Annotated in this window: 202 protein-coding genes and 1 riboswitch; of the genes, 115 read left to right on the top strand and 87 right to left on the bottom strand. The window is 42.5% G+C overall.

The window, feature by feature from the left end; all coding sequences use genetic code 11:
* Nucleotides 1–76 precede the first annotated feature (76 nt).
* The gene (locus AC1XUD_RS11615; protein ID WP_483361165.1) at nt 77–1,366 is read right to left on the bottom strand and encodes an aminopeptidase P family protein; all 1,290 of its coding nucleotides are present in this window, start codon (nt 1,364–1,366) and stop codon (nt 77–79) included.
* 306 nt (nt 1,367–1,672) lie between these two features.
* Between AC1XUD_RS11615 and AC1XUD_RS11610 the strand changes: the two genes are divergently transcribed.
* The 4 genes from AC1XUD_RS11610 (at nt 1,673) to AC1XUD_RS11595 (ending at nt 6,237) form a co-directional block, all read left to right on the top strand.
* The gene (locus AC1XUD_RS11610; RefSeq protein WP_483361164.1) at nt 1,673–3,199 is read left to right on the top strand and encodes a S8 family serine peptidase; all 1,527 of its coding nucleotides are present in this window, start codon (nt 1,673–1,675) and stop codon (nt 3,197–3,199) included.
* Nucleotides 3,200–3,411: 212 nt separating this feature from the next.
* Nucleotides 3,412–4,701 (top strand): Gfo/Idh/MocA family protein, encoded by a 1,290-nt coding sequence (locus AC1XUD_RS11605; protein ID WP_483361163.1) that lies wholly within the window; start codon nt 3,412–3,414, stop codon nt 4,699–4,701.
* A 7-nt stretch (nt 4,702–4,708) separates the two neighbouring features.
* Entirely contained in the window at nt 4,709–5,629 is a 921-nt protein-coding gene (locus tag AC1XUD_RS11600; protein WP_483361162.1) for a sugar phosphate isomerase/epimerase family protein, read from the top strand.
* A gap of 158 nt (nt 5,630–5,787) precedes the next feature.
* Nucleotides 5,788–6,237, top strand: a complete 450-nt coding sequence (locus AC1XUD_RS11595; protein WP_483361161.1) for a hypothetical protein — start codon at nt 5,788–5,790, stop codon at nt 6,235–6,237.
* 50 nt (nt 6,238–6,287) lie between these two features.
* On the opposite strand, the gene AC1XUD_RS11590 is transcribed toward AC1XUD_RS11595, so the two are convergent.
* Together AC1XUD_RS11590 and AC1XUD_RS11585 are read right to left on the bottom strand one after the other, a co-directional pair.
* Nucleotides 6,288–6,776 carry a hypothetical protein gene (locus tag AC1XUD_RS11590; RefSeq protein WP_483361160.1) on the bottom strand — a complete coding sequence of 163 codons (489 nt, stop codon included), beginning with the start codon at nt 6,774–6,776 and terminating at the stop codon, nt 6,288–6,290.
* Nucleotides 6,777–6,793: 17 nt separating this feature from the next.
* Nucleotides 6,794–7,798: a sterol desaturase family protein gene (locus AC1XUD_RS11585; protein ID WP_483361159.1), complete on the bottom strand. Its 1,005-nt coding sequence runs from the start codon at nt 7,796–7,798 to the stop codon at nt 6,794–6,796.
* Nucleotides 7,799–8,107: 309 nt separating this feature from the next.
* On the opposite strand from AC1XUD_RS11585, the gene AC1XUD_RS11580 reads away from it, so the two are divergent.
* The 3 genes from AC1XUD_RS11580 (at nt 8,108) to AC1XUD_RS11570 (ending at nt 12,376) form a co-directional block, all read left to right on the top strand.
* Nucleotides 8,108–9,343, top strand: coding sequence for a nucleoside recognition domain-containing protein (locus AC1XUD_RS11580; protein ID WP_483361158.1), 1,236 nt, complete (start codon nt 8,108–8,110; stop codon nt 9,341–9,343).
* Nucleotides 9,344–9,454: 111 nt separating this feature from the next.
* Nucleotides 9,455–10,948 carry a TolC family protein gene (locus AC1XUD_RS11575; RefSeq protein ID WP_483361157.1) on the top strand — a complete coding sequence of 498 codons (1,494 nt, stop codon included), beginning with the start codon at nt 9,455–9,457 and terminating at the stop codon, nt 10,946–10,948.
* Nucleotides 10,949–10,981: 33 nt separating this feature from the next.
* Nucleotides 10,982–12,376 (top strand): efflux RND transporter periplasmic adaptor subunit, encoded by a 1,395-nt coding sequence (locus AC1XUD_RS11570; protein WP_483361156.1) that lies wholly within the window; start codon nt 10,982–10,984, stop codon nt 12,374–12,376.
* Between the two features lie 176 nt (nt 12,377–12,552).
* Here the strand turns inward: AC1XUD_RS11570 and AC1XUD_RS11565 are convergent, their stop codons facing one another.
* Nucleotides 12,553–12,891: a DUF2853 family protein gene (locus tag AC1XUD_RS11565; protein ID WP_483361155.1), complete on the bottom strand. Its 339-nt coding sequence runs from the start codon at nt 12,889–12,891 to the stop codon at nt 12,553–12,555.
* A 192-nt stretch (nt 12,892–13,083) separates the two neighbouring features.
* Between AC1XUD_RS11565 and AC1XUD_RS11560 the strand changes: the two genes are divergently transcribed.
* Together AC1XUD_RS11560 and AC1XUD_RS11555 are read left to right on the top strand one after the other, a co-directional pair.
* On the top strand, nt 13,084–14,091 hold the full coding sequence (locus AC1XUD_RS11560; protein WP_483361154.1) for an NAD(P)H-dependent glycerol-3-phosphate dehydrogenase: 1,008 nt from the start codon (nt 13,084–13,086) through the stop codon (nt 14,089–14,091).
* 60 nt (nt 14,092–14,151) lie between these two features.
* The gene (locus tag AC1XUD_RS11555) at nt 14,152–15,249 is read left to right on the top strand and encodes a sialidase family protein (protein WP_483361153.1); all 1,098 of its coding nucleotides are present in this window, start codon (nt 14,152–14,154) and stop codon (nt 15,247–15,249) included.
* Nucleotides 15,250–15,410: 161 nt separating this feature from the next.
* On the opposite strand, the gene rhaM is transcribed toward AC1XUD_RS11555, so the two are convergent.
* Nucleotides 15,411–15,725, bottom strand: coding sequence for an L-rhamnose mutarotase (gene rhaM, locus AC1XUD_RS11550; protein ID WP_483361152.1), 315 nt, complete (start codon nt 15,723–15,725; stop codon nt 15,411–15,413).
* A 260-nt stretch (nt 15,726–15,985) separates the two neighbouring features.
* Between rhaM and AC1XUD_RS11545 the strand changes: the two genes are divergently transcribed.
* From AC1XUD_RS11545 to AC1XUD_RS11535, 3 genes are all read left to right on the top strand, one after another.
* Nucleotides 15,986–17,578, top strand: coding sequence for a serine hydrolase domain-containing protein (locus AC1XUD_RS11545; protein WP_483361151.1), 1,593 nt, complete (start codon nt 15,986–15,988; stop codon nt 17,576–17,578).
* Between the two features lie 100 nt (nt 17,579–17,678).
* On the top strand, nt 17,679–18,236 hold the full coding sequence (locus tag AC1XUD_RS11540) for a DUF2911 domain-containing protein (RefSeq protein ID WP_483361150.1): 558 nt from the start codon (nt 17,679–17,681) through the stop codon (nt 18,234–18,236).
* Nucleotides 18,237–18,351: 115 nt separating this feature from the next.
* A complete protein-coding gene (locus tag AC1XUD_RS11535) occupies nt 18,352–19,605 on the top strand; it encodes a PQQ-dependent sugar dehydrogenase (protein WP_483361149.1) in 1,254 nt (417 codons plus the stop codon).
* Between the two features lie 61 nt (nt 19,606–19,666).
* Here the strand turns inward: AC1XUD_RS11535 and fabF are convergent, their stop codons facing one another.
* Both fabF and AC1XUD_RS11525 read right to left on the bottom strand, forming a co-directional pair.
* The gene (gene fabF / locus AC1XUD_RS11530) at nt 19,667–20,914 is read right to left on the bottom strand and encodes a beta-ketoacyl-ACP synthase II (protein ID WP_483361148.1); all 1,248 of its coding nucleotides are present in this window, start codon (nt 20,912–20,914) and stop codon (nt 19,667–19,669) included.
* 144 nt (nt 20,915–21,058) lie between these two features.
* Entirely contained in the window at nt 21,059–21,862 is an 804-nt protein-coding gene (locus AC1XUD_RS11525; protein ID WP_483361147.1) for an HAD family hydrolase, read from the bottom strand.
* Nucleotides 21,863–21,922: 60 nt separating this feature from the next.
* Here AC1XUD_RS11525 and AC1XUD_RS11520 point away from each other — a divergent pair, with 60 nt between their 5' ends.
* Nucleotides 21,923–22,906 carry an EamA family transporter gene (locus AC1XUD_RS11520; protein ID WP_483361146.1) on the top strand — a complete coding sequence of 328 codons (984 nt, stop codon included), beginning with the start codon at nt 21,923–21,925 and terminating at the stop codon, nt 22,904–22,906.
* 77 nt (nt 22,907–22,983) lie between these two features.
* Here AC1XUD_RS11520 and AC1XUD_RS11515 read toward each other — a convergent pair whose 3' ends face one another.
* From AC1XUD_RS11515 to hisB, 3 genes are all read right to left on the bottom strand, one after another.
* Nucleotides 22,984–24,567: a SulP family inorganic anion transporter gene (locus AC1XUD_RS11515; RefSeq protein ID WP_483361145.1), complete on the bottom strand. Its 1,584-nt coding sequence runs from the start codon at nt 24,565–24,567 to the stop codon at nt 22,984–22,986.
* A gap of 37 nt (nt 24,568–24,604) precedes the next feature.
* Nucleotides 24,605–25,255, bottom strand: a complete 651-nt coding sequence (gene can, locus AC1XUD_RS11510; RefSeq protein WP_483361144.1) for a carbonate dehydratase — start codon at nt 25,253–25,255, stop codon at nt 24,605–24,607.
* Nucleotides 25,256–25,966: 711 nt separating this feature from the next.
* Nucleotides 25,967–27,091 (bottom strand): bifunctional histidinol-phosphatase/imidazoleglycerol-phosphate dehydratase HisB, encoded by a 1,125-nt coding sequence (gene hisB / locus AC1XUD_RS11505; protein WP_483361143.1) that lies wholly within the window; start codon nt 27,089–27,091, stop codon nt 25,967–25,969.
* Nucleotides 27,092–27,267: 176 nt separating this feature from the next.
* Here hisB and AC1XUD_RS11500 point away from each other — a divergent pair, with 176 nt between their 5' ends.
* The 3 genes from AC1XUD_RS11500 to AC1XUD_RS11490 all read left to right on the top strand — a co-directional run bounded on the left by AC1XUD_RS11500 (nt 27,268) and on the right by AC1XUD_RS11490 (nt 29,188).
* Complete coding sequence (locus AC1XUD_RS11500) at nt 27,268–27,861, top strand: riboflavin synthase (protein WP_483361142.1); 594 nt, start codon at nt 27,268–27,270, stop codon at nt 27,859–27,861.
* A 66-nt stretch (nt 27,862–27,927) separates the two neighbouring features.
* Nucleotides 27,928–28,728, top strand: coding sequence for a PASTA domain-containing protein (locus tag AC1XUD_RS11495; protein ID WP_483361141.1), 801 nt, complete (start codon nt 27,928–27,930; stop codon nt 28,726–28,728).
* Between the two features lie 151 nt (nt 28,729–28,879).
* Nucleotides 28,880–29,188 (top strand): rhodanese-like domain-containing protein, encoded by a 309-nt coding sequence (locus AC1XUD_RS11490; protein WP_483361140.1) that lies wholly within the window; start codon nt 28,880–28,882, stop codon nt 29,186–29,188.
* Nucleotides 29,189–29,231: 43 nt separating this feature from the next.
* Here the strand turns inward: AC1XUD_RS11490 and folB are convergent, their stop codons facing one another.
* The 3 genes from folB to AC1XUD_RS11475 all read right to left on the bottom strand — a co-directional run bounded on the left by folB (nt 29,232) and on the right by AC1XUD_RS11475 (nt 31,650).
* Nucleotides 29,232–29,582, bottom strand: a complete 351-nt coding sequence (gene folB, locus AC1XUD_RS11485; protein ID WP_483361139.1) for a dihydroneopterin aldolase — start codon at nt 29,580–29,582, stop codon at nt 29,232–29,234.
* A gap of 58 nt (nt 29,583–29,640) precedes the next feature.
* Entirely contained in the window at nt 29,641–30,645 is a 1,005-nt protein-coding gene (locus tag AC1XUD_RS11480; protein ID WP_483361138.1) for a DivIVA domain-containing protein, read from the bottom strand.
* A 102-nt stretch (nt 30,646–30,747) separates the two neighbouring features.
* Nucleotides 30,748–31,650 (bottom strand): WD40 repeat domain-containing protein, encoded by a 903-nt coding sequence (locus AC1XUD_RS11475; protein ID WP_483361137.1) that lies wholly within the window; start codon nt 31,648–31,650, stop codon nt 30,748–30,750.
* A 38-nt stretch (nt 31,651–31,688) separates the two neighbouring features.
* On the opposite strand from AC1XUD_RS11475, the gene AC1XUD_RS11470 reads away from it, so the two are divergent.
* On the top strand, nt 31,689–32,318 hold the full coding sequence (locus AC1XUD_RS11470) for a 4'-phosphopantetheinyl transferase family protein (protein WP_483361136.1): 630 nt from the start codon (nt 31,689–31,691) through the stop codon (nt 32,316–32,318).
* Nucleotides 32,319–32,320: 2 nt separating this feature from the next.
* Here AC1XUD_RS11470 and AC1XUD_RS11465 read toward each other — a convergent pair whose 3' ends face one another.
* On the bottom strand, nt 32,321–33,166 hold the full coding sequence (locus tag AC1XUD_RS11465; RefSeq protein WP_483361135.1) for a transglutaminase-like domain-containing protein: 846 nt from the start codon (nt 33,164–33,166) through the stop codon (nt 32,321–32,323).
* A 214-nt stretch (nt 33,167–33,380) separates the two neighbouring features.
* Here AC1XUD_RS11465 and galE point away from each other — a divergent pair, with 214 nt between their 5' ends.
* Genes galE through AC1XUD_RS11420 form a run of 9 tightly spaced genes read left to right on the top strand, consistent with a single transcriptional unit; the run spans nt 33,381 to nt 42,162 of the window.
* Nucleotides 33,381–34,400 carry a UDP-glucose 4-epimerase GalE gene (galE, locus tag AC1XUD_RS11460; protein WP_483361134.1) on the top strand — a complete coding sequence of 340 codons (1,020 nt, stop codon included), beginning with the start codon at nt 33,381–33,383 and terminating at the stop codon, nt 34,398–34,400.
* A complete protein-coding gene (gene rfbB / locus AC1XUD_RS11455) occupies nt 34,397–35,449 on the top strand; it encodes a dTDP-glucose 4,6-dehydratase (protein WP_483361133.1) in 1,053 nt (350 codons plus the stop codon). Before galE ends, rfbB begins: the two co-directional genes overlap by 4 nt.
* A gap of 2 nt (nt 35,450–35,451) precedes the next feature.
* Nucleotides 35,452–36,318, top strand: a complete 867-nt coding sequence (rfbA, locus tag AC1XUD_RS11450) for a glucose-1-phosphate thymidylyltransferase RfbA (protein ID WP_483361132.1) — start codon at nt 35,452–35,454, stop codon at nt 36,316–36,318.
* Nucleotides 36,319–36,359: 41 nt separating this feature from the next.
* Complete coding sequence (locus AC1XUD_RS11445; protein WP_483361131.1) at nt 36,360–37,001, top strand: O-methyltransferase; 642 nt, start codon at nt 36,360–36,362, stop codon at nt 36,999–37,001.
* Between the two features lie 31 nt (nt 37,002–37,032).
* Nucleotides 37,033–39,378 (top strand): lytic transglycosylase domain-containing protein, encoded by a 2,346-nt coding sequence (locus AC1XUD_RS11440; protein ID WP_483361130.1) that lies wholly within the window; start codon nt 37,033–37,035, stop codon nt 39,376–39,378.
* A gap of 5 nt (nt 39,379–39,383) precedes the next feature.
* The gene (locus tag AC1XUD_RS11435; RefSeq protein ID WP_483361129.1) at nt 39,384–39,968 is read left to right on the top strand and encodes a DUF3109 family protein; all 585 of its coding nucleotides are present in this window, start codon (nt 39,384–39,386) and stop codon (nt 39,966–39,968) included.
* Nucleotides 39,937–40,284, top strand: coding sequence for an MGMT family protein (locus tag AC1XUD_RS11430; protein ID WP_483361128.1), 348 nt, complete (start codon nt 39,937–39,939; stop codon nt 40,282–40,284). Before AC1XUD_RS11435 ends, AC1XUD_RS11430 begins: the two co-directional genes overlap by 32 nt.
* Nucleotides 40,285–40,331: 47 nt before the next feature.
* A complete protein-coding gene (locus tag AC1XUD_RS11425; protein ID WP_483361127.1) occupies nt 40,332–41,384 on the top strand; it encodes a PCMD domain-containing protein in 1,053 nt (350 codons plus the stop codon).
* 10 nt (nt 41,385–41,394) lie between these two features.
* Nucleotides 41,395–42,162: a porin family protein gene (locus AC1XUD_RS11420; RefSeq protein ID WP_483361126.1), complete on the top strand. Its 768-nt coding sequence runs from the start codon at nt 41,395–41,397 to the stop codon at nt 42,160–42,162.
* Between the two features lie 18 nt (nt 42,163–42,180).
* Here AC1XUD_RS11420 and AC1XUD_RS11415 read toward each other — a convergent pair whose 3' ends face one another.
* The 5 genes from AC1XUD_RS11415 to AC1XUD_RS11395 all read right to left on the bottom strand — a co-directional run bounded on the left by AC1XUD_RS11415 (nt 42,181) and on the right by AC1XUD_RS11395 (nt 47,140).
* Complete coding sequence (locus tag AC1XUD_RS11415) at nt 42,181–42,558, bottom strand: hypothetical protein (RefSeq protein ID WP_483361125.1); 378 nt, start codon at nt 42,556–42,558, stop codon at nt 42,181–42,183.
* A gap of 213 nt (nt 42,559–42,771) precedes the next feature.
* Nucleotides 42,772–43,350, bottom strand: coding sequence for a hypothetical protein (locus AC1XUD_RS11410; protein ID WP_483361124.1), 579 nt, complete (start codon nt 43,348–43,350; stop codon nt 42,772–42,774).
* Between the two features lie 366 nt (nt 43,351–43,716).
* Nucleotides 43,717–44,679: a hypothetical protein gene (locus AC1XUD_RS11405; protein ID WP_483361123.1), complete on the bottom strand. Its 963-nt coding sequence runs from the start codon at nt 44,677–44,679 to the stop codon at nt 43,717–43,719.
* Nucleotides 44,680–44,726: 47 nt separating this feature from the next.
* Nucleotides 44,727–45,431: a class I SAM-dependent methyltransferase gene (locus AC1XUD_RS11400; protein WP_483361122.1), complete on the bottom strand. Its 705-nt coding sequence runs from the start codon at nt 45,429–45,431 to the stop codon at nt 44,727–44,729.
* A 251-nt stretch (nt 45,432–45,682) separates the two neighbouring features.
* Nucleotides 45,683–47,140, bottom strand: a complete 1,458-nt coding sequence (locus tag AC1XUD_RS11395) for a sodium:solute symporter (RefSeq protein ID WP_483361121.1) — start codon at nt 47,138–47,140, stop codon at nt 45,683–45,685.
* Between the two features lie 107 nt (nt 47,141–47,247).
* Here AC1XUD_RS11395 and AC1XUD_RS11390 point away from each other — a divergent pair, with 107 nt between their 5' ends.
* The 3 genes from AC1XUD_RS11390 to AC1XUD_RS11380 are packed head-to-tail and all read left to right on the top strand — an operon-like array spanning nt 47,248 to nt 48,900.
* A complete protein-coding gene (locus AC1XUD_RS11390; protein ID WP_483361120.1) occupies nt 47,248–47,523 on the top strand; it encodes an ATP-dependent Clp protease adaptor ClpS in 276 nt (91 codons plus the stop codon).
* 26 nt (nt 47,524–47,549) lie between these two features.
* Entirely contained in the window at nt 47,550–48,161 is a 612-nt protein-coding gene (gene recR, locus AC1XUD_RS11385; RefSeq protein WP_483361119.1) for a recombination mediator RecR, read from the top strand.
* A 28-nt stretch (nt 48,162–48,189) separates the two neighbouring features.
* On the top strand, nt 48,190–48,900 hold the full coding sequence (locus tag AC1XUD_RS11380) for a superoxide dismutase (protein ID WP_483361118.1): 711 nt from the start codon (nt 48,190–48,192) through the stop codon (nt 48,898–48,900).
* 60 nt (nt 48,901–48,960) lie between these two features.
* Here the strand turns inward: AC1XUD_RS11380 and AC1XUD_RS11375 are convergent, their stop codons facing one another.
* A complete protein-coding gene (locus tag AC1XUD_RS11375; RefSeq protein ID WP_483361117.1) occupies nt 48,961–50,307 on the bottom strand; it encodes a tetratricopeptide repeat protein in 1,347 nt (448 codons plus the stop codon).
* 170 nt (nt 50,308–50,477) lie between these two features.
* Between AC1XUD_RS11375 and AC1XUD_RS11370 the strand changes: the two genes are divergently transcribed.
* On the top strand, nt 50,478–51,020 hold the full coding sequence (locus AC1XUD_RS11370; RefSeq protein WP_483361116.1) for a TlpA family protein disulfide reductase: 543 nt from the start codon (nt 50,478–50,480) through the stop codon (nt 51,018–51,020).
* 82 nt (nt 51,021–51,102) lie between these two features.
* Here AC1XUD_RS11370 and azu read toward each other — a convergent pair whose 3' ends face one another.
* Together azu and AC1XUD_RS11360 are read right to left on the bottom strand one after the other, a co-directional pair.
* Nucleotides 51,103–51,600, bottom strand: coding sequence for an azurin (gene azu, locus AC1XUD_RS11365; RefSeq protein ID WP_483361115.1), 498 nt, complete (start codon nt 51,598–51,600; stop codon nt 51,103–51,105).
* A gap of 102 nt (nt 51,601–51,702) precedes the next feature.
* Nucleotides 51,703–52,305: a hypothetical protein gene (locus tag AC1XUD_RS11360; protein ID WP_483361114.1), complete on the bottom strand. Its 603-nt coding sequence runs from the start codon at nt 52,303–52,305 to the stop codon at nt 51,703–51,705.
* Between the two features lie 108 nt (nt 52,306–52,413).
* Between AC1XUD_RS11360 and sucD the strand changes: the two genes are divergently transcribed.
* From sucD to porN, 8 genes are all read left to right on the top strand, one after another.
* Nucleotides 52,414–53,292 carry a succinate--CoA ligase subunit alpha gene (sucD, locus tag AC1XUD_RS11355; protein WP_483361113.1) on the top strand — a complete coding sequence of 293 codons (879 nt, stop codon included), beginning with the start codon at nt 52,414–52,416 and terminating at the stop codon, nt 53,290–53,292.
* Between the two features lie 60 nt (nt 53,293–53,352).
* The gene (locus AC1XUD_RS11350; protein WP_483361112.1) at nt 53,353–54,534 is read left to right on the top strand and encodes a DUF4271 domain-containing protein; all 1,182 of its coding nucleotides are present in this window, start codon (nt 53,353–53,355) and stop codon (nt 54,532–54,534) included.
* Nucleotides 54,535–54,580: 46 nt separating this feature from the next.
* On the top strand, nt 54,581–55,363 hold the full coding sequence (locus AC1XUD_RS11345; protein WP_483361111.1) for a uroporphyrinogen-III synthase: 783 nt from the start codon (nt 54,581–54,583) through the stop codon (nt 55,361–55,363).
* Nucleotides 55,364–55,492: 129 nt separating this feature from the next.
* The gene (locus AC1XUD_RS11340) at nt 55,493–56,467 is read left to right on the top strand and encodes a PorP/SprF family type IX secretion system membrane protein (RefSeq protein ID WP_483361110.1); all 975 of its coding nucleotides are present in this window, start codon (nt 55,493–55,495) and stop codon (nt 56,465–56,467) included.
* Nucleotides 56,468–56,815: 348 nt separating this feature from the next.
* Nucleotides 56,816–57,889 (top strand): T9SS ring complex lipoprotein PorK/GldK, encoded by a 1,074-nt coding sequence (porK, locus tag AC1XUD_RS11335; protein WP_483361261.1) that lies wholly within the window; start codon nt 56,816–56,818, stop codon nt 57,887–57,889.
* A gap of 118 nt (nt 57,890–58,007) precedes the next feature.
* Nucleotides 58,008–58,820, top strand: a complete 813-nt coding sequence (porL, locus tag AC1XUD_RS11330; RefSeq protein ID WP_483361109.1) for a type IX secretion system motor protein PorL/GldL — start codon at nt 58,008–58,010, stop codon at nt 58,818–58,820.
* 105 nt (nt 58,821–58,925) lie between these two features.
* Nucleotides 58,926–60,515 (top strand): type IX secretion system motor protein PorM/GldM, encoded by a 1,590-nt coding sequence (gene porM / locus AC1XUD_RS11325; protein WP_483361108.1) that lies wholly within the window; start codon nt 58,926–58,928, stop codon nt 60,513–60,515.
* 36 nt (nt 60,516–60,551) lie between these two features.
* A complete protein-coding gene (gene porN / locus AC1XUD_RS11320) occupies nt 60,552–61,622 on the top strand; it encodes a type IX secretion system ring subunit PorN/GldN (RefSeq protein ID WP_483361107.1) in 1,071 nt (356 codons plus the stop codon).
* A gap of 202 nt (nt 61,623–61,824) precedes the next feature.
* On the opposite strand, the gene AC1XUD_RS11315 is transcribed toward porN, so the two are convergent.
* On the bottom strand, nt 61,825–62,442 hold the full coding sequence (locus AC1XUD_RS11315) for a collagen-like triple helix repeat-containing protein (protein WP_483361106.1): 618 nt from the start codon (nt 62,440–62,442) through the stop codon (nt 61,825–61,827).
* A 104-nt stretch (nt 62,443–62,546) separates the two neighbouring features.
* Nucleotides 62,547–63,209: a DUF4230 domain-containing protein gene (locus AC1XUD_RS11310; RefSeq protein ID WP_483361105.1), complete on the bottom strand. Its 663-nt coding sequence runs from the start codon at nt 63,207–63,209 to the stop codon at nt 62,547–62,549.
* Nucleotides 63,210–63,254: 45 nt separating this feature from the next.
* On the opposite strand from AC1XUD_RS11310, the gene miaA reads away from it, so the two are divergent.
* Nucleotides 63,255–64,187 carry a tRNA (adenosine(37)-N6)-dimethylallyltransferase MiaA gene (gene miaA / locus AC1XUD_RS11305; RefSeq protein ID WP_483361104.1) on the top strand — a complete coding sequence of 311 codons (933 nt, stop codon included), beginning with the start codon at nt 63,255–63,257 and terminating at the stop codon, nt 64,185–64,187.
* A gap of 109 nt (nt 64,188–64,296) precedes the next feature.
* Here miaA and AC1XUD_RS11300 read toward each other — a convergent pair whose 3' ends face one another.
* From AC1XUD_RS11300 to AC1XUD_RS11285, 4 genes are all read right to left on the bottom strand, one after another.
* Entirely contained in the window at nt 64,297–65,667 is a 1,371-nt protein-coding gene (locus AC1XUD_RS11300) for a RagB/SusD family nutrient uptake outer membrane protein (RefSeq protein ID WP_483361103.1), read from the bottom strand.
* An 11-nt stretch (nt 65,668–65,678) separates the two neighbouring features.
* Complete coding sequence (locus tag AC1XUD_RS11295) at nt 65,679–68,675, bottom strand: SusC/RagA family TonB-linked outer membrane protein (RefSeq protein WP_483361102.1); 2,997 nt, start codon at nt 68,673–68,675, stop codon at nt 65,679–65,681.
* A 186-nt stretch (nt 68,676–68,861) separates the two neighbouring features.
* The gene (locus AC1XUD_RS11290) at nt 68,862–69,632 is read right to left on the bottom strand and encodes a glycosyltransferase (RefSeq protein ID WP_483361101.1); all 771 of its coding nucleotides are present in this window, start codon (nt 69,630–69,632) and stop codon (nt 68,862–68,864) included.
* Nucleotides 69,633–69,636: 4 nt separating this feature from the next.
* The gene (locus AC1XUD_RS11285; protein WP_483361100.1) at nt 69,637–70,881 is read right to left on the bottom strand and encodes a glycosyltransferase family 4 protein; all 1,245 of its coding nucleotides are present in this window, start codon (nt 70,879–70,881) and stop codon (nt 69,637–69,639) included.
* 205 nt (nt 70,882–71,086) lie between these two features.
* On the opposite strand from AC1XUD_RS11285, the gene AC1XUD_RS11280 reads away from it, so the two are divergent.
* Entirely contained in the window at nt 71,087–72,001 is a 915-nt protein-coding gene (locus tag AC1XUD_RS11280; RefSeq protein ID WP_483361099.1) for a class I SAM-dependent methyltransferase, read from the top strand.
* Between the two features lie 17 nt (nt 72,002–72,018).
* On the opposite strand, the gene AC1XUD_RS11275 is transcribed toward AC1XUD_RS11280, so the two are convergent.
* Complete coding sequence (locus tag AC1XUD_RS11275; RefSeq protein ID WP_483361098.1) at nt 72,019–72,831, bottom strand: FkbM family methyltransferase; 813 nt, start codon at nt 72,829–72,831, stop codon at nt 72,019–72,021.
* A 173-nt stretch (nt 72,832–73,004) separates the two neighbouring features.
* On the opposite strand from AC1XUD_RS11275, the gene tviB reads away from it, so the two are divergent.
* The 5 genes from tviB to AC1XUD_RS11250 all read left to right on the top strand — a co-directional run bounded on the left by tviB (nt 73,005) and on the right by AC1XUD_RS11250 (nt 79,029).
* Complete coding sequence (gene tviB / locus AC1XUD_RS11270; protein ID WP_483361097.1) at nt 73,005–74,270, top strand: Vi polysaccharide biosynthesis UDP-N-acetylglucosamine C-6 dehydrogenase TviB; 1,266 nt, start codon at nt 73,005–73,007, stop codon at nt 74,268–74,270.
* Nucleotides 74,271–74,337: 67 nt separating this feature from the next.
* Nucleotides 74,338–75,555 (top strand): glycosyltransferase family 4 protein, encoded by a 1,218-nt coding sequence (locus tag AC1XUD_RS11265; RefSeq protein ID WP_483361096.1) that lies wholly within the window; start codon nt 74,338–74,340, stop codon nt 75,553–75,555.
* 92 nt (nt 75,556–75,647) lie between these two features.
* Nucleotides 75,648–76,748 carry a non-hydrolyzing UDP-N-acetylglucosamine 2-epimerase gene (wecB, locus tag AC1XUD_RS11260; protein ID WP_483361095.1) on the top strand — a complete coding sequence of 367 codons (1,101 nt, stop codon included), beginning with the start codon at nt 75,648–75,650 and terminating at the stop codon, nt 76,746–76,748.
* A gap of 121 nt (nt 76,749–76,869) precedes the next feature.
* Nucleotides 76,870–78,378, top strand: a complete 1,509-nt coding sequence (locus AC1XUD_RS11255; RefSeq protein ID WP_483361094.1) for a lipopolysaccharide biosynthesis protein — start codon at nt 76,870–76,872, stop codon at nt 78,376–78,378.
* Nucleotides 78,379–78,384: 6 nt separating this feature from the next.
* Nucleotides 78,385–79,029, top strand: a complete 645-nt coding sequence (locus AC1XUD_RS11250; RefSeq protein WP_483361093.1) for an FkbM family methyltransferase — start codon at nt 78,385–78,387, stop codon at nt 79,027–79,029.
* 95 nt (nt 79,030–79,124) lie between these two features.
* Here the strand turns inward: AC1XUD_RS11250 and AC1XUD_RS11245 are convergent, their stop codons facing one another.
* On the bottom strand, nt 79,125–79,919 hold the full coding sequence (locus AC1XUD_RS11245; RefSeq protein ID WP_483361092.1) for a GNAT family N-acetyltransferase: 795 nt from the start codon (nt 79,917–79,919) through the stop codon (nt 79,125–79,127).
* 480 nt (nt 79,920–80,399) lie between these two features.
* Here AC1XUD_RS11245 and AC1XUD_RS11240 point away from each other — a divergent pair, with 480 nt between their 5' ends.
* The 4 genes from AC1XUD_RS11240 (at nt 80,400) to AC1XUD_RS11225 (ending at nt 82,829) form a co-directional block, all read left to right on the top strand.
* Nucleotides 80,400–81,020 (top strand): response regulator transcription factor, encoded by a 621-nt coding sequence (locus tag AC1XUD_RS11240; protein WP_483361091.1) that lies wholly within the window; start codon nt 80,400–80,402, stop codon nt 81,018–81,020.
* A 128-nt stretch (nt 81,021–81,148) separates the two neighbouring features.
* Nucleotides 81,149–81,673: an RNA methyltransferase gene (locus AC1XUD_RS11235; RefSeq protein ID WP_483361090.1), complete on the top strand. Its 525-nt coding sequence runs from the start codon at nt 81,149–81,151 to the stop codon at nt 81,671–81,673.
* A gap of 150 nt (nt 81,674–81,823) precedes the next feature.
* Nucleotides 81,824–82,273 carry a histone H1/H5 family protein, HCT subfamily gene (locus AC1XUD_RS11230; protein WP_483361089.1) on the top strand — a complete coding sequence of 150 codons (450 nt, stop codon included), beginning with the start codon at nt 81,824–81,826 and terminating at the stop codon, nt 82,271–82,273.
* 124 nt (nt 82,274–82,397) lie between these two features.
* On the top strand, nt 82,398–82,829 hold the full coding sequence (locus AC1XUD_RS11225) for a flagellar hook assembly protein FlgD (RefSeq protein ID WP_483361088.1): 432 nt from the start codon (nt 82,398–82,400) through the stop codon (nt 82,827–82,829).
* Here AC1XUD_RS11225 and pgeF read toward each other — a convergent pair.
* Nucleotides 82,819–83,604 (bottom strand): peptidoglycan editing factor PgeF, encoded by a 786-nt coding sequence (pgeF, locus tag AC1XUD_RS11220; protein ID WP_483361087.1) that lies wholly within the window; start codon nt 83,602–83,604, stop codon nt 82,819–82,821. The genes AC1XUD_RS11225 and pgeF overlap by 11 nt on opposite strands.
* A gap of 225 nt (nt 83,605–83,829) precedes the next feature.
* Here pgeF and AC1XUD_RS11215 point away from each other — a divergent pair, with 225 nt between their 5' ends.
* Complete coding sequence (locus AC1XUD_RS11215) at nt 83,830–84,816, top strand: glycosyltransferase family 2 protein (protein WP_483361086.1); 987 nt, start codon at nt 83,830–83,832, stop codon at nt 84,814–84,816.
* Nucleotides 84,817–84,925: 109 nt separating this feature from the next.
* On the opposite strand, the gene AC1XUD_RS11210 is transcribed toward AC1XUD_RS11215, so the two are convergent.
* Complete coding sequence (locus AC1XUD_RS11210; RefSeq protein WP_483361085.1) at nt 84,926–85,441, bottom strand: DinB family protein; 516 nt, start codon at nt 85,439–85,441, stop codon at nt 84,926–84,928.
* A gap of 175 nt (nt 85,442–85,616) precedes the next feature.
* Here AC1XUD_RS11210 and AC1XUD_RS11205 point away from each other — a divergent pair, with 175 nt between their 5' ends.
* Nucleotides 85,617–86,861 carry a metallophosphoesterase family protein gene (locus AC1XUD_RS11205; RefSeq protein WP_483361084.1) on the top strand — a complete coding sequence of 415 codons (1,245 nt, stop codon included), beginning with the start codon at nt 85,617–85,619 and terminating at the stop codon, nt 86,859–86,861.
* Between the two features lie 59 nt (nt 86,862–86,920).
* Here the strand turns inward: AC1XUD_RS11205 and AC1XUD_RS11200 are convergent, their stop codons facing one another.
* A complete protein-coding gene (locus AC1XUD_RS11200) occupies nt 86,921–87,106 on the bottom strand; it encodes a hypothetical protein (protein WP_483361083.1) in 186 nt (61 codons plus the stop codon).
* A 365-nt stretch (nt 87,107–87,471) separates the two neighbouring features.
* On the opposite strand from AC1XUD_RS11200, the gene AC1XUD_RS11195 reads away from it, so the two are divergent.
* Entirely contained in the window at nt 87,472–87,873 is a 402-nt protein-coding gene (locus AC1XUD_RS11195; protein ID WP_483361082.1) for a hypothetical protein, read from the top strand.
* Between the two features lie 123 nt (nt 87,874–87,996).
* Complete coding sequence (locus AC1XUD_RS11190; RefSeq protein WP_483361081.1) at nt 87,997–89,478, top strand: gluconokinase; 1,482 nt, start codon at nt 87,997–87,999, stop codon at nt 89,476–89,478.
* Between the two features lie 21 nt (nt 89,479–89,499).
* On the opposite strand, the gene AC1XUD_RS11185 is transcribed toward AC1XUD_RS11190, so the two are convergent.
* The 5 genes from AC1XUD_RS11185 to AC1XUD_RS11165 form a co-directional block, all read right to left on the bottom strand.
* Entirely contained in the window at nt 89,500–91,878 is a 2,379-nt protein-coding gene (locus AC1XUD_RS11185) for a TonB-dependent siderophore receptor (RefSeq protein ID WP_483361080.1), read from the bottom strand.
* Nucleotides 91,879–92,075: 197 nt separating this feature from the next.
* Nucleotides 92,076–92,555, bottom strand: coding sequence for a c-type cytochrome (locus tag AC1XUD_RS11180; protein ID WP_483361079.1), 480 nt, complete (start codon nt 92,553–92,555; stop codon nt 92,076–92,078).
* Nucleotides 92,556–92,644: 89 nt separating this feature from the next.
* On the bottom strand, nt 92,645–93,817 hold the full coding sequence (locus AC1XUD_RS11175; RefSeq protein WP_483361078.1) for a PQQ-dependent sugar dehydrogenase: 1,173 nt from the start codon (nt 93,815–93,817) through the stop codon (nt 92,645–92,647).
* A 46-nt stretch (nt 93,818–93,863) separates the two neighbouring features.
* Nucleotides 93,864–94,859, bottom strand: a complete 996-nt coding sequence (locus tag AC1XUD_RS11170) for an aldo/keto reductase (RefSeq protein ID WP_483361077.1) — start codon at nt 94,857–94,859, stop codon at nt 93,864–93,866.
* Nucleotides 94,860–94,914: 55 nt separating this feature from the next.
* Nucleotides 94,915–97,197, bottom strand: coding sequence for a GH92 family glycosyl hydrolase (locus AC1XUD_RS11165; RefSeq protein ID WP_483361076.1), 2,283 nt, complete (start codon nt 97,195–97,197; stop codon nt 94,915–94,917).
* Nucleotides 97,198–97,412: 215 nt separating this feature from the next.
* Here AC1XUD_RS11165 and hslU point away from each other — a divergent pair, with 215 nt between their 5' ends.
* The gene (gene hslU / locus AC1XUD_RS11160; protein ID WP_483361075.1) at nt 97,413–98,810 is read left to right on the top strand and encodes an ATP-dependent protease ATPase subunit HslU; all 1,398 of its coding nucleotides are present in this window, start codon (nt 97,413–97,415) and stop codon (nt 98,808–98,810) included.
* 96 nt (nt 98,811–98,906) lie between these two features.
* Here hslU and AC1XUD_RS11155 read toward each other — a convergent pair whose 3' ends face one another.
* From AC1XUD_RS11155 to fmt, 3 genes are read right to left on the bottom strand one after another with little or no spacing between them, the layout of a single operon-like run.
* The gene (locus AC1XUD_RS11155) at nt 98,907–100,004 is read right to left on the bottom strand and encodes an alpha/beta hydrolase (protein WP_483361074.1); all 1,098 of its coding nucleotides are present in this window, start codon (nt 100,002–100,004) and stop codon (nt 98,907–98,909) included.
* Nucleotides 100,005–100,040: 36 nt separating this feature from the next.
* Nucleotides 100,041–100,541, bottom strand: a complete 501-nt coding sequence (locus tag AC1XUD_RS11150; protein ID WP_483361073.1) for a dihydrofolate reductase — start codon at nt 100,539–100,541, stop codon at nt 100,041–100,043.
* Between the two features lie 39 nt (nt 100,542–100,580).
* On the bottom strand, nt 100,581–101,501 hold the full coding sequence (fmt, locus tag AC1XUD_RS11145) for a methionyl-tRNA formyltransferase (protein ID WP_483361072.1): 921 nt from the start codon (nt 101,499–101,501) through the stop codon (nt 100,581–100,583).
* 235 nt (nt 101,502–101,736) lie between these two features.
* On the opposite strand from fmt, the gene greA reads away from it, so the two are divergent.
* The 5 genes from greA (at nt 101,737) to AC1XUD_RS11120 (ending at nt 106,682) form a co-directional block, all read left to right on the top strand.
* A complete protein-coding gene (gene greA, locus AC1XUD_RS11140) occupies nt 101,737–102,213 on the top strand; it encodes a transcription elongation factor GreA (protein WP_483361071.1) in 477 nt (158 codons plus the stop codon).
* 134 nt (nt 102,214–102,347) lie between these two features.
* The gene (locus tag AC1XUD_RS11135; RefSeq protein ID WP_483361070.1) at nt 102,348–102,683 is read left to right on the top strand and encodes a hypothetical protein; all 336 of its coding nucleotides are present in this window, start codon (nt 102,348–102,350) and stop codon (nt 102,681–102,683) included.
* 113 nt (nt 102,684–102,796) lie between these two features.
* A complete protein-coding gene (locus tag AC1XUD_RS11130; RefSeq protein WP_483361069.1) occupies nt 102,797–103,867 on the top strand; it encodes a M42 family metallopeptidase in 1,071 nt (356 codons plus the stop codon).
* Nucleotides 103,868–104,165: 298 nt separating this feature from the next.
* Nucleotides 104,166–105,215: a PA0069 family radical SAM protein gene (locus AC1XUD_RS11125; protein ID WP_483361068.1), complete on the top strand. Its 1,050-nt coding sequence runs from the start codon at nt 104,166–104,168 to the stop codon at nt 105,213–105,215.
* A gap of 225 nt (nt 105,216–105,440) precedes the next feature.
* Nucleotides 105,441–106,682, top strand: coding sequence for an exo-beta-N-acetylmuramidase NamZ family protein (locus AC1XUD_RS11120; protein WP_483361067.1), 1,242 nt, complete (start codon nt 105,441–105,443; stop codon nt 106,680–106,682).
* A 489-nt stretch (nt 106,683–107,171) separates the two neighbouring features.
* Here the strand turns inward: AC1XUD_RS11120 and AC1XUD_RS11115 are convergent, their stop codons facing one another.
* The 3 genes from AC1XUD_RS11115 to AC1XUD_RS11105 all read right to left on the bottom strand — a co-directional run bounded on the left by AC1XUD_RS11115 (nt 107,172) and on the right by AC1XUD_RS11105 (nt 110,277).
* Nucleotides 107,172–107,903, bottom strand: coding sequence for a LytR/AlgR family response regulator transcription factor (locus AC1XUD_RS11115; protein ID WP_483361066.1), 732 nt, complete (start codon nt 107,901–107,903; stop codon nt 107,172–107,174).
* A gap of 215 nt (nt 107,904–108,118) precedes the next feature.
* Nucleotides 108,119–109,426, bottom strand: a complete 1,308-nt coding sequence (gene eat, locus AC1XUD_RS11110; protein WP_483361065.1) for an ethanolamine permease — start codon at nt 109,424–109,426, stop codon at nt 108,119–108,121.
* Between the two features lie 65 nt (nt 109,427–109,491).
* Nucleotides 109,492–110,277 (bottom strand): phosphatidylinositol-specific phospholipase C/glycerophosphodiester phosphodiesterase family protein, encoded by a 786-nt coding sequence (locus AC1XUD_RS11105; protein ID WP_483361064.1) that lies wholly within the window; start codon nt 110,275–110,277, stop codon nt 109,492–109,494.
* Nucleotides 110,278–110,525: 248 nt separating this feature from the next.
* Here AC1XUD_RS11105 and AC1XUD_RS11100 point away from each other — a divergent pair, with 248 nt between their 5' ends.
* Nucleotides 110,526–112,214 (top strand): amino acid permease, encoded by a 1,689-nt coding sequence (locus AC1XUD_RS11100; RefSeq protein WP_483361063.1) that lies wholly within the window; start codon nt 110,526–110,528, stop codon nt 112,212–112,214.
* Nucleotides 112,215–112,342: 128 nt separating this feature from the next.
* Here the strand turns inward: AC1XUD_RS11100 and AC1XUD_RS11095 are convergent, their stop codons facing one another.
* The 3 genes from AC1XUD_RS11095 to hxpB form a co-directional block, all read right to left on the bottom strand.
* Nucleotides 112,343–112,801 (bottom strand): hypothetical protein, encoded by a 459-nt coding sequence (locus AC1XUD_RS11095; RefSeq protein WP_483361062.1) that lies wholly within the window; start codon nt 112,799–112,801, stop codon nt 112,343–112,345.
* 111 nt (nt 112,802–112,912) lie between these two features.
* Nucleotides 112,913–114,253 carry a sensor histidine kinase gene (locus AC1XUD_RS11090; protein WP_483361061.1) on the bottom strand — a complete coding sequence of 447 codons (1,341 nt, stop codon included), beginning with the start codon at nt 114,251–114,253 and terminating at the stop codon, nt 112,913–112,915.
* 36 nt (nt 114,254–114,289) lie between these two features.
* Nucleotides 114,290–115,162: a hexitol phosphatase HxpB gene (hxpB, locus tag AC1XUD_RS11085; RefSeq protein ID WP_483361060.1), complete on the bottom strand. Its 873-nt coding sequence runs from the start codon at nt 115,160–115,162 to the stop codon at nt 114,290–114,292.
* Between the two features lie 21 nt (nt 115,163–115,183).
* Here hxpB and AC1XUD_RS11080 point away from each other — a divergent pair, with 21 nt between their 5' ends.
* The 7 genes from AC1XUD_RS11080 (at nt 115,184) to AC1XUD_RS11050 (ending at nt 119,926) form a co-directional block, all read left to right on the top strand.
* On the top strand, nt 115,184–115,411 hold the full coding sequence (locus tag AC1XUD_RS11080; RefSeq protein WP_483361059.1) for a hypothetical protein: 228 nt from the start codon (nt 115,184–115,186) through the stop codon (nt 115,409–115,411).
* The gene (locus AC1XUD_RS11075) at nt 115,402–115,722 is read left to right on the top strand and encodes a PIN domain-containing protein (RefSeq protein ID WP_483361058.1); all 321 of its coding nucleotides are present in this window, start codon (nt 115,402–115,404) and stop codon (nt 115,720–115,722) included. Before AC1XUD_RS11080 ends, AC1XUD_RS11075 begins: the two co-directional genes overlap by 10 nt.
* A gap of 84 nt (nt 115,723–115,806) precedes the next feature.
* A riboswitch (TPP riboswitch) is annotated at nt 115,807–115,901 on the top strand.
* A 103-nt stretch (nt 115,902–116,004) separates the two neighbouring features.
* Nucleotides 116,005–116,796: a hydroxyethylthiazole kinase gene (thiM, locus tag AC1XUD_RS11070; RefSeq protein ID WP_483361057.1), complete on the top strand. Its 792-nt coding sequence runs from the start codon at nt 116,005–116,007 to the stop codon at nt 116,794–116,796.
* Nucleotides 116,797–116,800: 4 nt separating this feature from the next.
* A complete protein-coding gene (gene thiE / locus AC1XUD_RS11065) occupies nt 116,801–117,448 on the top strand; it encodes a thiamine phosphate synthase (RefSeq protein ID WP_483361056.1) in 648 nt (215 codons plus the stop codon).
* Nucleotides 117,445–118,251 (top strand): bifunctional hydroxymethylpyrimidine kinase/phosphomethylpyrimidine kinase, encoded by an 807-nt coding sequence (gene thiD / locus AC1XUD_RS11060; RefSeq protein ID WP_483361055.1) that lies wholly within the window; start codon nt 117,445–117,447, stop codon nt 118,249–118,251. The genes thiE and thiD overlap by 4 nt, the downstream gene beginning before the upstream one ends.
* Nucleotides 118,252–118,255: 4 nt before the next feature.
* Entirely contained in the window at nt 118,256–118,906 is a 651-nt protein-coding gene (locus tag AC1XUD_RS11055; RefSeq protein ID WP_483361054.1) for a TenA family protein, read from the top strand.
* Between the two features lie 105 nt (nt 118,907–119,011).
* A complete protein-coding gene (locus tag AC1XUD_RS11050; RefSeq protein WP_483361053.1) occupies nt 119,012–119,926 on the top strand; it encodes an LEA type 2 family protein in 915 nt (304 codons plus the stop codon).
* 38 nt (nt 119,927–119,964) lie between these two features.
* Here the strand turns inward: AC1XUD_RS11050 and AC1XUD_RS11045 are convergent, their stop codons facing one another.
* Nucleotides 119,965–121,341, bottom strand: a complete 1,377-nt coding sequence (locus AC1XUD_RS11045) for a sigma-54-dependent transcriptional regulator (RefSeq protein WP_483361052.1) — start codon at nt 121,339–121,341, stop codon at nt 119,965–119,967.
* A 406-nt stretch (nt 121,342–121,747) separates the two neighbouring features.
* On the opposite strand from AC1XUD_RS11045, the gene AC1XUD_RS11040 reads away from it, so the two are divergent.
* Nucleotides 121,748–122,992 (top strand): efflux RND transporter periplasmic adaptor subunit, encoded by a 1,245-nt coding sequence (locus AC1XUD_RS11040; RefSeq protein ID WP_483361260.1) that lies wholly within the window; start codon nt 121,748–121,750, stop codon nt 122,990–122,992.
* Nucleotides 122,993–123,072: 80 nt separating this feature from the next.
* On the opposite strand, the gene AC1XUD_RS11035 is transcribed toward AC1XUD_RS11040, so the two are convergent.
* Entirely contained in the window at nt 123,073–123,441 is a 369-nt protein-coding gene (locus AC1XUD_RS11035) for a four helix bundle protein (protein ID WP_483361051.1), read from the bottom strand.
* 274 nt (nt 123,442–123,715) lie between these two features.
* Here AC1XUD_RS11035 and AC1XUD_RS11030 point away from each other — a divergent pair, with 274 nt between their 5' ends.
* From AC1XUD_RS11030 to AC1XUD_RS11000, 7 genes are all read left to right on the top strand, one after another.
* A complete protein-coding gene (locus AC1XUD_RS11030) occupies nt 123,716–124,393 on the top strand; it encodes an ABC transporter ATP-binding protein (protein WP_483361050.1) in 678 nt (225 codons plus the stop codon).
* Between the two features lie 162 nt (nt 124,394–124,555).
* Complete coding sequence (locus AC1XUD_RS11025) at nt 124,556–125,119, top strand: hypothetical protein (RefSeq protein WP_483361049.1); 564 nt, start codon at nt 124,556–124,558, stop codon at nt 125,117–125,119.
* 118 nt (nt 125,120–125,237) lie between these two features.
* Nucleotides 125,238–127,622 carry an ABC transporter permease gene (locus AC1XUD_RS11020; RefSeq protein ID WP_483361048.1) on the top strand — a complete coding sequence of 795 codons (2,385 nt, stop codon included), beginning with the start codon at nt 125,238–125,240 and terminating at the stop codon, nt 127,620–127,622.
* Between the two features lie 93 nt (nt 127,623–127,715).
* Nucleotides 127,716–130,172, top strand: a complete 2,457-nt coding sequence (locus AC1XUD_RS11015) for an ABC transporter permease (RefSeq protein ID WP_483361047.1) — start codon at nt 127,716–127,718, stop codon at nt 130,170–130,172.
* 105 nt (nt 130,173–130,277) lie between these two features.
* Nucleotides 130,278–132,686, top strand: a complete 2,409-nt coding sequence (locus AC1XUD_RS11010) for an ABC transporter permease (protein ID WP_483361046.1) — start codon at nt 130,278–130,280, stop codon at nt 132,684–132,686.
* A gap of 162 nt (nt 132,687–132,848) precedes the next feature.
* Nucleotides 132,849–133,211 (top strand): hypothetical protein, encoded by a 363-nt coding sequence (locus tag AC1XUD_RS11005; RefSeq protein ID WP_483361045.1) that lies wholly within the window; start codon nt 132,849–132,851, stop codon nt 133,209–133,211.
* Between the two features lie 166 nt (nt 133,212–133,377).
* A complete protein-coding gene (locus tag AC1XUD_RS11000) occupies nt 133,378–135,792 on the top strand; it encodes an ABC transporter permease (protein ID WP_483361044.1) in 2,415 nt (804 codons plus the stop codon).
* Between the two features lie 41 nt (nt 135,793–135,833).
* Here AC1XUD_RS11000 and AC1XUD_RS10995 read toward each other — a convergent pair whose 3' ends face one another.
* The gene (locus tag AC1XUD_RS10995; RefSeq protein ID WP_483361043.1) at nt 135,834–136,337 is read right to left on the bottom strand and encodes a hypothetical protein; all 504 of its coding nucleotides are present in this window, start codon (nt 136,335–136,337) and stop codon (nt 135,834–135,836) included.
* Nucleotides 136,338–136,359: 22 nt separating this feature from the next.
* Nucleotides 136,360–136,911 carry an RNA polymerase sigma factor gene (locus AC1XUD_RS10990; RefSeq protein WP_483361042.1) on the bottom strand — a complete coding sequence of 184 codons (552 nt, stop codon included), beginning with the start codon at nt 136,909–136,911 and terminating at the stop codon, nt 136,360–136,362.
* 221 nt (nt 136,912–137,132) lie between these two features.
* Here AC1XUD_RS10990 and AC1XUD_RS10985 point away from each other — a divergent pair, with 221 nt between their 5' ends.
* From AC1XUD_RS10985 to AC1XUD_RS10945, 9 genes are all read left to right on the top strand, one after another.
* Nucleotides 137,133–137,498 carry a DUF6249 domain-containing protein gene (locus tag AC1XUD_RS10985; protein ID WP_483361041.1) on the top strand — a complete coding sequence of 122 codons (366 nt, stop codon included), beginning with the start codon at nt 137,133–137,135 and terminating at the stop codon, nt 137,496–137,498.
* A gap of 483 nt (nt 137,499–137,981) precedes the next feature.
* The gene (locus AC1XUD_RS10980) at nt 137,982–140,423 is read left to right on the top strand and encodes an outer membrane beta-barrel family protein (protein WP_483361040.1); all 2,442 of its coding nucleotides are present in this window, start codon (nt 137,982–137,984) and stop codon (nt 140,421–140,423) included.
* A 193-nt stretch (nt 140,424–140,616) separates the two neighbouring features.
* Nucleotides 140,617–141,108: a VOC family protein gene (locus tag AC1XUD_RS10975; protein ID WP_483361039.1), complete on the top strand. Its 492-nt coding sequence runs from the start codon at nt 140,617–140,619 to the stop codon at nt 141,106–141,108.
* A 254-nt stretch (nt 141,109–141,362) separates the two neighbouring features.
* Nucleotides 141,363–142,913: a M20/M25/M40 family metallo-hydrolase gene (locus AC1XUD_RS10970; protein WP_483361038.1), complete on the top strand. Its 1,551-nt coding sequence runs from the start codon at nt 141,363–141,365 to the stop codon at nt 142,911–142,913.
* Between the two features lie 177 nt (nt 142,914–143,090).
* Complete coding sequence (locus tag AC1XUD_RS10965) at nt 143,091–144,557, top strand: leucyl aminopeptidase family protein (protein WP_483361037.1); 1,467 nt, start codon at nt 143,091–143,093, stop codon at nt 144,555–144,557.
* 141 nt (nt 144,558–144,698) lie between these two features.
* Nucleotides 144,699–145,913 (top strand): ATP-grasp domain-containing protein, encoded by a 1,215-nt coding sequence (locus AC1XUD_RS10960; RefSeq protein ID WP_483361036.1) that lies wholly within the window; start codon nt 144,699–144,701, stop codon nt 145,911–145,913.
* 344 nt (nt 145,914–146,257) lie between these two features.
* A complete protein-coding gene (locus AC1XUD_RS10955; protein WP_483361035.1) occupies nt 146,258–146,812 on the top strand; it encodes a hypothetical protein in 555 nt (184 codons plus the stop codon).
* A gap of 99 nt (nt 146,813–146,911) precedes the next feature.
* On the top strand, nt 146,912–148,249 hold the full coding sequence (locus AC1XUD_RS10950; RefSeq protein ID WP_483361034.1) for a S41 family peptidase: 1,338 nt from the start codon (nt 146,912–146,914) through the stop codon (nt 148,247–148,249).
* 129 nt (nt 148,250–148,378) lie between these two features.
* Complete coding sequence (locus AC1XUD_RS10945; RefSeq protein WP_483361033.1) at nt 148,379–149,968, top strand: serine hydrolase domain-containing protein; 1,590 nt, start codon at nt 148,379–148,381, stop codon at nt 149,966–149,968.
* A gap of 66 nt (nt 149,969–150,034) precedes the next feature.
* Here the strand turns inward: AC1XUD_RS10945 and AC1XUD_RS10940 are convergent, their stop codons facing one another.
* A complete protein-coding gene (locus AC1XUD_RS10940; protein WP_483361032.1) occupies nt 150,035–150,937 on the bottom strand; it encodes a hypothetical protein in 903 nt (300 codons plus the stop codon).
* A gap of 287 nt (nt 150,938–151,224) precedes the next feature.
* Here AC1XUD_RS10940 and AC1XUD_RS10935 point away from each other — a divergent pair, with 287 nt between their 5' ends.
* The gene (locus AC1XUD_RS10935) at nt 151,225–151,467 is read left to right on the top strand and encodes a hypothetical protein (protein WP_483361031.1); all 243 of its coding nucleotides are present in this window, start codon (nt 151,225–151,227) and stop codon (nt 151,465–151,467) included.
* Between the two features lie 3 nt (nt 151,468–151,470).
* Here the strand turns inward: AC1XUD_RS10935 and AC1XUD_RS10930 are convergent, their stop codons facing one another.
* The 8 genes from AC1XUD_RS10930 to AC1XUD_RS10895 all read right to left on the bottom strand — a co-directional run bounded on the left by AC1XUD_RS10930 (nt 151,471) and on the right by AC1XUD_RS10895 (nt 161,644).
* Nucleotides 151,471–151,905 carry a nuclear transport factor 2 family protein gene (locus AC1XUD_RS10930; RefSeq protein WP_483361030.1) on the bottom strand — a complete coding sequence of 145 codons (435 nt, stop codon included), beginning with the start codon at nt 151,903–151,905 and terminating at the stop codon, nt 151,471–151,473.
* 70 nt (nt 151,906–151,975) lie between these two features.
* Nucleotides 151,976–153,256, bottom strand: a complete 1,281-nt coding sequence (locus tag AC1XUD_RS10925) for an MFS transporter (protein ID WP_483361029.1) — start codon at nt 153,254–153,256, stop codon at nt 151,976–151,978.
* A gap of 48 nt (nt 153,257–153,304) precedes the next feature.
* Nucleotides 153,305–154,831, bottom strand: coding sequence for a tagaturonate reductase (locus AC1XUD_RS10920; RefSeq protein WP_483361028.1), 1,527 nt, complete (start codon nt 154,829–154,831; stop codon nt 153,305–153,307).
* 17 nt (nt 154,832–154,848) lie between these two features.
* Complete coding sequence (locus AC1XUD_RS10915) at nt 154,849–156,771, bottom strand: glycoside hydrolase family 88 protein (protein ID WP_483361027.1); 1,923 nt, start codon at nt 156,769–156,771, stop codon at nt 154,849–154,851.
* Nucleotides 156,772–156,795: 24 nt separating this feature from the next.
* Nucleotides 156,796–157,137, bottom strand: coding sequence for a cupin domain-containing protein (locus AC1XUD_RS10910; protein ID WP_483361026.1), 342 nt, complete (start codon nt 157,135–157,137; stop codon nt 156,796–156,798).
* Nucleotides 157,138–157,250: 113 nt separating this feature from the next.
* Nucleotides 157,251–159,584 carry a glycosyl hydrolase family 28 protein gene (locus AC1XUD_RS10905; protein ID WP_483361025.1) on the bottom strand — a complete coding sequence of 778 codons (2,334 nt, stop codon included), beginning with the start codon at nt 159,582–159,584 and terminating at the stop codon, nt 157,251–157,253.
* Nucleotides 159,585–159,953: 369 nt separating this feature from the next.
* Complete coding sequence (gene kduI / locus AC1XUD_RS10900) at nt 159,954–160,784, bottom strand: 5-dehydro-4-deoxy-D-glucuronate isomerase (RefSeq protein ID WP_483361024.1); 831 nt, start codon at nt 160,782–160,784, stop codon at nt 159,954–159,956.
* A 92-nt stretch (nt 160,785–160,876) separates the two neighbouring features.
* Nucleotides 160,877–161,644: an SDR family NAD(P)-dependent oxidoreductase gene (locus AC1XUD_RS10895; protein WP_483361023.1), complete on the bottom strand. Its 768-nt coding sequence runs from the start codon at nt 161,642–161,644 to the stop codon at nt 160,877–160,879.
* 393 nt (nt 161,645–162,037) lie between these two features.
* Here AC1XUD_RS10895 and AC1XUD_RS10890 point away from each other — a divergent pair, with 393 nt between their 5' ends.
* The 3 genes from AC1XUD_RS10890 (at nt 162,038) to AC1XUD_RS10880 (ending at nt 164,835) form a co-directional block, all read left to right on the top strand.
* The gene (locus AC1XUD_RS10890) at nt 162,038–163,081 is read left to right on the top strand and encodes a LacI family DNA-binding transcriptional regulator (protein ID WP_483361022.1); all 1,044 of its coding nucleotides are present in this window, start codon (nt 162,038–162,040) and stop codon (nt 163,079–163,081) included.
* A 24-nt stretch (nt 163,082–163,105) separates the two neighbouring features.
* Nucleotides 163,106–163,600: an NUDIX hydrolase gene (locus AC1XUD_RS10885; RefSeq protein ID WP_483361021.1), complete on the top strand. Its 495-nt coding sequence runs from the start codon at nt 163,106–163,108 to the stop codon at nt 163,598–163,600.
* 71 nt (nt 163,601–163,671) lie between these two features.
* Entirely contained in the window at nt 163,672–164,835 is a 1,164-nt protein-coding gene (locus AC1XUD_RS10880; RefSeq protein ID WP_483361020.1) for a methionine aminotransferase, read from the top strand.
* 3 nt (nt 164,836–164,838) lie between these two features.
* Here AC1XUD_RS10880 and AC1XUD_RS10875 read toward each other — a convergent pair whose 3' ends face one another.
* Nucleotides 164,839–166,074, bottom strand: a complete 1,236-nt coding sequence (locus tag AC1XUD_RS10875) for an ABC transporter permease (protein ID WP_483361259.1) — start codon at nt 166,072–166,074, stop codon at nt 164,839–164,841.
* A gap of 193 nt (nt 166,075–166,267) precedes the next feature.
* On the opposite strand from AC1XUD_RS10875, the gene nadE reads away from it, so the two are divergent.
* Nucleotides 166,268–168,313, top strand: a complete 2,046-nt coding sequence (gene nadE, locus AC1XUD_RS10870) for an NAD(+) synthase (RefSeq protein ID WP_483361019.1) — start codon at nt 166,268–166,270, stop codon at nt 168,311–168,313.
* Nucleotides 168,314–168,490: 177 nt separating this feature from the next.
* Nucleotides 168,491–169,588: a glycoside hydrolase family protein gene (locus tag AC1XUD_RS10865; protein WP_483361018.1), complete on the top strand. Its 1,098-nt coding sequence runs from the start codon at nt 168,491–168,493 to the stop codon at nt 169,586–169,588.
* A 16-nt stretch (nt 169,589–169,604) separates the two neighbouring features.
* On the opposite strand, the gene AC1XUD_RS10860 is transcribed toward AC1XUD_RS10865, so the two are convergent.
* The 6 genes from AC1XUD_RS10860 to AC1XUD_RS10835 form a co-directional block, all read right to left on the bottom strand.
* Complete coding sequence (locus AC1XUD_RS10860; RefSeq protein ID WP_483361017.1) at nt 169,605–170,306, bottom strand: M15 family metallopeptidase; 702 nt, start codon at nt 170,304–170,306, stop codon at nt 169,605–169,607.
* A 180-nt stretch (nt 170,307–170,486) separates the two neighbouring features.
* The gene (locus AC1XUD_RS10855) at nt 170,487–170,990 is read right to left on the bottom strand and encodes an SRPBCC family protein (protein WP_483361016.1); all 504 of its coding nucleotides are present in this window, start codon (nt 170,988–170,990) and stop codon (nt 170,487–170,489) included.
* A gap of 77 nt (nt 170,991–171,067) precedes the next feature.
* A complete protein-coding gene (locus AC1XUD_RS10850; protein ID WP_483361015.1) occupies nt 171,068–171,571 on the bottom strand; it encodes an SRPBCC family protein in 504 nt (167 codons plus the stop codon).
* On the bottom strand, nt 171,568–171,888 hold the full coding sequence (locus AC1XUD_RS10845) for an ArsR/SmtB family transcription factor (protein WP_483361014.1): 321 nt from the start codon (nt 171,886–171,888) through the stop codon (nt 171,568–171,570). The genes AC1XUD_RS10850 and AC1XUD_RS10845 overlap by 4 nt, the downstream gene beginning before the upstream one ends.
* Before the next feature lie 206 nt (nt 171,889–172,094).
* Complete coding sequence (locus AC1XUD_RS10840; protein WP_483361013.1) at nt 172,095–172,859, bottom strand: methyltransferase domain-containing protein; 765 nt, start codon at nt 172,857–172,859, stop codon at nt 172,095–172,097.
* 109 nt (nt 172,860–172,968) lie between these two features.
* Nucleotides 172,969–174,213: an MFS transporter gene (locus tag AC1XUD_RS10835; protein WP_483361012.1), complete on the bottom strand. Its 1,245-nt coding sequence runs from the start codon at nt 174,211–174,213 to the stop codon at nt 172,969–172,971.
* Between the two features lie 373 nt (nt 174,214–174,586).
* Here AC1XUD_RS10835 and AC1XUD_RS10830 point away from each other — a divergent pair, with 373 nt between their 5' ends.
* The 6 genes from AC1XUD_RS10830 (at nt 174,587) to AC1XUD_RS10805 (ending at nt 180,440) form a co-directional block, all read left to right on the top strand.
* On the top strand, nt 174,587–175,249 hold the full coding sequence (locus tag AC1XUD_RS10830; protein ID WP_483361011.1) for an ABC transporter ATP-binding protein: 663 nt from the start codon (nt 174,587–174,589) through the stop codon (nt 175,247–175,249).
* Between the two features lie 40 nt (nt 175,250–175,289).
* The gene (locus tag AC1XUD_RS10825; protein ID WP_483361010.1) at nt 175,290–176,600 is read left to right on the top strand and encodes a TolC family protein; all 1,311 of its coding nucleotides are present in this window, start codon (nt 175,290–175,292) and stop codon (nt 176,598–176,600) included.
* A gap of 186 nt (nt 176,601–176,786) precedes the next feature.
* Nucleotides 176,787–177,434 (top strand): hypothetical protein, encoded by a 648-nt coding sequence (locus tag AC1XUD_RS10820; RefSeq protein WP_483361009.1) that lies wholly within the window; start codon nt 176,787–176,789, stop codon nt 177,432–177,434.
* A 42-nt stretch (nt 177,435–177,476) separates the two neighbouring features.
* A complete protein-coding gene (locus AC1XUD_RS10815; protein WP_483361008.1) occupies nt 177,477–178,181 on the top strand; it encodes a hypothetical protein in 705 nt (234 codons plus the stop codon).
* A gap of 84 nt (nt 178,182–178,265) precedes the next feature.
* Complete coding sequence (locus tag AC1XUD_RS10810) at nt 178,266–178,958, top strand: GDSL-type esterase/lipase family protein (protein ID WP_483361007.1); 693 nt, start codon at nt 178,266–178,268, stop codon at nt 178,956–178,958.
* Nucleotides 178,959–179,096: 138 nt separating this feature from the next.
* Nucleotides 179,097–180,440: an FGGY-family carbohydrate kinase gene (locus AC1XUD_RS10805; RefSeq protein ID WP_483361006.1), complete on the top strand. Its 1,344-nt coding sequence runs from the start codon at nt 179,097–179,099 to the stop codon at nt 180,438–180,440.
* Nucleotides 180,441–180,606: 166 nt separating this feature from the next.
* Here the strand turns inward: AC1XUD_RS10805 and recG are convergent, their stop codons facing one another.
* Nucleotides 180,607–182,697: an ATP-dependent DNA helicase RecG gene (recG, locus tag AC1XUD_RS10800; RefSeq protein WP_483361005.1), complete on the bottom strand. Its 2,091-nt coding sequence runs from the start codon at nt 182,695–182,697 to the stop codon at nt 180,607–180,609.
* A gap of 135 nt (nt 182,698–182,832) precedes the next feature.
* Here recG and AC1XUD_RS10795 point away from each other — a divergent pair, with 135 nt between their 5' ends.
* On the top strand, nt 182,833–183,333 hold the full coding sequence (locus tag AC1XUD_RS10795; protein WP_483361004.1) for a DUF2911 domain-containing protein: 501 nt from the start codon (nt 182,833–182,835) through the stop codon (nt 183,331–183,333).
* 143 nt (nt 183,334–183,476) lie between these two features.
* Here the strand turns inward: AC1XUD_RS10795 and AC1XUD_RS10790 are convergent, their stop codons facing one another.
* From AC1XUD_RS10790 to AC1XUD_RS10765, 6 genes are all read right to left on the bottom strand, one after another.
* A complete protein-coding gene (locus tag AC1XUD_RS10790) occupies nt 183,477–183,773 on the bottom strand; it encodes a winged helix-turn-helix domain-containing protein (protein ID WP_483361003.1) in 297 nt (98 codons plus the stop codon).
* A 30-nt stretch (nt 183,774–183,803) separates the two neighbouring features.
* Nucleotides 183,804–184,934 (bottom strand): hypothetical protein, encoded by a 1,131-nt coding sequence (locus AC1XUD_RS10785; RefSeq protein WP_483361002.1) that lies wholly within the window; start codon nt 184,932–184,934, stop codon nt 183,804–183,806.
* Between the two features lie 35 nt (nt 184,935–184,969).
* Nucleotides 184,970–185,359, bottom strand: a complete 390-nt coding sequence (locus tag AC1XUD_RS10780; RefSeq protein ID WP_483361001.1) for a diacylglycerol kinase family protein — start codon at nt 185,357–185,359, stop codon at nt 184,970–184,972.
* Entirely contained in the window at nt 185,334–186,020 is a 687-nt protein-coding gene (locus AC1XUD_RS10775; RefSeq protein WP_483361000.1) for a DUF1361 domain-containing protein, read from the bottom strand. Before AC1XUD_RS10775 ends, AC1XUD_RS10780 begins: the two co-directional genes overlap by 26 nt.
* A gap of 317 nt (nt 186,021–186,337) precedes the next feature.
* Nucleotides 186,338–187,234 carry an SMP-30/gluconolactonase/LRE family protein gene (locus AC1XUD_RS10770; RefSeq protein WP_483360999.1) on the bottom strand — a complete coding sequence of 299 codons (897 nt, stop codon included), beginning with the start codon at nt 187,232–187,234 and terminating at the stop codon, nt 186,338–186,340.
* Nucleotides 187,235–187,261: 27 nt separating this feature from the next.
* On the bottom strand, nt 187,262–187,936 hold the full coding sequence (locus tag AC1XUD_RS10765; RefSeq protein ID WP_483360998.1) for a thioredoxin family protein: 675 nt from the start codon (nt 187,934–187,936) through the stop codon (nt 187,262–187,264).
* Nucleotides 187,937–188,598: 662 nt separating this feature from the next.
* On the opposite strand from AC1XUD_RS10765, the gene AC1XUD_RS10760 reads away from it, so the two are divergent.
* The 4 genes from AC1XUD_RS10760 to AC1XUD_RS10745 all read left to right on the top strand — a co-directional run bounded on the left by AC1XUD_RS10760 (nt 188,599) and on the right by AC1XUD_RS10745 (nt 190,152).
* On the top strand, nt 188,599–188,751 hold the full coding sequence (locus AC1XUD_RS10760) for a hypothetical protein (protein WP_483360997.1): 153 nt from the start codon (nt 188,599–188,601) through the stop codon (nt 188,749–188,751).
* Nucleotides 188,752–188,876: 125 nt separating this feature from the next.
* Nucleotides 188,877–189,188 (top strand): 50S ribosomal protein L21, encoded by a 312-nt coding sequence (rplU, locus tag AC1XUD_RS10755; protein ID WP_483360996.1) that lies wholly within the window; start codon nt 188,877–188,879, stop codon nt 189,186–189,188.
* Nucleotides 189,189–189,226: 38 nt separating this feature from the next.
* Entirely contained in the window at nt 189,227–189,505 is a 279-nt protein-coding gene (rpmA, locus tag AC1XUD_RS10750; protein ID WP_483360995.1) for a 50S ribosomal protein L27, read from the top strand.
* 212 nt (nt 189,506–189,717) lie between these two features.
* Nucleotides 189,718–190,152 carry a hypothetical protein gene (locus tag AC1XUD_RS10745; RefSeq protein ID WP_483360994.1) on the top strand — a complete coding sequence of 145 codons (435 nt, stop codon included), beginning with the start codon at nt 189,718–189,720 and terminating at the stop codon, nt 190,150–190,152.
* A 70-nt stretch (nt 190,153–190,222) separates the two neighbouring features.
* On the opposite strand, the gene AC1XUD_RS10740 is transcribed toward AC1XUD_RS10745, so the two are convergent.
* On the bottom strand, nt 190,223–190,528 hold the full coding sequence (locus tag AC1XUD_RS10740; RefSeq protein WP_483360993.1) for a RagB/SusD family nutrient uptake outer membrane protein: 306 nt from the start codon (nt 190,526–190,528) through the stop codon (nt 190,223–190,225).
* Between the two features lie 529 nt (nt 190,529–191,057).
* On the opposite strand from AC1XUD_RS10740, the gene AC1XUD_RS10735 reads away from it, so the two are divergent.
* The 3 genes from AC1XUD_RS10735 to AC1XUD_RS10725 all read left to right on the top strand — a co-directional run bounded on the left by AC1XUD_RS10735 (nt 191,058) and on the right by AC1XUD_RS10725 (nt 196,620).
* The gene (locus AC1XUD_RS10735; RefSeq protein ID WP_483360992.1) at nt 191,058–191,972 is read left to right on the top strand and encodes an ABC transporter ATP-binding protein; all 915 of its coding nucleotides are present in this window, start codon (nt 191,058–191,060) and stop codon (nt 191,970–191,972) included.
* Between the two features lie 150 nt (nt 191,973–192,122).
* Nucleotides 192,123–193,442: an ABC transporter permease gene (locus tag AC1XUD_RS10730; protein ID WP_483360991.1), complete on the top strand. Its 1,320-nt coding sequence runs from the start codon at nt 192,123–192,125 to the stop codon at nt 193,440–193,442.
* Nucleotides 193,443–193,647: 205 nt separating this feature from the next.
* Complete coding sequence (locus AC1XUD_RS10725) at nt 193,648–196,620, top strand: glycosyltransferase family 117 protein (protein WP_483360990.1); 2,973 nt, start codon at nt 193,648–193,650, stop codon at nt 196,618–196,620.
* Between the two features lie 227 nt (nt 196,621–196,847).
* On the opposite strand, the gene AC1XUD_RS10720 is transcribed toward AC1XUD_RS10725, so the two are convergent.
* From AC1XUD_RS10720 to AC1XUD_RS10710, 3 genes are all read right to left on the bottom strand, one after another.
* Nucleotides 196,848–198,029, bottom strand: a complete 1,182-nt coding sequence (locus AC1XUD_RS10720) for an endonuclease/exonuclease/phosphatase family protein (protein WP_483360989.1) — start codon at nt 198,027–198,029, stop codon at nt 196,848–196,850.
* A 132-nt stretch (nt 198,030–198,161) separates the two neighbouring features.
* Nucleotides 198,162–199,328 (bottom strand): molecular chaperone DnaJ, encoded by a 1,167-nt coding sequence (gene dnaJ / locus AC1XUD_RS10715; protein ID WP_483360988.1) that lies wholly within the window; start codon nt 199,326–199,328, stop codon nt 198,162–198,164.
* A gap of 236 nt (nt 199,329–199,564) precedes the next feature.
* Nucleotides 199,565–200,140 (bottom strand): nucleotide exchange factor GrpE, encoded by a 576-nt coding sequence (locus AC1XUD_RS10710; RefSeq protein WP_483360987.1) that lies wholly within the window; start codon nt 200,138–200,140, stop codon nt 199,565–199,567.
* 112 nt (nt 200,141–200,252) lie between these two features.
* Here AC1XUD_RS10710 and queG point away from each other — a divergent pair, with 112 nt between their 5' ends.
* From queG to ppk1, 11 genes are all read left to right on the top strand, one after another.
* Complete coding sequence (queG, locus tag AC1XUD_RS10705; protein WP_483360986.1) at nt 200,253–201,221, top strand: tRNA epoxyqueuosine(34) reductase QueG; 969 nt, start codon at nt 200,253–200,255, stop codon at nt 201,219–201,221.
* Between the two features lie 49 nt (nt 201,222–201,270).
* A complete protein-coding gene (locus AC1XUD_RS10700) occupies nt 201,271–201,684 on the top strand; it encodes a DUF1761 domain-containing protein (protein ID WP_483360985.1) in 414 nt (137 codons plus the stop codon).
* Nucleotides 201,685–201,911: 227 nt separating this feature from the next.
* Entirely contained in the window at nt 201,912–203,594 is a 1,683-nt protein-coding gene (locus AC1XUD_RS10695; protein WP_483360984.1) for an arylsulfatase, read from the top strand.
* 141 nt (nt 203,595–203,735) lie between these two features.
* A complete protein-coding gene (locus AC1XUD_RS10690; protein WP_483360983.1) occupies nt 203,736–207,041 on the top strand; it encodes a VCBS repeat-containing protein in 3,306 nt (1,101 codons plus the stop codon).
* Nucleotides 207,041–208,357 carry a vanadium-dependent haloperoxidase gene (locus tag AC1XUD_RS10685; protein WP_483360982.1) on the top strand — a complete coding sequence of 439 codons (1,317 nt, stop codon included), beginning with the start codon at nt 207,041–207,043 and terminating at the stop codon, nt 208,355–208,357. The genes AC1XUD_RS10690 and AC1XUD_RS10685 overlap by 1 nt, the downstream gene beginning before the upstream one ends.
* Before the next feature lie 127 nt (nt 208,358–208,484).
* Nucleotides 208,485–209,414, top strand: coding sequence for a hypothetical protein (locus AC1XUD_RS10680; protein ID WP_483360981.1), 930 nt, complete (start codon nt 208,485–208,487; stop codon nt 209,412–209,414).
* 267 nt (nt 209,415–209,681) lie between these two features.
* The gene (locus AC1XUD_RS10675) at nt 209,682–210,560 is read left to right on the top strand and encodes a ThuA domain-containing protein (RefSeq protein WP_483360980.1); all 879 of its coding nucleotides are present in this window, start codon (nt 209,682–209,684) and stop codon (nt 210,558–210,560) included.
* Nucleotides 210,561–210,619: 59 nt separating this feature from the next.
* Nucleotides 210,620–213,793, top strand: a complete 3,174-nt coding sequence (locus tag AC1XUD_RS10670; RefSeq protein ID WP_483360979.1) for a PVC-type heme-binding CxxCH protein — start codon at nt 210,620–210,622, stop codon at nt 213,791–213,793.
* Nucleotides 213,794–213,961: 168 nt separating this feature from the next.
* Nucleotides 213,962–215,611, top strand: a complete 1,650-nt coding sequence (locus AC1XUD_RS10665; RefSeq protein ID WP_483360978.1) for a hypothetical protein — start codon at nt 213,962–213,964, stop codon at nt 215,609–215,611.
* Between the two features lie 286 nt (nt 215,612–215,897).
* The gene (gene gyrB, locus AC1XUD_RS10660; RefSeq protein ID WP_483360977.1) at nt 215,898–217,853 is read left to right on the top strand and encodes a DNA topoisomerase (ATP-hydrolyzing) subunit B; all 1,956 of its coding nucleotides are present in this window, start codon (nt 215,898–215,900) and stop codon (nt 217,851–217,853) included.
* A gap of 172 nt (nt 217,854–218,025) precedes the next feature.
* Nucleotides 218,026–220,332, top strand: coding sequence for a polyphosphate kinase 1 (gene ppk1, locus AC1XUD_RS10655; protein WP_483360976.1), 2,307 nt, complete (start codon nt 218,026–218,028; stop codon nt 220,330–220,332).
* A gap of 69 nt (nt 220,333–220,401) precedes the next feature.
* On the opposite strand, the gene AC1XUD_RS10650 is transcribed toward ppk1, so the two are convergent.
* The 9 genes from AC1XUD_RS10650 to AC1XUD_RS10610 form a co-directional block, all read right to left on the bottom strand.
* The gene (locus AC1XUD_RS10650) at nt 220,402–222,870 is read right to left on the bottom strand and encodes a bifunctional UDP-N-acetylmuramoyl-tripeptide:D-alanyl-D-alanine ligase/alanine racemase (RefSeq protein ID WP_483360975.1); all 2,469 of its coding nucleotides are present in this window, start codon (nt 222,868–222,870) and stop codon (nt 220,402–220,404) included.
* Between the two features lie 162 nt (nt 222,871–223,032).
* Nucleotides 223,033–223,725 carry a hypothetical protein gene (locus AC1XUD_RS10645; RefSeq protein WP_483360974.1) on the bottom strand — a complete coding sequence of 231 codons (693 nt, stop codon included), beginning with the start codon at nt 223,723–223,725 and terminating at the stop codon, nt 223,033–223,035.
* 9 nt (nt 223,726–223,734) lie between these two features.
* A complete protein-coding gene (locus AC1XUD_RS10640) occupies nt 223,735–224,112 on the bottom strand; it encodes a GntR family transcriptional regulator (RefSeq protein WP_483360973.1) in 378 nt (125 codons plus the stop codon).
* Nucleotides 224,113–224,122: 10 nt separating this feature from the next.
* Nucleotides 224,123–224,908, bottom strand: a complete 786-nt coding sequence (locus AC1XUD_RS10635; RefSeq protein ID WP_483360972.1) for a hypothetical protein — start codon at nt 224,906–224,908, stop codon at nt 224,123–224,125.
* A gap of 96 nt (nt 224,909–225,004) precedes the next feature.
* Nucleotides 225,005–225,847, bottom strand: a complete 843-nt coding sequence (locus tag AC1XUD_RS10630; RefSeq protein ID WP_483360971.1) for an ABC transporter ATP-binding protein — start codon at nt 225,845–225,847, stop codon at nt 225,005–225,007.
* 221 nt (nt 225,848–226,068) lie between these two features.
* On the bottom strand, nt 226,069–226,965 hold the full coding sequence (locus tag AC1XUD_RS10625; protein WP_483360970.1) for a hypothetical protein: 897 nt from the start codon (nt 226,963–226,965) through the stop codon (nt 226,069–226,071).
* A 427-nt stretch (nt 226,966–227,392) separates the two neighbouring features.
* Nucleotides 227,393–227,992: a nucleotidyltransferase family protein gene (locus AC1XUD_RS10620; protein ID WP_483360969.1), complete on the bottom strand. Its 600-nt coding sequence runs from the start codon at nt 227,990–227,992 to the stop codon at nt 227,393–227,395.
* Nucleotides 227,993–227,994: 2 nt separating this feature from the next.
* Nucleotides 227,995–229,200 carry an XdhC family protein gene (locus tag AC1XUD_RS10615; protein ID WP_483360968.1) on the bottom strand — a complete coding sequence of 402 codons (1,206 nt, stop codon included), beginning with the start codon at nt 229,198–229,200 and terminating at the stop codon, nt 227,995–227,997.
* 143 nt (nt 229,201–229,343) lie between these two features.
* A complete protein-coding gene (locus AC1XUD_RS10610) occupies nt 229,344–230,522 on the bottom strand; it encodes a cysteine desulfurase family protein (protein ID WP_483360967.1) in 1,179 nt (392 codons plus the stop codon).
* Between the last annotated feature and the right edge of the window lie 164 nt (nt 230,523–230,686).

Genomic DNA, 230,686 nt, shown 5'->3' with positions numbered 1-230,686 from the left:
TTCTTTTATCTACTCAGCTATAACTCTGCGTAACTCGGTGCAAAACCCCGTAAACTCCGTGGTTAAACGTTTTCTACTACGAATTCATGATAGTCTCAATCTCGTCTGCTTCCAACGGGATATCAGCCATCAGATCAATATTGCCATTTTCAGTGATCAGGATATTATTTTCAAGCCTGATTCCCAATCCTTCTTCTTTGATATAAATACCTGGTTCACAAGTAAATACATTTCCAGGCTCGAAGCGTCTGTGTTTATTGCCCACGTCATGCACGTCGAGGCCGAGGAAATGTGACGTTCCGTGAGGGAAGTATTTTTTATAGGCAGGCCATTCCGGATCCTGCTTGGCAATATCATCTTTGGTGATCAGTCCTAGTCCGATGAGCTCGTTTTCCATAATCGAACCCACTTCTTTATGATAATCGTCCCAGATATTGCCAGATATCAACATATCTTTGGAGGCTTTGAAAACTCTCAAAACCGCTTCATAAACATCACGCTGCCTTTTGGTAAAACGACCATTTACAGGAATACTGCGCGAAAGGTCTGAATTGTAATTCGCATATTCCGCAGCCACGTCAAGCAATATCACGTCGCCATCCAGACACGGACGATCATTTTGGATGTAATGAAGAACACACGCATTGGCTCCCGAAGCGATAATCGGCTGATATGCGAAACCTTTTGACCGATTTCTGATGAACTCATGAATCAGCTCCGCTTCAATTTCAAATTCGTGAACACCCGGTTTTACAAATTTCAATATGCGTTCAAATCCTGCTTTGGTGATATTACAAGCCTGCTGCATCAATTGTATTTCAATCGGATTTTTCACCGCCCGAAGCTGGTGCATCAAAGGCGATAGCCTTGCCAGGTGGTGCAGAGGGTATGCCAATTTGAAATGGCTAATGAAACGATCCTCCCTCGTTTGCGTCAGCGAATCGTTTCTGGTATGCTCATTAGTATTCAGATATACCTTGTCCGCCTCAAAAACGATATTCCTGAAAACGGTGTCATATTGGTGCGTCCAAAAGATGGTCTCTATCCCGGTTACAGCACGCGCCTGTTCCTTTGAAAGCTTTTCGCCCTCCCACACAGCAATCGTTTCATTGGTTTCCCTTAGAAAAAGTACTTCGCGAAACCGTTCATCGGGATGTTCGGGGCAGAGTACCAGAATACTTTCCTCCTGATCGACACCGGTGAGATAAAACAGATCAGAGTTTTGTTTAAAACTCATGGTGCCATCCCCGTTTGTAGGAAGTATATCGTTGGCGTTCAGAACCACCATTGACTTTGGACTCAGAAGCTTAACAAGTCGTCGGCGGTTGTCGATAAAAAGAGAATTATCTATGGATGAGTAACGCATTATCCGTATTTTTTGTAACTGAAATTTAATTTGCAAAATTACGTTTATATTGCAATTAAGAAGTTTAATAACATTAAAGAATATAATCACAGCTAACTGGAACGAGCTTTTTCAGATAAATTTTGGCGATGTTACAATCGAATAACCATTTTCTGACAATTCTTGGCTTCCCATTCATTGTATTGAAAATCTGAAGAATATTCGATCTCCCGGCGGCTCTTTAGGGGAAATGCTGATTTGGAAGTCTTCGTATTATCACGCAGTTTGTGTTTGTCTTTGACGAAAAACCTAACTATATCATAAAGAATGAAAAGATGCCTCTTGCTCCTTCTCTTGCTGTGTCCATTGTTGTCGTCAGCAAATCCAAAATATTGGATATACCTTAAAAATAAGGATTTAAAAGCGACTCCCGCTGTATCGAAACAAACGCTGGACAACCGTCTGCGACTTGGGCTTCCAATATTTGAAGAGACGGATCTTCCGGTAAACAGCCAATACGAATCAAAGCTAAAAGAGGCATCAGTTAAGATTGTCAACCGTTCAAAATGGTTGAACGCGGTTTCGGCGAATCTGTCGCACGAGCAGGTGGAAAACTTGAGCAAAATGGATTTCGTTTCGAAAATCGTGATGATTGACCCAGGTTTTTATGTAGCTCAAACACAGCCAATTGAAAAAGCTCAAATGGCGCCGGTAATGTCGCAGGTCCAGGCAGATGTATTTCAGAAAAATAATATTACGGCGGATAATGTCACAATTGGAGTCATCGACGCCGGGTTTTATGGAGCCGATTCTTCTTTTTCATTAAGTCAGATATTCAATAACAAACGGATACTAGGAATAAGGGATTATGTAAGAAGAGGGCGGCCGGGAGAATTGCTATTCAGTACCGCTGAATCGTTTTCCGATATGCACGGAACGGAGGTTCTCGCCGCCATTTCAGGTATTGATTTCAAAGATCAAATGCAATATGGGGTTGCGACAAACGCCAAATTTTACCTAGCCCGCACGGATTATTCCATGAAAGAATATCGCGGGGAGGAGGATAACTGGATCGCGGCGATGGAATGGATGGACAGCCTAGGTGTTCGATTGATCAATACTTCATTGGGTTACGCAAAAGGGTTTTCAGACCCAAGTGAAAATTATAGTCCAAGCCAAATGGATGGAAAAACTAGCGCGATCACAAGGGCAGCGCAAATTGCTTCAGACAGAAAGGGAATTACAATTATAGTATCAGCGGGGAATGAAGGTGATGACAAAAGCTGGGGTATAGTTTCCGCACCCGCAGATGCGCAAGGAGTTTTGTCTATCGGGGCGACGAACAGCAAACTCTGGAATAGAATAGGGTATAGCAGCGTCGGGCCAGAATTCTTATCCTATGTGAAGCCGAATGTCTCCTGCTTCTCTCTATATGGAACTTCGCTATCAGCACCGGTTATCACTGGTTTTGCTGCCTGTCTGCTACAGGCTAATCCAAATCTGACTAACAAGGAACTGATATCTTTAATCGAAAAATCAGCGCATTTGTATCCATATGGTAACAATTTTGTTGGCTACGGTGTGCCTCAGGCTTCGCGCGCGATGGCTTTAATCAAAGCACCATATCTTCCCAACAATTCTCAATTGATTGTGGCAAAGGGCCGGAATGTGGATATAGACGTGTCAACAGACGAGCCGCTTGTTGCCATATACCGGAAGAAAAATAGTAAGGATGTGATGAGTCAGCAGGTAGCAAAAGTGCAGAACGGGAAGGTGAATTTAAAACGTCAAAATGGCGAGAAATTCACGACAATTGACCTCAAAAACACCGTTATTGAGGTGGAATGGAACTAAGTTTGATATCCGCTTTTCGCAGAATAAACGTCTGTCAAATGTCAATTTTGCAAGTTATTCTATTTGCGGTAACGAGCACACGTTAAATTTTTTTAAAGGTTTCAGATACACTTTTCAACATAATTCTTTAATTTTAGAGCTTCGCGAGCCCGATAGGCATAGATATGCGTATCGGGCTTCTTATTTATCCTAAAACCTAATCCTGAGTTACAATGAATACTTCTCGCAGAGATGTTTTGAAGATGGCAGGAATGGCAGTAGCAGGTAGCGCGCTTCCGACTATCGCAATTCTTAACCCAAACCGCGCATTTGCCGGTGTTAACAGTGATACACTTAAGATCGGCTTGATCGGTTGTGGAGGTCGTGGATCGGGCGCCGCCAATCAGGCACTCAAAGCTGACCCCAATGTGGTTTTGCATGCAATGGGAGATATCTTTAAAGATAAAATGGATTCCTCTCTGGAAAACCTTACCAAAATTCACGGAGCGAAAGTGAAAGTGGATGAAGGTCATAAGTTCCTTGGTTTTGACGCATTCCAAAAAGTTTTGGACTCGGGTGTGGATGTTGTGTTGTTAGCAACGCCTCCTCATTTCCGTCCGGAACACCTTACTGCGGCTATCAAGGCAGGAAAACACGTATTTTGTGAAAAGCCTGTGGCGGTAGATGCGCCGGGTGTAAGAAAGGTGTTGGACGCTGCCAAATTGGCGAAGCAGAAAAATCTTTCTTTAATGTCTGGCTTTTGCTGGAGATATCACGAACCAAAACGTGCCACTTTTGGAAGAGTCTTAGACGGAGCAGTAGGTGATATTCAAGCAATTTACAATACGTATGACACAGGTACGCTTTGGTCTTTCCCACGCCAACCAGGATGGACTGACGCTGAGTATGTACTTCGCAACTGGACTTATTATACCTGGTTGGCAGGTGATCATATCGTCGAGCAGGCTGTTCACAGTATTGATATGATGTCATGGGCGATGGGCGGAAAATTACCACTTTCGGTAGTTGGAACCGGTGGTCGTCAGGTAAGAACTGAATCATTGTACGGAAATATTTTTGACCACTTCGCGGTTACTTACGAATACGAAAACGGTGTTAAAGGTTTCCACCACTCTCGTCAGCAGGCGAACTGTGAAAACAGTTACCTGGTTGAAACGATAGGAACCAAAGGCCGTGCCATGGCAAACTGCGCACGTAACGTGCATGAGATATATGGACAAAATCCGTGGAAATACGATGGCGTTCAGAATGATATGTACCAAACTGAACACAATGAGCTGTTTGCGTCTATCCGTAGCGGCAAATTGATCAATGACGGTGAATTTATGGCGCACAGCACATTGCTTGCGATTATGGGTAGAATGGCCGCATATACCGGAAAAAGAATTACCTGGGAACAGGCGTTAAATTCAACTGAGAAACTGGGTCCTGATGCATATAGCTTCCAGATGACACCACCGATCGTTGAAGTTGCGAAACCAGGTATCACAGCTTTCTCCTGATCTGTATATGGATAGAAGAGATTTTCTTTTGAAAAGCACGTTAGCAGCTTCGGCTGCTACCTTTTCAGGTTCTGTTGTCGCTGAGGCATCTAATCTGATCAACCACAATACCGCTCCGGCAGCGCAACCTATGGTGAAGAAAAGCCTGAAGTGGGGGATGGTGAAAGAAGATTTGTCCGTCATGGATAAATTTAAATTGTTAAAAGATCTGGGTTATGACGGCGTTGAGCTGGATTCTCCTAATGATCTCGATATGAAGGAGGTATTGGCTGCTCGTGACAAAACAGGTCTGCTACTCCCAGGTACTGTCAATTCTTTTCACTGGAAATATCCATTGTCGGATCCAGATCCTGCGAAAAGAGCGGAGTGCACCAAATCGATAGAAAAGGCATTACGCGATACTAAAAAATATGGCGGTACCACATTATTGGTAGTACCGGGTGTAGTAAAAGCTGATGTAACTTACGCAGAAGCATATGAGCGTTCTCAGGCTGAGATTCGCAAAGTTCTTCACGTTGCAGAAGAAACCGGTGTTAAAATCGCTTTCGAAAATGTTTGGAATCAGTTTCTGCTGAGCCCGCTCGAAGCAGCGCGTTATGTGGATGACTTCAAACACCCGATGGTGGGCTGGTATTTCGATGTAGGCAATGTATTGCGTTACAGCTGGCCAGCATCCTGGATCGAAGGCCTGAACAAGCGTATCCTTAAGCTTGATTTGAAAGAGTTCAGTTTTAAAAAGCAGAACGACGAAGGACTTTGGAAGGGTTTCGACGTTGAATTTTTTGACGGAGACTGCAACTGGCCGGAAGTTAATAAAGCATTGAAAAAAATAGGTTATTCCGGTTGGGCGTCTGCCGAAGTATCGGGAGGAGATCGCAAACGTTTACTCACGATTCGTGAGAAAATGGATGAGATTTTCAAGGCTTAGAAATTATTGATAAAGTCGAAGAGGCAGGTATTATAAGTTTTCTTATAATACCTGCCTTTTTGTATTGTTGAGGTTGACATCAGTTAAAATTTGAGAGAATTAGTTCTCAGCCATCTGTCCGAAAGTATATCAATCGTCATTCTCCTAGCTTTAGAAAAATGAAAAAATTTGAGCTGATTACGATAAGAAACGTCTTTGTTTATTTTCCGATTATCGCGCTTTTTCTAATCTATCAGGCTTGTAATTATAATTACGGATCCGTAAAGTGTAGCACATGTTCACAGGAGTGCGAAGCATTGACACTTCAAAAACTGGACGACGTAATTCGCAGAGACTACTTTAATTGGTATGATAGCTATAAGGTCCTCGCTAGCGGGCCATGTATCAGTTATGAACTTATCAAAGAGGGCGTTTTATTGGTTGAGACTGATCCGGGAAGCGGTATTTCACATAGTTTTATGGCAACAAAGCAGCAGATTCATGCCTTGGCTAAAATGCAAACTCCTTTAGACAGTATACAGAATTATCTGCCCGTTGCTGGCAGTACAAGAATGGGATTTGCTCCAGTAACGAAGCCTCGATATCGTCTGAATACTGCAGTGAACTAAACCTAGGGATACTAGAATGGAGACATCGCAGCAAATGCCTCCATCACCCATTACTTTGTAGAACCTTTCTTCTTCTGATACAAGCCCCGCCGATATTGTTGCAAAGTTCGGATCTTCAATTCACCGTTTACAACTTCGACTAGTTTGTATTCGTTGAATGCCTTTTTCTTATCCTGAAAACCTACTATACACGACAGGTCATTATCTCCTTTCTGGAGCTCAATTACTGGTTGAATTCCAAAGTTTGGAATGTTAAGTGTATCACTAACCCGCAATTCGATATACTGAATTTTAAGAATATATTGAAAGGTATTCTTTGTTTCAAAAGCTTCAACCGCAAATTTCCAGTTGTTCAGTTTGTCCTTGTCCTGGAATTTTTCTTCATATGAAGCAACCGCTTTTTTGTTCACAACATCCCTTATTTCTGGAATAGTGTCGTTTACCACGGTTGGAAGTTGTTCCTGCTCATTAGCAGTTTTTTCTTTTTTGGCACAGGAGAATATAGCGAGGCCGGCTACTACTAAAAATATTCTGAACATACGTGTGTGAAATTGTGCTAAACCAGAGTTCCTTGCTTATCGTGATCCTGAAAATACTCTTTTTTGACTATTGTAGCCGTTTTGTGGTCACCCGTATGGTTCCAGCCCGGCGGCATAAAGATATAAAGTATTTTGTTTTTCAAACCCGGAGCGTGATATACGTCTTTGATTAAACAGTAAAATTCTCCAAAATAAGCATCCAGAAAATCGCCTTTTTTCATAGGGCGCGTGATACCGTATTCAATTTCTACGTCCTTTTTTTCATCCTGCAAAGTCCCAAAAGCCCGATCCCAGATATTAAGGAGATTGCAAAAATTGGTATCCATATATAACGGATTCTTTGCGTGATGAACCCGATGGTGTGATGGCGTCAGGATATACTTGTTCAGGAAGCCCAGCCTGCCGTCTTTCAAGATATTTTCTCCGACGTGAATAAACGCACCCCAGGTTCCGTCGATAAACATGATCAGAAAAAGTAACGGGGGATTCACGCCCAACAGAATACATATGGTGGTACGGATTATATCTGCATATGGAGCTTCCAGAAAAAAGTGTGCGTAGGTTACCGAAAGGTTCATATACTCCGGGGCGTGGTGGGTTGAGTGCAAACACCAGAAAAGCCGCACTTTATGGCCATAATAGTGATATACAAAGTGCGAAAGCTCCCAGACAATATAGCCGTAAATTAGCCAGTACCATGTAAAGGTAGTTTTGAAGATTGCATAAGGTTCAAATAAACCTATGCAGAGCGCCACCATGGCAATGGAAATAAATCTGGATATGAACCTGTTGAGAACGTAAGTAAAAAGGGATATTTTGTAATTGGAGAACGTATATCGCCTATAGAAAACACTCCTGATGATTTCAAAAAAGAGCAAAACCGGAATAAATGGGCCTAATCCCTTTTTTATTCCCTCAAGGGTTAAAAGTTGGCCATAGTCGCCGGATTTGATGATTTCCAGCAGCCCGTGGTAGCCAAAGAAGCCTGTAAACTCTTTGACAATTGTGTTGATAAAATCCATGGTGGTCCTTGCAAAAAATTAATAAGTATGTTCATACAAAGTCATTCGTCACGAATAAATACCGTAAATAGTAATCTTAAATAACAAGAAGTTCTATTGATTTCATATATGAAACGAATTATCAGGGAGTTATAGGCATGTGTCCAACGAAAATCTTTTAAAGGCGGATTTAGCCTTGAATCTCAATTATATTCACTCTGAGGCACAAATTTCTGTTGATTGTAGCGCGAAAACACGATATTGCGATTTGAATAACAATGGATATTTGAAGTTCCAATCCCGAGCCTTTCTTTACTCAAAAGTCTGTTTATGGTATTAAACTACATTTTCGTAGCTTTTTTTGTGATCGCGTTTGCGATCGCTGGTTTAAAATTTCTTCTGACCGGCGATGTGCTGACTTTTAAAGCAATTGTTGAAGGAATGCTCGATATGTCGGAGACGGCGGTGATGGACATAGCTTTACCGCTTACTGGCGTCATGACTTTTTTCTTAGGGATATTGAATGTGGGTGAAAAGGCGGGTATAATCAACGTACTCGCTCGTTTCATTGGTCCATTTTTCAATAAGCTTTTTCCAGAGGTTCCGGCGGATCACCCAGCTAATGGTCAGATGATTATGAATTTTTCGGCCAATATGCTGGGCCTTGACAATGCTGCTACCCCATTCGGTCTTAAGGCTATGCAAAGTCTGCAGGAGCTCAATCCCAGCAAAGATACTGCCTCCAATGCTCAGATTATGTTCTTGGTACTGCACACTTCCGGCCTGCAGATTATTCCACTAACGATCATCGCTCAACGTGCTATTTTAGGAGCCGCCAGCCCATCAGATGTTTTTATTCCGTGCGTGGTAGGAACCTATGTGACGACCGTTACCAGTATGATTATAACCGCACTTTGGCAGAGAACCAATCTATGGAATCGAACCATATTACTCGGACTGGGTTCAGTGACTGCGTTTATGGCACTTGCGTTATGGTATTTGTCAGGATTACCGCAGGCGCAGATTGAGAAAATATCCATTTTTACAGGCAACTCGATTTTGCTCCTTGTCGTTTCGGGTTTTCTTTTGGCAGGGCTTGTTAAAAAAGTCAATGTTTTCGATGCCTTTATAGAGGGTGCAAAGGGAGGACTGCAAACAACTTTTACGGTAATTCCATATTTGGTAGGGCTGTTGGTCGCTATTAGTGCATTCCGTACCTGCGGAGCTATGGGATATGTAATTGATGGTTTAAAATGGCTTTTTTCACTGACAACCCTGAATACTGATTTCACAGATGCGCTTCCAGTTGCTCTGATGAAACCATTGAGTGGCAGCGGGGCACGCGCGTTGATGATTGACGCGATGAAAGAATTCGGGCCAGATTCGTTTGTGGGGAGGTTAGTTTGTATTTTTCAGGGATCTGCAGATACTACTTTATATATAGTCGCACTTTATTTTGGTTCTGTTGGAATAAAAAATACGAGATATGCCATCGTTGCCGGACTCATCGCCGATATGATCGGGGTGGTGGCGGGGATCTGGTTAGGCTATTTATTTTTTCATTGAACGGAACATATTCTCTAAACGCCTTTTAAACAGCATATGCAACCGTCCGTCCAAAATGGGTGGGCGTATAGGACTTCATCAGCTATTATTGAATATTCAACTCAGAGAATTATGCTTAAAATGTTACCCAAGTCATTCATCCTTGCCATAGCAATGACATCATTGGCGTCCCTGCAGCAAGTGTCTGCGCAAAAGGATGTTAATCAAGAGGCCGATACATACTCACTTGAGGACTGTATCAGGGTTGCGCTGGAAACCAACCCACAGGTGAAGATATCAGAGTTACAGGTTAACACCAGCGATAATTATTTTCAGCAGTCGAAATGGCAACGCTGGCCGAGTCTTAGCTTTAGCGCAGGTCAGGGATTCAGTTCAGGTCGTAATATTGACCCCTACACCAACTTATATGTTCAGCAGAACGTAAGTTCCAGCAATTTTCAGATTGGTTCATCCATGGTTTTGTTCAACGGGTTTCAACTTCAGAACACTGTTAAACGAAACGGATACAATCTTCAGGCTTCCCAAAAGGACCTTGCTGCGGCAAGAAATGACCTGATGTTGAACGTTGCCTTATCATATCTTCAAATTGTTTCGAACAGGGAGCTTATTCAGGTCGCTCAAAGGCAGGTAGATGCTTCGGCACTTCAGGTAGGTCGTACAGCGCAATTGGTTGAAGCAGGAACATTGGCGGAAAGCAATTTGCTGGATCTGAGAGCACAGCTGGCCAATGATGAACTTTCCCTTGTTAATGCGCAAAACAACCTGAGTATTGCAGAGTTGAATCTCAAACAACTCATGAATATGCCGGGAACCAACAATATCAATATCGTGGCGATTGACGTGAAAGACCCGACGTTACAAGCATATGATGCGACAATACAGGAAGTTTATGAAATAGCCTTGGCTTCCTTGCCTCAAATGCAGGCCGCTAATTTCAGAATTGAGTCTGCAAAACGTTCTATTGAAATAGCAAGAGGCGCGGCTATGCCTTCCCTTTCTTTAAACGCTGGGCTATATACCGCCTATTCGAGCGTTGCACCAAAACAACGTTTTGTAGCAGACGGTAGCGGAAGCACTGTTGTAGAGCAAGAGTCGACAACAAGTTTTGTCAGATATAATGATTTGATTGCACCAGTCATCAATAAGGTGACTGTTCCAAACGGATCTATTCAGGAGTTTGGTTATCTCAATCAGTTGGACGGAAACAGGAATGCTTCTATTAACCTTAATCTACGTATTCCAATTTTTACAAACTTCCAGGTAAAATATAATGTGGCGAACGCCAAAATTCAGCAGAAGACTGTTGAATATCAGGCGCAGCAGGTGGCTTTGACGATCCGGAAGAATGTGGAACAGGCCTATATTGATATGACCAACGCCGCGAAACGATATTCGGCCACCGCCAATCAGGTTCGTGCTTTGCAGGAAACCTTCAGAGTATCGCAAGTTAAATTTGACGTAGGAGCTATCAACTCGGTTGACTACAACATCGCCAAAGCGAATCTGGACAGAGCCAATGCGAATCTCGTTCAAACAAAATACGATTACGTTTTCAGAACAAAGGTTCTTGATTTTTACATGAACCGCCCTCTGTCCGACTTTTGATTTATAAACTATAATAGAAACCAGCAATACGAAATGGCCCGGAAATCGTCAAAAAGAATATGGTGGATAGCAGGAGTGGTAGTTGTTTTGCTCATCGGAGGTTTGTTTGGAGCCAAACAGGCCGGGCTGATCGGGAAACCAAAAACAACGGAAGTGGAATATGCCACGGTTAAGAAAACGGATATCATCGAACGTGTAAGCGCCTCGGGGAAAGTGCAACCTGAAGTAGAGGTAAAACTCAGCCCTGACGTGTCCGGCGAGATCACGAGTCTGCTCGTGGCAGAAGGCGATTCCGTAGTGAAAGGACAACTTTTGCTGAAAATCCGTCCGGATAATTACGAGTCGTTGATGGCCAGAGCTCAGGCTGCTGTTAATTCCAGCAAGGCCAATTACGAGCAAACCAAAGCGATTGTTGCACAAACGGAAGCTAGGCTGGTTCAGGCAAAAGCTAATTTTGACAGAAACAAAAAACTATATAGCGATAAAGTGATATCAGCATCGGATTTCGAAACTTTCCAATCCAATTATGATGTCGCCAAACAGGATCTTGCTTCTGCGCAGGCGAACGTTTCTGCTGCACAGTACAATATTAAAAGTGCAGAAGCGGGTTTACGCGATGCTGCCGAAAACCTTAGAAAGACGAGCATTTTCGCTCCGGTTAGTGGTATCATTTCGTTGTTGAATGTGGAAGCCGGAGAGCGCGTGGTGGGTACTTCTCAAATGGCTGGTACTGAAATGATGCGTATCGCCAACCTTGCTAATATGGAGGTGCGCGTAAATGTCAATGAGAACGATATCGTCAGAGTTTCTTTGGGCGATACTGCGGAAATAGATGTGGATGCATATAGTTCTTCTGGTCGGAAATTTAAGGGTATTGTAAAAGAGATAGCAAATACTGCGGCCGGTCTGGCTTCTTCCACCTCCGCGGCGAGCACTTCTGCTGACGCCGTAACGGAATTTGAAGTGAAAGTGAAAATCCTGAATGATTCCTTTGCAGACTTAATGGCAAAGCGTTCCAAGAAATCATATCCTTTCAAACCTGGTATGACGGCGTCGGTCGAAATCATTACAGAAAGAAAGAACGGTGTTGTTTCTGTTCCGATCGCGGCGGTAACCACAAGGAATAATAAACCTGCGCCCGATGCTAATCAAGAAAATAACGATCAACCAACAGAAGATAAAAGCAAACCCAAAAAGGAAGAGCCGATAAAAGAAGTTGTGTTTGTCGATGTGGCCGGAAAAGCCGTGATGAAAGAAGTAACCACCGGCATTAGCGATTTTGAAAATATCGAGGTCAAGTCCGGCTTGAAAGTAGGCGATGTGATTATTTCAGGGCCATATATTGTAGTTTCTAAAACCCTGAATACTGGTGACTTAGTGGAAAAAAAGAAGGTAGAGGAGAAAAAAGAGGATAAAAAATCAAATTAAAAACCTAAAGACAGCGTTGTTCTTAAGTAATAAGTTCGATTTAGTTTAGGTTAAAAGAGAAATCCTTGCGGCTTTGCTGCAAGGATTTTTTATTTTCAGGTATAAATTAATATGTTAAATGTCCTTCAAATGAAATCATTCGGCGCTGTCGTGCTAGTTTGATTTTTATTAAACGATCAGGCATAAATGGACTCCTTACCGAATTTTTTAACCAGCAGGTAATAAAACAAAGCCCTGAATTTGTTTCTGCTGGAGCTGCCGAAAGTACCGCAAACCTCAGTCAAAGCAGCATCGAGTTCGGGTCCATCAGGCAATCCCAGTTTTCCGGTCAGAAAGCTTTTCTTAATCCGATCAAGTTCAGATTGGTCGCTGCATGCAACCTTCGCAGAATCAGCGTTATGGACCGAAGGGCCAAGTCCTCTCGTGACTTTTAGCAAAAGATCGGTATCGACTGAAACATTGATCTTTTTAGCTTCCTCCTGGTAAGTGGCAATTAATTCATCCAACTTGCTCATATTGTATGTGTTAAAGTGTAAATAATTCAACGAATTTTACAAAAATTACCGGTAAAATCAATTTGGACCGGATTTTCATCAACTTTTTTTGTCGTAAAGCATGTTCATTCTCTTTATAAAAGACTAGTTTGGCACTCTTATAAAAAGGACTAAATATGGCTCAGGTCATCCATACCAAGAGTTTTCATAAAAATGAGTTTAATCAACAGTAAAAAGATAGCAGTTATTGGAGGCGGAAGTTGGGCAACGGCGATCGTGAAGATTTTGTGTGAACATCACCACGTTCAGATCCGTTGGTGGCTTCGCAGCAAACGTGATATTGAGCATATCCGCAAATATCATCACAACCCCAGTTACCTGAGTGACGTTCTGCTTTCTCCCAAAAAAATAAAGGTATTCGAACAAATTTCAGATGCACTGAAGGGGGCGGAATATGTAATTTTGGCTGTTCCCGCTGCCTTTTTGGAGGAATCTTTGAAAGTGGTCACTAAAAAGCAACTGGCGGGCAAGAAAGTGGTTTCGGCGATTAAAGGTATGGTTCCTAGCGAAAATAAGCTCGTGACTGACTGGATATCAGATAAATATGATATTGATATCAACGATACTTCAGTAATAGCGGGTCCATGCCACGCAGAAGAAGTTGCGTTGGAAAAGCAATCATATCTCACCATTGCCTCAACTGATAAGAAGACTGCCAAAGATTTTGCGGATATCATCAGTTGCCGATTCGTTTCAGCACATTATCTGGATGACTTGTACGGCGTTGAATATGCTGCAGTAATGAAGAATATTGTTGCGCTGGCTTGCGGAATTACCCACGGGCTGGGATATGGCGACAATTTTCAGGCTGTTTTGGTATCCAATGCAATGTTAGAGATCGGCAGGTTTGTTACTGCGGTCGATACCCGTGAAAGAGAGATCAGCGCATCCGCTTATCTGGGCGATTTGCTCGTAACTGCGTATTCACAGTTCAGCCGGAATCGCCTTTTTGGAAATATGATTGGTCGTGGATATAGCGTTGTAGCAGCCCAGATGGAGATGAAAATGATTGCGGAAGGATATTATGCGACAAAGAGTATTATGGAAATCAATAAGGGGCTGAATGTAAATTTGCCGATTACCACATCGGTTTATCAGATACTATATGAAGATCAGTCGCCGGCTTTGGTGATGGACAAATTGAAAATGCATTTGCGATAATGGCCTTATTGCCGTTTTAAATCGTACTCCAATTTTAACAGGATCGAAATCATTTTCCATATGGTGAGTCAAAGTGTTCGTTTTGCATCGGTTGCATTAATTGCAGCCACTATTTTATCCAGTTCTTGTAGTAAAACAAGTGAAACCACTGAGATGTCGGATACCACAAACATATCCGGTCGGACGTTCGTCTTTGGCGATGACCGTCCGTTTGCCCAGTGCCACGCATCGACGTTGGTGAGATTGGACGACGGTCAATTTTTGGTGGCATGGTTTGGCGGGACAGAAGAAAAAAATCCTGATGTAGGCATATGGCTTTCAAAAGGAGCGCCAGGTCATTGGAGTAAACCGATAGAGGTTGCCAAAATTCGCGAAGATGCGCATTGGAATCCGGTACTTCAAAAGGCCGGAAATAAAGTATATCTGTATTTTAAAGTCGGGAAGGAAATCGCGCAATGGGAAACCTGGGTGAAATCATCAGAGGATGGCGGACAAACCTGGTCGGATGCATATGAGTTGGTGAAGGGAGACAAAGGAGGTCGTGGACCAGTAAAAGATAAATTATTGGAACTATCGGACGGAACTTGGCTGGCCGGGGCGTCTAATGAAGTAAAAAACTGGGAAGTGTTTGTGGACAGAAGCGAGGACAAAGGGAAAACATGGACTGCATCCAATTATTTTGCGATTGATACCAATCAGATTAAAGGGAAGGGTGCCATCCAGCCGACTCTGTGGGAGTCAGCTCCGGGCAAAATTCATATGCTGATACGCACTACGGGTGGCGTTATTGGCCGAAGCGATTCGGAGGACAACGGCAAAACATGGAACAAAATCTATTCAACAGGAATACCAAACCCCAACAGCGGAATAGATCTGGCCAAACTTGCGGATGGAACACTGGCGTTGGTTTATAATCCTGACAATAAAAACTGGGGTTCAAGATCACCTTTGTCATTGTCTCTTTCGCACGATAACGGCAAAACCTGGACAGATAAGATCAATCTTGACAAGGGAAGCGAAGATGACGAGTTTTCATATCCGGCCATCATTTCATGGGGAGATTCAGTTGCGGTAACCTACACATGGAACCGTCAGAAAATTGCTTTTTGGAAAGGTGATCAGGGTAATATCAGGAAACTGGCGGAGAAGCAGAAATGATTTTGCTGGGCCGGTTTTTGGCATGCCGGGTTTGGTCGGGGGTTGTCAGGAAGTGGTCATTTGCGAGGTAAGTGAAGCTTTGTCCCGAAAGTTTGGGCCTGTTTTTAGACTCGCTCAATAGTATGAATATAATGTCGGCGAATTTATCGCCGGCATTATTTTTATTCCATATAGAAAACTTCCTGCAGTGGTGTACTGACGGGTGAGTTGTCGGGGTTGGTTTCCATCACGTCGGCCATGAATTTCCACCATTTCTGAACAATCTCCGTCGATCCCAAATCTTGCGAAGAGCCTGAACCATCCAGTTTCTGAACAGCAAAGAGAATATTGGTTTCTTCATCCAGAAATATCGAATAATCGCTCACGCCATTGTTCTTGAGTAGCAGTTTAAGCTCAGGCCATATCTCATCATGCCGTTTCTTATACTCGGCAACTTGACCTGGATTAAGTTTCATTTTAAAAGCAACACGTTTCATGAGCTGGTAGGTATTAGTGGTTAGCTTTTAGTTTTTCTAAGTTATTTAATTAAAAGTAGAGGTTAGGGGAGTTTTTCGGTGCGTTACACTGTGCATTTTTTTCTGCGTAACTCAGCGCATCACTCTTGTAACTCCGCGTTTGAAGCCAAAAAACTAATACCCAATACCTAAAAGCTAAAAGTTCCTTTTCCTACCCTTCGAGTATAACTGAGGTGATATATGGTTTTAAAACCAAGATATTCACGCTTTGCTCAAATCCTATGGAAATCAATAGAAGGGAATTTATTCAGCAAGCAGGCTTCGCGGCTTTGCAATTGGGATTAATCACTTTTGTCTCGCAAAATGCTCTGTCATATCCAGTTAAAACCGGACAACTGGCCAGGAGTTTTCCCGAGGCTGAAGGCGTTGCTTCCGCTGGTATTCTGGATTTTGTCAAGGCTGTAGAAAAGGCAAAATTGAATGTTCACAGCCTGATGGTTTTACGCCACGGTAAAGTGCTGGCAGAAGGCTGGTGGGCACCATATGCCCCCGATCTTAAACATACCCTTTATTCTCTGAGCAAAAGCTTCACATCATCGGCTATTGGTCTGGCGGTGGGAGAGGGCAAGATCAAAGTGACTGACAAGGTGATATCGTTTTTCCCTGAATCTGTTCCTGCTACGATCAGCGAAAATTTGGGCAAGATGCGTATTCAGGATCTTTTGACCATGTCTACCGGACACGACAAAGATTCTACTCCCTCGTTGCGAGGTACTGGTAAACCCAACTGGATCAAATCATTTTTGGAGTTGCCTGTTGAACATGAACCCGGGACGTTCTTTGTATATAACAGCGGTGCGACCTACATGCTTTCGGCTATTATTCAGAAAGTTACAGGTGTTACTTTGATTGAATATCTCACCCCGCGATTATTCAGCCCGCTCAATATTACCGGTATGGACTGGGAAGTTGATCCGAATGGAATCAATACCGGTGGCTGGGGATTAAGGGTAAAAACTGAGGACATTGCCAAATTTGGTCAGCTATATCTCCAAAAAGGTGTGTGGAACGGCAAGAGAATTCTGTCGGAAGCATGGGTAAATGACGCTACGTCGAAGCATATTATGTCAAAAGGCGGCTCCCAGCCTGCCGAGGAAAATGACTGGCAACAGGGATATGGATATCAGTTTTGGAGATGCCGCCACAACGCATATCGTGGCGACGGAGCATACGGACAATATTGTATAGTCATCCCGGAGCAGGATATGGTGATTGCAATGACGAGTGAAACGGGGGATATGGGCGCGATATTGAACGAAGTCTGGAATCATATTTTACCTGCCGCAGAAAAAAATGCAGTAAGTAAAGATGCCTCTTTGTCTGCCGGTTTAAAAACCAAATTGAAGTCGTTGGCATTGCCGTTCCCTGAGGGGCAAAATTCCTCGGGAATTGCTTCAAAAATAAACGCACGCAATTTTAAAATCGACAAGAATACAATCGGTATCACCGATGTGGCATTAGCCTTCGATAAAGATTTGTATAATTTCACCTTTAAAGACGAAAAAGGATCCCATACAATTAAAGGAAAAATTGGGCAATGGTATGAGAATAAATCAGACGTCTCTACAATCCCCATCAAGCTTGTAAGTACCCCGGTACCTGGCGAAACGCTGACAAAAATTGCTGCCAGCGGCGCGTGGGAGGGCAATTCTTTCAACATGGTATGGCGATTTATTGAGACTGCCCATTATGAGATAATTACCTGTCATTTCGAAAATCCGGGCGAAGTTAAAGTGGCCTTCAAACGCAGTATCGCTATATTAACCAATGCAGCCGACCCGCGTCCTGAATTGGTTGGGAGGGTAATTGCATAAATCGGGTCTGACCTCATGTAATATTGCTTCTCCTAGTAAAAAATCAGCTATTTTGCCTTTTCATTTAAAGCTATCAAGCAATTAACATAAATCAATTAACATGAAGAAGATTAGTTTTCTATTGCTGTTTGCCCTTTTTATTTCAGGTGCCTCGCATGCGCAAAAGCTGAGAGGCTTGGACAAGAGTCCACGTGATGTGGCTTATTTCCCTGATAATTTTGCACACGATCGTAAGGATGGCGAAAAGCCGTTAGTTAAAGTAACTTATAGCCGTCCGTACGTGAAGGGCAGAGAAATATTTGGCAAACTAGAGCCCTTCGGAAAAGTATGGAGGGCCGGTGCTGACGAATCAACAGAGATCAAATTGTATGCAGATGCCACCATTGGCGGCAAGAAAGTGAAGGCTGGAACCTATTCGCTTTTCGCGATTCCCGAGGAAAACGAATGGACCATTATACTGAGCAGCGACCTGGATTACTGGGGTGCTTATAAATACAAAGAAGCAAATGATGTGCTCAGAGTAAAAGTACCGGTGAAATCAAAAAATGCGGATTTGATTGAGAACTTTACGATCCAGTTTGCTCCAAAGGGTACAAATGAAGCTACTATGACTTTGGGGTGGGCCAACACTTTGGTGGACGTTCCTTTCAAATTTTAAGTATCCAAACCAAATTCATTTACAACGTAGCCGGAGGTTTTTCTTCCGGTTATTTTTTTGTCTGGCATCATTATTTGGAGATACGAGTCAAATCTTTAACATAATTGCCAACAAAATGAAGACTGGGAATATCATATATCTGCTTGGATTTGCCACAAGTTTCTGGGCCTGCAATGGAAACAAACAAGAATCACGTGTAGAATCAACACCGGATACCGTTGTCACAGAAGTAGACAGCGCACTTTTACCTGCACCGTTTGCTAGTAAATCCGTAACACATAATCCCAAGATATTGGGCTGGGAAGGGGGTGGCGTACCCATTGCACCTGAGGGTTTTACGGTTTCAAAATATGCCACCAACCTGAAAAATCCAAGATGGGCATATGAAGGGCCAAATGGTGATGTATTTATTGCGGAGTCCGGTACTAAGAAAAGTGCAGATCGGATCACAATACTTAGGGATACTAACAAGGATGGAGTCCCCGAACTTCAGGAGATATTTGCAGAGAAGCTTAATAAGCCATTGGGAATGCTCATTCTAAAAGATTACTTCTATATAGCGAATACCGATGGTCTCTATCGATATCCATATCAGACCGGCGAAACGAGGATTACGAAAAAAGGGGAGAAGATATTGGATCTTCCTGCTGGTGGATATAACAATCACTGGACAAGAAACCTGTTGGTGAACAGCGCAGGAACAAAAATTTACGTCTCGGTGGGTTCCGCAAGTAATGTAGCGGATCATGGAATGGACGAAGAAAAAAGAAGGGCCAACATCCTCGAAATTAATCCAGACGGAAGTGGAGAAAAAATATTTGCAAGCGGATTGCGAAATCCGGTTGGTATGGACTGGGCGCCTGGCAGCAACGAATTATGGACGGCTGTGAACGAAAGGGACGAACTCGGTGATGAGCTTGTTCCTGATTATATTACCAGTGTGAGACCTGGTGGATTTTACGGCTGGCCATATTCCTATTATGGACAGAATGCCGACCCGAGAATGAAAGGTGAAGGTAAAGATCTTGTAGCCAAAGCACTGGTGCCCGATGTACCTATGGGTTCACACACAGCTTCCCTTGGTTTGGCATTTTACGACAAAACCAAGTTCCCAGCCAAATATAGAAACGGTGCATTCGTAGGTCAACATGGAAGCTGGAATCGCTCAAAATTGTCGGGATACAGGGTTGCATTTGTTCCTTTTGCTAACGGCAAACCGTCGGGAAAGCCGGAGAGTTTTTTAACTGGTTTTGTAAAGGATGAGGATAACGTATTTGGCCGCCCGGTCGGTATCACGGTTCTTGATGATGGGTCAATGCTGGTTTGCGATGACGCCGGGAATACGGTTTGGAAGGTTAGTGTAAAGTAAAAATCGGTTTGTAATTGAAAGGTGGATATGCTTAGTTAGGCATATCCACTTTTCAATTTATTTATTCATATCTCCCGAAAATCGAAGTGGCAGTATGTCCTCCGAAACCGAAGGTGTTATTTACAACGTAATCGACTTTTTGATTAATGCTCTTTCCGGTGATAATTTTCACGCCATCCGGAATGTGCTCATCCAGATTAGTTGTGTTGATCGTCGCGGGAATAACCTGGTCCCTGATGGAGAGGATACTGATGATACTCTCAACGGCTCCTGCCGCACCCAGCAAATGCCCTGTCATAGATTTTGGGGCTGTAACAGTTACTTCAAGGTCTCCGAAAGCTCTTTTGATACCAACCAATTCACTAATATCCCCAAGGTTCGTCGAAGTTGCGTGGGCATTAACATAGTCAATTTGACTTGCTTTCAGGCCCGCGTCGTCCAATGCCTTCGTCACCCCAAGGTATGCACCTAATCCATCTGGTGGTGTGCCCGTAAGGTGATATGCATCTCCTGCCATACCGCCGCCTACAATTTCTGCATATATCCTGGCACCGCGATTCAGAGCATGATCGAGTTCTTCCAATATCAAGGCACCAGCACCTTCGCCCATCACAAATCCATCGCGATCTGCGTCAAAGGGCCGAGAGGCACCTTGCGGATTTTCGTTGTTTTTAGACAGAGCCTGAGCAGAGCCAAACCCACCAATAGAAGATTGGGTGATCGCTGCTTCCGAACCTCCTGCCACCATAATCGTGGCTTTCCCTAATCTTATAGTGTCAAACGCACTGATAATAGCGGTATTTGACGATGCACAAGCGGAAACTGTGCAATAGTTAGGGCCATGCAATTTATGCCTGATCGAGATGACGCCAGCAGCAATATCCACGATCATTTTAGGAATAAAATACGGATTAAATCTCGGTGTCCCGTCGCCGTTGTGAAATTCCTTAAGTTGTTCTTCGAAAGTGCCGATACCGCCGTTTCCGGTAGCCCATATCACCCCAACTTCGAAACGCTCTTCCTGGGACATCTGAGAAAAGTCCAGTCCCGCGTCCGCAATGGCCTGATCGCTGGCGACAATTCCATATTGAGTGAAAAGGTCATATTTTTTCAACTCCTTTTTATCAATGAAATCTTCACCCTGAAAACCTTTTACCTCGCAGGCGAAGCGGGTTTTAAACTTAGAAGCATCAAATTTTGTCAAGAGACCTGCGCCACTTTTACCTGCCACAATGTTGGACCAAAATTCCTCCACATTATTGCCCAAAGGTGTGATGGCTCCAAGCCCTGTAACTACTACTCGTTTCATATGAATTTAATGATTACAAAAATATACCGATCGGTATTAAACCAAACAATAGTCTATCAACAAAAGGTTCATATGCCTTTATGAAAATGAAACTGCAAAATTTGCCGATCATTTAACTTGCATATAACCAATTGATTATAAATTTCAATTTTCTTTTACAGCCAGAAATTCTTCGAGAATTTTAACAACTCCGTCATTATCATTACTGTCAGCACTGAAACGCGCCACACTTTTTGCCTCGGGATGTGCATTGGCCATTGCGTAAGAATAATATGCTTTTTGCAACATTTCGATATCGTTCAGATAGTCGCCGAATACCATCGTTTCCTGTTCTGATATTCCGTAGAGGTTTTGCAGCACTTCCATTGCCCTGCCTTTATTGGCATCTAAATGGGAAATGTCAAGCCAAATGGGACCGGAGACTTTTACTTTAAGTTTATCAGAAAGATGCTTAAAATATGGATAGCTGTTCTTTTCGGAGCCCGCAAGGTCGCATACCGTGAATTTCAAAAAGTCGTCGTTCGTAACCTTCAGTAGATCTTCGACGATTTCAAATCTCTCAAAATACAATTGCAAATGTTCAATAAAAGCAGGTACGGAACTTTCGACATACGCTTTCTTTTTTCCACAAATGATCGTGTAAGTATCTGGAATTGACCTCGCAATCTTTACTAAATCAAAGACAATTTCTTTATCGACGGCCTGAACGTGGATTTCCTGATCACGATAAACTACGTAGCTACCATTTTCGGCCGCAAAAATTACGTCGTCTTTTATCTGATCCAGGGTTTTAAGAAGGTTGTAATATTGCCGGCCACTGGCGGCAACAAACTTGATATTCTTTTCTTTTAATTGTTCAAAAATGGAATAAAATGACTCACTCACTTCATGTTCAGAGTTCAAAAGTGTTCCATCCATGTCCGTAGCGATAAGGCGGACTTCATTCATATTCATAAGCATTTGATAGCGCGAGAAAGGAACAAAAGTACTGCATAATAACTTGAATATTTGTATTTTTTTAAGTTTGATGCGCTTTCTACGAACCATGATGAGGCTCGTGCTGTTAAAAATCTAAATGTTTTTAACGATATGCGGATTTCGAAATACTATGCGGCAGGCTTGCTAGCCTTTGTTATCTGGGGCTTTTTCAGTCTGGCTCTCAAACCACTCCACCACTATCCTTCGCTTGATATACTTTTTTATCGGGTATTTATGTGTGCCGTCATTATGGCATTCATTAGCATTTTTATTCGCAGAAGCATTCTGAAAACCAACATCCATATTTTCAAAATGAAGAGTTCGGGAGAGAAGAAGGCGGCACTTTTCCAGATTCTAATAGGAGGCATATTGTTGACAGCCAACTGGTTCTTTTTTATATATGTCATGAATAATGTTAGTATTAAAGCAGCATCATTTGCGTACTTGGTCTGTCCGATATTGACTACAGTCATTGCATTTTTTGTGTTAGATGAGCAGTTGACGAAAATTAAATGGACTGCTGTTATGCTGAGTATAGGAAGTTGTATTCTGTTGTCTTTCAATAATATAGCCGATATCGGATATAGCTTGATCGTTGCTTCATCCTACGCTTTTTACCTTGTGAGCCAAAGAAGGAATATCGGTCTGGACAGATTTCTGGTTTTGACACTTCAGATTCTTTTTTCAACAATGATTCTGCTTCCGTTTTATCCTTCGTATGCCGCTGAGCTTCCGACGGAAAGTGTCTTCTATGAACTGATTTTCGTAATCGCGGTAATATTCACGATCATCCCTCTTTTTCTGAATCTATATGCCTTGCAGGGAGTTAACTCGTCCACGATGGGTATTCTGTTGTATATCAATCCATTGCTGAATTTTATGATCGCGCTGCTATACTTCAACGAGCCGATCAACTCATTTCAAATGACGGCATATACACTCATATTGGTGTCGATAGTGATATTCAATAGTCAGCAGCTGCTGGCGAAGCGAAATAGTGCGTTGGCAAAGTAATAGCGTGAGCTCTTAAACCAAAAGAGCCGGCTTTGTCTTGAACAGGCCGGCTACTTCGTTAACTAGTGTGGTAAGTGTCAATGTCCGCCAACGGTGGCAACGTCTTTAATCCCTTTGGTTTCTACCGTGATATTTCGGCTTGGTGCCGAGTGCTTTTTAAAATCCTGAATGATTTCCAGCACATCATAGTCAATATTCAGAGATCTTGAACCATCAATAATAACCTTCGAATTATCAGGCAGAGCATCTAACGAAGCTCCAATACTGCCTTTGTTCAGGAAAGTTACTTCTTCCGACAAAATCAAAGTGATGACTTCACGGCTTTGCTCTTTCTCGCGTTTGTACTGATAAGAATGAATATAGTTTTTCCTCAATATGAAATAGATAGCTACTACCATTCCGATTGCAATACCTTTCAGAAGATCTGTCGCAAGGATAGCAATTATTGTAACGGCAAACGGTACAAATTGCTCGTATCCAAGTTTAAACATGCCTCGGTAGAGCGATATCTTGGACAATTTATAACCAACGATTAGCAAGATAGCTGCGAGCGAGGCAAGCGGGATATGGTTCAGCAACGTCGGTATTGCTAATGCGGATATCAAAAGTATGACGCCGTGGGTTACCGTAGCTAATTTTGTCCTTCCGCCCGCTTCGACGTTAGCCGAACTTCTTACAATTACCTGTGTGATAGGCAGTCCGCCAATCATCCCTGATGTGATATTACCAACTCCTTGAGCGATAAGCTCACGATTTGTAGGCGTGTTCCTTTTGTAGGGATCCAGTTTATCTGTCGCCTCAACGGATAGTAACGTTTCCAAACTAGCTACCACGGCCAATGTAACGGCAACGGTGTAAGTAGCAGGTTTGGTAAAAGCAGTCCAGTCAGGTGATTTGAAAAAGCTAAAAAATTCGCCCAGGCTTTGTGCCACCGGGAGTTGAACCATATGGTCGCCTGACAGGGCAAGTCCGGGAGCAAAAGTTTGAAAAGCAAGATTAAGCAACACCCCAAATAACACGACGAATAAGGCACCGGGCAGGAATCTGAAAAGCTGTATGCGTTTCATAAACGGACGGTCGAAGAGTATAAGGAGGGAAAGTGAAACGGCTGAAATAATGATTGCTCCCCAGGTACTGTATTTCACAGCATTGAACAATTCGGTAAAAGTATTCTGACCGTCTTTCTGATTAAAGGCTTCATCGCCCATGAAGTCGGCGTCATAACCAAAAGCGTGGGGTATCTCCTTTAAAATAAGCGTGATACCGATTGCTGCGAGCATTCCTTTAATCACGGATGACGGGAAATAATATCCTATAATCCCTGCTTTCAAAAGTCCGGCAACGACCTGTATTATGCCTGCTATAACCACGGCGGCAAGGAAAGCTTCAAAGCTTCCCAGGGTATCGATGGCGTTCAAGACAATGACTACCAAGCCTGCTGCGGGGCCAGCCACACCGAGCGAAGATCCACTGATGAGGCCTACTACGATTCCACCAATCATCCCGGCGATGATGCCCGAAAATAGCAGATCAGGTCGGCCGGTAGATGCCAGAGCCACCCCGAGACAAAGTGGAAGGGCAACCAGATAAACGACCAATCCGGACGGGATATCGTATTTTAAGTTGGCAAATATGCTTTTTTTATCAGCGGAACTTTGCATCGGTTTCTTATTTGAGTTTGTTTGTTAGAGTTTGGTATCAAGCAGGCTGCAGCTTCTGATCCAAACGGAATACCTGATCAATTTTGCTAGTATCGCCCATTGTATATTTGAGATCTTTCATAATGCCGTTTTTAATGTCGTAAACAATCCCGTGAATCAACAGGGGTTGGTTAGTAGCCCATGCATTTTGAACAATGGATGTCTTACTTAGGTTATACACTTGTTCCCGCACGTTGAGCTCTACAAGTTTGTTGGCCCGTTCAGTAAGGTCTTCTATTTTTTCAAGCTCACGCTCATGCAGACGGTAAACATCTTTGATATGACGAAGCCAGTTGTCAATCAGGCCAACCTGTTTGTTTGACATTGCCGTCAGCACACCGCCACAACCATAGTGTCCAACAACCATGATATGCTTAACGCCCAGTACGTTTACGGAATAATCGAGTACGCTGAGCATGTTCATGTCGGTGTGAACCACCATATTGGCGATATTTCTATGTACAAAAATTTCACCGGGATTGGTCCCAGTGATCTGGTTGGCCGGTACGCGACTGTCTGAGCAGCCTATCCATAGAAATTCAGGATTTTGACCGTTGGCAAGTATGTCAAAAAAATGGGGATTGTCCTGGGTTACTTCCTTCACCCATTTTTCATTATTTGCGAAAAGTTGCTTATACGAGTTAATCATAAGTATTTAAGCTTAAGTTATGAGAAAATACAGCGAATATGGTAAATTCTGAAAACGGTCAAATGACAGTAACAGAAGTTTCCTGAAAAAATAATAATAAATAACAGCGGGTTTTATTAGCCTAATTCAGGCGGGGGGGAGAAGAGATTGCGATAAATCTCGTTATTGTAGTCAGTAGTATATTTAAATGCAGAAGTAGATGGCAACTCGAAGGCCTTCTTCTCCATACTGGGGAAGTAGGTTATCATCTGTTGATCATCTATTTTCTTCTCCAGCTCAGACTCAGAGCTTTCATTTCCACAGTTCTCAGAATCACACTTTTCAATCGATTTTTTTGCAGACAACAGACTTTGAACATTTGCAACTTTGCAAACGAGAAAGACTGAGAGTAATATGATGCAAAAATTTCTTAGCAATGTATTATGAGATTGAACTAATTATTTAACCTGAATTTCTGGATAAACGTTCGGATAGATTTTTTCTTGTCCTAACAATAAAAAAGGGATGCACTGAGTCATCCCTTTATCATATTATCTTCTCCAGCCTTTTTCATGGTTTTCCAGCCATCTCCCAACAAAGAGAGCTGAGCCTAGCAAAACTATATAGAAGGCTATCATGATGATGGTCATTGTCATAAAATCACCGGTTTACTGATTCAATAATTACAAAAATACTCAAAAATCGATAGCACGATGTACTTCGATCAAAAAATTATAAAACTCCTTTTGTCGACGGCATGAAATCCAATGCTTTCAAATCCCGGCGCACAGCCATTTTGATAGCCTTCGCAAACGCTTTGAATATACACTCGATTTTGTGATGCTCGTTCGTTCCTTCCACCTTGATATTCAGGTTGGAAAGGGAAGTGTCGGAGAACGATTTGAAGAAATGATGGAACATTTCCGTAGGCATTTCACCAATTTTTTCGCGCTTGAACTCTGCATCCCAGACCATCCAAGGACGGCCGGAAAAGTCGATAGCGACCTGAGCAAGCGCCTCATCCATAGGTAGTAAGTAACCATATCTGCTGATGCCACGTTTGTCGCCCAGCGCAATTCTATATGCTTCGCCTAACGCAAGTGCCGTATCTTCTATGGTATGATGTTCGTCGATATGCAGATCGCCCTGAACAGATATATTCAGATCTGCACCGGAATGGCGGGCTAATTGATCCAGCATATGGTCGAAAAATCCTAAGCCTGTATGGATTTCGGAGCGGCCGCTTCCATCCAGATTCAGATCAACACTAATCTGCGTTTCTTTTGTATTACGTTGAATATGAGCCGTTCGTGCTGGAAGTTTCAGATGTTCATAAATTTCATCCCAATCTTTTGAAATAAAAGAAACAGATTTTGAAATTTCGGAAGGAACCGTTTTGGCATGCTCAAGGTCCCCGATTAATATTGCTTTAGCACCCAGATTTGCAGCCAGTTGCACATCTGTAATACGATCACCGATGACATAGCTATTTGCAAGGTCATATTCTTCCGTCAGATATTCCGTCAGCATTCCGATTCCGGGCTTTCTGGTTGGTAAATTGTCTTCCGGGAAACTTCTGTCGATATGCACTTTGGTGAAATTAATGTCTTCACCCGTCAGTATCGTCATCATTTTATTCTGAGCAGGCCAGAACGTATCTTCGGGAAACGAAGTTGTCCCCAATCCATCCTGATTTGTAACCATAACAAGTTCATAGTCAGTTTCCTCCGCGATTTTTCGAAGATTTGAGATTGCCTTCGGAAGGAACTCAAGTTTTTCTAATGAATCAACCTGAAAATCGATGGGGGGCTCTATGATAATCGTACCGTCACGGTCGATAAATAGCACTTTCTTCATTTAGTAGTAATATTGAAATAATTATTAAGTCAAGACGAATGCATTTCCTATTTTTGCTCAAATTTCGCAAACAAAGTCGGATTGGGAAGCGATTTTACAGAAAAACCTAATACGGGAACATTTAACCGGTTATTTAAGCTTAATATCCATATACTTTAATTTAATCTGCAAAAAGGATGTTTACCGGAATAGTAGAGTCGGTGGGAGAAGTTATACAAATTATTGAATCGGGTACAAATATTACTTTCAGCCTCAGATCTGACATAAGCGAAGAGTTGAAAATCGATCAGAGCGTCAGTCACAATGGCGTTTGCCTGACGGTAGTGGAGATTGCTGGAGATCAATATATGGTTACTGCGGTTGAAGAAACTTTGAAAAAAACGAATCTCGGATCATTGGATATAGGAGACAAAGTGAATCTTGAACGGTGTATGCCGGCTAACGGAAGGTTTGACGGACATATTGTTCAGGGCCATGTAGACCAAACTGCTGTATGCACATATGTGGAGGAAAGAGATGGAAGCTGGTTGTACGATTTTGAATATGATCCTTCGATTGGCAACATCACTGTGGAAAAAGGGTCGATATGTATCAATGGTGTGAGTTTGACAGTATTTAATTCTACAGAAAATTCCTTCCGTGTGACGATTATTCCTTACACTTATTCTTTTACAAATTTTCATCAACTCGCTAAGGGTGACACAGTTAACCTGGAATTTGATATTTTGGGTAAATATATCAAACGAATAATGGGCGGATATACGCGTTGACGTATTGAGTTCCTGAATTATTCCGTTTAATTTTAATCACCATTTACATAGTAATTACGCAAATTCATGGCCAAAATAAGTACTCAGACCCGATCGGATCTTTTGATACATATTGGAATCATATTTTTAATCCTTCTCGTTTTCTTTCTGGGATTTTTCTTCGTCTATCTTCCGTTTACAACCAACCACGGTGAATCCATTACAGTACCCGATCTAAAGAAAAGAAGCGTTGTCGATCTGGAGGAATTTCTGGATAGCCGGGATTTAAGATACGAAGTAAGTGACTGTACTTTCGTTGCCAACGTGCCAGGATTGACCATTGTTTCGCAGTACCCGTTGCCAGGCGCAAAAGTAAAGGAAGGGCGTAAGATTTATCTTACAGTTGTACAGAATACGGTACCATTGATTAAGATGCCGAAGATCACGGATATGACTTTGAAAAGTGCGCAGATGGAGCTGAAGAGTAAGGGTCTGGAACAAGGTAATATCACTTATGAGCCTGATATGGCACAAAATGCGGTACTTAAGCAAATGTATAAGGGCAGTGAAATTTTGCCTGGACAGCTGATAGCAAAAGGTTCGAAAATAGATCTGGTACTGGGAGAGGGGCTTGGGACTGCACAGTTTGACGCGCCAAGTGTAATGGATATGCCACTGGATGAAGCGAAAATTGCGATCATTGGAGCGGGATTGAAGGTTGGTCAGCAAATGACGATCGATGCCAAGGAAGGACAGGCTGCGGGCGTCGTAGTACGTCAGAATCCTGAGGCTGGAACTAAGGTGAGGATAGGGGATGTAATAGATTTATGGATCACTCCTTCCGCGCCGGAAACGGAAGCCGCCGGTGCGACTGGAGATCAGTTTTAATTGTATGAAATGGCTTCGCTGATCATCGGAAACTCAGTTTGTTTCGTAAGTAAGTTGGAAGAAGTCAGGCGAAATTTGCAGTCTGGGGAGTTTGGAAGTGCACGGATATCCCCTATTAATCAGATTCAATTTTATATTAATTTTTTGAACTATGGATATTACTGTTGAAGAATTAAAAGAGCGTCTTGATAACGGTGAGGAACTTCACTTCTACGATGTTCGTGAGGAGCACGAATATGAGGAAGATAATTTAGGAGCGATTTTGATTCCGTTGGGTGAGCTGACTGATCATCTTGATGAACTTGCTGCTCTGAAAGATGAAGAAATTATCATTCATTGCCGCTCGGGTGCCCGTAGCGGAAAAGCGGTTACCTTTTTGAAAAGCCAGGGTTTTTCAAATCCAAGAAATGTAATCGGAGGGATCTTAGCCTTTCGTGAACTGGAAGAATCTGAGCTTTAATAAAGTCAGTACTGGTTGTGAAATCATGTTTCACAACCAGTTTCTATCCTTCTATTGTAATCACTGCCCGAGTGCAAACTCCACCTACCGGGGGATTGAATTTCGAAACTTTCACCAAAATCTTTTCGACAAGGGGATATTCCAGGCGGATATCATGAATTACCTTGAAACCGATGTGTTCTAAAAGCTTTGCGGGCTCCTTCATCACTTTTGAGGCAATGCTATAAATGGTCTCGTAGTTTACGGTTTCACTCAGTTTATCGCTTTGCGCGGCTTCTACAAAATCCGCAACAATTGTTATGTCTAACGCATATTTATTCCCGATACGTTGTTCCTCGGGGTAGTATCCGTGATATGCAAAAAATTCAAGGCCTTCTAAGGAAATCGTTCCCAATCCTGATGTAATTAGTGGATTTAAATATTAAAACAGCTGCTGATTTACCTCAAATATATCAGATCTGATCAAAAAAGGATCCTCCTCCGGTCTTTTTAGGAGCAGCTTTCTCAGGTGGTGTATTTCTTATTCTATTATATTCGTTTGTCGCGTCCCGAGCCTTTTCTGCATTCCTATGCATTTCTTCCAGAGCCTCGTTGGCTTCATCAGCGGCACTTTTCTTTTTAGGTTCTTCGGCAACCACCGTTTCGGCCACTACCTCTTCCACCGGTTCCTCGATAACCTCAATTTCCTCTTCAAGCGGTAATTCAACTTCGTCCTCAATTACAATTTCTTCTTCAATAAGAATTTCGTCAATTTCAGCTTCAGGTTCTTCGCTTTCAACAATCTCAAAAATCACCTCACTCTTCACCTCTTTTTCTGGTTCAATTTCCAGAGCAGGAGTCGAGTCTACTACATTTGGGGTATAGACAGCCTTTTTCGGAATTTCTATTTCAGAAACATGTTGTCTGATTTCCTCCATCTTGTTTAAAACGGAAGCTTTGTCATATTTCTGCTCAAATCGTTCAACGGTCTCAATTGTATTGTTAGCGAGAGCAGTCAACTGAACTACCAGATTGTCTCTGAAGTTTTCGATCGCTTTGAAATCTCTTTCCTGCTTCTTGATTTCAGAACCAAAATCTTCTTTAAGTCTTTTTAACCGGTCTTCGGTTTCTTTGATTACTTGATTTGTACGGTTTTCAGCCTCAAAAACAAGTTGATCCGCTTTCAGCTTTGATTCCTGAATTCGCTTGTCAGCATCTTCTATCGCCTCTTTTTCAATTTGTTTGCTGGCGTCTTCCGCAGTTTTTAATGTACGGAAAAGGGTGGACTCGATATCTTTTAACTTGGCAAGCTCCTTTTCTGCATAGTCCAGCTGCATTTTGATCAGGTTTACCTCACTTGTCACACGCTCCCATTCCTGTGATATGGAATTGAGAAAAGCATCCACTTCATCGGGATCATAGCCTCTGAAAATTTTTTCAAACGTGTGCTTACGTATGTCTATTGCAGAAATTTTCATGCTGGTTTTTTCTTTGGTACTTGTTTATTAATGGCTTTGTAAGTTAAAGATATATGGGTCATATTTCAAAGTATTTACCAATATAACCTTTTTAAAAGTAATCTAAAACCTGATGTCCCAGACCGAGATCGTGCGGTCGTCGCTGCACGATACCAACTGATTCTCAAAGTTTGTCCATAGTAATTTGTTAACGGATGTACCGTGTCCTGCATATCTGGAACGGTCAATAATTTTTTTCAATTTAAAACTGGAAGCGTCCCATAATTTGATGGATTTGTCCATACTGGCGGTCGCAAAGTAGCGGGAATCAGGGCTGTAAACGATATGGTTGATTGCGTACATGTGAGCCGGAATGTCGTTTATAAGGATATATTGCTTACTAACATCCCATACCAGTAAATGCGCGTCTCGGCCGGAAGAGAGCAAATACCGGCCATCGGGAGAGTAGCAGACGGTAAATACAGAATTCGTGTGTCCTGTTAAAGTTTGCTTCAAAGCAAATCCATCGCGATCCAGAATATGAACCATATGGCTGCTATCACCAACGGCAATTTCATTACCAGAAGGACTTATTGCAATGCTCCTTATGCTTTTGTCCCCAAGCTTGATATGCTTTTGAACGGACATTGACGGAATATCCATTACCACCAGCACCCCATCGCCTAAGGCGATTAATGCTTTGTCGTCAACAATTTGAATATCGAAAATTGCAGCGCTTGCAATTTTGATAGTTTTGCTGATCGTATTCGTCGAGGTATCCAAAATTTGAATTCCTTCGTAATTTTGCCCGATCCAAAGTAAAGAGCGTTCCTGATCATAGCATATTGCATAGACGGATACCCCCGCCCGGGCTACCAGCTTGCCTAAGTCAGGTTTTTGCTGGTCCCACTGAATGATGAAACCGTCGCCACCGGCAGAATAAAATCCGTGGTCGGTATTGTCTGAAACGATAGTATAAACACTGTCCCGGTGACCGGAAAAAGTATCTATTTTGTGAATATGCATGTAAGTTGAGTTCTCGGAAAATTTTAAACAGAAATAATATGCCGCTCGTTCATTCGGAAATCATTCATGACAATACTACATTGTTTATCTGGAAATTGGAGGAAACCGAAGCCGAACTTTGCGAAAAACTGGGCAGTCAATTCAATTTTGAGGATCTTACCACGATATCACATAGCCAGAAAAGAAGAGAATGGCTCGCCAGCAGGTTGCTGATTCAATTGTTAGTCGAGAAACTGGAGATTGCTTATCACGGCACCCACAAAGATGAACACGGAAAAGCATTTTTGGTGAACCATAATTATCATATCTCGCTGACACACACGCTTGAATATGTAGCTGCCGTCATCAATCCTACATCGGCAGTGGGTATTGATATGGAAAAAATGGATGAAAAACTTCAAAGGGTAGCCCACAAATTTTTGTCTCCGCCTGAGTTTGACAGGGCAAATAATCAAGTTGATTCGTTGTGTATTTATTGGTGCGTTAAAGAGGCAGTTTACAAACAATATGGCAAAAAGCAAATAAGCTTCAGAGACTGCATATTTGTTGAACCTTTTGATAGTCAGACCGAAAACGTGAAAGCTACCCTCACAGATGAAAACCTGATAATTGATTCAAAAGTTGCCATTAGATGGATTGGGAAACATTGCCTGGCTATATCCTGCTAACGCTATTCTTCAAGATTATCCAAAGTTGACTTCAGGATTTTCTCAATTTCGTGCATCTTCTCGTGCTCGCTCGTTTTTTCGTAAGAAAGCAAAAGATTTCTGAGTACGCGCTGAATAATCTGCAGATTGGTACACGGCTGGTAAAAAATCTCCTTTGGCTTAATATTGAGCTGGGCGATATAGTGGTCTATATCCTTGTTTGAAAATATAATTCCGCGACTGAAAACATTCACATAAAATTGCGACTGGTCGTCCTTGTAGGTCAGCACAAACAGGTTGGGCAGATTCACGCCATATACCGGGATTCCAAGTTTTTGAGCAATGAGAAGGTATATCACGCATAACGTAATCGGATTTCCCTTCCGGTTTTCTAAAACGACATTGATCATCGAGTTGGAAGGCGAATGGAAATTTTTAGTATTCGCCGAGAAATTCATAGGTCCGAAAAAGATGCTGTTGATCCTTTTAATTTGATCAACTGCGTTCATTTCCTCCTTAAACTGAATCCATATGTCGTAATATAGTTGCTCGATCTGTGTTGTCAGTTTTTCAATGGTAAGATCCGGATAATGGTAGGTAGCTATAATCCACATGCCTTCCAGTAAATTGATACCACCTCCATTTTTCCACTCCTGAAGGCGTTCCATCAGGATACTTAGTTGAAGCTCATGGATCAGCTCTTCTATTTTTCGTTGGATATTAGGATTGAAGCTCTCTTCCCATTCCGATTCCAGGAAAGGTATGATACCACCTCCCAAAGACATGATTTTCTCCTCAACGTGCTCACTTACTTCATGATCCTCGTCATCCAGTAATGATACCAATGCTTTTATTTCTCTCTTGTTCATAATCCCACTTATCATCTTATTTCAATGGTCGGATAAATAAAAACATTTTTTTTTTATCCGACGTCAAATTTTCTACTTTTGCCCGTAAAAAAATTGTAGTTTGAGGGGTTTACGTAGCAAATCGATTCTGCCCAAAGTGAGTTCTGAATGCTGAAAGGAAGTACTTTAGGTTTCAATTATATCTTATAATTTTATCCAGGTTAAAAATTTTTTTATGAAAATTCTTGTAACGGGCGGGGCAGGGTTTATTGGGTCACATACAGTCGTTGAACTACACAATGCAGGTTTCGAACCAGTTATTCTAGATAATCTTTATAATTCGAACAAAGAGGTTCTGAATGGTATTAAGCAGATTACCGGTAAAGACTTTCCTTTTTATGAGTTTGATTGTAATGATATAGATAAGGTAAGAAATCTATTTAAAAACGAAAAATTTGATGGCGTTATTCACTTTGCTGCATATAAGGCGGTAGGCGAATCTGTAGAACAGCCATTGAAATACTACGAGAATAACATCAACTCTCTGCTGGTTCTTCTTCGTGTTATGAAGGAATTTGATGTGACCAAATTTGTGTTTTCATCGTCATGTACTGTATATGGCCAGCCGGATGCGCTGCCGGTTACGGAGGCTACGCCAAGAAAACCGGCGAATTCGCCATATGGAAATACCAAGGCGATAGCAGAAGATATCATCCGCGATCATGTTCATTCGAAAGCTGGATTGAAAGCGATATCACTTCGATATTTCAATCCGATAGGGGCTCATGAGACGTCGCTGATAGGGGAGTTACCAAATGGTGTGCCCAGTAATCTGGTGCCATTTATTACCCAGACAGCCGCGGGACTTCGTAAATCACTAACCGTTTTTGGCAGTGATTACGACACAGCAGACGGCACTTGCGTTCGTGACTTTATTCACGTAGTTGACTTGGCAAAAGCCCATTTGAAAGCACTTGAATTGCTTGATGAACAGGACGCAACTGACTTTTATGATGTGTTTAACGTCGGAACGGGAGAAGGATATACTGTGCTTGCGTTAATCAACACATTTGAAGAAGTAAATAATGTAAAATTAAACTATACGATTGGGCCTAGAAGAGCAGGAGACGTAGAGAAAATATATGCCCAGTCAGACAAAGTGAATACCGTAATGAAGTGGCATGCAGAAAAAACGATGGCAGATGCACTGCGTGACGCGTGGAATTGGCAATTAAAAATATCAAAGACTATATGAAGAAAATATTGATTACGGGAGGAGCTGGTTTTATTGGTTCACACGTTGTTCGTCGTTTTGTCGTCCATCATCCTGAATACCATATATATAATCTCGATGCGCTGACTTACGCAGGAAATCTTGAAAACTTGCGCGATGTTGAAAATGCGGACAACTATACTTTCGTAAGAGGGGATATTACGGACGCTGAATTTATTTTTCGTTTGTTTTCAGAAAATGATTTCCACGGTGTCATCCACCTTGCAGCGGAAAGTCATGTTGACAGATCAATTTCTGATCCGATGTCTTTTGTAATGACTAACGTGATAGGAACAGTAAACTTACTGAATGCTGCACGGGCTTCATGGCATGATAAAACTGATCGTCGTTTTTACCATGTCTCAACTGACGAAGTATACGGTGAACTTCACGATCCGGGAACATTTTTTGTTGAAACTACCGCGTACGATCCAAGGTCTCCATATTCGGCATCGAAGGCTTCCTCAGATCACTTTGTCAGAGCATATCACAATACATATAAGTTGCCGGTAGTGATTTCCAACTGTTCAAATAACTACGGACCAAATCACTTCCCGGAAAAACTGATCCCGCTTATTATTCATAACATATTGAATAACAAGCCTCTTCCAGTATATGGAAAAGGCGAAAACATCCGTGACTGGTTGTTTGTGGAAGACCATGCGGTGGCAATTGATGTGATTTTCCATAAAGGCAAGGAAGGTGATACTTATAATATCGGCGGTCATAACGAATGGAAAAACATTGATCTGGTAATGATGCTTTGCGAGTTGATGGACAAAAAATTGGGTCGTGAAGCGGGTGAATCTGCCAAACTGATCACTTATGTTACGGACAGAGCGGGCCACGATTTGAGATATGCCATCGACGCTACCAAGCTTTCGGAAGAATTGGGCTGGAAACCTTCGCTTCAGTTTGAGGAAGGGCTGGAAAGAACAGTCGACTGGTATTTAAACAATCAAAACTGGTTAAATAACGTTACCTCCGGGGACTACAAGCGTTATTATGACTCAATGTATGTAAACAGATAGAAATGAAAGGTATTATATTGGCCGGCGGATCCGGCACCAGATTACACCCACTTACCCTCGCAGTCAGTAAGCAATTGATGCCGGTTTATGATAAACCGATGATATACTATCCATTGTCAATTTTGATGTTGGCTGGTATTCGCGAAATTTTGATTATTTCAACTCCACATGATCTTCCGCATTTTGAAAAGCTATTGGGTGACGGAAGCAGATTAGGTTGCAGTTTTACATACGCCGTTCAGCCAAGTCCGGACGGGCTGGCTCAGGCATTTATTATCGGAGAAGAATTTATCGGGAAAGAAAAGGTTGCGCTGATTCTCGGAGACAATATATTCTACGGTGCAGGTCTTTCCAAATTACTTCAATCTAATAACGACCCGGACGGCGGTGTGATATTCGCATATCAGGTCAACGATCCTGAGCGTTATGGTGTCGTGGATTTCGATGAGAACTTTGATGTGTTGTCGATAGAAGAAAAACCATCCAATCCTAAGTCCAATTATGCCGTTCCCGGTCTTTATTTTTACGACAACGACGTAGTTGAGATTGCAAAAAATATCCCACCTTCACCGCGTGGTGAACTGGAAATTACGGATGTAAATAAAGAATACCTGAAAAGAGGAAAGTTGAAAGCTGGAGTACTCAACAGAGGTACCGCGTGGCTGGATACCGGAACTTTTCAGTCACTTATGCAAGCCGGACAATTCGTTCAGGTAATTGAAGAGCGTCAGGGCTTAAAAGTGGGTTGTATTGAGGAGATAGCATTCAGGATGGGCTTTATTACTGCAGATGAATTGCGTGAAATCGCCAAGCCTTTGGTTAAAAGCGGATATGGCGTTTACCTGGAAAGAATATTGGCTAACGCATAATTGAAATGCCGTAAGGTGTTGAATATTAGATCTATTTCGATATGAACTTCCTTCCTGCCGGTATTGAAGAATATTGCGAATCGCATACCGAACAAGAAAGTGATTTGTTGCGGACTCTGAATAGGGAAACGCATGCCAATGTACTAAGTCCGAGAATGCTGTCCGGGCATATGCAGGGCCGGTTTTTATCGATGATTTCCAGAATGATCACACCTGAACGTATCCTGGAAATAGGCACTTACACAGGTTATTCCGCACTTTGTTTTGCGGAAGGGTTATCGGACAACGGACGGATTGTGACGATCGACGTGAACGAGGAGCTTGAAACGATGGTTCGGAAATATTTCGAAAACTCTCCATATGCTTCCAAAATTGACTATCGCATCGGCAATGCGCTGGAAGTAATTCCAGCGCTGACCGACACTTTCGATCTGATCTTCATTGATGCAGATAAATTGAACTATCTTGCATATTATAATCTTTGTCTTCCAAAACTTCGAAAAGGCGGTTTTATTATTGCTGACAATGTTTTGTGGAGTGGCAAAGTGGTTGAAAAAAAGGAAAAAACTGACAAGGATACCCAAGCTTTGCTCGACTTCAACCGGACAATTCAGGAGGACCCGCGAGTTTCAAATATTCTGTTGCCCATTCGAGATGGGTTAATGGTTCTGCAAAAACTTTAAGTCTGCAATTTTGACAAAGAATTTAAATTTTATGACCTCAAATTTCATCGCCAGGCTTTATGCGCTTGGGACTATAACACTGCTTTTCTTGTCTGTATCACGCTCTGTTATGGCTCAGGAAATTCCTGAAGTACCTGCGGAGGTCTCATTTGGAGGAATCACAGTCAAATTTGACAGAAGTGCTCAGGGTATCATCGAAGAGGATATTAAAAGTTTGATGAGCAATAAGAAATTCTGGGAAGAAAAAATGGATCGTGCGATTCTGCATTTTCCAATTGTCGAAGGAATTTTGATGGATGAAGAAGTACCGATTGATTTCAAATATCTGGCGGTTCAGGAAAGCTCTTTCAAACCTGAAGGAGTTTCAACTTCCAATGCCGTAGGATATTGGCAAATGAAAGCCGAAACGGCCAGAGAGCTCAATCTTCGGGTTGATAATGAAGTTGATGAACGTAAAAATTTAAGCTCTTCTACACATGCTGCAGCATGGTATCTCAAAAAGAACAATCAGCAGTTTAATAACTGGGTGTCTACTTTGTATTCATATTACAAGGGAGCAGGAGATGTGAAGAAGCTCGTTCCTGCCAACTGGGCATATGCTCGCGAGGTAACACTGACTGGAAAAACAGACCGATATGTGTTGCGCTTCTTTGCGCATAAAATAGCGTTGGAGGCTGGTTTAGACAGATATCGCAGTACCAACTCACTGGTGCTTTTTGAATCGCCATATGGAAAAGGTCAGACTTTCGACCAGGTTGCGCAGGCATTAAAAGTCAATGTTCAGGATTTACAGGCATATAACAAGTGGTTTAAAGGAGATGTATTTCCTTCGGACAGAGAATACTATATTACAGTTCCATCTGCTTCCAATGAAGTGGCGGAGGTGAGAAATAAATTGATAACACCAGCAACGCCGGCAGCTATCGAAAAGGGATATGACGCCTCAGGGTTTCCTTTGCTGAAAAAGACAGCCGGGAAAACTTCCGCAGGACGTCAACTTTACGAGATCAACGGCTTGCCAGGTATTGAGGCGATCGTTGGAGACCAACCTAAAGCTATTGCCAGTGCCGGAAACCTTAGCGGCTCGCGATTTATGCGTTTCAACGACATGATCAAGGATACGCCACTAATTCCGGGTAAGGTTTATTATTTGGCAAAAAAGAATAAAAAAGCGGCTGTGCCTTTCCACACTGCCAGACCAGGAGATACCTGGCAAAGCGTCTCGCAGGATTATGGTATTCGTTTGGTTAATTTGCTGAGATATAACAGGACGATCAGCAGAAATTATCCAATTCAAACTGGTCAGGTTCTTTGGTTAGCGGAAAAGCGCCCGCGTAACGAGCCTGTTAAAATCGTTCCTCCAAAAACGACTCCTCCGACTACACAGCCTATCGAACCTGCCTTAGCGACGAAGGGACAATCGGCTGAGCCAGTTGCCGTAATAACTGCTCCTGCAACAACAACTGAAGTTCCAAAAAATGCCTCTGGCAGAAAGAAATATAGTCCGGTTTTAGTCGATAAAAATGCACCAGCTCCGGCTGCCGCAACAGCGGTGGTGACTACGCCGGAAAATGAGCCGATATCTACTACACCATCAAAATCAGCGCCTAAAAGTGCAAATGATGACAAAGTTGTGGTAATCAGCCAGGATAGCCAAAACTCGGAAATGAACGAAACGGCTAACCCATCTCTTTATTCAAAATCTAGCTCAAAATCTGCTAAAAATAGGGCAGTAGCAACAGCAGCTTTGCCGAAGGAAACTTCAGGAACAATCCACACAGTATCGTCTGGTGAAACGTATTTTAGTATAGCAAGAAAGTATGATATACCAGTCCGTGATTTGTTGGCAATGAACGACCTAAGTACAAGCAGTACGCTAAAAGTGGGTCAGGAACTGAAGGTTATAAGTGGCGCAGCTCAGCCTGTTAAGGAGGAAAGGGGCAGCCAGCCAGCGAAAACCACAACGCCCGTGGCAGTGGCGGAAACAGTGAAGCCAAAAGAAACCACAAGAGAAGCAAGCAAACCGGTTGCGGAATTCCATGTTGTTGAGTCAGGGCAAACCTATTATAGTATCTCAAAACAATTCGGACTATCGGTGAACGAATTATTGGCATTGAACGGTTTTAAAGGGACTGAAAAGCTGTCAGTTGGACAAAAAATAAGAGTGGCCTCCAATGGTAGGGGTAATGAAGTTATTTCTAAAATATCATCGGCGGGTTCAAATGGAGATGCATTAATTCATACTGTGGCAAGTGGAGAAACTCTTTTCAGAGTAGCTCAGACATACGGAACTTCGGTAGATGCGCTTAAAAAGTTAAATAATCTCTCAGGCAATAACGTGGTGGTTGGACAGAGGTTGAAAATACCTCAACAATAAAAGTTATGATACTTATAGATAATACCTGCATTAGTGACGATATCGAAGATCAACTCTTCGTCTGTGATTTGGAAAAATGCAAAGGAGCATGCTGTGTAGAAGGAGATTCTGGTGCGCCACTGGACGAGGACGAGCTGGCAGTACTGGATGAGATTTACGATCAGGTAGCTCCATATTTGACTGAGGAAGGAAAAGCTGTCATTGAGAAGGAAGGCAAATACGTCAAAGATTGGGATGGAGATTATGTAACCCCGGTTATCAACGGCAGGGAATGTGCATATGCGTTATATGATCATAAAGGAATCCTGAAATGTGGAATTGAGCAGGCATATAACGATGGTAAGATTTCGTACAAGAAGCCGATATCATGCCATTTGTATCCGATCCGTGTTACCAAATATGAACAATATCATGCACTGAACTACGACAGGTGGAGCATATGTAGCCCTGCGTGCGGGTTAGGTGAAAAATTGGGTGTACCTGTTTATCAATTTTTGAAAGCACCGCTTATCCGTGCTTATGGTGAAGAATGGTACAGCCAGCTTACCCAGGAGATAGATGAAAGAAGAGAAGCTCGTTCAAAAGAATAAAGATTTTTTTCAAAATGTATATGAGGTAGTGCTTCTGATTCCACCCGGTCGTGCTACTTCTTATGGAGCCATTGCAGCATATCTTGGAAGCAAGGGAGGTGCCAGAATGGTTGGCTGGGCTATGGGGAGTAGTTACAATATGGGAATTCCGGCGCATCGTGTTGTGAATAGAAATGGAATACTTACCGCGAAGCTGCAATTCGAGACTCCTCAAACGATGGAAAATCTTCTAAAAAGCGAAGGTGTTGAAGTCAAAAATGACAAAATCCAAAACTGGCAGAAATGCTTTTGGGACCCTTCCAAAGAGTTGTTATAATCAGTGTCAGTTCTGAGTGCAATTCCAGATGAAATAATAACGGATATATGAAAAACTGTTTTGTTGTTATTTCTTTGCTGCTGGGCGCGTTGTTGCAATCCTGTATCAAGGATGAGCCTTTAAATCCCGAGGCGGATATTGAAGCTTTCTTTGTGGATTCTCCTTCATTAATCAGCTATGTGTTTATAGATCAGGCAAATCGCAAAATTATGCTATACCTCACTCCAGAGGCCATAGCCACTGGCATAGCTCCAACACTTAGGCTGTCTCAAGGGGCAACAGTCTTACCGGCCTCAGGTGATTCTATCTTCTTCAGCTCTCCCGTGCAATACACCGTAACCTCCCAAAGCAAGGAAAATACGAAGGTATATGAGGTGGTAATTGTAGAATCAGGGAAATGGCTTTTCAACTTTGAAAATTGGGGTATCAACGACGTAAATAAATACGAATACCCATTGGAGGCTGACGGTATTGCATTCTGGAGTTCTGGCAATCCGGGCGTGGCCTTATCCGGCGTGGCGAAAGATCCATTAGCTTACCCAACGCGTTCGACCACTGACGGATTTTTGGGTACCAAAGCAGCAGAATTGGTGACGATCAAAGGAACTCCGTTATCCGAACTGGTTGGTGTTAGGTTGTTTGCTGGATCTATATTTTTGGGGAATTTTAATTCTTCGGTTGGTCTTACAGCACCTTTAAAGGCGACCGAATTTGGGCAACCCTATAGCGGTATTCCAACTATATTTTCAGGATACTACAAATATACTCCCGGTGAAAAATATCAGGACGAAGGTGGTAAAATCATATCTGGACAAACAGACGAGTGCGCGATATATGCTGTAATATTCAAGGGCTCCGAACGCTTAAACGGATCCAATATCCTGACCTCCGACCGCATCGTTGCCCGAGCTATTTTAACTGACGGCTCTGCAAAGACGTCCTTTACCAGGTTTGATATTCCATTTGAATTTGTTCAGGGAGCCGACCTTTCTGGTAATATGATGATGGCTATTGTAGCTTCGTCCAGTAAAAATGGCGATGTGTATCGTGGGGCTGTTGGAAGTAAGTTGGTCGTTGATAAACTCCGTATCATTAATTAATAGACCCATAATGAGACGACTGCTGATATTGGTCATGATATTTTTGCTGCGTCTGCCTCTTGTGCACGCGCAGGAAGAGATTCCACTCCAGTCGGTATCTTCCGTTGGGATAAGACATTATGTGAGTGTCGGATTTAATTTGGGAGGAAGTACGCCACTTACATTGCCCAATACAATCCGTGCAATAGACAGCTGGAAACCGCTGCTGATTCCCACCTTGGGCTACGAAATTGTTTATCCTATCAACAGCAATTGGGGAGTTGGAGCTGGCTTACGGCTTGAGTACAAGGGGATGACTGTCAAGGATAGTGTAAAATATTTTCATACCATTATCAATGTGCAGCAGGGTGGTCAGGAAGGAGAGTTCGAAGGAGATTTTTCAGGAAAAAATATGACCGTCGTGAAAAATGGATATCTTACCTTGCCCTTGAACGTCGAGTATCACTCGACTGAAAACTGGAGATTTAAACTGGGCTTGTATGTCTCCTGGCTGTTCAAATGGTCTTTTAGCGGCAATGTGTCTGATGGGTATATACGAAATGGAGATTCTCTCGGGGAAAAGGTATTGGTCGACAAAGCAGATTTTTCATTTGGGTACGAGGAAAGGCGTTTTGACTGGGGACTTCAGTGTGGTGCAGAACGCAAGTTGGGAAAGAGATTTTCCGTCAATGCTAATCTGAGCTGGGGTCTTCAGCCAATATTCCCTTCCTCGTTCCAAGGAGTTGGTTTTAAAATGTACAACATTTACGGTAACATAGGTGTTTCCTACGGACTGTAGATGTTGTAAAAAGCTCCGCTAGTTCAGGGCGATAAATCTTTCCTGATTTGTCGAAAGTTGAATTTGTTTGGTAACTAGCTGGCCCGCGCTGCGGATTTCAAATACGTAGTTTCCGTCGGCGATTTCGTCAAGATTAAATATTCTTCTGTACTTAAATCCGCTTTCGTTAAAATCCTCAGAATAAAATACTTCACCGGTAGCTTTTCTAAGTGTGATGTGAAGGGCTTTTTGACCGTTTACTGCGAGTTTAAGTTTGTGAGTTCCGTGTATCTGATACACGCTTGCCTCAATTTTGTTTTTTTTCTTGTCAGCGTTCAAGTCATTTGAATATGCTTTATCAACGGAAAAGAAAAGTGTTGTAATTAAAAGGAATGCGGAAGTGATTTGAGTTTTCATGGCTAATAGATTTTTAAATATGAATCCGAATACCGGATTTACATATATCTTAAAAAAGGCTGTGCCAGATTACAGGACTAAAGATTTTGTGGTTCATAAGTTCCTTATATTGAGAGATATATAAATATTTCTGATCAACGAAAATAAATTCAGAAAACAAAAAAAGCTGTTCGTTAACGAACAGCTTTTTTTGTTTTCGAACAATTCTGAAGCCTATATCTTATTTTTCCCTCTGCTTTCGTTAGCGATTTTTTGAATCATCGGTAACTTGCTTGCCGGAATCAGGTTTTTATAGTCCCAAAACGCCGAAACACACACAATTTTCCATTGACCACCAATTTTCTCCATCAGACGAACTTCTTTACTATGATGAAAATTTTTCATATCCTGATCACTGTTGAACTGATCCCAGGTCAGGTATGCCACGTTGTCTCCATAAAATTTGAATAGCATATTCTTCCTTTCAACTTTTGGGTGGCTGGAAACTGGCTCAGGATTATCTGTAATATACTTGCCAATTTGTTTATTAATGTCTTCCCAGCCCACGTTTGAGTCAAAAGTACCATCGTTATTGCTCCAAGCCTGAAATGCATAGTCGGTTTGAGCATAGCTTGACTTCCATTTGTCATAATTACGCCCAAAAAAAGATTCCGTTTCGTCTTCAATTACTTGTTTAATCGCTGTTTTCTCTTTTTCAAGAGCTTCTCCGGTCAGACCTTGCTGGTCATCAGCTTTTTTTTCACAGGAAGAAAAAAGGAGTAAAAATCCTAAAAGAAAGGTTAATGTTTTCATTTTGTACAATGTTTAGTTTGCTAAATGTGAATCAGGGAGAATTCAATTTATTAAATACAAAAATCAAACGCTGAGCAGTTTAAAGTGTCATAAAGTTAATATTATTTTGGATTTATGCAAGTATTGTTTCGATTAAATATATGATAGAATCGAAACGGTTACAAATTGGTGACAAATCCTTTTTATTCATCCGAACCGTTTAGGTTGCGGGCTGCTGTATCTTCAAGGGAATCTATGATTTTGGAGGAAGGACGGATACATAAAGTCAGTCCAATTGAGCCATCATAGTAATCTTTTACCTTTTTTCATCAAATAGGGGGGCAAGATGGAAGGTTTTTGGTATTGGTTTCCGTAGCTGACGTATTGTTAAACTCCGCTGGCGTGCCTTTCCGCTACGAAATCATGTTTTGAGAATTCAGGATGGTTTCCCCACACAGATTTTGACATGGCAATACGTGTTTTCTCATCTTCCTGTTGATAAAGTTTAGTGAAATTGTCACTAACCAGCAGATTTTCTTGGTCGCCAATCCATGAGGTTCGACTACATATCCATTTTGAGGGTTCAAATGTTTCCCCTAATCGATTTATAATCAGTACTTTTTTGCCTTTTTTCAGAGTCTGTCGAGTGAATGAATTGTTGCCGCTCTCCATCTTATATGCATCCTGTTTGTTTTTGAGCGAGTTGAAGTTAAAATCTAACCAAAATGTTCTTTCGACAATGAAACTGTTGGTTCGAAGATGTGGATTCGGAAAAAATGGAAAGGATAATAAATCGCGTGACGCTTTTAAAAATGCGGCGAGCAGGGTAAGGCGAGGAGCAAGTATAAGCGAAATCGGCCCTAGGTTCACTGTCTTGGGCGCAAAGTAGGGAATATTCTTTTTAATAACCTTTTCCTTCGCGAAGATCCACCTAACTCTTTGAAAACCCCAACTGGATTTGCTTTGCCAGGATCCCGTCGCTCCGGCTAGCCCTACATCCTCTTTTCTAATGGTATTCAGATAGTATTCTCCCCAATTGGCAGTCAAGATTTCCGAGTAGGTATTGAAGAACAGCAGATACCTTGAGGAAAGATTTTCGGCAGCAAATCGATAGGCAAGGATATCCTGCCCACTTCTCATGGTCAAATGAGAATAACAGATACCTGTACTTTTCAGAAATTGATGATACTCATTGGTCTCTGTTTCATTTTCATATCCGTTAAATAATATTACTAAGTCATGATCGACGTTTGAAGGGAACAAAAGGTAGGACTTTATAAAAGATTCCAGGTACCTTATACCATAAGGAACCCACATAAGAAATACAATATTTAACTCTTTTTGTTTCATGAAGGGTCTCTCGCTTGTGTTTTTGTTCTGACTAGCCAGAATGATATTTAGTTCGTTGCCGTTTGATTAATTTTTTTCTTAGCGACAGACAAATATTGAAGTGCAAGAAATTGTGAAAAAATACCGAATGTAAGCAAATTGCAAAGCCGTCGAATATTGATACCTCCTTCGAATAAACCTATGAAGTTAAATGAGGGTTGCATATTTTCAATTTGAAATTCCCCTGATTCTAACAATTGCCTAATATTTTTTTTGCAAAAAAAGCGTAGGTGGGTTTTATCTAGTATTCCACCCGCTGGGTTGTACTGGAAATCACCAAGAAGATAGATTTTAGAGAACGCTGATAGCTCACGTATATTAGGAATACTTGAAATAAAAATGCCTCCTGGCTTCATCCAAAGATTAATTTTCTTTAATGTTGCCCAAGGGTCTACAAGATGTTCAAGGACGTCACCGCAAATAATGACATCGAAAAAATTGGCTGGAAAATCTATTTCATCTTTTTCTATATTAGCAATAATCATTTTGTCAATTTCAGGATTCTTCTGTTGTGTGTCATTAAGCTCGAAAAGCTCAATACCATAGACCTCCCTGGCCAATCCCAACTTTTTAATCGCCAGCAACGTATCTCCACCACCAGCTCCGATTTCCAACACCCGTTGATTTGGATTCGAGGGTAATAAGGACAGGATATCTTTTCTAGTATTAGTATAATAAACTCCATCCTTTGAGCTATAAATGTCTTGCATCATAATTCAATATTGTGTTAAGAGTAAGTGTATGTTTTTTAGAATACAAGGGTGTCGGCATTACCGCACAATTGGATGTGTTAGCTTATTACGCAACCTCATACTGTTAGGTCACACTTCCGTAACCTAAACGTTTTCGATAGATGAAAATGTGTATTTTTAGATAGTTTCCAATTGTTACCTGTTGCCAAAGTAATTTTTGAGAAAAAACGTGGGTCGCGAGCTCAATTGAGATATAAAAGCTTATTATTTTTTTATATACTTTTTGGTTCATGCTTCCCTTTCAGCAACCAAAGGCCGATAAAAGTAATAAGCCCATTAATAATTAGCCGTTCAAATCCAAGCTTATATCCTCCCAGCCATTGAGCTGAATTTTCGTTGATAATATAAGTCAGAATTGGTGAAGCTACACATACAAATGGAACCCATTTGTCGATGACTGGCCTCTTGGAAAATGCACCGAACGAGAACAAACCGAGTAACGGTCCATAAGTATACCCCGCAAGATCAAAAACGGCTGTGATTACTTCCTTGCTATTCAGCTGGTTGAAGATTAGGATCACAATGTAAAAAACAACGGAAAAACCGATATGCACCCAAAATTTGGTCGTTTTTCGTTTATTCTCAGGCATCTTTTCGATATCCATGAAATCAATACAGAATGCCGTTGTGAGTGCTGTCAACGCAGAATCAGAACTTGCATATGTCGCTGCAGTAATCCCTAAAAGAAAGGTAATTCCTACTACTATTCCCAAATGGTTGAGCGCAAGCATTGGATAGAAATCATCAGTTTTTGGCGTTGGCTGAATTCCTTCGGTACCTGCATATACGTAGAGCAGAGCGCCAAGGCTTAGGAACAAAAAGTTTACAATGACCAATACGAAAGTAAACCAGAACATATTCTTCTGCGCTTCGCCAATGTTTTTGCATGTCAGGTTTTTTTGCATCAGATCCTGATCCAAGCCAGTCATCACGACAGCTATAAACGCACCGGCGAAAAATTGTTTAAAGAAGTATTTTGGGTCGTTAACATCCCAAAAGAAGATTTGCGAATGTCCCCCTTTGCTGATTGCGTTCCATATGGCGGTCGGGCCGTCAAGATTCAGTTCGCGAGAGACCATCACAATCGTTAACACTACCGCGGTGACAAGGAAGAATGTTTGAAGCGTGTCGGTTATGATAATGGTTTTTACTCCTCCTTTAAAGGTATATACCCATATTAAGAAGATAGTAATAGCCACTGAAACTTCGAATGGTATTCCCAATGGACCAAAAACAGCCAATTGTAATACCTGAGCAGCAACATATAATCTTACCGCAGACCCCACCGTTCTTGAAAGAAGAAATACGCCTGATCCCGATTTATAAGACCAAAATCCAAACCGCTGCTCCAGATATGAATATATTGAAATCAGATTAAGACGATAATATAGTGGCATCAGCATGGTTCCGATCACAATATATCCCAGGATATAACCCAGTACTACCTGAAAATAGGAAAATTGAATATTGGCTACTGAGCCGGGAATAGAAATAAAAGTCACTCCGGACAAGGAAGTGCCGATCATCCCGAATGCCACCAAATACCAGGGCGATTGTCGGTTAGCAGTAAAAAAAGTATTGGTGTCGGCGCCCTTCGCTGTATACACAGAAACTGTGATCAGTAAAGCGAAATATACGATCAAGATGGATAAGGCTATTAACGGGCTCATTAAAATTGAGTTAAATACAAACAGGCGGTAGGTAAAAGAAGCCTACAAAACTTCCAAAAATCTATCATTTTGATTAGATTTGCTAATCAAACAGAAATTTGGTTGTTATGCAAATCCTGACAGAGGTCGACGAAGAAGTTCTGGAAAAAACCGTTGAAACGGAAGTAAAGAAGCTTATTATCTATAACGATGACGTCAACACGTTTGACTGGGTCATTGATACGCTCATTGAAGTATGTGAACATACCAGCGAGCAGGCCGAACAATGCACTATAATTATCCATTATAAAGGTAAGTGTTCAGTAAAAGAAGGTGAATTTGAAATTTTGCTTCCTATGAGGAATGAGATTTGCCGGAGAGGTATCTCTGCCGAAATACATTGATCATCATTTCCTACTAAAACTTCTTCATGAATTATCCCTCACATCTCATTGAGGATGCCGTAAATGAAATATCCCGTCTTCCGGGAATTGGAAAAAAAACCGCCCTGCGTCTGGCACTACATTTGCTGAAGAGAGAAGAAGCGCAGACTTTTTCCTTATCGAAGGCATTGCTGGATATGAGGACAAAATCGGTTTATTGTAGTCATTGTCATAATATTTCAGATAGTGCCGTTTGCAATATATGCGCTAATTCCTTGCGGGATCATTCTATCATTTGTGTGGTGGTAGATACTCGTGATGTTTTGGCCATTGAGGCGACGAGCCAATACAGAGGTTTGTACCACGTTTTGGGAGGGATAGTGTCTCCGTTAGAAGGGATTGGCCCAGCAGATCTTAATATTGACTCGTTGTTAGTACGCGTTACGGACGCAGCTGACATTAAAGTTCAAGAAGTGATTCTTGCGCTTAGCCCGACAATGGAAGGCGATACCACGGCGTTTTATTTACAGAAAAGACTTAAGCCAACCGGCGTAAAAGTGAGTACTATAGCCAGAGGGGTTCCTATTGGAGGTGACCTGGAATACGCTGACGAAATTACCTTAGGACGAAGTATTGTGAGCCGAGTGGCTTACGATTAGTTTTTCTAAATTTTAACCATTTTGAATAATGAATAGAAAGGATTTCTTACGGACAATGGCAGGTACTTCGTTAGGTATTGTCACTGTGGGTAATATGGCTTTTGCTGGTGCCAGCGAGGCTACTTTAGTAGAAACAGCCCCATTTAAACAACTTCCTTTGCCATACGATTTTGGTGCTTTGGAACCGAGTATCGATAAATTGACCATGGAAATTCACTATGGTAAACATCATGCAGCCTATGTTAAGAATTTGAATGATGCTGTAAAAGGAACAGAATTTGAGAAAAAATCGCTTGATGATATCATAAAGTCAATCAGCAAAGCCCCTGCTGCTATTAGAAATAATGGTGGTGGACATTGGAACCATACCTTCTTTTGGGAAGTGATGGGTCCAGGCAAAGGTGGTACACCAAAAGGTGCGGTGGCTGATGCAATTACCGCCCAATTTGGCTCATTCGATAAATTTAAAGAAGAATTCGGCAAAGCTGGCGCCACAAGATTTGGCTCTGGCTGGGCTTGGCTGGTTGCGAAAGATGGAAAACTTGCAATTGGTTCTACGCCAAATCAGGATAATCCTTTGATGGATATCAGCGATTTAAAAGGTACGCCGATTCTGGGTCTGGATGTATGGGAACATGCATATTACCTGCATTACCAAAACAAACGTCCTGACTATATCAAAGCATTCTGGGATGTAGTAAACTGGGACGTAGTAGCTGATAAGCTTAAAAAAGCGTAATAGTATTCAAGGAATATTTCAAAGCGAGGCCGATACCGAAAGGTATTGACCTCGCTTTTTTTAGTTGCAGTAGGTGCCAATAACCTTGTATGCCTGAGAATACCCGAGCTCGCCTGCTTTACTTAGGTCAAGGCATCCGTCGTTGATTAGCCCCAAACTGTTCTTAATAATTCCTCTGATATAATATGCCTCTCCGAAATCGGATCGAAGTTTAATAGCACTCGACATATCCAAGGCTGCTCCAAACTGGTCTCCGGCAGCAGATTTCGTGAGCCCCCTGGCGAAAAAAGCAGATGTGTAGGTAGGAGTGAGCTCCACCGCGCTCGTCAGATCCTGTATGGCTCCTTTTGAATCACCCATTTTGGATTTGCTGACTCCGCGGTAAAAATATGCTTCCGTTCTTTCGGTGGTCAACTGATCTAATTTTGGACTCAACGGAATTTGAGATCGCAATTGATCCAATATATCTTTGGTTATTTTACCGGTATACTCGATTTTCTTTGAAGTGCCAATAAAAGGATTTTTAAGTTCGATCGCCTTATCGAAATCTTGAACTGATCCCCTAAAATCATTCAACCGACTTTTAGCATATCCCCGGCCGTAGAAAGCCTCATAGCTTTCCGGGCTCATTTGGATAGTCTTGTCAAAATCGATAATTGCTCCTTCGAAGTCGTCAAATTTACTTTTTGCGAAACCCCTCTTATTGTAGTAGTCGCTTTCGTTTGGATTAAGCTCCAATGCTCTTGTGAAATCTGCGGCAGCTCCCTGATAGTCCCCAAGTTCAATCTTCGCCAGGCCTCGGCTGGCATATGCACCAGTTCGCTTGGGGCTCAACTCAATCACTCTCGTGAAATCGGCAAGGCTTCCTGCATACTCTGCCAGGTCTTGTTTACAATTTCCGCGGGCATAAAGAGCAGAAATGTCGTCTGGAACAAGGGAAATTGCTTTGTCCAGATCGTTCATCGCCATTCTCAGATTATGCAGCTTTGCATAGCTGACGCCACGGTTGTAATATGATTTTGGCTCGTCAGGGTTTAATTCAATCGCTTTCGAGTAATCCTGCAATGCGGAACGATAGTCCTCCTGAATGCTTTTGCTTACACCCCGGCTTTGATAATAAACTGCCTCTTTTGGATTCAGTTCAATGGCTTTATCATAATCAAGGATCGCACCACGGTGGTCTTTCAGACTTGCTTTTGCCAACCCTCTGTTAAAATAACTAGGGGCGTGTGTCGGACTCATCGATATCACGGTTGAGAAAGCTTCCATCGCTCCGGCAAAGTCACCGGTTCTGGCTTTGGTATTTCCTTCTTCAAAATATTCAGCAGCAGATCGTTGGGAGAAAGCGGGAAAAGAGAGAATAAACAATAAAAACAATGCTAATGTGCGTAGGCTTGTAACTTCCATGAACGTATACCTGGTCCTCAAATCTGATAAGTTTAGTATTGGGTATAAAAGTATTTAAATTCCAAGAGGGCATCAAATTACAGTCATCGAATTTTGAAAACATCGGTTCTCTTTTGGTTTATCAGAATATCTTTACATTTACAGATCATTAAAGATGTAAACAATTAGATATGGAATCAGGCAAAAAGATTTTTTTGGTAGGATTGATATTGCTGGCTGTGGGAGCCGTTTATTTTGTTTTTTTTCGAAAGTCAGATGAAGTAGCCAGGCCGGGCGAAGTGGCTGAAACCATGCCTGTGGATCAAGGCTCGGTATATCTTGATCAATTGAAGGATTTAGAAGGCAATGGCGTGGTGATGGATCCAAACAAAGTAGTTTTTTTAAATGTTTGGGCAACATGGTGTGGACCGTGCAATATGGAGATGCCTGGGATTCAGGATTTATATGATAAATACAAAGACAACAAAAAAATAGCTTTCTATATCATTTCAGATGAAGACAGCGAGACCGTTAATCCGTTTATCGCTAGAAAAGGGTATAAGCTGCCATTTTATCAATATGCAGAGGCCTATCCACCTGCCCTGGACGGTAATGCGATACCTCGTACCTATATTATTCACAAAGGAAAGATATTGGTGTCAGAAACAGGTGCTTCGCAATGGAACAGACCGGAGATTATAGATCTGATTGAAAAAAGTATTGCAGAGATCTGATATGGTTTATTGGGCTCGGTGAAAATGAAAAAAGGTGGGTTAACCCACCTTTTTTCATTTTCATTACAACTTTAACAATATCTTATTCAACGATGAAATCACCTTTCATCAATGCATAGTGTCCTGGGAAGCTGCAAATGAATGTATATTTTCCTTTTTTTGGAGCTGTAAACTCGATTGTATCGCTTTCGCCACCGCCTACAAGTTTTGTGTGAGCAAGAATGTTAGCTTCCTCAGACTTAGGGATATAATCAGTTTCACGAGCAGCAGCAGCTTTCGATCCAAAAGCAGCTACATCAGTTCCCGGCTTCAAAAGTACCCAGTTATGACCCATTGCAGCCTTAGCTAGTTTACCGGAGTGAGTCAAAGTAAGCTTCACTTTTTGGCCAGCTTTTACTTTGATCTCTTTAAGGTCAAACTGCATAGCATCACTGCCTTTAATGACAATTGTTTTTACCTGCTTCACTTCACGTGTTTCGGTAGTTTTTACCACAGGTTTTGCGTTTGCAGGTTCCACAGCGGAAGCTCCAAATGCCACTACAGAAGCTAGGAAAAGCATTCCAGATGTTATTCTTTTCATTTTAAAGGATTTAAAAACTGATCTGTTTGAAATTAACTGGTGCAAGTTACTACATGGTATATTAAAAAAACAATTCGTTAACAATTGTTTGGAAACAATATTTCAAAACAACAGTTCATACTCATTCTTGACAGCCTTTCCAGCACAAATTACCGCGAGGGCGATCATATAATGGTAAACATCTACCGGTGGGAGGGGCAGGTTCAGTCTTGCAGATTTGCTGGATAATGCCAGGAACATCATCGAGAAAATGATCCACAGTGCGCTTTTTTGCCGGCCGCCAAGTCCCAGACAAGAAATTACCATTGTGATGACAATACATAATGATTGGACAATCATGCCAAAATATTCTACCTTGAACCAGGTGATACAATAGAAAAGCAGCAGGCCAATACTTATTGTCGATGACAATTGCATACTGTTTGTCTCACTTCTACGAATGAGCGACCATGATGCGGATACCAGGCATGTTGCCCCAAGCGTCATTTCGGCGGATTGCGTGATTCGTTGAACGCTTGTGAAAAAATCGAGTTCAGCATATGTGGCCAGGTGTACCAGCGAGTTGAGAGAGATGCAGAGGAGAAATATTCCCCACAGGATGCGATTATAAAGCGGAAGGTTTCTGAAATATCTAAAAAAAATGTAGATCGTAGTAGAAATTAAAATCAGATTTGACAAAAAATATGGATTCGATAGGATATTCATAAAATGTCTATGATCTAAGTTCTCAAAAAAGCAATTTACAAATTATGGTTACATTTTGCTACTTCGTGCTTTTCGTCCTACTTTTACCAAAAAAACTGATTTACCAACATGAGCGTTTTAGTTAATAAAAATTCTAAGATTATAGTTCAAGGATTTACGGGTTCCGAAGGTTCATTTCATGCTCAGCAAATGATTGAATACGGCACCAATGTTGTTGGAGGTGTAACTCCGGGCAAAGGCGGCCTTTCTCATCTTGACAGACCGGTTTTTAATACAGTTGACCAAGCGGTTCGTTCTACCGGAGCCGATGTAGCAATTATTTTCGTACCACCAGCGTTCGCTGCTGACGCGATAATGGAAGCTGCTGATGCAGGTATCGGCGTAATTGTAGCGATAACAGAAGGTATCCCTACGAAGGATATGTTGTATGCAAAGGAGTACATCAAAGGTAAAAACACTCGTCTTATCGGTCCTAACTGCCCTGGTATTATTACAGCAGAAGAATGTAAGGTAGGTATCATGCCAGGTTTTATATTCAAAAAAGGAACCGTGGGTATTGTTTCTAAGTCTGGTACGCTTACTTACGAAGCGGTGGATCAATTGACCCGTGCAGGATTGGGGCAAACTACCGCTATCGGTATTGGTGGAGATCCGATTATTGGAACTACTACTAAGGAAGCTGTTGAGTTGTTAATGAACGATGACGAGACTGAGGCTATCGTAATGATTGGTGAAATTGGTGGTAGCATGGAAGCAGAGGCAGCAAACTATGTGAAGTCGACTGGCAACAGAAAGCCGGTTGTAGGTTTCATCGCAGGAAAAACTGCTCCTAAGGGAAGAAGAATGGGTCACGCAGGTGCGATTATTGGCGGTGCAGATGATACTGCGGAAGCGAAAATCAGAATTATGCAGGAGTCAGGTATATTTGTTGCGGAGTCTCCAGCCCTGATTGGTGAGACAATGTTACTTGCTCTTGGAAGAAGATAATCAGTTTATTTGAAAAGACATATAAATAGGGCAGGGGGAACTCCGCCCTATTTTGCAATCATGCGGTCAGGTTCTAGGTTTTTAATATGGGTTTTGCTTCTGCTTTGTGCACTTTCTGGCAGAAATGCTCAATGCGCTGAAAAAATTCAGCCGCCAGGTAACTTGTTTCCGGTCTACAACTTTGAATACGATTGGCTGACTTATAATAGTCAATATAAAAACTATGTTCCTTTCTCTCAGGGTATTGATGAAGAAAGCAGGTCGGTCAGCGTGTATGTTGACCTGCTTAAGAACCGAAAGTATTTTCTTCTTCTGCAAACCAGAAATGAGGGCTACCTTTTTATAGAGGGAACGCTCCAACAAAAATTGTCAAGTGAAAAGTGGGTGGAACTTTCAGTTGATAGCCTCTTCAAAATTTATCGTAAAGGGGATATTCTTCTCACAGTTTACGGGAATCCCGGTATTAAGGATAAAACACTTCTTATATGTAACAAAGCGGCCAGCAACGCAGGAGAACTGGCGGCGACTGGGAGTTCCGGTCTGATCAATATCAAGCCGATCATTTTTTCGTCTTTCGGAAATCTGATCATTTTGTCAGCTCTACTGATATTGATTGTGTCCTCCTGGGTTTATAATGCTGATCCGCTGTCGTTTATCAGGTTTGTTAACCCAATGGAATTTTTTAATAACGAACCGCGGGACCAACTCTCGAAAGTCAACAAGCCATATAGTGCAACAGTTGTTTTTATCGTAGTAGCATCCGCAATGCTAATGAGCGGTGTGCTGGTGTTCCTCCGAACGGAAAAGATAAATCTGTTCTCTATTAATTCAATTTTTTCTGAGGAAAATAACACACTGCATTTCCTGCAGGATTTTTTCCTGCTGTCCGTCCTGTTTTTTTTATTTATATATAGTAAGTACATATTAATGGCTCTGGTAGGGAACGTACTGAACCTGGATAAAATCGTTGATGTAGTATTCCTCAAAATAGTGCAATCTTCTTATTTGTTTCATGCACTTCTTTTTGTTCTTGTTTTTGTAATAACGTTCAATCATTCGCGCTGGACGGAATTATGGAGACCATACGTACTTTTGCCTTTTTTGATTTTTTACTCGATCCGGTTTATCGCACTTTATGTTGTTGTAAAGCCCTCTGGTACGATTATTAATCTGTATTTATTTTCGTACCTTTGCGTCATCGAAGTAATTCCCCTTATAATTGGCGTGAAATTTGCGTTATAAAATGACAGTTTTAAGGGTCCGGGCTTTTAACTAATAAGAGTATTTCATGAGTGAGACTATCAAACTTGGCGAGGATAGATTGAAGAAGGTAACGAGTCTTTTAGTTAGCCAGTCTAAACCGGCAGACGAAAACTCCCCTTATTTCGAATTAGCAAGAAAATACAACATCAAAGTCGATTTTCGCCCATTTATTCAGATTGACGGAGTACCTTACAAGGAGTTTCGTAAGCAAAAGGTGAATATTTTGGATCATACTGCGGTAATTTTCACCAGCAGAAATGCGATCGACCATTTTTTCAGAATTTGTAATGAAGGAAGGGTGGAAGTTCCTGCAACGATGAAATACTTCTGTATTTCTGAGCAAACAGCCAACTACCTTCAGAAATACATAGTGATACGTAAACGAAAGATTTTCACAGGTACTAAAACTGCTGCGGAATTGATCGAGCTTATGCGTAAGCACAAAAAAGAGAAGTTTTTATACCCTTGTTCCGACGTACGTAAAAACGATATTCCGGAGTTTGCTGATATAGAGGAATTTCATTTTACAGAAGCTACGATGTATCAAACCGTTTCGGCTGATCTTTCAGATTTGGAAGATGTATTCTATGATATCATCGCTTTTTTCAGTCCGTCTGGGATAAAATCTCTTTATGACAATTTTCCGGATTTTCAGCAAAATTCTACAAGGCTGGCCGCATTTGGACCAACAACCGCAAAAGCAGTGGAGGCTGCGGGGTTAATAGTTGATATTCAGGCACCATTGCCTAACGCTCCGTCCATGACCGGCGCGCTGGAATTGTACATTAAAAAGGTGAACAATCCTTAAAAATATATATTCAGAGAAAGGCCGGGATTTTTTCCCGGCCTTTTTTTATTATATATCAATTTTTTTGACCAATATGCGTTATTGAATAGAATGTGACCGCTTAATACGGTATTTAAAATCCAGCATGGTATGACCCTTACTTTTACGGTTCAGAATATACAGTGGCGCAGCTTGGTCGTGGTGTTTTTATTGATCTCGACGACTGCATTTAGCCAGAAGGATCCACAATTTAGTCAGTTCCAGCTTAATCAGCTTTATTTGAATCCCGCAGCCGCTGGAGCGGATGGTGTCACCCGATTTTCCCTCATTCATAGAAGTCAATATGCCGGATATCAGGCTAGCAATCCTGCCGACGAGGGTGGTGGCTTGTCAACTCAGCTGTTCTCTGTGAGTATGCCATTTAAGAATTTTGGTCTTGGGTTTTATGCCGTGAACGATAAAAGCGGACCCCGGACCGATCAGGATTTCAAACTGTCTGCTGCATATTATATCCCATTAGGAACCGGTAAGCTGCAAGTAGGAGCAAGCGCAGGAATCTTTCGTCAATCGATCGACTATGGTCAACTAAGAGCCCGCGATCCGGGAGATCCCTTAATTCAAACCGGTGTTATTTCAGAAATCAATCCGGATTTTGCTGCTGGAGTAAGATATGAGGCGGACGCGTTTTATGTAGGGTTGTCGATGAACCACTTGTTAAAACCGAAATACCAGCTTGGAAGCGAAACAGGAACAAATCCACTGCCACGAACTGCTTATTTAAACGCCGGCTTTAATGTAGAACTTGGGTATTTACTTGATATACAGCCTATTGTGTTGGTTAAATCGGATATATCAACTGTGTCTGTCGAAGGCGGTGCAACCGTTACTTACAACAAACGTTATTGGATTGGTGGAACTTACCGACAACAGGATACCTATTTTATCGTAATGGGTGGAATTTATTTGTTGTCTGACCAATCTTTAAGGTTATCCGGAGCGTATGATATGGTAATCGGCCAAAATAAGACCAAAGCGCCATCGTCTTTTGAGGTGCTTTTATCCTATGCATTGCCATCCAAAACAGGCAAGAAGACGATTATCAGGACACCTCGTTTCCGTTTCTGAGAGAGGTTGTAACTGGTAGAGAAAAGTGAATATTTTGCATTAAAATAATCTAATATTTCATTTTTTGAATAGAGGCGTACCCTTTTTTGTATTTACCGGTGAGCAGACATTTATAAGATTGGCAAACTTTAATTTATATTTGTATAATTTTACACGAGCATACGAATTTTGAAAAACTTACGTTATCTGCTCAGAGTTCAAAATGGTGTGTTTTACAAGCAATTAGTGCTGCTGAGACCTATAAAATCATCCTTTTGAATTGTTACTTTTGTTTTTTTTACCAGTATACTATATAAACACTTGTCGACGTTTTTAGGCAGACAATATAATCCAAATATCAAAACCATTATGAATGTGAACGTATTCTATCGGAACGGAGTTAAAAGCCTGCTTTTGGTATCTGCACTTTTGTTTATGCAAAGTTGTGGCTTTATCAAGAGTAAGTTTGGTGGGGGAGGTAAGGAAGAAAGCGGTATCAGTAATGGTGAGATTACCGCCACTGAAAGAAAAGGTTTCAAGCAAACAACTCCGGCCGGAATGGTAGTAATACCTTCAGGATCTTTTATAATGGGCCAGGCTGACGAGGATATTGCTTCTTCAATGAACAATATGAACCGAAGGGTAACGATCAGTTCTTTCTTCATGGACGATACTGAAATTACCAATAATGAGTATCGTCAGTTTGTAAACGCGTTACTTGTTGACTCTATTTCCGTCATTGGAGAAGAGGAGATAATGAAAAAATATTATCCCGATACTACCGTTTGGAAAAAGGATTTTGCATATTCTAATGGAGATCCTTTTCAGGAATATTATTATCAACACCCTGGTTTCGATACTTATCCTGTTGTGGGTGTAAGTTGGTTAGGCGCTCAATATTTTTCAAAGTGGCGTACCAATTTGCTGCATGAGTTTCAGGCTCAGGAAGGCAAGTTTGCTTCTACAGGATTCCGTTTGCCAAGTGAGGCTGAATGGGAATGGGCAGCGAGAGGGGGTCGGGCAGTGGCTAAGTATCCATGGGGTAATCCATATACAATGAATGCAAAAGGTTGCTTCCTTGCCAATTTCAAGCCTCAAAGAGGAAATTACGATGCCGATGGATATCCATACACCGGTCCCGCGAACGCATACAATCCAAATGACTTCGGATTATATAATATGGCTGGAAACGTAGCCGAGTGGACATTGGATGCGTATACAGATAATGCTTCGGCCATCGTATGGGACATGAACCCAAAATATGATAATCCTGACGAACCTCGTAAGGTTGTGAAAGGCGGTTCATGGAAAGATATTGCTTACTATCTTCAGACCGGTACACGTACTTTTGAATACGAAACGGAAACAAGAGCTTTCATAGGTTTCCGCTGCGTAATGGACAATGTAAATGACAGAGGGGGAGCTCGTGCACGTCGTCGCTAACAATTAAATTTTCAGGGAGGCAGTGTATTTCAAATACTCTGCTTCTTTTCTATGAAACTTACCTCGTAACTTAATTTTCTAATATTTTTTTCATTCACTGTAACCGATTTTAATTCGTATGGCTAAGAATAGCGGACCTAGTTTTTTTTGGGATAAACTGGTACCTACAATATATAGTGCTGGTGCTGCTGTTGTTATTTTAGGAGCATTGGCTAAAATTCAACATTGGGAGTTTGGTGGCCCGCTTCTTACAGCAGGTTTGGGTACAGAGGTTCTCATATTTTTATTATATGCATTACAGACATTAACTCAGAATTCAGGGCAGGATCCGGATTGGACCAGAGTATACCCTGAACTTGCTGATGATTACAGCGGCCCGGCCATTACAAGAGGTGCTACATCAAGCAGCGGAATTACTGCGAAATTGGATGGTATGCTGGATAATGCGAAGATATCTCCCGAAATATTTGATAGTCTTGGGAAAGGTTTTAAAAATCTTTCGGAAACAGTTGGTAAAATCACCGACCTGACCGACGCGACTGTTGCAACAAACGACTACGCGAAAAATGTGAAGACTGCTTCTGTTGCAATTTCAGATATGAATAAGTCATATGGAGTTGCGATCAACGCGATGACTTCGATGGCGGACGCAACTCAGGATGCTCAAAGCTATCGTGAGAAATTCCAGGAAATCACCAAGAACATGGGCGCATTGAATGCAGTATACGAACTGGAATTGCAGGACACTACGAAACACCTTAAAGCGATGAACGCGTTCTATGGTAACCTTACAGCTGCCATGGAAAATATGGCGGATGCTACTAAGGAATCGCAGATATTTAAAAATGAGATGTCCAAGCTGACTACCAACATTTCTTCGTTGAATGGAATATATGGTAATATGCTGACGGCGATGCGTGGCAACGGCTGATCTCATTAACCCTAACAAGCACATATAATTAGTCTTTTAAGATCCTCTTTATAAATGTTTGTTTCACTAAACTATTTAATCACTGATAACTGATTACTGAACAATATGGCAGGTGGAAAAGAAACACCCCGTCAGAAGATGATTGGAATGATGTATCTGGTACTGACTGCGATGCTTGCATTACAGGTAAGTTCAGCCATCATTGAAAAATTCATTCTCTTGAATAATTCTCTGGAACTGTCTTCAAATGCAGTAAATAAAACAAACCAGGAAACAGTACTAAAAATAAAAGCGGCGGTTGATAAATCAGGCAACAGAGCTGCAGACGTTGCAGTGATGAAACAGGCGGATGAAGTTCGTCAGATTTCAGCGGCAATCGTTAACCAGTTGAATGCTTTAAAACAGGAAGTGGTTGCAGCTGGAGGTGGTTTGAATGAGGAAGGTTCGATCAAAAATCCACAGGAAGAAGCTAAGGTCGGTGAGTTGATGATTGGTGTGGGGAAAAGAGGGAAAGCTTTTCAGCTAAAACAAGATCTGAATCAGTACGTAGCCAAATTGAACGGATATTCGCCGACGAAATTTGCAAATATTGCATTAGATGGAAAAGAGGATCCGATTGCAAAAAATAATAAAGACCAAAGAAGCAAGGATTTTGCTGATTTAAACTTTGGTCAAACTCCTGTTGCAGCTGCTTTGGCAGTATTAAGTCAGAAACAAACCGATATTCGTAGAATGGAAGGGGAAGTTTTGACTTACTTGGCAAGTAAAGTTGGTGCAGCAGATATTAAATTCGACAGAATTCTGGCAATGGTTAGTGCTGATGCAAAAACTGTTGTTGCAGGTACCAAATTTAAAGGGCAGATGTTCATTGCTGCTTCGGCATCCGGTATCACTCCTCGGATGAGCCTGAACGGCTCACCGGTTAAAGTTGAAAATGGGGTTGGTTTGATCGAATTTACAGCTCAGGGTGGTGGATATAATGCGGAGGGCATTGCTAAAAGAGAATTGAAAGGCCTTATCACAATTCCGACTCCGTCTGGAAGAGATACCACATACTCAATGACCGAGGAGTATTTTGTTGTGAAACCTTCTTACCAAATTGAAACAGGAACATTGCCACCTTTATACCTTGGTTGCGCTAACAAATTGAGCATACAAAGCCCGGCACTTGGGGCTTTATGGGCACCGAGCTTTTCAACTGATGGTGGAGAGATTATTAATGAGGCGGCTAAGGGCAAGTTCACAATCGTGCCAAATAAGGCTCAACTCAATATCACAGTAAGTAACGCTGGAAGTGTATTAGGTAGTGAACCGTTTCGCGTAAATCGTGTTCCGAAACCTTCACTTGAAGTGAGAGTAAACGGTGCGCCATATGACGAGCGTAAAGGTGTGCCTGCTAGCGGTGCGAGAAGCGTTCAAGTTCTTGCTGTTCCGGATGAAAGTTTTAAAAATTTCTCTCCTGCTGACGCTCGTTTCCGCGTGTCGCAGATCGAGGTTTCTTTGGCAAGAGGGAACAGAAGAATTGCGGGCGTTACCTTGAATAGCGGGGGAGGTTCTATTTCGTCTTTGGCACAACAGGCGCAGCCTAATGACCGTTATGTAATTACTATTATTAAAGTTGAAAGACAGAACTTTAAGGGAGCAGTCAGTGATGTTGAAATGGGAACCCAAGTTCGTCAGGTTACTTTGTACTAAAAACTTTTTTTAGTCGTTGCTTAGGCAATAAACTATATGCAGGATATGAGAAGAATGAATTGTAAATCAATCGCATGGTCGTTATTAGCGATCTCCCTTGGAGCCGCTGCTGCTCACGCACAAGAGAGAGTCGACTCAACAGTGAATCAATATTCGGCGCGTCCCATAGCCGATGGTGATATTATGATGAAACGGACATTGTGGAGAAGGGTGGATCTTAGCGAAAAGCAGAATCTTTCAATGTTCTCTAAAAATAACGAGATTACCCGTTATTTGCTAGAGGCGGCAAAGGCAGGATTGATAGAGGCATATACGAATGATTCCTGCGCAACGCCTTTAACGAAAGAGGAATTGCATAAAAGAATATTGATCCCGAATCAAACTGCTGGACTTTCGGAAGAAGAGAAGAATGCTGGTTTCGGTGCTCCTATGGCTGTAGATGGTTGGGATGACAAAAAAACAAAAACGGACCCCAGTAAGCAGGCTAACAATACCGCCAAGGAAGATGATGGTTGGGGAAGTACAAAAAAGGATGCTAAGAAAGAGCCCGCGTTAGAGGATGACGGCTGGGGGGCTCCAAAAAAGAAATCTGGCAAGAAAGGTAAAACTGCGGTAGCGAAAGAAGAGCCACCAGTAGTAGAAGAGCCAGCAAAGGTTGAAGCAGCTTTTCAAACTGAATTGGCAACTGAGGAGGAATATTTCCCAAATCAGCTTTCGGTTTTAGAGATTAAAGAGGATTGGACTTTTGATAAGAAGAGATCAAGACTTTATAATGATATCCAAACGATCAGTATTATTCTACCGTCCGACCAAACTGCGACAGGATTGGAATTGCCGGTAGCATCGTTCAGATACAAAGATGTTGACAGATTATTCCGGAGCGATCCTAAGAAATATATTTGGTATAACACCCATAATACCGCGCAGAACAAGAACTTGGCTGATGCATTTGATTTAAGACTATTTTACGGACGTATTGTAAAGTATAGCAATGCAAGCGATAAAGCTTTCTTGGATATCTACGGGGGCGAAAAAGAAGCATTGATGAAGTCTCTCAACTACGAACAAGAATTAATGGAACTTGAAAGTGGACTTTGGGAATACTAAGAAATTAAGATTTGAATATTATAAAACGGGTCCAGCATTGGATCCGTTTTTTTATGCTTTAGAAGTGTCTTTTTAGAAGTTGGTGATGTTGTGGTATTGAAGGATGTATACGGGCTGCAACTGTGGATTTCATCCCCTATTGGCCACAAAAAAAGCAGACTGATCAATATCAATCTGCTTTATTCGATTGTTCTTGAAAAGATTATTTTTTCTTCAAGGAAATATTTTTAAGCTGTATCACTTTGCTTTCGCTCAAACCAAATTTAGCAACAACGTCTTCGTATTTTTTGAAGTCAACGTCAAGATTCTTTCTGCCGTCGCTTATTTCCTCACCTGGTAACAAGACTACACGTACATCTTCGAAGTCTCTCTCAGGGGCATCATCCACATCTTCTGACCAGTTTGTCGGAATGATTGATACAAAAAATACATCATCCTGAATGCCATGAACAAATGTAAATTGGCTAAGCGCTCCACCTCCGAAAGAAACGATTCCAGGCAAAGGCCAATAAACACCCTGAACTTTGACGTATACCAAAACTGCAGTTTTTTCCAAAGTCGCGATTGCGTCAGCATTAAGTCCTGATAATCCAGTGGTGAAGCCGCCGGTGGAATCAGTTGAGGTCGCTCCTGAAGATAAAAGTAGTGGGACCGAGCCATCAACCCCGTCAACTCCATTTGTTCCGTTTGTACCATTGGCACCGGCTGCTCCGGTATCACCTTTCGGCCCTGCTGGTCCAACATCACCCTGGTCGCCTTTGCAGCCAACGAATACTACAAACATGCCAACAATCAACATCATTGATAATTTTCTGAGCATAACAGTAAAGTTTAGAAATATAAAATGTAGTAAGATATTTGTAATTTAATATAACTACGCAAACTATCGGAGATTTGCTGACAAATATTTGCAATTTTTTAATGTTACTCTTTGCCAAGCGAGAGTATACTTGCGTTTGTCGGGAAGTACTTATTATGTTCTTCCAGACTTTGTTTGTTAGCCTCGGGCAATTGCATATCAATTTTCCAGTTCATGGTGGCGGCTAGTTGGAACATCATCAACTGAACCTGATTAGTCGCAATTCTTGGTAAATCGCTGTTAAGGGCTTTGTCGTTCATGGTCTGTTTGGCTTCGTTTAGAAGAGAGGTATAGTCATCTGTTTGAAATCTGTTCAACCAGCCTTGCTCTATATCATAAAATTTATAATCCGTATCCATTGAGAGAATTTCAGGCTCGGGGAAATAATCTATGATCATTTTTCTGTCAGTGTCTGAGAAATGGAATCTCATTTTTGCGAAGTCATAGCCGACCAGTACTTTGGCCTTAGCGATAATCAATGCTTTTTTCTTGTCATTGATCAAGTTCCAGAAATTTTTGTCGTTTTCGTAATTGTAGATTTCCGTGAAATATCCTTCGGCCATCACAACTTTGAACACTTTTTCGATGCTTTCGAGTAGTACCGTGGACTCAGCTTTAGTGATTTCTTTTCCGGATTTGTTCTTTGAGACCCAATTGTATACCAGCACGCCCAAACCCGCACCCAGAAAGAGTGAAATAATGAAAAAAATTAGTGTGCTGAAATTCATGGTGTATATTTTTGTGCAAATTAAATTTGAGATAAAAAGCCCAGAATGCCAAACTCCGCTGAAAAATTCCTGATCACTATTGCCGGTCCGACTGCGGTCGGGAAAACGGAGCTATCCATAAAAATTGCTGAGAAGCTGAAGACTGAAATTATATCCGCCGATTCTCGACAGTTTTTTAAGGAATTGAATATCGGAACTGCGAAACCAACATCTGGGGATCTTGCGAGCGTGCCGCATCATTTTGTAAATTCTCATTCGATATCCGAAACATATAGTGCGGGTGATTTTGAAAGAGATGTGTTAAAATTATTGATCGAGCTGTTTAAACAAAATGATACAGTAATCATGACGGGCGGATCGGGTTTTTATGTTAAGGCAGTTATTGACGGTTTGGATGAACTTCCGTCACCACTTCCCGGAGTCCGCGAAGCTCTCACTGCGCGTTTGAATGGTGAAGGGCTAGCCGTTTTGCAAAAGGAAGTCCAGGAGATTGACCCCGATTTTGCGGCCTCCACGGAGATTAACAATCCCCAGCGAGTGGTCAGAGCACTGGAAGTCTATCAAAGCAGTGGTGTACCCATATCGCAATATCAAAACAAAAAAGTGAAGGCGCGACCCTTCAATCAAATTCTGATCGGGCTAGATAGGGATAGGCAGGAGCTTTATGATCGGATTGATCTGCGAATGGACCAAATGTTGGAAGAAGGCCTTGTTGAGGAAGCCAGGGACTTGATCGCTTTTAGAAATCATCACGCCTTGCAAACGGTGGGCTACAAAGAGGTATACGGATTTTTTGACGGAGAATATGGGGAAAAGGAAATGATCAGGCTATTAAAGCAAAATTCCAGGAGATATGCAAAAAGGCAGTTGACTTGGTTTCGGCACCAGGCGGATTTCAATTGGTTCCATCCTGATGATATGGCAGGGATATTGAATTACATTGGAGATTTTATAAATACATCCAGTGCCGATCAGTGAGGGTAAATAGTTGGAAATAAGGCGATTTTGTGTCCAATGATTTAAGATAAAAATTTAACAAAAAAACACCGCCATCAAGCGGTGCTTTTTTGTTGGTAGGAATGGAGAATTAATATCCATCATTTTGAACCAGCTCTGAATTAGCCTTCATTTCGCGTTCCGGTATTGGAAATACAAGTTCATTAGCATCAAAAGGGAAGTCTCCGGTACTTCTCTGGGTTCTTTTGAAATCGTGTATTCTGAGTCCCTCGAAGCAAAGTTCTAAAACTCTTTCTTCCAGAATATTATCTACTGTCGCCGTTTTTAGCAAACTTGCCCCGGCTCTTGATCTGATCAGATTTACATCATTCAACGGCGTGTCACCTACTTTCGAATTTAGTCTGCCGTTGCATTCCGCTCTGACGAGATACAATTCGGCTAGTCGTATTACTGGAATATTCTGTCCGAAAGCTTTCCATTTTCCTGTATAATTCCGACTTCTGCGACCGACATAGATCAAATTGGTCTTTCTGCTATCTGCCGCTTCGTATTCATCCGGAAAAGCAGCGTTGATATATAAATCAGCCCTTCCTGTCCCGTCAGTTTGACCGGAATAGAATGTGGTGAGCCCGTCATTTGTCGTTCCGGCGTTATTTTGATCGTTTGCCTGAATTTCGAAGAGCGTTTCGTTGGTGTTTTTGTTAGCGAAGGCCGCCGTCACCGAAGTATTCAATGTCTTACCTGATTCTTCAATTACTGTATTCGCCATTTCAAGCGCTTTTGCATAGTTGCCCATTTGGAGATATACTCTGGACAAAAAAGCCATGGCAGTATATTTGGTAGCCTTGTGGTCATCGCGCTCCTCCGAAAGCTTTTCGGAAGCATCAGTCAGGTCTGTCAATGCTTGTGCGTAAACTTCTTCCACACTCTTACGACTGCTGACCGCATACGCATCGTCCGAATTGTCGACTCCTTTAAGCAGGATAGGTACGCCCGCTTGCGAATTAGTCGTGCCCGACTCATATGGAGATCCGTAAAGACGGGCTAATTCGAAATATAAAATACCTCTGATGAAGGCTGCTTGTCCCTCAATCTCTGTTTTTAAGTCGGCATCTTCAATTTTTGAACTGTTGTCGATTAAAAGGTTTGCTATATTAATTGTCTGATAAGCTGTTACCCAAGTATCGGCGACATCAGTGTTCGAAATAGTTATAGCCTTGGTGGCGATTTGACGATAGCTTTGAAATGTTCCACCCCATACACAATATCCCTCAAAGGCTTGAAGCTCTGCGAACATATTAAGGTTCGTTCCGTAAAGATTGCCGTCTGCCAGTAAACTATATGCTCCGACCACCGCACTATTAAAATCTCCATCTGTTTCTAGAGCGGTAGCTCCGTCAACAGCTTGTGTTGGATCAATATCCAACTGTTTATCACAGCTGGTGATACCAAATGCCAGAATGAAGGCGAGCGTTGATTTCCATATTATATTAAGTCTCATTTTTTTCAAGATTAAAGTCCTAGATTAACACCGATGGTAATTGTTTTAGCCTGAGGAGGTGTATAGAAATCGTGCCCCAGATTCACACTACCTGTGTAAGATGCGTTCACTTCCGGATCATATCCCTCGTATTTTGTGAACGTAAAAAGATTTTGTGCTGCCGCGAAAATCTTAAAATTCTCAACTTTGAATTTACGTGATACCGCCTTAGGTACAGTATAGCTGAAAGTCACGCTTTTCACCCGGAAATAAGATCCATCCTGTACCCAACGCGATGATTTAATAGAACCATTTCCATCTAATAAGCGTGGTTGAGGGATATCTGTGATATCGCCTGGTTTTTTCCAATATGCCATTTGGTCTTGCGACTGATTGTCATAATAGTCACCGTTGACGGATTGGTAGAAACCGGCTATGTTATACAAGTCATTTCCCTGTACAAATTGAGTTTGAACGTCGAGGTCAAATCCCTTATATGAAAAGTGGTTTCCAATACCGCCATAAAAGTTAGGATTCGGATTTCCGATCTTCTGCTCATATCCGTCAAAATCGTCCTGATCCACTACTTGCCCGTCGGTGTTGACGTATTGTGCATTTCCGTTGTCAGGGTTGACACCGGCATATTTAGGGCCATAGAAATACCCATATGGTTCACCTTCAGAAATACGCCCAATCTGTCTGCTACCTCCGTTGATAGTTGATCCGTTCAGATTTGTAATTTTGTTTCGATATGTAGAGAGGTTAAACGAGGTTGACCACCGGAAACTACCAATGAAATTCTGAGTGTTAAGTGTAAATTCCCAACCGTGATTTTCAAGATTGCCCACATTTCTCGTAATATCGACAAATCCATTTGTCGCAGGTAGGGGGAAGTTCAGCAATAGATCTGAAGTCTTTTTATTGAAATAATCAATTTCTCCAGAAATCCGATCATTGAAAAAACCAAAGTCCAGACCGACATCGAACTGATTTGTTTTTTCCCATTTTAAATCGTTCACGCCCACTTGATCCGGGATAATACCTGATTCTGAGGCATATGGATTTGCACTGTAAAGGGTCTGGTATGCAAAGTTTCCAATTTCGGCATTACCGGTAGTTCCATAGCTGGATCTTAATTTAAGGAAACTTAATGTTGTGTTTTCTTTCAGGAAACCCTCTTCTGATATAACCCAGCCTGCAGAGACCGCCGGGAATGCACCATATCGATTGTCTTTTCCGAAACGGGAAGAACCGTCCACGCGGAAAGAAGCACCCAGGAGATATTTATTCAGTAATTTATAATTGGCTCGGGCAAAGTAGGAAAGAAAGCTAAATCCTGTACCTTCCGAATTTCCGTCAGAGATGATGGCAGCACTGGCAATTTTCTTGAACTTATCGTTCGGGAAACTTTTGCCTTCTACAAAATTACTGCTTGAAGAGCTCTTTTGAAGAGAGAGGCCGGCTAATAATTCGAGAGACTGGCGGTCGCCGATCGTTGGGGTCCAATTGACAATATTGTTGGTGTTGTAGGTTAAGACCCTCTTTTGCGAATTAAATCCTCTTCCTCCCGGTTGTCCGTCCAGTGTTTCCCGGCCATCGTATTGATCTTCTTCATATTGAATGATATCGAACCCTACTTCTGAACGCACAAACAAGTTGGGCGTAAAGTTATATTGTGCAAATGCATTACTAATTGAGCGGAAGGATAGTGCATTATTTTTAGAATTTGCAATATCATTCAATACATTGGTATATAATGTGTTACGATTATAAGTTCCGTCCGGATTTTTAATAGGCTGAATAGGAGGGATGGCGTTGAGCTGCACCGGATTGGTAAACGCATTATCCGAAGCTACCCGGTAGTTCTCCGTTCTGTTCAACATCAGGTTGACACCTACCTTGAATTTATCATTCACCTGATGATCAATATTTACCCTGCCATTTGCTCTTGTGAGGCGGTTAGCCAGCAAAATCCCTTTTTGATCATTGTAACTTGCCGATACGAAGAATTTTGTTTTTGCGTCTCCTCCGTCAAGAGAAAAGCTGTATTGAGAGACACTTCCTTTTTGGAAAGCCTCATTCGCCCAGTCGGAATTAGCTGGTGTGGCCCAGTCGTCGGTACCACCGCCGTAGCTTTGCCAGGCTTCTTCCGGATTTGTCCATTCAGAGCCATTGTAAGATGAGTTGTTGGCTGCATCCGAAAAAAGCTGGATATACTCCTGACTATTCAGCCACTTCCTTTTTCTTGTTGGTTGGGAGACACCCGTGAAATATCCGAAATTGATTTTCGTCTTTCCTGCCGTTCCCGACTTTGTAGTTATCAGGATTACACCATTGGCTGCTCTCGCGCCATAAATTGCCGAAGCCGATGCGTCTTTCAGCACCTCCATTGATTTGATATCATCTGGGGCGATTGACGCAAGGGGGTTGTCCGGTTCTCCCGCGGTGCCTAATGACTGAGAGATAACCGGTTGACCGTCAATTACAAACAAAGGCTGGTTGGATGCGGAAACAGAGGATATACCCCGAACGCGGATATTTAATCCCTGACCCAATTTTCCCGATCCTGAATTAATGAATACACCGGATACCCTTCCCTGAAGTGCCGACTCAACGGTGGGAAGCGGAAGATTTTCAATATCTTTTGCTTTCAGAGTTGATATCGCGCCAGTAAGATCTTTCTTAATTTGCGTTCCGTATCCTACCACAACAACTTCGCCCAGATTTTTCAGATCCGACACCAGGTCAACATTGATCACACTTTGATTACCAACAGTAACCTCTTTTGATATCATGCCTATGAAGCTGAATATCAACACAGAAGTTGGGCCGGGAACCTGGATCATATACTTCCCCTCATTGTCCGTTTGTGTTCCTACAGAGGAGCCTTTAAGTTGAACCGTGGTTCCCGCCAATGGGGTTTGGTCATCTTTTGCTTGTACTTTGCCGCTGATTTGTACGCTCTGACCAGACGTCGTCAAAACTATACAAAACAAGCTCAGAAAGGTGAATAAAAGTTTTCTTCCCATAAGTATATTTTGTTGTTAGATGAGTTACCGGAACAAAATAGGGAGAAATTATATCAGCGCAAAATTACTAAGTTCGAAATGGGTTATTTTCGAAATTTGATAAAATTTAAAATGAAAAAAAAAGGTTATGATCGAACAGCCAAATTGGGGTATTCCGGGTGTTGAAGCACTTTTTAGGCGTCAGAACTACCAATATTTCCCATGCTGCCTTTTGAACAGGAAACCGCGCCACAAAATGACAATATGGTTAACGAGGGTAGGTATTAATCCGAAATGTTTTTTCAAAACCAGGAAACGGTCGATCAACGATTTTCGGTGATTTTTGACGGAAAGTCCTCCAAGTAAATATCTGCATAGCGTGAAATCCAGATATTCGATACGATCCGATTTTTTTAGGCAGTTGATTTCCCAATCAATATCCGCGCTCAGATTGTCGACCATATATGAATTGGCCACTTCTTCTTTAGCGATGAAAGCTTGATGACAAACCTTCATTCCCAAATCAAAATCTTTCCAGGTGAGTGAGCGAGGGAGGGTGTGAGGCGTAAATATACTTCGCAAACCAACTTCAGAGCCGTCCTCTTTTACAAACATAGCATCACTGTAATAGATGTCAGCGTTGGCTTCCAAGGCCCTTAAAAGATGCCTTAAGGTATATTGGTTATACATCTCATCGCCGGCATTCAAAAACCACAGATATCTACCCGATGCCAGTTGCTGACCTTTGTTCATGGCGTCGTAAAGCCCCCTATCAGGTTCGGAAACAACTTTGGATATAATCGAAGCATATTGCTCTGCTATTTTCAGAGTATTGTCTTTTGACGCCCCGTCGATGATCAGATATTCAATTGCACCTTTATCCTCAATTTCTGCCAAGCAGCGATTGACGCTTTCCAAGGTGCGTGGCAGAAATTGTTCGGCGTTGTAAGTGACTGTAATGATCGTGATCAGCGGCATTCCGTTAAGATTGGGTCAGCAGTTTTTCATAAAGTTTATTGTACTTTCTCGCAACGACTTCTTCTGTATAATTGAGCAAAACCTTCCCGCGCGCTAGGGCCGTAAGAGCACCTTTTTGGTTATTTCTGATCACCCAATTGATTCCTTCAGCAAGAGAAGCAGCTGATTTGAAATCTGCCAGATATCCATTTTGCTTGTGATCGATCATATCGCCAATTCCACCTGTATTGAAACCCACCGCCGGAGTTCCACAAGCCATGGCTTCCATAATGGTATTGGGCAGGTTGTCTTCCAACGACGGGACGACAATGACATCGGCTGCGTTATATGCCTTGACCATATCTTGCTGATTTGAGATCGTTCCCAGATAATGAACCTTCGCTTTAAGATTTTCAAATGAAGCAGGATTTGCTTTCCCAAATACCAAAACCTCATAATCCTGATCTGTCATATTCATCGCGTCCTGAAAATAGGTAAAGCCTTTGCGGACATCCTGCGTATTAGCACCGGCAAACAAGATTAGCTTTTTATCAACCGGAAGGTTGAATTGCTCGCGAACATGTGTCTTGTTATGAGGAGTAAAAACGTCGGTATCAAGACAATTAGGGATATTCAGTGCGCGATGCTTTCCAGTCAAAACCGCATTTTTTACTAACTCATTCAGCCACTTACTAGGAGAGACGAACGATATATTACTATCCTGGTAGATTGATCTTTTGGTTTCAAATTGCTGAAACGATATATCATATTCGTCAGGTCGACTTAGGTATTTGCAATATTGGCACTGCGTCAGGTATTTCTCACAGCCGCGGCTGTAATGACAGCCGCCCGTAAAAGACCACATGTCATGAAGTGTCCAGACGATAGGCTTACCTAATGCGAAAAGCTTTTTTAACGATTTTAGAGACAAAAGGCCAAAATTGATCCAATGGAGATGAATGATATCGGCCTCCTGAACCAGCGGATGTTGTGTGATATCCACTCCGACCTGAGCGGGCGAATAGGCGAAACGGACCGAACTATCCGCTTCATAAGGTAGATATGCAAGTCTTTCTCCGATGAAATATGCCCAGGCCTCTTTTTGCTGCCCTGTTGTCGCCGCCAGCGGGTAAACATTTTCTTCCCCGGTTTTGCTGCGATGTACAAGCATTTTTGACTCAATACCAGCGTGTTGAAGGGCTCGATTGAGCCGTGTCGCGGCAACGCCGGCTCCTCCTTCCAGATGAAATGTGCTGATATGCAAAACCATATTTATATTGCCGCTTTACTTTGAGTCTGCCAAAATTAGCAAAGCCAGCGTCATTTAGTTTGAATTAATCGTCCAAAGTGGTTTTTTTACCAAAACAATTTCCGGTTCAGTAAAGAGCAAGTCTGGTTTCGGCTAGCTTTGTTAATAATTTGAAAACTAACCGTGCGACGAATCGCACCTAAAAGCTAATCGCTAAAACCTATATATGGCCTTTGAAGATTTGAGTCACGATGCGCATTCGGGGTGGTTTGAAAAGAGATACTCGTCTTTAGAATTGCAGGAACAGGCCATTGAGCGATGGAAAAAAGATAAGCAGGATCAAACCATTAATTACTGGCTTCATAAAAGACTTTTTGATCTGACATTGCCATTTACGCAAAATACTGGTAAATCATGGCTGACGGTTGGTGACGGCTACGGTTTTGATGCCAATTACTTTTATGAAAAAGGTCTGAATGTAACAGCCTCAGACATCGCCGGAACGTTTTTGCCTCTGTCTGCAAGTCATCGTCTGATAGAAAAATACAGCGTTGAGAACGTAGAGAAATTGACATTTGATGACAATCACTTTGATTACGTTTTTTGTAAAGAGGCCTATCATCATTTTCCAAGACCTTATTTGGGAGTATATGAAATGCTGAGAGTGGCCAAGGAAGCGGTAATCATCATCGAACCTCACGACCCGATAGCCAGAATGCCCTTGCTATTGGCCATGCGCAATATTCTCGATCGATTTGATACCAAATTGTTGCAGCGATACTGGAAAAACAGATATTCATTTGAAGAGGTGGGAAACTATGTTTTCAAACTTTCGGAAAGAGAAATTGACAAACTTGCCAATGGAATTGGCTTGCCGATGATCGCTTTCAAAGGAATTAACAATAACTACTATAACCCAGCTGCCGGAAGTGAAAAGGCCGATGATTCATCTGCTGCTTTCAGGAATATCAAGCGAAAACTGGCGATCCATAATGCACTCGAAAAATTGACGCTGATGCCGTCGCAGGTGCTTTGTGCGGTTATTTTTAAGAAAACACCTGATCAAGAAGTTTTGCAGGAAATGAATAAAAACGGCTTTTTGATTCACCATTTACCTCCTAATCCATATTTGAAAAAATAGCTTTCCAGTTCGTAAAACTACTTTTGCGGACGATATCCGAATATGTTCAATTGCAGATCCATCACCGTGTTATCCCGGTAATAATGATTTATGAAAGGATTTTTGCGGTGTTGCATCGTATCAATCACATATCGGAAACCATTTTCTTCCAGGACTTTCATAACATCCGCCAGCGTTTGATGGTGATCCACATAAGAATGGAATTCCACAAAAATGTTCTGAACCTTTCCGAGCAAATGGCGACAGTCTTTCAAAACTTCCGTTTCGGCGCCTTCTATATCAATTTTCAGGAAATCAATATGGCTTTGGGTAGACAGAAAATCGGCCAAACGCTTGGACGGAACCAGCGTTTTGTTTCCACCCAAATACATAGAGGAAGAATCTGCCGACTCGTTTGAAAACCATATACCTTCATCATCAGTCCAAACTGCTTTCTCGATAACCGTCACGTCATGGATCGCGTTTCTTTCGAGATTTTTGTGGAGCAATTTTGCAATATTAGCCGAAGCCTCGAATGCCGTGATTTTCGAATTTGGAAATAGGCTTTTAAAATAAAGGATGCTCATTCCGATATTAGTCCCGCAGTCTATTATTACCGGCGCATCGGTTTTGCTGCTGAATTTATAACTGCCGTCCGCAAATATTTCCTTGTATTGATACAGAAACGACATGCAGTCGGGAACTTCCATTTGATATTTACCAAAACGAACTTGCGTATTGGTATACCTTGGTTTGTCGCCATATTTCATCAAAAGCTTAATAAACTCCCTGTCTTCCGGGGTTTTCAATGAATTATAGGGTTCTTTAAGCAGATAACGAAGCCAGTACATGCGTGATTGACAATTACAAATTGATTACAGGCGTCAAAGATATTACTATTACCGAATTTTATTTTGCTGAAAGGCCCGATACAGGATCTCGGACCAAGTATCTTTCCAGCAGGATTTTCTCATCATAATTAATATTTCTAGCTTTATAGCCCGGAAATCAAAATCCATTGTTCATGCCAGAAATAGGTTCAGTAAAAATTGCAGTGATTGGTCTAGGATATGTAGGCCTGCCTTTGGCGGTGGAATTTAGCCATAAATACCCCGTTTTAGGATTTGATATCAATAAAGAACGTATTAGTGAACTGGGCAGGGGATATGACCGAACGCAAGAAGTTGATTCTGCTCATTTGACTGACGCAAGCACACTTCGTTTTTCATATGAAATAGAGGATCTGAAATCTTGTAACGTGTTCATCGTTACAGTTCCAACACCCATTGACTCATATAAAAAGCCGGATTTAGGTCCACTTTTAAAAGCCAGCCAGACCGTAGGGAAAGCTCTAAAAGCCGGCGACATAGTGGTTTATGAATCAACCGTTTACCCGGGTTGTACGGAGGAGGATTGTGTGCCGGTTTTGGAAAGAGAAAGTGGCTTGAAATTCAACAGCGATTTTTACTGCGGATATTCCCCGGAACGTATCAATCCGGGCGATAAAGTGAATACTTTGACCAAAATAAAAAAGGTGACTTCTGGGTCAACGCCAGAAATAGCCACTTTTGTCGACGACCTTTATAAGTCAATCATTACCGCAGGAACTCATAAAGCAACAAGCATTAAGGTTGCGGAAGCCTCGAAAGCGATTGAAAATGCGCAGCGTGATGTCAATATTTCGTTTGTCAACGAACTGGCATTGATATTCGACCGCATGGGAATCGATACTACCGAAGTTCTGGAAGCAGCCGGAACAAAATGGAATTTCCTGAAGTACAAACCCGGCTTGGTAGGCGGGCACTGCATTGGCGTAGACCCATATTACCTTGCCTACAAGGCAGAATCTCTGGGTTATTATCCTCAGGTTATCTTATCCGGAAGGCGGGTAAATGACATGATGGGGGTTTTTGTGGCCAACAAGCTGGTGAAGCTGATGATCAAAAAAGGGCACAAGATTGAAGGGAGCCGTGTGCTGATCCTTGGTGTCACTTTTAAGGAAAACTGTCCGGATATCCGAAATACACGTGTGGTGGATGTATATTCAGAATTGAAAGATTTTGGGATGCAAGTTGAGATATATGACCCCTGGGCGTCTTCAGAAGAGGTGAAAGAGGAGTACAATATTACTCTGGCTGAATCCATTTCCGGAAAATATGAAGCGGTTGTTCTTGCCGTTGCGCACGAAAATTTTGTTGGACTTAACCTCTCGGATTTCACGGAAACGAAATCTGTGCTTTTCGATATCAAATCCACATTACCCAAAGAAACTGTCGACTCTCGGCTATAAAGTTTTTTCTACGTGAGAATTCTGCGCGATTGTGTACTTTTGCATTTTCCCAATGTAGGTACGACACATGCGTGTTTGTTTTGTCATGGCGGGTTTGCCGCATTATTTTACTTTGATTCTGAATAAAATGGTATCCGAAACCGGAACCGAAATTATTCTGATCAAACCAAGTGCCACCAGCAAGGCATTGGGCTCAGGTGTGAAAGAGGACACATCTTCCGTCAAATTTCAACTAATTGAACTTCCTGAATATTCGGCGTGGTATGGAAAACCTTTTTTTAGAGACTTAATTCCAACGTTGGAAAAGGTTAAGCCCGATATCGTAGTGATGTCTGCATGGCCTTATTTTTTGCAACTCGTTTTAAATCCGTTTTTTTATAAGAAGTTAAGAAATATCGGAGCAAAGCTTATTTGCCGCGATATTCCTTTTAATATATCCTATTGGGGAAAGAGCCGGGAATATTATTATTCCGGACAAAACCTCACAGAAGATATGGGCGAGGGTGGAGCAAAAAGTTGGAAAGGATATCTTTTTTTTAGAGCCATTACAATATTAAGGAGGTTATATCTCCCGCTTGCTGACGCGCACATTAACTATTTTGACGAAGCACGAAATATCACCGGCAGCTACGGCGTTCCGCAGGAAAAGATATTTGTGGCGGCCAATTCCCCCGATACAGATATTTTGCTTAATACCTATGCCGAGGTTTTAAAACAGCCGGTAATTCTCCCGGAAAACCCTTTCCGACTTGTCCATGTAGGGCGCTTAGTAAAATGGAAAAGAGTTGACATGCTGATCAGATCGGTAAAAGACCTAAAATCGAAATTCCCTCAGATTGAACTGGTTGTAATCGGTTTCGGGCCCGAAGAGGAGTCCTTAAAAAAACTCGCGGTTGAGCTTGATATTGCTTCGTCCACAAACTTTGTCGGCGGGGTATATGACTCGCTGACGTTGGGTAGGTATCTGCACGCGTCGTCTGTTTATGTCTTAGGGGGAATGGGTGGCTTGTCAATCAACGATGCAATGTGTTTCGCTAAACCTGTTATATGTTCCGTGGCGGATGGAACGGAAAAGCGTCTCGTTATAGAGGATTATAACGGATATTATTTCAAAAATGGCGAGCAGCAAAGTCTGAACGATGCGGTCGCGAGACTTCTTTCTGATCAGGATAAGTTGAAAACGTTTGGAGAAAACTCTTTAAGGATCATAAAAGAGAAGGTTAATATACATACGGTGTTGCAGGAGTATGATGCGGCGTTTAAGTATGTTATGAAGGAGGGGTGAAAGGGAGAAGGGACGAAGGGATAAAGGGAGAAGGGACGACGGGGGATTGAAACAGATATTTTGACTGGGATATAGTTGAATTTAAGTTGGATATGAAAATATTGAGTATAGTTGGTGCGCGTCCGAATTTCATGAAGGTGGCGCCTTTGCATCGCGCTTTTGCTGGCGATAAGGATATCGTTTCTAAGATTATACATACTGGTCAGCACTACGACGCTAAAATGTCGGATGTGTTTTTCAACCAGCTTGAATTGCCCAAACCGGATTATTTCCTGGGTATTGGCGGCGGGTCGCATACGGTGACGACGGCCAAAATTATGCTGGAGTTTGAACCCATTCTTTTGGCGGAAAAGCCTGATGTTGTGCTGGTTGTAGGAGATGTGAATTCTACCATTGCCTGCGCCATGGTGGCAGTGAAAGAGCATATCCCCGTTGCCCACGTGGAAGCCGGGCTGAGAAGCAATGACCGGAATATGCCCGAAGAAATTAACCGCATCATGACGGATGCTATTTCTAACGATCTGTTTGTAACGGAAAACGCTGGATTGGTAAACCTGAAAAATGAGGGAGTTCCAGACAGCAAAGTGCATTTTGTCGGTAACGTTATGATCGATTCATTGATTTATTATCGCGAAAAAGCGTCAAAATTAAATCTGGTACACGAACTCAATCCTGAAGGTAACCCATATGTGTTGGTAACCATGCACCGGCCAAGTAATGTGGATACGGAAAGCGGGCTAAGGAATATCCTGGAGATCGTAAAAAATACTTCGGAGAAACGAAAAATTTTGTTTCCGATTCATCCCCGAACATTGAAGAATATGGAGGTTTTCGGTCTGTTGGACGGACTGAAAAGTCTGGAAAATGTGCAACTTCTTGAACCACAGGGATATCTTGAATTCCTGCATTTGATGCAGCATGCCGAGTTAATTATCACGGATTCAGGTGGTATTCAGGAAGAAACAACTTTTCTGCAGGTGCCTTGTATTACATTCAGGGCGAGCACGGAAAGGCCAGTCACTGTTGAACTTGGGACGAACTATCTGCAAAGTGATTTAAACCCAACCTCGGTCAATGAGCTGGTTACTAAGATTTTGAATGGACAGGCAAAAAAAGGAACAGTGCCGCCACTTTGGGATGGAAACGCCGCGATCAGAATCCGGGAAATCCTAAAGGAGAAATATCTAGCGTAGCATAAGGCTTTCCGTTCGGAAGTCAGCAATCGGCATAAGACTGGAATTAAGTTTCGTACCGTGAACTGAAAGCTGATTGCCGAAGTAATTATGAACATTATTTAACCGCATTTTTGACAATTTGGGAATCGTAGTTCGACAGAGTTTAAAGGCCGGCCTCGGTGCCTATATAGGGGTTGGAATCGGAATCATCAACCAGATGTATGTTTCCACCAAATTTCTGTCGGTAGAGGAGCTGGCTTTGTACAGACTTTTGTTCGAAAATAGTTTGCTTTTTTCTGCGTTTGCTCATCTTGGGACGCCCTTTATCGTTGATAAATTCTTTTCCAACTTTCGGGATGAAGAAGAAGGTCACAATGGAATTCTGCCGTTTTTGCTGTTTTTGCCATTTATAGGAAGTCTCCTTTTTACGCTGGTTTATCTGGCGAGCTCCGATTGGATACACAGTTACTATGCCAAGGAGTCGCCGATGATATTACAGTATCATTTTTTGGTTATCCCGCTCACTGTTTTCTGGATTTATATCACAGTTCTCGAAGCATATTGTCGCAATAACGCGCGTATTGCAATTCCTAATTTTATCAGAGAAGTATACCTGCGTCTGGCTGGAATGTTGCTGATCCTCCTGTTTGGGCTAGGTTTTCTGAGTTTTGACGTCATGCTGTATCTCATCGTTGGATCGTATGCGGTGGCGATTTTGATATTGATTTTTTACATCAACAAATTGGGGAGATGGTACTGGCGGCTCCCCAATACCACCATTCTGACGAGACCGATGTTGAGGCAAATGTTGGGTTATGGTAGCTTTACGCTACTTGGTGGTATTGGCGTAAACCTGATGCTGTTTATCGACCGTTCTATGTTAGCCGGGGAGCGAGGCCTGATAAGCACGGGTATCTTTATCATCGCTGTAACGATGGCGAGTGTGATCGAGATTCCTAAAAAGGCAATTTCGCAAATATCCATCCCGCTGCTTTCCAATGCGTTGCAAAATGGTGATTACGACCATGTTCGATTGATGAACCGCAAGTCGGCGTTAAATCAGTTGGTTGCCGGTGGAGTGGTTTTTCTGCTGATTTGGGCAAGTATTGATGATATTTTTTTCCTGATACCCAAAGGTGAAACTTACGGGGAAGGGAAGTATGTCGTGCTTTTTATAGCGCTTACCAAAGTTTTTGATATCAGCACGGGGCTAAACACGGAGATAATCCTTTATTCCAAGTACTTCAAATTTGCCACGATATTCATCGTTGGGTCAGCCATAATCGGTTTTGTTCTCAACCTTTGGCTCATACCCAAATATGGATTTACAGGTGCAGCAATAGCCACAGCGGCGACAACCTTGATATACTCCGTTTCCCGCATGACCTTCGTTTGGCTCAAATTTGAAGTACTGCCTTTCTCCTACAAAACGATTCAGGTTGTTGTTGTTTTGCTGGTACTCTACGGCCTAACGCTGATTGTTCCGGCCTATCACAGAACCATACTATCGGCCCTGGCGATGATGGCAGTGCGATCCACATTAATTATTCTCATTTTTGCCTGGCTTATTGTCGCTCTGAGGGTTTCGGAGGAGATTAATGGGCTGGTAGATATGGGTGTTATGAAAATCAGAAATTTTAAGAAATAATTAAAAATGATCAGGTCAATCAAAAATGTGGTTTGGAGTATCCTCAACGGCCTTGGGCTGGGAGGTAGTGTGCAATTGTATTTGCAAAGCGCATTGAAGGACTACGGTTGGTTTAAAAGCTTTCATTCGAAAAGATCGGTGGATGCGGATGGCAATCCATTGCCTTGGTATACCTACTGCTTTATAATATTTTTTAGACCAAGAGTGCAAGCTCATTTTGAAGTATTTGAGTATGGTTCTGGGAATTCAACGCGCTGGTATGCCCAACGTGTCAAGGAAATAACAGCGGTAGAGCACGAAAAAGATTGGATCAATATAGTGAAACCACAATTACCGGCCAATGCCAGCATACTTGCCAGAGAACTTGGGTCGCCTTACATACAAGCAGTTGCCGAAAGTGGCAAAAGATACCATGTTATTGTCGTAGACGGGCGTAATAGGGTGAAATGTACGGATTTTGCTTCCGATTATCTTACCGCTGACGGCGTGCTCATTCTGGATAATTCCGAGCGTCCATTTTATCAACCGGCCAAGGATTTAATGCAAAAGAAAGGATTTAAAAGGCTTGATTTTGTCGGTATGGCACCTATCGTTGGCCATGAAACCTGTACAACAGTTTTTTATCGGGAAGGAAATTGTTTGGGTATTTGAAGAATGAATAATAGTAAATGCAGGCCGTCCAATATTTGTAGTATTCGGTTTGGCAAGGGTGCAATTTATTTTCCTGTCGTCAAATTCTTACGAATCTAAAAATACTTAACAATCGTCGTTTTTGCGCATTCCTCTGCTCCCATATTTACCTTGAAATTTGCCAGGCTGGGTTTGAAATTTCCTTCATGATCAAGAGATTGTCCAAGATCAAGAACCCGGATACCGTGCGACTGGCAATATGTATAAATGCAGTCATAGAGCATCACCATAGGACTGTATATTTTATACGCAGGCAGATCAGCCGGCAGAAAATTATACAGCACTTCTTTATTTACTAAAACGGTTAATGACAGTGCGACGATTTCTTCCTGATGCTTCACGACGAAAACGATGAATTGATCGGGAAATTCGGTCATCAATTTTGTTAGCTGACGCTCGGAAATCGATAGGGAGTATCCGTATATCAGCCGCGAAGTTTCGATAAAGTCGTAAAGATCCGCCGAGCTGATATCACAGATTCCACCACAAAAACTTTCGCGCTTACATTTAGCCAACCTCCTTCTTTCTTGCGGATCTATCAGATTTTCGAACGCTCCGGAATTGACTGGTAGATAGTAGTTGCGGTTTTCCTGAAACGTATTGAATCCGTTATCCTCGTAAATTTCGGCCTTGGTATTCCCGTAGATGGTGGGTGGTAGCTTGATTCTGAGGCAGACTCCATTCTGACTTTTGATGAAATCTTCTATACTATTCAAAAAAAAGGAAAGACCTTCGTTCGAACAATCCCTGGCAGATTCTATTCCTCCAAAAGGCGCGTTGACCGGGGAATGCCAATTTCCGCCAATACTTTCGTAGCAATGAAAAACTCCAATATATTCGGACCGTTCCATCTGAAAAAGATAGAAGGAAAGTATATTTTTTTGTTCATCGCCTTGTGTATTAATATACTGATGCCTAGCGTATAAATTGGGAACAAAGGGTAAGGTTCCGTTGGGAGGCGCATAGGTTTTTGTAAGAAATACTTGGTAAGGGAAACTTGCCCGAATTTTGATAGTATTGTCGATAATTGTAAAATTATTGTTACTTTTTTTATAATTAATGTCAAACATAGGCAATATAGAAAAATAGACGACTGTTTCTTTAAAATATCCTATCATTATCAGTTTTAATATAATAATTATACTTTAACTCGCGAAAGTTTTATTAGAAATTATGTGGCTTCTACAAAATATAGTAGTAGTTTACAGGAAAGTAGAGTTAATGGTATTAGTTCTTTGTAAAAAAAACTACGTTTTTAATAATAATTTGATGCTTTATTCTAACTTTGGAGTTAAGCGTATTACGATAGTTATTTGGATACAACCTCATACATGAAACAAATACTAATAGCCGAAGACCACGCAGTTGTAAGAATCGGAACGAAGCACCTCCTTCAATCACTTTTGCCGGATGCGGCGATATCAGAAGTGGCGGATTTTGATAAGATTATTCAGGCTATGGAGTCGAAACCATATGATCTGCTTATTCTGGATATCAACATTCCAGGAGGAAACAATACTAAGATGGTGGAGGCGATCAGGATTAAAGATCCTTCTGTAAAAATCTTGATGTTCTCAAGTTATGATGAACAACTTTACGGGCTTATGTATCTTCAGGCGGGTGCGGATGGATACTTGTCAAAAGACGCTCCTGAGGAAGAATTCAGGACGGCTGTGACAAGCGTGCTGGAAAACAGGAAGTACATGAGTCAGGATATGCAGCAATTGAACATCAACAGGCTGATCAACCCTAAGGAGTTTATGCCAGATCCTGTCGTGACTCTTTCTCCAAGAGAGACCGATGTAATGAATCTGTTAAAAGAAGGACTGGGAACAGCAAAAATTGCTGAAAAACTCAATCTTCAGCTTTCAACAGTAAGTACTTACAAAGCAAGAATTTTTGAGAAGTTAGGAGTTAACAATATCGTCGAGCTCATAACCAAAATCAAATAAAAAGAAAGAAGCCCAGTCAATACCAATTGGCGGGGCTTTTTTCTTCTCCTTCATTTCTTGCTCTTTTCCTCCCCATCGGATACTACCGGCTTTTTACTACGTTTGCAGGATCATATTTGAATATTGGAATGAGAAAGCTGCAAGTAGAAGAGTTAGATAGATTAAGTATTGAAGAATTTAAGGTTTCTGAAAAATTTCCATATATCATCATATTGGATAATATCCGAAGCCTGAATAATGTCGGATCATTTTTTAGAACGGCAGACGCGTTTAGGGCATCGAAAATGATCCTGGGCGGTTATACGCCGCATCCTCCCCACAGAGAAATAACCAGAAGTGCGCTCGGTGCTGAACTTTCCGTAGACTGGGAAAAGACAGAAGATCTGGTGTCATATATTGAAGCTATTAAGTCCGAAGGATATCAGGTTTTTGCAATTGAACAAGCCAGTGGCAGTATAATGTTGCAGAACTTCACTCCTGATTATCATAAACCTTGTGCCTTTGTGTTCGGAAATGAGGTTGAGGGCGTATCAAATGATCTTATCGCAATCTGTGATGCGTGTCTCGAAATCCCGCAATATGGCACAAAACATTCCTTAAATGTGGCGATCTCCGCCGGCATAGTTCTATGGGAGTACGTCAGAAAAAGATAACATAAATATAATGTCGATTATTTGGCAAATCGGAATTAAAAACTCAAATTGTCAGTTTGCCAAATGTTAATTTGGTCCGTTGATTATTTTACTGATAATCAGATACTTTATGTTAATACCAATTAAAACTGAGACTAAAATATTGTCCTTATGAAATCCGCTACGAAGAAATTATCAACCGAAATTACCGAGTCTTTACTGGGTACCCTTGAGTCAGTATCAGAGGGTTCCAAGAAAATTAAAAAGTCGATAGAGAAAGCTGCTCAAAAGCTTGCTAAGAAAGTAGCGAGATTTAATAAAAACGAGGAAAAAAGAAAAGAGAAAGAGAGCAAGAAAAAAGAAGGCAAGAAAAAATCTGACAAGAAGGAAAAGGTAAAGGCGGAGAAAAAGTCAAAGAAGACAATAAAAGCAGCTGAGAAAATAGAGGAACTTGTAGCTTCTGTAACAGCAGTTAAAGCGCCGGTAACTCCAACTCGGGCACCAAGAACCCGTAAAGTCGCTACTGCCGCTAAACCACCAGTGAAGAGAGCAGCCAAAGCGCCGGCGAAAGTTAATGGCAGTGGAGGGAACGAAGCCGCCACCGAAGTGAAGGAGAGCTAAGCTGAACCAACGATTGATATTCTTGACAAAGCCTGCCAGAAATGGTGGGTTTTGTCGTTTAAAGACATTTAACTGTTACTATATCGAATGATCGGCGTACCAAGGAGGTTAATCACCAAAGGTAATGTCGAGAAATATGTTAGGCAAGATTGTGTTTTTTGCGATTTGTTCGATCCCCGTTTTGGGGCAGTCGAAAACCAACAGTGCCACTACCGCCAGTGCAACTTCCCATCCGTACGCTGAGCCCGAGTTTATCAAATTGGGTAAAATTGGCATCACTCCAAACGGCGACGGCCAGGATGATAGTCTGGTTATCAACTATGAACTTGCGGGATCAGGTAATTTCTGTTCGATGCGTATTTTCAATACCAACGGTGAAACGGTTAAAGTTTTGTTGAAAAATGAGTCGATAACCGGAAATGGGAAGATCCTTTGGGATGGTTCAACAATCGACAATGGAATCGCTCCGGCCGGATACTATAATCTGGTCACAGAAGTCTGGAGTGAAAAAGGTAATATACGAAGGTTCCGTAGTCGTATTATCGTTAACCGATAGTCGATCGCTGTTCCCGAATACCAATCGTGGCGAGCATTCGTCCTGTTACTCCATTTTCAGATCGATAGGAAAAGTACACATCGTTGTTAATGACGGTGGAGTAAGGTGAAACTTCAATATTTTTTGACGGGATCCCTGTTGCAACAAGTTGGGATTTATTGCTGGATTTGAGATCGACGAAAAACTTGCTTTTTTCTCCATCCCAACGTTTGAAACTTGATTCAAAGTGCCGGGCAACATCTTCTCCAACTTCGAACGAGCATTCATCTATACAAGTACCAATATATGCGTAGCAGTTTTCCGATTTGGTTCCGTATTCAGAAATCATCATTTCAACAGCCTTTTTGGTGATTCCAGCTACAGTACCACGCCAACCGGCATGAATAGCCGCGACGGCTTTTTGGATCGGGTCATAGATTAAAATAGGCGTACAGTCGGCCACTGTAACAGCTAGTTGGATATTCTTTTGATTGGTTATCAATGCATCAAATCCTTCAAACCTTCCGGCTGTTTCAACTTTCAATATGTTGGCAGAATGAATCTGATGAGATTTTGCAACGTCGGCAAGGGGTACTCCCAATGAAGAAAAGAAGATCCTGTTATTTTCTGCCACGTTCTCTGGTAAATCGAGTGTCGATCCTCCCAAATTCAATGAGTTGTAAGGTGCTTTACTTATACCGCCATTTCGCGTGCTTTCCGCAGCTATTATGTTGGGAAATTGACGAAAAATGTCAGGTATTCTGGAGCAGTCAGAGTTTATTAATGCGTCATTCATAGCCAAAAATAGAACACCGCCGTTAAATTACAAGTCATAGGTCATACAAAGTAATCTATAAAGAGGTGTGTCATCCTCTCCGACCTTTTACTAATACCAATCCATTCTTTTAGAACAAATCTTATAAAAGGGTATCTTTGCCGGTAACTATACTAAAAGGAAATACACTATTCTGAACTATTGGAGTCATATAGTATTGATTTCAAGTTTTTTGAGTTTGAGTTTATGATAAAAGTGAGCGTGTGCGTGGTGACTTTCAACCACGAGAAATTTGTTGCAAAAATGCTGGATTCTATCTTGATGCAGCAGACCTCGTTTGATTTCGAGATTATCGTTGGTGACGATTTTTCAAAGGATCGGACAAGGGAAATATTGACGGAATATCAGCAAAAGTATCCGGACAAGATCCGACTCTTGTTGCATGATCGCAATATGGGTTTGAACGGAAAGTATAACGCACTTTCTACGTTTGCAGCTGCAAAAGGGGAATATATCGCCCAGTTTGACGGGGATGATTATCTGACCTCGCCGCATAAGCTTCAACGTCAGGTGGATATGCTCGATGCCCATCCTGAATATTCAGCCAGCTTTCACAATGCAGAGGCGATATATGACGACAAATCGGCGCCATCTCATCTGGTCAATTGGTTGACAAAGTCCGAATATACCGTAGATGATCTGATCGGGGAGGATGAGCTTTGTTATATAGCCACGTCCAGTCTTATGTTTAGAAGGCAAGACTTCGCTGACAATCCGGATCCGGACTGGACCAATCTTTCTACCAGCGGAGATATCCCGAGAAATTTGATGTTGGCCAGCAGAGGTAAAATAGGGTATATCGATGAGGTGATGTCGGTATATAGAAAGAATCGGGGAGGGGCGAGTTTCGCAGACAACCACCAAAGTGCGGATTTCCTGTTTAACAGGATACAGATGTATTCAAATATTAACAAACATTTTGGATACAAGTACGATAAAGTATTGCGCAAAAATATCGCAACTTATTATTATAAATTGTTGTACGCCAAGCAATACAAGGATCATTATTGGCGCCGACTGAGGTTTGCCATTAAATATCTAAACCTGGCCGAACCGGCAACGGAAAGAAAGAAGCAGGTGATTAAGGATTTTGTAGTCCCACCCTTTTTAATGAAGGTATACAGCTTTGTGGCTATTTCGTTGTACAATATTCGCTCCAAGGCTGAGGCCTAAATACAGGCTAAAGGGGCTGAGGATTAGCTCTGTAAGGTTTTGGCCTCGTCATTAGTTCCAAACATATATGAATGAAAAGACCCGGTTGTGATTCCGGGTCTTTTCATTTTTAGAATAGCATCTCCTGTGGTGGTGTAACACCTTTCAATCTGATGTAAACAGTGGCTTGTCCACGGTGGTGAGTTTGGTGCTCAAAAGCTTTGATGAAACCCATTCCTGCTGTCATTTCCTTTCCGAAAATTTTAACAGTCTTTCCGAAGTTTTCCGGAGAAACGCTTTTAAGCGAGGATATTACGAAATCGTAGCTATCCATAACCCCTTTTGTAATCGCTTCTTTTGACTGATCGGCGCCCTTTTCAATAGATCCAGTTGCAGGATTTTTTATACCCGATGCTGCTGCAGCAAAAGCTTGATTGGCATCTGCAAGGTGTCCCATTTGTTGGGCGAACGTGCGCATTTCAGGCGTTGGTTTTAGCGCATAGCCGTCAGCTGGCATCACATCCAGATAGGCCTTGGTGTAGGCTTTGGCTCTTTCCCATTCTGCCACTTGTACGTCGACAGGGCTTTGAGCAAAAACAGTAAATGCTGAGATCAGCATAAAACAGGCGGTGAATAATAATTTCATAGAAGATGTGTTTGATAGGTTTATATAAGTTCGAAAGGTACATTTATTGATGTCGATTTTCAATAAATCGTATTCGTATTTAATGATATTGGTGACTTTTTCCAGTAAACGGGTGCGGGAATGGTAGACCATTCAGATATTGTACTTTAATACTTTTCAAATTAGTTAGTTGTAGATGGCGAATTCTCAGGAAAAACGGGTTGAAAAATACCTGGATATGGGTCACAGTGAGGCGCAAAGTCATGCGAAAACGCAGCAAAAAGTATTTGAAAAACACGTAACTGTAGAAAAGGAGACTGTAACAAGGGTTATATCGGAGTTTCTGAAAACCAATTTGTTCGGTTTCACATACCACTATATTAAAAGCCGGTTTGGTAAAAGGCATCCATATCAGTCGTATCCTCGAAACGGAGATAACGGTATTTACAGGTTGCAGCCCGCAAAACCTGATGCTGAGGAAATCACTCTTTCACTTCTTTCCGACTGGGCCAGCGATACCGCTGAGTCTGACGCGATCGGAAAGTTGGTTGCCAGCCATATTCCTGACTATACGATTCATTTGGGTGATGTGTATTTTGTCGGTACTGCTTTTGAAATAGCAGAGAATTTTACTGCGCCATATGCGTCGTGGTATTATGGTGAATCGGGGAGCCTGGCGCTTTCAGGAAATCATGAAATGTATTCCAATGGTAATGCATTTTTTCAGCAGTTACTGCCTGCTATGTATGCAAGGGAGGGCGAAATCCGCAAGACCCAGCAGGCTGGCTTTTTTTGTCTTGAAAATGATCATTGGCGTATCATCGGCCTGGATACGGGATATACCTCCGTGGGGCGTCCATTTATGGAGGTGCTGTCACCACCGGATTGTCATCTTAAGAAAGAACAGATTTATTGGCTTCGGAATGTTGTTAGGCTCGGTGATCCCGAAGATAAACGTGGATTGATATTCCTGAGTCATCACCCATACCTGTCTTCGTTCCGGGATGATTATAAAAAGCCTGGCGAGCAGATAGAAAAAATACTCGGAGAATCTACACGACCCGTGATATGGTTTTGGGGGCACGACCATCGGCTGGTCTTTTACAAAGAGGGGGTGAACGGTAAAGGTCCAATGGCATATGGTCGGTGTATCGGGCATGGAGGACTTCCCGTCGAAACAAATCTTCCGGATTCAATGGAGGATACTCAACGTATCTTGTTGTACGACAGACGCGTACGTAAATCGATCAAAAAGACAATAAAGCGTTATGAGCTTGGTTATAATGGATTTGTTACGCTCAAACTGAAGCAGCATGAAGTCACCGCGGAATACCGAGATCTGGAGGATGTGGTGGTTGCCGAAGAAAGCTGGCATGTTGACATGAAAAATGGCCAGATTCATTGGGATAGCTTGACGCATCTTCCTGACCTGGCCATTTGAAATGATAATATCTCCTGTCGGTACTTAACTGACGGGAACGTGAAAGAGTTAAAACTCAATCAGTGATGTGAATCTCCGTGGGAATTGTCCTGATAAAAATAGGCAAATATTACAGCCAGGCCGATTGTTCCAAGAATGAAAACGAACAGGTCGCCGAAAACAACCAGAATTAATAGAAGGATAATAAATGCCAGGATATATGCTCCGCTGGATAGTCTTTTAATGGCGCTATGAACTTCTGTCATGGATTCTTGCGAAAAAGGAACTTGGTTAATGTCTCCGCGAAAATAATAAATGAATGTGAACTAAGCATGGTGTTTCGGCGAATTTTTAACCTATAACCAAGTGATACCCTTATTAACCTATGTAAAGAACGGGCTTTTATTTCCTCAAATCGAAAAAATAGTTGTGTTTTACTGAGAATAAAATGATAATATTAATTCTGGTATTACTATTTTAATGTAATTTTTTGTATTGTTTATAATCGTAATACAAAATATTATTTTGTATTTTATGTTATTTCAGAATATTGTATATTTGACTAAATGATGAAATCGATTTTTTAATTGTGAAGCGGAGTGCGGTCGATTTGTACTTAAATAATACGATCATGAAAAACACAAGATACACAATATCAAAAATTCTTTGTGCGGGATTCTTTGTCTTCGCATCTTATCAAGGAATGGCTCAAAATACTTCGGGAGGATCCGATTCTTTTTTCTCTGAATTTTATGTGATGCAGGTAAAGCCTATGGAATTTTTGCTGACCTATCATTATCCGATTACCGACAGGGTATTGGTAAGGATCAAAGATGTCGAAAACAATGTTCTTTTTGTCGAGAAAACATTGGTTTACAAACAGTATCGCAAATCATTTGACCTGTCGTCATTAAAGGATGGAAGTTATACTTTTGAGTTGACGGACGGTGAGGTGACTTTTGTGAAATCTTTTGATGTCGCCACGAGAACCAGAAGGGTGGCCGTGGCACTAACAGAATCTCGTTCTGAATAAATAACATTCACTCCGTCCTCCTTTTTTGGCTGTATTTAATACATTTGTTCGGAACTGGAACTTGTACCTGAAAGATTTCGGCTGCGAGCGATGTAAACAGATAGTATTAAATACGCACGGGAAATGTCATACATTATCGGTTGTGATATAGGAACAACCAACGTAAAAACCACAGCATTCGATTCATCAACGGGTTCGATTTTAGCTTCGCATAGTGTCGGTCACGAAATGTCTCACCCGAAGCCGGAGTGGAGCGAGCAGGACCCGGATGAGATTTTCAACGCTTTGTGCGTTTGTGTTACGAAGACGATCACCAAATCGAATACCGCTGGAAAATTGCTTGGGTTTTGTTTCAGCTCGGCCATGCACAGTGTAATGGCTGTGGATGAAAAGGGCAAAAAACTTACGCCATTAATCATCTGGGCTGACAATCGCAGCTCCAAAATAGCGGATCAACTTCGAAGCTCGGAAGAGGGAAAGAAAATTTACAACAACAATGGCACGCCAATTCATTCGATGACGCCGGTGTGTAAATTGATATGGTTCAAGGAAAACCAGAAAGATATTTTCGAATCGGCGGCGAAGTTCATCGGTATCAAAGAATATCTGATTTTTAAGCTTACCGGACGATTCCTCGTAGACTATTCGATAGCATCGGCGACTGGTTTATTCAATATCAGGGACAAAGTATGGGATCAATGGACGCTGGATTATATCGGTCTTTCAGAAGACAAGCTTTCTGCTGCAGTTTCTCCATATCACCAGGAGCAATTACCTGAAAATAATAGTTTTGGCGTTGACACAGGAACTCCTTTGATCATGGGCGCCAGCGATGGGTGTCTGGCCAATTTGGGCGGAGGAGCCATTAATTTCGGATCCATGGCAGTAACAATAGGCACCAGTGGAGCGGCGCGTATATGTTCAGACGAGGCATATTCCGATCCCGAGATGCGAACGTTCTGTTATTTGCTGGACGAAAATATTTATATCATTGGCGGACCTTCCAATAACGGGGCGGTCATTTTTGAATGGTTGATGAACACCTTTTTTGCAAATGAAGAATATGATACTGTTTTAAAGGAAACGACAAAGATTGCTGCTGGCTCAGAAGGCCTTATTTTTTATCCGTATTTGTTGGGTGAAAGAGCACCGTTATGGAACTCGGAAGTGCGTGGTGGTTTTTCCGGTTTAGGCATAGAGCATACGCGTTTGCACTTTGCGAAGGCTGTTTTGGAAGGCATATTATTGAATCTCGATTTGATCGCAGATATACTTTTTCAAATGCGAAAAGTGGATACGATATATGCCAGTGGCGGGTTTGCCAAGAGCCCGATCTGGGTACAAATGCTGGCCGATGTCTTTGGTAAAAAAGTAGTACTGAATGAAACAATAGAGGCAGGGGCGACGGGTGCTGCCATGATGGGGCTCAAGGCACTGGGGCTTTACAAACACTATTCGGAAATGAGCCAATTCACCGTTGTTGGGAAGGAGTTTGAACCGAATACAGAAATAAATCTGCGATATAACGATATTAGCAGGCAATTTAAGGAAGGAGCAAAGTTTATCCTTCATAAATGTCTGGAGGAAAAAAGCGGTCTGCTTTGAGTACAGACCGCTTTTCTAAAATTAAAACTTGTAGGTAACGCTGAGTCGATAATTTCTTGGCGGTTCGGTCTGGTAGTAATATGCATTCAACCAGTCGTAATATCCACCTGCGTATAAATATTTGTCAAGGATATTGAACACGTTCAAAGTCAGCTTGATCTTGTCTTTTTCCCAAAATACACCACCGTCGGCTTTGAAGTAGTTTGGCAAGTTTGTTGCCGTGTTGGTGTCACTCCAATTGGAAGTGGCTCTGTCAGCCATATAGGTGAAACCAGCTGATATTCCTGCTCCTTTCAGCGCGCCGCGCTGTACTTTATAGTTAAGCCATGCATTAGCCGTGTGTTTTGCATATCCCGGAATCACCTGCCCTTTTGTGTAATCTGTTACACCTTCCGCCACTTTTGAAACCTTCGAATCGGTCAAGGCGTAGTTGGCGATCAGATTCAGGCCATTAAATATGGTTCCTCTTAAGTCGAATTCAATTCCCTGTGCTCTTTTTTGCCCCAAAACGATATTCATCGGATTGTTCGGAGCACTGTTTGGATCAGAGGTCAATTCGTTGTTTTTCAGGATTCTGTAAAAAGAAACGGTGGTATTCCATCGTCCGTCTGCCCAGTCTCTTTTAATTCCTATTTCGGTATTGTTACCCGTGATCGGCTTTACAGATTCATTATTTGCAAGTCTGCCCGATTGAGGTATAAATGCCTGATCATAAAGCGCATATATCGAAGTTTCTTTATTGATTGACGCACTTAGTCCGATTCGTGGAGTGAAATGTTTTGCCTTGTCAGGAGATCCGCCCCAGAAAGACTGGGATACCGAAGTATATCTTCCGGCAAGTGTCAATCGAAGTGCATTGTTGAAGAAACCCAATTCATCCTGGAAATATAGACCTGTATAGGTTTGGTCCATATTACCACCGCCATTCACCGATCTGGCTTCCAGATTCAGCGTACGATCGAAAACAGGGAAACCATTTAATGGGGTACCGTAGGTAGGAGCTTTTGGATCGAACGCATGAAGCGTGTCTTCCAATGCATGTGATTGTGCCCAGTCAGCTATGTAATTTTTGTTTCCGGCATCAATTCCTGCCAAAATTCTGTGTTGAACTCCACCAGTCTGTACATTCCCATTTACAAAAACCTGAGCCATGGTCATTTCGCTTTTCGCATCCCATATACCTACGCTTCTGATTAATTTGCCATCCGGGAATACCGCATTGGGCCACATGCTGGATCCCGTCTGATTGTAATTGAAATAGGAAGCCTGAGCAGTCACTTTCCAGTCGCTGTTGATCTGGTGTTCAAGATTCAGCAATATGCTCTGATCTTTAATTTTTGTCGGAGCCAACCCCGGGGGCATTGTGGTGAAACCGATCGGAAGCGTGCCATATCCGTCGGTCGAGAATACGTAAAACGAACCGACATCTGACATTTTCGCATACTGCATCGTATATTCTGCCGTCAGTTTAGTCTTTTCATCCACCTGATAAGCGATAACCGGAGCCACGGTATATCGGTTGTTATATTCAAATGCACGGTGCGATTTTTTTTCCTGACCTGCCACATTCAGTCGATAAAGCAGTTTTCCATCCGCACTTAATTTGCCATCCAGATCCAAAGACGTACGGTATAAACCATAGCTGCCCAGCGTAAATGAGGCTTCACCTTTTGTCTGACCGGTTGGTTTTTTTGTGACCACATTATATAATCCGCTTGGGTCGCCATTTGCGAGCATAAAGCCAGCTGGCCCTTTTACGAATTCAACATGATCCACAAAGCTCATGTCCTCAGTCAGCGGTCCCCAATAAGAGGCTACCACGTTAAAACCATTTCTAAATGCCTGAATCTGAGATCCTCTCATCGTGATATTGGCATATAGATCACCCCAGTGTTCCAGCCTTGTAGCGCCGCTGACGTTTCGGATCAATCCATCGCTCATGCTGATAACCTGTTGATCAGCAAGCGTTTTCGAAGTTACAATCTGAATGTTTTGCGGAAGCTCCTGTAACGGCCCGGACAATCTCAAACTATTGGAGACATCCGTGCTCTTATATCGGCTCGCATCCTGCACAACCACTTCTTCCAGCTGGTTCAGGTTTTCGGTTAAACTGAAATCGACATGTGTGGTTTTGCCATCCTCCACCTGCACCTCTTTTTCCTGGGTAGCCAGACCGACGAAGCTCGCCATGAGGGTATACTGTCCAGGCTTGATTTTGTTCAAGGAGAAATTTCCTTTTCCATCTGTAGTAGCACCTAATCTGGAGCCTTTCAAACCGATGGTAACGTATTCAGCAGGTTCGCCATCAGAGGTCAATACCTGTCCTGTTATTTTGCCCGTTTGCGCCTGAACCATAAGGGTAAAGAGGCTCGAGAGCACCAAGAGATAAAGTTTTTTCATTCTATAATTAGTCTAAACATTCATAACACGAGGCGAAAGTCATACACTAATTCCAGTTTTCCAAAACATTATTGATAATAATTCTAAATAATTTTCATGGGGGAATTTTGATATACTTAAAAAAAGAAAAGTTTGAACTATTGCTGGTAGTCAGCGAGTTCAAACTTATCAAGGGAAGTGTTAAATTAAATGCGGCGTTATTTCTGTTTAATTTCTGCTACCATCTTTTCGGTCACCATTTTTTTGTCCGAAGAATTACCCCACGAATTCAGGATATAATTCATTACGTCGGCTATTTCATCATTACCAATTCCCGGGTTAGGCATCATATTGTCGTAGTCGACACCGTTCACTTTTATTTTTCCGTACAAACCGAATTTGATGGCTTTGATGGCATTGGTATGATCCGGGAACAGGTAGTCAGATTTTGCCAAAGGCGGAAATGTCGCGGTTACGCCTTCGCCTGTGCCCATATGACAGCTGATGCAGTTTTCAGAATATACCATTTTCCCTCGCTGTATACTTTTCGCCAGTTCGTCATCCTGCGATATTTCCAGATCAGACTTCATCAGACCGGGTCCATCCAGACCGGATCCATCCAGACCGGGTCTATCCAGACCGGGAAGTGTAGCGGAGCAAAAGATTAAACCTGATAATATTAAAAGAAATGATTTCATGATTTCGCCAATTATTTTTTTTGCTTTAAACAAACAAAACAGACAGAGATTGTGCTCTCTGTCTGTTTTATAACGTCACTTTTCAATATTTAAGATTTCGGGCTGATCTTTACAACTTTGCCGGAATTTTCAAGAACAACATATACGTTGCCGTCGTGTCCCTGGCGAACGTCGCGTACACGGCCTAATTTCTCAAATATGATTTCTTTAGCAGTCACTTTATTACCCTTCACGGTAAGGTGCTGGATATACATAAATTTGAGCGAGCCAACCAGCAAATCGCCGTTCCATTCCTTGAACTTAGGATTATTGATAAAAGTCACGCCGCAAGGGGCGATAGAAGGTTTCCAAAATATAACAGGCTGCTCCATACCGGCACGAACACTGTCTTTTGATATGATACTGTTGTCGTAGTCGATTCCGTAAGTAATCAAAGGCCAGCCATAGTTCTTTCCTTTTTCAATGATATTCAGCTCATCACCGCCCTGAGGACCGTGTTCATGTTCCCAAAGTACTTTTGTAGTCGGGTTTAAAACCAGTCCTTGTGGGTTTCTGTGACCATATGTCCAGATTTCCGGTCTTGCATCCGCCGTTTTAACAAAAGGATTATCAGTTGGAATTTTGCCGTCTTCAAACAGACGAACTACTTTTCCCTGATCTTTGCTCAGATTTTGAGAGTTCTCTTTTTGTCCACGCTCGCCCAATGAAAGGAAAACATAACCATCATTAAACACGATACGGCCGCCAAAGTGATTGCCACCTTTTACATTAGGAATAGCTTTGAACAGATGTTGAATTTCAACGAGCTCATGGCCCTTCAATTTTGCGCGCATCAACGCAGTGTTGGCACCTTCATCGTCACCAGCCTCACCTTCTTTTTTAGGAGAGGAATAACTGATATAAATCCAGCCATTGTTTTTGTAATCCGGATGCAGGTTAATGTCCAGCAAACCACCCTGACCTTTGTAATAAACCGGCGGAATACCTTTAATTGCCTCAGGATCAAGAACGCCATTGTGTACCAAGCGTAATTTCCCTGTACGTTCAGTTACCAACAAATCGCCGTTTGGCAACAAAGCCGACGCCCAGGGCATATCGAGACCTGTTGCAACAGTATCAACTTTCAGATCTGAAACGGAAAATTTTGCTTTTTTATCAGGAGCTGGCATATTGGAGCTCATCAGCGTGACTGAACCTGCCAGAAGAAGGCTTCCGAGTGCCCAAGGCGCTCCTTTTTTTAATATCGAAGAGCTAAACTTCATAACTTAAAATTTGGGTTAAGGATGTAAAGAGTTGAGGACGAAATTACTATTTTACTAATTCAACTTCATGTAAATAATTGTTAATGAGGCTGATTTCTTCGGTTGAAAGTTCGATATCTGCGGCTTTTGCATTTTCAATGGCCTGCGCTGCATTTCTTGCTCCGGCCAAAGCGATGGTAATTCCCGGTTGTTCAATGGTCCATTTCAGAACCAATTGCCCAAGCGTCGCATGTTTGTCTTCGGCTAACGGCTTTATTTTTTCAAGAAACGCGTTCACCTTTTTAAGATTCTCTTCTTTGAAAACGGGAAGAGTGGATCGGTGATCTCCTTCCGCAAATTGATGTCCTGGACGCATTTTGCCAGTTAATAATCCTCTTTCCATAGGACTGTAAGCCAATATAGAAAGTTGATTTTCAATGCAATATGGAACGGTTTGTTTTTCAATTCCGCGTTTTACCATGCTATATGGCACCTGATCGGAAACGAGATCGATATATTTGCGGGCTTCCGCTAACAGGTCCGCGTCATAATTGCATACACCTGCATACCTGACTTTTCCTTGCTGGATTAATGTGGACACCGCCTCCATCGTTTCCTGAATGGGCGTCGTTTTGTCATGCCAGTGAATCTGATACAGATCGATATAATCGGTTCCTAATCTTTTCAAACTCAGTTCGCATTCCTGAATGATGCTGTCTTTGGAAGCGAGCTTGTAGATATCAATGTCCTCGCCTTTGTTGTTTTTGCTTTTCATGGCAAAATCACCTTTGGCAGAAGTCCATTGCATACCATATTTGGTCAGTATCTGAACCTTGTCTCTCGGTATGGAACGAATTGCCTCGCCGACAATTTCTTCACTGAGCCCTTGTCCGTAAACGGGTGCAGTATCAATGGAAGTTACTCCCAAGTCATATGAAGCCCTAATTGCTTCAACCGCTTCGCTTCTTTCATTGCCTCCCCACATCCATCCACCGGCAGCCCATGCGCCGAAAGTAATAACTGAGACGCTTAAATCTGATGTTCCTAGTTTTCTATAGATCATAACTTTAGAGGAGTGAACGGTGACTTTCCGGCGTCAACCGGAAAGTCATGTTAAGTTATTTGCTTAAAGAGAACGGCGCATTTTCCGGCTTGGTTCCCCAGGTTTTAGAAGGTTTGCTGGTCATATCAAATTTGATACTACCACCTTTTTGAATATCAGCATGTTCCAGATATGTATTTTCATGTACTTTTCCATTCAGGCTGGCACCCTGGATATACATATTGCTGTCGCTCGAAGCTGGTGCTTCAACAACGAATTTCTTTCCATCTTCCATCGTCAAAGTCGCTTTCTTGAATAATGGCGAACCTATCACATATTGGGTGGTACCAGGTGTTACTGGATAGAAACCAAGTGAGGAGAACACGTACCAGGCAGAAGTCTGACCGTTATCTTCATCTCCGCAATATCCATCCGGGGCAGCCTGATATAGTTTTTTCATCACCTCGCGCAACCAGAATTGTGATTTGAAAGGAGCTCCGGCATAGTTGTAAAGATAGATCATATGCTGAATCGGCTGATTACCGTGTGCATAGTTGCCCATATTCATAATTTGCATCTCGCGTATCTCGTGGATCGGGAAGCCATAATAGCTGTCGTCGAATATTGGCGGCATTTTGAATACGGTATCCAGTTTCTGAACAAAAGCTTCTCTTCCGCCCATCAGGCCAACAAGTCCTTTCATGTCCTGAAAAACCGACCAGGTATAGTGAATGCTGTTTCCTTCTGTAAACGCATCTCCCCATTTGAACGGATTAAACGGCGTCTGGAACTTGCCATCCTTGTTCTTTCCTCTCATCCATTTCGATTCAGGATCGAAAAGGTTGCGATAGTTTTGGCTCCTTTTTAGATATACATCAACCTCATTCTGAGGCTTTTTTAATGCCTTTCCCAATTGGGAAATACAGAAATCGGCATATGCATATTCCAATGTCCTTGCAGCATTTTCGTTGATTTTTACATCATATGGCACATATCCAAGTTCGTTATAATATTCATGACCGAAACGACCCACTGAACTTACCGGGCCAGCGTGTTCAGTGTTTTTAAGAATTGCTTCATACAATTTGTTGATATCGTATCCACGAATCCCTTTGATGTAAGAATCAGCGATCAATGATGCCGAGTTCGACCCGATCATACAGTCGCGGTGGCCAGGGCTTGCCCATTCAGGAAGGAAACCGCTCTCGTCATATGCGTTTGCAAGGCCTTCCATGATATGGGAATTCAAGGTCGGGTACATTAGCGTAAAGAAAGGGAAAACAGCCCTGAAAGTATCCCAGAAGCCATTATCGGTAAACATATACCCCGGTTTTACTTCACCGTTGTACGGGCTGTAATGTACAATCTGATTTTTAGCATCATATTCATAAAATTTCCTCGGAAAAAGCATCACACGGTAAAGGCAAGAGTAGAAAGTGCGGATCTGGTCAATATTATCGCCTTCCACTTTGATACGCGAAAGCTCGTCGTTCCATATTTTTCGGCCTTTTTCGAAGGTTTGATCAAACGTATCATTACCCAATTCACGTTTAAGATTCAATTCTGCCTGTTCAGGGCTGATGAACGAAGAGGCAACCTTCAATCCAACTTTTTCACCTCTAACGGTTTTAAATCCAACTACTGCACCTACATGGCCAGCTTTCAGTTCAAGGGTATCTTTTGCCAAAGTTTTGCCGTGAAAAGCGGAAGAAAAAGTAAAGGCTTTGTCAAAAATCAGTACAAAGTAGTTTTTGAAATTTGAAGGAACGCCGCCGCTGTTTTTGGTTGTATATCCAATGATTTTCTTTTCTGAAGGGATGATTTTTACATATGATCCTTTGTCGAACGCATCCAGTAATACAAAAGAGCTGTCTGATTTAGGGAAGGTAAATCTGAATTGCGCCGCTCTTTCGGTAGGCGTTATTTCGGTAGTTACATCATAATCAGCCAGATATACTTTGTAGTAATGCGGTTTTGCAGTTTCAGCTTTGTGTGAAAACCAGCTGGCGCGGGCCTCTTCATCGATTTTCATCGTGCCGGCCATTGGCAAAATGGAGAACTGGCCGTAATCGTTTATCCACGGGCTTGGCTGATGGGTTTGCTTGAAGCCCCTGATTTTCTCAGCATCATACATATAACTCCATCCGTTGCCCATTTTCCCGGTTTGCGGCATCCAGAAATTCATGCCCCAAGGCAATGCGATTGCAGGGTACGTGTTTCCGGCTGAAAGGCTGAATTTCGACTGCGTTCCCATGAGCGTGTTGACGTACTCGACGGGCTCAGCGGTAGGCTTCATGACCTGACCAAAAGCGACGAAGCTGGCGATAGTTAATAAGAAGGTTAAAGATTTAATTTTCATCGAAGAAATAACTCGTTTGGATAGGAAATTGGGTATGTTAATTAAAACGTTTTACTAAGTACGCAAGTTAATAAAAGATTCTTTCTTGTATATCTTCCTGCCATAATGGCAAGGCATGGTTATTTACACTTCGGAAAAACGCAGTACATATCCGATCCGATTTGTCGTATATTGATGTTGCGTATCTAGCAAATTATTAAAGTAACTGAGTAAAAATGACTGAACACTTAAATCGCCTGACACCACGCCAGATTGTTTTTGAGCTGGATCAATATATCATAGGCCAAAATGACGCGAAGCGAAACGTAGCCATCGCACTAAGGAATCGGTGGAGGCGGATGAATAGCCCCGAGGATATCCAAAAGGATATTATTCCAAATAATATTTTAATGATCGGTGCTACCGGGGTGGGTAAAACTGAGATCGCTAGGCGATTGGCTAAAATTGCCGATGCTCCTTTTGTGAAGGTGGAAGCTTCGAAGTTTACCGAAGTTGGTTATGTAGGCCGCGATGTGGAAAGCATGGTTCGGGACCTTGTGGAACAGGCGGTGGCAATGGTGAGGACGCATAAAAAAGAAGAAGTGAAACTGAGAGCCGAGCAGGCTGTTGAAGATATTATTCTGGATGCGCTGATTCCCCCGGTGCATGGTTCTGTGTCACTAAAGCCAAAGTATGAAACCAATATTGCCGGAGACGAAACGCCGGAAGATGATGCCGAACTGAACCAGCGTACACGTGAGCGTTTTCGGGAAAAAATACGAAACGGTGAGCTTGACGCCCGCAAAATTGATATAGAACTTCAGCAAAATCAAATGCCGAACGTGGGTATGATCGGTGGGTCAATTGATGATGTTTCTATGATGAATATTCAGGAAATGATTGGCAATATGGTTCCTCGCCGGGGCAAAAAGCGTAAAGTCACAGTTGGAGAGGCCAAGAAATTGTTGTTTGACGAGGAAGCTTCGAAATTGATCGATATGGATGAGGTGAAGATCGAAGCCATTCAGAAAGCTGAGAATCTGGGGATTATTTTTATTGATGAAATTGACAAAGTAGCATCCAGTCGTTCGGGTGGAAGTGGTCCGGATGTGAGCCGTGAAGGTGTGCAACGCGACTTACTTCCAATTGTGGAAGGCAGCGCGGTTAATACCAAACATGGAGTTATCAACACAGACCACATACTTTTTATTGCAGCTGGCGCATTCCACGTAGCGAAACCTTCGGATCTGATACCAGAGCTTCAGGGACGTTTTCCAATCAGAGTGGAACTGGATAGTCTGACAGAAAATGATTTCTATCAAATTCTTAAAGCTCCAAAAAATGCCCTGACGAAACAATATGAGGCAATGCTTGAATCTGAAGATGTTGAATTACAGTTTCAGGACGACGCGATTCGCGAAATGGCGAGGATTGCGTTCGAAGTAAACAGTGAAGTAGAAAACATCGGAGCCCGCAGGTTGCAAACCGTAATGAGCTTGTTGCTGAACGATTTTATGTTCGACGTGCCAGACGTAATCGGGCCAAATGCACATATCGTTGTCACTGCCGAAATGGTGAGAGAAAAATTAGCTCACCTGGTGAAAAATCGGGATCTGAGTCAGTATATACTATAATTTACTTTGGCAGTCGGCTTTCGGCAGTCAAAATTTAAGGGCAATGGGCTACAAGCCTGTTGCCTTTTTGGATAGCCGGTTGCTGAAAGCCGGAGTCTAATTAAAAAACAACCACTTCAAGGCAATCGGAAATTCTTTTCCCCATCTTTCTTCGGTATGTTCTCCGTTCGGGTCAATGGAGGTATGGATTTTTACACGATTATAGCCAAATCCCTGATTGTTGATCGTATCTTCCAGATGGGTAACATTTGGTATCATATTGGATCCCTCTTTTCCGCCTCCGTAAAGATAAATTTTCGTTTCCAATGGCTCGAAAAAATGGATTGCATCAAAGTAAATTCTTTTTGATATCCACAACGACGGCGAGAATATCATAAGCCGGCCGAACACATGTGGGTACATAAGAGCTGCATAAATTGACAACAATCCACCGACAGAGCTTCCTCCCATTCCGGTATTCAAGCGATCCGGCAGGGTGCGATAAGCACTGTCAACAGCCGGTTTCAGGGTATCAACCACAAACTTCAAAAACAAAGCCCCTAACCCTTTTCCTAACTTCGCATTATCATAGGGTGAAAATTCCTGCACGCGATCGTCGTCGCCATGGTCAATGGCCACAATAATTACGTCTGCCTTATCTTCGTGAGCCAAACTGGCAAGGCTCTTATCAATTTGCCAGTTGCCATATGGTGAGCCGTCGCCAAAAAGATTTTGGGCGTCGGTCATATACAAAACCGGATAATGCCGGTCGGGTTGTTCGTAATAATTGTGAGGTAACAATACGTGGACTTTCCTCTTGCGATTCAGTTGCGGTATCAAAAAAGTCTCCGACAATACCTCAATGACCGGCATCATATCTGGTTTCTCGTTATTATCCTTCTGCCAGCGGGGTACAAAATCATTGATAATGCCATGTGTCGAATCTACAAAACGGTTTGGTTGCTCCTGTCCATATCTATCCAGCTCGACCTCGGTCCAGCTACCTCTTGTATATTTGTATTCAAGAGGATTTGGAAGCTCCATGTCTGCGGGAAATTCAAACGAATACTGACCCGGCCTGATTTCCTTCATTTTAAACGCTTCTGAGTCTGGAAACCAGCTGCAGAAATTGCCTGTGATGAAGACAGGTCTTCTGTCTGTATGTGGTGTTTTGAGCTCAATAACAAGCTGATCTGTCAATACGGAACTTTCCATTGTTGAGTTACTGGTCGGGGCGATTTTACGAAAGAATTAAGATACCGTTTTTTTTTCCAAGTCGATGAAATCAAAACTAAATTGATGTTTTTCATCTGCTGGAAAGTGAATTAGACTCTCTTCCGTCCATTCGGTCTCGCTAGGTATATTAAAAAATGTATCGCCCTCTATTTTGGTGTGCACCTTAGTTAGATATACTCTGTCTGTCAGTGACATAGCCTGTTTATATATCTCTCCACCACCGATTACAAAAGTCTCCTCATCGCCTCTTTTTTTGGCTTCTTCAATCGCGTGTTCCAGTGAGTTTACAACCACTACACCTTCCTGTTGAAAATCCTGCTGTCGGGTAATTACTATTGAGGTTCTCCCGGGAAGAGGCTTGCCTATGGATTCAAAAGTTTTCCGGCCCATTATCATCGTATGGTTCAAGGTCAGTCTTTTAAATCTCTTCAAATCTTCGGGCAGACGCCAAAGGAGTTGATTGTCTTTTCCAATAGCTCCATTTTCGGAAGCGGCAACAATAATTGATATCAGCATTTGAATCTGTTTTTTCGAGTAGTAAGGTTAAAAGTTTCCCTAAAGCTTAGCGCCCCTCAGAAATTCTTCAATACCCATTCGTTTTTTCCCCTCAAGCTGAAGCGTCTCGACCGCGAGCCAGCCGTTGGAAGCCCTAAAATGGAGGAATGTTTTGTGGTCGGTTCTATATTCTCCTGCGTCGGCGACTGTTTCATCTTCAATCACCTTCGTTTTGAAAATCTTACAGGAAAGCCCGTTCAAAGAAGTCCATGCGGCCGGGTAAGGAGCAAGTCCGCGAACGAAGTTGTATATCGATATAGCCGGTTGGTTCCAGTCGATCTGACAGGTTTCTCTGAATATTTTTGGCGCCGCTTTCAGCTGACCGTTATCCTGTTGATCGTCTTGCGGATAATTTCCTGCTTCAATGGCCTTTATGGTTTTTACAACCAGCTGCGCACCCTTATGCATCAGTCGCTCATACACACTTCCGGCATCATCGTCCACACTTATCTGTTCTTTTTCCTGAAAGATAATTTTGCCGGTATCAATTTCCTTTTCTATAAAAAATGTGGTAACTCCGGTTTCTGTTTCTCCGTTCATTACCGCCCAGTTAATCGGGGCGGCACCACGATATTGGGGCAACAACGAACCATGCAGGTTGAATGTCCCATATTCCGGCATACTCCAGACTATTTCCGGCAGCATGCGGAAAGCGACCACTACCTGAAGATTGGCATTCAATGCTTTGAGTTGTGACAAAAATTCCGGATCTTTTAATTTTTCCGGCTGTAAAACAGGAATTCCCTGCTCGATGGCATACTGTTTTACAGGAGACATTATGAGCTTTTGACCTCTCCCGGCAGGTTTGTCGGGCGCAGTAATTACGGCGACAACATTAGAATTGTTCTCGACCAGACTTTTTAGACTTGGGACCGCAAATTCCGGTGTTCCCATGAAAATTATTCTCAAACTATTTGACATGATTTACTCCAGCTTTGATCAAAATGGTTTGTTAGCGTTTACAAATATTGCTATTTTTGTCGTTCATACTTATGAAATATGATAAAGAATAAAGAACATATCAGCCGAAAAGGAAAGGTCTTTTAACCTTCTACGTGAGTTTGCAGTGACTCTTGTAGGACGGTTTAGATACCGTTCTTTTTTTTTACTTAAAATTGAAAAAGACACCTAAGAATTTAATAAACAAAATATTACCATGGCCAAGATATCATACTATACGGAAGAGGGATTAAATAGGTTGAAGGCAGAGCTCAATGACATGAAAACCAGGGGCCGCACCGCCATTGCAGCTCAGATTGCGGAGGCGAGAGACAAGGGAGATTTGAGTGAGAACGCAGAGTATGATGCAGCCAAAGACGCCCAGGGAATGCACGAAATGAAGATCGCGAAACTGGAGGAAATCATGTCCAATGCCCGCGTGATCGATGAGTCTTCAATAGATACTTCTCAGGTTGCAGTTCTTTCGAAAGTGAAGATCAAAAACCGGAAAAACGGAATGGAAGTTACATATACTTTGGTTTCGGAAGAGGAAGCAGATCTAAAAGCTGGCAAGATATCTGTCGGTTCACCGATTGGAAAAGGTTTGTTGGGTAAAAAAGTGGGAGAAACTACCGAAATAAAGGTACCTGCCGGAATTATGGAATTTGAGGTGCTGGATATCAGCAGACATTGATAGTGGTTTCAAATGAGAATCCTGCGGTTCACAATAAACAGTTTTCTGTATATTGTGAACCGTTTTCATTAAAATCTCATCCCACGGGTTAACATTTTTACTAATCCCTAACAGCTATTAGCTAAAGGCTAGCAATGCCATTCTCAGGTTTCAAAGTAAACATCTCCTTTCTTTGGGTGGAAGGCATGGCGATATACCCCTTTGTTTTTATCAAAAAGGGCAGTATCAGTCCTGTACTCTTGAACCACGAATGTATTCATTTGCGCCAGCAACTCGAATTAGGACTGGTGTTATTCTATATATGGTATTTCCTCGAATACCTGGTTCGGCTCGTTCAGTACCGAAATCATCACAGGGCTTATTTAAGTATTTGCTTTGAAAGAGAGGCATATTCGAATGAAAGAGAAAAAGAATATTTACAGAGTCGTAAATTTTGGGCATTTTTGAGGTACCTGCGCAACAAAAGTTAGTACAACTAATCACAAAGAGCTAACCGCTAAAAGCTCATAATCATTATATTTGAATTTGCCCTCAAGTGCATGCAAACGGGGGATATAATTTTGGGTCATTTTAATTTTAATATATGTCAGATAAAAGCACGGAATTTCTTTATAAGTATTTGAATAATGCTTCCCCGACCGGTTTTGAGTCAACCGGTCAGCAGATATGGCTGGACTATATCAAGCCATATATTGAAGAACAAATCATTGATGTTTACGGTACGGCAGTAGGTGTAATAGGACCGGGGCAGGATTATAAGGTTGTGATTGAAGCGCATTCGGATGAGATATCCTGGTTTGTAAATTATATCTCTGAGGATGGATATATCCATGTTCGCCGAAATGGTGGTTCCGATGCTGCCATTGCTCCGTCAATGAGAGTAAATTTGCATACCTCAAAAGGCGTCGTAAAAGGGGTGTTCGGCTGGCCGGCAATCCACGTTCGTGATACGGCGAAGGATCAGGTTCCAAAGGTTCATGAATTGTTCATTGATGTCGGAGCGGGGAAGAAAGATGAAGTTCTGGAAATGGGAATACACGTTGGAACGGTTGTTACTTTCGCCGACGGACTGGATGAACTTAATGAAAAATATTACGTCGGTCGCGCTTTGGACAACAGAATGGGCGGTTTTATGATTGCCGAGGTTGCCCGGATGTTGCATGAAAACAATGTCAGTCTTCCTTTTACGCTTTATATCGTGAATGCGGTTCAGGAAGAAATCGGTTTACGAGGGGCAGAAATGATATCCCGTCGTTTGAAACCAGACCTGGCGATCTGTACCGATGTGACGCACGACACGCAGTCGCCGATGTACAACAAGAAGGAGCAGGGTGACTTGAAGAGTGGTTCTGGTCCTGTAATTTGCTACGGACCGGCTGTACAGAATAATGTTCGTGATATGCTTATCAAGGTGGCAGAGGAAAAGAAGATTCCTTTCCAGCGTCAGGCTGTAAGCCGTTCTACAGGAACAGATACTGATTCTTTTGCATATTCTGCGGAAGGTGTTGCGTCGGCGCTAATTTCATTGCCTTTGAAGTATATGCATACGACCGTGGAAATGGTGCATAAAGACGACGTTCAGAATGTAATTCAATTGATGTACGACGTGCTTCTTTCGCTCAAAGGCGGGGAAGATTTTCGGTATATCAAGTAGCATAAGGTTGAGGGCTTTGGGCGAAGTGTGAGCTGAGGTTTTGGCTTCTTTTCCAGTCTTTTTGTTGCGGTGAGGGGTTTGGAGTATAGGGTTGGATTTTTATCAGCGCCTTACTTCATGCCTCTCACTTTTTTTGTTGGTAAATTAACTGATCTGTTCTCTGTCGAATTTTAATTTATTGATTTACAGTACAGTAAAATCTTGGCAAAATTTATTGTAATTTATAGTATCATTTTTAACAAATAATTTGTTATTTTTAGTATCATAAAAATCGCGAATATTACGTTAAAATTGGACTATGGAAAGGCCAAGAGGAAGAGGAGCTGGAATCAACACCGACAACAAGTTTTTTAAACAGCATATCGAATATACTTCGGAAGACTGGCAGAACTGGGAGGAGCCGGATCCTGGCCCGAAAACGCAGTTTTTTGATGAATATCCGAAAACGATCCTCAATATTTCCGATAGTCCGGATCTGGAAAATTTTCATTCAGTAAATCCATATCGCGGCTGCGAACATGGTTGTATATATTGCTATGCCCGGAATTCTCACGAATACTGGGGGTTCTCTGCAGGTATTGACTTTGAATCAAAAATCATTGTTAAAAAGAATGCGCCTCAGTTGCTTGAAAAGCTGTTCAATTCCAAAAAATGGCAGCCGGCACCCATCCATCTTTCAGGAAATACAGATTGTTATCAACCTGCAGAAAAGAAATTCGAATTGACGCGAAAGCTGCTGGAGGTATGTTTGCGATATAGAAATCCGGTTCATATTCTTACGAAAAATGCGCTTGTGCTGAGGGATATAGATGTTTTGTCAAAAATGGCTAAGCTAAATCTGGCACACGCAGCGGTTTCCATTACTTCTCTGGATGAAGATATTCGGAGCACTTTGGAGCCGAGAACGGTAACTGCAAAAAGACGTCTGCAGGTTATCAAAACATTGCACGAGGCCGGAATACCCATGGGAGTCATGACAGCTCCCATTATTCCCGGTCTGACTGACAATGAAATTCCGGCTATCATTCAGGCGGCTTCTGACGCCGGTGCCACGTGGGCTGGGTACACAGTAGTTAGGCTGAACGGAGCGATCGGGACTTTGTTTAAGGAATGGGTAAATCATCACTTTCCGGATCGGGCGGCCAAGATATTAAACCAAATCAAAGAATGTCATGGAGGAACGGTTAACGACTCAAGATTCGGACTTCGTATGTCAGGCCAGGGGCAATATGCCGAAAACATCCGGCAATTGCATAGCTTTGCCTGTCGCAAATATTTTCAGGACAAAATCACTCCCGAGCTGGATACTTCGTTATTTTTAAGGGGCGGACAAATGTCACTGTTCTGATACACAGATGGGTTCACGCAGAGTTTGGGGAGTTTTACGCTGAGTTCGCTGAGAGTAGTTCAGAAAATCTAAGGATTAATTGCGAATCTTAATGTTCCTTAACCTCTTAATGGTGAACAAGTTATTTTCGAATTCAACCATTATTTTACGTCAAACCTTTTTTGTCCGACTTCGTTCTAATATTTAGAAAAACTGATACCTAATTCCTAATAGCTAGCCCTTAATATGAAAAGAAATATCTTGTTACTTATAGTGCTCGGCTTCTGCGCTCATTTAAATATTGCTTGTGCGAGTTCAGGCCCTACATCTAGCGATGACGGGAGGAATAAGCCTAAGAGAAATGAAATTATCACCGGCGCTGACCAGACAACCAGCTATATTAATTATTTAAAAGGAAAACGTGTCGCCATTCTGGTCAACCAGACTTCCATTATTGGCAAAGTTCCGATGGTAGATAGCCTGGTGGCCTTGGGTGTTAATATTGTCAAGATATTTGGCCCCGAACACGGGTTTCGAGGTACGGCAAGTAATGGCGACAAGGTATCCGACAGCGTAGATCCAAAGACTGGAATTCCGGCGATTTCTCTTTATGGCAAGCAAAAAAAGCCAACCAGGGAGCAATTAGCAGATGTTGATTTGATGATTTTTGATATCCAGGATGTCGGTGCACGTTTCTATACCTATATCAATACCCTTGGTCATGTCATGGAGGCTTGTGCTGAAAATAACAAGGAACTTCTCATTCTTGACAGACCGAACCCTAACGGTTTTTTGGTGGATGGTCCTATTTTGGAAGATCATCTCCATTCTGGAATTGGCATATATAAAATTCCAATCAGCCATGGATTGACTGTTGCGGAATTTGCTCAAATGATAAATGGAGAAGGCTGGTTGCCCAATAAGATAACTTGTAAGTTAAAAATCATCAAAGTTGCCAACTATAAGCATTCACTTTTATATACCTTACCAGTTTGGCCCTCGCCAAACCTGAATACTCAGCAGTCGGTGATGCTCTATCCGCATATATGCATGTTTGAGGGGACGATCGTTAGTCAGGGGCGCGGAACTTATATGCCGTTTACGGTTCTGGGTGCCCCTTTGTTGAAAGGTAAATATACCTTTTCATTTACACCGAAAAGCATCAAAGGGATGAGCGAGTCGCCTTTGCATATGAACACTGAATGCTACGGTCTTGATCTTAGAAATTATGATATCGGAAATATCATAAAAACCGGCAAAATTCATTTGGCGTGGCTTATTGAAATGTATAAGGCTTATCCTGATAAAGAGAAGTTTTTTGATATGAGCCAAAGTAAGCAAATGGGGAATTTTGATAAGCTTTCAGGTACCGAAAATTTAAAGAAACAGATTATTGCAGGAGTACCTGAAGATGAAATTCGTAAAAGCTGGGAGCCGGGGTTAGGGGAGTTTAAAAAGATGAGAGCCAAATATCTAATCTATCCTTAGTTGCGTCTGCATATCAAGGTCTTTTAAAAGTGATATTTTCACATCACTAAAAAACAAAACATCTCCAAGGCAGATGCCAAAGAGATGTAAAATTTACTCAACGTTATTAAGAAAAATTTTGAACTAAGTAATTTAGTTTAAGTCTTATATATGTTTTATGAATTCCTGAATTTGTCTGATTCATTATCATAGAGCCAGGCATGGCAGATATTTTTTTAAAATTAAAGGATAAGTACCGGACCGATCTATCAACAATAAGGGTAGGTTATAAGCCAGATCCATATTTGGTACTATATGCTATTTGGAGGGTATATTATTTGTGCGATTCCAGGCGAAAAAGAAAATTTGCCCTCGTCCTGCGTTCATAGAGTGAATATAATAATTATTAGAATGAAAGCAAATATTAAGTTTGTAAAAATAAATCTTTAAATGTTAATAAAGGTTACAACATCTAACTACAACCCTTTGCAATAAATAAAAGCAAACGGTCTAAGAAAACGTTTTGATCCTGCTTAAAAGCTCCGCCCGGTTCTCTGCGGTGATTGGAATTTCAATTCCGTTAATCAACACATGAATATAGTTGATTGAAGTGATGGCATTGAGGTTGATGATATACGACTTATGAACCCGAAAAAACTGGTTCGAAGGTAGTTGGCTGATGATATTTTTCAGCGTTTCGCGAATCGTGTATTTTTTACTTTCCAGGTGAAGCTCCAGATAGTTATCGTCGCTACGGATATAGAGTATATCGGCTAACAGGATTTTGATGAACATATGCTTCTCCTTTATGAAAAGCGCATCCTGAATCACAATTGCATCTTCTTTGGATTCACCCGATTTTTCATGGAGCTGTCGGTCGCGATAGCTTTTCACGGCCAGTTTAACCGCAGTATAAACGGCTATTTTCTGAAAAGGCTTGTTAAGGAAAGCGTGTGGAGAGGTCTTCAAAGCCGCATTCACAATCGCCATTTCTTCATGACTGGTCAGGAATATAAAAGGCATTTTATTGTGTGTGCCTATATATTCCGCAACATCTATTCCTGTTTGGTGCCCGCTGAGGGTAATGTCCAACATCGTGAGATGGATGACCTTGGACTTTAGTATCGCTACCGCTTCTTCATAATTTGTCGCTATGTCCTCAGCCTGGTATCCGAAACCATTCAAAGTATATTGTAAATGTTTAGCAACTAGTGGTTCGTCTTCAACTATTAAAATATTCATTTCGATTTTAGTATACATGTAATAAGATATATCACATGTTGAGGGTAAGGGTTATAATCGTATGTCGAGCTTGCCAATAATGTTGGCTGAGTATAAAATAAACCAAAAAAAAGAAAAAAAGCGAGCTTTAAAGGGCTTGATAGGGAAATATCCTCAATTTTTTTCCAGCTATTTGTATTTGCGTGTAGCGATTACTCGGGTATTTATAATGTAACTTAGTTCTTATCTTTTAAATTTCTTTTGGTTGCGACAAAGAAAATTGCGATTAAAATAAATACTACAAAAAAGCTCAAACTTAATTTTGGGTTGTAGTATACGATCGCGAAAAGACACAATACTGAAAGTATTAACGCAACTGCAGGAAAATAGGGATATGCAGGTACCAAAAACGGTCTTTCTAAATTGGGCTCCTTGCTCCGAAGTTTGAAGAGAGCAGCCATACTAATGATATACATCACAATGGCGCCCAGCGCAGCAAGAATGATAACCTGATCCGTAGTGCCCAGGCATAGGGCGATACATCCAACCAGCCCGCCTACGATTAACGCCCAGTGCGGTGTTTGGTATTTTGAATTAACATTGCCCAGAATTGAAGGCAGATAACCACCGCGAGCCAGGGCGTATATCTGGCGCGAGTAGCCAATAATTGTTCCATGAAATGAAGCAATCAGCCCAAAAAGACCCAAACTCGCAAACAAGTGAGTCAGACTATTATTACGCCCCAAAACGATACCTAACGCGGCGGGCAGGGGATAGTCGATCGTGCTCAGATTTTTCCAATGCGTTACTCCTCCTGTTGAGATCATGACGGCAAGAGCCAACACCACCAGCGTCAGTATACCATATATATAACCCAGTGAAATTGTTTTCTTTGGATTTTCCACTTCCTCGGCCACCATTGCCACGCCTTCAATGGCCAGATAAAACCAGATGGCGAAAGGCAGCGCGGCAAAAACGCCAGCCCACCCGAATGGAAACGGGTCAGTTGTGAAAGTTGTATACGAAAAATGAGGGGTCACTATTCCTACATATAACAAGAGCTCCAAAACGGCGAGGATCGTAACGACAAGCGAAAAAGTAGCCGACTCTTTTATTCCAAAGAAATTGATAGCAGTAAATATGAAATAGCAGGTTATGGCCACTTCCAGAACGGAAAGCGATGGGTACAAAAAGTGGGTATAACTGCCCAGTGCGAAGGCGATGGCGGGTGGCGTGATTAAAAATTCGACGAGCGTTGCATATCCCGCTATTAGTCCGCCCCACCAGCCAAAAGCCCGGTGCGCATACGAAAATGGGCCCCCTGCCTGAGGAATAGAAGTAGTTAGTTCAGTAAAGCTGAAAATAAAAGTTACGTAGAGGACAGTAACGATCAGAGTCGCGATCAGAAAGCCGATTGTGCCGGAAACTCCCCAGCCGTAGTTCCAGCCGAAATATTCTCCCGAAATGACAAGGCCTACTGCAATGGCCCATACGTGAATTGGTTTAAGGACTTTCTTAAGCGTAGCATTTTCATCAATCGACATTCAACAGCGGGTTAGAAGTTTTACAATAGGAGCTAAGTAAAATAAGTAAAGGGCTTTAACTATCTTTATTTTGGCGCATTCCGAAGGTAATCGGCGAGCTCGGCGACTTTATCGGTATTCAGATAATCAACATTAAAAGACATCATTTTTTTCCATGCATTGACATTGTCCGGTGTACCCCAAAACCTGAATTTCTTGTGAAGATCATGGAACTTGTTCACTTCATTTATAATTCGTTTCTTTTGCGTTTTTCCGAGCTCTCCCTCACCGTTCCAGTTTGAATATTTATCAAAAGATTGGCTGATCAAAGCAACACGTTCGAGTTGAGCGGAAGTATATTTCACATCCGGGCGACCGTCAAAAAAGATATAAGAAGGGTATTTGTCGAATTCGGTCGGAGAAGGAGTGTTACCGCTGATGACTATTCGTACCGTGCCTTTCGGTTGCAGAATATCGGCATGTGGATCCAGAAGTTTTACCAGCGCAGCCAGCGTTTCTTTAGCCGGGGTTTTTAGGTCAATGAGAAGCTGCAGGTCATAATTTAAATTGGCATAAATCTTTCCGTTATTTTTTGAAACCTGAGCGACGATGGGATTAAGGTATAACTTACTGAAGGTGCGTTCTTTGGAGATTCCAGCGACATCGTGGGCAGTGAAAAGCGTGTCATTTCGTAAAATGACGTCGGCTTCAATAGATCCAAATTGTTGGTTATAAGCATCCCAAAATGCTTTGGGGTGCTCATAATCATTATGCGAATGAGCCTGAGCTGTCGTATAGTTGATTGCCTGGCTGGTGACCCTCGGTGCTATACCAATAACGAAAGCTAATATTAGCAGTAAGGCATATTTCATGTCAGGAACTAAAAGGTGTCTGGTAAAGATAAACTATTATCCCGATTATGAAAATGAGAAAGCCCCGGCTTTGTCATTTTACAGATCTGTAATTATACCTTCAGCCGATCATTTCAGGCCATTTCGCTTCCGAAACCCGAATCTGCGATGATGAGGTCAACAAATCGGAGGGGATTGCTGCTTACGATAGAGAATATAGTTATTTTAGCCGATTATATAGGTCAACACTCCATTTAAATCAAAGTTACATGAGTAGGAACACTTCTCTTTTTCGCAAAAAGTCTGTAGATCAAATTTTGAAGGATGCTCACTCGGGCGAAGGAGGGTTGGAAAAGATCTTGGGAGTCCGGGATCTGGTTTCACTTGGCATTGCAGCCATTGTTGGCGCAGGGATATTCAGTACAATCGGCCTGGCGAGCTTTAATGGTGGGCCGGCAGTCTCTTTGCTTTTTATTTTTACGGCCATTGCCTGCGTTTTCACGGCATTGTCATATGCCCAATTTGCAAGTACCGTGCCTGTGTCAGGAAGCGCATACACCTATGCATATGTGGCATTTGGAGAGTTTTTCGCGTGGATTATCGGCTGGGCGCTCATCCTCGAATATGCCGTTTCCAATATGGTCGTGGCCATTTCCTGGTCCAAATACTTTGTCAGTATGCTGGCCGGTTTTGGAATCAAATTCCCAGGCTGGCTTAGTATAGATCCAGGTTCAGCGGCGGATGCGTTTCACAAATTGGAAACAGTTGACTCTTCTCATTTGTCACAGGCTGAACTTCTGGCGGCTCAGGCGTATATGGCTGCACCACAATGGTTTGGGTTTCATATCATATTAGATCTGCCTGCGGGCCTGATCACGGGATTGATTACTGCATTGGTATATGTCGGGATTAAGGAATCGCGGACAGCCAGCAACCTCATGGTTGTTTTGAAAGTCGGAGTGGTGTTGCTGGTAATTTTCGCCGGTGCTTTTTATGTAAAACCTGAGAATTGGACACCCTTTGCGCCCAATGGTGTCAAAGGCGTTTTAAGTGGAGTTGCAGCTGTCTTTTTTGCCTTTATCGGGTTTGATTCGATATCGACCACCGCAGAAGAATGCAAAGATCCGCAGCGGGATATGCCGAAGGCAATGATTTATTGTTTGATCATCTGCACTGTATTGTATGTTCTGATTACGCTGGTATTGACCGGAATGGTCAACTACAAAGAACTGAACGTAAGCGATCCGTTGGCTTTCGTTTTCCAAAATGTGGGTCTGGACTTTATGGCAGGTTTGATATCAGTGAGTTCGGTAATTGCGATTACGAGTGCATTATTGGTATATCAATTAGGCCAGCCGAGGATTTGGATGACTATGAGCAGGGACGGTTTGTTATGGAAACGGTTTTCTAAGATTCACCCCAAATTCCACACCCCTTCTTTCGCAACGATCGTCACAGGGTTTCTGGTCGGTATTCCTGCTCTGTTTTTTAAAATGGATTTCTTTGTCGATTTGACGAGTGTGGGGACTTTTTTTGCATTCATTTTAGTGTGCGGCGGGGTGCTTTATCTTGACTATACGGGGCTTTCGAGCAGGTCAAAGTTTAGAGTACCTTATATAAATGGAAGATATCTTGTCGGACTTTTGTTAGCCGTTGCCGTAATCGGATTGCTTTTATACGGTCAGGAAACATTGAAAGAATGGGACGCGCTGACATTTATGGAAGTGATAGAACACAAGGTATTGACGATCGTATTTTGGCTGATATGGGCAGGACTTTCCTTTTTTAGCTACAAATACAAATTCTCGTTTTTACCTGTGGCAGGCATATTAACTAATCTATACCTGATGACAGAACTCGGGTCATCCAACTGGCTTATTTTTATAGCGTGGCTGGCGATTGGGCTTGTGATTTATTTCAGTTACGGATATCGGAAAAGTAAGCTCGCCAACTCGTGATTTGAGTTTTGCATTTGAAAAGTGTGGTCAGGGATTGTCAGGCATGTTCGACGCCCAGTCGGGGACGCCCAGTCGGGGACGCCAGTACATTTGGTTGTATGACGAGAAGGTTTTGGGATATATATTCCTTACTCTAGTGCCTCAACTTTGAGTTCTATCGCATAATTGGCCTTGATTTTTGTAGAATCAACAATCGGATATGAATTGACTTTTTTGAGAATGAAACGATATGGCTGATCAGCAAAAGTGGTGGTCAGCGTATCGATTTCGGTGAAACCCGATTTTTTACGTGGCATACGGCAATCACCAACACACATTACAACATGCTTCGTTACCCTGCCTTCGACGCTGATACCATTCAGTTCCAGATCAACGGTCGCATTTCCCGCCCAAATACATTGTACATTGGCAGGACAGCGGCTGTCTTGCACATCAAAAAAGGTAAGCGTAGCTTTGGGTATATCGTAGATTTGAACTGTCTCTTTGAAAAGAATTTCATCTTTATTTGCCTTATCGACCGCAGATTCGTCGCAGGCCGCTAGTCCGGCTAACGCCAACATCACCATCCATTTTGTAAAAACCTTCATCCTCTGCCGGGTTATAATTTGTAACATACTTTCTTAAAATCAAGAAGACCAATCCTCTATTAAGGTTGAAAGTTGCGTCCATTGATTGTTATAAAGTTATATTTTTTCGAATCAAATTACAATACTAAAGGTGGTTCCTTTTCCAACTTCCGAATTCACAATCAGGTTGCCGCCGTGCTGCTGCAAAATTTGGCGCGAAAGGCTCAATCCAATACCCGATCCAGTCTTTTTTGTGGTGTAAAAAGGGATGAAAATATTTTCAAGTGCCTCAGGTTCAATGCCATCTCCGTTATCCGTAACCTCGATGATGGTATTTCTCTCGTTGTGATATGCCTTAATAGTAATCATACATTCCCTTTGAGTAGAGAATGCTTCCGAAGCGTTTTTGATCAGATTGATCAGAACTTGCTGAATCTGATTTGAATCCGCTTTAATGGTAAGGTTTTCAGGTTTGATGTTTAATTGATATACAATGCCCGCTGAGGTGAGGTCGGCTTGTAAAAGTTGCAATACCTCGCTTACAATCTCGTCTACCAAAAGATTTGCAAAAATCGGTTTGGGCAAAGTCGTGAAGTCGCGGTATGCGTTCACAAATTGCATCATTCCTTTACTCCTTTTTTCGAGCGTATGCAAAGCTTCTTTCAAATCGGAAACAGCTTCCAGATCCGTTGTGGTTTTTTCAATATCCTCATTCACAATCATCCGCATCGTCCCGACGAGCGAAACAATTGGCGTCATAGAGTTCATTATTTCATGCCTGAGTACCCGCGTAAGGTTTTGCCAGGATTCTACTTCCTGCCTTTGGAGCTCAGTTTCAATGTTTTGCAGAGCCACGATCTTTACCCAATTACCCCGCAACTGAATAGCAGTACCCTGGAGGGCAAGTGGGTGGTCTGATGGAGTACGGTACAATTCTCTGACGCTGGCAGTTTGGTCAGAAAGGAGCTCATAGAGTTTGGGGTGCTTTTCCTGCAGTTCCGACAGATTGTGTAAACGATATAATCCCAGCAATCTTAGTGCCGCGTTGTTGATAATATTGACTTTACCATTTCCGTCGAATGTGATCAAACCAGTTCCAATCTGCTGAACGATCGTGTTCAGATACTGAAGGTTAGCTTCTTTTTCAGCACGCGCCTGTCGAAAAGCGAGTAAGACCTCATTGAACTGCTGATTCAATTCTTTAAAAGTCTTACCCATTTTATTATCAGATCGGAAATTGATCGTGAAATCAGAATAACGTACCGATTCCAGAAAATAGATCAGTTTCCGGTTAACATTCGTAACATATTGATATAGCAAAACCCCTTGAATAGAAATAGCAATCAAGCCGAGAATGATGATCAGGGTTCGGTTGGTTTCATGACCGGACAGCCAAAAGAGCAAAAAGCAGGAAAGAATGATGATACAAATCCTTGTTGCAACTACAAAGCTAAAATGACGAAGTCCAAACATGGTTTTTCTAAAACGTATAAGAGTTTTTACTGATTATTAAGGATATGCCCCGGCAAAGGAATTGACTTCGCTAAATATAAACTTTTCAAGTGAAGGTATCTTAAAATGCGCGATATCGAACTTTGGATTGTCGAAAACGTCGGGAGCCGGTACGCTAACAGTCAACATCCCTGCTGTATGTGCCGACATAAGTCCTGCATATGAATCTTCAAAGGCAATGCATTCCTGCGGTTTTACACCCAGTTTAGCCGCTGTTGCCAAATATACTGCAGGGTGAGGTTTGGTGAATTCTTCAAGAACACCTGAATGCCAGGTATCGAAGTACTGCAGAATGTCCAGCTTTCTCAACACATTCTCAATCAAATCCATATGAGAGGCGGAGGCGACAGCAAGCAATAATCCTTTGTTTTTCAGAGTGTCGAGCACTTCAATGACGCCGGGCATAAGGCTAACGCGCAATGGAATATGCTCGTGTGCATAATCGAGAATTTCAATTTCAAGATCTTCCAATGAGTATACGGCATCCCATGGCTGAAGTTTGTAACAATATTCAAGAAATAGTTGTGTGGAAAGACCTGTGGATTCTCTTTTTATTGCATCTGTCACGTCGAAATTTACTTTTCTCATGACCTCTCTGGCGGCTTCTGCCCATATCGGCTCTGAATCGATCAGTAGCCCGTCCATATCAAAAATTGCAGCTTTAATCATTAACAATGGGTTTATGGTTGATATTCGGGAAAAGCTAGCGAGGAGGATTTTACGAGCCTCACCCGACTTTGGTTTTCCCAGTTCTTTTTTCATATGATCAAAACTACTACTTTCGCTGATAAGAATGGCCTTAGGGGTGTCCAAAAACGGACTGAGATTTATACCCTTTGAACCTGAATTATAGAGAATTTTGTTCCTCATGATAACTGCAACACATTTTTTATGAGCATACAAGAGCAAATTCAATTGGATGTAACTGCAATTTCCGAGAACAGTAGGTTACAAACTCAGCTTTATGATTTTTTGAAGCTTTTAAAGGCTAACATGCCCTTAAATCGAAACAGCGACAAAGTTTTGTCTCATGCAGGAGCGATCGATAACGAATCGGCTCGCGAAATTACCCAAATAGTAAACGATGAGTTTGGTAAAATAGACAACGAATGGCATTAACCAAGATCGTTTTAGATACCAATATTGCTATTGAGGTTCTTAACGCTAATGCTTCCACAGTCAATTTGTTGAAACAGTTCGATCTGATTTATCTCCCAATAACTGTATGTGGAAAATTATTGTACGGAGCAAAGAATTCTTTAAGAGTCGATTACAACTTGCCACGATTTCAATCTTTTATTAATGACTGCCAGATCCTTGACGCGGTTGAGCCTGTGGCCATGGAGTATGCTGATATCAAAAAGCACCTTAAAGAAGCAGGAACTCCAATACCTGAAAATGACATTTGGATTGCAGCCATCTACTCGTGACCGTCATTTCTCCAACATACCTTCTTTGAAAATATTTGGGTAGAACAAAAACATTTCATTTTAAACTACTACTTTCGCTGATAAGAATGGCTTTAGGGGTGTCCAAAAACGGACTGAGATTTATACCCTTTGAACCTGAAACAGTTTATACTGTCGTAGGAAAAAGCGTTGAACCGGTGTAATTACCGAATTCCACTTTTCAAAACTGATATCGTATTCATAACGGAATAGGGTGCAGTGCTCCTTTCAGCTCATTCATAACCTTTGTTTAAATGTTATGCAATGAAATACAATCCGGAAAAGAATTTAGAAACACTCAGAGCCAAATCGCCTCTGGTCCACAACATAACGAATTTCGTGGTTATGAATTTTACCGCCAATGCCTTACTGGCTATTGGCGCATCGCCTGTGATGGCACATGCAATAGAGGAGGTGGAAGATATGGTTTCGATCGCGGGCGCGCTGGTAGTGAACATCGGCACTTTGTCGCCCGACTGGGTGGATGGAATGGTTCTAGCGATGAAGAAAGCGAAGTCTATTGGCGTACCGATCATTCTTGATCCGGTCGGTGCGGGGGCGACTCCATATCGTAACAATGTATTGAAAAGACTGCTCGACGCGGCTTCACCCACTATTATCCGCGGAAATGCTTCTGAAATTATGGCACTCGCCGGTCTGGACATTCAGACAAAAGGGGTGGATAGTTCTGCCGCTGTAAATGATAGTCTGGAAGCCGCCCTACAACTTTCTAACAATTACGGAAGCGTAGTCAGCGTTAGCGGCCCTACTGACCTGATCGTTTTCAAGGACAAAATTGCATATGTAAACAACGGTGTTTCGCTCATGACAGGTGTGACTGGCATGGGGTGTACCGCGTCCACTTTGGCGGGAGCCTTCGCGGCGATTCAGTCTGATCCTTTTGAAGCGGCCGTTTCCGCCGCTGCGACGATGGGAGTCGCTGGCCAACTTGCCTGGGAGAAGACCAACTCACCAGGTACTTTTCAAATGGAGTTTTTGAACGCACTTTATAATATCACGCCAGAACATTTGTCAAGGTTGGCAAAAGTAGATTAATGATATGGCAGAGATAAGGGATCTAATAAAACTATACCTCGTAACGGACGAGCTGGCTTGCCAAGGGCGGGACTTTTATGAGGTGGTGGAGGAGGCTGTCAAAGGCGGGGTAACGATGGTTCAACTTCGGGAGAAATCTTTGGGGACCAGAGCTTTTGTCGAGCGGGCTTTTCACTTGAAGGCATTACTGGCTCCATATGATGTGCCGCTAATTATCAACGATAGAATTGACGTGGCGCTGGCAGTAGATGCAGAAGGAGTACATGTTGGCCAGAGCGATATGCCATATGAATTGCTGAAAGAACTACTGCCAACCGGGAAAATTATAGGGTTGTCTGCTGAAAATCAGGAGGATGTGAAGAGGGCTGAGGGGTTGGATATTAGTTATCTGGCTGTCAGTCCGTTGTTTTCGACGTTATCTAAAATCGATGTTGAAAAGCCCTGGGAACTTGACGGTTTGACCTGGATTCGAAGAAATAGCCATCACCCGCTGGTTGTAATCGGCGGCTTGAATAAAGATAATATTGGCGAGGCATTTGCGCATGGCGCGGACGGAATTGCTTTGATATCAGCAATTTGCAGTGCAGAAAGCCCTTATGAAGCATCCAGTGAATTAATAAATATCATCAACACCAAACAACAAAAATCATGAACAAGTATCCAACTGTATTAACCATCGCCGGATCAGATAGCGGAGGTGGCGCTGGAATCCAGGCAGATTTAAAAACCATGACCGCACTCGGGGTATATGGCATGACGGCCATCACCGCTCTGACAGCGCAGAATACCCAGGGCGTCAGGGATATATTGCCAGTTCCGCCGGAATTTCTGGAAAGTCAACTGGATGCTGTTTTTGAAGATATTGAAGTCGATGCAGTGAAAATCGGAATGGTCAATACCATAAAAGTTGCCGAAGTCATTGGCAAAATTTTGGACAAATATAAGCCCAGATTCATAGTCTTTGACCCGGTAATGGTGTCAACGAGTGGTTCGCGTTTGATTCAGAATGAAACTGTTAGCATGCTTTGGAAGGAATTGTTTCCAAAAGTAGATCTTATCACGCCCAATCTTGATGAAGCCGAAATTCTGGTCTCCAGAAAAATCACATCAGTAGAAGAAATTCAAATGGCGGCCGAGGAATTGGTTCGCAGAGGCTGCAAAGCAGTGTTATTAAAAGGCGGGCACCTTGTCGGAGAGAAGCTTTACGATGTTTTGGCACAGAAAGATAAACCAAGTCAGATTTTAGAAACTGCATTTATCGATAGTTATAATCTCCACGGAACTGGCTGCACGCTGTCATCGGCCATTGCCTCTTTTGTTGCATTGGATTTCGGGTTGGAAGACGCCATAAAAAAGGCTAAGGAATATGTGTCTTTGGCAATAGAAGCAGGAAAAGATATCAAGACCGGGCATGGACCGGGCCCGCTCAATCACTTTTTTACCTCTAAAATATAAATAGATGAAATTTACGGAACACCTTTGGAAGGAAGCACTACCAGTATATCAAAAAATTGAAACGCATCCGTTCAATGCCGAAATGATGAAAGGAACTTTGCCAGAGGAAAAATTCAAACACTATATCTATCAGGACTCACTCTATCTCGGGGAATATTCTAAAGCGTTGGCAGTTACCGGATCGCATGCGTCTTTCAGTCAGGAATTCCTCGATTTTCTGGGGTTTGCTCAAAACGCGATACTCGTCGAAAGAGCGCTGCACGAAAGCTATTTTACAGAATATCACATCGATCATAAAGGAGGAATGTCGCCGTCCTGTTTCGCATATACGCACTATTTGCTAGCTACGAGCACATTCGAATCTTACGAAGTAGCAGTTGCGGCTCTTTTGCCCTGCTTTTGGATCTACAAAAAGGTGGGAGATTTTATTTACAAAAATCAGGCTTCCCCCAATCCATATCAAAAATGGATCAGCACCTATTCGGGTGAAGCCTTTGCGAAATCTGTTCAAAAAGCGTTAGATACCTGCGATCGTGCTGCTCAGCAAGCCTCTGAATCAACCCGTTTGCAGATGACGGAAGCGTATGTAATGGCTTCGAAACTCGAGTATATGTTTTGGGACAGTGCTTATAAATTGGAAAAGTGGCCAGTTTGAAAGCAAAGGAAAAGTAATCCAGGGATCAGTTGGAATGGTTATTGCCGATATGCCTGATATTAGACAAATATCAAGATACACGCCATTTCAACCGACACCAACACCATGAAATTCTCCAAAACCGTTATTGTAATAATAGTCGTTTGCGTCCTGATAGGCGTTGGAACGATCGTATTTTTTAAATACAAAGGGGAACATGCCGATCCGGTATCGGGTTTGAAGCCGAAGGTGGAAATGGGTATTGGGAGAATTAGCCATATGACCGATAGTACTGTCGATTTATCGCTTAAATTGTTGGTATATAATCCATTACCGGTCGGGTTCGATATAAAGGGTTTTGATTACTTCGTAAAAATGAATGAGGTGACGATTCTGGAAAGCAAGTATGAAGAGCCGTTGTTGCTAAAAAAAGCAGACTCTTCTACCATATTGCTGCCGACGCAACTGAAAATTAAAAAGCTGGCCGAAGAGGGGAAATCAGAAGCTGGAAAAGGGGAGGATAGTGCAAATTATCATTTCGAAGCGCTTTTTCATTTAGCAAAACCTTTTCTCGGAAAGGATACCATCCGGCTAAGTTCGGACAAACGATTGCCACTATACCGTCTTCCGAAAGTGAAGATGCTGGGATATGATATGGAGAAATTTCGCCTCAGTAAGTCGGAAATAGTGCTTCATCTGGAGTTTTCAAATCAAAATGCCTTTCCTGTTCAGTTTAAAAACCCCTCATATGCGGTTGATCTGGGAAAGCAGAAACGACTCGCAGCAGGTAAGAATCCCGGCTCAACGAAGGTTCCGGCTAAAAGTACCCAGGTATATGATATTCCGCTGACAGTCGATATGGGAGAACTTCTGAAGGCCGCTGGACAGATGCTGAAGCAAGGTAAAAGCTTGCCATTTACACTCTATTTCAAGAGTAAACTGGTGTCAGATAACGATATTTTTAAAGACAGCGATGTCAATATCATTGTCAACGGAGAGCTGAAGGATTTGGAAAAAGTTAAGAAGAATATGAGTCGTTAGATTCACGCAAAACTTTGTCCAAATCCTCACCAGTTATATTATAAACCGTATTTTTCGAGCCTTCGATATAAGGCAGCACGACTTAAGCCCAGCTCGCGGGCGGTATCGGTAATATTGCTATTGTAGCGCTTCAAAGCTTGTACGATCATGGTTTTTTCCATATCCTCAAGGTCAAATCCGGTTGCCATGGCTGGCTGATTGGAATTGTTTTTCAGGAATATATCGTCCGCTGAAAGGGTTTGGCCCTGGGTTAATATGACTCCTCTTTCGATGGCATGCTGAAGTTCGCGGATATTACCCGGCCAGTTGTACTGTTGTAATTTTTTTATCAATCCAGGACTGATCTCACTGATTGGCCGGTTATATTTCTGGCCATATTCCTTCACAAAATATTCCGCAAGCGAAGCGATATCTTGAGGCCGTTCACGAAGCGGCGGTATGTCCAGCTCAATGGTATTGATGCGGTACAGCAAATCCTGTCTGAAAGCTTTCTCGGTCACCATCTTTTCTAAATCCATATTCGTGGCGCATAAAAGCCTGACATCCAGATTGACAGGTTTATTTGAACCGACACGGGTTACCTTTCTTTCCTGGATAACGGTCAGCAATTTGGCCTGAAGCGATAATGATAAATTTCCGATTTCATCCAGAAAAATTGTACCACCCTTGGCCTCCTCAAATCTCCCCGCACGATCTTCTTTTGCGTCCGTAAATGCCCCTTTTACGTGACCGAAAAGCTCGCTTTCGAAAAGGGTTTCGCTCAGTGCACCCAAATCTACAGTGACAAAAGGTTTATCAGCTCGTTGAGAATTATGGTGAATATGACGTGCCAGCTGTGTTTTACCAGTTCCGTTTTCACCCAGTATCAAAACATTCGCATCAGTTGTAGCGATCCTTTCTGCTGTTTGCATCAACTGCTGCATCGCAGGACTAGCGACAATAATCTGCTCTTGCGCGGTTTTCTTGACTTTCTTAGTATCCTTCTTTTCTTCGGCTATCTCGGCTTCGGATGGGCTAGCTGCTACCTTGTTGACTTCCAGTGCATTGGCGATGGTTGCCACAAGCTTTTCATTTTCCCAAGGCTTCAACACAAAATCAGTAGCACCGGTCTTGATCGCTTTAATCGCCATTTCGATATCACCATATGCCGTGATCATGATGACGCGTGAGGCAGGCTTGATATCCAGAATCCGGTCTAACCAGTGAAAACCTTCTCGTCCACTATTCACATCCCTCGTGAAATTCATATCCAGCAATATGATATTGTAATCGCCATTCGTTACAAGAAATGGTAACTTTTGCGGGTTTTTCTCAATATCTACTACTTTAGCATGCCGCTTTAGAAGCAATTTGGCGGCACTTAAAACATCAACGTCATCGTCAACAATAAGGATTTTGGCTTGGGATAATTCCATGAAGGTGTTATTTGTATAATCAGACCGAAGTTAGGTAATTATGTTTTTTTTCTTGGGATAATAATATAAAAAGCCTCTGCGGGTTCTGGTGACACCATTCCGGATTGACAAATTTATATAAATAAAAAGCATACCGAACGCCTAAGTTACTAACTGTTAATATTTTACGGAATTGAGCTCTTTCGATATTGTTCACGGGCGTACAGAATTGTCCGTTATCGGACAGATTTTAATATATCCGAAAGTTTTTTCTGGTTGATAATCAGTATGTTAGTGTATGGTTTGGTTTCTGGCACAGTGATTTGATAGTAAAAGGCAAATACACAGAAATCAAATAGCCATAATAATGGAAGTCAAGACACCTAACTCGCCGGCATCAAGCAACGGATTTACCGGCGGCTCATCAATGGATAAAGTTAAACCAAAGAAGTTCTGGACCACCCAACGCATCGGTATCATCTCCGGTAGTGTTCTGCTGGTTAGCTTTATAGTATATCAATTGTTCTTCGCTGATCAGAGAAGCAAGCTAAATGTTGAGCAGGATAAACTGACAATATCGACTGTAAGTCAGGGCAAATTTGATGAATTCATCGTAGTAACCGGGGTTGTTCAGCCTTTGAAAACGATACAATTGGACGCGATAGTTGGTGGGTATGTTACTGAGAAACTGATTGAAGGCGGTAATATGGTGAAGCAAGGAGATGTTTTGCTAAAGCTTGAAAATCAGAATCTTAAACTTAGCTTTTTGCAGTCTGAAACAGAAGCGAGCCGTTTGGTAAATGACCTTCAGAATACGCGCCAGGGTTTGAAAGTAGCGAGGTTTACACTACAGAAAACATTGAGTGACCTGGATTTCCAATTAGATCAGGCGAAGGACGCATATGAGCGGAATGTAAAGCTTATCAAAGACAAAGTAATTCCGGAGGCTGATTACCTGAAGACAAAGCGTGATTATGAAAAGCTTGTAAGACAACGTGAAATCGAAATTGAATCGCAGAAATATCAGGAGGAGAATGCTAAAATGCAGATTACGCAACTGGAAGGTACATTAGCAAGTACTCAAAAGAACGTAAATCTATGGAAGCAAACCCTTGATAACCTTGTTGTTAAAGCGCCAGTATCAGGTTTGTTATCTTCGATGAACGTAGAAGTTGGTTCTAATATAAGCCAGGGACAAAACATCGGTCAGATCGATGACTTGAATGGTTTCAAGATGCGTGTGAGTGTTGATGAGCATTATATTTCACGAATTTTCGTAGGGCTGCAGGGTTCAATGGATTTCAACGGAAAAGAATACCCTTTGAAAATCATCAAAATATATCCGGAAGTAAAAAGCGGCCGGTTTGAAGTTGACATGCAATTTGAAAAAGCACCTGATTTGATAAAAAGAGGTCAGTCTGCTCCGATACGTGTGCAATTGGGTCAACCAACACAGGCATTGTTACTACCAGTTGGCGGATTTTTCTCTGAAACAGGCGGAAACTGGGTATATGTAGTGAGCAACGACGGAAAACGCGCAGCAAAACGCAAAATCACCCTGGGTCGCAAAAATCCTGAATATTTCGAAGTACTGGAAGGCCTGCAAAAAGGCGAGAAAGTGATCACAAGTTCTTATGAGAACTTTGGGGATAATGAGGTGCTGGAATTTTGAGTTAGCTGTTAGCTGTTAGCTGTTAGCTGTTAGCTGTTAGCTGTTAGCTGTTAGCTGTTAGGAACTGACGGATTGGCAAGTTAGGAGTTTTTAGGTCTGGTGTTTAGTTTTTGGATGAAGCTGTTTAGCATTTTCCGAATTTCGACAAGCTTGGTTTGAATAGGTTCGTAGTCAGTTTCGGAGATGTAATTTAGGTCGCGAGCAAGCAAAAGTTGATATTCTAGTTCTGACGATGAACCGCTTGCGATAATGAGGAATTGAGAGAATTCTTTGACTGAAAAACGGCCACATCCTTCGGAGATATTGGAGGGAACGGAGAGAGCTGAACGACGGATTTGACTTGTAAGCCCATAAGTTTCATGTTTTGGAAACGCTGCTGTTAGCTTATAAATTTCCAGTGTAACCGAATGACTTTTTTGCCAAACTAGTAAACCTTTAAAGTCCTTCATATGGAATATCTGATTAAAATTATGGAAAAGGAAACCATTGATAAATTCTCAACCGGAAGTTTTAATTAGCTCCTAAAAGCGAGTCGCTAAAAACTGAAACTTTAGAATATGAAAACGGTAACAAGTAACTCAAATAATCATCAATAACTTTAAAACCGAACGCTTTTAGGAACAGCTAAAAGCTATTCCCGAAAAGCTAAAAAATAGCCAATAATAAATTTTTCAACCGGACGCTTTTAGCTAACCCCTAAAAGCTAATCACTAAAAGCTGAAGATGATTAGAATTGCCAACATGCATAAGATTTTCTCTACCGAAGAGGTGGAGACTACCGCGCTTAACGGTATTGACATGGAAGTGAAAGATGGCGAGTTTGTCGCTATCATGGGACCCTCAGGATGTGGGAAATCCACATTGCTGAATATCCTTGGACTACTGGATAATCCAAGCGAAGGTTCTTACGAATTCTATGGCACCGAAGTGGCCAAAATGTCTGAGCGTCAGCGGGCGCAGATCCGTAAAGGTAATATCGGATTCGTATTCCAAAGCTTTAACCTGATCGACGAACTTACTGTTTATGAGAACGTTGAACTTCCGCTTCTGTATCTGAAAACCCCTCCAGCCGAACGCAAGGAAAAGGTCGAAGCAGCGTTAACAAGAATGAATATGATGCACCGTCGTAATCACTTTCCACAGCAGCTTTCGGGTGGTCAGCAACAACGTACGGCGATCGCGAGAGCGGTAGTGGCAAATCCTAAAACAATACTTGCGGATGAGCCGACGGGTAACCTTGACTCCAAAAACGGGGAAGAAGTGATGAACCTCTTACGGCAGTTGAATGATGCAGGAACGACGATCCTTATGGTGACGCACTCGCCTTACGATGCAGGATTTGCTCACAGGATTGTCAATCTTTTTGACGGTAAGATCGTAACTGAAAATATTCACGTTTAAAATTAAATGGCGGGGCGTCGCACGTCGAACTCTTGCGTCTGCGTCCTATATAGCTCCAACGAAGTATCCAAAAGATCGTAACGTCCTCACGGACTATGATCTTTTGGTGTTTTTTATCTGATACAATTCGGTTTAAAACCTGGTACCAGCAATTTTTTACTAATGAAAACATACTTCACTTTTCTTCTTGCCGGTATTACTTCGTTGTGTTTTGCTCAAAACCGTAACGAACTTACCAAAACCTTCGACGACGATGGCGTAACGCTTGCCATCTCCGTTAAAGGCAATATCAACGTGCGTCCCGTTGAGTTTTCCAAAACCTTCAGTGTGGCCGATATGGACGACGATGAGAAGGAAGAATTAAAACTTCATATCCTTGATTCACTGGGAGTTAATCAGATTCGGGAAGCCCATGCTCAATTTCGATTCGAGCGCGTTGAACCGAATATCGTAGTCACTTTGGACAACACTATGGACATGAGTCAGGAAGAACTTGAGCCAACAGTTGCTCCGGAAACTGAAGCGTATGCGAAACCGTTCAAGAAAGAGATCCGAATGGATTCGGAAAAGGGCGAGCTGTATATGCATTATAATTTTGTAAAAGAAGGAGAGGAGTTTTCATACGAAAAGACCGTCAATATTACGGACAAGTCTGACACTGAAAGACTTCAGATCATTAGCGATTACGAGCAATCGATTAATCTGCCTGCTCGGACGATTCAATAACCTAACCTCGAAATTTTCATAAGTTTCTCCTGAAAATACCCCAAGTGAATGGGTAGGGTGAACTTTGTCTTCCAAATGAAACATTCTGGACTATCGGCCGTATTTAGCCCCAACTTATATGCTACAAAATTATCTGGTCATCGCATTCCGTAATCTGTCGAGAAACAAAGTTTTCTCGATGATCAATATGATCGGCCTTGCTGTCGGTCTTTCTTGTTGTATGCTGATTGTTTTGTATACGAAAGATGAAAATAGTTTCGACCGTTTTCAGGAAAATAAAGACAGGCTTCACCGGATTGTGGTGACGATATCCGACCAAAAAGAAACGCATAAAATTGGTAGCACGAACTCTATCCATGGACCGAGTTTCAAGATGGAAATTCCTGAAATAGAAGATATTGTTCGTGTTCAGAGTAGTTCTTTTGTATCCAGGTTGGGGAACGACCTGATCAACGAAAATGTGATTTTTGCTGATCCCAATTTTTTTAAGGTGTTCTCTTTTCCGTTAATTGAAGGAAATGCAGACCAGTCGTTGGCAAATGTGAACTCGATTGTATTATCGGAAGATATGGCTGAGAAATACTTCCATACTACGGCGGCATTGGGCAAAACCATCGACTTGAAGATCAATGACAACTTCGAAACGTTTAAGGTGACCGGTGTGGCGGAGAATTGCCCGCAAAATTCATCGGTTCAGTTTAATGCTGTCTTATCCTTTAAATTTCAGGAATCGCGTGGCTGGCTCAACAATGAGTGGCTCGGGTTTTATATGAATACCTTTGTTTTACTTCATAAAAACGCTGAATATCTCAAAGTTGCTCCCAAACTTGATAAGGTTTTTGCCAGCAAGTCTGCGGAAGAAACCAGTAAAATCAAGGATTTCAAACAGACATTCCATTTCGATTTGCAACCGTTTTTATCTATCCATTTAGGTGAAGATATTCAGGATATGTACAACGGGCTTGAATATGGTAGCAAACCGATTTATTCCTATATCCTTTCCGGTATTGCCATTTTCATTCTGGTGATCGCCTGTATTAATTTCGTGAACCTGACCATCGCACGTTCATTGAAGAGAAGTAAAGAAATTGGTATTCGGAAGGTGGTGGGCGGTTTGCGGAAACAGCTCATTGTTCAGTTCTTGAGCGAGTCGTTTATGTTGTCGTTTCTTGCATTTTCGTTGGCCGTCGTGATCACTTTGATAGTATTGCCGTCTTTCAATGAACTGGCGAATAAGCGGCTGTCTTTGACGTATCTTTTTGATTTTAAACTCGTTGCCGGATACATCGGTCTTTTTTTCCTAACCGGACTTTTGGTTGGCTTTTATCCTGCGCTGGTTCTGTCAGGATTTAATCCGGTGGCAACATTATATAGCCGCAGCAAGTTTACGAGCAAGAATTTCCTGACTCGCGGATTGGTGGTGTTCCAATTTACTTTATCAATATGTTTGGTGATCGGCACGGTGGTGGTTTACTCCCAATTCAAATATCTGCTCAATAAAGACCTGGGTTACAATGAGAGGAATTTGTTGAGTTTCAGTTTGGGCCGTGGCGGTGCCGGGCGTGAGAAGCTTAATTTGGTACGGGAGCAAGTGGAAAAACTGGCCGGAGTGGCTTCGGTAGCTGCATTTAACGGAAACTATAATGGTACGGTGGCCAAAGTAGGCGATAGTGAAGTAAGCTTTGGATATATCGGCGTGGACGATAATTTCCTGTCAAACCTTGAAATACCGCTGCTGGAGGGCCGCAATTTCTCTCAGAAATATGGCGCGGATCCGGTAGAGTCGGTGATTGTAAATGAGGCTTTTGTAAAGGAAGTGGGTTGGAAAAACCCTGTTGGGCAAGAGATTGATTTTACATGGAAGAATCAGAAAATGAAAGTGATAGGCGTTGTAAAGGACTATCACTACAAGTCATTAAAAGAGGAAATTAAACCGCTGCTAATGACCCAGGATCCAAACTATGGTTTAGGAACCATATATGCCCGCCTTCGGCCGGAAGACATACCCGGAACGATCAAAAAAATTGAAAAGATCTTCAGATCACATATTACGTTGATGCCTTTTGAATACAAGTTCGAGGCAGAAACCAATAGGCAACGATATGAAAGCGAGGCCAAATGGACGCAAATGATCACGCTCGCGGCGGTGATATCCATATTCGTTTCATGTATCGGATTGTTTGGTCTGGCAACATTCAGCGCCGAAGTAAGAACAAAAGAAATGGGGATACGGAAGGTAATGGGTGCATCTTCTGCTGCTATCGTCAGGTTATTGACGGTTGATTTCCTGCTACTTGTATGCATCGCAATATTCTTTGCAATACCATTGGCATACTTTGGCGCAGAAAAATGGCTCGAAAATTTCCCATACCGTGAGGCAATTTCCGTTTGGTACTTCCTATTCGCATCCGTTGTCGCAGTCTTGGTAGCCATGCTCACAGTAGGATATCAAAGCGTCAGAACAGCCCTGATCAATCCGGTAAATTCATTAAGAAGCGAGTAGTTTTCGATGAAAAGAATTTATCAAGATCTGTGCATTGACTGTCGATTTTCTACATATTAAAAGCTAATCCCTAAAAGCCAACAGCTAAGAAAAATGTTCAAAAACTATTTAAAAATCGCCTGGCGAAATGTTCTGAAAAGCAAGCTCTTTTCAGGCATCAATATTCTGGGTCTTTCAGTTGGCCTCACTTGCTGTATGTTGCTGCTGCTTTATATACTGAGCGAGACCTCGTTCGACAAACATCAGGAACACGCAAACGAACTATATCTGGTAAGGAGTGAGAATGTTCGTTCGGCAAACGACAAAATGGACAACCCGCGGGCGCCTTCGCCTTATGCGCAGGCATTCAAGGAGGAATTCCCGGAAGTCGTTCAGGTGACACGCGTATGGCAAAACTTTCTGGAAGGCAAGACTTTGTTTAAAGTGAAGGAGGCTGGAAAAACGATCAACTCCGTTTATGAAACAAAAGGATATCATGTCGATTCTACCTTTTTTGATATGTTTAGCTATCATTTTCTGGAGGGTAATCCTGAAACGGCGTTGAAAGATCCGCACTCGGTGGTGTTGTCAGAGGAGGTAGCCAAAAAGCTTTTTGGTGATGTATCTCCTATTAATAAGACGATTAATATCGGAGGAACTGACGGTAATGGCGAAAACTTCAATATTACCGGCGTGTATCGCGACGAAAGTGCTCGCTCGCATATCGACGCCCGATATTTCCTGCCGATGCTGGCCGGGTGGGTTGGTAATTATATTCGGCAACCGGATCAGGATTTCACGAACAACAATATGTTTTACACCTATATCAGGGTAAAACCGGGAACAGATCCTTCGAAATTTAATAAAAAGCTACCGGCTTTTGTTGATAAATATGCAGGAAAGGATTTGAAAGCCGCTGGATATCAAAAGCATATGACTTTGCTCGCCGTGCCTGATATCCATTTGTTCAGTCTGATAGAGAGTATTTTAACGCCAACGACCAGCACGACTTATCTTTATATACTGGGATCCATTGCCATTTTTACGTTATTGATCGCTTGTATAAATTTCATGAATCTGGCCACGGCCCGCTCCGCTAAAAGAGCTGCTGAGGTGGGTATGCGCAAGGTAATGGGGGCTGGAAAAACCGGACTGATCGGTCAGTTTTTGGGCGAGTCATTGGTATTGACTTTCCTTTCTCTTTTGGTTGCGGTTTTACTGGTGGTGGTGTTGCTGCCTCTGTTTAACCAATTGGCGGATAAGACTTTACTCGCTTCTGATTTATTCAAACCGGAAATCATCGCAGCTTTTATATTACTGGCGTTGTTAACCGGCTTGCTTGCAGGTAGTTACCCGGCATTTTATTTGTCGGTATTCAATCCGTTAGATGTAATTAAAGGGCGGTTCACCAATTCGGTTTCGGCAACAACATTGCGTCGCGGACTGGTTGTTTTTCAATTTGTGATATCGATTGGTCTGGTCGTAGCAACGATGGTGATTCAGACGCAGATCAAGTTTATGAAAGAGCAACCGCTTGGTTTTACCAAAGATCAACAAATTGTTATACCGTTGAGAAGCGAGCAGGCGAAGAAATCATATGTAGCACTTCGTGACGAATTTTTGCAAAGCAATCAGATTTCGGCAGCTTCGGGAACTTCATATTATCCTGGAATTAGGAATCCAAGCGATATGTCGGTTTTCCTGCCGGGGCAAAGCATAGAACAAGCGGGTCTTGTTAAAACGAATTGGGTGGCACCTGATTTTATGAAAACGATGGGTTTTAAAATGGCCGCCGGTAGAATGCTGTCTGCTGAATTTCCCGGAGATACTAATAATCGAATGGTTGTAAACGAGGCAACAATTCGAAAATTCGGAATTCCCCTGGATAAAGCTGTTGGTTCAAAACTTAACTTTAATACTAATGAAGGCAAACCGCAATCGATCGAAATAGTGGGGGTTGTGAAAGATTTTCATTTCGCGAATTTGCATGAAGCGATAGAGCCATATGCATTATTCCCTTATTTTGGAAACGAGTTCAATTATATCATCGCGCATGCAAGCACCCACGATGTAGCGCAGGTTCTGGCATATTTCGAGTCAAAGTGGAAATCCATGGTGCCGGATGAGCCGTTTACATATAGTTTTCTGGATGAAGATTTTCAAACCAATTATAAAGCAGACTCGCGCACTGCTGGTATCGTGAACGTATTTACCATTATATCCATCCTGATTTCCTGTCTGGGATTGTTCGGCTTGGCAGCTTTTGCAGCTCAGCAACGGATCAAGGAAATCGGGGTAAGGAAAGTACTGGGTGCATCGATCGGTAGTATTGTGGGTATGTTGTCTGGAGATTTTGTGAAACTAGTGGTTATTTCACTCGTCATCGCTACCCCGCTGACCTGGTACGTTATGGACAAATGGCTGCAAGACTTCGCCTATAAAATCAGTATCCAATGGTGGATGTTCGCTCTGGCCGGAACGCTGGCCATAGTAGTCGCGATAATCACAGTCAGCACCCAGGCGATCAAAGCAGCATTAACGAATCCGGTAAAATCTCTTAAAAGCGAATAGGGGAGTAAGGAGGATGGACGAAAGGAGGAAAGGAGCGAACGATCCTGCCTTTCGCCCATCATCCCTTCTTCCTTTCCTCCATTTTCCCTTTAATCCCCTATCGCCATGTTCAAAAACTATCTAAAAATCGCCATTCGCAATATCTGGAAGAGTAAGGGATATGCGGTTATTAATATTGTAGGCCTTTCGGTTGCGTTTTGCGTGAGCGTTTTTCTGTTCCTGATCGCCTACTTTCAACTGACTTTTGACAATTTTCATAAAGATAAAGAACGGATATATCAGACGTATTTGTTTGCCCATGATCCCGAGAAGCCTTCCAAGGCTACGTCTATGCCGCTTCCGCTCACACCCGCGTTGAAGACTGAATTTCCGGAAATTGAAGGCATTACACGAATTATCAACGGAAGTGATGTCGTGGAATACAAGGGCAAATATTTTGATAAGCAGGTCAAGTTTATCGACCCGGATTTTCTTAAAATATTCACGTTTCCGTTGGTTAAAGGAAGCGCCGAAACCGCTCTTAGCGATTTGAGCAGCATCATAATCAGTGAGCATATGGCCAAAGCGGTTTTTGGAAGCGAGAATCCAATGGGTAAGCGGCTGATGCTGGGAATGGACGCACGCAAGCGTGAGTATATCGTTTCGGGTGTTTTGGCTGATTTTCCTGAAAACTCGACGATCAAATTCGATGCGTTTGTCCGCACTGAAAATTCGAATGAATATCCGCAACAGAAAGATTATTGGGATGCGTATTCTCACAACGTTTTCCTGAAATTAAAACCGAATGCTGATCAGCTGGCAGTTGAAAAGCGGATGAAGTCTTTTGTCAAGAAATATTTCCCGGAGAACATCGCCAGCTTGAAGAAGAAAGGTGCGAAACCGGACGAAAGAGGCGATATATATGCACTCAGGTTACAGAAAATGGCGAATGTGCATTTTGATAGGGATATATCAGGCGGAGCTCCCATTGCTTTGGTATATGCGTTGATGGGTATTGCAATCTTTATTTTGCTGATCGCGAGCATCAATTTTATCAATCTTAACGTCGCCCGATCATTCATCCGTGCGAGGGAAGTGGGCGTCCGCAAGTCGATGGGTGCGTTGAAAACGCAGTTGTTTTTTCAGATATGGGGTGAGGCGGCCGTTATTTGTTTCCTTGGATTTACAGTAGGCTTGGTATTGGCAGTGCTGTTGCTTCCCAATTTCAATGCCACTTTTCAGACCAAACTGACGCTTGATTACATCTTTGAACCCGACAAAATTGCGCTTATAATTGGCATTTTTGCAGTAGTAACGTTACTGGCCGGCGGATATCCTGCATGGCAAATGTCGAAATTCAATGCGGTTGAAGTGTTGAAGGGAAAGGTGACCATGAAAAAGCCAGGTATACTTCGCAACTCGCTCATTGTCACTCAGTTTGCTCTATCCAGTTTGTTGATATGCTGTACCATTATTGCCGTGCAGCAGGTAAATCATTTGAAGACACAACCACTTGGTTTTCAGAAAGAAGAAGTGATCAGTATTCCGGTTGGGACAAAAGTAAGCGGCCAAAAAGCAATAACGCTTTTAAGAAACAAACTCGCCGGAGATCCGCAGGTCGTTGCGATAACGGGCGCTGGTGTAAATATGGGCGTAGGTCAGGATCGGAGCACATCGCGGAGCGTGCTTGGCTTTACATTCAATGAACGGGACGTATCTACAGACTGGCTGGGTGTTGATTATGACTACCTCAAAACGTTGAATATCAAGCTGCTTGATGGTCGTGAGTTTAGCCCTGCATATCCAAGCGACTCGCTCGACAGAGTGATTATCACAGAAAGCATGGCCAAAATGATTGGAGAACCTGATCCGATTGGCAAGTTCTTCCAAACCGACACGGCAGGTGCACGAATTCAGATCATCGGGCTCGTTCCTGATTTTAATCTCTATTCTTCCAAAAATGAAAAGAAGCCTATCACAATGCACTTGTCACGTGATCCGGGCTACATTTTCGTGAGAGTAACGCCGCAGAGCTTAACTGCTTCTATGGAAAAATTGAAAGTTTTATGGAAGGAAATTACGCCTGAATCTGAGTTTAAAGGTACATTCCTGGATGAAAATACAAACAATTGGTATCAGGAAGAGCAACGTCTTTCGCTTGTTTTCAGTTTAGCATCCGGCATCGCGATCTTACTTTCCTGTCTGGGGTTATTCGCCGTGGCGATGATCGTGATGGAGCAGCGAACAAAAGAAATCGGTATTCGCAAAGTATTGGGCGCCAGTATCCCGGGTCTCGTTTTAGTATTATCGCGCGATTTTGTAAAACTTGTTATAATCGCCATAATCATTGCCTCACCATTGGCTTGGTTTTGCATGCAGCAGTGGCTGAAAGATTACCCATACCGTATTGAAATTAATCCTTTGGTATTTGTTGGCGTTGGATTTGCAGCAATATTAATAGCAATTTTGACAGTCAGTTTCCAAAGTATTAAAGCCGCGCTGCTCAATCCGGTAGATTCCTTAAAAAATGAGTAGGGGAAGATAGGAGATCTGGCTGAAAAGAGCCGTTTGGTCGACGAGAAATAGTTGTTTGTCTGTTCGAAAGTGTCATTCGTAGATTGCGCCTGATAGTACATTAAACTCAATCGCACGAATGCCCTCTAAAAGACATAACAAACAATTTAAAACTTGGAAACCATGAAAAAGATCATTTTAGCAGCCGCCGTTATTTTAAGTGTTACAGTTGGAAACAGCTTCGCGCAAAAAGCATATTTTAATGACCGTAAGCCGGTTTACAATTCTCGCAGCGATAATCGAATCGAAGAGTTCAATATCAATAAGTTGGACAAAATTGTTGGATTGAGCCGCAAACAGGAGAATCGTATTAAGAAGATTGAAAATAAATATGATCATCTGTTGAGCGCCAGATATGCCAATCCAAGAGATTTGAATTGGAAAAAAGAGCAGGAAATCATGAACGTCCTTACTCCTGTGCAACGCCAGCGTTTGGTAGCTTTCCAAAACGGTCGCCCAAATCATAATTTCAATCGCCGCGGCTAATCGCCCCGAATAACCATTGTCCACTTCTGAACTTTTACATGTTCGGAAGTGGACAATTTTTTTTGTTTTTTAGTTTGTAACAAATTGATATTGTGTATGTTATGTGTATGGTATGAAATTGTTACAGTTGTGGTTAATTGTCGAAAACAAAGAAAAGTGCTCCGCTATGATCCAAAACTATCTTCGTTCATCGTTTCGCAATCTGAAACGCGACTGGAATTTCTCCGTTATTAATATACTAGGACTCACCCTTGGGCTGGCTTCTTGTATTGTCATTTTCTTTGCAGTACGTTACGAGCTTAGTTTCGATACCCATCATCAGCATTATAATGATGTATATCGATTTGTAAACGAGAATAAAAAAGGGGTGGGGAAGGGACTTGGCGTGGGCGTTCCGTTGCCGGTTATCGACGCGCTTAGGAACGACTTTCCGGAATTGAAAGATAAAATCTCCTGTACATATGGTATCCGAAATGCCCTGTTAACTGTCACTAAAGGAAATGAGAAAGCGAAGTTTTCTGATCCGGCATATGCCGTTGCGTTTCTCGGACCCGAATATTTCAATCTTCTGGACTACCACTGGGTGACCGGGAGTCCTAAAACAAGTCTCTCTTCTCCCGGATCTGCGGTTTTAAGTGAGAGTCAGGCTAAAAAGCTATTTGGCAATGTTGACGCGATAGGCAAAATTTTCAAAGTAAATAACCAAATGGACTTTACGGTGACAGGTATTGTAGCTGATGCGCCCTCAACGACAAGTTTTCCATTCAATACCATGCTTTCGTTTTCGTCCCTGAAAAATTATGGTGCTTTCACAAACTGGGATGACTGGATTTCGACCTATGGCGGCGGACAATTGTATATGCGTTTGCCGGAAAATATCAGTGAGGCGAATATGAATCAACGCCTGAAGGCATTTGCCAAAAAATACCGTTCAGAGAAAGATTTTGCGGAAAACGACTGGAAATTGCAGCCCATCAGCGATATCCATTTTTCCACCATATCCAATAACTACGCCAATCGCTCGATCAGCAAAGGTATGATTTGGTCGATGATATGTGTTGCAGGTTTTATTCTTATATCGGCTTGTGTCAATTTCATCAACCTGGCAACGGCGCAGTCGCTTCGCCGATCGAAAGAGGTGGGTGTTCGTAAGGTTTTAGGAAGCTCTCGTGGTCAATTGCTGAAACAATATTTATCGGAAACTGGCTTTCTGGCCGTTCTCGCTATTATACTCGCACTGCTTTTGGCGCAAATTACAATGCCTTATATTGCCAATACACTCAATATTAATGCAGATGGTATATCATTCTTCAGTGATGCGCAGGTCGGACTTTTTGTAATTGCTTTATTCTTATTGATCACCGTTCTGGCTGGTTTTTATCCGGCTTTGATAGTGTCCGGATTTCAACCCATTCAGGCTTTGAAAGGTAAAATAACCAAGTCTGGTAGTGGGCAGGGCAATTTACGACGAGGACTGATTGTGTTACAGTTTACAATTTCCCAGCTTGTACTCATCGGAACGGTTGTGGTATATTCTCAGATGAAATACTTCCGCACGCTTGATATTGGTTTTGAAAAAGAGCAGATCGTCAATTTACCATTACCCGATAATCAGAACGGAGAGGTAGATAACCTGAAAGCCAAACTGGCAGATATCGCTGGGATCAAATCGATGAGTTTCAGTGCATTTACTCCAATGTCAGGTAGTAACTGGCAGACAGGATTTAAATATGAAAACCAGGAGGAGTTTCTGGATTTTGAAGTTGTAATGCGGCCTGCTGATAGTGCTTATATCAAAACATACGGTTTGGAGTTGGTGGCAGGGCGCACATATTTGCCGGCGGATACTATGAGGGAATATGTTGTCAACGAGGCGTTTGTGAAAAAACTGGGACTGAAAACTCCTCAGGATGCGATTGGAAAACGACTCGCAATCGGTGGCTCGGATTATAAACTTCCAATCGTGGGAGTTGTTAAGAATTTCAACACATACAGTTTGCATCGAGAGATCATCCCATGCGTTTTGACTACTTCGAGGGATAACTACGGGACGGTTGGTCTGAAAATAAATGGCCAGATGAGTAAGGAAATGCAGGCGTCGGTGGAAAAAGCCTGGACTGAAGTTTTTCCCGACTACCTTTTTAAATACACCTATCTGGACGAAACGATCAGCGCGTTTTATGAAAAAGAGGAAAGACTTTTCTCGTTATTCCGCATCCTCACTGGCATCGCCATCTTCATCGGCTGTCTGGGTTTGTATGGAGTGTTGGCATATATGGTTGAATCACGAACCAAGGAAATGGGGATCAGGAAGGCCATCGGAGCGACGGGCTTCAATATATTCAGCTTGTTTTCAGTCGATTTCCTCAAACTGGTTGTGGTCGCGTTGATTGTCGCATCACCTATTGCCTGGTATACCATGTCCGAGTGGCTGCAGGGTTATAATTACCATATCACATTGAATGTCTGGATATTCCTTTTCTCAGGTATAGCCGCGATTGTAATCGCGCTACTAACAGTAAGTGTTCAAAGCCTGCGAGCTGCGAGGATGAATCCGGTAAAAGCTCTGCGTACTGAATAAATCAGACTCAGTCGGGGCGGTGACATATCTGCCCTGACATTCTAAATTTTTGTAACCCGGTTTGCCAACTTTTGTCGGATTAAATTGTCCAGTAAAAACAACCCGGCAATGGCCACGAACGTGAGTTGATATTGAAGCGGAATAAGGCTGATTTTAGGTATGGCTCCAAGTATTAGCTCATCGACTCCCGAAACGAAACCTGGATTCTGTTGCCCGGATTCTGAAGTTTGGCTCGCAAAAGCGTAAATCAGTAATCCAGCAAAACTTGCCGCAATGAAATACCAGACCTTTTTGCTGATGATCGGCATTTCGGCTCTGGATGGATAGGGTTCCAGTTTGGCGAGTACGTTTTTGTTAAAAGACGCTGAAGGTGTTTCAACAGGATTTTGTTGCAAAAGTTTAACCAGACGAATTTCAGTTTCCGCCTGCTGTTGGGCAGCAGCCTGCACGGATTTCATCACAATCGAAGTAAAATCCGAAGGTGTCACTTCTGTACCAGCCTTTTGAATCAGTTTTTTGAAATTATCTTCTTCGTCTTTTTCCATATTTCAAACCGTTCCGACTTTTCTACAACAAAAAACGTAATGAATTCTCTAATATTTTCCTCGCTCTGAACAGCCGCACTTTGATATTAGACGCCGTCAAGCCTGTAATATCTTCAATTTCTTTGATCGAATTTTCATTCATATAATATAAGGTAATCAACAGCGCATCAGTTTCAGGAAGATTGTCAATTGCCTGCCTAACATATTGCTGCTGCTCTGACGCATGTATAATGTCCAACTGCGGCGACGCGAAATCATCAGAATAATTTTCTGTAATCTCCTCATTGATAGCTAATAAGAATACGCCACGCTTCTGCAATTTAGAAACAGAAGTTCGGTAAACAATGGTATATAACCATGTCGAAAATTTGGCTTTACCTTCAAACTGATGAATTTGCTGATATGCTTTCACAAAACTTTCCTGTGCAGCATCTTCGGCGTCTTCCGTATTCCTCATAATCTTCCGGGCAATCGTGAAGGCCATATCCTTGTACCGGTCAACGAGGAACGAATAGGAAGCCAGGTCTCCATTTTTTACCTTATCAATATATACCTGATCTTCCTTGTGCTTCATCAATAGCGAGGCTTATTTTGAACGCAGAGTTTCTAATGAGTTTAGGCAGAGTCGCACGGGGTTTATCTGCTAAACTCTGTGTTTAACTCCTTAAACACCGCGTTTCTACATGTTAAGGATAAGAGTACCAGAACACACAACAGGTTACACAAAAGACCAGATATTTTTATTTTGTATGAAAATAATAAAATCTGTAACCAGTTTTGCTAAACCTAGGTCATATGGTGGTAAGTACAATTTTAATAGATCATATCATGAATGGAGTTCTTGTTTCAGTCGCAGCCTTTATGGCAGTTTTTGGGATAGCATATGTATTTTTAACCGGGCGCCATCGTGAACGTATAGCCATGATCGAAAGAGGAGTAGATGCGAAAATTTTTGCCGAAGAAAATCGCTCGGTGTCCTATACTCTGAAATTCGGGATGTTTTTTGTGGGCATTGCACTGGGAATTATAACGTATAGTTTAATTGCCAAATATTACTTTGTCAACGATTTCATGGTTATGGGAATGATATTTCTCTTTGGAGGCCTAAGCCTCATTGCCAACTTCCTGGTAGAGCGTCAACTTGAAAAAAAGAAAGAGTAAAAAATGAGCCTCGGTTAAATTTTGTGACTCAAATTTAGCTATAATCCGCTCATTCCTTGCGACTTGTTGTAGCCACACGTGTTGACATGATCATAGGAAAAAATCAGAACCCACAATCCTTTAAATCCTGAAAGGGCGGCAGTCGTCCATTTAATGGAGTCTCAATATCAATCATTCCGAAATCACGATGATGACTAATGCTAATTTCTTGCCAATCATCCTGAAATGATACCGTTTATCACTTTGCTAAAAATCTTTCACCAAGTACCTTGCAAGACATAGTACCTTGATATACCTTTGTTGTATAGATATTCGGAGAAAGCGTAAATAGTGCAGTTAATGCGTGGTCGAATCCTGAAAATTGGAAGACCTGAGTAAGTGTTTTATTACCACAACAAATGCCTTGAAAGCCAGAAAACGCATTGTTTTCGAGCAATATCCTTGTGCCCTTTTAATCTGTTAGCCATATTTTATCACTTAAAGATGAAAACATTTATTCTCAATTTTTTCCTGATCTGCAGCCTCTTCTCGCTGTTGGGCAATCGTGCGTTCGCTCAAAAAGTAGTCGGCCAATATTCCGTCACCGGTTTTGTTACCGACTCCTTGTCGTCTAAAAAGCTGGATTTTATTACCGCCAATTTGATGACAGATCCGAATACGGTCATTAAAGTCGACTACACTAAGGAAAATGGAAACTTCGCTTTTACTGGTTTGAAGCCCGCAAAGTATACCGTCGTGATCGTTGGTGTAGGATATCGCTCAAAAAGCATCGAAGCCAATTTGACTGATTCAACTCAAAAGGTGCTCGATCTCGGAAATATTATATTGAGCGCTGAAACGATCGGGTTAAAAGAAGTCAAAGTAGTTGCAGCGAAACCGATAGTCTCTCAGGAAGTGGATCGTATATCATATGACATGCAGGCCGATCCGGAAAGTAAGGTCAATAGTGTGCTGGATATGATCCGGAAAGTGCCGTTGCTGTCTGTGGATGCGGATAATAATATTTTTATGAAAGGAAATCAGGATTTTAAAATTCTGATTAATGGCAAGCCTTCGAGTATGATGGAGCGTAATTATCGTGATATTCTCCGCAGTATGCCAGCGTCTTCAATTGTAAGAATTGAAGTAATTACAACTCCTCCATCTAAATATGATGCAGAAGGTCTGGCTGGGATTATTAATATTATTACCAATAAAAAAATTGATAACGGCTATAACGGTTCATTGAACGCAAGTCACAAATTTCCGGCTGGCGGGCCCGGAATGGGCGGTTCTGTGACGGCGCGTTTGGGAAAATTCGGTTTATCAGCTTTTGGTGGGGCCAGTATCTATAATACCCCTGTGATTACCAGCATCAATCAAAGAGAGACGACCGGAGAAGTGCCGTCTTTACTAACGCAGCCCGGAACGGAAAAACAAAACAGCCGCAGTGGATATATGGGATATGAGCTTTCCTATGAGCTGGATAGTTTGAATCTTTTCTCAGGTCAGTTCAATCTTAATGGCGATCGGTTTAACAACTGGAGTTTGCAGGAAAGCAATTTGGTGCAGAATGATGAATTATATCAACGCTATGTTTTGCGGAATGGTTTTACCGGAAAAGGCCTGGGACTGGACGGCGGATTTAATTACCAGCGTGGGTTCAAAAAAGATAAAAACCGTATGCTGACGTTCTCTTACCGCATTTATGGATACAAAAACGACCGTACGAACAACATTGGAATCACGGATAAGATTAATTACGATATGCCTGATTACCGACAGTTCAACGACCAGAGTTTTGGAGAACAAACAGCTCAGGTCGACTTTGTATATCCTCTCAAAAAGTTGAGTATTGAAGCTGGCGTTAAGGGTATTTTCAGAAGCAATAAAAGCAAATTTCAAACCAGCGTAGCGACAGGCGACGGGGGAGATTATGTAGTAGATCCGAAGTTGAGCAACGATTTTAATAACCAGCAAAACGTGTTCGGTGCATATAATACCTACCAGTACAATTTAAAGAAGTTTACACTTAAAGCAGGCGTTCGTGTAGAGCAGACCATCATCAAAGCCGATTTCATGTCGACCGATTCGAAAGTTGCCAGAAATTACTTTAATGTAATACCTTCTGTATCAATGAGTCATAAGATTAATGACAAAACCAGCTTCAATTTAGGCTATTCGCAGCGCATCCAGCGTCCTGGAATATGGCAGCTGAATCCGTTTGTTGACAAGTCGAATCCGAACTTCGAACGCACGGGAAATCCAGACTTGAGGCCAGCTTTGGTGAATGATATTCAACTTGGTTTTACCTGGTCTAAAAAAATATCGGTCAATGGAAGTTTAGGATTAACATATTTTAAAGATCTTATTTTTCAAGTACTTACCTATGATTCTACCACCAATATTACCCGCACTTCATATGGTAACACAGGAACGGCAAAGCTCCCGATGTTGAATGTGAATATCAATTATCCAATTACGAAAAAGTGGAATGCGAGTCTCAATGCACGGGTTGCCTATGGTTTTGTCGAGGGGCAGGTTGAGGGTAAGTTGATTAAAAACAAGGGAGCTATGTACGGCCTGGCGCTGACGACAGGATACCGATTCGAAAAGGGATGGCGCGCGACTGCGAGCTTCTACGGCAACGGACCGAACCTGTCATTTCAAGGAACAACGAATGCCTTCTTTAGCAATTCATTCAGTGTAAACAAGGATCTAATCACTGATAAATTGACGCTTTCAGCTTCTGTTAACAACCCTTTCAATAAATACCGGTATAACCACCGGGAGTCATTCGGGACTGATTTTACTCAATATACCGACCGTTGGGACTATTTCCGGTCGTTTAATTTCAGCGTCAATTACAAATTCGGGAAACTGAAGGACGGTATCAAAAAGAGCCGCCGCGGTATCCGGAATGACGATGTTCAAAATGGGGGGTAGGGTTTGTCAGGAATTGTCATAATGTGGTCAGTTTGTATCAATGGTTGTCATTAGTTGCGGTGACGTGGCCATTTGGATTTGAAATGAGGGATATGGTTGTATGGCTTACTCGGTTTGAAAAGTTTTACGGGACGGATATATTCTGGAAATATGGTAATATTAGGTTTGAATTTGATATGAAAACTACCCGGATATGTTACCTGAATATACCGTTCCCGCTCAGACCCGTATAGGTCATGTTCATTTGAAAGTCTCTGATTTAGACAAGGCGCTGGAGTTTTACTGCGACTTACTTGGTTTCGAAATAACTACCCGGTATGGACATCAGGCTGTATTTATTTCCGCCGGCGGCTATCACCATCATATTGGTCTCAATACTTGGTACAGCAAAAACGCACCACCCGCGCCAACCCACGGCGTGGGTTTATTTCATACTGCCATTTTATATCCGACGAGAAAGGATTTGGCGGTGATATTCAAGAGATTACATCTGGCCAACTATCCCCTCACCGGTGCCAGCGATCACGGTGTATCAGAAGCTTTATATCTCAATGATCCCGATGGAAATGGTGTAGAGTTATATTGGGATCGCCCCCAGGAAGAGTGGAGTTATCTTGAAGACGGATCTCTGGAAATGTACACGCGTAGCTTAAATTTAACAAGTTTGTTGGCAGAGTTGGCTTAGAATTACGATCTGTTTACCATAAGACTTATAACCAGAATTCCTGTTCCATATAAGCGGAACAGAAATTCTGGTTTTATAATATTCATATTCAACGGCTGTCTAGCAATATTCCCCGATCCTTCGGACTGTTAAATCAATATTCATAAATTGGGAAAATGATAAACTGATGTAAAGCTCTGTCGCTGTTTATAATGCCAATAAAGCTTGGTCAATACAATTTTAACTAACACCTTATAGCTAAAACCTAATACCTAATGAAAAACCTATCCAGTCTCGCGCTAGGACTGCTTTTGAGTACCGCACTAACCACTTTTGCCCAGAAATCCAATCCTGTGGTTGACGCCATTGTGAAAGAGGCCACTGAAAATTCCCAAATTGAAAAGCTCGGTCATGAGCTATTGGACGTTGTGGGGCCCCGACTTGTCGGCACGCCGCAAATGGCGCAGGCACATGAGTGGGCAGTATCCAAGTACAAAACCTGGGGGATCGCCGCCAGAAATGAGAAATGGGGCGAATGGCGTGGCTGGGAACGAGGAGTGACGCATATTGATATGGTTTCCCCGCGTGTAAAATCGTTGCAGGGAATGCAGTTGGCGTGGAGCCCGGGTACGGGAGGAAAAACAGTGACCGGAGACGTGGTCATTATTCCTGATCTGGCGGATTCTCTGGCGTTTGAAAAGTGGCTTCCTTCTGTGAAAGGTAAATTTGTGATGATATCGATGTTGCAACCCACCGGCCGTCCTGATTATAACTGGGAGGAATTTGGAACGAAGGAATCATTTGAAAAAATGAAAAAAGACAGAGATGCCCAAACGGAAGCCTGGACAAAAAGAATTGCAAAAACGGGTTATACCTTGAAAACGTTGCCTGTTGCGCTTGAAAAAGCGGGAGCAGTCGGTGTCGTGGCTTCATATTGGTCAAAAGGATTTGGAGCAAACAAAATTTTTGGAGCAAATACCAAGAAAGTACCGACGGTTGATATTGCGTTGGAAGACTATGGTCTGCTTTTCCGTTTGGCTGAGTCAGGTCATACACCGAAAATCAGTGTTCGAGCAGACTCAAAAGAAAATGGCGTGGTGCCGACTTTTAATACTATTGCTGAAATTAAAGGAACGGTAAAACCTGACGAATATGTGATTCTATCGGCCCATTTTGACTCATGGGATGGAGGAACAGGTGCAACCGATAACGGAACCGGAACTTTGACGATGATGGAAGCGATTCGAATTTTGAAAAAGGTATATCCGAATCCAAAGAGAACCATATTGGTTGGTCATTGGGGAAGTGAAGAGCAGGGGTTGAACGGTTCACGTGCGTTTGTAGAAGACCATCCGGAAATTGTCAAGAACATCCAGACGGTTTTCAACCAGGATAATGGAACCGGGCGTGTCGTGAATTTGGCAGGACAAGGTTTCTTAAACTCATATGATTATCTGGGTCGCTGGTTAACTGCGGTGCCCGAGAATATTCGTAAAAATATTGAAACCAGATTCCCTGGCGCACCAGGTGCTGGCGGTTCTGACTTCGCATCTTTTGTGGCTGTGGATGCTCCAGCGTTTTCTTTGAGCTCGCTGAACTGGTCATATGGAACTTATACCTGGCATACGAACCTAGATACGTTCGACAAAATCGTATTTGATGATGTAAGAAGCAATGCGATCGTAGCTGCGATTATGGCATATCAGGCCAGCGAAGATCCTGCGACAACTTCGAGACAAAAAATAGTATTGCCAGCGAAACCAAACGGCGACCCGGGAACCTGGCCTGAGCAGAGGAAGGCGACTAGGAGAGGTGGACTGGATTAATTTTCGGAAGTATGATTATCTGGTAATTCAGCCGTGGTTTGGTATAGTCCGAATCGCGGCTGAGTTGTAAATTGGGAATATCAATATGCAGGAATTGACATTGCCTAGATAAGCCTATTTATTGGTTTAAAAAGTCATCTACTAGAGCCCTGCGTTCGTCTTTAATCAGTTCAAAAAATGAAGGCGCTTTTTGAATTCCCGCTGACCTTCATAGCTTTGAGGATATATCAAAGAATACAATCTATCATGCATATACAACAAACTGTCGATCCGGCGAGCGGAAGTCTTCTTATTAAAACTTTTGAGTCGGAAGCTGCGCCTGTTCATGAAATTTTCAAAGCAGGCAAGGACGAACTTTGGTGGCAATCAGAAAAAGAATTATGGCTGGGGCTTGGAAAGACGCCGAATTTGCCAACGCTTTTGACGATATTCCGCTCGGTTTTTCATAAAAGAAAAGACCGCTGGCCGGTGGATATTACGCTGGACGGCAGAGGGAAAACTGCGGATTGGATCGAGATGGCGGTGAATGGTATATTACTTGGTGGATACGATATCCAGCTATATAAATCATCACCGAAGCCACTGAGCGATTTTTTCGGAGAGGGTGGAAGGCTAAATATATGGGTGGATGAAATTTCTGATTCAATTGAAAAAGGAATATCGCTGGCGCAGAAAACGGCAGGTGTTCAGGTTCGTATAATGGATTTAATGAACGCTCCGGGAAATTTTAAAACCCCGGCAGTTTTAGCAATGTGGGCTGAAAAATCTGCGGCCGCGAATGGATATAAATCTGAAATAATAGATAAATCAGGTCTGGCGGAAAAAGGGCTGCATGCCTTACTTTCTGTTTCAAAAGGAAGTGCAGAACCGCCCTTTTTGATTGTGACCGAATATGCTCCTGAGCATTATACCAAAACTGTAGCGCTAGTTGGAAAGGGTGTTACGTTTGATACCGGAGGAATTTCGATTAAGCAATCGGCCAATATGCACCTCATGAAGAGTGATATGGGTGGAGCCGCTGCTGTGCTGGGTACTGTGGAGCTTGTTGCGCAATTAGGCTTGCCGATTCGCGTAATAGGTGTGGTTCCCGCAACTGAAAACTGCATCGACGGCGAATCGACAAAACCTGGAGATGTGATCAGTTCATATGCTGGCAAAACCATTGAGGTGATCGATACCGATGCGGAAGGGCGACTGATACTCGCCGATGCGCTCACATATGCCATTAGAAATTACAGCCCGGATACTGTTATTGACTTGGCTACATTAACTGGTAGTGTCGTCCAAACGCTTGGATATGAGGCGGCTGGTTTGTTTACAGCCAATGATGACCTTGCTCTGGAAATAAATATTGCGGCTGAGGAAACCGGAGAAAAAGTATGGAGGCTCCCCATATGGGATGAGTATAAAGAGGAGATCAGCTCGGATATCGCCGATGTGAAAAATTACCATGGAAAACCGTTGGCAGGAGCCATTGTTGCTGCCAAATTTTTGGAAGTTTTCACAGAAGAGCACCCGCGTTGGGCGCATCTTGATATTGCAGGGGTAGCTTTTGGAGATATCCAATTTGTGCCAGGTCGGGCAGGAACAGCATATGGTATTCGCCTGCTAAGAGCTTATTTGTCAAAGCTTTCAGAGGCGTGATTCTCTTTAATTTCTGTAGGTATAAGGTTCAAATAAGCTGAAATAAAATATTAAAGAGTTTCAAAAAAGCAGGTACTTTTTGTTAGATTTGGGAAAGGACGTATTGCGTCGGGAACTCCATTGCACACCAACAGCTATTTTATGACGGGAAATCTTACTTTTCTTTGTATATCAACTTTTTTCAAGGGCAACGATTTTTTAAAAGCTTGTAAGGAAGCTGGCAACAGGGTGTTTCTGTTGACCGACAAAAGACTGGAGAACAAACCGTGGGTCAGGGAATGTGTAGACGAGTTTTTTTATATTGAAGTAGGGGAGGATGGGGCTTATAATATGGATCAGATCATCGTGGGGCTTTCTCACGTCATGCGAACCAGACCTGTTGACCGAATCGTCGCCCTGGATGATTTTGATGTTGAAAAAGCAACACTTTTAAGAGAGTATTTCAGGATTCCCGGCATGGGGCAGACCACCGGAAAGTATTTCCGTGACAAACTCGCCATGCGGACCAAGGCGCTGGAATCGGGGATTCGGGTACCGGGCTTTTCTGCGCTGTTTAATGATGACGAGATTAATCGATTTATTGCAAAATATCCCGGTCCGTGGATGATCAAACCGCGATCGGAGGCGTCCGCGACAGGTATTAAGAAACTGAGTAACGCGGATGAGCTTTGGGAGACCATTCATAGTCTGGGTGATAAGCGCCACGCCTATCTGGTCGAACAGTTCAAACCAGGTGACGTATATCATGTTGATTCTATCTCTTATAATGGCCGCGTGGTTTTCATATGGTGCAGCAAATACCTCGCTCCCCCGTTTGATGTTGCTCATGGTGGTGGAATTTTCCGGTCCGTGACCGTTCCTTTCGATTCTTCAGAAGAACACGCACTTGAAACGCTTGCGATCGATTTGTTAAAAGCATTTGGGCTTCGTCATAGCGCGTCGCATACCGAAGTGATCCGTTGCCATGATGACGGTAAATACTATTTTCTCGAAACTTCGTCCCGGGTGGGTGGCGCACATTTATCTGAAATGGTGGAGGCCGCTTCGGGCATAAACCTTTGGAAAGAGTGGGCCAAAATGGAAACCTGTGAAGCTTCCGGGATCGACTATAAATTGCCACCTGTTCGAAAGGAGTATTCAGGAATTGTGATATCGCTGGCTCGGCAGGAATATCCTGATATCTCCCGTTTTAACGACATGGAAATCGTCTGGCGTATGTCTGAACCCTACCATGTTGGGTTGGTCGTTCGCGCCAATAAACTCGAAAAAGTAATGGAGTTGTTGGATAAATATGCAGAGAATATCCAAAACGACTTCCATGCTTCGGCTCCAGCACCCGACAAGCCAACACATTAGGGAGTTGTTAGCTAATAGCTATTAGCTTTTAGGGCGGTTCGCTAACAGTTACTGATAAGTTTGGCTCAGGGGTTTTTCGAGTAACAGTGAATAATAATTGCGGCAAAACCTTCCGTCCAAAGATTAATTACCATTATTGCGAGTTAGTGAGTTATTAATCTTTGGTGTTCCTTTTTTATCTCCTTGATTCTCCGTCTCACCACCATAATTTCCTATGGTCGAACCCTTGTGTCCATTGCGTCCATTGCGGTTAAATAATACTTCCGGAATATTGGTTATTTCGACAGTCGTTATCTATTTTTAACCAAATCATTTCGACTAAAAATTTATTAAAATATCGAAGAATGGCTGCCAATGTGAATCGCAACTATCCTGATGGATACCGAATGCCGCGTAAAAATGTATTGCTGGTAAGTTGTATGGATCTGCGTTTGCTTGATGAAATCGTCGGATTTATGGAACATGACAATCTGACTAACCGTTATGACCAGTTTATTTTGGCGGGCACTTCTCTAAGTGCGTGTTTCGCGGCGTTTTCGGAAGATTATAATCATGATGTCACAAGTAAGTTTGAGGACTTCAAAAACTGGAAAGGTTCGCTGTTCAACCACATCGGTCTTGCGATCGATTTACACGGAATTGAGGATATCTATATTATGGAACATCGGGAGTGCGGAGCTTATAAATCATTCCTGAACGGCAGTGAATTTTTAACCGACGATCATGAAAAAGAGGCACATACTAAATATGCGGCGAGATTGACAGATGAGATTATTACCAGTGATTATCACCCGCAGATGAGATCTCTGCATGTCCATAGTTTTCTGATGGATCTTCGTGGAAATGTAGAATTGCTGCACACCACTGATCCGGAAAGCGCACTTTCCGGGCTTAACTGATTCAATATCAAGACTTACGTTTAAGTATATCCGGTTCGGTTTTAAGGAAATTTTCAAGGTTGTTGAGGATATGTTCGTCAACATGGTAAAATTGACATAATGAGTTTAAAAAAAATCCTAATCATATCAGGAGGAGTACTGCTTCTGATCTTTGGGTTTCTGCAATCGTTTGAATTAGGTGGATCTACGACTTATTGGGAAGGACAAGTGCCTGTTACACCCGATAAGAAAATGAAAGTCATTTTGACGATACGAAAGAACTGGATTGGACAGGCTACTGGGAAAATCACCTTGTCTGAAAAGCAACTGTTCAACCATCGCATCAGTAGTTGCAGAATGTCCGTCGACTCTTTGTCATTTATGATCGAGGATGCGGCTCCTGAAATTGAATTCCGTGGGGGCATCAAAGGCGTGTCGATTGATGGCCTATGGAAAGCAGGTTCTCAGGTTGAGACAAAAGTTACCTTTTTACAGATGGACGAGATGGTTGTAAGGCAAGCAGAAGCAAATGGGATGATTTTGTTTGCGAAAGAAAATTCGCTTTATAGAAAGAATGTTAATTGGGACAGTCTCGATCATATTCGATATTTCAGCGTCGATGGTGTGCTGCCTGACTCGGTTCTGAATGTGACTTATCACAGGTTGTGGACTGTTTTGAAAGATAGTCATGGAAACCTTATTTACAAGGGTAAGCCAAGCTCTAATCCATATACTCTGAAAGTCAAAAGTCGCTCCAAATTCAAGCTGATTAATTACTTTTATCTGTTCCGGATGTCTCCTCAGATGTTCGATAGGAATATTGCCTACATTCACATTCCAGCGATGACTCCTCTTGGACAGGAGGATATAGATAATGCAGCAGCGGAAATTCAGAAAGCTATTTGCAGTTTGGATTACAATAAAAATACCAGCTGGATTATTGATTTGAGGGGAAATAGCGGAGGGAATTTTAACGCCATGATAGTCGGTCTAGGAAATCTGGTAGGCAATGGGGTGGTAGGCTACTTTGTTAAAGACAGCACGAATCAGGAATTGCTGCTGACCGACAAAGGATTCTTTCAAAATGGCCAATTGGCCGCAAGCAGGTCTTCTGAAAATTGTTTGATTCAAAACTATACCCCTCGGATCGCCGTGATTATTGGGGGTGGAACGGCGAGTGCTGGTGAAGATATATGCATTGCCCTAAAAGGGCGGCCTAATACGAAATTTTTTGGCGAACCTACCAGAGGGCTGGTTTCAGTTACATCAGTTTTAACACTCGATCCGGGGCGAGATACACGATTTGTTCTGGCTACTTCCAATTTCAAAGATCGGACCGGAAAGACATATCTACAGGCAATAGCACCGGATGTTGAATTGACTACGGATGACGATTTTAGCGATTTGAAGCATGATGGGAAAATTTTGGCGGCGATCAAATGGCTGAGATCAAATTAGTTTTATCGACCGAGAAGATAAAAGCATTTTTTTATTTATAAATCAATACTTGTTTTTAAACAGCTGGAAAATTTGAAGTCATGTAAATCTCTACACAAAGAACAGGTCGCATCAACGCTATTGATAGTGATGTGTTTGACCACTATGTTCTCTCAGCCATCTTTCGCACAGCATTTAGGAGAGAGAGTTGATAGTCTGTTTCAATTTTACAATGACAAGAAACCCGGTGGTCAGTTGGCGGTGAGCAGAAACGGGGAGGTTATATATTCGAAAGCTTGGGGGTTCGCAAATTTGGAAAACAAAACTTTGGTCACAACTAAGAGTTTAATTGAGGCGGGATCGGTTTCAAAGCAATTTACGGCTGCTGCCATTCTGATATTGGAAGATCAGGGATTGTTATCGCTCGACGATGCTATTTCCAACTATGTTTCGGATCTGCCTTCCTACGGATCCAAAATACTGATAAGGCACCTAATTCACCACACCAGCGGGTTGCGGGAATGGAGCGATATAGCAGAGCTTGCAGGATGGCCGTTAGTGCTTAATATTCCGGATAATCGAAGTGTTATGGATATGATTCGTCGTCAAGGCAAGCTTAATAGTGTGCCCGGTGAATTATACAATTACAGCAATTCCAACTATATTATATTGGCTCATATTGTTGAAAAGGTGAGTGGATCGTCATTGCCTGACTTTACAAAGAAGTATATTTTCGATCCTGCCGGAATGGCCCACACGCAATGGCGCAACGATTACTGCAAGATTGTGCCCAATAGAACCTATGCATATGAGGTTGTGAGTGGGGAATTCAAAATGTCAATGCCCGAAAACAACATTTATGGTCCTGGTGGTCTATTGACTACCGCTGAGGATCTTCTGAAATGGAACGAGTTTTATAGTAATGGAAAATTGGGAGGCAAACTGAAAGAGAAGCAAATTGCTTCGGATACTTTAAATAACGGTGAGGTCAACAATTATGCAGCCGGGCTTTTTATTGGCGGCAAGGGAGCTGATCGCACTTTTTATCATGGTGGTGCCACCGCGGGATATCGAGCCAAACTTATTTGTTCTCCAAATCAGCAATTGTCTGTGGCTTGGTTGAGCAATACTTCAATGCTGGATACTACGGGGATTGATCCCGCTATGGACGTTTTCCAAATGCTTGCCAGGGGAGAAGGGGATTTTTCTCCAATCGAAAAAGAACCGAAGGGTGTTGCCGATACTGAGAAACTTAAATCTTATGTCGGCCTGTACAAAAGTGGACAAAGTTCGAGGGACGTAGATATAACATTAGGAGCTGACGGGCTTCTGTTATCAGAAACGATATTGAAGCCGCTAGACAAAGCACAATTCAAATTTTACAGTATCACTTTATCCTTTGATGGTTACGGAGGGTTGATTATCGCGCCTCCTTTTTCTGACCTGATGCGTTATCACATCAGCTCTGTTGAAGCTAAAAAAGACCTGAAAGAATATTTGGGAAAATACTACTCAGAGGAAGTTGGCGGCGTGATCGAAGTTAGAAAGAAAGATGATAAAATTGAGCTGCAGCTAATTTCGGGGCCTGCATATTTGATGGAACCGTCTTATGCAGACGGATTTCTCGTTAGAGGTATCAAAGCGGATCTTCTTTTCAAACGGTCGAAAAAGAAAAAGATTCAGTCTTTTGAAATTAGTACCTCCCGAAGCTGGAACATCGAATTTAAAAAAGTGTACTAGTCTTCAGGATAACTAAGAGAGGTGCTCCTGAAAGTTAAAATTTCAATTTCCGATGGCTCTTAAAAATTAAAGGGGCGTTGCTATCTTTTCCTCCTGCAACTTCTTCGCATGCGCGTATATACTGACCAGGATATCATAATCATCTTTTACCCATTTACCCGTATTGGCTCCTTTGTAGGAATTGCTGCGCAGGTAACTTTCATATAGATTGTATGCCTTCATCGCACCCTCTTTTGAGTGAAATGTATTGATCCACGACTCTGGAATATAGTTAACAGAAACGATACCAATGCCTCCGTTATATATCCTGATTATTCCTTCTGAAAATTGCCAGGATACGATCGCCTGGTCGCGGTCGGTGGCGGCTTTTAGGATGTAGCAATTGTGCTGGATATAGTTGATCACCTTGGCCTCGAGTTGCATGTCGCTTTCAGCAAGGGTTGGTTTTAAACGCCAGTTATTGTTTTTGGAATGAAACGGATCTTCCGAGAAATTTTCCAGGGGTCTGGCATATTCTGAAAATGTTTGAGACGCAGCCGTTTTATCAGATTTTAACTGAATCGTTCTGCGGCCATATGCGTCGGTACCGAATATGATCAGCACTTTGCGGACTTCCTTTTCATCTTTCAAAGTAAGTGTTTGCTCACTGATGGAATATCCTCCAAATTCATAGCGACCGTCACCGTAGATTTCCGTGAAAGTACTATCGGGGAAGAATGAAATGACCATGCCATTTTGGACAGCTTTCTGTTTCTTCGCATCTGCTAGTAATCCATCTTCCTCCTTTTTATTGACGATTTCCTTTTGATCTACTTCAGCCAGCAGCCAGCTGCCTTTTAAATCCTGTTTGTCATTGAGCTGGCTGGTTTGAAGTGACTTGTCGGCATCTGTCAGCGTCTGTTTATTGATAATGTGGCACTTTTCCAGCATGATCAATACGAGTAGAAATATGATTTTTATGTAGGTCATTTTTAGGGAGGTTGTTGATGGTGAGGTTATTAGGGTTAGCTGAATTCGAGCTTTGATGTTTCGAAATTACGAGATATCTTTTTTAAAACATAGAAGTCAACAAGCGTGTAGGTTGTCAAACATGAGATATTTAAATACCATTTTTCTCGATTCTAAATTTTGTGGAATGGAATTTTTTGACAAAAAGTTTGAGCAACTACAACCGAAAACTCAGTTTTCTGCCATACTTATGTAAATAATTCAAAAAAATCTCTAATTTGCCCAAAATCTTAATTTTAGCCATAGCCATGAATACTGCCATGTTAACTTTCTTCCTTCGGAAGACACTATTCTTCTTGTTTCTGTTGATTGCAGTTTCCTTTTTAGCCGATGTAGGATTTGCTTTGCTAAAAGGCGGGCTTTGGAGTGTAACCTTCGGTAAGTGGCTGGGTGCACTTAGTATTTCGAAGCTGGCTTTATATACAATTGCAAGTATGGCAAATGGACTTTACCATACTTACAAATTGCGTAATAGTCTGAAAAGCGAATAGGCGTTACGGCAACTTAAATGCCTGACGGCCTAACAACAGCCATTCTCCTTTTACTTTTTGCCAAACCATAAAAACCCCAAGTTTAACAGATGCGGGGTCTTTTCCTTTGTTTTCGGTATTGCCCATCAGCTTGTGACGGACAGTTGCCACATCTCCAGACAAGACAACGGATTGATCCTGCAGTTCAATTTTTGTAAAGTTGGATTCGCCGCTGATGATCGCCCGAATGAACTCCTTTTTGTCTTCTAATAAACCTGACGAGTGGCCATAATTGAGTAAGGGAGATGTCAGTTTCCCAAGTTCGGCCTCGTTGGCATCTATCATGGCTACGCGTAGCTTCTCAACAGCAGCGGCAATCGCTTGTTCATCTTTCGACTGAGCAAACGCGCTGAAAGTTCCAATCAAGATCAACGCAGTCAGTATAAATATCTTTCTCATTGTTTTTAAAATTTAACAGGATTTAGTATTACTATTGAAAGCAAAACGTTTGCAATATATAACGTCCCGCCTATATCTTAACTTCTTCCATTTTAGGTGCAAACAAATGCATGACCACCCACGCGAGCATATATGCACAACCGCACAACACGAAAATGATATTATAGCCACCTCCAATATTCCCCGCCGCTTTGTAATGATCTAAGATCAGGCCAACCAAAAGCGGAAACAAAATACCTCCCACTGACCCAGCCATGCCGCCGATACCCACCACCGAACTCACTGCTCTTTTGGGAAACATATCACTTGCAGTGGTGAAAATATTAGCACTCCAGGCCTGATGTGCCGCTGCAGCAATACTGATCAGAACTACTGCCTGCCATATATTGGTGGTATATTGAGCCAGCATAATCGGCATTACGCATACCGCGAATAGAAACATGGAAGACTTCCGGGCTTTGAATACAGGCCAACCTTTATTGATCAAATAGCCTGAAAGATAGCCACCGCCAATACTGCCAATTGTCGTTGCAGTGTAAACGATCACGAGCTCCAGACTCGGTCTGGAAAGATCGAGTTTAAATGCTTCAGCGAAATAGGATGGAAGCCAATACAGGAAAAACCACCAGATAGGATCGGTGAGCATTTTTCCAAAAACAAAAGCCCAGGTTTGTCGGATTTTAAAGAGATCAAGCCATTTTACAGGAGTTTCATTTCCTGTTTCTATTTCGTTATCGCTTGTGATATATGCCTTTTCAAGATCGTTTGAGAGTGGCTGCCGGGCGGGTATTTCATAATAACGGATCCAGAAAAATAGCCAGACGAACCCGATAGCCCCTGTTATCAGAAACGCTTCCTGCCAACCATATGTGCCCAATACCCACGGAACCATAATTGGAGCAACGACCGCGCCGATATTGGCTCCGGAATTAAATATCCCCGTCGCAAGTGCTCTCTCCTTTTTTGGAAACCACTCCGCGGTAGCCTTGATAGCCACAGGAAAGTTTCCTGCTTCGCCAAGCCCCAGGAGGGCCCGCATGAAGGCAAAACTGAGTGTTCCAGTCGCTACTGCATGTAGTAAAGCGGCGATACTCCAAACTACGACGGCGATAATATATCCTAATTTGGTGCCGATTCGGTCGATGATCGCGCCAAAACCAATCAGAGAAATAGCATATGCAGCTTGGAACGCCATGACTATATGGCTAAAGTCCGATTCTGTCCAACCAAATTCGGCTTCCAGTGTTGGTTTTAAAAGTCCCAGAACCTGACGATCCAGGTAGTTGATGGTAGTGGCAAAAAATAGTAGTGCGGCTACGCGCCAGCGGTATTTCGTCATTTGGGTTTGCATGAATGAACGGATTAAGAAGGTATCTGGGAAAGGTTTTTGGCGTAATGATTATACAAATTCAACTTTGTTTATGAAAGAAGTTAAAGCTGAATATGGCTCCTGAGCTATTAACATCTTGATATATTGAACGATTTGGGCCTGCAAACCAGGGATATCAGACAGGTTAATGCCCCATATTCTGGGCTCTGACAGTATTCTGAAAACCGTCTCTTTAATGGAATCCTGATGCCAGTGCTGGGAAACAATCGCGGCATTTTCGTCATTGTACAGATAATAACTATTGTGGTTTTTTTGTGCAAACGAAGCGCCGTTTTTCCTGCCCGGTTTAGTGAGTAAAATAAATGCAGCCATACCGAAGGTGATATATTCAGGTAACGACTTGTTGTCTGCCACATATTTCAAAAGGATCGGAACCACACGAGCCTCCATTTTGGCGGAGTAATTATAGGAAATATGTTGCCATTTATGTTCCAATAAGGTATTTCTGAACCGGTCAAGAACCATTTCCGAATACTTTTGGGCGGTATCAGCATCGATAGAATAGGGGATCGTCCGGGCTATTTCGTTCTGCATCAGATTGGTGATAAAAGACGAAAATACAGCGTCTTCCATCGCTTGCCGTACCGTCTGGATATCGCACAAATGTGCTAGTGCGGCACATAAAGTATGCGTTCCATTTAGCAAACTGAGCTTTAATGCAAGGTATTGGTTGATATCTTCTGTTACGACAATACCATCGTCAGCTTGGGTGAAGCCCAGTTTTTTAACCAGATTTTCATCGCCCTCAATAGCCCATAGACGATAATGTTCGGCAACAATCATCAAGTCGTCCCGATAACCCAGCTCCCTTTCAATTCGCTCCCGTTCTGCCTCTTCAGGCAAACCGGGAATTATCCTGTCGACAATTGAATTGCAGAACGTGTTGTGCTTTTCCAGCCAGTCGATAAACGAACTTTCCAGACCGTTACGATGAGCGAGTTCCATCACGATCGCCTCCAGTCGGGAGCCATTTTCATGAATTAGTTCGGTTGGAATAATGACCAATCCGCTTTCTGGACGGCCGCCAAAGGTTACGAATCGGGCATATAAAAAGGCCAGTAACTTACCCGGGTATGAAACGGGCGGCCATTGGTATATGTCATCCTGCACGAGCTGAATTCCCAATTCGGTCGTGTTGGAAATGACTAGTGAGATATTCGGATTTTTTGCACAATCGAGTACCAACGACCACTGTTTTTTTGCTGAAAGAACGCGACTAATCGAAGTGCATATGGTCGTTTCTTCAATCAGTTGGCCGTCTTCATATCCCTTGGAATATATGGTATATAGATTATTTTGCTTGGCAAACGTCTTAATATCAGTTTGTTCTGTTGTTTTTACAATAACCACCCTTCCGTTGAATATGCCCTGCCTGTTAGCCTTATCGATAAAATAGTCCGCAAGGCCTCTTAGCAAAACCCCCGAACCGAACTGCAACACCTTTTCAGGTAGCCGTAGAACCGATTCTTCGGCGATCTGCACCTTGGCATTCTTTCGAATGTTGTTCAAATTCTCACGGAAAAGATGTGTTTTCATAATGTGTATCCTCAATTTTAGGGCAATGTCAATAGCCAGCGCGCAAGGTCTTTCCCTGCCTGGAAATTTTGAAAGGAATTATCAATCCGTCGGCCGTCCAGATATTCGTTGTACAGCCATGGGTCGCCCACAGCAAACACAGTTCCTTTCCCTACTTTCGAACTGGCCAAAATAATATCACCGCCGTCGATCAGTAGTGGTTTTGCCGGGGCGGTCAATTTTAGTGGGGATAATTCTTTGATATATAGCTTGTCTTCATTTTTGAAAACTGATTTGGCAGCCGCCGAAACGATAATTTTTCCCTGTTCAAACTGTAATCCCTGAACCATATTTCTATTTTTTGCCGTAAACTCGATTCCGAATTTTTTGGCTAATTGATTAAAATGTGGGATCTCGCAGTTAGCAGTGTCGTTGGCCATCAGCACCAAAACTCCGCCATTTTTTACCCATATCTCAATTGCAGATATATCTTCTTTCTCGATATAGTTGGGATTCGGCGATTCCTTTTTGGTATCCGGATCACAGATAATATAGACATTCACGCCAGCAAGCGATTGGGCTGTTGGCCTGCCTTTAATGGATGTGGTTTTGGCACCCAATTCACGAAACGTGTTGCCCCAAAGCCAGAATCCTGAATGCATTCTATCCTCCCAGGTATAATGGAATGGCTCATCATTTCCCAGCAGATTTTTACGCGTCTCTTTATTAAAATGATAATCCAGCCCAACCGTTTTTCCTTTCCCGACGGTATTCTCATTCGCTATTTCCATTTCCACGCTTGCAAAAATGAACGGCCCGATTCCTTTCAGATCGTTTTTTCGGATCGGTTCACTTAGGTAGTATTCGTAGCTGCCATCGCGATAGGGGGTGCCACCAAGGCCGCCAACGCTCACCGTTTTATTAAGGCTCACCGTTCCATCTTCTTCCTTTCCGATGAAATTTTTCAGAATACCAGCATACCCCTTTTGGGCCGCGGCCGTGTATGTGGCAGGGATATAGCCCATGCGCGCCCCTTTCGCCAAAGCATATACGAACATACATGTTGAAGACGCCTCAAAATAGTTGCCAGCCCGGTTGCCCTGATCGGTGATTTGATACCATAATCCGGATTTTGCATCCTGATATTTTACCAGAACAGGCGCCAATCTTTTAAGATATCCAATTAATTCAGGACGTTTTGGATGATTTGCAGGAATATAATCCAGCACTTCAACAAGTGCCATAGCGTACCAACCAATCGCCCGCGACCAGAAATGAGGCGATAAACCCGTTGTTTTGTCGGCCCATTTTTGTTCACGGGTTTCATCATATCCATGATAGATCAGTCCTGTCTTTTTATCAACCGCATTTTTTTCGATCAATGCAAACTGGAGTGCGATGTCGTCAAAATGTTCCGGATGGTCAAACAGAAGTGAATACTCTGCCGAAAACGGCTCGGCCATAAAAAGTCCATCTAACCACATTTGACCCGGATACCTTTTCTTATGCCAGTATCCACCTTCTTTTGTTTTCGGTTGATGCTCCAGCTGCGCCCAAAGCTTATCTGCCGCTTTTTTGTATTTATCCTTATCCGGTAAAGTTTGTTGATGAAGGGTTAACAAGATACGGCCTGTCGAGATGTTGTCGAGGTTATATTCATCTTCTTTATAACTTCTGATCGATCCGTCGGCACTTACATATTGGTCAATATCCTTGCGGATATATTCAAAATATTTTCCTTCGCCAGTCCGATACCACACTTTTTCAAGCGCTTTGAGCATAAGTCCTTGTTCATAATCCCAGCGTGTAAAATTGTTTTTTCCTACCAGGATCGAGTCCTTATGAGTTTTCATAAAAGAATCAGCCATTCGAACTGACCAGGGAGGCTCCGACTGCGCAAATGCACCGAAAGAGAGGAAGAAAAATGCTGTTAATATGCGGCACGAAAGGCTGGATGACATGGGTATATTCTTAAGATTCGAATTTTAGATTACAAAGTCCTCGCGATAAGGATTGAACACGTCGACCAGAACCCCTTTTTCCAAACAAAAGGCTCCGTGTACAAGATGGGGAGGTATATAATAAGTATCTCCGCCAACAAGTGTCTCCGTTTTTCCGTCGATTGTGATTTCAAAACTTCCGCTTTCCACGTAGCTCATCTGCGTGTGATAATGGCTGTGCAGTGCACCCACACCTCCTTTTTCAAAAGCCACTTTGACAATCATCATATTTTCGTCATAAGTCATGATCTTTCTTTTCAATCTTCCTCCGAGTTCTTCCCATACGATATCGTTGTCGTGGGTAAACCACTTGTTTTTTACTGTCATTTTTGGCTGTTAGCTGATAGCTATTAGGTTTTAGCAATTAGTATTGTATCTGTTTGTCAATTAGTTATCTCGCCTTTCTTTGGGAGTAATTTTCACTTTAAACTGCGGCTGTATTAGTTTTTTACAAATGCTGTTTTTGGTGTTTTCTCGCTTAGCTCGACTACTTTCGTTGTTCCTTTTTCGTTGGTATTGATCAGGCGGATGTTTTTGCTTTTAACGCCATCTACTTTCAGTAAAAGCGCTTTTCCGCTGGCGTATCCGATATTGTCGAGCGTCACATTCTGGCTGTTATACACCTGCATGACGGTTTGGTCTTTGGTACGAAGCTTTACGTTTTTCAGATTAATGTTCTCGCCTTCAATGCATATCAATCCCTTATTGCATTGAATATCAACATTTTGAATTCTGATATCTTTTATACTCATCTCAGGCAATCCGCGAACCATGATGCCGGTTTCTGCTCCCTTGCAAACTAGATTGCTGATATTGAAATTTTGGAAAACAGGCGTTCCTGCATCAACCGGCATGGATTTCACTACCGGCATTTCCGCTTTCTGACCGGCTTTTGGAACGGGATCAACGGCCATATAATACATATCAAACAGAATGGCTTCACCCGGAATATTGGTCATGTTGATATTTGAAACATAAATATTCTCAACAACGCCTCCCCTTCCGCGTGCTGTTTTGAAACGTAAGCCGACGTCAGTTCCCAGGAAATTGCAATTGTTGACATATATGTTTTTTACGCCTCCAGACATCTCGCTGCCAATCACAAAACCGCCATGTCCATGAAAAACAGTACTATTCTGCACAATCACATTTTCAGTTGGCCTTCCGCGTTTTCTGCCTTCTTCATCTCGTCCAGATTTGATGCATATCCCGTCATCACCGACGTCAAAAGTGCAATTGTCGATAGACGCGTAAGTGCAGGATTCAAGATCCAGCCCGTCACCATTTTGGGCATACCACGGATTCTGAACCGTCAGATTTTTGATCGTGATATGGTCGCATAGCATAGGATGAAGGTTCCATGCTGGCGAGTTGCGAAACGTAACGCCGTCCAGAAGGATTTCACGGCATTCAGTAAGACGGATCAGATTTGGTCGGAGATAAGAACGGAAAGGTTCGGCATTTTCCACAGTATACCCCGCCGATATATTACCTACATTTTTCTCGTTGCTCCCCTTTTTAATAGCCTCCGTAGGGTACCAGGTTTGTTTATCTTCTCTCAAAACTCCGCCTGAAGTTACCAATTTCTGCCACTGACCATCAGTCAGTTTCTCCTTTTTAACGGAACGCCAAACCTGGCCGGCCCCATCGACTATTCCTGATCCGGTGATGGCAATATTCGTTGCACCAGTCGCGCTTATAGGCGATTGGCAACGGATTGCATCCAATCCTTCCCAACTGGTTTTGACCAACGGATAATCCTCATATTGATCGCTGAACTGAATGAGTGCTCCCTGCGCTATATGCAGATTAACACTGTCTTTCAATACAATAGGGCCAGTAAGCCAGAAGCCCGCGGGGATCAGCACTGTTCCACCGCCATTCAAATTACATGCAGATATTGCTTTTGCAATCGACTCAGTATTAAGCGTAACGCCATCGGCTTTTGATCCATATTGGCGTATATCAAAAGTATCTTTTTTGAACGCCGGAGTAATGATTCGGGGCAATTCAAAAACATATAGGTCCGTATCTCCAAATTTGGAAAGTTGCTTGCCCAGCTCGGGAATGTCTTTTAATACTGCAGAGGCCACGAGAGAGGCGATTGATTCGGCACCATATCTTGAAAAATGGGTGTCGTCGTGAATGCCTTTTGGAAATTTCTGATAAATACCGCCAGCCAAATGTAAAAAGAGCGATTTTGATTTTTCAACTCCCTGATTTTCAATTAGTTTTTGGCTCATTGCGTGCAAATCTATCAAAGGTACTTTCTGAGAAGCCGCAACTGCTTTTACAGCCGCCGGATATTCGCCGTGTGTATCGTAGAATTTACCTTTTTCATCAAATCTTCTTCGTACGACCGGCGTCAGCAACACAGGATTGCCGCCTTTTTTTCTCGTTTCGGAAATGAATTTGATGAGGTTGTCACGATAGGCAGACTGCGGAGCGGCATATCGGCTGGTATCCTGATCTTTGGAATCGTTGTGACCAAATTGTATGAATACCCAATCGCCCCCTTTCATTTCATCCACTACCTTTTTCCATCGTCCTTCCGTTATAAAGCTTTTGCTGCTCCTGCCGTTCATAGCATGATTCTGCACCAAAATCTTTTCTGATTGGAGATATTGCTGAAATTCCATTCCCCAACCAGTTTCGGGTGCGTCGCCCGGTGCCTTGTTTGCCATCGTGGAATCTCCGACAAGAAAGATCGTCGTTTTTTCGGATGGGACGAAAAGCATGGCAACCAATACGAACGAGGCAATAAAACTATGCATAGTAAATGTTGTCTTATTTATAGAAATGCAACAGGATATAGTATAGTGCGGGATTCGAAAAGACAAACCAGTTTATATGTAATAATTATAATTATCAAATAATAAATTGTCTTTTGTTGTGCAATCGTTATCGGGAACGTTGCCAGAAAGCCTGCGAGATGGAATTGGAGTGAAATGTTTTGCTTCAGACCTGGTCTCAGAAGCATATGCACAGAAATGCCGGAAGTTGAAGGCTGAAATATTTTTGCACTATTCCGATATATTGAAAAAAGCGAAGCCGATTGTATTCATCAAAACAACCGGCTTCAAATCACTATTTAATATCCGTGTGATTAATCTAGGGCACATGATAGCCGAAAGCCGACAGCCCTACCTCAATCCCGTAATCGCTACCGCGTCCATATCAGTATAGTCTTTATTTTCTCCTGCCATTCCCCAAATGAATGAATAATTAGCGGTTCCACAGCCAGAATGGATAGACCACGGCGGGGAAATAATAGCTTGTCTGTCAGCCACCCAAAGATGCCTTGTTTCTTCAGGAGCGCCCATTAAATGTAGAACACGCTGCCCCTCCGGTACATCGAAATAGCAATACGCTTCCATCCGACGATCGTGGATATGCGCCGGCATGGTATTCCAAACACTTCCCGGACTTAATACCGTCAGTCCCATCACCAACTGGCAACTTTGAATACCCTGCATATGGATATACTTGTATATCGTGCGCAGGTTAGAAGTTTCTGAACTGCCGACCGTTACCGGTGTGGCTTCTTCCTTGGTGTAAAGTGTCGTGGGGTAAGTTTGGTGCGCTGGCGATGAAAGCAGGTAAAATGCGGCTGGGTTAATTGCATCCACGCTTTTAAAGATTACTTCCTTTGTCCCTTTTCCAACATACAAACAGCCCAGTTTGCTGATCGAATATTCTGTTCCGTCGGCAATTACGACACCGTCGCCACCAATATTGATAATTCCAATTTCACGACGTTCCAGAAAATACTCGGCTTTCAGGCTGTCACAAGTTTGTAAAGTTAAAGGTGCCGAAACCGGTAGCGCGCTTCCGATCAAAACCCTATCATAATGTGAGTACACAAATGATATCCGATCTCTCTCGAACAATTGTTCTATCAAAAAGTTATCCCTCAGAGACTTCGTGTTCATTTGAGACACTTCTTTAGGGCTTGATTCAAATCGTATTTCCATAATATATTGCGCCTGGCGGCAAATTGTTTAATGTAAAATTCAGGTAAGATGATCATCGACCATTGTTCACGTAACCGTTAACTTTTCTGACTTTATCTTCCCATCCAGCCGCCATCCACAGTGAGAATGGTGCCGTTTACGTAGTCAGATGCAGAGGAGGCCAGGAATATTGCAGGGCCTTTGAAGTCCTCTGGCAGACCCCAGCGGCCCGCCGGAATACGATCCAATATAGATTTACTTCTTACTGGATCTTTTCTCAACGCTTCGGTATTATCGGTGTTGATATATCCCGGAGCGATTCCGTTGACATTCACGCCTTTACCAGCCCATTCGTTAGCCAAAGCTTTGATTAATCCGCCGATAGCGCTTTTTGCAGCAGTATATCCAGGGACATTGATTCCTCCCTGAAAGGTGAGCAGTGATGCAGTGAAAATGATTTTTCCATATCCTCTTGCTATCATTTCTTTTCCCAATTCACGGGAAAGTATAAACGGAGCATTGAGGTTGATATCCAGAACGTTATCCCACATTTCGTCCGGGTGTTCGGCTGCTGGTTTTCGTAAAATAATTCCGGCGTTGTTGATCAGGATATCAATCACCGGATGGTCGGCTTTGACGGTTTTTAAAAACTCGTAGATCCTTTCGCGATTTCCCAGATCGACGGCATATGGGAAAAACTGACGCCCTAAATTGGTCACCTCCGTTTCCACCTCACTGCCGGTTTGAATGGAAGAAGATATGCCGATGATATTGGCACCGGCTTCGGCGAGGGCAATAGCCATGGCTTTTCCAATGCCTTTGTTACAACCAGTGACGAGCGCGGTCTTATTACTTAATTCGAATAACTTTGAGATGGACATTATGTGTTTGTAAACTAGTTTGCGGCCCCTATCGACTTATCTTGCTTTTAAAAATTACAGATGGGAAGTGCAACGAGTTTAGGGTAGAAAATGTTAGAAATCAAACATTTAATTGTCTTTTTTTGTGCAATCGTTATCGGGAACGTTGCCATTCACTAAGTTGTGCCAGTAATTTGAATTTAATTTTGCTTTTTTAAATGAGAGGAGCAGGAACGAGAGGTGTGTCAGGTGCAAAGTGGATCAGCCAGCAAGCCGCACACCCATCAAGAATGTCGCTTGTAAGTATATCAATGTTTGGTTCTTGGTTACTTTTAACAAAAATAGGTTTACTTGAGATTATGCAATAATTTCAGTACCATCAACCTAACTCAATAAAAGGAAAATCATTTTATTTTGGAGACTATCACGATTAAGGATATTGCAAAGGCGTTGAATTTGTCAACTTCTACGGTGTCACGGGCACTCAGGAATAGCTACGAAATTAATGTCGAGACGAAGAGACTGGTGATGGAATATGCCGAAAAAATGAACTACCGGCCTAATCCGATTGCACTAAGTCTGAGAGACAGCAAAAGCCGGGCTATAGGCGTTATTATTCCTGAAATTGCAAATTCATTTTTCTCGCAGCTCATCAATGGAATTGAATCGATCGCTTACAATATGGGCTACCATGTGGTGATTTTTCAAAGCCACGAATCGTTTGAGCGCGAGGTGACCAATACCCATTATCTTGTTTCCAGAAAAGTTGATGGACTTCTGGTCTCATTGTCAAGTTTAACGACTGATATTGACCATTTTAAGGAATTGATACGGAAAGAAATGCCGATTGTGTTTTTTGATCGGGTACCAAATGAGCTGGAGGCGCACAAAATTATCGCTGATAATTTTCTAGGAAGCTATGAAGCAATTGAACACGTGATCAAAACCGGTAAAAGACGAATTGCGCATATTACCAGTCCAAAATATTTGTCAATCACCACTGAACGCTTGGCTGGATATCGTAAGGCGCTGGAAGACAATGGTATAGGGTTTGATGAGTCATATGTAAAATATTGCCACCACGGAGGAATGGTCGCCAGTGAAAACGAAGAAGCCATTCAGCAATTGCTGGACATGCCTGAACCACCTGATGCTATTTTTGCTGCTTCCGACAGGCTCACAACAGGATGTCTTGCCGTTTTGATCAAAAACAAAATTAAAATTCCCGAGGAAATTGCGTTGCTGGGCTTTACCAATATCGCAGTAGCCGATCTTTTAAATCCACCACTAACAGCCGTTGTGCAACCCGCTATCGAAATGGGGCAACAGGCCACCGAAATGCTGATCCGGCTAATCGAATATCCTCAAAAAGTAACTGGTTTTGAGAAAAAAACCATGAAAACCTCGCTCCATATCAGAGAGTCGACGGTTGGTTCCGCAATCGGCGCGAACGTTTGATATCACAATATCCTGATTCTAAATATGAATGGAGATTTGGCTATATGCTTACCAGTTGGAGAAGGATTGTTCAACTATCGGGTGGCTGGAATTGCTGTACGGGAGGGGAAAATTCTGCTTCATAAAAGCGAATCAGATAGGTTCTGGAGCCTTCCCGGTGGACGCGTTGATATGTTTGAATTTTCTGCCGACGCGCTTGCCCGCGAAATGATGGAAGAGTTGAACAGCGAAGTGACGGTGGGAAATCTTATTGCAATCGCCGAAAATTTCTTCGAATATGAGAATAAACAATACCACGAAATCGGCCTTTATTATTTATTGGATATCATTGACTTCTCAGACTTTTCAGATAAAACGGCAGTCGAGGGAAACAACACACTGCTTTTCAAATGGCACGATCTCAAAACCTTTGACGAGGAAGCCATATACCCCAAAATACCGCTTCGGAAGCTATTGTCGGGGCAGGGTGGCGTTAGTCATTTTCGATTTGGGCTGGAGGTTTTGGAGGAGAAGATATGAGGATTACATCCCGTTTCCTGAAAACAGAAAAGTACGTTAAGAAAATATTTTTGATATAGAACTCATAAATCATGCCCCATTCTCAAATCCAGATCCCTTCCAAACTACCTTTCGTTGGTACCACCATTTTTACAAAAATTTCAAAGTTGGCCGAGGATCATGGTGCTATTAATTTGGCTCAGGGTTTTCCGGAGTTTGACTGCTCACCAAAGCTTACAAGTTTGGTGACAAAGTATATGCAGTTGGGCAAAAATCAATACGCGCCTATGGCAGGGGTGATGCCCTTACGGGAGGCAATCGTGGAAAAAGTATTTACAGCTACGAAATGCGAATATCGGGCGGATACCGAGATAACGATAACGAGCGGTGCCACAGAAGCACTTTACGTAGCCATATCGGCAGTTGTTGAGGCTGGCGACGAGGTGATCGTTCTGGAACCGTGCTACGACAGTTATGTTCCTGCGATTGTGATGAATGGGGGAGTGCCTGTTTTTGTCACTTTGTCGCCAGTTTTTCAATCGATTGATTGGGTGGAAGTGGAAAGCAAAATTACGTACAAGACAAAGGCAATTATCGTAAATACACCGCACAATCCGTCTGGCTATGTTTTCACGAAAGAAGATTTGAACAATTTGTCAAGAATTGCCGAAGCACATGATCTGATTGTGATCAGCGACGAGGTTTACGAGCATATCGTTTTTGATGACAGAGAACACATTTCCGTTTCGTCCATTCCAGCCTTGGCTGGCCGCTCATTTGTTTGTGGGTCTTTTGGCAAGACGTTTCATATTACAGGATGGAAATTGGGATATTGCCTGGCACCTGAAAATCTGATGGTTGAGTTCCGTAAAATTCACCAGTTTATGGTGTTCAGCGTGATCACTCCCTTTCAATTTGCGATTGCGGAGTTTCTGCAGGATCCTGCCCACTATCAGGAGTTGTCCGCTTTTTATCAGCAAAAAAGAAATCTGTTTTTTGACGCGATCAATCATATCGGTTTTAATATGAAGCCAAGTTCCGGAAGTTTTTTCCAGAACGTTGATTATAGCAAATTGTCGGATCAGGAAGATGAAGCGTTGGTCGAACGGCTCACAAAAGAATATGGCGTGGCCGCGATTCCGGTTTCAGCGTTTTATTCCAAACCAGTTATTTTCAAAACTTTACGTTTCTGTTTTGCCAAAAATGATGACACGCTTCTTCGTGCCGCCGAGAAATTGGAAAAGGTAAAATGGTGAGCCCTACTTTTTGAATAACAGCGCCTTCACAGGCTGAATGCGGGTGATGATCAGCGTTGGAATCAGAAGAATGAGTGCTGAAACTATTACTGTAATTACATTGACCAAAGCTATAATGGGCCAGTCGAAAATGATGGGAACGGTATCCATATAATAGTTTACAGGATCCAGCGGGATGATATGAAACTGATATTGCAACCAGCAAAGCGCGAGTCCCGTTATATTTCCGATAAGTAATCCTTTATTAACCATATGAAGCCCGACCCGGAAGAATACCATTCGTATCTGTCGGTTGGGGCTCCCCAGCGTCTTCAAAAGGCCGATCAGCGGAGTGCGCTCCATAATCATGACGAGCAAAATGGACACCATATTGAAACATGCCACGAACAGTATTAAGGAAAGAAAAACGGCTGTGTTTCGATCTAGTAAAACCAGCCAGTCGAACAGAGGTCTAAACGAATCTGTCACTTTTGATAGATAAACCCCTGGCGGTAGCACACCTTTAAGTCTCGTTGTAACCTCATCCAGTTTAGAAAAATCTTTGAGATATATTTCGTAGGTGCCAATAGAATCCTTTCCCCATCCATTCAAACGTTGAACCAGACCCAAGTCGCCTAATATGAGCAGATTATCGAATTCTTCCATTTGGGTGTCATAAATCCCGGAGACGGTCAGTTTTCTTGGCCTCGGCGGATTTTGCAGCGAATACATAATTACGTCGTCTCCAGGTTTTAGAACGAGCTGGTCTGCGATTTTTTTACTGATGATTACCTGTGAAGAATATCCGTATTTGATAGATGAGGAATCTTTATAGTCAATGATCTTTCCAGCAACCAGATTATTTTTGAAAAGGTCCCAGGTATAGTCCTTCCCAACGCCTTTCAGCACTATTCCTTTGATTTCGTCTTTGGTTTTAAGTATCCCTGATTTGTGAGCAACCACATTCCAGTGGTCAATTTCAGAGATTTTTGGAAGTTCGTCGGCGATTGGATTTTTAATCGGAAGGGGGCCTTCCTCATAGGTATTCCCCAGGATATAAGCACTGATATTAATATGCGCTCCGAAAATGAAAACCTTTTGCCTGATCGTTTGCTTGAAACCCAGCAGTATCGAAAATGCCAGAATTCCCACAGCAACGCCGATGGCGATACTTGCTACACCAATCCCTGATACGGTAGCCGAAAAGGAGCCTGCTTCATTATGCCGGATACGTTTGGCAATAAAGTTGGGAAACTGCAAAAGAGAACTGATTAAATTGAAACTTGACAAAAATATAAGAAATATGGGGTATCTCGTTGTAAGTTCTCTCATGAGAAAGAAATTTGAACCAGATCTGTCATTTCCACGATGTAATTGTGGTTCGCGCCTTGTCCTCTCCAAATGAAGTATATCTTTACATTTGTAACAAAATCAAAAAAATCGGATTCAATATATGCCGTTGATTAAAGTAGCAGCCGGGGTTGTCAATCAAACGCCTATGGCGTGGGATTCGAATACTGAAAATATTATCCGGGCGATTGATGAAGCCAGAAAACACGAGATCAGTTTACTATGCCTCCCTGAGTTATGCGTTTCCGGATATGGTTGCGAGGATTATTTTTTCGCTCAGGACCTTGCCGATCAGGTGCTGCATGCACTATCCGAAATTGTAGCCGCCACAAGTGGGATCGCGGTTTCCTTGGGTTTGCCCATTCGCCATAATAATCGACTGTATAATGCTGCTTGTTTGATCGTCAATCGCCAGATCAGCGGGTTTTACTGCAAGCAAAATCTTGCCAATAACGGCATACATTACGAAACCCGTTGGTTTCATCCGTGGCCTGCGGGACTGGTTGAAAATATTGAAATTAATCAAATCAGCTATCCGATAGGTGATGTAATTTTCGAGCTGGTTGGTAACCATACATCTGGAGTAAGAATTGGTTTTGAAATCTGTGAAGATGCCTGGGTGGCAAATCGTCCCGGGCGCAGACATTATGAAAGGGGCGTAGATATCATATTAAATCCAAGCGCCAGTCACTTTGCTTTTCACAAATTTATGACCCGTGAACGGCTTGTTATCGACGGTTCCCGGTCATTTGGATGCAGTTATATATATACCAATTTATTGGGAAATGAGGCCGGACGCGCAATATATGATGGCGATGCGATGATTGCCTCCAACGGAGATTTGCTGGTATCCAGCCCAAGGTTTAGTTATGAGGAATATTTTGTGACTAGTGCAGTTATCGACACCGACAATACCAGGTTAAACCAGATTCAGAATCGGGTACAACTGAATAAGGATAAAACATGGTTGGTTAAATCCCGTTTTGATTTTCCCGATATAAATCCTGTTGTACCGCAAGTGGCTGAATTGGAGGCGTTTGAGAAGGGTGGCGCGTTAAAGGAAGAAGAGTTTGCAAGGGCAGTTTGTCTGGCTTTGTTTGATTATTTACGAAAAAGCCGGTCTAACGGTTTTACCATATCACTTTCTGGCGGCGCGGATTCCTGCGCCTGCACGGCACTATGCGGACTGATGATCCGGCTGGCAGACGAGAGTATTGGTTTTGAAAAGTTAAAAGAAAAGCTAAAGTATATTAAGGGAATAGAGTCCGCTAAAACGGAGGAAGATCTTGCTTTTGTACTTGTTCACAACATTTATCAAGGCACGGAAAACAGTTCTGAAGATACTTTGGAGTCTGCCCGTTCGCTGGCTGAATCAATCGGATCAAAGTTTTACAATATCAATATCAATGGGTTGGTCGAAACTTATAAGGGCTTGATCGAAGATCAGATTGGCAGAAAACTGAGCTGGGATACTGACGATATTGCCCTGCAGAACATTCAGGCTCGTGTACGCGCTCCGGGTGTCTGGCTTTTGACGAACCTGTCTAACCATTTGCTTCTGGCGACTTCGAATCGCTCGGAAGTTGCTGTGGGATATGCGACGATGGACGGCGATACTTCTGGTAGTATCAGCCCGTTGGCGGGCATTGATAAACACTATTTGCGACAATGGCTGAAATGGCTGGAATTGGTTGGTTGTGAGGTGAAAGGAAAACATATCCGGATCGAAGGCTTGAAGAAAGTCAACAGCTTGCAACCCACTGCTGAACTTCGCCCACTGGAAAGAAATCAAACCGATGAAGCCGATTTGATGCCTTATGACTTCCTGAATTACGTCGAAAGGCTGGCCATTCGTGACAAAAAGTCGCCTTTGCAGGTATACAAAACTATGCAGGTGCAGTTTAAGGGACTATATGACGAAGAACGGATATTGAATTGGACCCAGCGCTTTTTCAGACTTTGGAGCCGTAATCAATGGAAAAGGGAGCGCTACGCACCATCATTTCATCTGGATGATCTCAATCTGGACCCAAGGTCCTGGTGCCGTTTCCCGATTCTTTCAGGCGGTTTTGAAAAGGAACTGGCAGAACTGCGTGAATATGTGGAAGGTAGTTTGAGATCAGGCAGTCGAAAACGGATTGGCTTTTAAGCATTATTCTTATTGAATCATCAACAAGTTCAGAGTGGCTAAGTTTCAATTATTGAGCTACTTAATGCTCCTCAATCACTTAATGGTGAAAAAGAAAAAACCTTCTTAGTCGAAAATCGCATTGACTATCAAATGCCAAAATTTCATAATATATCAAATCAAAAACAGACAACGCTGATGGCAAAGAGACTTCTTTTTATGTTATTGATGAATTTGCCATTGTTTGTTTTTGCCCAGGAGAAGGCTGTCCCTCAAGAGGTTATGCAACAAATCTACGACGAGATTAAGACGCCGTATAAATATGGGCTGGCGATAGTGCCTTCAGACGATTCCAGGCAAATTGATTGTCCAACCGTTTTCAGAAAGGGAAAAGATTGGTATATGAGCTATGTAGTTTTTGATGGCCGTGGCTATGAAACTCTTTTGGCCAAAAGTCATGACCTGCTGGAATGGCAAACGCTCGGCAAAATCATGAGTTTTTCGGATACGACCACCTGGGATAGCAATCAAAAAGGTGGGCTTGTGGCTTTACAGGATCATCAGTGGGATGGCGGGTATCAATTAGAAAAATACCAGGGTAAATATTGGATGTCATATATCGGCGGAAATCACCGGGGTTACAAAGGCGGGCCTGTAGCAATCGGTCTCGCTACGACGAAGGATCCATCGATACCGCAAGAATGGAGCAGAATGAATAAGCCGATCCTTATTCCAAACGATACAAGCGCAGGTTGGTGGGATAATGCCAAGCTGATGGAGAGCACTATCATTTGGGATAAGAAAAAAACTTTGGGTTACCAGTTCGTGATGTATTATAATGCCACCGGCGACAAGGAACACAACACGACTTCAAATTTGCCCGGTTTTGAGCGAATTGGTATGGCGGTTTCGAATGATATGATCAATTGGAAGCGTTTTGCCAAGGATCCGGTGGTATACCGAAAGTCAGGCCTCACGGGAAATGCAGTGGTCAGAAAAATTAATGACGTGTGGGTGATGGTTTATTTCGGTGCTTTTTGGGAGGGTCGAAAAAATGCATATAACCGCTTTGCATGCAGTTACGATCTGGTCAACTGGACGGATTGGAACGGCGATGACCTTATTAAGCCATCAGAACCTTATGACGAAAAATATGCGCACAAGAGCTCGGTGGTGAAGTACAACGGGATCGTATATCATTTCTATTGCGCTGTAAATGGAAAAAACCAACGGGGAATTGCCGTGGCCACGTCTGTCGATAAAGGTAAGAGTAGGCTGATTTTCAATAATAAATAAGCTGTTCGTCAGAGAGTTACTTAATCATTCCATAAGTAGCTTTTGCTTGCATTTTCGACATTCCGTCAAAATGCCACCATTCGGTCGTGTTAGTCGTGAAGCCTGATGCGTTCATCACTTTTCGGAGAATTTTACGATTCTCGATCTGTTTTTGAGTTAACTTTCCCTGGTTCAACATCTGCTGTTCCGACCGCGGATAGGCCAATGGGCCGAAGTAGTCATATTTCGTACCCATATCCAACGGCTTTCCATTCTTGTCCACAACGGTAAGATCGATAGCGCAGCCAAAGTTATGGTTGGAACCTTTTTTGGGGTCGGCCACGTACATTGGCTTCTTACCTTCCGGGATTTTCAGATCGTCCAGCGCATCCCAAAGCGTATATTGAGCTGAATTTGGTCGGGCAGCATCATATACCAACAATTTAAATCCCGGATAAGATTTGCTCAGCATTGCACTCGCTTTAGCCAGTCTCTTTGCCATCTCCGGTTGCAGATATGCCTTTGTCAGGTCTCCGTAGACGTCCTTTTTTACAAAATTGTCTGTTGTGGAATATTTGAGCTCGACTAATATTTCAGGAGCAATTTTTTGAATATCAACCAACCCCTGGTCGATCATTTTCTGCTCAAGTGCCGGGATGTTACTCTGTTTTTGGGCAGAAGTTTGTAGTGTAATAAAAGATGATAATAATAAGATTAAACTGCAATCTGTAAATTTCATATAATCAAAATGCTGATATTCAGCAGTAAATATATTCTTGAAGTAATAAATGCAAAAGAGCCAGGGAAACCGTCCCGGCTCTTTATGGGCGAAGATATATAAGTTTGTCAGGCTTTTCCTTATATGACCATTTCCTGACAACCGCTGACTATTGACTGACAATAATCCCACAGCAAGTAACTACCCGTTTATCACCAACAACAATTCATCCAATCGCTCCAGGGTCGACTCCATTCCGGCTTTCATACCCATGTTTATAACAGTCTCCAAATCCGCACGTGAATTGTATTGTACTATGGTTTGGACGATTGCATGAGCTCCCAGATCTGAAAAGGTAACCTCCCAATTTGCGCGCGGCAGTTGCTCATTGACGGTGCCGTTTGCATCACAAAACGCATCCAGCGCAGTATATTGGTCAATCGGCTGAATGGTTAGGTACTCAGTATATCCCCAATATTCGGTACCATTCGGGTCGACCATCGCATATAGCCAGTGTCCGCCCACTTCGAAACTCATTTCCTTTGTTTTGGTCGTAAGAGGTTTAGGGGCAAACCATTGGTCTAATAATTCACTTTTTGTGTAACAGTCCCATACTAGTTGGCGGTTAGCCGCGAATTCACGCCTGATGGTGAGTGTGTTGTCGTCGCTATTTACCAGAAAATCAAATTGCAGATTACCTTTCATTCTGTTTGTTTTTAAGATTAATGAGAATTTAGGAGAGGAGGAAACGGCTTGTCATCTCCTTCAGTATTATGTTAATTTCAATTAGTCCCTTCAGCAAGCAATTCGTCAAGATTGCCAATTGCTGCTGCAAATCCTTGTTCAAAGCCCATATCAATAATTGTTTGCATCGCTTCCGCGCTTTGATAGGTAATTTCAACTTTTACAGTTGTGCCCTCGCCCGAAGATTGAAATTCATTGTGCCATGTCATGGATGGAATATCTGAATTTGCCGTTCCATTCTCATCACAAAAAGCGTCATATGCATCATAGAACGCTTGGGGAGAAATAGCGGTATAGTCCGCGCGGCAGTATTGTTTGCTGCCATCCGGTCCCAGCATATGGTAAAGCCAAAAACCGCCGACCCGGAAATCCATGGATTTGGTGACAGCTTTCCAGGGTCTTGGTGCCCACCATTGATCCAAAAGTTCACTTTCTGTCCAGGCCCGCCACACATTTCTCACAGGAGCCGCAAATTCTCTTATGACAGTTATTTTGTTGTTTTCAAGATCTTTTGAAAAGATCGTTTCTTTGTTTCCAATCATGATTCCTTATTTTTCAGGTTAATTAATAGATTATCTAATTGATCGAAGCGGTCCTCCCACATCTTGCGGAAAGGTTCCAGCCAGTCTGCTACTTCCTTCATTTTCTGCGCATTAAAGTGATAGTAAATTTCCCGACCAGCAACTTCCTGCTTCACAAGCTGGCACTCCGTCAGTATTTTAATGTGTTTTGATACAGCCTGTCTACTGGTATCAAAATGTTCTGCCAATGCGTTCGGCGTCATGGCTTGTATTGATATTAAAGCCAAAATCGCCCGTCTGGATGGATCTGCAATCGCCTGAAACACGTCCCTTCTCATTACTGTTTTATTTAGTTGCAACTAATTGGTTGCGAATATATGTGCAACTAATTGGTTTCGCAAGCGTTTTGGGGAAAAAATTTGGGGGGAAAGGGAGGATGGGAAAGGGGGAGCAGGTGAAATGGTTAATGGGATATTGATGAGCTCTGAGTGACTCTGCGAAAAAACTCCGATAACTCTGCGTTTGAATACCAGTTGATCAGATTTTAAAAAATTGCTGCCATTAATATCCTTCGGAAGGGATAAAAAGCTGGTGAAGCGGGGAATTCGGTTTTTAAAAAAGATTTATATCTCGAGATAAAATCTGGTCTTGCAGTTTCGGGGAGTTTGGCAAGGTAGGGGAGTAAGGCCGTTCCTGATACCCAGTCGAAGATGGCCTCAGAATCCGGGACTATGACCGGATATATTTTTTCGAATACTTGGATCGACTTACCGCCGTATGCGAAGATCAATTTGGCATAAGTATCGATATCTAACACAGGAGAGGTCCTTTTCCAACCATTCAGGGATGTAGCAAACGGCGATTCTTTAGCCAACTCGTCTAGCAATATGTTAGTTATATTCCGGGGTTGGTTGGGTATTTGGATGGCAAGTTGTCCATCAGGTTTTATGCGGGAAATGATTTTAGGGATCAAATCAATATGATTATCAAGCCATTGGATGGCAGCGTTAGAGAAGATCAGATCCCATTTTTTATTTGAATCCAGTTGCTCCATAATGCCTCTGTTTTCAAAACTGACGCGCTCATTAGCAAAAGGTTTGGAATCCTGAAGCATATTGGGAGAGGAATCGACGCCGAGCACTGTCGCGTCAGGCAATAGGTCGGCAAGTTTTCCAGTTAATTCACCAGTGCCACAGCCAAGATCCAGGGCTTCCATATTAGGCTTGACCGATATCAATGCAGCTAGATCGTAAAACGGCTCGAAACGTTCTGATTTGAATTTGTTATAAATACCTGGGTTCCATTCCATATTGTTTGTATTTTAAACGCAGAGTTTGGGGAGTGAGGCGCAGGGTTACGCTGAAAAAACGCTGCGGACACTGCGTAAAACTCAATAAAACTCTGCGTTTAAACAACATTCAACTCAGCCGGACTTGGAAAAGATCTTTGGAGCGAAGGTATATCCAGCTGACAACGGCAATGGTGACCGCACCTCCCAACATCACTGATGGCACAGTTCCAAATGCTTTTGCCATCACACCGGATTCAAACGCACCCATTTCATTAGATGAACTTACGAAAATCCCGTTTACCGCAGCAACCCGTCCACGCATTTCGTCAGGTGGGTATATCTGTAAAATAGTTTGTCTAACGATTACGCTTACACTATCAAATGCTCCGGTAGCGAACAGTGCTGCGCAGGAGAGGATAAAATTTGTCGACGCAGCGAAGATGATGGTGAAAATACCAAAGCCTGCAACAGCGAGTAACATATTTCTCCATGCGTTTTGAGTGGGTGGAAAATAAGCCATCAAAAACATGGTCAGTAAAGAGCCAACGGATGGCGCGGCACGAAGTACTCCCAGTCCTTGCGGCCCCACTTTCAGAATGTCTTCCGCGAAGATGGGAAGCAGTGCAACTACTCCACCAAAAAGAACAGAAAATAGGTCTAACGATATGGCGTATAGCACGATACGTGTTTTGAAAACAAACCGAAAGCCTTCTTTCAAACTCTCCATAAGTGGCGTCGAAATCTTGGGGAATTCAGGCCGTGTTTTGATCATACCGAGCAATATCCAGCATACAACAAAGCTGGCGATAACGACAAGCAAGGTGTGTGTGAGACCGATATATGCATAAAGAAAACCCGCGAGAGCCGGGCCAGTGATTGAGCCTGCCTGCCAAAACGAACTGCTCCAGGTGGAAGAGTTGCCATAAATGTTACGTGGTACCAGAAACGGTTTCAAAGAACTCGACGCCGGAGAATAAAACCCTTTGGCAAAACCTATCAAACCAAAAACCGCATATACTGCAATCAAGTGTTGTTTTGTGGTTAAGGAGTTGAAAATTGAGGGTTGAAAAACCGTATACAAGATCACCGAGCCAAGAATAATGACCACCAGACTGATATGCATAATCGTAATCTTGTTCTTCTGATCTGCCACATATCCACCAAACAGCGAGGTGATAATAAAGGGTATTACTTCCGCCAAACCGATCAGCCCTAATGCGAGCGGATCGTGTGTCATTTTGTACAATTCATAGGCAACAATCACTTCCTGAATGAGTATTGTCGCCGAAAACAAAAAGGTATTGGAAATAAAAAAACGAAAATCAGAAAAACGAAGCGCTGCGTAAGGATCGTGGGAAGGCAGATTTTTCAATAGGATATTGCTGTTGTTCGCAAGGTTAACGTCAGAAATACTCAGGAATGTTCGCGTAATTTGCGCGAGGTAAATAAGTTGTTTTAATAGTTTAATTTTTAGGTGGAATAGCCATATTTGGGAGGAAGGGGAGAAGGGAGGAGGTAGGAGGGGACGCCGGGAAAAAGAGTTGGATGGAAAGTGTTAGTTTGGCCGTGTTTTCTCGTTCGCTGCCGTACACATTTGTGCGATTTCGGACGGTGTTTAGAAAATGATATATATTAATTAGTTGATTTTTAGTTAGTTGATGTATTGGCAAGGCTTTTTAATATGGATATGCAATTGAATTTATAACTACGATAATCAGCGGTTCGTAACGCAAATACCAAAATTTATGATCAAGCTAGAAAAAATCTCGAAGTATTACCCTGCCGGTTTCGGCAAAACTTATGTCTTACGGCATATCGATTTGAATATCAAAGAAGGTGAGTTTGTGTCGATTATGGGGCCCTCGGGTTCTGGTAAATCAACGCTTTTGCATATCCTCGGTCTGTTGGAAGAGCCGTCAGAAGGTGAGTATTTATTTCTGGACGAACCGGTTCAGAAGTTGTCGGAGAAGCGACGGACGGATTTACACAGACACCATATCGGATTTGTTTTTCAGGCTTATCATTTGATCGACGAATTGACCGTATATGAAAATATCGAGACGCCCTTACTATACAAAGGAACTTCATCTTCAGAAAGAAAAAGCCGCGTAGCTGAACTGCTCGACCGGTTCAATATGGTTGCCAAAAAGGATCTGTTTCCACATCAGCTTTCGGGCGGACAGCAGCAGTTGGTGGGTGTAGCACGGGCGATAGTTCATAATCCAAAAGTCATTTTCGCCGACGAACCGACAGGGAATTTACATTCCGAACAGGCGATTGAGATTATGGAGCTTTTCCAGAAATTAAATCAGGAAGACAAAGTAACGATCGTACAAGTGACTCACTCAGAATTGAATGCGGGTTTCGGCAACAGGGTAGTGAGGTTGAAAGACGGTTGGCTGGCTTGAAAAAACATTAACAGATATCATATATAATACCATTTCAGTCATGAAACGAATACTAGTTTTACTCTGCATGCTTCCGGGATTGGCTTTCTGTCAACAGACATTGAGTCTTAAGGAATGTGTGGAATTACTGGCCAAGAATAACCTGTTATATCGCCAGGGACATTTGCAGTATGAAAGTGCGGAGGCCAATTTGCGTCAGACAAAATCGCAGGCACTTCCTCAAATCGGTATCGGTTTTTACAACAGTATCAACCTTGGCCGGAGCATTGACCAATATACCAACGCGTATATTGACGAGGTTTATAACTACAGCTCATTAAATGCGAACTTGTCCATGCCGATTTATCAGGCAGGCAGGATACAAAATCAGATTCGCCAAAACGTTCTATTAAAAGAATCAGCAGCAGAAAACAGAACGGCAGTTCTCAACGCGCAAACGGTATTGCTACTTCAGGGATATGTAAATGTTCTTTCGACAAAGGCCCTATATGAGTCTTATTCTGAACAGGTTGCATCTTCAGAGGCGCAGGTTGAAAAAGTGCAGAAGCAGGTGGACGCTGGTGTGGCAGGTAGCAATTTGCTTTACGAAATAAAGGCGCAGCTGGCAAATGACCGGTTCGACGCTGTAACTGCGTTGAACAATCACAAGACCGCAAGGCTTGCATTATTCCAAAGAATGAATGTAACGCCCGACAATCAGATCGAGTTTGACACGCTCACTTCTTTATATTCCGTCATCGAAAAGGTGAATGCAGAGGCACTGTTTCAATCGGCTCAGGGAGTATTTCCTGAACTGAAAAGTGCGGAGTTATATTACAAAAGTTTTAGTTATCAGGTAAAATCCATTCGTGCGCTCAACTTCCCCTCGTTGACACTGGGAGCGAATTTAGGGGCATTTTTTGCTTCGACGAATAAGTCACTTGACTATTTTAACCAGCTGAACGCAACGCGTAATGGATCTCTGAATGTGAACCTCAGCATTCCGATTATGGGACGCTGGGTAACCCGGCCGCGTGTCGAAATAGCCAAGGTGCAGGAGCGACTAGCAAGAAATCAGATGGATATTTCAAATCAGATATTACGTCAGGCGATGGAACAGGCGGTATTGGACCTGAATTCGACTGGTGACAGGTATGCAGCCGCTCAAAGCCAGGCTGAATCACTAATGGCGAGTTTTAAAGTAGTGGAAAGCAAACTTAGCGCCGGTACTGCCAATATTTTCGAATATTCACTAGCTAAAGCCAATCTGTCGAAAGCCCAGGCAAATGCTATTCAGGCTAAATACGGTTTTTTAATGCAACAACGATTGGTTCAATATTATCAAAATGGAAATTGGTCAGGAATCTTCTGATAAGACCTTTTCATTAATTGGGATTTATAGTTAGGTTAATTTTGGTATTTGGTAGTGCTTAGAGGTTACATTGTTGTAACCTCTTTTTTATTAATTAGTGTTAAAATAAGTACAAATAATTCTATTTGATATATATTTAGTTTTATTTCAGTGTTAGCCATTTTTAAAACCACACCTTTCAAAACCATGAAAAAAAATATTATTGGCTGTTTCATGCTCTGTATATTATGTTCCTCCGGCGGCTGGGCACAAGTAGTAAAAGCGACGAAGTATTGGGGCGCTGGAATTAGTTTGTCCGGTAGCAATACGCATACAAAAGAGGAAAATACAGATAATGAATACAAGAGTACGCAATTGTCTTTTGGCCCTTCTCTCCAGTTCGGAAGGTTTTATAAAGACAACCGTTTGTTTGGAGTGGCATTGTCTACTACGTTTGACGGATATTCGTATAAAACAGAAAATAGTGACAGGCAAAGTCAGAATTTGACCAGAATTGGCTTGTCTCCTTTTTTAAGACAATACAAAACATTAGGAACGAAGTGGTTTTTGTTCCTCCAGGAAGCCGTACCGATGGGATACACATTTTACAAAAATGATTTTAATACCAATGATAAGAATGGTTTTGACGCCGGCATCAGCGTTGTGCCAGGAGTTTCATTTAAAGTTTCTGACCGTTTCCTGATCGAGTCAGATATCAATTTGTTGTCTTTGGGTCTTAACTATTCAGACCAGCCTAACAGCAAATCATTTTCCTTCCAAAGTTCGGTTACGTCCGGTATTCAGAACACATTCGGGATCAGAGCGACTTGGTTTTTGTCTCCTGAGGGGAAGTAAGCTATTGAAAGGATATTTTAAGACAACTAAAAAGAAATTCACATGAAACGAATCATATATTTAATTACGCTTTCAGTGTTGGCCAGCACGGCTTCATTTGCCCAAATGATAGGAAAGAAGTTCATTCAGGGAAATGCGATGGTCAATTTTGGCGACACGAAATATGATGGAGTACAAGACGGTATGGAGGCAAATAGTTATGGCTATTCTTTTGATTTACGGTTAGGGAAATTCAAAAAAGAAAATGTCGCAACTGGATGGCTATTGGGTAGTTCGCTCGGGGGTGGGAAATCGAACTTTATCCTGTTTTCTGGCGGAGATCTTCAGAAAGTGGACAAATCCGGAATCAATAATGTGGGAATTTCCGCTGGCAGATTCTGGCATTTTTACAAACCTTTTTCTGACAAATTTGGCATATATGGCGGCCCGGATGTACGGCTTTCATATAACTACACCAATAATTATGAGACTAGTAATTCTAATGACAACCAATACCTGATACAAACCAAATCAAACGCGGCGAGTATTTCGCTGGGCTTGACTGGAAGTATATATTACTCGTTGTCGGATAGATGGTGGCTGGAAGCAAGTTTTGCTTATGCAAATCCAATCTTTCTAAAGTTGACGGGTTCTCAAAATGGCAGAGACGGGAATCTGAATCTCAAAACGACTACGTTCAGCTACCAATTGAGTCCTCAGTTGACACTTCCGAGTGTTGGCTTAGGACTACGATACTTTCTGGAATAACCCTAAAAAATCAATTACTTAATACCTAAAGCCGTTAAAAATCTCAATTTAACGGCTTTACTTTGTGTAAAATTAAAAAATGGAATGAAACGGTATATTTTCCTGATTGCCCTGGTGGCAATTCTTAGTTGTCGCAGATCCCACTATTCCTCCATAGCTCCCCCGTGGACTCCTGATTATCAGGTGGATAGGTCGGAAGAGTCGATCAAAAGATTTGAAAAAGAAGATAGTTTGAATATGCCTGCCTCTGGAGGTATCGTTTTTACCGGAAGTTCTTCTTTTACAAAATGGACAACCGCAGCGGAAGATTTAGCCCCGTTACCGATTATTAACCGGGGTTTTGGTGGTTCCACTTTTCCTGAAGTGATCCATTATGCCGAGAGGACTATATTTAAATATCATCCGGGAGTGGTCGTGGTATATTGTGAAAATGATATGTTCGGGTCAAAGGAAAAATCGCCGGAGCAGGTTCGGGATGCATATGCTGAACTTACCGGCATGATTCACGACAAGGAGCCGAAAGCGAAAATTTATTGTATTTCGCTGAAACCTTCGCCGTCGCGCTGGAAAAGCAAAGACAAGGTTATTAAAGCCAATCAACTTATTCAGGATTTTATCAAAACTGTACCTAATCAGCAGTATATCGACGTGTGGCCGGTGATGTTGAAAGACGGAAGGCCGGATCCGAGCTTATTTGTAAGTGATAGTTTGCATATGAGCCGGGCTGGATATGAACGTTGGATCAAGGTGATCAAACCTGTTTTGCAAAAATCGTAACCAAAGTTTTAGCACCAAAAATCAGTTTATATTGATATTATAACTAAAAAACTGACTAAGGGTGCGGGTTATAAAGTAAAGTCATTATATTAACCGAAAAATAAATATTGGTTAATTCCCTGGATAGCAATTTTGATAATGAAAGTAACTGCGGTCTTTGATATTGGGAGAACAAACAAAAAATATGTTCTCTTTGATGAAAATTACGACATAGTTGAAGAATTTTCCGAGTCTCTTCCTGAAACCAGGGATGAAGATGGGTATCCTTCTGAAGATATTGATTTGCTTACCAAGTGGGTTCAAGACCGATGGAAAGCATTGCTGGCCGATGAGCGTTACGATATAAAGGCTGTCAATGTTGCTGGTTATGGCGCGAGCCTGGTACACCTTGATGCATCCAACAAACCGCTGACTCCGCTTTATAACTACCTAAAGCCATTTCCGGCCGATTTGCTCAATCAGTTTTACACTACATACGGTGATCCGACGCGTATATCGTTGCAGACAGGTTCGCCTGCGATGGGTATGCTTAACTCAGGTATGCAGCTTTATTGGTTGAAATATAAAAGACCGGAAGTTTATAAGAACATTGCGACCACGCTGCATTTGCCGCAATATATACTATACCTCCTGACAAACAGAAAGGTTAGTGATTATACCTCGCTGGGCTGTCATACTGCACTTTGGAGCTTCGAAATGTGGGATTATCATGAGTGGGTAAAGGCAGAGGGTATTCATAAAAAACTGGCGCCTGTGTTGGCTTCTTCATCGTTCATATACAGACATGGCGACAAAGGGATTCAGTCTGGCTTCGGTTTGCATGATAGCTCTTCGGCGTTGGTACCTTATCGGATGGCCATGAAAAAGCCATTTGTGTTGCTTTCAACTGGTACGTGGTGTATTAATTTTAACTCATTCTCCGCCAAGCCGTTGACTTCATATCAGCTCGAGCGTGACTGTATGAATTATTTGACTCCGGAGGGAAGTGGCGTTACTGCATCACGTTTATTCATGGGCCGTGAGCACGATTTTCAGGTTTCACGTATTGCTGAATATTTCAGAGTTGCTCCTGACTTTTACAAAGGAGTGAAGCTGGATGAAGAAATACTTAAAGCAGATGTTCCTAAATTTTATACCGCTTGCATGACGGGCAATGGTCCTTTCCCTGAACCTAGTCCGCAGGAATGGCAGGTTAGCGCATTCGCCAGTGCGGAAGCTGCCTATCACCACCTGATCAACGGTCTTGTAGGGTTATTGAAAGTTTCTTTACAACTGGTTGGCGTTGACGATGTTAAAAGTATTTACATTGATGGCGGGTTTGCAAGAAATGAGATCTTCGCGAAGTTAATAGCGAGAAACTTTCCAAATCATAAAGTATATACTTCAGAACTTCCATATGCCACCTCGCTGGGTGCCGCGTTACACGTGACCCGTCCAACGAATTTTGAGTTTAAAGGGGAAATCAGGGAAATTACTGCTTAGACATCGGCGGTCGGCTATCGGCTGCCGGACTTTGCACAGTTTTAACTTTTTGGCTTCGACATTAGGTTTGTCGAAGATAGGAAAATCTAATTTTGTGGCTAAGTAGCTCTTTCCACGATTCAACGCATTTGGTGTGCCCAAAGTCTCAAAGCCGACTGGCAAAAAATCAGCTTATCCTGCTCCAGTTTGTTTCTTCTTTTCTTAAGTTTTCCAAATGGCTTTTGATCGGAAGGTTTTCAGGCTGGATCAGGTTCGGATCCGCTCCTAATATCTCTTCTGCAGATTTTCTGGCTGCTTTCAGTATTTCAGTGTCCTGGGCCAAATTGGCTACCAACAAGTCTGTAATTCCGCTTTGCTGTGTTCCCGAAAGATCTCCGGGACCTCGCAGTTGTAAATCCACTTCCGATATCTCAAAACCGTCATTGGTCCTGCACATCGTCTCAATTCTTAGCCGGGTATCTTTACTGATTTTAAAGGAGGTCATTAATATGCAGTACGACTGCTCCGCCCCCCGGCCTACACGACCACGCAACTGATGAAGCTGTGACAATCCAAATCGCTCTGCATTTTCGATGACCATCACAGACGCGTTAGGAACATTTACGCCAACCTCGATCACAGTAGTCGCTACCAGAATTTTGGTTTCATTTCTTGCAAAACGGCCCATTTCATAATCCTTGTCCTGAGCCTTCATTTTTCCATGCAGAATACTCAGCGGAACTCCGGGGAAGGACCGGGAAACGCTTTCGTATCCATCCATCAAATCCTTCAAATCCATCTTTTCAGATTCTTCAATCAATGGATATACCATATAGATTTGCCTTCCCTTTTGAATTTCTTCTTTTATAAAACCGAAAACGGAAGTCCGGTGCGCGTCATATCGATGAACCGTTTTTATGGGCTTTCGGCCGGCTGGCAATTCATCTATTGCCGATATATCCAGATCCCCATATAAAGTCATCGCTAGCGTGCGGGGGATAGGGGTGGCCGTCATGACCAGCATATGCGGATATATGCCAGGATTTTTCGCCCAAAGCCTCGCGCGCTGCGCCACTCCAAAACGATGTTGTTCATCAATAATACAAAGACCCAGGTTTTTGAACTGTACAATATCTTCCAGCAGCGCATGAGTACCGACGATGATATGCAATTCTCCGCTCAACAGCTGTCTATGAATAACTTCACGTTCCTTCTTCTTGGTCGAGCCCGTCAGTTTTGCGATGCCGATGCCCAGCAATTCGGCAAACTTTTTGAGTCCCTGATAGTGCTGGTCGGCCAATATCTCAGTTGGAGCCATGAGACATGCCTGAGCGTCATTGTCCAAAGCGAAAAGCATCGTTATAAAAGCGACGATCGTTTTTCCTGAGCCTACGTCGCCCTGCAGCAATCGATTCATTTGCTGTCCGGATTTCAAATCCTCGCGTATCTCACCGAGAACTCGTTTCTGGGCATTGGTAAGGCTGAAGGGAAGATGAGTTTCGTAAAACTCCTTCACCAGCGTTGTTTTGCTGAAAACCAGACCTGGAAATTCGGTTTTGTGCAATAACTTATTCTTGATCAGCCTGAACTGATTGTAAAAAAGCTCTTCGAACTTAAGGCGGCGCTGGGCCTGATGCAACCAAGCTTGGCTTTGCGGATTGTGGAAATTCCACAACGCATCCTTTTTGGATATCAGCCGGAATTTTCTGGTGAGATTTTCGGGAATGGTTTCCCGGATATGAGGCATTGCAATTTCCAGGAGATTTCGAATCATCCGGCCGATGGCTTTGCTGTCCACAAATTTGCGCCGTAATTTCTCGGTAAGAGGGTATATAGGCTGCCAGTACCCGCCAGACTCGTTCTCTGGCGTCAATAGGTCAATTTCCGGATGTGTGATGCTCCATCTCCCGCTAAAATATACTGGCTTTCCGAAAACAATATATTCTGAATTTCTTCGCAGATTTTTCTCGAACCAGGTAATTCCCTGAAACCAAACCAGTTCCAAGATGCCTGTTCCGTCTGTGAATTGGGCTACCAACCTCTTTTTTGCACCTTCTCCGGCAATCGTCCAATCGCGTAGTCTTCCTTTGATTTGAGCAGCTGGCATCTCTTCATTTAGCTCGGACACGCGATGGAAGGCCGTCCGGTCTTCGTGACGAAAGGGATAGTGTTGAAGTAAATCGCTGTATGTGAATATGCCAAGCTCTTTATTGAGTAGTTCAGCTTTTTGCGGACTGACACTCCTTAGCGATTCAATTTTGGTGTCAAAAAAATTCAAGCTTTAATTGGGGTTAATTAGCTGGTGATTCGATCAAAATTACGAATTTTGATTTAACGACTGGCCTTGACAACTTTTCAAATGCTGGTTCGTTTGAATTAATATTCCAATCACCTATCAATTTATTCTTTATTCATGAAAACTTCTTTGTTATCATTGTTCTTCGCAATCGCTGTTGTCGGTCTAACTTTTGGCCAAAGTCCGCGTGTTACTGCCGACGGAAAAAACATCAGTATTGCATATGGTCAGCCATCTAAGAAAAACAGATTGCTTTTTGGCTCGGAAGAAGCCTCAAGCCTTGAGAAATATGACAAAATATGGAGAACTGGCGCGAACGAAGCTACTGAGATTACGTTCAAGAAAGACGGCCAATTTGGCGGGAAGGCAATTAAGGCGGGTACTTACACGCTGTTCACTATTCCGGGTGTGAAGGAATGGACAATTATTCTAAATGGTGTGACAGGCCAGTTTGGTGCATATGACTACGACAAACACAAGGACAAGGATGTTTTGAAAGTAACTGTTCCGGCAAAGAAATACAGCACTTCGGAAGAGAAAATGACGTTTACCGTTCAAGACAAATCACTTAATTTTCAATGGGATAAGGAAGGATTTTCAGTTCCGACGAAGTTCTAGGCTGGGATTTGCCACAAAGTCACGACGGCTGGAAGAGTTTGAGCAGTCGTAAGCAGATCCTTCGTGTGGTTAGGTCTTAGTGGTAATTCAACCGTATTGGCAAAAGAAAAGGCGGTTATCGGGAAGTTCCTGGTAGCCGCCTTTTACATGTTTTGACGAATCATATTTTCGAGAACCTGAAGATGGTCTGTGAATGCTTTGTGACCCAGTTCAGTAGCCTTATAGGTGGTCAGAGGTTTTCGTCCATTAAATTGTTTTTGAACTTCTATATATTGAATTTCTTCGAGTGCGCGCAGATGCGATGCCAGGTTGCCATCGGTCAACTGAAGCAAATCTTTCAGGTCATTGAAACTTATCGCTTCGTTTACAACGAGAACTGACATAAGCCCAAGCCTGATTTTACTCTCGAATACTTTATTGAATTTTTCTAACCATTCCATTCCGTTGCACAAGTTACTGCATCAGGCATATTATTTGCCATTATCCATAAAAATCATTGCATCGCGGTTTCGTAACCACACAGCCTGATCTCTCAAATTATTTGCCCTCGCAGTGATCAAAGTAGACGTGATCCCTGTTCCGAGCGAAACCCAGAAGAATTTCTTAAGGGCATCTCTATTTCCATTTATAAGTGTGACGATTGAGCCGACTGATCCGGCAACGGATATCACCAATGCAATATTTCGCGTCCTGCGCGACTTGATATATAGCTCCATTCCACCCGGACTGATCATAAATTCCTTTTTGATAGCCTTCTGTCCGGAATAAATCATGTCGTTTTTTACATAACTATTGCTCCCCTGAAGGTATATGGTTTCCTTGTCGTACCACTTTCTGGTTTTCGAAATTGCGGCAGTGTCCAATGAAAATTGCGCTGAGGCAGATTGTGAACAAACTCCCCATGAACTGACGATTAATAATATAGCTAAAGTTTTTAAGCCGGAATTTGGAGAAGAGTCGCTGGTTTTCCGGTCATACCGATTATGCATTGCGGTTCCGTATACTATGTGCAAAATTCCGAAGCCAGCTGCCCAGAAGAAGATCGCGAATTGTGTTAAAAAGAGCGCAATGCAACCTATCACTATTTCGCACAGGCCGAGGTAAAATAATTCAGGATAGGTAAATCGGCTCGCACTCACAAGAGCCAGGCCATAAAACAGCAATGTCGCCGGGAAAACCAACCAGATAAAGCCATAATATAACATTGCAATGCAGAATATTCCACCGGTTGTCAAAGGTACCAGTACGGCCAGCAACATTCTTTTCGATGTGCTGTTCCACACATTAAGCCCGCGTTTTTTGGCTTTTTTGATCGTTAAAAATATTGCCACACACAAGGAAGCCAGAAGAACCAGTACGCCATCCCAGACCAGAAAGGAGATAATTTCGGTCTTGGTATTTCCTTTGTATGCAATGACTGGCGCCATTGCTTCCACCAACCAGTCGGTTCTGAAACGGGCGTATGCAAACCCCGCGCCGATCAGTGCAAATATGCCCGCGAAAACACCGCTTAATCCGCTTAGTGACAAGAATTTGGAAGATCGTTCCATTAATTCCCGTATCTCGGAGAGTGTTTGCAAAGATTCCTGTTGTGACGACATATAAGTTTTATATAGACTTGTTGAATTAAGTTCAGTTAAACCAATCTGAAACCCAGAAGCAGTGTGATTTTGGGTAAGAAAATAAATAATCCGGTGATCACCGCCGCTATGGTTAAAATGAGCACACCCGCTGCGGCCAGATCTTTTACGGATTTTATTGCCGGATGATATTCGGGCGAGACCACATCGGCCAATTTTTCAATAGAAGTATTAAACGCTTCGGCCGCCCACACTAACCCTATAACGATCGTGATACATATCCATTCAGTCGTATTGATAGAAAAAAATATGCCTGCTATTGTCACCAAAATAGCCATCATCAGGTGTATTCGGGCGTTATTTTCATTTTTAAAAAGACTGTAAATGCCTGCCAGCGCAAACCGAAAGCTTTTGAACGCCTTAAGAAAATTTATGGGTTGGCTCATTTTTGTTTATTTCGGCAAAAGTATGAAATGCAAAGTATAATAACAGAAGCACAAACGAAAACGCAAAAGTGTGCATAACTGCCATTGGATTTCGGATACTACCCATAATTCCCCAGAAGAGGTTTTGTGGTTGCGTGACTATATCCCATGAATTCCAGCGGCCATATCTACCCAAAAATATACCAAAACCGCTTAAAAACATGGCTCCCGCAATAATAACCCAGCATATAATAGTTTGAAAACGGTTTGATAAAATCCGGTACACGATTCGCATTGAATATAAACCGGGGAGCAAACCGGCTATCGCAAATGTGAAAATCATCATTGCGTCATACCATATTTTGTTTTCGGGTATTCCACTGAGATGTTTCAGATCGGTAATGATGTACGGTGCGTTTGGGAAAAACAGCAGCCATATGGTCAGGGTGAATATCAAAACCAAGGGATGAAGCGATTTTCGTTTGTCGATTTCTGATACCCATTTGATAAACAACAGCGGAACCCACGCCAGGAAGAGATTCCATAAGAGGAAATCGAAACCCATATTTCGGGAAAAGAGCATTCTAAAAAATAAAAGAGCACAAGCGGATAAGCTTAAAAAAGCCAGGAGTGCGATTTTGTGATTGGATTTTAGATAGTTCAGTATGTAGTCTGTGTTCATGTGTATTTAATTAAAGTACTTTGTTTTGCAAAGTAAATTAATGTTCAAATTGAATCCAAATCTTTTCTTAGCGATGTTTGGGGAAGAAGGTATTATTTGAGAATCAGCTAGGCCGCAGTGAGCGCTAAGTGACACAAAGACAAGAAGATACAAAGGAACTGATATCCCAAACTGTTAACTTGAAATGTAACTGATATGCTGTTTTAAATGTGAGTTATCAGAATTTCCCGCTGTAGGGTTATGAAAAAACTCCGCGTTACACTGCGGTGAACTCTCGCAAACTCTGCGTTTAAATAGCACAACACAATCAAACAAAATCATTTCGAATTAGAATAGGCCTCCATCATTACCCATTCTCTGCCGGGGTGTTTGACACCGAATGTCTCAATACAACCGCGATCCTGCAATGTGATATAGGCAGTTTTTCCATTTTTGCCGCCGAAGCATATATTGGAAACCTTTTTGCCAATGGTTTTATAAGTGTGAATCACTTTACCCGCGGGTGATAGAACAGCCACTTCTCCGACTCCATGCCGGGCGATATATAAATTTCCCATCTGGTCACAGCGCATGCCGTCCATGCCGCCATCTGCAAAATTATGAAAGAGACGTTTATTAGTGATTTTTCCGTCGGCCGAAAGGTCAAAGGCCCATACGTTTTTCTGCACACTTTCATTGACATACAACGTCTTTTCATCCGGACTCACCTCGATTCCATTGGTAGTACCCATATCGCCATACGCAAGTTCAATTTCCCCTTTGGGGCTTACATGCCAAATTTGTCCGGTATTATCTTTCCAGTTTGGGTCGGAAGCGAAAATGTGTCCTGTTGTAGTGATTGCCAGGTCATTAGGCTGATTCATTTTAGGTTCATTGACCAATACTGAAATATCTCTTGTCAACATGTTGACTTTCAATATGTTGTGACCTGTGAAATCAGCTACATAAAATGTGTTTTTATCTCCAAAACGGATTCCGTTCCCCGTGCTTCCTTTGGGTAAAGTGAGAAAGAAACTCGTACGGCCTTTCTTGGTTATTTGAGCGACCGTACCATCCCTGGCAAAATTGACCGCATATATATTGCCCTCCGAGTCCACAGCCGGACCCTCGCAATTGTTGGTAAATTCACCCTCTGTCGACAAGGTTTTACTTTGGGCATGCAGGATTCCGTTAGTAAGGCAAGCAATTAAAAGGGGTAATAGATAATTTTTCATTCGATGGAAAGCGTTTAAGTCGGTCTTTTAGTTTTTCCATTTGATAGGGCAGCCCACTGGTTTGGTTACGGTCGTTACTACCGGTTTATTTTCAAGCAAACTAGTTGCAGCTTCGTCGATATAGTACTTTAAAACTCCTTGCGGGTCTTGCGGATTGTCGTCAATCATTCCAATATAAGTTACCACGAATGCGCTTCCTTTTTTCAGAAGTAAAAAAGCCTGCGGTTCGCGGGTGGCTCCAAACAACTTGGCGACTATCTGGTTGTCGTCTGAAAGATATGAAAAGTTATAACCCTTCGTATTGGCCCTTTCCTTCATTTTTTCAAATGAATCATCCGGATGCAGGCTCTTGTCGCTGGAATTGACTGCCAGCAGCTTGATTCCCTGCGGGCTGAATTTGCTATTGAGTGCAATAAGCCGATCCTCGTATGCTTTGGCAAACGGGCAGTGGTTGCTTGTGAAAACAACGATAACCCCTTTTGAAGAATTGAAATCGGTAAGCGAAACATTACTCCCGGAGGTGCTTTTCAAACTAAAATTAGCCACCTGATCGCCCACCTTGAGTGTTTGAACAGCAGCGATTTCGGTATTTTCAATAATATTCGTTACACTTTGGCTCACGATTTCTGCTGAGGTGTTAACCCCGTAAAATATCATGACAACCGACAAAATAATTTTCATTTTGATAATATAATCTCTCATTATACTGCTAAATGGTTATTCAATATAAAGGTAACTATTTCGATTGTTAACGCTTGTTAAGATCGGAGGATAGACTGACTAAAACAAATTTCCTTCATTTTAGCTATAACGGTTGCGAGGGGATTTATGAGATAATAGCGAAAAACAGCCACAAGTGATTGTGACAGAATTAAGAAGGTGACGTACTCAAACAGTGTTCCTATACTTGTTTATGCTACGACGATTCTATTTTGATACATCAGTTTTCGGTGGAGTTTTTGACATTGAATTTGAAAGGGAGACCGCTTTGCTTTTTGAAAAGGTTGGGCTGGGTCAGATCAAATGTGTTTATTCCAACTTGACGGAGAGAGAATTGATAAATGCACCTGAGAGAGTGAGGCATTTTTTTGCAGATATTGATGAGTTCTGTAAGTAAAAACTGATGGTGACACGCGATGCACTTCAGCTTGCTCAAAAATATATTGAAGAAAAGGTTGTTGGCGAAACAAGTTTGGACGATTGTATTCATATCGCCTTAGCCACTTTAAGTCAGGTTGATATGCTTGTAAGTTGGAATTTTAAGCATATAGTAAATGTTCAAAGGATTCATGGCTACAACTCAGTAAATTTACGTTTGGGATACAAAACATTGGAAATATATTCTCCGAAACAAATCTTGGAAAATGAAAGCAGGTACTAAACCGACGAAAGATTTTGATACAGTCAAAACATTTCGCGAGATAAAGGATAAGATTTCCAGAGATATTAGAGGTATGAGCTTTGAAGAACTTCAAGCCTACCTTGAAAAAAATAAGTTGAAAGCTAAAGGTGCCTAAGTCGGAGCGTAAAGGTTTTGGCAATAAAAGTTGAATAGAAATAAATCAGCCAACACTTGATAATAATATTGTAAATCAATATCTTTGCACCTCATTTTCGAATAAAATAACGATAATTTATTAAAATGTACGCAATCGTAGAAATCGCAGGTCAGCAATTTAAAGTTGAAAAGGGTCGCGAAGTCTTCACGCATAGGCTTGAAGGTGACGTGAACGCTGCACTTGTATTTGACAAAGTCCTTCTTGTAGACAACGAAGGCGCTGTACAGGTAGGCGCGCCACTAGTGGCTGGTGCCTCTGTAAAAGCAACCGTTCTGGAACACCTTAAAGGTGAAAAAGTGATCGTCTTCAAGAAAAAGAGACGTAAAGGTTACAGAGTTAAGAACGGTCACCGTCAGTATCTGACAAAAATCAGCATCGACGAAATCGTAGCTTAATCATTTAACAGAGACATTACATTAAAAGTTAAGATATCATGGCACATAAGAAAGGTGTAGGTAGCTCAAGAAACGGACGGGAATCAGAAAGTAAGCGTCTTGGGGTAAAATTATTTGGAGGAGAAATCGCGAAAGCAGGTAACATCCTGGTTCGTCAACGTGGTACTAAGCACAATCCTGGTAACGGGGTAGGTATTGGTCGTGACCATACATTGTTTGCTTTGGTTCCTGGTAAAGTTGTTTTCCGTAAAACTCGTGAAAACCGCTCTTACGTTCACATCGAACCAGTTGCAGCTCCTGCTACAGCCGAAGCATAATCACTTCGCAAGTTTTTGAAAAAGCGTCTGTCGGTTTCCGGCAGGCGCTTTTTCGGTTTAATCGGCTCGATATCCAGGATATATTAATAACCAGTTGGTTACCAAAGAATAATTCCTTGCAAAATATCGGGATCTTATGTGAGGATATGCTTGAAAGTTGCGATTGATTTTAATAGCTTCACAGATATTGTTCACTTCAATCTCAACGCTTTATGGAATCAAAACTTCCACTCGAAAAGGAATTAGAGCCTATTTTTCTTGAAAAATTCCCGGCCTTTCCGGAAGGGATCAAGGAAGGAATCGCGCAATTCGGGCCTTACGTATTGCTGGTATTTTCAATTCTGGGAATCATAGGTCTGCTCGGAGCAGCCGGGATTGGAGGATTGGCCATCGGGTTGGGGGGATTTCCGTTGGGTACCGGATTTAGATATTATATCGGTATCCTTGTTGCTATTCTTATCGTAGTAATGTATCTCATGGCCTTTTCACCGCTTAAAGCGCGGAAAAGATCCGGATGGAATCTGATATATTATGCGTTGTTAGTCAGTTTGTTAAGTAGTTTAATCCAGTTTAATATATTTGGCTTTATAGTAGGCGGCCTGCTGGGTTTTTGGGTTTTGTTTCAGGTTAGGGAGAAGTATAGTTAAATTAGATCATACCAAAAATGCCCGCTTCTGATCAGGAGGCGGGCATTTTCTTCATATACTGGGGTTGATATTAATTATATCCTGGATTTTGAGTTAATACCGGAACGCCATCGACCACACTCATATCGATCTGAAACTGAGGGATAGGGTAGTAATTGTTCTTGCCTGTAATAAACTTCCCTCCATTCAGATCCGTCGTGATTTTAGATTCAAAACTGAAGAAGCTGTTCATGCTTTGCTCAGCAATTCCCCAACGTACCAGATCAAAGAAGCGATGTCCTTCCATTGCCAGCTCTATGCCTCTTTCGTAATAGATCGCTTTTAAGGCATAATCTTTCCTCTTTAAGGTAGTAACACCGCTTTCGATCACGGTCACGAAAAGCGTTTGCGCGTCAGTATACTAAAAGTATCCTGCGTAATCTCCTCAGCAATTTCTGTGGATTTTACCATTCTATGGGTCACATAAAGTAACGTTTCCCAATAGGGTTATAAATTTCGTCAAAGGCAGTTTTATGACCTTCGGCAGTCAGAACAACTAGTTCTTCATCGCTGAGATTTTTAAGGTTGGTCATATTATAACGTTGTCAAAGGCGGTGTCGCTTCGTCAAATTTAATGTAAAATATGACTTGATACCTTTCTTTGTAAATGATTTGCCAAATAAAGCCCTGTCTATTTGTATTTTTTCAGAATTATCAAATTATATATGCTTAAAATTCAATATTTAATTTTTTGAAGAATTTTACGCCGCTTGATTTTACCGTTCGACTGGCTAAAAATGCAATTTGTCACTTCCCGATTTGCAAACCGTAATATCCTTTGCATCTTTGGCAACTCACGGAGCGGCAAAGGCTGAACTTCGGGAACTCGGAATACTGAAACCTAACTATATCTGCTGATTTCTTTTATGGACATTCTTGATATACAGAATATTACCAAGGATTACGCGAATCATCGGGCACTCGATGATGTAAGTTTGACAATACCCAAAGGATGCATATTCGGATTGTTAGGTCCAAATGGAGCGGGCAAAACCTCCCTTATCCGCATTGTAAATCAGATAACCGGTCCCGACAGTGGCCGTGTTCTTTTCGATGGAGTGCCTCTGAACCAATCCCATATTTCGAGAATTGGCTATCTTCCTGAAGAGCGTGGATTGTATAAAAAAATGAAAGTCGGCGAGCAATTGCTGTATCTGGCGCAGCTGAAAGGCCTTTCGCAAAAGGAGGCGATGGAAAAGCTGAAAATCTGGTTTGTGAAGTTTGATATCAAAAGCTGGTGGGACAAAACGATATCTGATCTTTCTAAAGGTATGCAGCAAAAGGTGCAGTTTGTATCTACCGTATTGCATGAACCTGATCTGATCATTCTGGATGAACCCTTCTCCGGGTTTGACCCTATCAATGCGAACCTGATTCGTGATGAAATTTTGGAATTAAGACAGAAAGGCAGCACGGTTATTTTTTCAACGCACAGAATGGAGACTGTTGAAGAGCTTTGCGACAATATTGCCTTGATCCACCGTTCCAAAAAAGTTCTGGATGGCTCTAAGGCGAAGATCAAGGAGGAGTTTAAAACCAATACTTATTTTGTTGAATATGCGGGGGAATTAGGAGAAAGACAATCCTGGTTTTCAGTAAAGAATAACAAGACGGTTGGTGACGGACTGATTCGCGCGGATATCCAGCTGGAGGGAAACACATCGTCAAATGACCTTCTGAAATTCCTTATTAACCAGGTTGAAATCAATGCCTTCGGCGAAAACATCCCTACCATGAGCGAGATATTCATGCGTGTAGTGAACGAGGTTCCGGAAGGGTGAGGAAGGGAGAATGGAGGAGAGGGAGGAGGGATGAAGGGAGAAAGGGAGAAGGGAGGAGGGACGAAGGGGAAGAAACTCAGCGAAGCTCCGCGTCTAACTCCCCTGACTCTGCGTTTAAATCAAAAAATCTAATACCTAACAGCTAAGAAAATGCGCAACATATTTCTAGTCATAAAAAGAGAATACCTGGTCAGAGTGAAGAAAAGGTCGTTTTTGATCATGACTTTTCTGGGGCCATTACTTTTTGCCGGATTCTATGCGGCGGTAATATGGATCGCGGTAGGGTCTGTGGATACTAAAACAGTTCAGGTCATCGACGAAAGCGGCTTGTTTAAATCAGAATTCAAAGATTCAGAGTCCATTAAGTTTGTTTATCCGGACACTGATTTAGAAAAGGCTAAAACAGGATTTACAGCCAGCGGAGCCAATGCGCTTGTGTTTATTCCTAAAAATGTCATTGAACAGCCTAAGGGAGTAAAAATTTACGCGGCGAAGAATGTGAGCATGGAACTCAAATCGGATATTGAAAAAACGATTGAGAAACAAATAGAGGATATTAAACTTTCGCGGGCCGGTATTACACATCAGATATTGGAGGATTCGAGAGTTAACGTCAGTTCGGAAACCATTAGCTTGAGTGCAGAAGGGGAGAAGAAAAGCAGCTCGGGAGCTGCCACTGCGATTGGGACGATATGCGGGTTTTTGATATACCTGTCGGTTTTGATATATGGAACGCAGGTGATGAGGGGGATTACCGAAGAAAAGACCAACCGGATTGTGGAAGTGATCATTTCTTCCGTTCGGCCATATCAACTGATGATGGGGAAAATTATCGGTGTCGCGCTCGTTGGATTAACCCAGTTTCTGTTGTGGATTCTGCTGACTGTCGGTATTAGCAGTGCTGCTTCAAGTTTCATTGCAGATAAATTGCCAGCAGATACCAAAAATATTGTGCAGGGTGCCGACAGAATGCAGGCAGCGGAAGCCGCCATGAAAGCGAATGGAAACAACAATCCGGTGGGTGAAATCCTCGGAGCTGTGAATAGTCTTAATATCCCGTTGATTATTGGATGCTTCCTGTTCTACTTCATTGGTGGATATTTGCTTTATAGCGCGCTCTTCGGAGCCGTTGGAGCGGCGGTTGATAATGATGCCGACACGCAACAATTCATGTTTCCGATCACGATGCCCATCATATTTTCCTTCGTTTTTGCCCAGTTTGTACTCAGAGATCCTGACGGCGGCCTGGCATTCTGGACATCCATTATCCCACTCACCTCACCAATTGTGATGATGGTAAGAATTCCTTTTGGTGTACCAGTGTGGGAGCTGGTTTTGTCAATGGTATTGCTTGTCTTCGGATTTGCAGGGACCATTTGGGTAGCTTCCAGAATATATCGCGTTGGTATTCTGATGTACGGTAAAAAGGTGACATACAAGGAGCTTGCGAAGTGGATATTTTATAAATAGTCGTCCAAAAAGTACGGTTTCGAATACGGAATTTTTGTAACATCTGACAGACAAAACTCCTGAATTAACGTTTTTTAAGAGCGGCTTAAACTTGCCGTTGGCGTTATTTTGCTAATTTTGCCCCGACCATAGGTATGTGTGCTCCATTGAGTGTATAAATCGATGCTCTTTTCGAAGTTCACCTTTACAACTTATATTACTTAAAATGACCCGTTTTAATCGTTCCAACAACCTTGCGGGTTGGATTGTATTCGCAATTTCATTTATCACTTATGCACTTACCGTCGAACGTACCGCCAGCTTTTGGGATTGTGGGGAGTTCATTGCCTGTGCATTCAAGCTTCAGGTTCCGCACCCTCCGGGCGCACCGTTTTTTCTTCTGATAGGTCGTTTATTCTCCCTTTTTGCATTTGGAGACCTTACCAATGTCGCTTATTGGATCAATATGGTTTCGGTATTGAGCAGCGCATTGACGATCTTGTTCCTTTTCTGGACGATCACGTTACTGGTTCGTAAATTCATCGGAAAAACTGACGAAGAGCTGACATCTGGCGATATCGCTTTGCTGATCGGTTCAGGCGTAGTTGGTGCATTAGCATATACCTGGTCGGACTCATTCTGGTTTTCGGCTGTGGAAGCGGAAGTATATGGAATGTCGTCTTTCTTTACCGCGATTGTAATATGGGCTGTATTCAAATGGGAACGAATTGAAGATCCGGCGGCTGAAAACAGATGGCTGATTTTTATCGCTTATCTTGTTGGTTTGTCAATCGGTGTCCATTTGCTGAACTTGGTGACTATTCCGGCCTTGGCGTTGGTATATTACTTCAAGAAATATAATAAGCACTCGATATGGGGTGGGGTTGCAGCGTTTGTAGGGGGATTAATCATACTGGCAATTATCAACTCGGGTATCATCCCTGGCCTTCCAAGTATGGCGGGCACGTTTGAAATTTTCTTCGTCAATACGCTGGGATTGCCTTTCCGTTCAGGTGTGATATTCTTTATCATCCTCTTCCTTGGTGCGTTGATCTGGGGAATCAGATATGCCCATAAGAAACAAAATGTGTTATTGAACACTGGCCTCTTGTCGCTTGCATTCGTATTGATAGGATATGCCTGCTACCTGATGGTGTTGGTAAGAGCGGAATACAACCCGCCGATCAATGAGAACAATCCAAACGACGTACTAAGCTTTGTATCTTACCTGAAAAGAGAGCAATATGGCAGCCGTCCTTTGTTATACGGACCAACGTTCGTATCGAGACCGATCAGCCAGAAAAGAGGTGCACCTATGTATCGCAAGCAGGGTGGAAAATATGTAATTTATGACTATCGTCCTGAGTATGAGTATGAACCAGGCATGAATATGCTGTTGCCTCGTATGTACAGCACTCAAGGTGGGCATCCGGAACTATATCGTCAAATGACAGGTCTGGTAGAAGGGCAAAAGCCAACAATGGGGGACAACCTCTCCTTTATGTTCTCTTATCAAATCGGGCATATGTACTGGCGATATTTCCTATGGAATTTCGTGGGTCGTGAAAGTGATGAAGAAGGGGCAGGAAATATGCTACCGTGGGATGCATTTAAGAAATATCCTGAACCGATCGCGAACAATAAGGCGCACGATAATTTCTTTATGTTGCCGTTCGTATTGGGTCTATTAGGACTTGTCGTTCAGTATACAAGAAGACAGAAGGATATGCTGGTATTGGGTCTGTTGTTTTTTCTGACAGGAGTTGCTTTGGTTGTATATCTGAATTCACCGCCAACTGAACCGAGAGAGCGTGATTATATTTACGTGGGTTCATTCTATATCTTCTGTATGTGGATTGGAATGGGAGTTGTAGCTATTGCCGACGGATTGAAAAGAGTCTTCTCCGATGCTAAAACAGCAGCCTTTGCAGCGACGGCAATCGCCCTGGTCGTCCCGGCGATTATGGGTTTCAAAGGTTGGGATAACCACAACCGCGATAACCGTTACCATTCAGTTGATTTTGCGAAAAACTTACTGAACTCCTGTGCGCCAAACGCCATACTTTTCACAGGAGGGGATAATGATACTTTCCCGTTGTGGTATGTTCAGGAAGTAGAAGGTTTTAGGACCGACGTGCGGGTTTGTAACCTGAGTTTGCTGGGCACCGACTGGTATATCGACCAGATGAAACGTAAAACATACTTATCAGAAGCACTACCGATTTCGCTTGAGAAAGAAAATTATGCTTTTGGTAAAAACGATATTGTTCCTTTTTATGAAGTGCCAAGTGTAAAAAGTGGTATCAATTTGAAGGAATATCTAGGTTTGGTAAAGCAGGAAAACAAGGCGATCCAAGTTCCACTAACCAGTGGCGATATGACATCGATCTTGCCTTCGTCCGTGCTATTCCTTCCTGTGGATGTGGATGCGGTTAAGAAAATGAATATCATCAAAAGTGATTTAATCCCTTACATGAGCGATTCATTGAGCTGGACGATTGGAAAAGGTGATTTGTATAAGTCAGATCTGATCATGCTTGACATTATTGCGACAAACGACTGGAAGAGGCCAATATACTTCTCCTCAACTTTGGGTGGATCAAGCTATTTGAGTCTGAAGGAATATATGCAGCTGGAAGGATATGCATATCGCTTGCTTCCCGTAAAAGTGCAGGGTGCAACCGACGGATATGTGAACTCAGATATCATGTATAAAAACATGATGAACAAGATGTTCTGGCGGGAATTGGATAATCCGAAAGTGTATTACGATAATACTTACCTGGGTTCTCCGGTATTCACCGCACGTATAGCATTCTTGAGATTAGCAGGCCAGCTGATGTCTGAAGGGCGCAAGGATGAGGCTAAGAAAGCTATTAACAAAGCGATGGCTATAATGCCTGATAAGAGTATTCCATACGATCAGATATCTGCCAGCTTTATCGGACCCTTGTTTGAATTGGGTGAAACCAAAACCGCATTGCAGGTATCAGAAACGATGGCGACTCGCGCTGACGAAGTTTTGACTTGGGCCAAAGACAATGGAACCACGAAACGCCGTGACGCGAATGTTTATCTTTATATCCTCCAGACCATTGTTCAGGAAAACAGAGAAGCAAAACAGGAAGCCGCTGCCAAGAAATACGAAACCATTTTCCAGAAGCATCTCGCGGCGTTTAATATGTACGGCGGGCAATAGCTGTTGGCTACTAGCTATTAGGTTTTAGCTTTTAGCAAATGGTGCCTGAACTTAGATTTTAGACTTTATTTTTAAAGAAAACCAAAACGGCCGAGTAGATGATCCTACCCGGCCGTTTTCTTGTAACCGCTAACCGCTAACCGCTAACCGCTAACCGCTAACCGCTAACCGCTAACCGCTAACCGCTAACCGCTAACCGCTAATCGCTAATCGCTAATCGCTAATCGCTAATCCACTTTAAGTTTCGCCCAAACCAACCTATGATCTGAACTGGATTCTCGTTTTTCTACCAAATCAGCCATCGGTTCGCCCGGTGCAGGCCAGAAAACACCATTGTCTACAACTTGAAAACCAAATCTGGAAGGCAATACATAATCTGCCCTCATACGCCAAAAAGCCGTATGGTTCAATGCATTTGGGTTATTGGGCGTGTGTGCTGCTCCGCCTCCACTTGCCGGTACTTTTTCTGAATTGATTTTGGGATCGTTCAATAGTAGCTTAATGCCATCGGTAATCGCATTTCCTTCAACTGGAGAAGCGTTCTGATCACCCATGATAACGAATCGGTTGTTTTCAGCCAGGCCACCCTTTTTACCTTTGTCGTCATAGATATAACCTGCCTGCGACGGATTGATGTAGTCTGCCCAAAAACGGATTTCGTCGTGATTTCTCTTGCCATTACGATCTTCGGCGCCATCAAAGGAGGGTGGAGTAGGATGACTTACGAGAAAGTGCACCGCTTTGCCATTGACAGTAATAGGGACGTCCCAATGAGATTTAGAAGACAGCGGAAGCTGTTCCCAGGCTTCTTTCGAATACCAATCGCTTCCATCGGCTTTTTTGGTACTCAAGGCACCTGGCATGTCCTTCCATTTAAAATGCTGGAAAGTACGGATATCGGTCGTTTGAATCGGATATTTGGAAAGCATCATCATTCCATATTGCCCCGGATACAACCCAAATCCCCAAGCATCGGCTCCATACTGTTCGGCTTTTCCATTATTGTCCAGGTCGTATGGCGACGGCTGCCCGGTGTTGACAGTTGAATAATAGAAATAAGGATATTCAATCGCCTTCGAACCATTCTGATCTTTGGACAGATAGTTTTTAACAAAGGCCTTCACTCCTTTTTCAGGATCAGGGATATAGTCAAATTCATTCAGAACAATCACGTCCGGTCTTACAGTCTGAATAATTTTCGCAATGTTGATAATCTGAGCGTTAGTTCCGGACATGAGCTCTTTACTCAGAATTTGTTCTGAAATTCCTTTCGTACCTCTCGGAACATAGTTTTCGGCTTCCATACTAACGTTATAAGTAGCCACGGTGAGCTCATTCATACTTTTGCTATTTTGAGCATATGACTGAAACGTGCAGCATATGGAGATCATCAGAAATATTTTTTTCATAGAATTATAGTGTTCAATGAGGATGTTGTGATTAGCTGCAAATTTAAGATTTAGTAGTTTCAAAAGACCAATATGTAAAAAAGCCGCCACTTTCGGTGACGGCCCATATTATGATAGTTTTACTTTTCAATCTCAATGAAAGAAATCTTTCATTTTATCAAAAAATCCTTTCTCGTTCTTACCAGGTTTTGGCTGGAAATTAGGAGCTTGTCTCAGCGATTCAAGCGTTTGGCGCTCATCTGAGGTCAACTGTTGTGGTGTCCACACATTGATATGCACCAGCTGATCGCCTTTTCCATATCCATTAATATCCTTGATGCCCTTTCCTTTCAATCTCAGGATTTTGCCAGCTTGCGTTCCAGCGTCGATCGTGATTCTCGCCTTTCCGTCGATCGTCGGTATCTCTGTTGAGGTTCCCAAAGCGGCATCGATAAAGCTCAGGTGCATATCGAAAACGACATTGTTACCATCACGCTTCAAATTCGGATCTTCTTCTTCCTCAATGACGATCAAAAGGTCCCCTGCAACTCCACCACGTGGGGGCACATTTCCTTTGCTTGACATCGAAAGCTGCATACCTTCTGCAACTCCGCCAGGAATATTGAGCGTGATCAGATCGTCTTGTAACAAACGTCCTTCTCCGGCACATGAATCACATCTTTCACTGATGATTTTTCCGTCCCCATTACAAGTTGGACAAGTGCTCGTCGAAACCATTTGACCAAGCATGGTGCTTACAACTTTCCGAACCTGGCCTGTTCCGTTACAGGAATTACAGTTGGTTAGAGAAGTGCCATGTTTCGCACCATTACCACCACAAGTGGTACAGCTCACATGTCTTTTAACCTTAATTTTCTTTTCAACGCCATTCGCGATCTCTTCTAGATTAAGCTTTAGTTTAATCCGAAGGTCAGAACCTTTTCTCACGCGACGGCCACCCGCGCCGCCGCCAGCGCGTCCAAAAATGTCTCCAAAAGGACTGCTATCTCCGAAAATATCTCCGAATTGAGAGAATATATCATCCATAGAAAATCCGCCGCCAAAACCACCTGCTCCTGCACCGGCAGCTCCACCAACTCCAGCATGGCCAAACTGGTTGTACCGCTGACGTTTGTTATCGTCGCTCAGAACACTGTAGGCTTCCGCTGCTTCTTTGAATTTGTCTTCCGCAGTCGGGTCGTCCGGGTTTTTGTCTGGGTGAAACTTAATGGCAAGTTTCCTGTATGACTTTTTGATTTCGTCGGCCGTTGCGCCACGGTCAACTCCTAATACCTCGTAATAATCTCTTTTCTTAGCCATCTTGTTTGGTCAAACGTATAGTTCTATGAAAGCTTGGTAATCAAGAGCTTTCACTCCTTCACCAAATCAGACATCTTAATCTATTATATATAAACCTCTGTACTCCAATTGCTTGGCGGACAGAGGCGCTTTTTAATTTTGTTGGTCGCTAAACCAAATACTTTACTGATATATTCTTATAACGCAATTAGCGAATATATTCGGGATCCTGAATACTAACCCCTAAACACTAACAGCTACGCCCCGACAATCACCTTCGCAAACCTGATCACCTTATCGTTCAGGAAATACCCTTTTTCGATTTCATCCACCACTTTTCCCTTCAGATCTTCTGAGGGAGCAGGGAACTGCGCGATTGACTCATGGAGTTCTGCATCAAAAGTTTCTCCTTTTGACACCATTGGCTTTAAACCTTTGGCTTCCAGAGTTTTCACCAGTTTAGTATATATCAAATCCACCCCTTCACGAAGCGCATCGATATCAGTACTATTGTCGAATGAAGCTTTTGCTCTTTCAAAATCATCTACAATAGGAAGTATAGCTTTCACAGTATCCGAACCAGCACCCGCGATCATTTCCAGTTTTTCTTTTGAAGTTCTACGTCTGAAATTCTCGAAATCCGCGTAAAGCCTCAAATATTTATCTTTTAACTCAGCAATCTCTGCTTTATACGATTCGATGGGATCTTTTACCTCCTGTGCGTCCGAAGCCTCCACGTTGTCACCATTGTCAGAAGTCACTGTGTCAGTACCTTCAACCAATTCTGCTTCGTTTTCCTCTTTGTCTATGTTGAATTCTGTATTTTCCGGCATAATTAACCTGTATTTGGGAATCATTATTACAGGGGCTCCTTACAAAATTACTTTGCCAGAATATCAAAGGCTGACAAGATGGCATTTATCTTGTTATTTGTAACTTTGTAATATGACAACACAGGACATCGTAAAGAGGGACAGGAGCGTTCGGGTTAAAGCACTTGCGGTGGAGGCGGGATTCGATTTTTGTGGAATATCCAAAGCAGAATTTCTTGAAGAAGAAGCACCCAGGCTGGAGAAATGGCTGAATAAAAACCATCACGGTGCGATGGGCTATATGGCCAATCATTTTGACAAACGACTGGACCCGGGCAAATTGGTTGAAGGAGCAAAGAGTGTCATATCTGTCTTGCTAAACTATTATCCGGAAAAACGACTGCCTGAAGGTCCTGATGACCTTAAAATATCGAAGTACGCATATGGGGTCGATTATCACTATGTTTTAAAAGACAAACTCGCCACACTTTTGGCGAGTATCAGAGATGAAATCGGGGAAATTTCCGGTCGTATTTTCGTGGATTCTGCACCGGTTATGGATAAAGTGTGGGCTGCAAAAAGCGGACTGGGATGGGTCGGCAAACACTCAAATTTGCTGAACCGGGACATGGGGAGTTTCTTTTTTATCGGAGAAATTATCTGCGATCTTGAGTTGGAGCCAGATACCGCTGTTCGGGATTACTGTGGCACATGTACCCGCTGCGTAGATGCATGTCCAACTGATTCAATTACAGCGCCTTACGTCGTTGACGGCAGCAAATGTATCAGCTATTACACCATTGAATTAAAGGATGCAATACCGCAGGAAGCCCGTGGAAAATTCGAGAATTGGATGTTCGGATGCGATATATGCCAGGATGTGTGCCCATGGAATAGATTCTCAAAGCCTAATAAAACGCCCGAGTTTGCGTTATCAGATCAATTGAGTGGTTTCTCCAATTCGGATTGGGAAGAGATTACCCAGGAACTATTTTCAGAAATGTTCAGACGATCACCTATCAAGCGGGCAAAATTTGATGGACTGAAGAGAAATATTTCTTTCATAAAAACGGATATCGATAGTACTATTAATTCACAATAATATCATATTTTGCTCGCTGATTATTTGGTTAGTATAACAATACGAATAAATGAGAAAGCATGCAGTAAATTTATGGGCTGTTCTGGTGTGTGTTGTAATTTGTCAGATCATCCCCGCACTATGGTATGGATACTTTTCGGACATCTGGTTATCTCTCAATAATCTGACGATGGAACAGGCCAGGGCGGGCGAAAGTCCGGCACCTTATCTGGCCAGTATAGTTTCCGCTTCATTTTCTATGTATACCATGGCATGGATTTTCACCAAAATACCTATCAGAACCTTGTTGGCCGGCTTCCTCACCGGTGGTCTTTTTGGCTTGGTATTCGTTGGTTTCGAGGGTGCTGTGAAAGATTTATTCACTTTCAAGCCCGTGCTTCTGTCCATCATTAACGGCTCGGTGAGTGCGATAACTTATGCAATCAGCGGTGCTATCATTGGTCTTTGGAAAAAGTTTGAATAGTATGATGCGGCTTTAAGGCGAATCATCATAGAATATCACTCAAAGCACCAGAAATTAAATACGAAGAGCTCAAATTATTCGATTTAAAATCACGGCGAGCTTTGCTTGCATTCCATTGCTTTGCGTGCAAAACTCAGAGCAAAAAGTAAAAGCCCGTTCCAAATTCCTTTAATGGTGTATCAAATCATTCAAATCCCCGGTCCGGGGATATTTTTTGAGTAGGCATTATGAACAAAGGATTACTGATATTGGGATGTGTGGCATTGGCGGTGATAAGTTTAGGGCTTTCCAGAACAACGTCTGATAAAAATATACAAGCGAACATACGCCCTAATATCATTCTGATCCTCGCAGATGATTTGGGGTTTTCGGATTTGGGATCATATGGTGGAGAAATCAAAACGCCTAATTTGGACTACCTCGCCTTTAACGGTATTCGATATCAAAATTTCTATAACGCTTCCCGATGTTGTCCAACCAGAGCCGCCCTGTTGACAGGGCTCTACAATCATCAGGCGGGTATCGGGAAAATGACGGATTCTGAGGGGCAGCCAGGATATCAGGGCCATATCACACCCAATGCCGTGACTTTGGCGGAGGTTTTGAAAACCGCCGGATACGCTACTGCCATGGTCGGGAAATGGCACGTTTCCAATACATTAGCTCAAAAGGACAAAGGAGATCAGCTGGCCTGGCTGAATCACCAGAAAGATTTCGGTAATTTTTCTCCAAAAGAACAATATCCCACGAAACGTGGCTTTGACAAATTTTTTGGCACGCTATGGGGCGTGGTCGATTTTTTTGACCCCTTCAGTTTAGTAAATGGTGCGGATCCGGTAAAAAATGTCCCGAAAGACTATTACCATACTGATGCCCTCAGTGATACGGCCGTTTCTTATGTCAATCAGTTTGCGAAAAGTGACAAACCATTTTTTATGTATCTGGCTCATAATGCGCCACATTGGCCGCTAATGGCTTTGCCTGAGGATATTGCTAAATATAAGGAAACCTATAAACATGGATGGAAAGCAATTCAAGACAAGAGATATGCGCGGCAGCTGGAACAGGGTTTGATTATTAAAAACACATCACCGCTGCCGGAAACGCCTGATTTGGAACAAAAGTGGAAGAACAATCCTGATCAAAAGTGGGATGCGGAAGCAATGGCGGTTCACGCAGCGATGATCGATCGGATGGACCAGGGGATTGGGAGGTTAATTGAAGCGCTTCGTAAAAATGGACAGCTGGAGAACACACTCATTATTTTCCTCTCCGACAATGGAGCAAGCTCGGAGAATTGCGCCAACTACGGACCGGGATTTGATCGGCCAAGTGAAACCCGCGATGGCAAAAAAATAGTATATGCAACCAAAAAACAAGCGATTCCAGGCCCTCAAACCTCATATACCTCCATCGGTCCGGATTGGGCGAGTGTTTCCAATACCCCATATAGATACTGGAAGGCACAGTCTTACGAAGGCGGCGTGCATACTCCGATGATTGCATTCTGGCCGAAAGGAATTTCTGCAAAAAAGGGGAGTTTCAGTCCACAGGTCGGTCATGTTATGGATTTCATGAAAACCTTTTGTGAGATATCAGAAGCAAAGTATCCTGAAAGTTTTAATGGACATAAAATAATACCTTCATCAGGCGAGAGTCTGGTGGCCAGTTTTAAGGGAAAATCAGAAGGGCATCAGCAATTGTTTAATGAACACTTCGGAGCACGATATGTGCGATCCGGAAACTGGAAGCTGGTGGCGGCAGCCGATACCGTCTGGCATTTGTATGATTTGGCCAAAGACAGAACCGAGACACGCGATTTAGCGAAAGCTTATCCGGAAAAAGTAGCTGGTCTGAAAACACTCTGGAAGAAATGGGCGGACGAACATGAGGTATTTCCGAAACCCTGAGGATATTTAAACAAAAACGGGTAAAAAATCTTTTACTTTTTCTTCGTATTTTTCATAAAATCGTATTGTTTTTAACTTCACCAATTGGTTGAAGTTTTTTTATTTTTTGCAACCGGACCTTCTCAACGCCAAAACGGTCAAATGAAAAAACATTACGCAGGATTTCTTCTAAGTTTGATTTTCTTTTGCCCGAACGAGGTGTTTGCGCAGAATAAGATTTTTGAACTTCTTCCGGCCAAGCATACGGGTATAGGGTTCGTCAATACGATCGACGACAATGAGAACCTCAATATCATGGCTTATGAATACTTCTACAATGGCGGCGGCGTTGCAGTTGGCGACGTGAATAACGACGGTCTCGACGATCTGTTTTTTACTGCGAATATGTCTGAAAATAAGCTGTATCTCAATCAGGGCGGGATGAGATTTAAGGATATCACCACCGCGGCGGCGAAAGGTTTGGAAGGACGGAAGGATGGATGGAAAACCGGGGTGACGATGGCCGACGTAAATGGTGACGGGCTTTTGGATATCTACATTTGTTATTCAGGCAAAGTAGAGGATGAGAGGCGCAAAAATGAGCTGTTTATCAATCAGGGAGTAAGCAAAGGAAATGTCAGGTTTGTGGAGCAGGCCGCTGCATACGGTCTTGATAATGTCAGTTACAGTACGCAGGCAGCCTTTTTCGATTACGACAAAGATGGAGATCTGGATATGATGCTGCTAAACCATACGATCAAGAAAATTGATAACATGGAACTTGCCAAGTTCAGAACACAGACTGACGCACTCGCCGGCAATAAATTTTTTGAAAATCAGAGCAATCATTTTGTTGATGTAACCCAAAAAGTGGGTATCAATCAATTTCCGTTGACGTTCGGTTTGGGCATTGCAGTGGCGGATATTAATATGGACGGCTGGCAGGATATATATGTAACGAACGACTACAACGAGCCTGATTACCTATATATCAACAATGGAAACGGCACTTTTCGTGAAGATTCTCAAAAGTGTTTCCGGCACCTGGCGCAGTTTTCAATGGGTATTGACATTGGCGATTTTAATAATGACGGATTGCCGGATGTCATGTCGCTGGACATGCTTCCTGAAGATAACCGTCGTCAAAAGCTTTTGCAGCTTCAGGAAAATTATGAGGCTTTCGATCTCATGATGAGCCAGAATTTGTACAAACAGTATATGCGTAATATGCTGCAACTCAACAACGGCGACGGCACTTTCAGCGAAATAGCTCAGGTTTCCGGTGTTTCGAATACGGATTGGAGCTGGACTCCGCTTTTTGCTGATTTTGACAACGATGGTTTTAAAGACCTTTTCGTCAGTAACGGCTATTATCGGGATTACACCAACAAAGACTTTCTGCGATACTGGGGCGATTACAAGATTCGGCGCGCGGTGGACAAAAAGCCTACTCAACTGATGGATTTGGTCAATGCGATGCCTTCCACGCGACTTGCAAACTATATTTTCAGGAACAATAAAGACTTGACTTTCACCCAAATGCAGGAAACCTGGGGTATGCCCGAAGGTTCAGTTTCCAGTGGTGCAGTATATGCTGATCTTGATAATGATGGCGATCTGGATTTGGTCGTAAATAATATCAATGATCCGGCATTTATTTACCAGAACAAAACCAGCGAACTCAACAAGCTGCCTTATATTCAGGTTAAACTGACTCAAAAATCGGGCAACCATAATGCAATCGGGGCGAAGGTGTTGTTAACCAGTAAGGGCAAAAAGCAATATCAGGAAGTGAGTCCGAGCCGGGGATATTTGTCGAGTCTGCCGCTGACGTTGCATTTTGGATTGGGTGATTGGAAAGGGGATCTTGACGCGATTACCATTACCTGGCCCGATGGCGCGGTACAAGTACTAAAGGAAATCAAGCCAAACCAGCGATTGATCATTGAAAAATCTGAGGGTGCAGGAAATGCGGCAAAAACGATTGATGAAAGGCCTGAGTCAATTTTTTCGAAAGCCACTTTCCCGATTACATATAGCCATAATGGTTTTGATGAAAACGATTTCAAAAGACAGCCTTTGATGTTATCGATGTATTCTCAAACGGGGCCCGTGATTGTAAAAGGAGATGTGAACAAGGACGGACTTACCGATCTGTTCATTTCGGGTGATGAGGATAAGCAGGCTACGATATGGATTCAGAAAAAGGATGGGACCTTCGAGCCCAAACCGGGTTTTGCAATCGGTGATGAAAACGTTTCTGCCACTTCTGCTGCTCTTTTTTTCGATGCGAATGGGGATGGATATCAGGATTTATATGTGGCCAAGGGTGGATATTCCATGTTTGAACCCAACACTTTTTCACTACAGGACGAAATATATCTTAGTGATGGAAAAGGGAATTTGAATCTGGCTGTGTTGTCACTTCCTAATATGAAGGCTAGTAGCAAGTCGTGCGTTCGTGCTGCTGATTTTGACAAGGATGGTGATATGGATCTTTTTGTGGGTGGGAGGGTGGTTCCGGGCCAATATCCTGAAACACCTCAATCATTTCTATTGGTCAATAAGGGCAAAGGGTTGTTCAGTGTTAAACAAACACCTTTTTCTAAACTGGGAATGATTACCGATGCAAAATGGGTGGATATGGATCGCGATGGTAGAACGGATCTGGTTCTTTGTGGAGAATATATGGCCGTCAAAATTTTTCTGAACACGGCGATTGGATTTGTTGATAAGACATTACAATTTTTCAACGAAGATGAATCAGGCTTTTGGAACACGATATTGGTTGAAGATCTCAATGGCGATGGAATGCTGGATATTGTGGGTGGAAATATGGGGCTCAATACGCAAATCAAAGTCTCCCGCGAAGAGCCTGCAACCTTATATTTTGCTGATTTTGATAAGAACGGATCGCTGGACCCCTTCTTTTGCTTTTATGTTCAAGGCAAATCGTATCCATTCGTCAGTCGCGACGAGTTGAACGATCAGATGTTCCCGATGCGTAAAAAATTTACTTCATATAAGGATTATGCCGAAGCCGATATTCATGCCATAATACCAGATGAACAATTGGATGGGGCGGAGAAAAGAGAAATGACAGAGGCGAGAACAGTCTGTTTTTTGAGCAAAAATGGCAAATTTGAGAAAACGATATTGCCGCTCCAGGCTCAGTTTGCACCAGTAACACATATCACTTACGACGACTATGATCAGGATGGGAAAAAGGATTTGCTTTTGTTAGGTAATAAGTCCGATAACCGTTTGAAACTAGGAAGTATGGACGCAAATTTTGGTTGTCTGCTGAAAGGCAGCAGTGATGGGAAATTCGAATATATGGATCAGGTTCACTCCGGGCTTTCCGTTCAGGGTGACGTCAAATCGGTGCTTGAGTTAAAAGAAAATGGAAAGAAAGCGCTCCTGATAGGCTCCTTTAACCTGCCATTTCAATTTTATCAATACAAATAATGAAGTATATCATCGGGCTCTTTTTGTTGATTTCGGTAAAGCTGTTCGCTCAAAAAAAAGAGCCTTTAAATAAACATTTGCAACCTGCCGTATTCGCTGCCACGATGGTCATGATTCATGACGTAGTAAACCCACCAGCTGCGAGCAGATTTTATACATATTGCATGCTTGGTGCATATGAGATTGTTTCTCAGGGAAATAAAAAAATGGTGGCTCCAGGTCGGTTTATCAAAAGCATGTTGCCGATCCAGGTTGAACCAGGAAAAAATTATAACTACCAGATCGCAGCTTTATATTCAATTCTTGAAACAGGGAGAGTGATCCTGCCTTCGGGATATATACTAGAGGAAGATGAAAAAAAGCTTATTATTGCGTTGTTGCGTGAGGGATATGGTCAGGCCGAAATTGACGCGTCCGTAAGTGTTGCGGAGGAGGTCGCCAAAAAGATTGCCGCATATGCCGCAAGCGATAATTATTTGAAACTGAGCACCCGTTTACGATATCGTCCAAAAAAAGGAGAGGCATATTGGTATCCAACTCCTCCCGGATATATGGAAGGGATTGAGCCTAATTGGCGGACGATCAGGCCGATGGCGATCGATACCTGTACGCAGTTTGCTCCCGCTCCTCCAATTGCATATAGTGCGGATACGTCAAGCCTATTTTACAAACTCACTTATGAAGTGTATAAGGAAGGAAACGAATTAACGGACGAGAAACGATTCATCGCGTCATATTGGGACTGTAACCCTTTTGCAATCAATACTTCGGGCCATATGTCGATCGGTTTTAAAAAGATCAGTCCGGGCGGGCATTGGATGAATATCACTGGAATTGCGACCAGCAAAGCGAAATTGGATGTGGATGAGGGAATTTTAGTGCACACATTAGTTGCTATTACACTGATGGACAGCTTTATCAGTTGTTGGGACGAGAAATACAGGAGCAGTCGCGTGCGGCCGGAAACGGTGATTAACCGCCTGATCGATTCGCGTTGGCAGCCTTTGCTTCAAACACCGCCTTTTCCTGAATATACCAGCGGACACAGCGTGATTTCGACGGCGGCGGCTGAAATGCTAACCTACTTGCTCGGAGATAATTTTGCTTTCAGAGATGATACGGAAGTAATATTCGAGCTGCCCACCCGTGAGTTCAAATCTTTCAAATCAGCAGCAGAAGAAGCTGCAATTTCCAGATTATATGGCGGAATTCATTACCGTGACGCGATTGAGCAAGGACAAATTCAAGGTAAGAAGTTGGGTGAATTTATTGTCAAAAAAGTGAGCAGTGTGGGTATCAAGCCTTTGAAATACTGATAACAAGCGTAGGTTCGTCTTGTTCGTGGGATATTCTTTTCTAATTTAGCGTTCGCTTTTCGGTTGCCAATTGAAAAAACATGGACACAATTCGACGGCTGAAATCTTCTAACAGGATATTTATTACGTGATCAGGACTTATATATTTCTTGCGCTTTTGTTATCGATGGCTGGTTTTTCTTATGGCCAGGATCTGATCGTCACCGTCAAAGGTGATTCGATTCAGGGGAAAGTAATCAGGCAGGATAGTATTTCGGTTCGTTTCACGGATGTCAAAAAAGGAGGTGCGGAATGGGAAATGAGCAAAAGCATGATCAGCGGCATCATCATTGACTTTTACCTCAAAAAAGCGGAGACCTCTACAGACACGCCACTTAAAGTTTCAACATCACAGATTGTTTCGGCACCCCGGGATACCATTCCGATGGCAGAACCTGATAGTGTAGCGTTTCTTGATTCAATTGTTGTCAAAATTTCCCGCCCCCATTACTGGCGTTTCAACTTTTACGGTGGGCTGGGATATCGCTTAGCACGGCCGCAAATCAATTCAACACAGGCTGAGCTGGAATATATCAAGGATCTCAAATCTGGTACGGCTTTTGGAACAGAAATATACTTTCTAAGATGGAACAAAATTGGCGTTGGCATGAGGTACGATATGTATATGTCCAGGGGAGCCATGAATCAATATAACAAAGATGATATACGGATCTCGTTTACAGGTGCTTCAGTGGTTTATCACACTAAACTAAAAAATGAAAAAAACGAATTGATAACCGGCTTCTGGCTCGGATATCAGCCATATAAAAATAAGGCAGTCCGCGACAGTGTTGATACCCGTCTTTCGGCCAAAACTATGGGTTGGGGCGTGTCTGTCGGAGTTTCACATCAGTTGAGCAAGAAATTTGCAATTAGTCTTACCGGGGCTTGTTTTTTGAGTACCGCCTACAAACTCAAACAAACGGTTAGAGGTCGTGAAGAGGAGATTGAGCTTTCATATGATCATTTCAAAGATCTGACCCGCGTCTCCCTGACGCTGGGCCTGACGTTCCGTTAACTTTTTGTGTGCAATTGAAGTCGCTCTCATCATGATTCATCTGATTTTGTAAATTAAGAAAGCGTGGAAATTTGGTCTTCCCGGGCATAAACAATATCTTTTTTGGTGAAATGCCCGTTTGACTAAGGGAGAAAATGCACATTCGAGTCTTAATCTAATAGATTCAGTTGTGATATTCTCTTGAGATTTTGTTCTGACAAATTGTCGAACCGTACTTACGGAAATCTCACTCCTGCATTCACCCAATTCCTAAACCAAAATTTACGTATGCGCACTCACATTCTGAGAGCATTGGCTCTTGTATTGACTTTCGCGAGCCTTGCTTTCTCCAATGATTCAATGCCTGACAAAGGCAACTCAAAAAAGAAACCGCTTATTGTTTTCGTCACTGGCGATCATGAGTATAGCGGAGAAGAAACACTTCCGATTCTGGCGAAAGATCTGGAAAAAAACTATGGCATGCGCACTGTTGTGCTCAAGGCATATCCCGATCATAATAGCGAAAAGAATATCCCAGGTCTTGAGATATTAAAGGATGCAGATCTGGTCGTGTTTTACCTCAGATGGCGCCAACTTCCTGCCGACCAGCTTGCCCACATCGAGGCATATCTCAAAACAGGGAAGCCTGTTATGGGTTTCCGAACCACTACCCACGCTTTCAATTTTCCCAAAGGAGATCCGAGCGAAAAGTGGAATGCATTCGGCGAATTTGCGTTAAATGCCCCTCCGGGATGGGGTGGCGCAGCCAAGCACACGCATTATGGTCATAACAGCAGTACAGACGTTTCTGTAATCCCCGATCAAGCTAAAAATCCAATTTTGACAGGCGTTGATCCGTCTTTCCACGTAAGATCATGGCTTTACAGAGTCTTGCCGGATTATCCGACTAAAGGCTCAACATGGCTTTTAATGGGGAAATCTGTCAATCCTGACAAGGCGGCAATCGAAAATCCAGTGGCCTGGACGGGAGTTAATAGTTTCGGAGGAAAGGTTTTTATGACTACGATGGGTCATCCGGAAGACTTTCAAGTAGAATCTTTTCAGCGACTGATCGTGAATGCTATTCATGTAGAGCTGGGCATGAAGGTTCCGAAACAATGGAAGGGGAAAATTGATATCCAGGTACCTTACCGCGTTGCGAAGTAATCGCTCTCCTCATTCCATTATCCATTTTTGACTTTTCTATTTCTTTAAATAATCCGCAAATGTCTAAACCTGCAAAAAACAGTTTTTATATCCTGGCTATGGTGCTGGGATTTTCTGTTGTGGCTTTTACAGCCTTTAAATTTGTAAAACCCGAAACGCTGCAAATAAAGAAAGGAAGGAGTATCGCATTGATTGGTGGCAACCTGGGCTCCAGGATGATGCATTACGGTTATTTCGAAACCGAATTGCACACACGATACCCCGACAGCTTGTTATTTATCAGAAACATGTGTGACGGCGGTGATACCCCCGGATTCAGGCCGCACGCCAGCAGAAATACACCCTGGGCATTTCCGGGAGCCGAGAAATTTCAGACAGTGTTCGCAAATAAATCGGCCAGCGAAGGGCACTTCGACTATCCGGATCAGTGGCTGACCAGGCTAAAAGCGGATGTCATTATTGGCATGTTCGGGTATAGTGAGTCGTTCCAGGGCAAAGAAGGGCTGGAAAATTACAAAGCTGAGTTGGACGCTTTCATCAAGTATACGCTGAATCAGGTATATAACGGAGCCAGTACTCCGCAACTGGCGATCGTTTCTCCGATCGCTTTCGAAGATCTGACAGCTAAGTATGATCTTCCGGATGGCAAGAAAGAGAATATCAATCTGGAATTGTACATGAATGGCATGAAGGAAGTTTGTGCGAAAAACAACGTAGTTTTTGTGGACGCATTTACTCCGTCAAGGAAATGGTACGAAGAGAGCACACCATACCTTACTATCGATGGTTCCCAACTGAATGAGGAGGGGTATAAAAAGCTGAGTTTGCTACTTACGGATCAGATTTTTGGCAAAGCTCCTGAAAAGGCGGCATCCAGAAAGGATTTGATTCGGGCTGCCGTGAATGAAAAAAACTGGATGTGGCACAACGACTATAAAATTCCAAACGGGGTACACGTTTATGGTCGTCGATATAACCCATTTGGACAAGACAATTATCCAGCTGAAATCGAAAAGATCAGGCAAATGACCGCGATCCGTGATACAGCAGTGTGGTTGGCTGCATCGAAAGGTGAAAAGAAGGATCTTGCTGCTGCTGACAAAAACACGTTGATTTTGCCATCCGTAAAAACGAACTTCAATCCTGATAAGAACGGGAGTCTGACTTATTTGTATGGAAAAGATGCCCTCGCAAAACTCAAGGTTCCTGAGGGCTTTAAGATCGAACTTTTTGCGTCGGAGGAGGAATTTCCGGATTTGGCAAAACCAATGCAAATGTCCTTTGACAATAAAGGAAGGCTATGGATAGCAACTATGCCGAGCTACCCGCATTACAAACCGGGCGATTCCAAACCGAACGATAAGATTATTATTCTGGAAGATACAAATGGAGATGGTAAAGCTGACAAGCAAACAGTTTTTGCTGACGGACTACATCTTCCGATTGGTTTTGAAATTGCCAAGGAGGGGGTATATCTTTCACAGGGTACCAATTTCGACTTGCTGATTGATAGCGATGGTGACGGAAAAGCGGATAAAAAAGAGGTATTGCTAAGCGGTTTTGATGACCATGATACACACCATAACAGCCATGCATTTACTGTTGATGCATCCGGTGCGATTTATTCCGGAGAAGGAGTATTTCTTCATACCAACGTGGAAACTCCGTATGGAACGGTGCGGGCAACCAACGGTGGTTTTTATAGATATTCCCCTCAATTGCACAAGCTGGAAAGGACAGCTCAATTGTCAATTCCGAACCCATGGGGTATTGCGTTCGACGACTGGGGACAACCGTTTTTTGCGGAGACGTCAAGTCCGGATGTTCGCTGGATGATGCCAGGGAGTGTGTTACCGAGATATGGACAAGCAACGCATAAGTCGAAGCAATTGGTAGAGGAAGCCCACCGTGTACGCCCAACGTCAGGTTTGGAGTTTGTCTCAAGCCGCCATTTTCCTGAGGAGTATCAGGGCGATTTCCTGATCAACAATACCATTGGATTTTTGGGTACAAAACAACATACTTTGGTAGACGATGGAACGGGTTATAAAAGCAAGCATCGCATGGATTTGCTGGTAAGCGAAGACAAAAACTTCCGTCCGGTAGATATGGAATTTGCTCCTGACGGCTCACTGTATATCATCGACTGGCACAATATCCTGATCGGCCATATGCAGCACAACGCACGTGACCCTTTGAGAGATCACTCGCACGGACGTGTATATCGCATCACTTATCCTTCGCGTCCGCTGGTTAAACCTGCAACTATCGATGGTGCAAGTATCGAACAATTGCTTGAAAACCTTAAACTGCCAGAGTACAGAACAAGGTACCGAACCCGCCGTGAGCTGAGAGGCAGAGATAAAGCCCAGGTTTTATCAAAAACCAAAAGCTGGGCCCTGCAGCTTGATAAAAAGGACCCAAGATATGAGCACAATTTATTGGAAGCTTTGTGGGTAACATGGGGTATGGATAAAGTGGATCAGCAACTGTTGAAGCAAGTCTTGAAAGCGAAAGATTACCACGCACGTGCTGCAGCAGTGAACGTCGTAAGATATACTGGCCACCAGGTTCCTGATCAGGCGGCATTGCTAATGCAGGCGGCTCAGGACGAAAATACACGTGTGCGTTTGGCTGCGATTGTCGCAGCGTCTTGGATCGGGAAGGAGAAGGGCCTGCCTGTTTTGGCAGAAGCGGCTAAAAAGCCTTTGGATGACTGGATGGTCAACGCATATGAGACGGCAGTTGCGCATTTAAATGGGGAAAATGTAAAAAGTGAAAAAGAGAAAGTGGCCACTTCTACACTGAAAGGAAAGGATCTCGAGTCGTTTAACAAAGGAAAAGCAATCTATGCCATTGAAGGATATTGCACCACCTGTCACCAGGCCGACGGTAAAGGTCTTACTGCATCCGGCTTCCCGCCGCTAACAGGTAGCGAGTGGGTATTGAACAACGACGAGCGACTTATTAAATTGGTCTTGAAAGGACTGATGGGGCCAATTGAGGTGAAGGGTGTTAAATACCCTGGGCAGGTTCCGATGACCCCGTTCGGTGGTTTGCTCAACGATGAAGAAGTTGCGGCTGTTTTAACCTATGTTAAAAACTCATTTGGCAACAACGGCGGAGTGGTCTCTGCTGAGAAAGTGAAGCAGGTGAGAGCAGCAACTCAGGCGAAAAAGGACTTTTATACTTCTGAGCAAATTCTGAAAGAACACCCACTAGATAAGAAGTAATTTAACTTTTTTTGTCAAAAACATTTGAACATAACTTTTTTGTTCTAATCATTGTGGTCGAATAAAAAACAAAACATGTGACGGTGACCAATACCATTTGAGCCGTCACATGTTTTGTTCGATTATTTGGTAGCTGATATTACAAATCACTACACACTAAGATTAAGAATGAAAAAAACGTTTATCCTTCCAGATTTCCCAATTTATTTTATTGCATTAATACCGGTTATAACCTACCTGATTTATTCCTGGTATAATTCCTCGCCACTGTTTCTGGCAGATGACTTTCACCTTTTAAAGACTATCCTTTGGGCTAAGCAGGAACCCAGTATATGGGGTAAATTCATGCTGTTATATGATCAGCATAATGAACACCGTATTATTGTTCCGCGCCTGCTGACTTATTTCAATTATGTGTTGAATGGCCATATAAACTGGCCCGGTTTGATCCTTTTTGGTAATTTATTGTGGGTTTCTATCCTGTATTTTTTATGGAGGATCTTTGCATCGTTTGGTCGCAAACCGTGGATGTTTTTGCCGGTTCCCTTCATATTGCTTCAGCCGCAATACTATGACAATGTTACATGGGCGATCAGCATACTCCAGCAGTCTGTAATTGTCGCGATTTATGTACTGTTAGCTTATCTGCTTTCCCGGAAAAATTATAAAAAGGCGTTGTTCGTGTGTCTCGTTGCCACATTTACGCACGGCAACGGTATCCTGAGTTTTCCATTGGGTATCTTAATGATCGGTGTATTTGAGAGGAACTGGAAGCAGGTAGGTATTTGGAGCCTGACATGGCTCATAGTCTGTGTAGCCTATTTTTGGAAGTTCAAATCGGGTCAGAATTCCAATTTCGCTGCCAGCCTGGGCGACCCCGTTCGCCTGATTGCATCCTTCTTTGCATTTTTTGGCGGGGTGTCAAAAGCAATAAGCCCAAACCCCTATTTTGCCTCCGTAACAGGTTTTATCCTGATGTCGATCACCGCTACTTACCTGATCAGGAAGACATATGCATTTGTCAAGTATGATCGACCCCTGCATTCGTCGGAGAAGTTCTTCATGATGATCTTTATGTTCCTGATCATTACTGCTAGCCTCGTTTGTATATCAAGGAGTTGGTCAGGTATAGAGAGCATCCTGGCACCACGGTACATACACTATTCGCCGTTTGTCTTCTGCCTGGTTTACATTATTTTGATAAAGAATATTCCCCTTCGGTTCAGGAAATCAGTGGCATTGGTGGCAATTCTCGGCGGAATAACATTTAACCTGATTTGCTATTTTAAATACCATGAAGACATTGTCTATCGAAGAAACGCCCTTTTTGCAGACAGCGAGAACTGGAATAATCAGGAGGTTTTTCTGATGTATGAGAAATCATTCAACTCGAATATCCACGATACCTACCGTGATGCGATTAAGGAGGGGATTTGTGTCAGGAACGGATCGCCTTTTCTGGCACCGTCAGATACCGTTCAAACAAATCCGAATGAAGTCAGCATTTCGGATACTACCTTACGCCTCGATAATTCCGGCACGATAACCCACCCGAAAATAGGTACTATTTCGAGCAACTCCCTGGTGGGAAAGGATGTGTATGTTTACTTCGTATCCGATCGTGATACATTCGTACACGCGACGAGGCGGAAGCGCAATGGAATCAAGAGTTTTCTTGTCGGAGAGGGATGGTATACCCCCGGATTTACCGTTGACTTCTTGCATGAAAATTTGCCCAACGGATATTATCGCATCGGTCTTCAGTATGACGGAAAATTCTCCTGGGTAAGAAAGGATTATCTGATCTCTAATTTGTGACCGCAAATCGAAATTTTGATGAGTTCGGATAATAACAGAAAATCACTGCGTTATATGTCTGATACGTTTAACTACCAACCCGTATTTTTCAGATCTGACTAATTCACACAGTAAAATCAGGGGTGATAATTAGCATATGAACGACTGATTTTGACAAAAAATACTATAGCACATTCTCAGTTAAGTATAATTTGTCATAAGCAAGGAAACGAGCAAAAAAAGACGTATCTTTACGTGTTGAAATGACCCTTTGTGGGCTGTTTTTCTTAAGAGTAAAGCAAACTGTATGTCAAACGAAACAACATTAGAAGTAAGTAATTATTCAGCTGATAATATCCAGGTACTTGAAGGTTTAGAGGCCGTACGTAAGCGTCCGGCGATGTACATTGGAGATACTGGTTTTAAAGGGGTTCATCACTTGATTTGGGAGGTTGTTGATAACTCTATTGATGAGGCGATGGCGGGTTACTGCGACACAATCAATGTAACTATCGAAAAAAACAATTCCATTACAGTGCAGGATAATGGCCGTGGTATCCCCACAGGCATTATGGCAAAAGAAAAGAAATCTGCATTGGAAGTGGTGCTTACCGTGCTTCATGCGGGTGGTAAGTTTGATAAAGACACATATAAGGTTTCGGGGGGTCTGCACGGAGTAGGGGTATCCTGCGTGAATGCGCTTTCAATACACCTTCGGGTTGAGATCCACAGAGAAGGAAAAATATTTGAACAGGAATACAGCGAAGGTAAGCCTTTGTATCCGGTACGTGTCATCGGCGACTCGGACAAAACGGGAACGTTTATCCACTTCAAGCCGGACGCGACAATCTTCACTGTTACCGAGTACAAATATGAAACTGTGGCCACTCGGTTACGGGAACTGTCATATTTGAATAAGGGCATCAGAATTACGCTGGAAGACAAACGTGAGGAGGATGAAAATGGCGTGTTCCGCGGAGAAGAGTTCTATTCTGAAATTGGATTAAACGAGTTTGTTCTGTATCTCGAGGGAACTCGCCAGGCATTGATTCCTGATCCGATTTACATGGAGAATACAAAAGGTTCCGTTCCTGTGGAGATCGCTATGATGTACAACACTTCGTATAGCGAAAATGTATTTTCATATGTAAATAATATCAACACCATTGAAGGTGGTACGCACGTTCAGGGTTTCAGAGCAGCCTTGACAAGAACATTGAAAAGCTACGCTGAGAAATCGGGTGTGTTGGCGAAAGAGAAGATCGAGATCAGTGGTGATGACTTCCGTGAAGGGCTTACCGCCGTTATTTCGGTTAAAGTAGCCGAACCACAATTTGAGGGTCAGACCAAAACGAAATTAGGTAACTCGGAAGTAGTTAGCGTTGTAAGCCAGATTGTGGCGGAAATGCTGGATACTTATCTGGCGGAGCATCCAAAGGAAGCGAGAGTTATTATAGATAAAGTTATTCTTGCAGCAAAAGCACGTATTGCAGCCAAAAAGGCGCGTGAGATGGTGCAACGTAAGAATATCCTGACGGGTACCGGCCTTCCTGGTAAGCTTTCTGACTGTTCTGAAACTGACCCTGCTATCTGCGAGCTATATCTTGTCGAAGGGGACTCGGCGGGCGGAACTGCCAAACAGGGCCGTAACCGTGCGTTTCAGGCTATTTTACCGTTGAGAGGTAAAATTCTTAACGTCGAAAAAGCGCAGGAGTACCGTATATATGAAAATGAGGAGATCAAGAATATGTTCACCGCAATGGGTGTTCAGATCGGAAAAGATGGTGATGAACGTGCGTTGAATATTGACAAATTACGTTACCACAAGATCGTAATCATGACGGATGCGGATATCGACGGTAGTCACATTCGTACTTTGATTCTGACGTTCTTCTTCAGATATATGAAAATATTGATTGACGAAGGGTATATATACATTGCTCAGCCACCTTTGTATCTTGTTAAGAAAGGTCGTGAAGAAAGATATTGCTGGACCGAGGCACAGCGTGAGGCTGCCATCAAAGAAATTGGTGGAGGGCGTGAGGAGTCAGTTAACGTTCAGCGCTACAAAGGTTTGGGAGAAATGAATGCAGAGCAGCTATGGGATACAACCATGAACCCGGAGAAAAGAAGTCTTAAACAAGTAACAGTAGAATCAGCTGCGGAAGCGGATCACTTGTTTTCGATGCTGATGGGCGACGAAGTGGCTCCTCGACGGGAGTTTATTGAAAAGAATGCAAAATATGCGAGGGTAGATGTGTAGCCGATAGCTATCTGTTTGAAATACAACTACGGATGGCCGCAATTTGCAGTCATCCGTTTTTTTTGCTGAGGTCCGATTTTGTTAATATATAGGACATCAGTTAATAAGATATTATGGTAATCTTCGTTGAATTTTTATTCAACTAATAACTGAAAAGCTAATAGCGTAATATATGTCCACCCCTTTGGATCCAACTAATCATAGAGATAAAAGAGGTAAATTCTCTAATTTGTTTTCCTTTTTCAAAAACAATAAGGAAGAGCCAGTTATGGAAGATTCGAAACTTTTGAGTTCGGCCGAGAGAGTTAACACGCTGGTACAACAGAGTGATATGATCAGCCGTGACCTGAGCTGGCTGAAGTTTAACGAGAGAGTGCTCGAACAAGCTGAAAACGAAGAAAGAAATCTTTTCGACCGACTTAAGTTTCTCGCCATCACCTCTTCCAATCTGGATGAGTTTTTTACGATCAGATTAGGAAGTCTTTACAACTATATCGATTTTGGAAAAGAACGTACCGACTATTCCGGGCTGAGAGAAGTGCCTTTCCGTAAGCTCCTGATGCGTAAGTCGCAGGAGTTTGTGAGAAGACAGAATGAGTGTTTCACTGATAAGTTGTTACCGCATTTTGAAGCCCACGGATTTGGTATTGTAGGTTTTGACGCGCTTGATCAGTCCGAAAAGCAGGGTGTAGAGGAGTATTTTGAAAGAACGGTATATCCGATGCTTACGCCCATGCTCTTTGATTATACCCATGCTTTTCCTGTGCTTTTGGCCAAGGTTTTGGTATTGGGCGTTGTTACTCAGGTGAAGGGCTCCAAATCGGAGGAAGACAGAAAGCTTTCTTTTGTTCAGCTTCCGCTGAATCTCCCACGATTTTACTCGATCGAGCGGGAGGGAGGAATGTTGTTTCTGCCAATCGAGACCGTTGTAAGAGAAAATATTTACAAGCTTTATCGTAATGTGGATATCATTTCCACTAATCTCTTCCGGATCATCCGTAATGGCGATTTTTCGTTGGAAGAAAGCGATGATATCGAGTCGGACTTCATTGATGAAATCAAGCAAAAAATCAAAAACCGGCGTTTGGGAAGGGTTGTGCAGGCTGCTATCGAGCCGGGGTTTGATCCCGAACTACTGAATCTGATCAAGAAACGGTGGGAGATCGATGACCACAATTTTTTCGTGAATCAGGGACTTATCGACTATACTGCGCTTTGGAGTATTATTAAAAATCCCGAGTTTAAGGATCAGATTCCACCAGTTCATCCTCCTGTTCCGCCGCTTGGTATTGAACGTGACAAAGCAACGGATATATTTGACGTGATGCGCGAAAGAGACATTCTTTTGCATCACCCATATAACAACTTTGAACCAGTCCTTCAGCTATTGGAAAAAGCAGCTGAAGATCCAAAAGTATTGTCTATTAAACTGACAATCTATCGTCTGGCAAAGAACTCACGGGTTACGGACGCCTTATTATTGGCCGCTGAAAACGGTAAAAGTGTTGCTGTTTTATTTGAAGTGAAAGCCAGGTTTGACGAAGAAAACAATATAAGGGAAGCGCAGCGTCTGCAGAAAGCAGGATGTTTCGTCATATATGGAATCGGTTTATTGAAAACTCATACCAAACTGCTTCTTATTGTCAGAAACGAGGGCACCAAAGTATTAAGGTATGCGCATTTGTCCAGCGGAAATTACAACGAGGATACTTCGCGGTTGTACACAGATACCGGTTTGCTGACCACAAATGAAGAATATACAGCTGATATTTCGGAGTTTTTCAACGTAATAACCGGCCATTCTATTCCCTCCGAATATCAGAATCTGATTACTGCGCCGCGCTATATGCGGACCAGATTATTGGAGTTGATTCAACAGGAAGCGGAGAATGCAAAAGTTGGTCTGGCAAGTGGGATTTGTATCAAGATAAACTCCCTTGAAGACAGGGATACCATATGGGAATTATATCGTGCGTCTCAGGCGGGTGTGCCTATTAAATTGATTGTCAGAGGAATGTGTTGTCTTCGTCCTGGCAGGGCGGGGTTGAGCGAGAACATTACGGTCCGTTCGTTGGTAGGAGACTTTTTGGAACACTCAAGGTTATTTTATTTCCATCAGAACGGCGAGCCTTTGGTATATGGAGGTAGCGCGGACGCTATGGTGCGAAGCTTTGACAAACGAATTGAATCTTTATTCAAATTGGTAGACATTCGTGTCAGGCAGCAAGCTATCCACATTTTGTATTATAGTTTGCAAGATAATGTGAACGCATACGAGATGCAGGAGGATGGGGATTATGTAAAATGTGAACCGAAAGAGGGAGAAGAGGAATTGAATATACACAAAGCATTCTATAACGTCACGGTTGAGCAGGTAATGGCGACTAAGCTGTTTGAACAAAAACCGCAGACCGTTGAAGACTCTACGAAGACAGCAGTGGTAGAAGAAGCCGAGGAAATCGGGAAGAAAGAGATATAGTATTTGTAAATAACAAAAGCGGGATCAGATGTGTTAAAACCTCATTCCGCTTTTGTATTTACGGATTACTTATTCTTTAAAAAACACCCGCTTCACTCGCTCGCCAATTCCGGTTAAAATCTCATAAGGTATGGTGCCGGTACTTGATGCCAAAATCGTAATAGGCATTTCCGGACCGAAAACAATTACTTCGTCTCCTTCGGAGGCGTTCGCTCCGGTGATATCCACCATCGTCATATCCATACAAATATTGCCGATTGTCGGGCAATTTTTTCCATTGACTACTACCTTTCCCACGCCATTTCCCAGTCCTCGGTCGTAGCCGTCGGCATATCCTATGGCCAAGGTTGCTATTACCGCGTCGTTTTCTAGTTTTCCCTTTCGGCTATACCCGACAGTTTCTCCCGCTTTCAGATATTTGATCTGGGAAATAACGGTTTTAAGTCGACCAACTGACTGTAACGCAGCCTGTTCCTGTCCGGTAGCTTCCACTCCGTAAAGTCCAATTCCCAGTCTGACCATATCCAGATGATATTCCGGGAATCGAACGATCCCCGCTGAATTGAGTATATGCCTGATCACTTTATAACCTAATGCCGCTTCGACTTCCGCTACCCCCTCAATGAACCGATCATATTGAGATCTTGAAAATTCGTTATGAACGCCTTCATCGGCTCCCACCAGATGGCTAAAAATGGACGATACTTTCAGACCGGGATTTTTACTTAAAACATCTCTCAGCCATGGGTATTCAGATGGAACAAAACCAAGACGATGCATGCCAGTATCCAACTTCAAATGGATGGCAGGAGCAAGCACCGGTTCGTTTCTTCTGTTGAGATAATTGATCCAGTCGGTCATGACGCGCTGACTGTATATCTCAGGCTCCAGGTTATATTGCCATAGTAGGTCAAAGGTTGCTGGTGAGGAATTCATCACCATAATCGGCAACGTAATTCCGCTTTGCCGGAGCATAACGCCTTCGTCAGTATATGCAACTCCCAGATAGTCAACTCTATGATATTGAAGTAATTGTGCTATTTCAGTGCTGCCACTTCCATATGCAAATGCCTTCACCATAGCCATTATTTTGGTTTGGCTTCCGGCTTTATTGCGATAGTAATTTAGATTATTTGTTACCGCATCCAGATTGATTTCCAGAACTGTCCCGTGAACTTTCTGTTGGAGGCGATGTACGATTTTTTCAAATGAAAAAGGTCGCGCACCTTTTACTAGAACTAAACTGTCAGCCAGACTTGGAAATGCGAAATTTCTAAGAAATGTGTCCGTGTCTGGAAAAAATTCTTGGTCGGCAAAATCAAATAATGAAGCCTGGTTCAAAAGCTCAGGTCCTATACCGATGAGGCGGTCTATTTGCTTCTCTTTTAATAATGTTGCGACTGACTGGTAAAACTCGTAAGGTGGTTGACCGGAATGAAGAATATCAGAAAGAATAACCGTTCTATGGTTTCGCTGCTCCTGTTGTGACAGAAAGTGAAGAGCCATGGTAACTCCTTGGAAATCATTATTATAGGTGTCGTCTATAATATAGCATCTGTTGATCCCCTCTTTTAATTCAAGTCGCATCGAAACCGGGCGGAGCAATTGAATACGCTGCTGAATTGTAATATCAGTTATTCCGCGATCAACCATAAACACAATACAGTGCGTCAGGTTTTCAAGCGACGCTGCGTCGCGGAAGTGCGTTTCAAAGCGATGCTCGCCGTAAATTCCGGCAAGGGATATAAATGTCTTATCTTTTTGAATACCGTAAACGACAGAGATATCGGCGGCTGATTGCGGACTACCCCAACTGATGGTTTTCAGAAAATTATTGACAGGTTTCAGAATAACACTGATCTCTTCATCGATTTCAGTGTAGTCTTTCCGGTATATAAGCTTTTTGGCCTTCGTAAAAAGGCGAAGTTTTTCAGTGATTTTCTGCTTCCGACTTTTAAAACCATCGTCATGTGCGGATCCGATATTGGTGAAAATACCGATCGTTGGATTCATAACAGGCTGCAAATACTCCATTTCATGCGATTTGGAAATACCCGATTCGAATATCGCCAGAGTGTGCGCGGCGGATAGCTGCCAGACAGACAGAGGGACTCCAATTTGAGAGTTGTAACTCTTAGGGCTGGCAATGATATTTTCGTCAGGTGTCATCAATTGACTAAGCCATTCTTTTACAATCGTTTTTCCGTTGCTTCCGGCTATACCAACTACGTCCAGTGAAAACTGGCGGCGGTGTAGTGCTACCGTTTGCTGTAAAGCACGAATGCTCGATTGCACCAGCCATATCGTTGCATCTGCCCATTTTTCGGCAGTTTCTTTAACAAGGCCGTTAAATCCGGCGGACTCGACTACAAACTCCCTAACACCGTGATGGTATAATTCGGGTAAAAACTGGTGGCCATCGTGTCTTTCACCTTTAATCGCAAAAAAGATACTCTGGTCTGGAAATGAAAGCTGGCGACTGTCTGTCAGCAAATATTTGGCGCTGGTACGTATACCTTCCTGTGTACTGTTAATCACAACAAATCCGAATCATTGATTTCGGTGCAAAGGTAGCTTTTGGCTCGTAGCTTTTTTGAATTCTCGTCAGGTATTTGAGATAGGGTGTTTAAAAGCGGAGTTGAAACCGATTTGTTTCGCGGAGTTACGCGCGGGTTTTATTTATAACTCGGCGACTGAGGGTTATTTTTGAGTTGTCTTTTTCATCAAACCCACTGGTATATCAACCTGAGCCGCATCATCAGATTGAAGGCTAAATGATTTGAATACATCCTTTTTGGACACGAAAGTGCTTGAATCCTTCAAGGTTAATAAGGTACTGCCAAATTTGTTGCCCTTATTAATATTTATATATGCTCCATTCTGGCCCGTGATATTCAAATTCTCAAATTGGTTGTTTGACAATAAAACGCCCTGGCCGGATTGTTGAATGTTAAAGTCGGAACTTTGCCAGCCTTTGACAATACATGGAACAAGGTTTGAGGTTAGTCCAGCAATTTCTGGTGCTGATATATAGACGGATGGATTTATCTTGAAAGTCCCGTCCCATAAAGTGCCCCTAGGCCCATCTCTCGTAAACGAAAGTATTAGTGTGTCGCCGCTGATAAAATGACTGACTTTTGGGTGATCATTGTAATTACGAATATCAATCATGCGCATTTCAAAAATCTTCCCTGGTTGTAGCTGAACGGTGCCGAAGGCATTCCCCGTAAGTTTAACATACCTGAAAGGTGGTAGTGTGTCGCGCGAATATCCCAGATATGGATCATTCATGTCGATTTTGTCAAACTTTGATTTTAGCGAAAAACTTGAGCCAATGATTGACACAAACAGGAGAGCGAACAGTAAAAGGATTAATTTATTACTTGTTTTCATGATTTCGAATTAGGTTGTAGGATATACCTCATTTACGTATGCCTGATATCTCGCTTGAATTTCTTCCATACTAATATTAAGCAGATATAGCGCGCGGAATAATTCCGGGAGTTCACTTTCCAGAAATCGCTCTTTTCTATATGCCAGAATCAGTTCATTTGCATTTTCGGAAGCAGAATACCCAATCCCTCTTTTGTTGAATATGATATCCTTGCTTTGCAGGAAATCATAAGTTCGCATGACGGTATTCGGGTTCACTTCCAACATGCCACCCAGATCGCGGACGGATGGTATTCGCTCGCCGGGAGGCCATTTTCCGAGCAAAATCTGCTCGCAGATATAATCGGCAATCTGGAGGTATATAGACTGTTTGTCTTTGAATTCCATCGGTTGTTAATTAAATTTCTTTCTCACAAAGTCTTACGTAAGAGATGTACCAAAGCGCGAGCAACAATAATATTGGAAAAGAATAAACCATGTACTGAACTGTTTCGGGATAGTCCACGTAGTAGTTTTTGCCGGTTTCTTTATACCAGATCCTCCAGCTGATGAAAGGGAAGGTTACGATATTGGTTGGCTTGGAAGTAGCGTAGTAACCAAATAGCCAACTAACTGTTTCAGAAGCCAATGCTATGACAATCAGCAATGCGGCTGTCTTGATATAAGCCAACTTACTGAAATAGATAGATCCCAAAAACATAGCTCCTTGTACAATCAAATGCAACGAGATGAGATATTGGAGTATGCCTCTTGGAATGGGCTTGTACTTCGAGATTTCAGGGCTTAAACCGCTGTTGGCGACATCGAGTGTCCAATAGTGTAGTTGAATAAATATAAGTAGTAGCGGGACTGTCAACATCAGATTTAGAAGCAATGCACTCAGATATTTCTCTAACCTGGAGGCAGGAATCATTAGTGCGGCAATTCCGGTGTCGGTCGTGGCAAACTTGTTGAATGCATAGATGGTGTAAGAACTTCCGCCAAAAATCACGACCATAGCCAGGGCTAATAAATGGAGAACAATAAGAATCTCGCTATATTGCTTCGACAAAGTAATAGGGAACATAAACATAAAAAGCATCCCTATCAATAATCCGCCAGTCAATAGATAGCTCTTTCCATTTTCGGAGAGGTCTAGCTGTAAAAGGAGCCGGAAACGATGAAAGTTGAATATCTGGTTCATAATATGGAAGTTAAAAGGGGAGAACGGGGTTAATGAACGGTTGTGGATTGCTCATCAGGATATATGCCAATACCACTAGAATCAGCCATAGTATTTTCATGACTTCTGATGAAAAATTTGTCTGATCCTTGCCGGATTTTCCATCACTGCCTGAAACAGATGCTCCAGGTCAACTCTGCTTTCTTCCTGCAAATAGTTCTCAGCCACAGCCTTATACCCACGGAGAGATGGCTCGGCATATAGTACATGAGCGTTATTATCCACTTCGGGGAGGGTCCCAAAATACAACCGCTCGGCAACATTGTCCAGCGTATCCTGAATCAATACCTCACTGTTTTCCAAAATAATAATGCTGTCGATCAGATTGTCCAGATCCCGCACCTGGTGTGTGGATATCAAGATCATCCTGTCAGGATCGAGTGCCGTTGAAACAATTTTCCTGAATTGACTTTTGGAAGGTATATCAAGACCGTTAGTAGGCTCGTCCATGATCAGCGTCCGGGTATTGGTGGCAAGTGCAAAAGCGATGAGCACCTTTTTCTTTTGCCCGAATGACATGCCCGTCAGCTTGTTACCTTCCGGAATGTCGAACTCTTTAATATGCTTCCGAAATTGAACTTCATCGAATCGTGGATAAAAAGGCGCCACGGTATCAAGATATTGTTGGATAGACACGGATGGCAAATAGATTTCTTCCGGCATAAAAAACACATCCTGCAGGAAAGCCGGTTGGCGTTTGGCGGGCGTATATCCATTGACATCAATTTTGCCATTTAATGGAAAAAGTAGCCCGACGATGTTTCGCAGCAAACTGGACTTCCCAGCCCCGTTTTTTCCCAAAAGACCATAAATATGCCCTGGCTCGAGCGTCATATTCAAATTTTCGAACAGCTTGATATGCTTGCTATACCCAAAGGTTACATGACTCAGTTGGATCACAATTCAGACGGTTTAGTGTTCTAGTGTAATAGTACACCTCAAATGTATATGATTGAAATTGAATTAACAAAATGAATGGTGAAATATTTTTGTAAAAGAGATATTACCATCTTGCCGAAAGTGCCTGAACCTGGTGGCTGAGGTTGCAAAAAACCAGCAATAACCCAATCGATATTGCTGGTTTTTTTTATGAACTTTTATGTATTATCACTGATAATCAGCTAGTCCACATATATCATCGGAACCCCTACATAATTGGCGGCACCGGAGCTGAAATTCAGCTGAGCATTTGAACCTCCGCCACGTGCGTAGACGTAAAAGGATGCTGTTACCCGGATATAAGCCCGATCGGCTCCAAACAGCGACGAATAATACATTGTTCTCCATCCGTCAAAACGATCATTCACATTTATGTTCTGACTTCCCATGGCGAAGACATTCGTAGATGATGCTGCTTTATAGTTATACTGGAAGCCGATTGTGGTCAAATCAATCCGTGATTTAGCCTCCTTTGATGTAAAAATACCATCATCTGCTTTAAGGATATAGAATCCATGAAAGGGTACCGAAACTCTATGGCTATAATTCCGATTTTCAGTTGGGCGATAAGTAAACCACCAGTCCATGTACATTTTAAATGACCCGGCGCCAGTACCAGCCAGTCCACTTCCTGCACCGGAAGCCGAATCAGACAGATTTATATTGCCGGGATTATATCCCTGCCAATAGATGGTGCCATTGGAACCATGGAGAGTGCCATAATAGGGAGCGATCGTGCCGATCGAGCCTGCAGCTAAAAGTTGCCCACTGATTTCATCGGGAAATATGGAGCTCTCATTCTCAGTTGGTTCTTCGGAAAGGACAAGTTTCTTGGAAAGTTTTTCGTTTTCAGATTTTACCAGTTCTGCGGCTTCATAGTGATCCTTGTCGAAGCTATCCAGGGTAGCCAGAAGATCTTTCGGGAGCTTACCCTTTAGATTTTTCAATTGTTCCTGACCACGGGTTTCCAAGTCTAAAAGCTGTTTGGCTTCGGCTTTCTGCAATTGAACTACTTCTTCACGGCGCGCATTTACCAGTTCTTTTAAGGTAGCATCCGATGCTCTGAATTTATTTTCCACGGCTTTATCATTTATTTATTTTGCCTACTCTTGAAACTGTTTTCGGCGACCCAGTTGCACTTTTTTAAAAAAATGAGATTTTGATGAGTTGACTTTATCACACGCCACGGCTTCCACGGGATATAGAATGACCGTCGCCGATTGATGAAAATTCACCAATCTTACTTCTGTCCTTGGCTTGAATGTGAAAATTTTATTTGACTAGCTGTTGGTGGATGCTTCTTTTTCAGGAGACCCTTGGTGGATATACAACTAAATCATGCTCAATATGTTAGTCGATATTCGATATGTTTATGGGAACACCGGTGAGAAAGATTTTCTCTCTTAAATTGTGTTAGAAGAGCATTTTCTAATGCCAGATAGCAGAAAAGCCAGATTTGAGGCAGTGAATTTTTTTGAAGATGAGGAAAAGGTCAGCAGCGAAATTCTAATCATCAAGTAGATTTCGATAGTCCTGATCGGTGTCAATGTCAATTTCGCCTTTAGGAAAAGGGACGGAAATGATATCTGTCTCAAACTGTTTCAGGATTTTTTTGGCTCCGTGAGCTTCATTCAGGCTAAAAATTGCCGGGAAATATTTTTCTTTGAAAAGGACAGGCGTGCCTAATGTATTACCATATGCACTTGCTACAATACCTGCGTTATCGGATTCTGCGGTTTTAATTAGCTGGGAAAAGAGAGTGGCTGAGACGAAAGGCTGGTCGCTGACTGACAGAATGACTTGATTTACAGTTGGATATAGGTCAATCAATTTGCCCAAACCTGTTTTGATGGATGATCCCATTCCCGTTTCCCAATCAGCGTTATAGGCAAAATGAACGGGCGAATGTTGTAATTCGTCTGAAATTTCGGAATGATAAGACCCGGTAACCACCACAACCTGCTGACCAACCACTTCATGTGCAGCGGTGTAGGTATGCTGGATCAGGCTTTTATCCTTGTACTTCAATAATTGTTTCGGCTTTCCCAATCTGGAGGAGCTCCCCGCAGCGAGTATGATAATGCCGGTTGATGATAATTCTGTCATTTTCAGAATTGTCCGGATTGGATCCCGCACATAAAACTCTCTTCCACTGACTTGGAGTATTCGATTTCTTCCCCCTGATCGGAACGGCTGTGGATCGGCTCCATTTTATCTCTGAGCGAAGTGCCATTTTTGTGTTGAAGAACTGCCTGAATCTCCGACAAAACCGATAAGGCAATTTCCTCAGAAGTTTCCGCACCAATATCGAGTCCTACTGGTCCGAATACCTTTTTCTTATGTTCGTCAGTTATATAGAAACCTTTCTTTGCTAACTCATCATACATTTTTTCGAGCTTCTTCTTTGGACCCAATGCGCCAATATATGGACAAGAATCCATAGGGAGCAAACTTTCCAAAAGCGCCAGATCATAGTTGTAGTTATGGGTCATGAGCAGAAAAAAAGTGCGCTCATCACATTTCAGCTGATTCAAAACCTGGTCAGCTTTGCTCTGTATCAATTGTTTGGCGTGAGGAAAACGCTGTGCGGTAGCGTATCCTGTACGACCGTCGACGATTGTCACATCCCAGCCGAGCACCGATGCCATTTCGCATAGCGGGATCGTATCATTACCTGCGCCGGCTATTACAACCGATGGGGCAGGAGGTAAAAATTCGACAAATGCAGTATATCCATTATGAGAGTTGGTAAGTTTCCTAAAAAACGCATCTTTTTTGCCAATCGCTTCCTGGCTCAGCGCTCTGAACTCAACCAAAAAATCTTTTGAATTCTCCGGATCAGCAATTTTTTCAATATTGGTTTGGTACAAATATCTTGTTCCCAGCTGTGTGCCAGTTGGTGAATTGAGAGAAAACAGAGTGATTAATACTGCGTCAATTCGTTGGGAAACTATTTGTTTTAGTAAAGCGATCGGGTTGTTTTCCTGCTCGATTTGGATCGGTTCAAACAAAATATGAACGATTCCGTTACATCCGAGCTGAACGCCAAGACTGGTATCGTCGTCGGTGGTATCGTAAGTAACCAACTTATTTTTTTGCTGGGAAATAGCCAGGAGTGCCTTCCTCAGAGCATCTCCCTCCAGGCAGCCGCCGCTGATTGCACCCGTTAATTGACCATCGTCAGTCACAAGCATACGCGCCCCCGGTCTACGATACGACGAACCTTCTACATGGACAACCGTTGCCAATGCCATTCGCTTACCGACCAAAAGCGCAGCTTCATATGCTTTAATGATCTGTCTGATTTCCTTCATAATATCTTTTTTAAACGCAGAGTTGCTGGAGTTATACGCTGAGTTTCGCAGCTTTTTTTACTTGATACAAGGTTCAACAATTTACGTCTTTCTCTTTTAGTTCTGATTTTAAGGTTAATGGCCTTCGCGGCTTTTGGCGAAAATCATATTTGCAAAACACTAGTCTGGTATATGCCTCTTTCCTGACGGTGTTCGGTTATCAATTTAGCTACACATCGGGCGGCTTCCATCGCATCGCGTTCAGTAGAAAACCGGCCAAAACTAAACCGGAATGAATTATGAATCGCACCGTCCGCTAATCCCATCGCATTGAGTACATAACTGGGCTCAAGTGTGGCGGAAGTACAAGCCGAACTTTGGGAAAATGCCAGCTGATTACTAGCCTGTAGAATCAATTTTTCGCCGTCAATATCTTCAAAAGTCATATTGACACAATGGGGCAGGCGATTTTCCAGATTTCCATTGATATGGACATTTTCCAGATCCAGCAAAGATTTTTCAAAAATACCTCGTAACCTTTGCAGCCGAGTCGCTTCTTGCTCCATTTCCAAAAAGCAAAGTTCCGCAGCCTTCCCCAGACCGACGATACCAGGTATGTTGAGGGTTCCGCTTCTTAAAGCTCGTTGATGTTTTCCCCCGTGGATCTGTTCGGTTATTTTTATTGCGGGTGATTTTTTTCGAACGTAAAGCGCTCCGATACCCTTTGGTCCGTAAAACTTATGGCCACTTATGCAAAGCAGATCTATATTATCAGCTTCAACCTGGATCGGAATTTTACCAGCTGCCTGTGTTGCATCGCAGAAGAAAAGCGATCCGTTTGCTTTGGCCAGTTTTCCAATTTCTGCAATGGGCTGAATAACCCCGGTTTCATTGTTGGCATACATAACCGCAATCATCGCCGTATCGGGACGCAACGCGGATTTCAGTTCGGATATGCTAAGAGTACCATCCGGATTGACAGGTAGATGCGTAATCTCATATCCATTTTTTTCCAGAAAAGCGCATGTGTCTAATACAGCCTTATGTTCGGTTTGGCATGTGATGATATGCTTTCCTTTTTCAGCTTCGACTCCTTTTAGTGCCAAATTGATCGCCTCGGTCGCGCCTGATGTGAAGACGATTTCTCCAGTATTAGCCCCGATAAGTTGCATTATGTGGCCTTTGGCTAATTCAACAGCTTCCTGCGCTTCCCATCCATACACATGAGAACGACTCGCCGCATTTCCGAATTTTTCTAAAAAATAGGGTAGCATCTCTTCCAAAACCCTCGGGTCCATGGGAGTTGTAGCGTTGTTGTCGAGATATATCGGAGAATGAAGCACCGGCTCTTGAGAGAATGGATGTGTTTTCAGATCAATAATTTAACCAATTTAACACAAATTACGTCAAGATTGTTTACTTGATTCGTGGCTATATCTGATTTTGCCTTAAAGTCACCAAGTCTCAAAGTGTTGTAGAGAATAAGATTTTTCCTGGTGCTGTTATC

This window comes from Dyadobacter sp. HNCC25DJ184, assembly GCF_056895215.1.
This window is presented reverse-complemented; position numbering and strand designations above follow the sequence as displayed.

Excerpts from the sequence above, each read along its gene's own strand:
- sucD (WP_483361113.1), top strand. The coding sequence starts at position 52,414 with ATGAGCGTTTTAGTTAATAAAAATTCTAAGATTATAGTTCAAGGATTT.
- thiM (WP_483361057.1), top strand. The coding sequence starts at position 116,005 with ATGAAATACAATCCGGAAAAGAATTTAGAAACACTCAGAGCCAAATCG.
- AC1XUD_RS11595 (WP_483361161.1), top strand. The coding sequence starts at position 5,788 with ATGAAAAAATTTGAGCTGATTACGATAAGAAACGTCTTTGTTTATTTT.
- AC1XUD_RS11050 (WP_483361053.1), top strand. The coding sequence starts at position 119,012 with ATGAAATTCTCCAAAACCGTTATTGTAATAATAGTCGTTTGCGTCCTG.
- AC1XUD_RS11155 (WP_483361074.1), bottom strand. The coding sequence starts at position 100,004 with ATGGAAAGTTCCGTATTGACAGATCAGCTTGTTATTGAGCTCAAAACA.
- AC1XUD_RS11290 (WP_483361101.1), bottom strand. The coding sequence starts at position 69,632 with ATGCCGCTGATCACGATCATTACAGTCACTTACAACGCCGAACAATTT.
- AC1XUD_RS10725 (WP_483360990.1), top strand. The coding sequence starts at position 193,648 with ATGACCCGTTTTAATCGTTCCAACAACCTTGCGGGTTGGATTGTATTC.
- AC1XUD_RS11610 (WP_483361164.1), top strand. The coding sequence starts at position 1,673 with ATGAAAAGATGCCTCTTGCTCCTTCTCTTGCTGTGTCCATTGTTGTCG.
- AC1XUD_RS10615 (WP_483360968.1), bottom strand. The coding sequence starts at position 229,200 with ATGAAGGAAATCAGACAGATCATTAAAGCATATGAAGCTGCGCTTTTG.
- AC1XUD_RS10940 (WP_483361032.1), bottom strand. The coding sequence starts at position 150,937 with ATGACCTACATAAAAATCATATTTCTACTCGTATTGATCATGCTGGAA.
- hisB (WP_483361143.1), bottom strand. The coding sequence starts at position 27,091 with ATGAAGAAAGTGCTATTTATCGACCGTGACGGTACGATTATCATAGAG.
- thiD (WP_483361055.1), top strand. The coding sequence starts at position 117,445 with ATGAACAAGTATCCAACTGTATTAACCATCGCCGGATCAGATAGCGGA.
- AC1XUD_RS11280 (WP_483361099.1), top strand. The coding sequence starts at position 71,087 with ATGGCCTTTGAAGATTTGAGTCACGATGCGCATTCGGGGTGGTTTGAA.
- AC1XUD_RS11540 (WP_483361150.1), top strand. The coding sequence starts at position 17,679 with ATGAAGAAGATTAGTTTTCTATTGCTGTTTGCCCTTTTTATTTCAGGT.
- AC1XUD_RS10830 (WP_483361011.1), top strand. The coding sequence starts at position 174,587 with ATGATCAAGCTAGAAAAAATCTCGAAGTATTACCCTGCCGGTTTCGGC.
- AC1XUD_RS11345 (WP_483361111.1), top strand. The coding sequence starts at position 54,581 with ATGAGTGAGACTATCAAACTTGGCGAGGATAGATTGAAGAAGGTAACG.
- AC1XUD_RS10765 (WP_483360998.1), bottom strand. The coding sequence starts at position 187,936 with ATGAGAGATTATATTATCAAAATGAAAATTATTTTGTCGGTTGTCATG.
- AC1XUD_RS10670 (WP_483360979.1), top strand. The coding sequence starts at position 210,620 with ATGTCTAAACCTGCAAAAAACAGTTTTTATATCCTGGCTATGGTGCTG.
- AC1XUD_RS11190 (WP_483361081.1), top strand. The coding sequence starts at position 87,997 with ATGTCATACATTATCGGTTGTGATATAGGAACAACCAACGTAAAAACC.
- AC1XUD_RS11400 (WP_483361122.1), bottom strand. The coding sequence starts at position 45,431 with ATGATGCAAGACATTTATAGCTCAAAGGATGGAGTTTATTATACTAAT.
- AC1XUD_RS10850 (WP_483361015.1), bottom strand. The coding sequence starts at position 171,571 with ATGATTGGAAACAAAGAAACGATCTTTTCAAAAGATCTTGAAAACAAC.
- tviB (WP_483361097.1), top strand. The coding sequence starts at position 73,005 with ATGCCAGAAATAGGTTCAGTAAAAATTGCAGTGATTGGTCTAGGATAT.
- AC1XUD_RS11015 (WP_483361047.1), top strand. The coding sequence starts at position 127,716 with ATGTTCAAAAACTATTTAAAAATCGCCTGGCGAAATGTTCTGAAAAGC.
- AC1XUD_RS10910 (WP_483361026.1), bottom strand. The coding sequence starts at position 157,137 with ATGACAGTAAAAAACAAGTGGTTTACCCACGACAACGATATCGTATGG.
- AC1XUD_RS10640 (WP_483360973.1), bottom strand. The coding sequence starts at position 224,112 with ATGGAATTCAAAGACAAACAGTCTATATACCTCCAGATTGCCGATTAT.
- AC1XUD_RS10620 (WP_483360969.1), bottom strand. The coding sequence starts at position 227,992 with ATGACAGAATTATCATCAACCGGCATTATCATACTCGCTGCGGGGAGC.
- fabF (WP_483361148.1), bottom strand. The coding sequence starts at position 20,914 with ATGAAACGAGTAGTAGTTACAGGGCTTGGAGCCATCACACCTTTGGGC.
- rhaM (WP_483361152.1), bottom strand. The coding sequence starts at position 15,725 with ATGAAACGTGTTGCTTTTAAAATGAAACTTAATCCAGGTCAAGTTGCC.
- AC1XUD_RS11560 (WP_483361154.1), top strand. The coding sequence starts at position 13,084 with ATGAGTTTAATCAACAGTAAAAAGATAGCAGTTATTGGAGGCGGAAGT.
- greA (WP_483361071.1), top strand. The coding sequence starts at position 101,737 with ATGGCCAAGATATCATACTATACGGAAGAGGGATTAAATAGGTTGAAG.
- AC1XUD_RS11285 (WP_483361100.1), bottom strand. The coding sequence starts at position 70,881 with ATGGTTTTGCATATCAGCACATTTCATCTGGAAGGAGGAGCCGGCGTT.
- AC1XUD_RS11425 (WP_483361127.1), top strand. The coding sequence starts at position 40,332 with ATGAAAAACTGTTTTGTTGTTATTTCTTTGCTGCTGGGCGCGTTGTTG.
- can (WP_483361144.1), bottom strand. The coding sequence starts at position 25,255 with ATGATTAACTCGTATAAGCAACTTTTCGCAAATAATGAAAAATGGGTG.
- hxpB (WP_483361060.1), bottom strand. The coding sequence starts at position 115,162 with ATGAGGAACAAAATTCTCTATAATTCAGGTTCAAAGGGTATAAATCTC.
- AC1XUD_RS11480 (WP_483361138.1), bottom strand. The coding sequence starts at position 30,645 with ATGAAAATTTCTGCAATAGACATACGTAAGCACACGTTTGAAAAAATT.
- AC1XUD_RS11090 (WP_483361061.1), bottom strand. The coding sequence starts at position 114,253 with ATGTTTGGACTTCGTCATTTTAGCTTTGTAGTTGCAACAAGGATTTGT.
- AC1XUD_RS10695 (WP_483360984.1), top strand. The coding sequence starts at position 201,912 with ATGAACAAAGGATTACTGATATTGGGATGTGTGGCATTGGCGGTGATA.
- rfbA (WP_483361132.1), top strand. The coding sequence starts at position 35,452 with ATGAAAGGTATTATATTGGCCGGCGGATCCGGCACCAGATTACACCCA.
- porN (WP_483361107.1), top strand. The coding sequence starts at position 60,552 with ATGCAGGATATGAGAAGAATGAATTGTAAATCAATCGCATGGTCGTTA.
- AC1XUD_RS11465 (WP_483361135.1), bottom strand. The coding sequence starts at position 33,166 with ATGAACAAGAGAGAAATAAAAGCATTGGTATCATTACTGGATGACGAG.
- AC1XUD_RS11615 (WP_483361165.1), bottom strand. The coding sequence starts at position 1,366 with ATGCGTTACTCATCCATAGATAATTCTCTTTTTATCGACAACCGCCGA.
- AC1XUD_RS11445 (WP_483361131.1), top strand. The coding sequence starts at position 36,360 with ATGAACTTCCTTCCTGCCGGTATTGAAGAATATTGCGAATCGCATACC.
- AC1XUD_RS11230 (WP_483361089.1), top strand. The coding sequence starts at position 81,824 with ATGAAATCCGCTACGAAGAAATTATCAACCGAAATTACCGAGTCTTTA.
- AC1XUD_RS11180 (WP_483361079.1), bottom strand. The coding sequence starts at position 92,555 with ATGAAATCATTTCTTTTAATATTATCAGGTTTAATCTTTTGCTCCGCT.
- AC1XUD_RS10720 (WP_483360989.1), bottom strand. The coding sequence starts at position 198,029 with ATGAAAAAAATATTTCTGATGATCTCCATATGCTGCACGTTTCAGTCA.
- fmt (WP_483361072.1), bottom strand. The coding sequence starts at position 101,501 with ATGTCAAATAGTTTGAGAATAATTTTCATGGGAACACCGGAATTTGCG.
- AC1XUD_RS11395 (WP_483361121.1), bottom strand. The coding sequence starts at position 47,140 with ATGAGCCCGTTAATAGCCTTATCCATCTTGATCGTATATTTCGCTTTA.
- AC1XUD_RS10730 (WP_483360991.1), top strand. The coding sequence starts at position 192,123 with ATGCGCAACATATTTCTAGTCATAAAAAGAGAATACCTGGTCAGAGTG.
- AC1XUD_RS11470 (WP_483361136.1), top strand. The coding sequence starts at position 31,689 with ATGCCGCTCGTTCATTCGGAAATCATTCATGACAATACTACATTGTTT.
- AC1XUD_RS10950 (WP_483361034.1), top strand. The coding sequence starts at position 146,912 with ATGAGTTTAAAAAAAATCCTAATCATATCAGGAGGAGTACTGCTTCTG.
- AC1XUD_RS10775 (WP_483361000.1), bottom strand. The coding sequence starts at position 186,020 with ATGAACACAGACTACATACTGAACTATCTAAAATCCAATCACAAAATC.
- AC1XUD_RS11010 (WP_483361046.1), top strand. The coding sequence starts at position 130,278 with ATGTTCAAAAACTATCTAAAAATCGCCATTCGCAATATCTGGAAGAGT.
- AC1XUD_RS11195 (WP_483361082.1), top strand. The coding sequence starts at position 87,472 with ATGAAAAACACAAGATACACAATATCAAAAATTCTTTGTGCGGGATTC.
- AC1XUD_RS11075 (WP_483361058.1), top strand. The coding sequence starts at position 115,402 with ATGGCATTAACCAAGATCGTTTTAGATACCAATATTGCTATTGAGGTT.
- AC1XUD_RS10795 (WP_483361004.1), top strand. The coding sequence starts at position 182,833 with ATGAAAACTTCTTTGTTATCATTGTTCTTCGCAATCGCTGTTGTCGGT.
- rfbB (WP_483361133.1), top strand. The coding sequence starts at position 34,397 with ATGAAGAAAATATTGATTACGGGAGGAGCTGGTTTTATTGGTTCACAC.
- AC1XUD_RS10665 (WP_483360978.1), top strand. The coding sequence starts at position 213,962 with ATGAAAAAAACGTTTATCCTTCCAGATTTCCCAATTTATTTTATTGCA.
- miaA (WP_483361104.1), top strand. The coding sequence starts at position 63,255 with ATGCCAAACTCCGCTGAAAAATTCCTGATCACTATTGCCGGTCCGACT.
- AC1XUD_RS11215 (WP_483361086.1), top strand. The coding sequence starts at position 83,830 with ATGATAAAAGTGAGCGTGTGCGTGGTGACTTTCAACCACGAGAAATTT.
- AC1XUD_RS11360 (WP_483361114.1), bottom strand. The coding sequence starts at position 52,305 with ATGAATATCCTATCGAATCCATATTTTTTGTCAAATCTGATTTTAATT.
- AC1XUD_RS11125 (WP_483361068.1), top strand. The coding sequence starts at position 104,166 with ATGGAAAGGCCAAGAGGAAGAGGAGCTGGAATCAACACCGACAACAAG.
- AC1XUD_RS10995 (WP_483361043.1), bottom strand. The coding sequence starts at position 136,337 with ATGGAAAAAGACGAAGAAGATAATTTCAAAAAACTGATTCAAAAGGCT.
- AC1XUD_RS11205 (WP_483361084.1), top strand. The coding sequence starts at position 85,617 with ATGGCGAATTCTCAGGAAAAACGGGTTGAAAAATACCTGGATATGGGT.
- AC1XUD_RS11295 (WP_483361102.1), bottom strand. The coding sequence starts at position 68,675 with ATGGGAAGAAAACTTTTATTCACCTTTCTGAGCTTGTTTTGTATAGTT.
- AC1XUD_RS10675 (WP_483360980.1), top strand. The coding sequence starts at position 209,682 with ATGCGCACTCACATTCTGAGAGCATTGGCTCTTGTATTGACTTTCGCG.
- AC1XUD_RS11535 (WP_483361149.1), top strand. The coding sequence starts at position 18,352 with ATGAAGACTGGGAATATCATATATCTGCTTGGATTTGCCACAAGTTTC.
- AC1XUD_RS10880 (WP_483361020.1), top strand. The coding sequence starts at position 163,672 with ATGCCCCATTCTCAAATCCAGATCCCTTCCAAACTACCTTTCGTTGGT.
- AC1XUD_RS11225 (WP_483361088.1), top strand. The coding sequence starts at position 82,398 with ATGTCGAGAAATATGTTAGGCAAGATTGTGTTTTTTGCGATTTGTTCG.
- AC1XUD_RS11275 (WP_483361098.1), bottom strand. The coding sequence starts at position 72,831 with ATGTACTGGCTTCGTTATCTGCTTAAAGAACCCTATAATTCATTGAAA.
- AC1XUD_RS11115 (WP_483361066.1), bottom strand. The coding sequence starts at position 107,903 with ATGAATATTTTAATAGTTGAAGACGAACCACTAGTTGCTAAACATTTA.
- azu (WP_483361115.1), bottom strand. The coding sequence starts at position 51,600 with ATGAAAAGAATAACATCTGGAATGCTTTTCCTAGCTTCTGTAGTGGCA.
- AC1XUD_RS10700 (WP_483360985.1), top strand. The coding sequence starts at position 201,271 with ATGAGAAAGCATGCAGTAAATTTATGGGCTGTTCTGGTGTGTGTTGTA.
- AC1XUD_RS11380 (WP_483361118.1), top strand. The coding sequence starts at position 48,190 with ATGAATAGAAAGGATTTCTTACGGACAATGGCAGGTACTTCGTTAGGT.
- porM (WP_483361108.1), top strand. The coding sequence starts at position 58,926 with ATGGCAGGTGGAAAAGAAACACCCCGTCAGAAGATGATTGGAATGATG.
- AC1XUD_RS11605 (WP_483361163.1), top strand. The coding sequence starts at position 3,412 with ATGAATACTTCTCGCAGAGATGTTTTGAAGATGGCAGGAATGGCAGTA.
- AC1XUD_RS10975 (WP_483361039.1), top strand. The coding sequence starts at position 140,617 with ATGTTACCTGAATATACCGTTCCCGCTCAGACCCGTATAGGTCATGTT.
- wecB (WP_483361095.1), top strand. The coding sequence starts at position 75,648 with ATGAAAATATTGAGTATAGTTGGTGCGCGTCCGAATTTCATGAAGGTG.
- AC1XUD_RS11515 (WP_483361145.1), bottom strand. The coding sequence starts at position 24,567 with ATGCAAAGTTCCGCTGATAAAAAAAGCATATTTGCCAACTTAAAATAC.
- AC1XUD_RS10860 (WP_483361017.1), bottom strand. The coding sequence starts at position 170,306 with ATGAAATTTACAGATTGCAGTTTAATCTTATTATTATCATCTTTTATT.
- AC1XUD_RS10810 (WP_483361007.1), top strand. The coding sequence starts at position 178,266 with ATGAAACGGTATATTTTCCTGATTGCCCTGGTGGCAATTCTTAGTTGT.
- AC1XUD_RS10790 (WP_483361003.1), bottom strand. The coding sequence starts at position 183,773 with ATGGAATGGTTAGAAAAATTCAATAAAGTATTCGAGAGTAAAATCAGG.
- porL (WP_483361109.1), top strand. The coding sequence starts at position 58,008 with ATGGCTAAGAATAGCGGACCTAGTTTTTTTTGGGATAAACTGGTACCT.
- AC1XUD_RS10735 (WP_483360992.1), top strand. The coding sequence starts at position 191,058 with ATGGACATTCTTGATATACAGAATATTACCAAGGATTACGCGAATCAT.
- AC1XUD_RS10710 (WP_483360987.1), bottom strand. The coding sequence starts at position 200,140 with ATGCCGGAAAATACAGAATTCAACATAGACAAAGAGGAAAACGAAGCA.
- AC1XUD_RS11435 (WP_483361129.1), top strand. The coding sequence starts at position 39,384 with ATGATACTTATAGATAATACCTGCATTAGTGACGATATCGAAGATCAA.
- AC1XUD_RS10965 (WP_483361037.1), top strand. The coding sequence starts at position 143,091 with ATGAAGGCGCTTTTTGAATTCCCGCTGACCTTCATAGCTTTGAGGATA.
- AC1XUD_RS11250 (WP_483361093.1), top strand. The coding sequence starts at position 78,385 with ATGATCAGGTCAATCAAAAATGTGGTTTGGAGTATCCTCAACGGCCTT.
- AC1XUD_RS10915 (WP_483361027.1), bottom strand. The coding sequence starts at position 156,771 with ATGTCATCCAGCCTTTCGTGCCGCATATTAACAGCATTTTTCTTCCTC.
- AC1XUD_RS10805 (WP_483361006.1), top strand. The coding sequence starts at position 179,097 with ATGAAAGTAACTGCGGTCTTTGATATTGGGAGAACAAACAAAAAATAT.
- AC1XUD_RS11135 (WP_483361070.1), top strand. The coding sequence starts at position 102,348 with ATGCCATTCTCAGGTTTCAAAGTAAACATCTCCTTTCTTTGGGTGGAA.
- AC1XUD_RS10780 (WP_483361001.1), bottom strand. The coding sequence starts at position 185,359 with ATGAGCCAACCCATAAATTTTCTTAAGGCGTTCAAAAGCTTTCGGTTT.
- AC1XUD_RS11350 (WP_483361112.1), top strand. The coding sequence starts at position 53,353 with ATGCGGTCAGGTTCTAGGTTTTTAATATGGGTTTTGCTTCTGCTTTGT.
- AC1XUD_RS11245 (WP_483361092.1), bottom strand. The coding sequence starts at position 79,919 with ATGGAACGGTCCGAATATATTGGAGTTTTTCATTGCTACGAAAGTATT.
- queG (WP_483360986.1), top strand. The coding sequence starts at position 200,253 with ATGACAACACAGGACATCGTAAAGAGGGACAGGAGCGTTCGGGTTAAA.
- AC1XUD_RS11340 (WP_483361110.1), top strand. The coding sequence starts at position 55,493 with ATGACCCTTACTTTTACGGTTCAGAATATACAGTGGCGCAGCTTGGTC.
- AC1XUD_RS10895 (WP_483361023.1), bottom strand. The coding sequence starts at position 161,644 with ATGTCCATCTCAAAGTTATTCGAATTAAGTAATAAGACCGCGCTCGTC.
- AC1XUD_RS10905 (WP_483361025.1), bottom strand. The coding sequence starts at position 159,584 with ATGCATAGTTTTATTGCCTCGTTCGTATTGGTTGCCATGCTTTTCGTC.
- AC1XUD_RS10820 (WP_483361009.1), top strand. The coding sequence starts at position 176,787 with ATGAAAAAAAATATTATTGGCTGTTTCATGCTCTGTATATTATGTTCC.
- AC1XUD_RS11410 (WP_483361124.1), bottom strand. The coding sequence starts at position 43,350 with ATGAAAACATTAACCTTTCTTTTAGGATTTTTACTCCTTTTTTCTTCC.
- AC1XUD_RS11025 (WP_483361049.1), top strand. The coding sequence starts at position 124,556 with ATGAAAACATACTTCACTTTTCTTCTTGCCGGTATTACTTCGTTGTGT.
- AC1XUD_RS11120 (WP_483361067.1), top strand. The coding sequence starts at position 105,441 with ATGAAAAGAAATATCTTGTTACTTATAGTGCTCGGCTTCTGCGCTCAT.
- AC1XUD_RS11105 (WP_483361064.1), bottom strand. The coding sequence starts at position 110,277 with ATGAAATATGCCTTACTGCTAATATTAGCTTTCGTTATTGGTATAGCA.
- AC1XUD_RS10845 (WP_483361014.1), bottom strand. The coding sequence starts at position 171,888 with ATGAGAAGGGACGTGTTTCAGGCGATTGCAGATCCATCCAGACGGGCG.
- AC1XUD_RS11200 (WP_483361083.1), bottom strand. The coding sequence starts at position 87,106 with ATGACAGAAGTTCATAGCGCCATTAAAAGACTATCCAGCGGAGCATAT.
- galE (WP_483361134.1), top strand. The coding sequence starts at position 33,381 with ATGAAAATTCTTGTAACGGGCGGGGCAGGGTTTATTGGGTCACATACA.
- AC1XUD_RS11265 (WP_483361096.1), top strand. The coding sequence starts at position 74,338 with ATGCGTGTTTGTTTTGTCATGGCGGGTTTGCCGCATTATTTTACTTTG.
- AC1XUD_RS10990 (WP_483361042.1), bottom strand. The coding sequence starts at position 136,911 with ATGAAGCACAAGGAAGATCAGGTATATATTGATAAGGTAAAAAATGGA.
- AC1XUD_RS11035 (WP_483361051.1), bottom strand. The coding sequence starts at position 123,441 with ATGAAGGACTTTAAAGGTTTACTAGTTTGGCAAAAAAGTCATTCGGTT.
- AC1XUD_RS11315 (WP_483361106.1), bottom strand. The coding sequence starts at position 62,442 with ATGCTCAGAAAATTATCAATGATGTTGATTGTTGGCATGTTTGTAGTA.
- AC1XUD_RS11495 (WP_483361141.1), top strand. The coding sequence starts at position 27,928 with ATGGCCAAAATAAGTACTCAGACCCGATCGGATCTTTTGATACATATT.
- rpmA (WP_483360995.1), top strand. The coding sequence starts at position 189,227 with ATGGCACATAAGAAAGGTGTAGGTAGCTCAAGAAACGGACGGGAATCA.
- AC1XUD_RS10855 (WP_483361016.1), bottom strand. The coding sequence starts at position 170,990 with ATGAAAGGTAATCTGCAATTTGATTTTCTGGTAAATAGCGACGACAAC.
- AC1XUD_RS11080 (WP_483361059.1), top strand. The coding sequence starts at position 115,184 with ATGAGCATACAAGAGCAAATTCAATTGGATGTAACTGCAATTTCCGAG.
- AC1XUD_RS10930 (WP_483361030.1), bottom strand. The coding sequence starts at position 151,905 with ATGAGAAAGATATTTATACTGACTGCGTTGATCTTGATTGGAACTTTC.
- AC1XUD_RS11370 (WP_483361116.1), top strand. The coding sequence starts at position 50,478 with ATGGAATCAGGCAAAAAGATTTTTTTGGTAGGATTGATATTGCTGGCT.
- AC1XUD_RS11545 (WP_483361151.1), top strand. The coding sequence starts at position 15,986 with ATGGAAATCAATAGAAGGGAATTTATTCAGCAAGCAGGCTTCGCGGCT.
- AC1XUD_RS11565 (WP_483361155.1), bottom strand. The coding sequence starts at position 12,891 with ATGAGCAAGTTGGATGAATTAATTGCCACTTACCAGGAGGAAGCTAAA.
- recR (WP_483361119.1), top strand. The coding sequence starts at position 47,550 with ATGAATTATCCCTCACATCTCATTGAGGATGCCGTAAATGAAATATCC.
- AC1XUD_RS10945 (WP_483361033.1), top strand. The coding sequence starts at position 148,379 with ATGTGTTTGACCACTATGTTCTCTCAGCCATCTTTCGCACAGCATTTA.
- AC1XUD_RS10935 (WP_483361031.1), top strand. The coding sequence starts at position 151,225 with ATGAATACTGCCATGTTAACTTTCTTCCTTCGGAAGACACTATTCTTC.
- AC1XUD_RS11000 (WP_483361044.1), top strand. The coding sequence starts at position 133,378 with ATGATCCAAAACTATCTTCGTTCATCGTTTCGCAATCTGAAACGCGAC.
- AC1XUD_RS10970 (WP_483361038.1), top strand. The coding sequence starts at position 141,363 with ATGAAAAACCTATCCAGTCTCGCGCTAGGACTGCTTTTGAGTACCGCA.
- AC1XUD_RS11575 (WP_483361157.1), top strand. The coding sequence starts at position 9,455 with ATGCTTAAAATGTTACCCAAGTCATTCATCCTTGCCATAGCAATGACA.
- AC1XUD_RS11405 (WP_483361123.1), bottom strand. The coding sequence starts at position 44,679 with ATGAAACAAAAAGAGTTAAATATTGTATTTCTTATGTGGGTTCCTTAT.
- AC1XUD_RS11525 (WP_483361147.1), bottom strand. The coding sequence starts at position 21,862 with ATGAATGAAGTCCGCCTTATCGCTACGGACATGGATGGAACACTTTTG.
- AC1XUD_RS11240 (WP_483361091.1), top strand. The coding sequence starts at position 80,400 with ATGAAACAAATACTAATAGCCGAAGACCACGCAGTTGTAAGAATCGGA.
- porK (WP_483361261.1), top strand. The coding sequence starts at position 56,816 with ATGAATGTGAACGTATTCTATCGGAACGGAGTTAAAAGCCTGCTTTTG.
- AC1XUD_RS10770 (WP_483360999.1), bottom strand. The coding sequence starts at position 187,234 with ATGAAAAATTATCTATTACCCCTTTTAATTGCTTGCCTTACTAACGGA.
- AC1XUD_RS11095 (WP_483361062.1), bottom strand. The coding sequence starts at position 112,801 with ATGAAGGTTTTTACAAAATGGATGGTGATGTTGGCGTTAGCCGGACTA.
- AC1XUD_RS11150 (WP_483361073.1), bottom strand. The coding sequence starts at position 100,541 with ATGCTGATATCAATTATTGTTGCCGCTTCCGAAAATGGAGCTATTGGA.
- AC1XUD_RS10760 (WP_483360997.1), top strand. The coding sequence starts at position 188,599 with ATGAAAGCAGGTACTAAACCGACGAAAGATTTTGATACAGTCAAAACA.
- gyrB (WP_483360977.1), top strand. The coding sequence starts at position 215,898 with ATGTCAAACGAAACAACATTAGAAGTAAGTAATTATTCAGCTGATAAT.
- AC1XUD_RS11170 (WP_483361077.1), bottom strand. The coding sequence starts at position 94,859 with ATGATCTATAGAAAACTAGGAACATCAGATTTAAGCGTCTCAGTTATT.
- AC1XUD_RS11045 (WP_483361052.1), bottom strand. The coding sequence starts at position 121,341 with ATGGAATTATCCCAAGCCAAAATCCTTATTGTTGACGATGACGTTGAT.
- dnaJ (WP_483360988.1), bottom strand. The coding sequence starts at position 199,328 with ATGGCTAAGAAAAGAGATTATTACGAGGTATTAGGAGTTGACCGTGGC.
- AC1XUD_RS11585 (WP_483361159.1), bottom strand. The coding sequence starts at position 7,798 with ATGGATTTTATCAACACAATTGTCAAAGAGTTTACAGGCTTCTTTGGC.
- AC1XUD_RS11590 (WP_483361160.1), bottom strand. The coding sequence starts at position 6,776 with ATGTTCAGAATATTTTTAGTAGTAGCCGGCCTCGCTATATTCTCCTGT.
- AC1XUD_RS11235 (WP_483361090.1), top strand. The coding sequence starts at position 81,149 with ATGAGAAAGCTGCAAGTAGAAGAGTTAGATAGATTAAGTATTGAAGAA.
- AC1XUD_RS10785 (WP_483361002.1), bottom strand. The coding sequence starts at position 184,934 with ATGTCGTCACAACAGGAATCTTTGCAAACACTCTCCGAGATACGGGAA.
- AC1XUD_RS11500 (WP_483361142.1), top strand. The coding sequence starts at position 27,268 with ATGTTTACCGGAATAGTAGAGTCGGTGGGAGAAGTTATACAAATTATT.
- AC1XUD_RS10840 (WP_483361013.1), bottom strand. The coding sequence starts at position 172,859 with ATGGAATGGAACCCAGGTATTTATAACAAATTCAAATCAGAACGTTTC.
- AC1XUD_RS11030 (WP_483361050.1), top strand. The coding sequence starts at position 123,716 with ATGATTAGAATTGCCAACATGCATAAGATTTTCTCTACCGAAGAGGTG.
- AC1XUD_RS10645 (WP_483360974.1), bottom strand. The coding sequence starts at position 223,725 with ATGAAAACAAGTAATAAATTAATCCTTTTACTGTTCGCTCTCCTGTTT.
- AC1XUD_RS11415 (WP_483361125.1), bottom strand. The coding sequence starts at position 42,558 with ATGAAAACTCAAATCACTTCCGCATTCCTTTTAATTACAACACTTTTC.
- AC1XUD_RS10925 (WP_483361029.1), bottom strand. The coding sequence starts at position 153,256 with ATGCAAACCCAAATGACGAAATACCGCTGGCGCGTAGCCGCACTACTA.
- AC1XUD_RS11490 (WP_483361140.1), top strand. The coding sequence starts at position 28,880 with ATGGATATTACTGTTGAAGAATTAAAAGAGCGTCTTGATAACGGTGAG.
- AC1XUD_RS11055 (WP_483361054.1), top strand. The coding sequence starts at position 118,256 with ATGAAATTTACGGAACACCTTTGGAAGGAAGCACTACCAGTATATCAA.
- hslU (WP_483361075.1), top strand. The coding sequence starts at position 97,413 with ATGACTGAACACTTAAATCGCCTGACACCACGCCAGATTGTTTTTGAG.
- AC1XUD_RS11390 (WP_483361120.1), top strand. The coding sequence starts at position 47,248 with ATGCAAATCCTGACAGAGGTCGACGAAGAAGTTCTGGAAAAAACCGTT.
- AC1XUD_RS11020 (WP_483361048.1), top strand. The coding sequence starts at position 125,238 with ATGCTACAAAATTATCTGGTCATCGCATTCCGTAATCTGTCGAGAAAC.
- AC1XUD_RS11600 (WP_483361162.1), top strand. The coding sequence starts at position 4,709 with ATGGATAGAAGAGATTTTCTTTTGAAAAGCACGTTAGCAGCTTCGGCT.
- AC1XUD_RS11040 (WP_483361260.1), top strand. The coding sequence starts at position 121,748 with ATGGATAAAGTTAAACCAAAGAAGTTCTGGACCACCCAACGCATCGGT.
- AC1XUD_RS10920 (WP_483361028.1), bottom strand. The coding sequence starts at position 154,831 with ATGAAAACACATCTTTTCCGTGAGAATTTGAACAACATTCGAAAGAAT.
- kduI (WP_483361024.1), bottom strand. The coding sequence starts at position 160,784 with ATGGAAATACGATTTGAATCAAGCCCTAAAGAAGTGTCTCAAATGAAC.
- AC1XUD_RS11555 (WP_483361153.1), top strand. The coding sequence starts at position 14,152 with ATGGTGAGTCAAAGTGTTCGTTTTGCATCGGTTGCATTAATTGCAGCC.
- AC1XUD_RS10685 (WP_483360982.1), top strand. The coding sequence starts at position 207,041 with ATGAAGTATATCATCGGGCTCTTTTTGTTGATTTCGGTAAAGCTGTTC.
- AC1XUD_RS10635 (WP_483360972.1), bottom strand. The coding sequence starts at position 224,908 with ATGAACCAGATATTCAACTTTCATCGTTTCCGGCTCCTTTTACAGCTA.
- AC1XUD_RS11375 (WP_483361117.1), bottom strand. The coding sequence starts at position 50,307 with ATGGAAGTTACAAGCCTACGCACATTAGCATTGTTTTTATTGTTTATT.
- AC1XUD_RS11300 (WP_483361103.1), bottom strand. The coding sequence starts at position 65,667 with ATGAGACTTAATATAATATGGAAATCAACGCTCGCCTTCATTCTGGCA.
- AC1XUD_RS10885 (WP_483361021.1), top strand. The coding sequence starts at position 163,106 with ATGAATGGAGATTTGGCTATATGCTTACCAGTTGGAGAAGGATTGTTC.
- AC1XUD_RS11185 (WP_483361080.1), bottom strand. The coding sequence starts at position 91,878 with ATGAAAAAACTTTATCTCTTGGTGCTCTCGAGCCTCTTTACCCTTATG.
- thiE (WP_483361056.1), top strand. The coding sequence starts at position 116,801 with ATGGCAGAGATAAGGGATCTAATAAAACTATACCTCGTAACGGACGAG.
- rplU (WP_483360996.1), top strand. The coding sequence starts at position 188,877 with ATGTACGCAATCGTAGAAATCGCAGGTCAGCAATTTAAAGTTGAAAAG.
- AC1XUD_RS11165 (WP_483361076.1), bottom strand. The coding sequence starts at position 97,197 with ATGAAAATTAAATCTTTAACCTTCTTATTAACTATCGCCAGCTTCGTC.
- AC1XUD_RS10745 (WP_483360994.1), top strand. The coding sequence starts at position 189,718 with ATGGAATCAAAACTTCCACTCGAAAAGGAATTAGAGCCTATTTTTCTT.
- AC1XUD_RS10865 (WP_483361018.1), top strand. The coding sequence starts at position 168,491 with ATGGCAAAGAGACTTCTTTTTATGTTATTGATGAATTTGCCATTGTTT.
- AC1XUD_RS11100 (WP_483361063.1), top strand. The coding sequence starts at position 110,526 with ATGAGTAGGAACACTTCTCTTTTTCGCAAAAAGTCTGTAGATCAAATT.
- AC1XUD_RS10955 (WP_483361035.1), top strand. The coding sequence starts at position 146,258 with ATGGCTGCCAATGTGAATCGCAACTATCCTGATGGATACCGAATGCCG.
- AC1XUD_RS11570 (WP_483361156.1), top strand. The coding sequence starts at position 10,982 with ATGGCCCGGAAATCGTCAAAAAGAATATGGTGGATAGCAGGAGTGGTA.
- eat (WP_483361065.1), bottom strand. The coding sequence starts at position 109,426 with ATGTCGATTGATGAAAATGCTACGCTTAAGAAAGTCCTTAAACCAATT.
- AC1XUD_RS10960 (WP_483361036.1), top strand. The coding sequence starts at position 144,699 with ATGACGGGAAATCTTACTTTTCTTTGTATATCAACTTTTTTCAAGGGC.
- AC1XUD_RS11440 (WP_483361130.1), top strand. The coding sequence starts at position 37,033 with ATGACCTCAAATTTCATCGCCAGGCTTTATGCGCTTGGGACTATAACA.
- ppk1 (WP_483360976.1), top strand. The coding sequence starts at position 218,026 with ATGTCCACCCCTTTGGATCCAACTAATCATAGAGATAAAAGAGGTAAA.
- AC1XUD_RS10980 (WP_483361040.1), top strand. The coding sequence starts at position 137,982 with ATGAAAACATTTATTCTCAATTTTTTCCTGATCTGCAGCCTCTTCTCG.
- AC1XUD_RS11420 (WP_483361126.1), top strand. The coding sequence starts at position 41,395 with ATGAGACGACTGCTGATATTGGTCATGATATTTTTGCTGCGTCTGCCT.
- AC1XUD_RS11430 (WP_483361128.1), top strand. The coding sequence starts at position 39,937 with ATGAAAGAAGAGAAGCTCGTTCAAAAGAATAAAGATTTTTTTCAAAAT.
- AC1XUD_RS10825 (WP_483361010.1), top strand. The coding sequence starts at position 175,290 with ATGAAACGAATACTAGTTTTACTCTGCATGCTTCCGGGATTGGCTTTC.
- AC1XUD_RS10815 (WP_483361008.1), top strand. The coding sequence starts at position 177,477 with ATGAAACGAATCATATATTTAATTACGCTTTCAGTGTTGGCCAGCACG.
- AC1XUD_RS11175 (WP_483361078.1), bottom strand. The coding sequence starts at position 93,817 with ATGAAGTTTAGCTCTTCGATATTAAAAAAAGGAGCGCCTTGGGCACTC.
- nadE (WP_483361019.1), top strand. The coding sequence starts at position 166,268 with ATGCCGTTGATTAAAGTAGCAGCCGGGGTTGTCAATCAAACGCCTATG.
- AC1XUD_RS11310 (WP_483361105.1), bottom strand. The coding sequence starts at position 63,209 with ATGAATTTCAGCACACTAATTTTTTTCATTATTTCACTCTTTCTGGGT.
- AC1XUD_RS11475 (WP_483361137.1), bottom strand. The coding sequence starts at position 31,650 with ATGCATATTCACAAAATAGATACTTTTTCCGGTCACCGGGACAGTGTT.
- pgeF (WP_483361087.1), bottom strand. The coding sequence starts at position 83,604 with ATGAATGACGCATTAATAAACTCTGACTGCTCCAGAATACCTGACATT.
- AC1XUD_RS11130 (WP_483361069.1), top strand. The coding sequence starts at position 102,797 with ATGTCAGATAAAAGCACGGAATTTCTTTATAAGTATTTGAATAATGCT.
- AC1XUD_RS11005 (WP_483361045.1), top strand. The coding sequence starts at position 132,849 with ATGAAAAAGATCATTTTAGCAGCCGCCGTTATTTTAAGTGTTACAGTT.
- AC1XUD_RS11210 (WP_483361085.1), bottom strand. The coding sequence starts at position 85,441 with ATGAAATTATTATTCACCGCCTGTTTTATGCTGATCTCAGCATTTACT.
- AC1XUD_RS10690 (WP_483360983.1), top strand. The coding sequence starts at position 203,736 with ATGAAAAAACATTACGCAGGATTTCTTCTAAGTTTGATTTTCTTTTGC.
- AC1XUD_RS11580 (WP_483361158.1), top strand. The coding sequence starts at position 8,108 with ATGGTATTAAACTACATTTTCGTAGCTTTTTTTGTGATCGCGTTTGCG.
- AC1XUD_RS10985 (WP_483361041.1), top strand. The coding sequence starts at position 137,133 with ATGGTGGTAAGTACAATTTTAATAGATCATATCATGAATGGAGTTCTT.